Origin of the sequence: Mariniradius sediminis (assembly GCF_021491425.1) — a bacterium.
GTDB classification, from domain to species: Bacteria; Bacteroidota; Bacteroidia; order Cytophagales; family Cyclobacteriaceae; genus Mariniradius; species Mariniradius saccharolyticus.
Map to the genome: position 1 here is coordinate 230,687 of NZ_JAKEVZ010000001.1, position 230,686 is coordinate 461,372.

Consider the following 230,686-nt stretch of genomic DNA (forward strand, 5'->3'; position numbering starts at 1 on the left):
CCATGCCATCAGTTGACGCACGCTGTTTAGCCAATTTGACTACTTCCGTGGCAATTGTAACCCCAGCCGCGATATCACTTTGGACGTTGATGCCGGCGTGCATCAAACTGGCGATGTGTTCCTGGTATTTCCTTTCCAGGTAAATGGTCTCCAAGGGAAACATGGCAACCAAGATCTCTTTTGAAACCAAGGCGAGTGTTGCACCATCCGATGGATAGGAGGGAAGCTGACTTTTTGCATAAGCTGGTTCTATAGCCGTATCCACCTGGTAAGGTGTCGGCCGGTTGAACTCATATTTGTAATGCCAAGCAACCACCAATGCATCAAACTGCGCCACACTCAAGTAAGCGAGCACCCTGCTGGTATAAGGGGGGTGGGCAAACGGAAATGCAGGAGGTCCCTGGGGATTTGCTGGATTGGGGAGTGTGTAGGTGCCATCCGCATTTGGTCCAGGAATCAGGTTGTACTTTGCTGCCAGTTCCAGGGCGATTTCGTTCCACCTAAGGACCGGATTGTTGGTCCAATACTTCACCGCTGCCTGCTCATCGGGCGTTAGGCTAGACATTTTTTGCTTCATCTCCGATAGTTCGGCTTGGTATTGCGCCGAACTGGTCGCGTTTGGCGCTGGTACCGTTATTTGTGTCGGTGAAGTCACAAGGATTGTTTTCCAAGTTCCACCGTTTGGATCCAAATTGGAGAAATCATAACCCTCAAATTCATAGTAATTCGGGGTTTCTTCGATACAGGAGCTTGCGATCAAGACCAGTAAAAACAGCTTTATATAATTGTTGTAGATTTTTTTCATGGCAATGGGAATCAATAGACTTTGAATTGGTAAGTGAGGCCGAGACCGATCGTGGTGGCTTTGCCGACATTTCTTCCACTGACAGTTTGGTTGAAATAGGCCAATGCTCCAAGTCCCCGGTCCGCTTTGACAAAATATTGTACCCAAGCACCGACCTGACCGAAATCCATCTTGTTGGTCGGCTGCGGCCGATTGTAGGCACGGATGTCATCACCTGTCAGGCAGTTGAAATTCTGATAGGTTGCCTCGACCCTCAGTCTGTTGTCAAAGGCCCAGTAGCCGATCGCTCCGTGAAAATTGAGCACGTTGGGCACATTCATAAACGCGGAGTAGACGCTGCCATTTTCATAGTAATAATCCCGCTCGATTTCTGTCTGTCCCCGCCAGATGTAGGCGAGCGCCGCGCGGAATACCAAACCGTTGTCCATTTTGTATCCTCCGATTCCACGCAAACCAAGCTCGGGGGCACCGACACCGATGCTGAAAGGCATATAATCCGAGAGGTAATTACCTATTGGCGTGGAAAAATGGGCATTGGTGAGGAACAGCAACCTACCAGGACCAACTTGCTTTTGGAGCCAGTCAACCTTGGCCGAAATGCTCAAATCCTGTAGTCCGGACTGACCTGCCTGTGTGCCACCAGAGGCCTTTGTGTGGACGAAGGGTAGGCTTGCGATGATGTTTACCTTCTTTGATACGCCCATGGCGATCATGGGCATTCCCATCTGTCGGGTAAAAGTACCGATATTGGCGTTTTGGCGGAGATACGTCCCTTCCCAGTACTGGTCCCAAGAGGAATGTTCATATATCAAAGCCGCGCAAATTTCTCCTTTCCCCATCATGACCTCGTCCCATGGAGTTTGGGCAAAGGAATGCAGGGATAAACTTATCCATACTGCCAAGAGGGCAGCAAGGCGAAATATTTTTTCCATTGTAATTAAGTTGGGTTGAATGAGTAATACCTAAATCCCAAGGCCGAGGCGTGGGAAGGCTACATAACGTCTCGAGAATCCAAATCGCGAATGGAGATTGAATCCTTCGACAGCAAAGACTGTGTCCTGGTAGATCCAGCAAACACTGTTGATAACAGCCAACAGGAACCTAATCAGAATTGATTCGGAAATGAAATGAAGCCCCAAAAAAAGATCAACCCAACTCTGGGGGTGGTGTATGGATGTTGATGGTCAATTGATCAAAAGGTAAAAAAATAAACCCTATGTAATGCTTTTGGACCGGAATGAAAGACCTGAATTGAAAGTCATTGACCGGTTGGGTGTAGTCTTTCACAAAGATTTTGGAGAGCAGCGTGTTGTTAGCACCATCTGGCAAATCATCATGGACCAAGGATGTGACCCATAACTTGATAGTCTCGTTCATGGTCCGTTTTGCGGTATCAGGGACATAGACCACCTGAAGTGTATCATTGACGTAGCGTTGTTTGATGATACGGAAAAACTGCCCATCTTTTTCGAAACTCGTATTGGCTACCCGAAATTCCTCCTCTGAGACCATGTAAGGAATGGAAAGCGGTATCTCCATCATTTTCTCTTCCAAGGCGGCTGAGCTGTCACTGTAAATTTTGTCAACCCAGTGTTTTTCAACCTGAAGGCGAAAAGAAAAATACGCCACATAGTACCCAAAATGGTACAATGCAAAGCAGCAAAGCAGCAATATGGCGATTGGTTTCCTCAAAGTTCGGTTGACACTTTTTCGAAATGTAAAGAAAATCAACTGCTAAGTCAAAGTGTTAGAAAATTTCTTTCGAAACCGGATAGTTTTTGGAGGGATTAGAGCAGTAGGCTACAGGTTTTCCACAGGATAAAAAACGCCAAACCAATCCCGCCATAGATTCTAATCACGATCAAGCGGTTGCAGCGATCTAAAAACCACAGCACCCAAACCGGCCTAATTAGCCCGAGCAGCATTAAGGCACCGGAGAGTAAAAACATTCCCTGGAATAAGGCTACTAGCGCATGTAACATGCCGATGAAATTTTAAAAGAAAGGCTATCCAGCAAACTGCTGATGTATCGAAAGCTCATAGTTTGAGATAGATGTTGAAAAGATCCCTGAGAGAAGGTCAACAGGTTGGCCTTAACGAAACTCCTGGGGAATCTCGATTATTTTTGCGTCAATTGCCTGACTTGCTCGTGCCGGAAGCATCCGACCAAATGGTCATTGACCAAGCCGGTGGCCTGCATGTGGGCATACATCACTGTGCTACCGAGGAATTTGAATCCTTTTTGCTTGAGATCCTTTGCAAGGCGATCGGAAATTGGCGTAGTGGCAGGCACTTCTGATAATTCACTCCACGAGTTCTGAATCGGCTGTCCTCCCACAAAATCCCAAATGTAGTTGACAAAACTCCCATGTTTGGCCTGTACATCCATAAACAAGCGCGCATTGTGGATGGCAGAGCGGATCTTTGCGCCGTTTCTAATGATGGCTGGATTCTGTAGCAGTTCGAGTACGTAGCCTTCGGGAAAATCAGCTACAATCTTATAGTCAAAGTTGGCAAAGGCATCACGGTAACCCTCTCTTTTCTTCAATATCGTCGACCAACTCAGGCCCGCCTGCGCGCTTTCCAAAACCAAAAACTCAAACTGCTTTCCATCCTCCCATACGGGAACTCCCCACTCTTCGTCATGGTATTGGACATATGCTTCAAAACCTCGGCACCAAGGGCAGCGGAAAGCATCGTGTGTATGCATCATGATTTTTGGATTGTTTTTTGGGATTTGGAGAATTTAAGCGGCCAGATTATTCGAACGCCTGCAACAATGTCCTAAAGGAAACCACCCTGTCCTGAAACTTGATTTGGACATCCTGCTGTAGCTTTTTGGAGTGTACTTGCATGTATTCATTGAGCTTGTCCATGTTTTCAGCAAAATACTGCACCGAGTAGTTGATGCTACCGTCCTCAGAATCGTGGAGGATGCGATAGAGTTTGTTTTCCAAAAACATACCCGTCGCCAACACGTCGGGAATGTGTGTTTCCCGCATCCAATTCAGCCATTCTGTTTCGGCGTCCTTGTCGACATTGACCGTCACGTTGTATAAAATCATATTCTGTCTATTTATCTGTACTTTTGGACTTCGATTGCCAACAAATATACGACCGGCTTGTTTAACAACCTGAATTATTCCAATCCTTGTAAAGCGTAAATGAATACATCAATTGTAGAAAAGAAACAGCAGGAAAACCAAAAACCAGCCAAAAAAGGGCGAGGTATCAGTTCTACAACTTGGTTTAAGATACTCATCTCACTTTTTTATTTGGTTGGGATCGTTGGGATGGCTATTCCTGAAATTCGGCCTTTTTTCCAGCAGTTGACGCCCTTTCACCTGTTATTGAGTTTGGGCGTGTTGTTTTGGTTTCACAAGGAGTGGAATGTGCCTTTTGGTATTTTCTGCCTTTCGGCTGCTCTTATCGGTTATGGTTCGGAGGTTTCTGGCGTCCACACGGGATTTCCATTTGGCAACTATTGGTACGGGCCTGTTCTCGGTGTGCAGGTATTTGAAGTGCCACTGATGATCGGGGTGAACTGGCTGCTTTTGAGCTATATGGCAGGTCATTTTTTTCATACAAAAATTCAAAATGACATCCTCGCTGCTTTGGCGGCGGCGGCACTGATGGTTGGGATTGACTTCATCATCGAGCCCGTGGCAATTTCCTTGGACTTTTGGTCTTGGGAGGGGAACATCGTTCCGGTACAAAATTACCTGGGATGGCTTGGGGTTGCTTTTATCATCCAAATCATCTACCGGAAAACAAGCTTTTCAAAACCAAATGCGGTTTCGGACTTCCTCCTGTTGAATCTGATCCTGTTTTTTGCGATTTTAAATTTGGTTTTGTGATTGAAAATAAAATATTTCAAACAATCTTAATTTGAACGAGTTACGTCAATGAATATGATAACTGCTGTATTGTTCACCGCGCTTGGTTTTGTTGCAATGGAAATCTCCGGGTGGTTCATACACAAATACCTGATGCATGGCCCGCTTTGGAGTATCCATAAGACACATCATCAGCCTTCCAAGGGACCGTTCGAGCTCAATGACCTCTTTTCCCTATTGTTCGGGAGCGTGGCCATTGTGTTGATTGTCCTCGGCGTGGGAAGCTTGGATTACAGGTTTTGGATGGGGGTTGGCATAAGCTTGTACGGTCTCTTGTACTTTTTGATCCACGATGTCATGGTACATCGCCGGGCCAAATGGTTCTCCAGGCCACAAAACAACTTTCTATTGGGCATATTCAGGGCACACCAAGCCCACCATGCGACCAATCAAAAAGACGACGCAGTATCCTTTGGATTGTTCTTTGTTCCTAAAAAGTATTTTAAAAATACACCCAAATGAGTACCTATTCCATCAAAGACCTCGAACAATTGTCAGGTATCAAAGCCCATACGCTGCGTATTTGGGAGCAGCGGTATGATTTGCTACAGCCGAAAAGGACTGATACTAATATCCGTTACTACGATGACGACGATTTGAAGCTAATCCTGAATGTCGCCCTGCTGAACGACAACGGCTTCAAAATCAGTAAAATCAGCAAAATGTCCCCTAGCGAAATGCGCGATGAGGTCATTCGGCTGACCGACCGCAACCTCACCCATGATGACCAAATCCACGCGTTGACGATCTGTATGGTCGAAATGGACGAGGAAAGATTGGAAAAGGTACTTTCGACCAATATCCTCAAATTCGGATTCGAGCAGACCATGCTCAACATCATCTATCCATTTCTGTCCAAAATCGGTGTCCTTTGGCAAACAGGGGCTATCAATCCAGGACAGGAGCATTTTATCAGCAACCTCATCCGTCAGAAGCTGATCGTGGCGATAGATGGTCAGGTGACCAAGTACACCGGTAAGAAGTTTCTGTTGTACTTGCCGGAGGGCGAAATGCACGAGATTTCACTGCTGTTTGCAGCATACATCATCAAAGCCAAGGGACATCAAGTGCTATACCTTGGACAAAATACGCCAAGGGAAGACCTAAAGGCAGTTTACCGTTTGCATAAACCCCAATATTTAGTGACCGTCATTACCACTTCTCCTTCGCAGGACCATGTGCAGGATTACTTGAATGAGTTGGCACAAAACTTCCAGGATTCAGAGATCGTCGTATCGGGTTACCAGATTGTGGGCCAGGATTTGAAATTCCCGAAAAACGTGAAACCGCTCCATTACATCCGCCAACTCAGGGATTTTGTGGAAGAGATCAATGAAGTGATGGTTGAGAAATAATCAACGTTTTTAACAAAATCTTAAACAAGGTGAGGCATACCGCTCTCACCTTTTTTTGTGCAAAAATGTGGCCTATTTTGCCTTTTCTCACAGAATTGGTGATGTGGTCGCGTCAGTTTGAATCATTTTGTTTAATCTTTTTGAAAAATATTTCCACAAAGCGCTTGCATTTTGTTTAACGATTGCTACCTTTGATTAAACAAAAATGCTAAACGCCATGACGACTCTAGAATTCAGTTATTCCCTCAACAAGTTGTCCAGTTCCCTCAAGCCATTTGCGTTGAAGCTCACCCGGGACATGGACGATGCAAATGATCTATTGCAGGACACGATGGTAAAAGCCTTCACGAACAAGGATAAATTCACTGAAGGAACCAACCTGAAAGCATGGCTTTACACCATCATGAAAAATACCTTCATCACCAACTATCAAAGGATGGTACGTAGGGGTACTTTCGTGGATACCACAGATAATCTTCACTATATCAACTCTGGAGATATCCTTGTTGAGAATGGTGCGTTTGGCGATTTTGCTATTGACGATATCAACAACGCGATCGAGAAGCTCGAGGAAGTATACAAGGTGCCTTTTATGATGCATTTTAGAGGATTCAAATACCACGAGATCGCCGAAAAACTAAATATTCCGATTGGAACTGTGAAGAATCGTATCCATATTGCCAGAAAGCTCCTGAAGGGCGATTTGTATATGTATCAACATAGAAACTGATCAAAATGCCGAAAAAAAATGTAGTGGTGATAGGCGCTGGATTCGCTGGAATCTCCGCGGCGACTCATCTGGCGGCATCGGGATACGACGTAATATTATTGGAAAAAAACGCTGGACCCGGTGGCCGGGCTCGGCAATTCGAAGCTGAAGGGTTTGTATATGACATGGGTCCAAGTTGGTATTGGATGCCGGATGTTTTTGAAAACTATTTTGCTCATTTTGGCAAAAAGCCCTCGGACTACTATGAATTGATCAGGTTAGATCCGTCCTACACCGTCGTTTTTGGTAAGGACGAGTTTATGGAGATTCCAGCGGACTACGGTCGATTCAAAGCACTTTTGGAATCCCTGGAGCCTGGCGTAGGCCCGAAACTTGACGAATTTCTCAAACAAGCCGCCTATAAATATCAAGTCGGCATCAATGACTTGGTCCACAAGCCAAGCCGTTCCTTGATGGAGTTTGCCAGTCCTGGATTGTTGGCGGATGTCATTAGGATGGATGTATTCCAATCAATGTCCAAGCATATCAGGAAGTTTTTTAAACACGAGAAGATTATCCGTCTGATGGAATTCCCCGTGTTGTTTCTCGGGGAGACGGCGGAAAATATCCCTGCACTTTACAGCTTGATGAATTATGCAGATATTTCTCTTGGTACCTGGTACCCCATGGGAGGAATGTTCAAGATTGTAGAAGGCATGGTGCTGTTGGCTGAAGAAAAAGGAGTCAAATTCCAATACAACGCCGATGTTTCCCATATCAATGTAAAAAACGGCCGAGCAAGCAATGTCGTGTTGAAAGACGGCCGCAGCTTTGAGGCAGATGTCGTCGTGGCCGGTGCTGATTACCACCATGTCGATTCCGCTTTGCTTGCGCCCGAGTACCGCAACTACAGCGACAATTATTGGGACAAAAGGGTGATGGCTCCTTCGAGTCTGTTGTTTTACCTTGGGGTCGACAAAAAACTGGAAAATATAACCCATCATTGTCTGTTTTTTGACGAGCAAATGGGTCCCCACGCGGACGCGATCTACAAGAACCCTCGCTGGCCGGAGAGACCGTTATTTTACCTTTCCGCTGCATCCAAGACGGATCCAAGCGTGGCAAAGGAAGGAACCGAAAACCTCGTCATCCTGATCCCTCTTGCTCCCGATCTTGCCGATGGCGAAGAAGTGCGCGAGAAGTATTTCAACATCGTCATGGATCGCTTGGAAATGCTCACCGGACAGGAAATCCGAAGCCATATCGTCTACAAGAGGTCTTACGCCCACAGTGATTTCAAGGCTGACTACAATGCTTTCAAGGGAAACGCCTATGGTTTGGCCAATACGTTACTTCAGACGGCCATCTTGAAACCTTCTTTGAAAAACAAGAAAGTGGGCAACTTGTATTACACGGGTCAACTTACCGTGCCCGGACCAGGTGTGCCACCAAGCCTTATTTCAGGTCATGTGGTTGCAAAAGAGGTAATGAAAGAACATAGAATTTAAAATTTTGCTAAATTCATAGGCATGGATGCTAGGGCCCTATTTGACGAAACCACATTGGAATGTAGCAAGCTGATCACTCAGCGCTACAGTACCAGTTTTACATTGGGCATTAAAACCCTTGCCAAGAAATTCCATTTGCCGATTTACGCGATCTATGGTTTTGTGAGGTATGCGGACGAAATCGTGGATACCTTCCACGACCAAGACAAAAAGACGCTGTTAGCGCAATTCAAAGAAGACACCTATACCGCGATCGACAACAAGATCAGCCTAAATCCTGTCCTGCATGCCTTCCAATTGATCGTCAATGCTTATCAGATTGACAAGGATCTCATTGAAGCCTTCTTGAAAAGCATGGAAATGGACTTGGATTTCAAGACCTACAACGACTCGAGATACCATGAGTATATTTATGGCTCTGCCGAGGTGGTAGGACTGATGTGCTTGAAGGTATTTTGTGAAGGTGATCAAAAACTCTACGAAAGCCTCAAAAGCCCCGCTTGCAAACTCGGTTCGGCCTTCCAAAAAGTGAACTTCCTGCGGGATATCAAGAGCGATTACGAGGAAAGGGGGCGAGTCTATTTCCCAGGTGTGGATTTCAACAGTTTTGATAAATCTGTCAAGCAGCTCATCGAAGAAGATATCCAGAAGGATTTTGATGAAGCGTTGGATGGGATCAGAAGGCTTCCTAGCGGCGCGAAGATGGGCGTCAAGGTTGCATATTTGTACTACCAGAAGCTGTTTGACAAGATCAAGGGTCTAGACCCTAAGGTTATTACCAATCAAAGGATTCGCATCCCGAATGCGAAGAAATTATCCTTGCTGCTCGGCACCTATGTGGAAACCAAACTTGGGTTCAACTGATGGAAAAGTACCTGTACCTCGCACTGATGTTGTTTTCCATTTCTTATCCCTTGGCTCAGTCTTTTGAGCATCGGATTACCTATTACAGACAGTGGAGGTACCTTTTCCCCGCAATCGCCATCACGGCTTTTGTGTTCATCGTGTGGGACCATTGGTTCACAGTGATCGGCGTTTGGGAATTTAACCCGAGGTATGTGTTGGGCTATTTTTTCCTTGAGTTACCGCTCGAAGAATGGATGTTCTTCATCGCAGTACCATTCGCCAGCATATTCATCTATGAGGTATTGAATTACTTCGTGAAAAAGGATGTCTTGCAGCCTATCGCCAAGGCGACAACCTTGTTTCTTATCCCTTTCCTTTTTGTCGTTGGTATGCTCAACCTCGATAAATGGTATACCTCGGTCAATTTGCTGCTGGGTTCTGGAACTTTGGCACTGCATTATATTTTCTTTCAGACAAAGTACCTGGGTCGGTTTTACTTGGCCTATCTGGTCCACTTGATTCCTTTCCTGTTGGTCAATGGTGTACTCACGGGAGGATTTACGGAGGAGCCTGTGGTCATTTACAACAACGCGGAAAACCTCGGCATCAGAATATTTACCATTCCGATCGAGGATACGGTCTACTCGATGATCCTGCTGCTGATGAACATCAGTTTCTATGAAAAGTTTAGGCAACGCAAAACAATTCAAACCGTCAAAAGTTTATAGCATATGCTAAATCTGAAAGTACATATCGACCAACACTCAGGGTTTTGTTTCGGTGTAGTTTATGCCATAGAAATGGCTGAGGAAATCCTCGACGAGCAAGGCTATTTGTACTGTTTGGGTGATATCGTACACAATGACGAGGAGGTCAACCGACTGACGCAAAAGGGCCTGAAGATCATCGACCATGCCCAACTTCAGATGATTCACGACGAAAAGGTCCTGATCCGTGCGCATGGCGAGCCACCTTCTACCTATGAATTGGCGATCAAAAACAATCTGACGCTGATCGACGCGAGCTGTCCCGTCGTGCTAAAGCTGCAGAACCGCATCAAAAATTCCTTTGATAAAGACGAGCAGATCTACATCTACGGAAAGCATGGACATGCCGAGGTGGTTGGGCTTTTGGGACAAACCAACAACAAAGCGGTCGTATTCCAGGACATCAGTGAACTTGATATCCCCAGTTTGCCCAAAAATCTGACCCTGTACAGTCAGACTACGAAGAGTACCGACAAGTTTTACGAAATCAATAAAATCCTCCAAGAAAACGGCATATCCGTCAACACCAATGATACCATCTGCCGCCAAGTCTCCAACCGGGATAAGGAATTGCGGGAGTTTGCGGACAAATTTGACAAGATCGTGTTTGTCAGCGGTACCAAATCCTCCAACGGAAAGGTCCTCTACAACGTCTGCAAGGACAAAAACCCCAACACGTACTTTGTCTCCAACCCCGAGCAAGTGGATCCATCTTGGTTTTCCAATAACGACACGGTGGGAATCTGCGGCGCAACCTCCACACCTATGTGGCTGATGGAAGAAGTGAAAGCCAAAATCGAATCCTTCTGATTCCGGCATTCCCGTATCTTTACGAAGTGAAAGCGTTGAAAATACCCTACGAACCCATTGGCATCAAGGGAGTCTTGATCGGCATGACGATCATTATCCTTTGGTTTGTGGGTTTGTTTTTTTTGCTGACTTGGGAGTTTTCATGGACCCACCCCCTGACTTATGTGGCCATTTTGGTACAGATGCACCTCTACACGGGTTTGTTCATCACTGCCCACGACGCGATGCACGGGATTGTTTCCGAAAACAAGCGCCTCAACCACGCGATTGGCTGGTTTTCGGCGGTGCTATTCTCCTTTAATTTCTACTGGAAATTGTACCCAAAGCACCACGAGCACCACAGGTTTGTGGCGACGGACAAAGACCCCGACTACCACGCTTCCGGAAAATTCTTGGTCTGGTACCTGAGTTTTATCCGGCAGTATGTCAGTATTTGGCAGATTCTGCTGATGGCGGTGACCTTCAATATCCTGAAGCTTTTTATTCCGACCGAAAATCTGATCCTTTTTTGGATGCTGCCGGCAGTGCTCTCCACGCTGCAGTTGTTTTATTTCGGGACCTACCTGCCCCACATGGGTGAGTCGGACAACAAGCACCATTCACATTCTCAAGCAAAAAACCACCTTTGGGCGTTTATCTCCTGTTATTTCTTTGGCTATCACTACGAGCACCACGACTCCCCTGGTACACCTTGGTGGCGGCTGTGGAAGGTAAAAGAGGCTTACCAAAAATTCAAATTCTAAAAATTTCCCTGAATCACCCTTTCTCAGCCGATTTTTCCAATGACTGTTTCAGGGCCTGTACCGCGCCATGATAATCCGAAGGCCGGGTTTCCTTGTAGTTGTCCAAGTGGAACTTATCCAATTTTTGAAGAAGGAGCATCAGCAGCTGCTTTTCCGCCTCGGTCAATGGCCCAAAGGCCAGGGTAGCAATGTCCTTCATGTAATGCATCGTCTCGAACAGGACGCGCTGTCCTTTTTGTGTAATCTTGATGCGTTTGGACCGCCTATCCGTAGGGTCGTCAAATTCCTCTGCCAAGCCGCTATTGACCAGGCGCTTGATGACTTCAATGCCGCTGGGGAATTCGGAAAGGAGCTCAGCAATCAGCTCAGACTTTTTGGGACTGTCCATGAAGTTGAGCGAAATCAGGTAACCCCAATCCTCCAGGTTGTTGAGTTCGCTGTGCAGGAGCGCCTTTTTGGAATACATGCCCGCAAACCTGTTGAGACGATTGACGAGATTGATAAGCCGGCCATCTACGGTGAAGCCAGGCTGGACCTGCTGCGCTGCAGATTCGCCCATTTCCGATAGGTATTTCAAGCAAAAGCCCCTGATGTCCAATTCAGGGTCATTTTCCGAATACCTATCCCAAAGGTTTACCAACTTTACAAGTTCCTTGCTCATTTCGATACAAAAACATAACAAATTTAAATCAAATTTTTTATTTCACTATGTTTTTGAATAATAATTCTTCTACATTTGTCAAAGAAATTATGATTTCATAGTATTTGAAAGATATTGAAAATCGAAAAAGTATGGGATCATATGAAAAATGTCTGTCGATTTAGAAAGGTTTCAACGCTGTAAATGCCTGATGTTGCGCCACTTATTGGCAAAGAGTGGAAAATCATACAGCCAGAGGCATTTGACCTTTGAAAATAATTACGAAAATTCTAAAACATTTAACACCGCTTTAAGCTTAAAAATCAAATTCATAACCAACTATGAGACTTATATTACTGCTATCTCTCTTTTCATTTACAAGCTTCAGTTCCTTTGCCCAAGGGGGCGAGATCCGTGGCCGGGTCTTTAACCCGATCAACAACGAGGGTATTCCCTTCGCCAACGTGGTATTGGTGGGCACCGATTTGGGGACAGTCTCGGATGAAAACGGGAACTACGCCTTGACCAATATTCCTCCGGGACTGTACAACGTGCGTGCGAGTTTTGTGGGGTATCGCTCCAAGACCTTTTTCGAAATCCAAGTTTCGCTCGCCCGGCCTGTCAGGCTGGACATTGATCTGCTGGAAGAAGCTTCTGACCTCAGTGAGGTGACTGTCGACGCGGAGTTTAGCCGCTCGGACGAGACGCCTATCTCGGTGAGAAGACTCAATACCAACGAAATCGAGCGCTATCCTGGCGGGAACAGGGATATCTCAAGGGTTATCCAGTCGCTTCCTGGCGTGGCGAGTACCGCAAGCTTCCGAAACGACATCATTATCCGGGGTGGAGCGCCCAACGAAAACAAGTTTTTCATCGACGAGATCGAAGTCCCCGTCATCAACCACTTCGCCACACAGGGCTCATCCGGAGGACCTGTCGGTATTCTCAACGTGAACCTGATCAAAAACGTGGATGTCATCACGGGTGGATTCCCGGCTGACCGGATGAATTCATTGAGCTCCTTTTTCAACTTTCAGCTCAAAGAAGGTAGAAAGGACAAAATGTTCACCCAAATGACCTTGGGTGCCAGTGAATTGACGCTATCCAATGAAGGTCCCTTGGGTAAAAACACCACTTACCTGATCTCAGCCAGAAGGTCCTACCTGCAATTTCTCTTCAGGCAATTGGAACTTCCCTTCCTGCCTACCTTCAATGACTTTACCATCAAGACGACGACGAAGCTGAACGCCAAGACTGAGTTGACGTTTTTGGGTGTGGGTGCGATCGACCAGTTTGCACTGAACTTCAATGAACCGAGGGATGAGACCGAAGAGGAAAGGGAAAACAGGCTTTACCTGCTCGAGAGTCTACCCATCTCTTCCCAATGGAACTACATGACGGGTTTGAAATTGAAACGATTCAGGGAAAACGGCTTTTGGACATTTATCCTGAGCCGTAATATGCTCAACAACAGGCAGTACAAATACGCCCAAAACGATGAGAGCAGCCCGGCAAACCTGCTGTTTGACTACACTTCCCAGGAGAGCGAAAACAAGTTCCGTGCGGAAAACTCCGTATTTGCGAAAGGCTTCAATTTCAAGTATGGCGTCAATTATGAGTATTCCCGGTATTTCATCAAAAATCTGGACCGGTCTACAGGCGCAGCAGATGGAGAGGTAATCTTTGCGAACGCCACGGCGTTTTTCAATAGCTACGGAGGCTTCGTCTCTGCCAACAAGACATTTCTGAACGAAAGACTCTTGGTCACTGCAGGCCTGCGGATGGATGGAAGCGATTTTGGACAGACCGCCCGCAACCCGCTGAACCAAGTCAGTCCGCGGTTTTCGGTTTCCTATCAGATCAAGCCCAACCTGTTCTGGACCGCCAATTCGGGTATTTACTACCAAAAGCCTCCTTACACGGCTTTGGGCTACCGTGACAATGCCGGAAACCTGGTCAACCAGCAAAACGACATCCGCTTTATCCGCTCGACCCACTTTATCACAGGCTTCGAAAAGGTTATTCCTGAGAAAAGCCGCAGGTTCAGCGTCGAGGGCTTCTACAAGTTCTACGACAACTATCCTTCTTCCATCAGAAATGGGATATCCTTGGCCAACCTCGGTGCAGACTTCGGCGTTATCGGCAACGAACCCGTCAGTTCAGATTCGAAGGGTAGGGCCTATGGTTTGGAGTTTCTTGCACAGCAGCGTCTCTTCAAGTCCTTCTACGGTATCGGCGCGGTCACGCTCGTCAGGAGCGAATTTACCAACCCCAATACGGTAGGCTTTATCCCTTCAGCCTGGGACAGCAGGATCATCGTGAGCTTGACAGCAGGCAAGCGTTTCAAAAACAACTGGGAAGTCGGTGCACGTTGGAGGTACTTGGGTGGTTTGCCTTACACGCCAGTTGATATAGAGACCTCCTCCCTGATTGAAGTTTGGGACAAAAGAGGGCAGGCTGTGCTTGATTTCAACCAGATCAACGCCCTACGCCTGAAGGCATTCCACCAGTTGGACTTCCGCGTGGACAAGCGCTACTTCTTTAACCGCTGGAACCTCAACTGGTATTTTGATGTGCAAAATGCCTACAACTTCCAGGCCGAGCAGCCTCCGGTCCTTGTACCGGTCAGGGATACTGATGGCTCGATCAAGATCGATCCAAACGATCCGACAAGGTATCAGATGAGATTGATCGAAAATCCCGCGGGGACGATCCTTCCCACGATCGGCATCATCGTCGAGTTCTAAAAAAAAAAACCGCCTTGGATCACCAAGGCGGTTTTTTTGTATCCAAAAGGTTTGTAGGGTACTTTGTGTAGAAATACCAATATGACTTAAAGTTTACTTCTTTTGGCTAAAGTCAAAACTACTACAATGCTGAAGGAAATGGCGGAAAACTAACGTGTTCAAGTATTTAGGCTCAAGGAAACAAAGTTAACGCCATGCAAGTGCAATCACTTTTCGACTCGTTGTCTATCGGCGGAAGTATACTTTGTGCCATCGAAAAATAGTAGTCTGTCCCACATAACGTCAGTGTCAGGTTGAACATTCCTTGTCAAAATATAGGGAAATATGCCATTACCCAAAGGAATAATTTTAAGGTCTGTGTAGTTTTCGTATTCAACGCTCTTATACAAAACCTGGAATTCCTTGGGAGTTGTCAATACTATATAGGCATAGTTATCCGAATTAATTACTGAAAGGACAGTGTCGCCGCTATTGAAATGCAAGTGAGTCCCATTGTCTTTAAGTCCAAAGAAAGTCTGTTTATCACCAAGTTGAGCCAAAAGTTTCCCAGACAAAATGGTGTCGCTTGATACCGTGAATTTTATTGGACGAAATTGCCCACTGAAATTCCCTATTCCATAATAGCTGTCGCCAACAATCCTTTTGTCTGTCCTGTAGACTGCTATGAAGACAGGAGATATGTTTTGATCTAGGTACTCAACTCGAAGAAAATCGGCACCAGATACAAGGTTATGTTTGGTGTCGTAAATCTTGAGTTTTGAGAGTCCACGTAGGTCAAAATATTTGGAAGCTATATCTGCTGGGATTCTGTGCCTGCTGTTTTCATCGTCCTTGTATATCAATGAGTCAGAAAGGTCAACGATGTTTTCGTATTCGTCAGAGCTTATTTCATCCTGAATAAAATAAAGCTCAACATATGCTTCATTTTCATTTGAAAAATAAAAACTATCAATAAACCCAATGTATTTTATGCCCTCATGCAGGATATCAACCTTGGCGCTTAGGGAATCTACATTGGTTGAATGCCTTTTGTCGTCAATTGCAACTTTTGAATCGTGTGGATTTGAACAGCTAAAGGCCAATAAGACAACAGTCAAAATAATCAGGTCTTTCATGTGTATTCCGATTGTGTTTTTATTAATGCAGATCAATTTCTTGCGCCAACCAGTCTAATTGATTGTCTTCATATTTAAAGATATTCGAAATGACACTGCCCCGGATGAATCGTGTTATTATCAACTTTTTATTCTTGATTTCACCGCTTTGTGGTTAAGCCCCGATTTTAAGGTCAATACCAAAAAATCATTCAATCGAGAATCGAGCCATTTCATCTTTTTCTCATCCTCGATCCACACGTCTATCACTGAACCCGATCCACCCAATAACTCACTCGAGATTACTTTTTTCTTAAATATTTCTTGATCTCGATTTTCCACGGCAGCCAATATTTGTAATATCCAATTCGCCTGTGCGGTATATGCTGAATCGCGTAAGACTTCATAAATGTCTGTTAGGAGAATTTTAAATCTTTCTATATTCTCCTCCGAGAAATCAATCCCTTGAGGTTTTTCTCTGAAAAGTCCAAACATCTTTTCTTTCTTTAAAATGGATTGATACAGGTTATTATTCTATCAAAAAGCCTCGTCAAGTCAAAAGACTTTTTTTTCATCCTCATTGAAATATAGCATTAGTTTTTCTGACCTCCAATGGAAAAACTATCCTTTGGTGGGTTTTCAATGCTCTTGCGAAGTTGCTTCAAGCAGTAGCATTCGAATTGACCTATTCTTAGATGATAGTGCAGCCCCAGACTACGATTAAGGAGAGGTATTCCGTCTATGCGTTAGAGATATTCCGTGTATTCCTTCACCACACTCCGTGTATGGGCTGATTGAGGAATGACCATTTTTGACACAAAAATTGCTGGTCAGGGGAATAGCAAAAAAAAACGCCGAGGAAATCCAAGGCGGTTTTTCGGTCTTAAATATAGATTGGGTTTATTGTACGTTGATCAATGATTCGCGGCGGCGCATCTTGCCGGCGGGTAGTCCATACATCATCTTGAAGCGTCGGCAGAAATAGGCCGTATCCTTATAGCCCACTTCCTTGCCGATATCGCGGATGCTTTTCTTGGATGTCCTGAGCAACTCGACGGCAGCCTCCATCCTTTGGTATTCGATGTAATCCTGCGGGTTGATGCCCGTAAGCATCTTGAAATATTGCCCCACATAATCCTCGGAGACGTTGGCGACCTTGGCCAAAACCTTGTTGGAAAGGTCACCGCCGATGTTTTTCTTGATGTAGTTGAAAAGATCGATGAGGCGTGGGTCTTTGAAATAGGTGCTGTTGGTCGACAGTTCCTCGACAAAAAGCCTGTTCTTCAGGATATGTCGCACGATCTCGATCACCAGCAATTCAGTCATCAATTTGACTACGCGCTCTTTGCCGGGGGTGTTTTGCTCGGATTCCTTGATGATGTCCTCGACGACCGTGGCAATGCGGTCATTGAAACGAATCGCAAACGGCGGGATACCCAAAGAATGGAAGAAGTTCACCACGTCAAAGACCTTCGCCTCGAAGTTGATGATGGTGACACAGTCTTCCTCCACATTTTTTATTTCCTTGAAACTGATCGTTTGGAGGTATTTCCGCTTATTGTCGAGAAATGACTCGTTATTGATCTCGTTTCGCTTATTTTGGGTTCCGAATGCTACGTTGCTGAACCTACCTGCCGGGATAAAAAGAATCTCGCCCTCATTGACCAATTCCATTTCCTCCGAAAACTTGAGGCTTCCTTGGTGCAATAGGATCAGGGTATTCTCGGAATCGCTGTAATCGGATACTGTGACAGGTTTCTCGATTTTGAAGTTGTTTCCTTTCAAAAACCTGACTCCCACAGATTCAATTACTTTATTGTAATATTCCATGATGGCATGATTAGGGGTTGGGCCATAAAAGTATTATATTTTTCGAAAATCATAGACAAAAATTTTTTTATTTCATTGATTTACATAAAAAAAGGCATAAAAATTGGATTTTATGCCTTTAGATCGCTGATGGACAAATTTATCTTAAAATACTTCTGGATATCACTATTTTTTGAATCTCGCTGGTGCCCTCATAGATTTGTGTAATCTTCGCATCACGCATCAGGCGCTCTACATGGTATTCCTTTACATAACCGTAGCCGCCGTGGACCTGTACCGCCTCGACCGTTACCTGCATCGCCACCTCTGAGGCGTACAACTTGGCCATCGCACTGGCAAGGGAATAGTCTTGGCCCTGGTCTTTCAGCCAAGCCGCTTTCAGGACCAGCATCCTTGCGGCTTCGATTTGGGTGGCCATGTCTGCCAACTTGAATTGGATGGCTTGGTGCTGCGAAATCGGCTTTCCAAAAGCCTTTCGCTCCTTGCTGTACGCCAAAGCCAATTCATATGCACCGGAAGCAATTCCCAAAGCCTGGGCGGCAATGCCAATCCTTCCGCCATTGAGTGTCTCCATGGCAAAAGTAAATCCAAAACCTTCTTCTCCAATCCTTTTGGCAACGGGGACTTTGACATCCGAGAACATTAAGGAATGGGTGTCCGAACCACGTATACCCAGTTTGTCTTCTTTCTTGCCAATCACAAATCCCTCCCAGCCTTTTTCAATGATAAAGACGGAAATCCCTTTGTGCCCCTTGGTAGCATCCGTTTGGGCTATGACCAAATAGACGCTGGCGCTGGAGCCATTGGTAATCCAGTTTTTTGTACCATTGAGTACATAGTGGTCGCCCTTGAGTTCCGCGGACGTTTTTTGGGAAGTAGCATCTGAACCTGCCTCCGGTTCGGAGAGGCAGAATGCGCCCAGGATTTCCCCCGAGGCTAATCTGGTCAGGTATTTCTGCTTTTGCTCCTCGGTGCCATATTTCTCCAAGCCCCAGCAGACGAGGGAATTGTTGACCGACATGGAGACCGATGCGGAGGCGTCGATTTTGGAAATCTCTTCCATGGCCAAAACGTAGGAGATCGTGTCCATGCCGCCGCCGTTGTATTTGGGGTCGACCATCATGCCCATGAATCCAAGCTCGCCCATTTTCTTGATTTGTTCGTGGGGAAACTTGGCTTCGGTATCACGCTCGATCACGCCGGGAAGCAACTCGGTTTGGGTGAATTCTCTTGCGGCATCCCTGACCGCTATTTGTTCTTCAGTAAACTCAAAATGCATAGGAATATTTGGGTTGATATTTAGCGGGGAAGTTAGGGCAAAAAAAAATAAGGGACAATTTCTCGCCCCTTATTGTAAACTCATTTTATCAATTTCGGTTTCCTATTCTCTGTTTCCGAAGAAAACAAAGATGTAATAAGCCAATGTCGTCAAAGCTGCCAAAGCTGCTACTACATAGGTCATTGCTGCCCATTTCAAGGCATCCTTGGACATGGCGTGTTCCGCAGGGGTGACAATACCACGTCTATCGATCCAAGCCAAAGCACGGTTGCTGGCGTCAAATTCCACAGGAAGGGTCACCAGGGTAAACAAGGTCATTACGCTGTAAGAACCAACGACGATGTACCCAATAATTTCATAAGGCAACCCAATGAAAGCCCCTCCAAAAATAGAGGCGATCAGCACCACATTCAGGATCTTGCCACTTACGTTTTGGATTGGGACCATGGCGGAGCGCATATTCAACCAAGAGTAGGAAGTGGCATGCTGCACGGCGTGGCCACATTCGTGTGCGGCTACCGCAGCAGCGGCGGCGTTTCTACCATAATACACATCGGGGCTCAGGTTGACCGTCTTGTTCATCGGGTTGTAGTGGTCGGTCAGTTGGCCTTCTACGGATACCACCTTCACGTCATGCACATTATTGTCCGCAAGCATCAGCTCGGCGATTTCCTTTCCGGATAGATTGGCCCTCAAGGGCGTTTGGGAGTACTTCTGGAACTTGCTTTTCAGCCTACTGCTGACCACAAATCCCAAGATTGCGAATACGACAACAATCAGAATAATCATAGCTCTATTTTTGTTTTTGAGTTTGGATACGAATTTAAGATGATTTGGATTCTTTCTTCGAAGTTATTTTGAGGAAATATGCCAAAGATACCAATCCAAGCAAGACAATCACGATCAGCTGACTGCTGTGGATGATCACGGCGAATATTTTCCCCTCCTCTTCCTCCAATCCATACACCATCAAAATAAACGCCACCAATGCATGGAAGGTGCCAATTCCCCCCTGCACTGGTGCGATCATGCCAATACTTCCCATCACCATCACCATGAGGATCGAGCTATATGCCAAACTGGCAGTGGATGGTATCGCCCAAGCCACCAATACCATCATTAAATAGTAAAGCAGCCAAAGCCCGACCGAACTGCCCCAGAATCCCCATTGGTTGTCTACTTTTCGGACACTGAGGATACCGGTGATAAAATCCCGAAAGAAATGCCTGATCATCCGCACAGTACTGTTTTCTCTGTATTTGTAGAAAAGGAGATAAAAGAAAAGGATTGCGACCAAAACGCCCGCAATGCCGATCGGGAGTATCGTTCCGAGGTTTTTTGAAACCATATCCACATTTACTAAGTCCGCGACCAGGTCGAGGAAGGTATTCCTTTCCCAAAAAAAAGCAACCAATACGGTCATGATCATCAAAATCAGATCCACCGAGCGTTCTAGCACGACAGTCCCGAGGAGGCGACCCATGGGGATTTCCTCGGATTTTGACAATACGCCGCACCTGCTTACTTCGCCTGCCCGGGGTATCAGGAGATTGGTGAGATAGCCAATCATCAGCGCAACGAATGACCTTCCTGTCGAAACTTGCGCCGAACCATCAGCCTCTATCAGCAACTTCCACCGCCAAGCTCTTACCCAATATCCATAAACCCCCACCATCAACGACAGCAAAAGCCACGAATAGGAAGTCTCCTCCAACGCTTCGCCTAGCCTTTGGATGCTGACGTCTTTGTACAAAAACCAAAAAATCCAAGCGGCAAGTACCAAAGATACGCCCACTTGGATCCATTGTTTGGTATTGAATCTCACTGTATCAGATCAGTTTGTTATGGTCGTCCGGAAACACGATCACCGGCTTGTACTTTTTAGCTTCCTCAAAATCCATCGACGCATAGGAGATGATGATTACTACATCTCCTACCTGTGCTTTTCTGGCAGCGGGGCCGTTGAGGCAAATTTTTCCCGAGCCGCGCTCGCCTTTGATAAGATAGGTCTCGAGTCTTTCTCCGTTGTTGATATTTACGATTTGGACTTTCTCGTTTTCGATCATGTTGGCCGCATCCATAAGATCCTCGTCGACCGTGATACTACCGACGTAATGGAGCTCAGCTTGGGTGATCTTCACCCGGTGGATTTTGGACTTCAATACCTGAATGTGCATGGACTTAAATTTTGCGCGATATTAATCAATTATGGGCAGGTTGTCTATCAGCCGCACCTCACCAACGTAGGCTGCGGTGCAGATGGATGAAAGGTCGCGTGGGTCGAAGCTCTCTAGAATCTTGAAGGTGTTGGGATCTACCAATTCGAAATACTCCAAGCGACACAGCGGCTCTGATTCAAATAGCTGAACTGCTTGGTTTTTGACTGTCAACCAATCTACACCCCTTAAAAGTTCGGATTTGGCAAAAAATAGTGCTTTCGAAAGGACCAATGCAGCCATACGCTCATCGGGATTGAGACGCATGTTTCTCGACGAAAACGCTAACCCATTAGCCTCCCGCACTGTGCGTACTACATCAATTTTGACGTCAAAGGAAAGGTCACTTACAAGCCTTTTGATGATGGCCACTTGCTGCAAATCCTTCTGGCCGAAGAAGGCGACATCAGGTTTAACAATATTTAACAGCTTGGAAACGACGATTCCGACGCCATTGAAATGACCTGGGCGGAATGCTCCCTCCAGCACTTCTTCTAAAAGTCCAAAATTGAGTCTCAACTTTGGATTTGAAGGATATATTTCCTGATTTTCGGGGGTAAAAACGATATCCACACCGATTTTATCCAATATTTCCAAGTCTTTGTCCAAAGTTTTTGGATATTTTTCGAAGTCTGCCGGATTATTGAATTGGGTCGGATTCACATAAATTGAAACTACCACGACATCAGTAGATTCTTTTGCTTTTTTGACCAATTCCAAATGTCCTATGTGTAGCGCACCCATTGTAGGCACCAATCCAATTGTTTTTCTGTCATTTCTAAAAATCAGCAAGTCGGAATTGAGCGTTTTTTTGGTCAGATGGACTTTCACGGGATTGTACTTTGCGAATGTAAAATAGAGGCAAAACTATGTTATTCCCCAGAAATACAATGGTTTTACCGTATTTTTTTTGTATCTTTGTGCGTTTATTATCACTCAACAAAACAACAAGGTATGTCTAGACTCCGTATTCTCTACGTCGCCAGCGAAATCAATCCCTTCCTACAGACTTCAGAAGTGGCCAATTTCGTAAGGCAGCTGCCGCAGGCGATGCAAGAAAAAGGGATGGAAATCCGCATTCTTGTGCCCAGGTTTGGGCTCATCAATGAGAGGAAAAACAGGTTGCATGAGGTTGTGAGGCTTTCCGGGATCAACATTGCCGTAGGAGAGGAAGAGAAGCCGCTGATTATCAAGGTGGCGTCGATTCCGAATGCCAAGCTCCAGGTGTACTTCATTGACAATGAAGACTATTTCCAGAGGAAGAGCGTATTTCATGACAAGCATGAAAAGTTTTACGAAGACAATGACGAAAGAGCCATTTTCTTCTGCAAGGGAGTCATTGAGACGGTGAAAAAGTTGGGATGGGCACCGGACGTGGTGCACTGCAACGACTGGATGACCAGCCTCGTGCCCATGTACCTGAAGACGACCTACAAGAACGAGCCACTCTTCAAGGATACAAAAACGGTATTCGCTATTTACAATACCGGATTTAGCCATAAATTTGGCGACGATTTATTCGAGAAGGTCAAGATGGTCGACATTGACGACGCGATTTTGGCACCTCTCAATTCAAAGGACTACGAAGGATTCCTAAAGATTGGAATGGAGTATGCCGACGTGGTGATCAAAAGTGAAGAAATATCAGAGAACCTAAGCCAACTCGTAGAAGAGTGGTCTAAAAACAAGAAGTGTGAGATCCATAGCGAAGAAGAGCAGGAGATTTTTGAGAGTTATTACAACATCTACACTGAACTTGCGGGCTAAGCTCGTCGGTTTGTGTGTTCCAATTGCGGCCATCTTATCATCCTGTGAGGATCCATCCAACATTGGTTTGGAATTGGACCCAAACAACAACCAAATAGGGGTATCTTATATCGAGATACCCCTATCTGCTGATGTAGTGCAGCGGGACTCGATTTACACCACCAATGCCGGTGTGGTACAGTACGGGAGATCGGAAAATGATTTCTTTGGAATAACAGAAGCCATCGGGTATTCGAGGTTATTCTTTAACCGGGACGTAGCCCGCCCAAGAGAAGGAGCGAGGCTAGATTCGGTGAAGCTGAATATCAGTTTCAGGGAAGTGATAGCGGAGGAATTGCAGACTCCAAAAAAACTCAGCATCCATCTTTTGCAGGAACAGATTCAGGACAAGGACTATTATACGTTCGATGGTCTCGCCTACGACCCTGCGCCGACATTTGAAGCAACGATCGATTTTCGAGCAAAACAGGACACAATTGTAACACTTCCCGTGGACAACGCCTTTACCGATTTGGTTTTTGAGGAATTGGTCGATGGCAGATATTTTGGGGATATATTCTCATTCCGTGAGTTTTTGCCCGGCTTGGTATTCAAGGGAGAAGATGCGTCCTTTTCCACCCGTGTTGGAAATAACACAGGCTTGATTTTCTATTATACCAATGACGGCGATACCATTTCCAGGGCCTATCCGATAGCCACTGGCCTCAATTTTAACTTGGCAAGGCATTTTACCCAAACTGTAATTGACCGTACAGGGACACCAACGGAAGTGGTCCAAGAGAAAAACAAAGCCTATAATCTGGGCCAATATGCAGGAGGTAAGTCTACCTACGGTTTGGTCATGAAGTTGAATACAAGCCCCCTTGATCAATTTCTGGATACGCTCGAAAACGTCACCTTCAACCAAGTTATATTGGAATTCGGGCCGCTGGTGTCAGATACCTCCGCAAACTATCCGCCCCAGTTTCTAAAGATGTTTTTCACCAATGAGACCAGCCAGATTCTTGTCAGAAAGGATGGGCTTCCGATGATGGTTCAACAAGACGGTACACAGCAGGTTGATCTAGTCACAGGAGAGCCTGCTTATTCAGATCGTCCCGCCATACTGGCCCACCTCCGGGATGAAAATATCTACAGGCAGTTTTTGACTTCCCATATGAATGCGGTTTACCGTGGACAGATACCTAGGAGGGATTTTCTGCTGTTTCCCGGCACAGCACAGACAGATGATTTTGCAAATTCTTTGCGGGAGTACCAAGTGGATCAAAGCAAGATAAAACTCAGAATATTCTATTCGAAAGGCAGAACCCTGTAGAATACCAGTTTTTATGAAAGCTCCTAATTGGGAGCTTTTTTTTTCGATAAGTCAGAAAAATCAATGACTATTTGGAATTAAATTTTGAAAATGTATAAATTTCAGCTTTAGAATTTTTAAAAATGTGTGGAATTGTAGCTTATGTGGGAGAGCGGGAAGCTCTGCCCATCATCATCAAAGGCCTCAAAAGATTGGAATACAGAGGCTATGACAGTGCCGGTGTGGCACTACTGGACAAAGAAGGACTGAGCATCTACAAGAAGAAAGGCAAAGTATCCGAGCTGGAAAATCATCTCGCAAAATTCGGTGACCTTGGCTCCAAAATCGGTATAGGACATACGCGCTGGGCAACCCATGGCGAGCCCAACGACGTCAATGCCCACCCGCATTATTCCTCTAACGAGAAATTTGCCATGATCCACAACGGGATCATCGAAAACTACGATGTGCTGAAGACCGACTTGATCAAAAAAGGATATGAATTCAGAAGTGAAACTGATTCTGAGGTTTTCATCAAATTCATCGAAGATGTTTACGTCAACAACTATTGCAGCTTGGAAGAAGCCGTGAGGTTGGCATTGCACAAGGTCGTCGGTGCGTATGCCATCGTGATCATGAATTTGGAGGAACCTGACACTTTGATTGCAGCAAGAAAAGGTTCTCCATTGGTGATAGGTGTCGGGGAAGATGAATATTTTCTGGCGTCAGACGCTACGCCGATCATTGAATATACGAACCAGGTGGTGTATCTGGATGACTACGAAATCGCCGTCATCCGCAACAACAAGCTTCAGATCAAAACCATCGAAAATGTTGAAACCAACCCCTATATCAACCAATTGGAAATGGAATTGGAGGCGATCGAAAAGGGAGGGTATGAGCATTTCATGTTAAAGGAAATCAACGAGCAGCCAAGGTCCATCGCGGATTGTATGCGGGGAAGGTTGGATGCCAAAAACGGCCGGTTGGTTTTGGGAGGACTCAGGGACTATTTGAATAAGTTCCAAAACGCCGAGCGTATCATCATCACCGCTTGCGGTACTTCTTGGCATGCAGGATTGGTGGCAGAGTATCTTTTTGAGGAATTTGCCCGAATCCCTGTGGAAGTTGAATACGCTTCCGAATTCCGCTATAGAAACCCCGTTATTAGCGAGAAGGACTTTGTGATTGCGATTTCCCAATCCGGTGAAACGGCAGATACCTTGGCCGCAATCGAGTTGGCGAAATCCAAAGGAGCCACCATCTTTGGTGTCTGCAACGTGGTGGGATCTTCGATCGCAAGGGCGACACATGCCGGTTCCTATACCCACGCGGGGCCTGAAATTGGCGTGGCTTCCACAAAGGCATTCACGGCCCAAATCTCCGTTTTGGCCATGATGGCTTTGAAACTCGGCTATCAGAGGGGAACCATCTCCGAGGCAAGATACATGCATCTTTTGGCGGAATTGGAGACAATTCCATCCAAAGTGGAAAAAGCCCTTAAGCTCAACGACAAAATCAAGGATATCGCTTGGGAATACAAGGACTCCAGAAACTTCCTCTATCTCGGTCGCGGATACAACTTCCCGGTCGCTTTGGAAGGCGCGTTGAAGTTGAAGGAGATTTCCTACATCCATGCTGAAGGATATCCCGCCGCTGAAATGAAACATGGACCGATAGCCTTGATCGACCAAGAGATGCCCGTCGTGTTCATCGCGACCAAGGACAGCTCTTATGAAAAAGTCGTGAGCAATATCCAAGAAGTGAAGGCAAGAAAAGGCAGGATCATTGCGGTAGTTACCGAAGGTGATACCACTGTGAAACATATGGCAGATCACACGATAGAAATCCCTGAGACGGAAGAGGCATTTGTTCCACTGCTTTCCGTGATTCCATTGCAGCAGCTATCCTACCATATTGCAGTGATGCGTGGATGCAACGTCGATCAGCCACGCAATTTGGCGAAATCGGTAACGGTAGAATAAACATCAATACACCAACTATTCCAGCCCGGCCGTACAGGTTCGGGCTTTTTTTGTTTACAGGCGTTCGATTGTGCCATTGAAACAATTCATGGCGTGGTTTTCCTGTTCAAATTGATTTTTGAATAACTTGAAACCTGTACCATGATCACTTTGACAACATGAGAAAAATCCTGACCGCATGCCTATTGCTATTTGCGTTCGACACGCTACTCTTCGCCCAAGAGAGTCCACAGGGCACAGCCAACATTTCCCTCGACTACTACCTGCCTGAGGGCTACACGTACGATGAAAAAGTCACCAAACCGAAGGATTTCCTTGGATTTGAGGTGGGAGAATGGACTGTGGACTACGAGCAGCTTATCAGGTACTTCGAGAAATTGGCTGAGACTTCGCCCAGGGTTAAATTTGAAGTCTTTGGAAGAACCTATGAAAAACGCCCACAGGTTTTAATTACCATTTCCTCCCCTGAAAACCTTGGCAGATTGGAATCTATACAGGCCGAGCGGCAAAAGCTGCGGGATCCAAATGCAAATGTGGATTACGACAAACTCCCGATGGTGTTTGCGGCAGGCTACACGGTTCATGGTAACGAAGCCAGCGGGATCAACTCTTCACTTTTGGCAGCCTATCATTTTGCGGCTGCAAAGGAGTTGGAAGGAGATTTGAAAAATATCGTCATCCTAATCGACCCAGCGCTTAATCCGGATGGATATAGCCGATACTCCTCTTGGGTCAACTCACACCGATCTATGAACCTCAACGGCGATCCCAATACACGCGAACTTGGTGAGGCGTGGCCAGGTGGTAGGGGCAACCACTATTGGTTTGACCTCAATAGGGACTGGCTATTGGTACAGCATCCCGAATCCCAAAACCGCGTCGCCAAATTCCAACAATGGCTTCCCAACATCTACCTCGATTATCATGAGATGGGCAGTAACAACACTTTTTTCTTCCAACCTGCCATTCCAAGCCGGGACCATCCATTGATTCCTAAGAGTATCATTGAAATGACGGAAAAGATAGCCCAATTCCACGTGGCTGAATTCGACAAATTGGGTTCGCTTTACTATACACGGGAGAGTTTTGACGAGTACTACTTCGGCTACGGCTCCACATATCCCGATATCCAAGGTTCCGTAGGGATATTGTTTGAGCAGGCGTCCTCACGAGGGCACCTCCAGGAAACAAAATTCGGCCCGCTCACATTTGCCTTTACGATCCGCAACCAATTCCGTGCAAGTATCAGTTCCTTCGAAGCAGCAAGGAAAATGCGGCCTGAATTCAACAAACTAATGCATGACTTTTACAAAGAAGCAAAGACTCTGGCTGCGGCCGATACAGAAAAGGCATACATTTTTGGTGCGGCTGAGGACCCGGCTCGCAGCTTCCATCTCGCGGATATCATCCGACAGCACCAGATCAAAGTCTTCCAACTCAATGAAGACATCACCGTGAATGGTGTGGTTTTCAAAAAAGAAAGATCCTATATAGTACCGACCGAACAACCGCAATACCGTCTCATCAAAGCGATGTTTGAGGTAAGGAACACATTCAGAGACAGCCTCTTCTACGACGTCTCTGCTTGGACGCTCCCGATGTCTTTCAACCTAGACCACGCTGCACTTAGCAGCAAGGTGTACAACCTGGCCAATGTAAGTCCAATAGGAGCGGACTTCTCAATGAAAAGAGGTGCGGTAACCGCAACCGGGGAACACTATGCGTACGGATTTGGCTGGGAAAACTACTATGCGCCCAAAGCAGCCCACGACCTCATGTCCAGAGGATACTTGGTTCGGGTCAGCCATGAAGACATCACACTCCCTAACAACGTGACCTTGAAACGTGGGAGTATTTTGGTAGGATTGCGACATGATGCAAAAGCCGAAGATGCACAGCAGTTGCCAAAGGATTTGAAGGAAATCGCCGAAAGCACGGGCATCACTGTCCATGCCCTCAATTCAGGCTATACAGGCGGCTACAATATCGGTTCGCCAAGTATTTCCGTTTTGGAAACGCCATCAATAGCCGTCTTGGTTGGTACCGGAGTCAATTCCCTGGAAGCAGGAGAAATATGGCATTTGCTCGATACGCGTATGGGGATTCCGATTACCTTGCTACCCATCGAACGATTCGGATCCGCCGATCTTGATCGCTACAACGTACTCGTGATGCCCAATGGCGGCTATAATTCCCTCAGCAAATCAGACACTGAAAAAATCAAATCTTGGATCTCTTCAGGCAAGACTTTGATCGCTCGGGGCAATGCGCTTAGTTGGCTGAATTCCCAGGAAATCGCGAAGTTTGACTTCAAAGAGGAACCAAAAGAAGTTGCTAAAAATTTGCAGGCTCCTTACGCCGATTATTCCCAAAATGCGGGCGCAAGGCTGACTAGCGGGACGATTTTCAATGCCAAAATCGACACAAGCCATCCGATTGGGTATGGTTTCGGTTCGGATAAACTCTTTGTCTTTCGAAACAACAACCTTTTTCTCGAGCCAGCTAAAAACCCCTATGCCAATCCCGTCCTATATACCGCTCAGCCACTTGCTAGTGGATATGTCCATCCAGAAAACTTGGAAAAGGTTAAGAATACCGCCTCCGTCCAAATCAAAAGGGTAGGCAGCGGACGGATTGTCGCCTTTGTGGATAATCCAAACTTCCGCGCGATTTGGTTTGGCACCAACAAGCTGTTTTTGAATGCGTTGTTTTTTGGGCAGACCATTCAGTCAGGTACCGCGGATTGATCTTGTGCAGCAGGGAAAAAACATGTCCCCCGACAGATGGCAACTTTGCCTTTGTCGGGGGACTTTCTTTAGGGATGCATCAATACCACTGAAAAAATGGCAAAGATTCAGAATCAGATCAATCCTTCACTTCCTCGTAGTCGATGTAGTCGCCTCCCTTGATTTCCTTGGATCTTTTCTCCTGAAAATCTCTTGGGACGTGATTTACGTGGATATCGCCTTCGCGAGATTTTCGCCGCATATCCTCCTCTCGCTTGAGGGTCTGCGCATGTTCTGCAAACTGCCTTACCTTGGAGCGAATGAAGAATTGCAACAACTTGGAGAATATCCAGGATAGTGCAATCGCGATGAGGATAAATTTGAATATAAAGCCCATGATTAGATTTTTAAAAGGCGAGAGACAAGAAGCAAGAAATCCCTGAATAGACCTTCGGCGGAATTTTTTTGTCAACAAGTTTCCAAGCCTTGAGTTTGTTACCTGCTCAGGTACAGGTTTCTTTCAGAATAGATTTTCATGAAATAATCGTCCATCAGGTCTTCGATGAAGTAAATCGCCTCTCCAGTGGATTTCATTTCAGGCCCCAACTCCTTGTTGACGTTGGGGAATTTGTGGAAAGAGAAGACAGGTTCCTTGATTGCATAGCCGCTTTTGAATGGTTTGAAATCAAAATCCGTCACTTTTTTCTCTCCCAACATCACCTTAACGGCATAATTGACATAGGGTTCCTGATATGCTTTGCAAATGAATGGAACGGTACGGGAGGCCCTAGGATTGGCTTCAATCACGTACACGCGGTCGTTCTTGATCGCAAATTGGATATTGATGAGACCAACGGTGCGCAGGGCAAGGGCGATTTTCTTGGTATAAGTCTCAATCTGCCGCATCACATAATCCCCCAAGTTGTAGGGAGGAAGTACCGCATAGGAGTCACCCGAATGGATACCCGCAGGTTCGATATGCTGCATGATGCCAATGATATAGACATTTTCCCCATCACAGATTGCATCCGCTTCAGCTTCGATCGCACCTTCGAGGAAATGGTCTAGGAGAATTTCATTGTTTGGGATATCGCGGAGGACGTTGACGACATGTTCCTCAAGTTCCTGCTCATTGATGACAATCTTCATTCCCTGTCCGCCCAACACATAGCTCGGACGAACCAAGAGCGGGAAGCCGATTCTCTTACACAGCTCCAAGGCCTCGTCGGTATTGTGGATCGTCCCAAACTCAGGGTACGGCACATCGTTTTCTTTCAAGAGCGTTGAAAACCTGCCCCGGTCTTCCGCCAAATCCAAGGCGTCGAAGCTCGTACCGATGATCTTGATGCCGTATTTGTGGAGCTTTTCTGCCAATTTCAAAGCAGTCTGTCCACCAAGCTGCACGATCACGCCGATGGGGTTTTCCTGCAGGATGATTTCATAGATATGTTCCCAAAACACCGGCTCAAAGTATAGCTTATCGGAAATGTCAAAATCCGTGGAAACCGTCTCCGGGTTGCAATTGATCATGATGGTCTCATAGCCACATTCTTTGGCGGCCAAAACACCGTGCACGCAGGAATAGTCGAATTCGATTCCCTGACCGACCCTGTTTGGACCTGAACCCAATACGACGACTTTTTTGCGATCAGATGTTTTGGATTCGTTTTCTTCACCAAAAGTGGAATAATAATATGGGGTCTGAGCTTCAAACTCGGCTGCACAAGTGTCCACAAGCTTGTACACCCGCCTGATACCCATGTCATGATAGCGCTTGTTGAAAATTTCACTTTCCAGGCAGCCCAACATGTGGGCGAGCTGACGGTCTGCATAGCCTTTTTTCTTGGCACGATCCACCAATTCCTTCGGGATAGAATCGAGCGTATGCTTCTCGATTTCAGCTTCGATATGTACCAATTCCTCGATTTGGCGCAAAAACCACTTGTCGATTTTGGTCAGGTCATGGATGGTACGGAACGATATTCCCAACTTGAATGCATCGTAGACATGGAAAAGCCTATCCCAACTCGGATTGGCCAAGGAGTGCAGCAAGCGCGCTTGATCCTTTAGCTCCCTTCCGTCCGCACCGAGGCCATTCCTTTTGATTTCCAAAGATTGACAGGCTTTTTGGAGTGCTTCCTGGAAGTTTCTCCCAATACCCATGACCTCACCAACGGCTTTCATGGAAAGTCCCAATCTGCGATCCGAACCTTTGAACTTGTCAAAGTTCCAGCGCGGTATCTTCACAATCACATAGTCAATCGCGGGCTCAAAAAACGCCGAGGTATTTCCTGTGATCGAGTTTTTCAATTCATCCAAATTATAGCCGATGGCAAGTTTGGCGGCAACCTTTGCGATTGGGTAACCTGTTGCCTTCGAAGCCAAAGCTGAAGAGCGGGAAACCCTCGGGTTAATCTCTATTCCAATGATGGTTTGGTTATCGGGACTCACGGCAAACTGAACGTTGCAGCCACCCGCGAAATTTCCGATGCTGTTCATCATCGTGATGGCATGGTTTCGCATGCGTTGATAGACGGTATCAGGAAGCGTCATGGCCGGTGCAACCGTGATCGAGTCGCCCGTATGGATGCCCATCGGGTCGAAGTTTTCGATGGAACACACCACGATCATATTGCCGATGTTGTCGCGCATGACTTCGAGCTCGTATTCCTTCCATCCAAGGATACTTTGTTCGATCAATACCTCATGCACGGGAGATGCCTGCAGTCCTGCCATTAGCGCTTTTTCGAAGTCTTCAGCTTTTTCCACAAACGCGCCGCCAGCACCGCCCAAGGTGTAGGAAGCCCTGATGATTAGCGGGAACCCGATTTCCTGGGCGATTTCTTTTCCATGCAAAAAAGAAGTCGCTGTATCGCCCTTGCAGACATCGACACCGATTTTCTCCATCAGCGCCTTGAATTTCTCCCGGTTTTCAGCAGTGTCGATAGCGTCGATATCCACGCCGATCATCCTCACGCCGAATTTTTTCCAAATACCCGCTTTTTCACAGTCAATCGCAAGATTGAGCGCCGTCTGTCCGCCCATGGTTGGGAGCACGGCGTCGATATCGGGATGTTCGTTGAGGATTTTGACGATGGATTTTTTCTCTAAAGGCTGCAAATACACGTGGTCGGCGGTCACTGGGTCGGTCATGATGGTCGCCGGATTGGAGTTGATCAGGGTCACTTTAATACCTTCTTCCCGGAGTGATCGAGCGGCCTGTGAGCCAGAATAATCAAATTCGCAGGCTTGACCGATGACGATAGGACCTGAACCGATGATGAGGACGTGTTTGATGCTGCTGTCTTTAGGCATTCTTGGTAAGGTTTAAAGAGGTGGGATACTTATGGCTAAATTGGTGCAAAATTAGACAAATAATCGAAAGTAGCCCGACCCGTTCCAAAAAAAGGGGAAGCATCCGGAAAGAAACCTTACTCACCCTGCTCCGAAAAGTTGATTTGTTTGTGAAGACGAGAAGAATGAAATTGTTTGTAAATGTGGGTTTTACTTTCTTTGGGATAACCACAGTTGGAGTCATTGTGAAGCCCAAGGGAAAAATCCTAGACTGTCCGAAGTCACCTCCCAAATTGCGTTCGAATTTCGCATGAAAAAAACACTTATTTCTTTCTGTTTGATTTTGGTGACCCTCCTCGGTGCCTGTAACGGATCCGACAAGAGGGAAGAACATTCCCAAAATTCAATGGTCGAGAAAAATGAGACGCTGATTATTCCGGGCGAAGACGAAGTGATCGATGCCGAGATTGTACGAAAAGGTGAAGTGTTGATCGCGTATTCCAACTGCTATGAATGCCATAAAGAGGAAAACAAGGCGAAGGGACCGTCCTTTCAAGCCATCGCAAAAAGATATCCGATGCAGCAAGTGTATTTGGACCATTTGGCAAGAAAAATCATCTCGGGGGGTTCGGGCGCATGGGGCTACCCAGTGATGGAGGCACACCCCCATCTGAAGTTTGAAGAGGCAAAGATGATGGCAACGTATATCCTTTCCTTGGAAGAAAAATGAACAGCATCGACCCTGTAAACAGTAAAAAAATCCCGCGTCTACCAAATTAAAGCGGCATTGACTGTTGGTGTTGGCTGCAATGAAGACTACAATCCAGCGGGGTTGTGGCCAATGACAGAATCGCTCGAACACATTAAGCCTTTGAGCCTACATCAAGATTCCAGTGCCGTGCGCTTAGCCATTCGACGCTTGTCCCATAATGCCAAAAGCGGATAAATCAGCACGGAAACCAAGATGATCAGCGTGCCCAAATAGAACCCCGTTGTCATACGTTCTTTTTCCCCAAAAACAATCACTGCCAAAATGATACCGTAGACGGGTTCGAGGTTGTAGGTTAGATTGATTGCAAAAGCAGTCAGCCTGCGCATAAGTTCCACGGACACGGTAAATGCAAAAACAGTGCACACACCGCCCAGAATTAGAAGCCATAGCCAATCCATCGGCAGCGGGAATTGTACCGATTGTTCTGAAAAGAGGCCCGAATACACCAGCATAAACACCCCGGCGAATACACATGCTCCCATCATTTCATACAAGGTGATTGTATATGGGCTGTGGCGTTTCGTCAAGCGGCCGTTGATGACGGTGAATATCGCGCATAATAATGCTGAGGCAACCGCCATCGCCAATCCCTGCCAATAGTCGAATTCAAAGCTAAAAACCACGTAAAGTCCCGAGATCACGATCAGTCCCAACAGGATTTCATACGACTTGATCCGTTTCTTGTTGACAATCGGCTCGACAAATGCCGTCCATAGTGAAGTGGTGGCCATTCCTGCCAGACAAACTGAGGCATTGGAAACCCTCGCTGCCCAAAAAAACAATATCCAGTGCAGGGAAATGATGAATCCGGTACCGATGATCTTGGCAAGCTCCTTATTTTCCACACGAAAGGAATAACCTTTGAGCCCAAAAATAAACACTAGCAGTACCGTCGCGATGAGTGTCCGAAAGAATACGACCTCCAAGGAGGGTATACTGATCAATAAACCTAGGATGGCTGTAAATCCCCAAATCAAGACCAGGAAATGCAAGGTCAGGTAGTCTCTGACCGACGAAGGATGTTGACTCATCTGGGGACTGTTTTATAAAGTACCAATCCGGTAATCGCAAAGATGATATTGGGTAACCAAACCGCAAAGACCGGATATGCGGTCCCGGCTTCTGCAAATGTCCTTGACAACAGGAAAAGGATGATGTAAATGAAGGCCAACAGGAATCCCAATGCAATCTGGAATCCGGATCCGCCACGCGTTTTTCGGGATGAGACAATCACCCCGATAAATGTCAAAATCACTGCCGCAAATGGGGACATGTAGCGCACATAGCGCTCGATGCGGTAGTAGTTGACGTTGTCAGCCCCTCGTTCTTCAAGGACTTTGATCTGTCTGGACAAGGCGGGGAGCTTCAGCGTCTCGTGGTGGTTGAGCGGAAGGTCGAAGTCATTCGGGGTAATGGAAAGCACGGTGTCCATACTTTCGCCGACCGAATATTCTTCACGGTCTTCTTTCAATACCCGCATCCTCCAGTTTTTGGCTGACCAGGCATTTGTGGTGGTGTCCCATACGATCCTGTCCGCTGATAGTTTTGCCACCAGTACTCCATCTTTGATTTGCTCAAGGGTAAAGTTATAGCCGGTATTTCCTGTCGAATAATACCTCGAAAGGTAAGCGTAAACATCCGGTGCCACCTTGATATGGATGTCTTGTTGGGAATAAAACTTGTCCGAATCCATCCAGCGGGACTTGAATTCGGTAATCCCCGAGGTGGCTGTCGGCAGGACCCAACCATTGAGAAAAAAGCTCACTACACCAATCAAACTTGCCGCGATGAAATAGGGCACCAACATCCTCACGAAACTAGTCCCGCTGCTCAAGATCGCAACTATCTCCGTGCGCCCGGCCATTTTGGAGGTGATGAAAATGACCGAAATAAAGACCGTGATGGGCGTAAGCAGGTTGTTGAGGTAGAGCCCGTAGTTGAAAAGATAGACGATGATGTACTTGGCCGGGACGTTGTTGCGGATGAACGTATCGTTCTTTTCGGTAAAGTCCAGTACCAAAACGATCAAAATCAGCATCAAGACCACAAAGAGATAGGTCTTGAGGAAATCTTTGATGATGAGTTTGTCGAGAATTTTCATGTTAGAGACGTCTGCTGACTTTTTCCACCATTTGGTTTTTCCAAACGGAAAATTCCCTGGATTTGATTTTTTCCCTCGCCTGACCCACCAGCCAAAGGTAAAAGCTCAGGTTATGGATACTGGCAATTTGGGCCGCCAGGATTTCCTTGCTGATGGTCAGGTGCCGGAGATATGCTTTGGAATAAAAAGAACTGACGTAAGATTGGATATAAGGATCGATTGGACTGAAGTCGTCCTTCCACTTTTCGTTGCGAATATTGATGATGCCCTCTGAGGTGAACAACATCCCGTTTCGGGCATTTCGGGTAGGCATCACGCAATCAAACATGTCTACGCCCAAGGCAATTGACTCCAGGATATTGGCTGGAGTGCCGACGCCCATCAGGTAGCGCGGTTTGTCCTTGGGAAGAATGTCCGTCACCATCTCGGTCATGGCATACATCTCCTCTGCGGGTTCACCTACGGAAAGTCCGCCAATGGCATTTCCCTCGCGTTCACAGGAAGCGATAAATTCAGCCGACTGTTTTCTCAATTCCGGAAAAACCGAGCCTTGTACAATCGGAAAGAGCGTTTGGCTGTACCCGTATTTTCCTTCCGTTTCATCAAAACGCGTGATGCACCGCTTCAGCCAGCGGTGGGTGAGCTCCATCGATTTCCGGGCATAAGTGAAATCACAAGGGTAGGGTGGACATTCGTCAAAAGCCATAATGATATCCGCGCCGATGATACGCTGAATGTCCATGACCCTTTCGGGACTGAAGACATGTTTGGAACCGTCGATATGCGATTTGAAGATGGCGCCTTCCTCGGTGAGTTTCCTGTTTTCGGCAAGCGAAAATACCTGATAGCCTCCGGAATCGGTCAGAATCGGTTTGGACCAGCCGTTGAATTTGTGGAGTCCACCCGCTTTTTCGAGGATGTCGAGGCCGGGACGGAGGTAAAGGTGATAGGTATTGCCCAAGATGATTTGGGCTTTGATATCGTATTGGAGTTCCCGCTGGTGCACGGCCTTTACCGAACCTGCCGTGCCCACAGGCATAAAAATAGGGGTTTCGATATCCCCGTGGTCAGTTTTGATAAGGCCTGCGCGGGCCTTGCTTTTTGGATCTGTGGCCTCTAGTTTGAACTTCATCCGCTAGTTATTACTTCCAACTTGCCTGATTTCGGGCTATGCAGGAAGGCACAAAAATATAAGCTTCTTCTTAAATGAATGCGCATTTTGGGTTTATATTTGCCCTTCAATTGCTTGGGAATGTTTATAGAAATTTTGTGGATTCTGTTTTTTATCAGCCTTGCCGTCCAACTCTTCTACATTCTTTTCATTTTCGGCAGATTGGCTTTTTTTCATACGAATCGTACAAAGTCAACTACTTCTGAAAAAGAAGGCGTGACCGTCATCATTGCCGCACACAATGAGCGGACTAATCTCAAGAAACTGATCCCGATCCTTTTTGAGCAGGAATATCCCAACTTTGAGGTCATGGTTATCAACGACCGCTCCTACGATGGGACCAAAAGGGTATTGGAAAAATTGATGGAGATCTATCCGCGGCTCCGGACCGTCACGGTGAATTATACACCCACCCACGTCACTTCCAAAAAATACGCACTTACCCTCGGTATCAAAGTTGCCAAAAACGACGTCTTGCTGTTGACGGATGCTGACTGTTGGCCGAAATCCACCAAGTGGATCGACATCATGACCGCACCCGTGAGGACAGAAGGCAAGGATTTTGCCCTTGGGTTTTCCCAGTATGAAGAGGGCAAAACCCTCCTCAACAAGTGGATCCAATTCGAGACTTTGCTCAATGGTATCCAATACCTTTCCTTCGGTCTGTTGAAAGCGCCCTACATGGGCGTAGGGCGGAATCTGTGCTATCGTAGGAGCTATTTCATGGAGAACAAGGCATTCAAGGGAATTTGGGATATCTTTTGCGGAGACGACGACCTGTATGTCAACATCCACTCGAACGGCAGGAACACCGCAGTCGTTGTCGATCCGGAAAGCATCACCTACACCGTGCCCAAGGAGAATTGGACAGATTATGTGCAGCAGAAAAAAAGGCATTTTCATGCAGGGAAATATTACCGGACCGGGAGCAAACTCCAAATCGGATGGTATGCCTTTACCCACACCGTTTTTTGGATTTCTGCCTTAACGCTTGCTGTACTTACAGGAATCGGGCAACAATGGGAACAATTTTTGGTGATTATAGGTATAATACTCGTCAGGTCGGCCTTAATCACTTCCGTATTCAAGTCAGCACGCAAGAAGCTCGAGGGAATTTCAAAAGCAGGATGGTCCGCGGCGTTTGATTTTGTATATAGCGCGTACTTTTGGTTTTTGGGTTCGATGGGGTATTTGTCAAAAAGAGTCAGATGGAAATAAACGAACGAGAATTTTCGAGCAAAGCTTTGGAGGACTTTGACCTCATTGACAAAGCTGTCCAAGAAAAAGACCAACAGGCCTACGCCACTTTGATGAAAAGGTACAAGAAGGCGGTCTATTTCATGGTGCTCAAAATGATACGCGACGCTGACGATGCCGAAGATCTGACCATGGAGGCATTTGCCAAGGCTTTTCGTAACCTGCACAAGTTCAAAAAGGATTTCACTTTCAGTACCTGGCTGTTCAGGATCGCGACCAACAATACCATTGACTTCATCAGAAAGAAGAAGCTCAAAACCATGAGCCTCAATACGACGCTCAGCGATGACGGCGGCAATCCCGTCAATATCGATGTGGAGGATGACGACAAAAATCCGCAAGACGAATACATCAAGTCCCAGCGTATCGAAATGGTGCGGATTTTTGTGGATAAGCTTCCTGCCAAATACAGGAAACTGGTCCAGTTACGGTACTTCGATGAGCTCTCCTATGAGGAAATCGCCCAAGAGCTTGATAAGCCATTGGGGACGGTCAAGGCCCAACTCCACCGCTCTCGAGAGCTACTTTACGAAATAGCCCAAGGCAAGGATCGGCATATTTGATCAGCTATTTCACCTCCAACACCCAGCTCTCCAAAGGTCCCAAATCTACCCTGACGGTAGCCTTTCCGGAGCTCACTTTGAGCGTCGCACTGGCTTTTCCATAGAGCTTTTCGCTCATTTGGTAATCTCCCTCTTTTAGGCCCCATGTTTGGATCAAGTTGCCAGGCAGCTGCAATTCAAATCCATAGGTATCGCTAGGGGAAAAATTGCTCACAATGACGAGCTTCTGGTTTTCTGACCAGCGTGCAAGGGAGAATACCTTGTCATTGTACCATTCTGTAAACTGCCGGTTGTGGCTGTGTATTTCACGGTATTCGCCGGCCAGGGCGGGGCTTGTTTTGGTGAAATTCAGCAAGCGGACATAGAAATCGCGCAGGTTTTTTTCTTCTGGGGATAATTGGCCACCGTCAAATTTTCCTCCATTCATCCAGCGTTGATGATGTGGTACGCCCACGTAGTCAAAAATGGAAGTGCGCGTAGGCTTGCCAAAGCCTGCATTTTCGGCCCCCGGTTCTCCGACTTCCTGACCAAAATACAACATGATCGGACCGCGATCGATCGTGGCGGACAGCACCATGGCGGGTTTTCCCAACTCGGCTTTTCCTGCAAAATCAGGGCTTGCAATGCGCTGTTCGTCATGGTTTTCGAGGAAATGCAGCATTTGTCCACCGATGTCAGCGAGGCCTTGTTGGATGCCGACGATATGATCTGTGGAGCCTTTTCCCTGCATGATGTGCTTGAGGGTATCATAAAGTTCTACCTTGTCGTAGAGGTAATCCATCTTGCCCAGGCGGATATAATCGCGGTAAGCTTTGGGATTGTAGATCTCTGCCAAAAGAAAGGCATTGGGATTCTCTGCTTTTATAGCCGAGTTCATATAGGACCAAAACTCCACAGGGACCATTTCGGCCATGTCGTATCGAAAGCCATCCACACCTTTTTTGGTCCAGAAAATGGCGATGTCACGGAATTTTTTCCAAGAGTCGGGAACATCCTTGTCTTTCCAGAAATCCAGGTGGGCCTGATAGTCCTTTTGGGCATAATCGGCCGGCAAGATTGGAAAATCCTTGGTTCCATCCGGCTTCACACCATAGTTGATCTTCACCGTCTCGTACCAATCGTAAAAATGTGGCTGTGGCGCTCGGGAGCCGTTTCCAGTCCATTTGGCCGGATTTTCGGCAAACTTCCCGTCAGCCAAGGGATGGGCCTCACCACCCAAAGGACGGTAATCCTCCAAGGGCACAGGTACTTCAAAGGGTTTTCCCGGGATGTAATAAAAATTGTTGTTGCGGGCGTATTCCACCGAGGTATCGTCATCCACCCCAAAATCGCGTACCCCTTCTGGGTTATTGCGGCCCTCATACCTGCGCGCGACATGGTTGGGGACGATATCGATGATGACCTTCATCCCATGCTTGTGTGTACGTGCGATCAGAGCCTCAAATTCCTCCATTCTTTTTGCGGGGTCTTTGGCCAAGTCTGGATTCACTTGGTAGTAGTCTTTCACCGCGTAGGGCGATCCTGCCCGGCCTTTGACCACGTCTGGGTCGTCGTTTGAAATACCAAGGGCCGTGTAGTCGCCAATCACGGCATGGTGGGGTACGCCGGTGTACCATATATGTGTGACACCCATCGCCTTGATCTCGGAGAGTGCTTGGTCGTTGAAGTCATCAAACTTTCCGACACCATTTTCTGCCACCGTTCCCCAAGGCTTATTGGTGGTGTTGGTATTCCCAAAAAGCCGGGTAAACACCTGATAAAGGACGATTTTTGGGGGATCAGCCATAGTGGGCTCTTCTTTGGTTTGGGTTTGGGGAGAATTGCAGCCGACATTACTCAATACGGCAATAAGCAGAACAATCGCAGCATATTTTTTCATCGGGATAAAGATAAAAAGTTAAGGCCCATCAAATGAGATGGGCTTTAAAAATTGTTGACACTCCCGCGTTGGAAGAATTTTCCAGTTTATTGTTCTAGCAATCTGTACACAAACACCGCACTCCTTTTGAGCAGGTTGGGATATTGCTTCATGTTGATCGTCTCGGAAGGGGAATGGGCACCTGTACCAGAAGCTCCAAGTCCATCGATGCAGTCCAAATAATCCGCAACATAGGAGATATCCCCCGCCCCCCGTGAACCCGGATCTCCCGCCTTGACCTCACCAAAACCTATGTCCTTGCTGACTTGGCTCAGGACATCGACCAAGGCATAATTGCCAGGAGACGGCTTCATCGAAGGAATTCCGTCCTTGAACTCGATCGATGCCGTAGTGCCGTTCAGGTTTTGGGAAACGATCTGACGCATCCTTTCCCGGGCTTTTTCCTTTTGATCCTCACCGAGAAATCGCAGGTCTCCGGTGACGAAAACTTCCCGAGAAACAATATTCGTTTTTCCCAAGGAAGTCCCTTCTCCTGTGATTGGATCGTAGGTGATATCAGAACCACCGATGATTTGGCCCGGATTGAAAGTCAGGTATTGCTCGCCGGAAAGCTCCTCGCGAAACTCGTCCAAGATCCGCGCCGCTTCATAAATGGCGCCATAACCCACGGATTCGCGGAAAACTCCCGAGGAGTGAACTTGTCTTCCGGTGGTTTTCAGTGTCCATTCGCTCGCACCTCTTCGTGCCACTGTAGCGATGTTAAAGCCTTGGGCGGTTTCATAGCCCAAGGCATAGTCATGCTGCTTGGCCCGCTCGACAAAATCCAAACGGCTCACCCAACTCGGATTGCCTGCATTTTCCTCATCGCCGGGAAAATAAACGGTGATGGTCCTATCTTCCAAGAGGCCTAACTCATGAAGAGCCTTCAATGTCGCAAACACCATGACGTTGCCGCCTTTCATGTCGTTCACTCCCTGGCCTTTGGCCGTGGAATCATTGACATAAGTGAATGGGTAAAAAGGCATTTCCTTTTCGAAAACGGTGTCCAAATGGCCAATGAAAAACAGCTTCTTTCCTTTGGTTCCTTTTCTCGTGGCTACAAAATGCCCTGCCCTGCGCAACGAATCCGGCAAGGTGATCCACTCCGTTTGAAAGCCGATTCTGGCAAATTCCCGCTCAAATACCTTCCCGACTTCCCTGACGCCTTCCATGTTGAAGGTGCCGGAGTTGATGTTGACTGTCTCTTCCAAGAGCGAAAGCGTCTCCTGGTAGTTCTTTTCGATTTGGGAGATGATCTTCTGCTCGGTTTTGGAAAGTTTCTGGGCTTGGACTTGAAAAGCCAAAAGCAGCGGCAATAGCCAGACGAGTTTCTTCATGGAAATGGTGACTGTTTTTCGATTATTTTTCAACTGCTACATCCGAAAACCAAAGGAATGGAGTACCGGCGTCATTCTTGTGCATGAGGGTGATCTTGATGCCTTCAAATTCTTGGACATCTTCCCAAGTCATGGGACGGCCTTCACTGCCATTTCCCCTCCGGAATACCCATTCAAGGATCATGTGGTTTTCATCCAAATACAGGTCATAGGCGTCGCCGGGGGTATAGCCATCGACATTGTTGTAAAGGATGGTAAGTTTGGTGGCGGCAGCACCTGAAATCGGGGCGGTCACGTTTTCGGTAGCTTCAAAGGTGTAGCCCGTATCCCAAATCAGTTGGAAAGGAAAAAGCAGCCAATATTTATCGTTCACAAATCCCTTGTCCGCTGGCGGGAGTTGATCCTTGGGCAAGTCGAGGCTGTAGGAATAGCTCGTGTCAGCGTCCGAGAAATCCACGGTTCTGTCCTTGACATGCCATTTCCAGTTGCGGCTAAAGCGCGTGACTGAGTCGCGCTGTACGTTGAATGTGTAGGAGATGGTTTTTACCTTGTCAAAGTTTTCAAAGCCATAGGCTTCGGCGACCTTCTCGGGGAGTGTTTTTTCCTTGGCGGGCTGGCAGGAGAAGGCCAACACGGAGAGCGCGATAAGGGACAGATGTGTTAGGGTTTTCATGGTTTGGTGATCTTGATATGCAGTAAGCCTTGAATCTACTGATTTTTCAAGAATGATTTTTTCCAAAATCCATAAACCACCCCAGTCATTTGTTATTGGTCCAACGTTGCAGTTTGCGGTTTTCGGACCAGCAATAGATCTTTTTGATCAAGGGAAAAACCCGGTTCAACCCCAACATAAAGCGAAAGAGATCGGACGGGAAGATTTTCCTTTTTCCCGCTTCCGTGCCTTTCAAGATGCTCTTGGCAACTTCATTGACGGGTTGTACGGGATATGCTTTGGGGATTTGCTTGCCTGCTTTTTCAAAAAAATCCGTAGCGGTCGCAGCGGGATAAACCAAGGTCAGCCACTCGCAATCCCCTTCCGACCATATACCTTCAGCCCATTGGTGTATGGCCGCTTTGCTGGCGGCATAGGCTGCGTATCCGGGAACTGCCCAATAGGACATTGCGGAGGCTGTCACGACCATTCGGAAGTCACTTCCAAATCTTTCCTTTAGCTTGGCTGCCAATTCCATGTGAAAAAAAACATTGATGCGGAACATGGCTTCGGTCCTTTCGTTTGGGATTTCTTGCCAATTGCCGTACAAGGCAAATCCTGCATTGGAGAAAAAACCGTCGAGGCTATTCCAGTTTGATTTTACCCATTCCAGGATTTTGTCGGCGCTGTTTTCGACCGCCAGGTCAAGCATCAGCGTCTGGAGACCTGGATACTCATTTTTTAATCGGGAGAGGTTTTCCGCATGTATGTCCACCGCGAGCAGTTCATTCCCTTTTGCATGTAGTTGCGCCACGAGCGCCCGGCCAATTCCCGAAGCGGCTCCTGTGACGACGATTTTCTTACCTGAAAGGATCATTCTGCCTGAGGAAATTCCAAATGAAATGGCTTGACCTTGACACAAAAAAGTGGCTTGATGCCGCTTATATCTGGGAAAAGGTCCCCGTTGATTTTCATCTTTTTGATCTTTGCAAACCTACCCCAGCCTTTTCCGGTGGGATTTGTGAGGTAGGTTTTTCCTTCCAATTCTTGTTCGAGACTAATCGGCAACAGGGAAGTCGAGACGGGGAAAGGGATGTTCCCCACTTCCAACTCAGCAAAGAAAATTGGATTGTCCTCGGTGCCTACACCGATTGTTTCGAGTTTGCCGCTTTTTTGCCAAAGGAAGGGCACTGTTTGTTTGGGAATTCCCCAATTGTATCGGCCATTTTTGGTGCTTGACTCCAAATCCACAAAGATATGGCTGATGGTCTGCTTCCCATTGGGTTTGAATTTGCCTGGGATCAGCAGCAGTTCAAAATAGGGCCCGACAGGCGATTTTTGGTAGTTGACGAGCATGAGGTAACCGAGACCGCCGGAAAAGTTTTTCTTTTGCTCATCCGTAAACAATGGATTTTGTGAGACCCATTGCTTCTTGAAGCGAAAAGCAAGGATAAAACCTTCCCCTTGGAGTTTCCAAGGGGCTGGATAATACGGCTCAGGTTTTTGCATTTTTCCGCTTGTAGATGATATAGTCGGTATAGGGCACCTCGATATTGACCTCCCTCATTTTCAGCATGATCTGCCCGCGGTGGTAAGTGGAGTGGTTGATGATATGGAAAAGAATATCGGAAAGGCTGTTTTCAAATTGCTCCCCAGAGGTATTTTTATAGGTTATGATTCGGTCGAGTTCTATCGTCTCCAGTATTTTTTTTGATACCAGGTAGTTCTCGTCATTCATTTCTTCAAAAACCTCGGGGGAATGCTTTTGCCAAATACTGAAAAAATTCCTTTTGCCGTGAATCCGTGCGTTCCAGACGTGGTGTGCGTTGATAATGTGGCTGAAAAGCTCGTTGGCCTTTGGCGGAGAGATAAGCGCATTTTCTACCAATAGGTCAATCGTTAGTTGGTTGGCATGTTGGTTGTACTCCAATAAATCGAATAGTTTGATTTTCATAGTGTGGGCTTAGTTTCAAGGAGATTATTGTGGATAGATTTCTGAGATAGTGTGTGACGCCGTGCTCTGAAACTTGAGTCAAATGACTTTCCAATGGTGCGTAATATTAGTTATTTTTCATAAAAGACAAAATCAAGCCATCATTCGTAAGGGGAGGGGCTGATGCTTGTCCAGCCACCATCGATGACTAAATTTTGTCCTGTAATGTGCCTTGCTTCCTCAGATACCAAGAAAACAGCCGCATGGGCGACATCCGAAACAGAAGCTGGTCGGCCCATCGGCGTGATTTTAGACCAGGTTTTCTCGTAGTGTTTATCCAAAGCAGTGCGGTTGGTCAGCGTGGCGCCCGGTGCAATGGAGTTGACATTTATTCGGAATTCGGACAATTCGATGACCAAATTCCTTGCCAACATCTCCACTGCTGCCTTGCTCATGGCATAGGCGGCGAGGTTTTTGTGCGCCTGATGGGCTGTAACGGAAGATGTGAATAGCAAGGATCCGCCTTCCTCCTGCTGTTTCATGATATTGGCCGCCGCTTGGGCGAGAAAGAATGTCCCCCCCATATTCACCCGCATCACCTCAAAGAAATCCTTTGCGGGGTAATCCCAGAAATTCCCGTAGAGCGTAATGCCCGCATTGGCAATTGCGATGTCCAATCTTCCAAATTCACTCAAAGCGAGGCTCGCCATCTCCTCGATAAAAGCAATGTCGCCCGAATCCCCCGACATGCCGATCACCTTCCCCTTTGCCTCACGTAGCAATTGGGCAACGGCCTCGTCCGTGAGGCTTTTTTCGATGTCATTGAGGATGACATGGTGACCGGACAGGGATAAGAGTCTGGCGATTTCCAATCCGATACCCTGACCCGCGCCGGTGATCAGGGCGACTTTGCTATGGTTTTTCATGTTTTAGTGCGAATCTCTCTTCACGACTGACCCTGAACTTCCCTTTAGAAAATCAAAATCAACACCCTCGTGGGCTTGGTTGACCCGATCCAAGAACAGATTGACATACCCGCGCTCATAGGGGAGGCTCGTGGGCACAAAATTGGCCCTGCGTTTTTCCATTTCGGCATCCGAGATCAGCAAGGTCAACTTCCTATTTGGTACATCCAGTTCAATCATATCCCCGTTTTGGACAAATGCCAAGGGACCACCGATCGCCGACTCGGGTGATACGTGCAGCACGACGGTACCGTAACCTGTGCCACTCATCCTGCCATCCGAAATGCGGACCATATCCTTGATGCCTTTTGCGAGCAGTTTTGCAGGCAAGCCCATATTTCCGACTTCCGGCATGCCGGGATAACCTTTGGGACCGACGTTTTTCATCACCATCACGCAGGTTTCGTCAATGTCAAGGTTGGGATCATCGATCTTGGCTTTGTAATCATCGATGTTTTCAAAGACCACGGCCCTGCCGGTATGCTTCAGCAGCTGGGGGCTCGCGGCAGATGGCTTCAGTACCGCACCTTCGGGGCAGAGATTTCCTTTCAATACGGCGATGCCCGATTCCGGCTTGATCGGCTTTTCGAATGTCCCGATCAGGTTGCGGTCGTAGCATTCCGCCTTGGCGATATTCTCCGCGAGTGTTTTTCCGGTCACCGTGGGGGAATCGTGGTTAAGCTTGTGGATAATTTCCTTCATCACGGCGGGAAGTCCGCCTGCATAGAATAGGTCCTCAACCCAATGCTCCCCGGAAGGCTGCACGTTGGCGATAAGGGGTATTTTGGAGGAGAATGTGTCAAAATCCGTCAGATCCAAATCAACGCCGACACGCTTGGCAATTGCAGTTAGGTGCAGGATGAAATTGGTCGAACCGCCCAAGGCCGCATTGACCATGATGGCGTTTTCGAAGGCTGGGCGGGTGAGGATTTTGCTCATGCGCAGGTCTTCCTTCACCATTTCTACAATCCGGATTCCGGCCATGTGGGCGAGAACTTTCCTTCTGGAATCCGCCGCCGGAATGGTCGCGTTGTCGGGCAGTGCCAAGCCCAATGCCTCTACCATAGCAGCCATAGTCGATGCAGTGCCCATTGGTGCACAGTGTCCTACAGAGCGGGACATCGCCGCTTCCGCTTCGATAAACTCCTGTTGGGAAAGTTTGCCCATTTTAAATTCCTCGGCGAATCTCCACACATCTGAGGTGCCGATTTTTTTGCCTTTGAACCGACCCACGAGCATCGGGCCCCCGGAGAGCACCAAGGTCGGCAAATCCACGGACGCGGCACCCATCACCAGGGAAGGTGTCGTCTTGTCACAGCCGCACATCAATACCACGCCGTCCATCGGATTGGCGCGGATACTTTCTTCGACGTCCATGGACGCGAGGTTTCGGAAAAGCATGGCGGTGGGCTTGATCGAGCATTCGCCCAAGGACATTACGGGAAACTCCAAGGGAAATCCGCCCGCTTCCCAGATCCCTTTCTTCAGCGCTTCGGCCAAATCTCTGAAATGGGCATTGCAGGGGGTGAATTCCGACCAGGTGTTGCAGATGCCGATGACGGGCTTCTCGCCTTCGAACAAATGGTGGGGAAGGCCTTGGTTTTTCATCCAAGACCGGTAGATAAATCCGTCCTTACCGGTGCGTCCGTACCATTCTTGGCTACGGAGTTTTTTCTTTTCTTCCATGAAAACAGGTTAATGGGTTTGAACTGGAATTTAGAAAATCTTTTGGACGAAAGGCAATCAAGCGGGAAAAATTACGGGAAAGGCGGGGCTTAACCTGTAAACTCCTTTTTTTGGCCAACTTGGGACTTTCCTTTTTATCACCCTATTCAATCTGTCTATACGATCGCCAATATTTTTGACTTTAACTAATTTTTGCTGAAATATTTCCGGTATATTTTCCTTTCAAATCATATTATGATAGTCAACCAAAGAGTAAACTCCTTCGCTATGTTCCAAAGAAACATACTCCCCCTGCTTTTTTTAATTTGCACATTCTTCGTTGTTTCCTGTGAATTGAAAGAAGATTCTGATATCGAAGTGCCTGAGAAATGGGAAAAGGTGAGAGGATTTGAGGAAGGGCTTTTCGATGCACGGGAGATCGACGGGAAGCTCTACACAGCCTCTTGGACGCGGATATACCCCGATGCGAGTATTCAGGGACCAAATAACTTCGTCGATCTCAGTCCATTTTTGAGGGCAATGTTTCCATACAAGTTGCCCATTACTGATAAGTTGATAGCCGTCGTGAATCCAACACAACTTACGATTCTGCCTTCGGACGATCCTAAGCCGGAAAACGCTTTGGTGATGAACATGAAGGACATCGATCCCGATTTTCTTGAGTTTCACTTTAGTATTAATGCCGGAGATGATAAGATAGCGATCCTATCGGACGGTAGCATTATTGTCCCATACCGTTCAAGATTTGACGATAGAATAAATAACACACCCGATTTTCTGTTGGTGAAGACAGCAGTCGATGGGGGAAGAGTAGTCCTTTTGGAAACCAAGTTGATCAAAGACGAGTATTTCGATCGAAGTGTGACGATTTATAACATGAAGGCGTTTGGTAGTTTTACTCGGGTCGCGATTGGTGACAAGACCTTTGACATTGATCCGGCGGGGAATATGGAGCTGCGTTTCGAGGAGATTTCCAAATCAGTTGAGGTGGACGGCGAGATATTCGCGTTTGCGATGACGTCACCCTATGAAAACCCCCAGATTCATGTTTACAAATCGGATCTCACAGGTAAAAACAATCAGCTAATTGCTACCTACGATTCTTCCAATATTTCCCTGTCGGACAACTTGGTTCTTAGCCAAATCACTGGCAATCTCTACAGTGTGAATGGAGTAATCTTAGTACAAAGTGCTTGGTGGATTTATAAACTTTCAATGGATGGTCAGCAACTTGTGCTTACACGTTTGGAAAATAATGGTCTTGAAAACTCAGATATTACTTCGATTACTTTGCTCGGCGATTCAAAGGTGTTCGTCACGGCGGTCTGTCATAATAATGAGGTTTTTTATAACTGTGGAGGCTTCATCAAATCGCTTGATAATTTCTTCAATCCTTTGGAATCCAATCCTCGTTAATTGTTGCAACATCCGATCCGAAAAAAAGGCTTCCCAACGCAAACTTTTTTGCTCACTACAAAATTTCGAACGATTTTTTTGTCAAACTGGATATTACAGTCTGTGACCTTTATTTCGCTTACTGAAATTCATCAAAAAAATAATTCGATATTAGTTTTGATCAACTATAATATTTCGTGACCTTTACTTTATAACGATTCTTTTTGTTTTCACAGCCATCATCCTTTCCATGTACACAAAATCAAACCTTTTCGCACTGTATTTTCTTCTCACGCTGTGTTATTACTCCTGTGACCCGAAAGAGGAACCAGCAACCCCTGAAAAATGGGAAAAAGTGGAAGGATTTCAAGAGGGGCTTTCATTTGCTCGGGAAATAGATGGGAAGCTCTTCGCTGCGGCGAGATCGCGGGTTTTTGCCAATGCCAGCGCAGGAGGGCCGAATGATTTTAGCGAGCTCAGTCTCTTTATGCAGAGTATGCCACCTTATAGGCTACCCCTTTCTGACCGACTGATGGCAGCTATCAATCCGTCTCAACTTTTCATCCTGCCCGCGGGGAACTCCAATCAGGAGAATGCTTTGACCCTAAACATGAGGGACATCGATCCGGAATTTACTGAGTTTCATTTCCTGCATTATTATTTGTGTGAGCAAATCAGTATCAATCCCGACGGAACAGTGATGGTACCCTACCGCTCAGCGAAAGACGGGAAACAAAAAAATACGCCTGACTTCCTTTGGGTCAAGACCGCAGTCAATGCCGGGAAAGTTGAACTCTTGGAATATAAGCTGATCAAGGAAGAGTTTTTTGCAGGGATTTCTACGATTCGCATCTTGAAGGATTTTCCCAGTTTTACAAGGGTCACGCTTGATGGCAAGACCTTTGACATAGACAGAGCTGGAAATTTGGAGTTGCGTTTTGAGAGGTTTGCCAAATCCGTTCAGGTCGGAGACGAGATCATTACCTTTGCTCGGCCAATGCCATTCGACAATCTCCCATGGGAAGTATACAAATCAGATCTCTCCGGTAAAAACAATCAGCTGTTGGGTACCTACAGTTCAAGTCAGATTTCACCACTTGATAATTTTATCTTGAGTCAAATGGCAGATAATCTATTCAGCGTTGATGGGAAAATCATTCTCAACAATCTCGACGCGATTTATCGAATCGATATAAAAAGCGAGGGAATTAAATTAATTGAATTGGAGAACGAAGGTCTACAAAATGCTCAAATCACTTCTATCACGCAGTTAGACAATTCGAGTATATACGTCACTGCCGTGTGTGACTCCTTTACCTTCAATAATTGCGGTGGCTTTACGAAATCGCTTGAAAACTTCTTCAATCCGAAGAAAACCCAGCCCCAACGCTGAGGATCTTGGCAGCAGAGAGCGGAATTTGGAAGGTTCTTCTGCATGTATCGGAGAAAGGCATCCTGTAGTGGTTTTTAGGATATCATTTTATTACAAAAATTGATTCCAATGGAAGAAAGCCAATAGTGAAATACCTTAGAGAAAATAATTATACAAAAGAGTTCAAGCGGGGAGGCCATCAAGTTTATAAATTTTTCAAAATTTAGGATAACCGTGAAATATAGTTCTATCGATATTCAATCCAATGAAACCCAAAATTGGATCAATTTGCTGAACCGACAGATTGATATTTCGTTATCCTTATTTTAAGAAAGTTACTATTAGTTTATGAAGTGTACATTAAGCATCCAGCATCTGCTAACGGCTTTTCATCTATATGGTATTAGGATATTTTTCTTGAATGGTCTTATGATGCTAGGTACGGTTGCAGCAGGACAGGATATTTTTCATTTTTCTATGGAGCTATCTACCAACGACAACTATCATGGCAGGAAAATCAAGAAGAAGCCCAGGACTTTTTCCGAAATGAAACAGAAAGCGAGTATAAAGATTCTTTATAGCACTAATGACAGTGTAGAGGCTGAAGTGAATATAAGCAGCGCCGAATATCACGTCTTAGAAGATGAGGTACGTGGCAGCTTGCCTCTGACTGTCCGATTTGACAGCAACATGCCCGAGGAGGGTAGCCGATTGGTTGGAAAATATGTGTTGCCGATTGTGAATGAACCATTTAAGTTGTTCTACAACAAAAACGGCGACCTATTGAATGAAAAAGACGTGTATGGCTCGGATCCAGCGAAAGAGTTTGAGTTGGAAATTGAGACAGGAAGTTCTACCTCTAAATTGGGTTCCATGCTGCTCTACCCGAAGCAAAACATAGCGGAAGCCCTTGGCACGATGATAAAGATTCGCAGTATCGAAATGCTTCACATTCAGGACACCGTCTCTTTGTCAGGAGAGCTTCAACAGGCGCGGATCGATACCTCTTATGTGCAGTTTGTAAGAACGGGACTGCCTTTTCTACAAAAGGTTGATGCCGATACCCTAAACATGTCTTTAGATTTCAAATTAATCAAGGATGATGATAAGATAGTGGTCAAAAACCGATGGGGCCTGGATTTGGAATTGGAAAGAAAAACCGAAAATGTTACGGCATTTACGAGTTATGTGGAAGGGGGTATTTTTCAATTGCTTTGGGAAACCAACCAAGTTCAGCAGCTTACCCTTAATCCCCAACTTTGGCCAACCCAGTGGGATTTAGATCAAACCTTTACGGTGTCCGGGGAATTCAACTCAAAATCAATAAGGACACGTAAACAGTCTTTTTTGGTAATCGAATAAAAATCACCAAGGTCTACTTCGATTCCAACTGATCACTTTCGAGTCATTCGGATATTATTTGGGTGTCTTCCTCCAATTCATCCAAACCGACATCCCAAATGCCCAAAGCGTCAACACAAGCGTCCCGCCATCCACCCATTTTTCACCGGGTTGCCAACCGAGAACCCGGTCGAGGAGATAGCTGATGTAGGAATTTGGCAGGTTCGTCTTTCCAAGCTTTTCCAACACCTGCCAATGCCAATCCGTAAGTGGACAATAACCCCAACCATACCAGATGCCCAAAAATCCCCAAGACAGCAGCGTCAGGCTGATGGTGATGAGATGGGCTTTCCTCGTTTTTTTCCAGATCCAGCCAAACAGGTTGAAGAGGATAAGGCTGGAATGAAAAACCACAAAAAACCAGTCGGCAAGGACAAGTTGGGCGTTCACGAGCATCATGCAAATTGTCATTCGGCGGGTTTTTTCCCCCAAGATAAGGAGGAAAATCCCTTGCTGAACAATGAGTATATCGAGCCTATCGCACCCAAAATCCCACTGAGGTAGGCGTAGGCCTCGTTGAGGAAGTTTTTGTCAAAGTAGCCAATCATGGCAAGGGAAAGTAGTACAAAACTCACCCCCGCGATTTGGATCGTGTTGGCGTTGCCATTGGCCCGCTCGTGGGTTTTGAATTCCTGCAGTTCCTTTTCAGAGATATTGTTGAGAATGTAATGTCTGAAAGTCCTGTTGAACATGCCCATTTTATCCTTTTCCGGAATGATTCTCAGGATTCCCTTTTGCACCAGTTCGGTCATCGTGTCCCAGTTGGCGGGATTCATGAAACCTTCGCGGCTGAAATAATAGCAGACCTTGCGTTCCATAAAACTGAGTTCTGCCCAAATATTGGCATAGTAGGCTTTGTTGTAGCGCTGGATGAGCATCACCTGATTTTCGATATCCCCATCTTTGGCGCGGATGAGGGTCTGAACGATTTCAGGATTTTGCCCAAAAGCAAGCTCCCGTTCCAGGCCATTGGTGACTTCCCCGAGCGAGTAGTCGATTGGGACGATTTCAAAGAAAAAGTCGACGAAAATCTCGCTGAACCTCACTTTGTCCAAATCTGCGGCAAAGTTTTGGAGCAGTTGCTTCCATGATTTTCCAGAGCCCAGTACGAGCGGCACATGGTTGGATTTGGCTTCCTCAAGCCAAAGCGGGATTTTGTCACTTAGCCAACTCGGTTCAGTCACGCAGTGGATATTCTCTATGAGCCATACTTTTTTGCCTTTGGAATCTGGAAGAGAAAATGATGTGCTTCCCTGGTCATCGTCCAGTTTCGTTTCTGCCAAATCCAACACAAAAATTTCGCTCTCTTCCACTCCCAGATTACAGGCAATCCACTTTTTCTTTTGGAAGGTATCGAGGCTACACAGAAACACTTTTTTGAAGTCTTGGGCGTCACAGTCCGCTTTGCTGCCCACCAGGTGATTGTCAAAATCAAAGTCCAAGAGGTAGATTTTACTGATGTTGTTGCTGATCAAGAAGTAGATTGTGACCAGTATACCAAACAATGCCCCGAGCCATATCCACGGCCAGCGGAGACTTTTCCAAAGGCTCCAGTTTGCCGCATCTTGCTTTCCTTCGAAGGCCGCATAGATGGCGCTTTTTGGCGGAGAAATGAATTGCCCAGGCTCTTTGTCGGCATTGTCCCCGACGATCGAAAAGAGATTCCGCCTGAATTTCTCGTAGGTTTCGATCCATTCCTTGGATTCGGGTACTTCGCTAGCCGCCTGTCCGTTCCAAATGCTTTCCTCAAACCTGAATGTACTCCCGTGGATCATCATACCAGGCAGGAATCCCAACAACAGGGACCAAGAAATCATGTACACGACAAAAGCTGCCCGGGAACTGATAGCCCATTGGTTGAGAAAACCGTCAATCGTCCGGAGGCTTCCCGAGTATTTCAGCCATGCGACGATTCCAAACAAAACTGCGGTAACGAGTATGATCACCCATCCAAGACTGATTTGAATCAAAATGACGACACCGAAGGCCCAAAGCAACAGCATCAGCAAGATGTAAAGGAGATCCCGCCTAATGGTCCGTGAGCGCCAAGTCGGTCCAGCGAGCAGGTAAAGGCAAAGTGAAGCAATAGTGGATGAAAGCACCGCTACCAGCGTGACTGCGAGTAAATGGTATCGACTGGAGAAAAACACGAGGACAAGCGCCAGGAGGAGCATGGCATTGACACTGGTCAACAACAAATAGCGGCTTTGCTTCCTCTTGGTCGGGAATAGCCAAGCGTACGCAAAGGGCACGAAACTCTTGATTTGCGGTGGGATTTGGGCAAACTTGTTGATGAAAGTCATAACCACCAACATGAGTAGATAAAAGCTCAAGATCACGACGGCTTCCAAACTGACGAGGGATGACTTGACGTAAGCTAAGTTTTTGTTGATAAGGTAAAGTGACCAGACATTTTGGTCAAAGTTTTTCCCGTCCACCAGTTGCAGGATTCCGATATAAGGGTCACCATTCAGATACATGCTGATTTCCCAAAAGTCCTCGGCACCTGCTAAAGGATTCTGTTCCATCAGATTTTTGATTTCAGCCCATTTTTGACCCTCCAAAGCGTCCGGTATTTGGTCAAGTGGCGTAAGTATCCCATCACTTTTGTGGAGGACTTTCCCCCCTTCCTTGAAGAGCAGGTAGCGGTGGTTTTCGGTGATTGGGCTGACTTTTCGCAAAGCAAATGTTATGGCTTCGACAACTTGCTCTTGGTTTCCTTTTCGGCTGATCACAGCTTCCAACTCCCCTGAACCCCTGGAGTATTGGGCTCCGATGAAATACGGACGATCACGCTGTGCATCAAAATGCCTTACATAATCACGCCCCGAAATATCGATGAAGGATTCGTTGGGATTGGCAAAATCGAGTTTGATCATCGATTTCGCTCCAAAATCAGCAATGTTGAGCTTTGTGATCATGGAGTTTTGCACCTCGATGAGCTCAAGGACTTCCTTGTCGGGAAAATCCTCAAACCTGAACCCTTTCCCGTTTCGCTCATTCAGAACCTTCAGGTAGCTTTCAAGATGCCTTTGGGTAACCCGCCGCAAGGAATCAAAATTCTCTTTTTTGGCATCGACGTATTTTTCAAGGTGTCCCAGTTGGGATAAGCCAAAACCAAGCACCGTCATCAAAAACATCAAGGAGAATCCCGCGGCAAATACCTTGTTTTTGCTCAGTACGTCCCCTTTTTCGAGGTTGAGAATGGAAAGTATTGGGATCGAAAGCAGCAGGATGATCAATCCATAAATCAAGGTCGTCAATAGGTTGAAATTGATCCTCAAGCCTACTTTGTCAAAATGGTCCGCCTGCTTGGTACCTATCAGGTAAAATGTTTTGCCGTTGAGTTGAACGGGAATCCAGAACCCCATATGTGGGACTAGGGAAATGTCAAAATTTGTCAACCTCACCCCTGCTTGGTGCCGGGATAAGGTGTCGTTTTCAGAAATTTTCTTAAAATCCAGCAGCTGCAATTCCCTCAGATTATTTGGATAAAGCGCATTGCCGTTTTCGTCGGCCAAGATGATATGGTCAAAAAAGCGGTTGTTTTGGTCTTTCTTCAGTAATTTTTCGAGCGGAAGAATGCTGGAAACCTGCACCATGAGTGAGTCTTCAAAGTCGAAATCCTTGGGATAAACGAGGTCAAATCCCAACAATTCTTTGATCTGCCTGCGACTTGGAAGCTCCCTGAGGTCAAACTGCTTCCGGTCCCATGTCATCAAGTGGTGCCTGTCTGCCAGTCGGACGGGGTTTTCGTAAAGAATCTCCAAAGAAGGTTCGGCAAGTTGTTCCGAATTTGGGTTGATGATGACGGTTTCTGTAAAGACGGGACGGTTGGAACCAAAAAAGCCATTCATGGTCCGTGCGATGGCGCTTTGGCTTTGAGGTTGTCCATCTGGGTTTTCTGGCGCCTTTTTCCCAAATTTTTCGATCAGGATCCTATAAAAGTACCCCTCAATTTCTTGATGGTAAGAATCGTAGGCGCCGATGAGGTTTTGCCGGGTGATTTCCATTCCGCGGATCGCCTGCATTTTGAGTTCGTCGCGATTGTTGCGGGACTGCTGATAGAGAATGGCGCCTATCACCAAAATCAATAAGGCAAGAATTCCCCAAAGCTTTAAATTCTTCCATTTCATATAAAAAACATAAAAATACCGTGGAATTTATCAAAAAAATATTGATTTTCAAATACTTGTCTTCTTGGCCCAAAATGCAATCCCGGATTTGGGAATATTGTTCATGAAAAACCCAGAAATCACAATTTTATAAGACAAATCAGCCCTGAAACAAAGCTCCGGTTTTTTCAGGAAAATAACTGTGAGAAAAGTTGAATTCGCTCAATGGATATTCTTTGGAAAGGATTTTTGCCGATAAGTCCAATAAATTCAAACAATTAGAGTGATTTTGTCATATTTCGTTCCTAAATTATTGCAATTTTCAAATCATAGAGGCATATTTATTGCTGATGCAATGCCTACCCGGAAAAATCCAAATGCCGGAGCGGTTGCGCTTCAAACAACTTAATCCAATGAAAAAGCAAATACTACTTATCCTTCTCACGAGCGTACTTGCTGTGCCCATTTGGGCCCAGGATACCGTACAGCAAACCGGATCCCTCACCGGAGGGACGATTTCCAGCCAATTTGATCACCTCCTCAAGATTTCAAACAATTACCAGGATTACAAGGTGGTCAAGAAGACACATTTGGATCAGATCCGTGCCAACGTGACCGACTCCATAAATGTATTCAAAAAGGAATTGAGTACAATCCAAGCAGACTTGGTAGAAAAGGAAACCAAGATCAAGGCCTTGGAAGCAGGTGTCACCGAAACCCAAAATCGATTGGAGTCTGCGGAAGCCGCCGTGGATAGTTTCGAATTTTTGGGCCTACAGATCCACAAATCCACCTATGTCAACATGATGTGGGCTATCGTTGGGTTGCTGACGGCGGGATTGCTGTTTTTCTTGTTCAAATACAGCCAAAGCCACAAAGTAATCGCTAAAGCCCAAAATGATTTGGCAGAAACAATAGAGGAGTTTGAGCAACACCGCAAAAACACGCTTGAGCGTGAAAGGAAACTCAAAAGGGAATTGATCGATGCCATGAACGGTAAGGTGAGCTAACTGTCCCTGCGCTGATAGAGATTAAGGAAACCCGGCCTGTTGCCGGGTTTTTTCTTTTTCCCGTCTGGCTGCGATGTCTTGACTTAGTTTTTTGATTTAGGCTGAAGCCTATGCCGATAATTTGTAATTTAGCCACCCTGCTACTTTCGAACTGAATTTCTACTTCCCAAAAACCGAACCCCATGCCTTCAAAAGGAGATAAAAAACTTTTTCTACTCGACGCCATGGCTCTGATTTACAGGGCGCATTTTGCTTTCAGCAAGACCCCAAGGATCAATTCCAAAGGCCTCAACACTGGCATTATGCTGGGATTTACCAATACGCTGCTGGAAGTTTTGGAAAAGGAAAAGCCGACACATATCGCGGTAGCCTTTGATACCAAGGCTCCGACGTTTCGCCACAAGCAATTCGAAGCCTACAAGGCCAATCGACAGGAACAGCCCGAAGATATAGAGGTAGGTACGCCCTGGGTAAAGCGGATTGTGCAGGCATTCAATATTCCTGTGCTGGAAATGGACGGCTACGAAGCGGACGATATCATCGGTACCCTGGCTAAAAAAGCCGAACGCACCAGTTTTGAAGTCTACATGATGACGCCCGACAAGGACTATGGACAAATCGTAGAGGACCATATTTTCCTGTATAAGCCGGCATTTATGGGCAATGGCGTGGAGATATTGGGACCAAAAGAGGTGTGTGCAAAATGGGATATCGAGCATGTAGACCAAGTGCGGGACATTCTCGGCCTAATGGGCGATGCGGTAGATAATATCCCGGGAATTCCGGGAATTGGGGAAAAAACGGCAGTGAAGCTACTGAAAGAATATGGTTCAGTGGAGGGATTGATCCAGAATGTGGATCAGCTCAAAGGAAAGCAAAAGGAGAACGTAGAGAACTTTGCCCAGCAGGGAATCCTCTCCAAGGAATTGGCGACGATTGATATCAATGTTCCGATCGAATTTGATGAAGTCGCGCTCCGCTACGATGGACCCCACGAGGACCAATTGAAGGCAATTTTTGCTGAATTGGAGTTTAGGACACTGACGCAGCGTGTTTTTGGGGAAAAGATCAAAAAGCCCCAAGCCCGGCCAAGCGAGCAGTTGGGCTTGTTTACCACACCGGAGGTTGCTGTGGCGGAAGAAGAGTTGGTGCCGGAAGAACCCTTGGCTCCGGTGCTTCAGGAGTATGACAGCATCCTGACGACCGCGAATGATTACCATAAAGTAGAGGGCGAAGATGCGATCCTGGAATTGATCAGTTACCTCGAAATCCAAGACGAATTCTGCTTCGACAGTGAGACGACATCGATCAACCCCAATGAAGCGGAACTCGTTGGGCTTTCTTTTTCCTACGTGCCCGGCGAGGCGTTTTATGTACCATTCCCGGCCGACCAAAAACAGGCCACTCGTCAGTTGGAATTGTTCCGAAGTCTATTTGAAAATGAAAAAATCTCCAAGATTGGCCAGAACATCAAATACGACATGCTCGTGCTGATGAACTATGGCATCAAGGTTAAAGGACAATTGTACGACACCATGTTGGCCCATTATCTCATCGAGCCGGAGGGCAAGCATTCGATGGATTGGCTGGCGCAGCAATATCTCAATTACCGCCCTGTCTCGATCGAGTCATTGATTGGAAAAAAAGGGAAAGGACAAGGAAACATGCGGGACGTAGACGTGGACGATGTGGTCCAGTATGCCGCTGAGGACGCCGATGTGACCTTGAAACTCAAGCAGAAGTTTGACCCGATTATCAAGCAAAACGGCCTGGCCAAGTTGTTTTTTGAGGTCGAAAATCCCCTCATCGAAGTGCTTGCCGAAATGGAGTTTGAGGGAGTAAGGATCGATACGGGAAGTTTGGCTGAGTTGTCGGGAATACTTGAATCTGAAAGCAAGGAGATCGAAAAACGTGTCTATGAATTGGCGGGAGTTCGGTTTAACCTTTCCTCTCCAAAGCAGCTTGGTGATGTGCTTTTCGAAAAACTCAAACTCGATCCCAAGGCCAAGAAAACCAAGACTGGCCAATATGCAACCGGAGAAGAAGTCTTGAGCAAGTTGGCGGGCGAGCACGAAATCGCGGATGCCATTTTGGAGTACCGAGAAATGGTGAAGCTCAAGTCCACCTATGTAGATGCTTTACCTACCATGATCAATCCCAAAACGGGCCGTGTCCACACTACCTATAACCAATTCGTGGCAGCGACCGGCAGACTTTCGTCCATCAATCCCAATCTTCAGAATATTCCGATCCGGACGGCAAGGGGCCGGGAAATACGCAAGGCCTTTGTTCCAAGGGACGAAAACCACGTGATCCTTTCAGCCGATTATTCCCAAATAGAACTGCGGCTGATGGCGGCCTTTTCACAGGATGCATCCATGTTGGAAGCTTTTCAGGAAGGGAAAGATATCCATGCGGCGACTGCGGCGAAGATATTCAAAGTCTCTTTGGACGACGTGAATTCGGACATGCGCAGAAAGGCGAAGACCGCCAACTTTGGTATCATTTACGGGATTTCGGCCTTTGGATTGTCACAGCGTCTCAACATCTCCCGAACAGAAGCCAAGGAAATCATCGATGCTTATTTCACAGAGTTTCCTGCGGTCAAGACCTACATGGACAACAGCATTGAGAAGGCCCGAAAGGATGAGTATGTTGAGACGATCTTGGGAAGAAGGCGCTATCTGCGGGATATCAATAGCCGAAATATGACGATGAGGGGCTTTGCCGAGCGAAACGCCATCAATGCCCCGCTGCAGGGTTCCGCCGCTGACTTGATCAAAGTAGCGATGATTGATGTCCATCGTTGGTTGAAAAAGGAGAACCTCAAATCAAAAATGATCCTGCAGGTGCATGACGAATTGGTATTTGATGCCCACAGGGATGAAGTCGAAATCCTGAAAAGACAAATCCCGTATTTGATGACCCATGCGGTGAAGCTGCCTGTGCCTTTGGAAGTAGAAGTGGGGACCGGGAAGGATTGGCTGGAGGCGCATTGATAGATTCACAAACCTGCAATCCGCCAAGGAAAATGTTATGTTTAATTTATTAATTGACTTAAATAACATGAAAAGGCTGATATTCCTGGCATTACTGGTTTTGGGACCTAAATTTGGTTATTCTCAAAATGCGGAATTGATTGCGAATTGTGAAGCTCTGATAATCAAAACTTTTCAATATTCGGATCTAAATCCAGCTTATCAAGTAGAATCGGATTCAATAAATCAAAGATTTGTGAATGCTCTTATGGGTCGAAACCGGGTGAATCTAAATACGGATTACAATACTGAAATTGAGCCGATTCTAAAGGCGATTTATAAAAATTCTAGAAGTGAATACGACGATTCACCTGATATGCGTAGGTATAAATCGAGGCGTTCTATATGTTTCGCAACAGTCGCATTACTATCTGGTTTTGAAAGCGCTGATACATTTATAGAGTATTCAAAATCTTCGTTGCTAGGCTCAGTTGAAACCCCTGAAATTAAGTTGTTGGAGAATCAATACCTTGGGCTTTTGATACTTGAGTTGATGTTGAAAATTGAGGGGGAAAGATTGAGTGGTTCAGATATTGAAAAACTGAAACAGTACCTTACCACTAATCGGGATTTTATTTTGCCGGAAAACTTACTCGATGCTCAAAAAGTTGTAGAGTCTTGTAAAAGTATTTTTCGGAAATCCTAAGAATTCTCGATCATCCGCAGCCAGTACTGCTTTTTGGGCTCACGGTTTTTCTTTGCGAAATCGGTATGGAATTGATGGGCTTTGAGAAATCTAACCTGGATGTTTTTCCATTCTTCTTCTGTTCGAATGACGTTGGCTAGCTTCAGTTCCTCAAACAATTTAGAACTGATTTCCGGATAATCATCCCGTCCCAAATAGTCCAAATCAGCATCACAGATGATTTTTTGTAGCTCGTTGGTGGGAGATTGGGGGATTTTTGTGGCCAAAATCAGCCCTTGTACACTTTCAATGCAGGGCTGGCCGACGTTGTATTTTCGGAGGATTTCTTCGGCCATTTTTGCCCCCACTTCTTCGTGGTTGGAATTGCCTTGGGTAAAGCCGATGTCATGCATCAGGGCGCCGATTCTTAGTTCACAGGCCTCTTGCTCCGGGAGCTTCAATCTATCGATGTATTGGTTGCAAACATCATACACATCCATGATATGGGACATGTCGTGGTACTTGAGGCTACTCGGGAGATCAGATTCCAACATGGACAAAACCTCCTTTTTTATGTTTAAGAATTCCTTCATTCGGCTTGTTTAGGTCAAACCCAAAGCTGTGGTATGGGTAAGTTAATCAACACAAATTAAATCTTGATCCTTTTTAAACTACTTGTTCAATATGGTTGGAAATATGTTCATGAACATATATTTCAGCAGCTTCAATGTCTGGGCCAAAAACGGTCAACAACAAAAGCCGGGATTTGGGATTCTTAAACACATGCAGTCCACCTCCAAATTCCATAAAATATAAATTAAATTTTTTTATAAATCAGAATGAAGATAAGATTAATCAAATCACTCCGGAATTAACGCCAATAATTTCCTGCCCATATAATGGCACGAGAGCAATAATCGTCCCAAACATATCCATGGACCAAATCGGCGATTGTACTTTCCGTCTAAGCTGCGGGAATTAGTGCTGACCTAAATTTGATTTTACTTGCGAAATAGTATTGGAATCAACGTTTGAAATATAGGGAAATATTCCCAAACACACTAAATTGATATTAGTCAATTTTTGGGGGTGATTTTTTTGGAACCAATTCTATCCGCGGTTGTCGAATTTTCTGAAAATCAACTGGACAAATTCCTCTACGATTTCCGAGTTTTTATTCCAGCCGAGTTCACCGACATAGCGTTCATTCAGCAGTTCGATGGCTTCGACAAATGACTTGCATTCGTCAATGGATCGAAGCGCATGCTTTAGCAAATCGGGGTTGCCGTCAAAAAGCTCTTTGGTAAACATAAACCGTTGGTTCAATCCCACACTTTCTGCGAGGTCCTTGATGGTACCCTTCATCACGGAATATTGTTCGTTTTCGAGGCGGTTCCAGATTTCGATCGGATCGATCCGATTTTCCAGGTTGACGGTTTTGAACCTACGTTCGGACGGCAGGTCTTTCAGGTCCTCTTCTACCATCACCGTATCTTCCAATTCAGGTTCTTGTCCCGATACAGGCATCCGGATCGGAAGGGGTTTTGAGGGCTCTTCGATTTGGTCGAAGAAAGATTCCGTGGCCAGGGGTTCTTGGATTGGCTGAGGCGCAGGTTTTGGAGTTTCCTCGATTTGCTCGTCCTGGACTGGGATCAGAAGGTCAAAATCCAAAAACTTGATTTGACCCATGCTGTTGAGCAGGGATTTGTGGCTATCGAGACCTGCTTTTTGGCTGGCAAAGTTATTTTCCAAAGCCCTCGTGTAAGCTTCCCGCGTATGCTGCAATCCCGCCCGGTCGATCAGGCTCGAAATCAGGGCGGTGTGCCACTTGATGTATTTTTTGTTGTCTTTCAAAAACTGGTTCACATCTTGGTCTTTGACTTTTGCGATTTCGTTTTTGAAAAAATCCAAGGGGTTGACTGCCAGGGAAATGCTTTCCTTCACTGCCTGGATCAAAAGGGGCTCAAAGTGCTGCCTTTCGATCTTGATTGTGCGGGAGAGCAGGTTGGCAAATTCGCGCAAAGATTCGTGGACGGCTTTGTCACGGTAATCGAAATATGGGCTGCTCTTCAGTTTTTCGATTTCAAGTTGCCAAGTTTCAAACAAAATCTTGATGATGAAAAAGTTGACCTGAATGCTCGGGGTCAGGGTGATGATCTCCTGTCCCGTCATGTACTTCTTGGTTTTGAAATAGTCCGCACACACCAAACCACTAAATTCCTTCGCGTAGCTTTCTACATAATTGCTATTTATCTTCGCTGACATAATCCTACCGTTTTCTATTTTTTGCCGCCAATGCTATGCTGAAAATCGTCATCCAAAATCTACAACGACGCGAATTATCTTCCTCGCATGCCGGAGGCAAAGTTATTGATTTAATCCATCAAAACGGCATAGATTGGATGCATGCCTGCGGAAAAAAAGGGCGCTGTACCACCTGCAAAATCATCGTCCTTTCAGGGATGGAAAACCTCTCCCCGCTCACCGAACCGGAGGAAATTTACCGCGATTTGGGCAAGTTAAAACCAAACGAAAGGCTATCTTGGCAAGCCAAAATCATGGATGGGGAACTGACGGTTCGGGTTGCGGAGGAAAACAAATTGTCCCATATCCATTACAGCGAGTAGAAAGTATGTTTATAGAACCTTCCATCGGAAAATCCAGAAATCCTGATCGCCGAGGTCATATAGAGGTGATCTGCGGCTCCATGTTTTCTGGGAAAACGGAAGAACTCATCAGACGCCTCAACCGTGCCCTGATTGCACGCCAAAAGGTCGAGATTTTCAAACCCTCCATTGACAAGCGTTACCATGACTTCGATGTAGTCTCGCACAACGAGAATGCGATCCGGTCGACGCCCGTGAATTTCGCGGATGACATCATTTTGCTTGCAGGAGATTGCGACGTGGTCGGCATTGACGAGGTACAGTTTTTCGATCAGCGGATCGTGGAGGTTGCGGATATTTTGGCCAACGCCGGCAAAAGGGTCATTTTGGCCGGATTGGATATGGATTTTGCAGGGAAGCCATTTGAGCCTATGCCTCAGTTATTAGCCATTGCGGAATACGTGACCAAGGTCCATGCTATCTGCATGAAATGCGGCAATCTCGCATCCTATTCCTACAGGTTGACTGCCGCACAAGACAAGGTTCTCTTGGGTGAGAAGGACAGCTACGAAGCCCGCTGCAGAAAGTGTTTCCACGAGCCCAGGTAACAGTGACTTATGCTCCAAAAAACCCGCGGTATCGTCGTTTCTTTTATCAAATACGGTGATACCTCCGTCATCGTCAAGATTTTTACCCGGGAAATGGGGCTGCGTTCCTATATCGTGAATGGTGTCAGGTCAAGTTCCCGGTCAAACAAGATGGCATTTTACCAGCCTTTGACCTTGTTGGAGCTTGTTGTTTACGAAAAAGAGGGCAAAAATCTGCAGCGAATATCGGAGGTTAAGCTGCTGAGACCCCATCAGCGCATCCCTTTTGATTTTGTAAGGTCGGCTGTGGCGATGTTTATGGCGGAGGTGCTTGGCAAATCAGTCGTGGAGGGATATCACAACGAGTCTTATTATGATTTTTTGGAAGCGGCCGTGGATCAGCTCGATTCGGATCGGGCACATCTTTCCCATTTCCCGCTTGTTTTCCTGTTGGAGGGATCCAAGTTTCTCGGATTCCCGCCGGAGGATGCGGATTCGTTTTATGAGGAACTTGAGCCGATTTTGGGTGTTTCCAGTCAGCTACAGGCGGAAAAACAATACCTGAATTCGCTGATGGAGGCATCTTTTGGATTCAGTGAAAAGATTTCTCCGATTTATAAAAAAAGGCTGTTGGATCATTTCCTGACTTACTATGCCAAGCATCTGGAAATTTACCCGGAATGGAAATCAGTAGAAGTTCTTAGGCAGTTGATGCAGGGATAAATTTATCCTTGATTAAAAATTTGTTATTTCAGCGTTATACCTGTAATATTGTGCACTCACAGAGAAGAAAACCCTCTCCCCCTGGGTTTTATCGTAGCTGAATCCCTTTTTCATTCAGATCTGTCAGAATCATCACAGGAATTCATCACACATTCACACACACACTTCATTTATTCATTTCATAAGCTTTTTATGTATAACATAGAAGAACTAAGAATCAGGCTTCTTTCTGAGCTGAAAGAGATTGCCGAGGAATTGGGCGTCAAAAATCACAAATCACTCAAGAAAGACGAATTGGTTTACGCAATCCTTGAGCAGCAGGCCATCACCGACGAGTCATCGCTGCCCAAAAAAAGGCCGTCAGTAGTTGAGACAGCGCCAGCGCAAGCCGAAAGCAAACCCGCCCCCGAAAAAATCGCTCAAGAATCACCTGCCCCAGAATCCAAACCCAAATTCAGAAGAGAAAACGTAGCCGAAATCAAGAAGGAGGAAAACCCCGCTCCGGAAGCTGCGCCAAGTCCTGCGCCGAAACCTGAATTTGCCAAGCCTGAATTCAAACGCGAAGAGCGTCCAGCGCCACGGCGTGAGGCACCTGCACCGAGAGAGAATGGTGGCAGGCCGAATCTGCAACAGGAAGAACCCGCGAAGTTCATCCGGCCACGCAGACGTGTCGTGGATGAAATCGTACCATCGCCAGCCGCACAGTCCGCGCCGATAGAACCGGAAGTGGAATTGCCAAGAAGAAAGAACTTCAGGGATATCGAAGAGGCCCACATTCCAGCCGCTGAGATTATTCCGACAAAGAAAAAACCATACGTAAGCGTCAAGGAGTTTGAGGGAATCATCGAAAACGAGGGCGTACTTGAGATCACGCCCGAGAGCTTCGGATTCATGAGGTCTTTGGATTACAATTACCTCGCTTCCCCGGATGACATTTATGTGTCTCCCTCCCAAATCAAACTTTTTGGACTCAAGACAGGTGACCATATCAAAGGCACCATCCGCCCGCCTAAGGAAGGTGAAAAGTATTTCGCGCTTCTAAAAGTTATCACTGTCAACGGAAAGACTACCGAGGAAATCAGAGACAGGGTTCCTTTCGAATACCTGACACCGTTGTTTCCACAGGAGCGCCTAAAGTTGGCCACCAAGCACGATAATTATTCCACAAGGATTTTGGACCTGTTTGCTCCGATAGGAAAAGGACAGCGAGGCATGATCGTTGCGCAGCCCAAAACTGGTAAAACCGTCCTGCTTCAACAGATTGCCAACGCGATTTCGGAAAACCATCCGGAAGTGCATCTGATGATCCTTTTGATCGACGAGCGTCCTGAAGAGGTTACGGATATGGCGCGTTCGGTAAAGGCGGAAGTAATATCTTCTACCTTCGACGAACAAGCTGAAAGACATGTGAAAGTGGCTTCCATTGTCTTGGAAAAAGCCAAGAGAATGGTGGAATGCGGCCACGATGTCGTAATTCTATTGGATTCTATCACGAGATTGGCAAGGGCCTACAACACGGTCGTGCCAAGTTCCGGTAAAATTCTTTCGGGTGGTGTAGACGCCAATGCGCTCCACAAGCCAAAGCGCTTCTTCGGTGCTGCACGGAATGTGGAAAACGGTGGTTCTTTGACCATCATCGCCACGGCATTGGTGGAGACAGGTTCCAAGATGGACGAGGTGATCTTCGAAGAATTCAAAGGCACCGGCAACATGGAATTGGCATTGGATAGAAAACTTTCCAACAGGAGGATTTATCCATCCATCGACGTACCAAGTTCAGGTACCAGAAGGGAAGATCTCCTCATGGACAAGGAAGAAATGCAGCGTGTCTGGATTTTGAGGAAACTCATGTCGGACATGACATCGCAAGAGGCAATGGAATTCCTGCTCCAAAGAATGAAGGGAACCCGAGACAACGTCGAATTCCTCATCAGCATGAACGGCTAATGTGTATCAAACATTTCAAATTAAGTCCAGGTCTTGCGAGGCTTGGACTTTTTTATTTACCATTTTTTTGGTGTTCATTTTGGGAAAAATGCTTTGTAAATCAAGTCCTTGGCCTATAGATGCCCAGTCATTAACTTGTTGCTAAGAATGGGCAAGAAAATCACCCTTAAGCGTCCCATTCCTGCCCTAGAAAATGAAATTTTTTTCATCCTTTCCGCAGATTGGATACCGACTGATTCCATTGGTTTGGAAACTGTCGCTGGGCTTTTTGTTTTTTCTAATTCAAAATGAAGCAGTGGCTGAGGGCTCGGGAAATTGGGGCACAGCTACGGATCGTCAAAGCTGGCTTTGGTACCCGGGAAATGCCGGTTCAGGCGGATATACCAACCGCGGTTACATGTTGCTGCCTTCTTCGGTCACAGGTTACAATGGAGGACACAGGCTTTACGTATATGTCAAGGATGGTGAAACCGTTTTTTGGGGATTTCGTCGTCACGGTACGACGGGAAATATCCGAGTGGCTTGGTATTATGACGCAGGATCTTCTGATTTTTTCCCTGTGGGAACCTCAGGTGCAGCGAGGACACTTGCCGCCAGTCAGGATTACGATGCCAGCACCGCTGGGGCTGCGCAAGGCAGACCAGGTACCGGACTCGATGCGCTGAATGGACCATCCCAAATAACAGGAACTGGCTACCAAGGATATTCTTTCACAAACAGTACAGGCGCTGCAAGGGCCTTTTGGGTAGAAATATCCAACACTTCGGGAAACCACATCACAGCTGGATTCAACATCAATTTTTGGGACATCACCGTCGCTTCCGGAACGGCAGGTGGCTTTATTGAGCACCCGGGAAGAGTTTACAGCAGATTTTGGAGTATTGCCAACTCGAGGCCATCCGGTTCGAGTACCACGCTGTCACTCACAAAAGGCCTGGCTGACGACTACTCGTTCCATGACGATTTTGGATTTTATGTTCCGGTAGATAATACCTTCTCAGCAGCAGGGAATGATTTTTTTGTAAAGCGGGTCAACCTTTCAGGTTCCAGTGGTGGTTGGACAAACTTCTTTGCCAATAAAGACGGCCCCCGCAACACGCTCACATTCGAAGAAAACAGACAGTCCATTTCCGGTACTTCTTCCAACTTCGAATATCCCTTGTTTATCAGCGATCCTGATCCCAGTATCTGGGCGACAACAACTCCACCCTCCGCGAGTCTGCTGATCAACTACCAGGAAAAATCCCCCCCCGCGACAGGTGGAGAAGCCACTGTAGACCTGACCATCAGCTTACCTGCTGTAGTGGATGTGTTGATCGACCTGAATGAAAACGCGGTTTATGATGTAGGCACAGACGTGATCATCTCCGAGAAATTCGATGCGCCCGGTACTTACCAAATCTATTGGGATGGGGAGGATGCGGGCGGGACACCGGTTCCTAAGGGAACCAAGGTAGACGTGATCGCCTCCGTTGTTTTTTATCCGGTACATTTCCCGATTTATGATTTGGAGCAAAGCCTTGGAATCACTGTGACCAATGTGCGTCCCGGCGTGGTAGAAAACAACAAGATCTTTTGGGATGATACGCTTATTCCCCGTACCAGCTTGACTCCGAGCGACAGCCCCCAGTCTTTGGAAGCCAACTTCACGGGCGTACTTGGCCCGGACCACATCTGGTGGGCAACTGGAGACAACGGCTTCAGCAACAACATCACGATCAATACCTGGGCTGGTTCGTACTACACTGAGGTCTCGGAATCGTTTAGGATATTGCCGGTGCGGTGGCTCTATTTTTCGGGAAAGGCTTCTGAAAACGGTATTCGATTAGAGTGGGCTACCGCCCAAGAACGGGACAACGCCTATTTTATCCCGCAAAAGTCCAATGATGCAAGGACTTGGAGTGCGCTTCCAAGGGTGCAAGGAAAGGGAGACTCAGATTCCGTCTCCCTGTATGAATCATGGGATGCGAATCCATTTTTTGGAAGAAATTATTACCGCATACTGCAACAAGACGAAGACGGAAGATCCAATTATTCCGAAGTGATTCGTATCGAGTACACTGGTTCATTGGATCTCCTGGTCTATCCAAATCCATTTGGTACAGAAATCAAAATCGAGGGAAATGGTGTAGCAGATGTTGGTTTCGTCCTGTTTGATAGTCAGGGTGTCTCCCAACCATTTGTGCCGAAATCAATGGCGGATGATCGTGTGGTATTGGAAATTGGGGAAATACCCTCAGGAGTTTATTTTCTTCAAATCAGGACACGGTCCAGCGTCTTTCTTCAGAAACTAGTGAAGGCTAAGTGATTCAAAGAGTCTTTGCGGGTTTTTTCAGGAAAAAGATCAATTTGTCGCCTATACTTTTGAATTGTTGTGATTATTCAAGAATAAATAGAACATAATGAAAATGGATTTTGAACAAGAATTTTTGTTTTGTAAACTAAATAGTTGTTTAATCTAATTGTTTTTTCCTTAATTGAGGATATGTTTCAGGATTCACCTGCCTGAAACGGTAGCTTTTCACCTATATTTTGAATGTTCGATGTCTTTTTTCAAGCGAAGTTTTGGACTTAGATTAGTTTGTTTTTTTGGCCTCGCGATAGGATTTGGATTCCTTTCCAGTCGGGCTTATGCTGAAGGATCCGGTAATTGGGGAACAGCCAGCAACAGGCAGAGTATGCTTTGGTATCCCAGTAGTTCTGGGGCAGGTGGTTATAGCAATAGAGGCTATATGCTAGTACCATCAAATACTCCGGATTACGATGGAGGCCATCGTCTATATGTCTTTGTAAAGGCAGGAGAAACGGTTTTTTGGGGATTTAGAGTTGTGTCGAGTTCAGTTTCAACCATTCGAGTGCGTTGGTTTTACGATCCTACCACGAGTGGCTTTTTTCCAACGGGAACGAATTCGTCTACACGGGTCCAAAGAAGTTCAACCGACTACAACGCCTCAGCGAGTGGTGGCGCGACTGGGCGTCCTCAGAATGCAAGTGCAGCCCTTAATGGGCCGTCCCAGATCACCGGAACCGGATACACCGCCCAATCCTTCACCAATAACACGGGCGCAGATAGGGCTTTTTGGGTGGAAATATCAAATGCCAACACAAGCAGCTCGCATATTTCGGGTGGATTCAATATCAATTTTTGGGACATCACTGTAGCGGCCGGCACTGCTGGTGGATTTGTGGAAAAGCCGGGAAGAGTATATAGCCGTTTTTGGAGTGTTGCAAACTCCAGAAGTGATCCTACACAAGGTTCTTCCACCTCACTTACTGTACAAAAAGGTGTGGCGGATAGCTACTCCTTTCACAATGATTTTGGATTTTACGTACCCGTTGACAATACCTTCACAGGTGCAAGCGATGACTATTTTGTGAAAAGGGTGCGTTTTGAGGGTTCAGGCGGATGGACGAACTTCTTCGCCAACATGGATGGGCCACGCAATGACTTAAGTTTTGAAGAGAACCGGAAGTCCAGGTCCGGTACATCCTCCAACTATCAATATCCATTGTTTATCAGTGATCCTGACCCTGATATTTGGAAAACCACTGCTCCTCCCACGGCAAGCTTGAATATCGAGTATCTTGCCAAAACGCCCCCAGAAATCGGAGGTGAGGCCAAAGTCAATGTAACGGTCAGTCTTCCCGCGATTGTGGATGTTTTGATTGATTTGAATGGAAATCTGACCTATGATGCCGGTACGGATATTCTGATTTCCGAGAAATATGAGACCCCTGGCACTTATCAGATCAACTGGAATGGGGAAGATGCCTCCGGAAATCCTACTCCACCAGACACCGAAGTAGAAGTAGTGGCGACCGTGGTATTTTTTCCAGTCCATTTCCCTATCCATGACTTGGAGCAAAGTCTCGGAATTACCGTTACCAACATCCGGCCGGGTGCTGTGGAAAACAACAATATTTTTTGGGATAACAGCCTGATCCCAAGGACCGGGATCACTCCGGGAGATAGTCCACGTTCAATTGCGGTAAACACCACGGGAGTACCAGGGCCGGACCATGTTTGGTGGGCGACGGGGGATAATGGCTTCGGTAATAACGTCACCATCAACACCTGGGCAGGATCGTACTTTACCGAAGTACGTGAAAACTTCAGGATTCTGCCTGTGCAGTGGTTGTATTTCCGTGGCAAATCAATTGAAAACCGGGTGCGTATTGAATGGGCTACTGCAAAAGAAAAGGACAATGCGGGCTTTGATATTATGAGGTCTAGGGATGCCAAAAACTGGGAAAAAATAGGAGAGGAAAAGGGCAAAGGAGACAGCGATGTGCCCGTTGCATATCAGTTTTGGGATACCCAGCCCATGGTAGGTCCCAATTACTACCGGCTTCGCCAGTTTGATTTTGATGGCAAAGAGGAATTCACTGCCGTCATCCGGGTAGACTTTATCCCAGATTGGGATATTTACATCTATCCCAATCCAGTACAACGGGAGCTTTTTATCCAATCTAAAGATATCGACGAAATGGAGGTTTCCCTTTTTGATCCAAATGGAAAAGCCACCTCATTTTTTCCCAAAGTGATGGATTCCGATAAGATGTCATTGGATATTTCGGCCTTGGACGCCGGAGTTTACATTATTCAAGTGAAAAAAGGAGAAAAGGTTTACTCCAAAAAAGTGATCAAATCGAATTGATCAGGATAAGCATTTTTTGCAAATCCGACGGATGTTCTCTGCCGGATTCCTTCAACACTTCGACCCGGCATTAGTGTTTTAATGATCGTTTTCTTCGACCCAAGTCCATTCCCGAAAAGCATGTCCTGCCAAGTCTCAATTTGACGTTTCCCAAATTTAAATGCTGAAACGGGCATGTTAACGCTTGGTTTGATTACATGACTGATCTTCATTTCCTCAATGATTTTCATGCGTTGATTGGTACCCCCATTTATTATCGGATCAAGCAGGTGGATTTTGACGGCAGGTTTGCGCTAAGCAAGGTCGTGGCGCTTCGCGTACCCCAATTGATCGAGACCAAGGGTACTTGGATCATCTACCCAAATCCTGTCCGAAACCTGCCTGTCCGACTGGAGTTGGTGGATGCGCAGGGTTATCAGGGTCATGAGATTTCGATCAGAATCATCCACCCTATGGGTGAGGCTGTCAGCAAAAGTGGAACCGATTTGGAAGCGCTTCAGACATGGATGAGCGGGGTATTCTTACGCGGACAGCGCGGTGTGTATGTCGTCGAGATTTCTTGGGGCAAATACAGGGAGTACCACAAGGTAATCGCGCAGGATTAGCAAAGGGGTAAGCTGACTTTTTCAAGAATATCTTGATTCGGAAGACTTTTTGTACATGGGATATCTAAAAAACCATTCAAATCAGGAGATATTTTTTGCATTTTTACGGAATAATATTTTAATTTATGCTAAATATTTTATATTAAATTTTGTAATCTGAATTTTGTACTTGATCACCCAATAATTGTTATGCGTAAAATATTGCCATTGATGGGAGTTGCCTTGCTCCTTTTTGCCTGTAATCCCGATGGAAATGTGCCTGTCCAGGATCCCACAGTTTTGATCAATAAGGAAGCCGAAGTATTGAGCAAGCGGCTCAGTCTTGAGGGGACCGGGGTCGTTGGAATCATTCCCTCAGCATTTATCAACGGTCGCATTTCCGAAGATGAGCTGCCTGCCGGAAAGATACCCATGATGGTTGTTTCTCAGGTAAGTCCGCCAAGTTATGAGGGAATCGAGTTGATGGCGACCCATGTCGACATTTCCGATAATTACGCTTTTGTAAGCTATAACGTCGCAGGTCCAAGGTTCCTTGGAGCGATTGAAATTTTTGATATTTCCGATCCGCTGCAACCGAAAATAACCAGCCAAGCGGTATTCAAACATGCAGACATCAACGCACTGGTATATCGTGATGGTGTCTTGTATGCCGCAGGGGCCTTTGACATCGATCAGGAACCGGGTGTGAAGACCGCTGCCCAATTGGTAAGGGTAAACGTCAGCAATGGCAACTTTACCTCGGATTTTTTGAAGTATGACATCGAGGGTTTTGCAGCCGTGGATGTGGACGTCAAGGATGGAAAGGTGGCAGTTGCTTCTGGAAGCAACGGGCTTATCGGAATTTTTGACCAAAAGGGCCAAATGACGGATAAATTCCCGCTGGGCGACCTTCGGTCCCTGAAGTTTGGGGACAAGGTCATTGCGGCACTTAGCGGCACTGAGGGTATCAAAATCTTGGATGCGCAGAGTTTAAAGGAATTGAGTTCGATAAAAACAGGTGTAGACGCAGCCGAGTCAAAACGGACATTGGATATGGCAATGGGAATGATCTTCGCTTCTGAGGGTTCCAAGGGAGTAGGCGTTTACGGCGGTGAGACGGGAGAAATGTTGCAAAGGCTATCCATCCCACTTAATCCGAACGGAGTTCAGGATGAGGACATTGTGACCAATGCGGTTTCATTCGACAACGGTAGGATATTCATGGCCAACGGTGGTGCAGGAGTATCTGTATCGGAAGTATCAGGGTCTGACATCATTGAGGAACTTGGAATCCTTGGGATTTCGGGCTCTTCAAATTTCATCAAAGCCTATAAGGGTTTTATTTTTGTGGCCTCCGGACGCAAAGGACTTCAGATTCTTAGCCTAGCGGTAAAGGATGAACAAGTAATCGATCCGGGAATTGACTGTACGGGATTGTCGGCTTATACTGGAAACGCAAACCTGAACGTGAATTCAAATGAAGAGCTTGGCTATGCCGGGGCGGCCGCACTGAAGAACGTCAATGTGGGTGGAAAATTGACCTATTGTGGTTCCCTTACAATCGAAAATAGCCTCAACATTAATTCTGGTGGTCTGTTTCAAATTAACGGTGCATTCGTGTTTGGCCAATACAACCGCAACAATACCCTGAGTATCAATAGCAATGCAACGCTAAAGATCTCTGGAGAGGTTGTCATATACGGTGATCTCAATCTCAACTCCGGCGCCACGCTCGAATTTGTGGGTCAAAACGACAAGATCACGATTTTTGGACGGGTAAATAAGGGCTCAGGTGTGACAATCAAAGGAGATTTTGAAGATACAGAAGGGAAATTAAAGTAGAGAGATCTGCTAAACGAACACCCCTTTCCAAAAGGCTCTCATATTGAGGGCCTTTTTTTATTCATTTTATTGAAGTAAAATATCTCTGTATAGCATTTAAGAGCATTAAATAATATTTGAAATACATTTTAAATGATGTAAAAGTAAAATAATCCATGAAAAATTTTGAGATTTGAAAAACATAATTGTATATTTGAAATGCAATTAAATATCTATCTCGAAATGAAAGCTCTTTTTAACCTCCTACTCCTTATCTCTATTGTGTCTTTTTCCCAAAAGGCATGGTCGCAAGTGACGTACACAACTTCGTCTTCTTGTACAGCAACACCCTCAAATTTTCTCTCAACGGCATCATGTTGGGTTAGAACTGGTTCCTGTTCACCAATGCCTGGTACTACTCCACCAGCAAGTAGTTCGGGTTGTTCGATAACTGTTATTATCAACAGGTCAATCACCATCAATACGCTAACCGTTGGTAGAAACATCACTTACCGTGTTGTTTCAGGGGGAAGTTTAACAATTCTTGGGGATTTGACCCAAACTGCTGAGATCAATACAACTATTGTTGTCGATGGTGGCGAATTGAATGTGCAAGGAAATTTGCTTCTCCCTGCTGGAAGGTCAAGTGCCAAAACAACCATGAACGTTGACATCCGGAATGGGGGTAGCTTCGAGGTAACTGGCGTAACCGATGCTTTTGGCACAATCACGGGTGGAAAATTGGATGTGAGAAACGATGCGACACTTAACCTGACTGGAGACGCAGATTCGCAGAGTTCTCTGCTTGTAAAATCATTCGAGTTTGGCCAAAGATCAACCATCAATATTGCGGATGGCGGTGGGTTAATCGTAGAGGGCCTAACGGACTATACAGGAAACAATTCTTCAATCAACGTAAATGGATTTTTCAGGACCGGTGGGGTACTAATCAGGGGTGGTGCCGGAAATCAGCTGAATACTTTTGGGAATGCTGAGGTCGTAATCGACAACGATCTAGATGTACGTGGAAATTCAGAGATTACCTTCGGCGGTAACAGTTTGGTGGATATCGGCGGTGATGTCAGAGTTGAAGGGGGCTCTGTTGTAACCGCAACCAATACCGCTCAAATCTTTGTTTGCGGTAGCTATCCAGATCCGAGCGATTCAAAAAGTGGTGCCGTGGAATTGATCGATGGACAGTTTAATTCTAGCTGCCGCATCCTCCCTGTCGACTTCGCTGGATTTGACGCCAAGTTCGACGGCCAAACCAATACAGTCAATCTTACCTGGTCAACTGCCAAAGAATGGAACAACAGCCATTTTGAAATCGAAAGGTCTATCGGTGGCGTTGCGGATTTCAAAAAAATCGGAGAAGTAGCCGGCAAAGGCTGGTCCGATGACCTCTCCAACTATACCCATGTAGACAATACCCTGCCAAACGGCAAGGCGATCGCCTACTACAGAATCAGGCAGGTGGATTTTGATGGCAAGTCTTCCATCAGCAAAGTCATCTCTATACAGACACAGGTGGTCAACGAGGCAAAAAGCGCCTGGCAGGCCTGTCCAAACCCGGTCAGGGACAATCAAATCAACATCAAATTGCTCGATTACAGCGCTTTCTCCGGTGAAAAGATCCAAGCCAGAATCGTGCATGCCAATATGATGCTCGCATCACAGGAACTTGGTTCTGTCGAGGAACTCAATGCCTTCCTGCAACAGCAGATTTCAAGAGTCCCCAAAGGCGTATTCGTCATCGAAATCAAATGGGCTGACAAAATCGAGCACCTCAAAATGCTCAAAGCCCAATAAGACATTCTCTTCAATCACTTTTTTCATTCATGGTTTTTTGGCCCCCTATTGGGGGCTTTTTTCATAAAAACGTTTTGGTGTCTTCGGCGATATGCCTGTTGGTTTATTTCTAAGCTGGCCAAGTGGCAAAACATTGAACCTAACCCAACATCAATTAATCGATTTCATCTAAATCATCATTCATTTTAATACTATACAGGGCGGTCGGGTTATTGTGATAAAAAACAAATTTATATATTTGTACGCTGAAAAAATGACTATGAATAAAGTGAATATATTTTCGAGAGTAGTATTGTCAATGTTTTTGGGGTTTGCAATCACCGAACAAGTTCGATCTCAGTGTGTCCCTATCGAAACGATCAACACAACAGGACCTGGGACATATGTGGTTCCGGCGGGAGTAACTACCATAACCGTAGAAGTATGGGGTGCGGGAGGAAGGGGTGGAACGCGCACAAACAATGGTAGAGGCGGCGGCGGCGGTGGCGGGGCATATTCCCGAAGTACTTTTTTTGTCACGCCTGGGCAGTCTTTTTCATATAATGTTGGTGTCGGCAGCAGTAATCCTTCTCCAGGTGGGGATACTTGGTTTGTCAATAATGCCACCCTTATGGCAAAGGGTGGATCATCGGCTGGGAATAACAATAATAATGGCGCGGCAGGAGGGCTAGCATCAGAAGGGTTTGGCGATATTAGATTCAGCGGCGGAAATGGCGCAAACCAATCGGGATCTGGTTCAGGAGGTGGTGGATCCTCCGCAGGTAGCGAGGCAAACGGTACAAACGGAGCGGTAGTGACTGGGGGAGTTGCTCCTACAGGTGGTGGTAATGGAGGCGCCGGTACAAATACTGTAAACACGAATGGCTCCCCCGGGTTCTCTCCAGGCGGCGGTGGCGGAGGCGCTGTGCGTACAAGTGGCACAAGAACGGGCGGAACTGGCGGAAATGGCCAAATCATCATCTCAGCATGTCCCTGTTTTACAATTTTGGACGACGGTGCTGTTTCTGGTGTGAATATCATCCAGTTCAATGCAGATTGTGATTGGGAAGCACCTGAAGGCTTGCTGGAATTTGATGTTTTGGCTGTCGCGGGCGGCGGCGGCGGAGGTTTCGGAAATGGCGGCGGCGGCGGCGGTGGCGGCATCGTGCCCGCCAATGTAAATATTGAACTTAAAGATCCTCAGGGCCTTCCGGCGGGTACCACCTTTAGTATCAATGTCGGTCGGGGAGGAAATGGGTCCGACGATGAAGAAGACCAAGGAGAAGATGGGGAAGATTCGAGTTTTGATTTGGGAGGCTTTTATCAGGTTGTTGCCGGCGGCGGTGGCGGTGGTGGATCCCAAGATGAGGGTGAAGGCCGAGATGGAAGAAACTCCTCTGTCTTGAGTGGATCAAGTGGCCTTACCTCTGTATTCTTGAGAGGTGGAAGCGGTGGCGGAGGTGCGGATGATGAAGACGGCGGCAATGGCGTGAACGCTGGTGGCAATGGAGGGGATTCTGATGAAGATGAGTCCGGCGGTGGCGGCGGTGGAGCTGGCGGTAACGGACAGGATTCAGATGAAAGTGATGGAGGAAATGGAGGGATAGGCCTGCGGTTCTCTGATTTTGATATTGACCTCGATCGATTCTTTGGTGCTGGCGGTGGCGGCGGCGGAGAGGATAGCGGCGGCAATGGCGGTAGCAGCGGTAGCGGTGGTGCAGGAGGTGAAGATGATGAAGCCGGTCAAAACGGACTATCACCAGGAACTGGCGGAGGTGGTGGAGCCGACGATGCGAGGGGCGGGAATGGTGCCCGTGGCATCGTTTACGTAGTGTATCTAAATGCGCGGATACTTCCGGTGGAATATTTATTCTTTGATGTGAACTACGATACAAAATCCAATACTTCGAAACTCGCTTGGGCCACATCAAAAGAGTGGGAAAACCAAGGATTCGAAATCCAAAGGTCTGTAGCCAATGTCGAGAATTTTGAGACCATAGGGGAGGTGGCTGGAAAAGGCTGGTCAGACACGGAGTCTAGGTATGAGTTTGAGGATAAAACCCTTCCGCTCACTTCAGGAATGGTATACTACCGATTGAAGCAAGTGGACTTTGACGGAACATTCGCCTACAGCAAGGTTATCTCTGTAAAGACAGCAGGAATAAAATCAACCACTGGAGTTTGGAGAGCCTATCCAAATCCGACGACAGGCGAACGCCTCCGGGTTAGCCTGTTGGATGCATCCCAATATGACAATGAAGAGATCAGATTTAGATTGCTGCACCCAACTTCCCTTTCCAAGGCAGAAACGGTCAATTCCGAAGAGGAAATGAACCTTGCCTTACAAGACTTACTCGTCGCGATGCCCAAGGGCGTATTTGTAATCGAAATTCAATGGGGGCAAAAAGTGGAGCATATCAAAGTATTGAAAACGAATTAGCAGTGTAAAAGCTCGATATTTAGCAGTAAGTCTCTTTTACCAGCCCCCATTTTGGGGGCTTTTTATTTTGAAACAGTTTTTTTGTATTTCAATTACAATATTGTACTTTTGAAATACAGTATAGCCCTTGTAAGCACTTTTTCAAAATGAGAGAAGTTTTTAAGATATCGTGTTTTTTGCTACTGATTTTTGGAGTCGGGGTGGAGGGAAATGCCCAAACTTATACGTTTGATTTGGCGAGGCCGAATTGTAATGGTGCATGGTTGGACGGTGATTGTTGGAATAGGCAGAATAACATCGATGTCCCAGCAGGATGTTTTTCCAGTCCAGCTGATATTCCAACTCTTTCCGGCGGTACAGGAACATGTCAGAGGTTCGTGGTAGTCACGGGAAATGTGACTCTTCTGGGGAATGTAACTCTTGGAGGTCCATTAAATGAGATTGAAGTTCGAGATGGCGCCACTTTGACAATTACTGGAAACGTTGTGATTCAGGCAAACCAAAACATAACGTTGGAAACGATAAACGGTGGCAACATCAATATTCTGGGAACATCTGGAATAGCGCTAAGTGCAGGCGCTTCAACTGTCTTGAATATCAATGGCGACAACACTGGAGGTGTTACTACTCCAACAATGAATTTGGCAAATGATGCAACGATTCAAGTGAATGATGGAGGGCGATTGAATATTAGTGGAAATCTGGTTCAAACAAGTCAAACCACTGGAAATTTAAATATCTATGGAGGTGAGCTGAATGTGGGAGGAAATTATCTGGTGGACCAAGGAAGTAACTCGGGGACGAAAACTATTGCAAATATTGATATAAATGATGGTGGCACTTTCAATGTGACCGGCCTATTGGATATACGAAATGACACAAGAATCTTTGTTTCGGGAGACAATACAGGAACTCTTGAGGTTGGTTCAATCGAATTGGGTCAGAGAGCAATAATTGATGTGCTAGAGGGGGGGAGATTGGTTTCAAATGGTGAGACTGAATATGCTGGAAATAATTCAGAAATCAATGTTTGGGGCTATTTCAACACGCAATCATTGACGGTCAGTGGTGGATCTGGAAAACAGCTAAATGTCAACGGTAGCGGTAACGTGCTGGTAGAGGGTGACGTTTCCATCGCAGGTACAGCTCAAATCACTTTCGGAGGGAATAGTAATGTTTACATCGAAGGTGATGTAATTATTAGTGGAAGCGGTGATAGATTGATTATCGAAGAAAACGCTAAAGTCGCAGTCTGTGGAGCAAATACCCAAACAGATCCGCCACCTGGTACCGTGAATAAGAACAATCTAAACGAATGTCCCGATCCAAATGACTGTGCAACTGGAGGGTACTATGTCGATTGCCGCATCCTCCCCGTCGACTACACCCACTTCGAAGTAGTCCAATCTCCAAATAGGGCAAGCACTTTACTGAAGTGGACAACCGCCAAGGAGGAAAACAATGCATACTTTGAGGTTGAGCGCTCTTTGGCGGGTATTCAGCAGTTCAAAGTCATCGGGCAAGTACCGGGCATGGGTTGGACGGATGCACCAAGTGCGTATTCCTTTGAGGACAATTCGCTGCCGCTTGCAGGGGGGGACGTATATTACCGCTTGAGACAGGTGGATTTTGATGGCAAGTATTCCTTGTCAAAGGTGCTCAAGCTGCGCGTCCAAGGGGTGAATTCCACCCGGGGCATTTGGCGGGTACACCCCAACCCCGTCGCAGGAGAATCACCAAAGTTGAGCTTGGTGGAGGCCTCAGCCTATACCGATGGTCCCATCCAGATCAGATTGATACATGTGAGTTCGGTGATGCAAAAAGCGGAATTGCAGAGCATCGATCAACTCAATGAATCCTTTCCTCAATTGTTTTCGAAAATGCCAAATGGACTTATCCTTTTGGAAATCAGTTGGGGTAACCAAGTCGAGCAGATCAAAATCATGAAAAAATAGGCTCCCGCCAATCCGATAACACAAAGGCCCCGCGTGGGCCTTTATCTTTTCTCCTCATACCAGGTTTTGTGGACGATTTTCCACTGTCCCTCGATTTTCATCAAAGTCAGGTAATCAAAATAGTAGATGCCCGGCCACCAGAGTTCGGCTTTGACTAATGCTGTATATCCTTTGATTTCAATGGATTGGATTTGGTTTTTGAATTGGCTTCGGTCTCTTTTTTCTCCTTTGGCGGTATTGGCAGCCCAGTCCTTGAACGCAGTCACGGTCAAGGTCTCGCCCCGATAGCCGATAAGCCTTGCTTCGCTAAAGAACGCTTGTTGGAGTTTTTCCACATCACGATCCATCATCCCATTGAAATAAGCTTGGATGGTGGCGGTGATGGCTGTTTTCTCCTCCGCCTCGGTTTGCGCATAGGTGGGGACGAAAAATGCCCAAAAAGCGAGAATTGTCAGTAGTGTTTTCATTTTTCGGGAAAGAAAAAAGTCCCGAGGAAATTCCCCGGGACCCTTGTTTTTTAATTGTTGGGAAAACCAATTCCCATATTGTACCAGCCAAAGGAGAAAGTGTCGGCGATTTCCTCGATTTGTTTCGAGGTAGGTTTGCCCGCACCGTGCCCCGCATTGGTTTCGATTCGGATCAACACGGGATTTTCGCCTTGGTGCATTTCCTGCAGTGTTGCTGCAAACTTGAACGAATGCGCAGGCACCACCCTGTCGTCGTGGTCAGCAGTCGTGACCAACGTAGCGGGATAGGAAGTTCCTGCTTTCAGGCTGTGCAAAGGCGAATAAGCCTTGAGGTAGCGGTACATTTCTTCGCTTTCGTCGGCCGTACCGTAGTCATAAGCCCAACCTGCGCCTGCGGTGAATTGGTGGTAGCGCAACATGTCCAACACGCCGACAGCAGGGAAAGCGACTTTGGCCAAGTCAGGTCTTTGTGACATCACCGCACCTACCAAAAGACCGCCATTGCTACCCCCTCTGAGGGCCAAGAAATCGGATGAAGTATAGCCTTCTTTGATGAGGTATTCGCCCGCCGCGATAAAGTCGTCAAACACGTTTTGCTTGTTCATTTTTGTTCCGGCCAAATGCCAGTTTTCACCGTATTCACCACCTCCACGCAGGTTCGGAACGGCATACACGCCTCCATTTTCCAACCACACGGTATTGGCAATGCTGAAGGAAGGTGTCAAGCTGACGCTGAATCCCCCGTAACCATACAGGATCGTGGGGTTTTTGCCGTTGAGCTCCAAGCCTTTCTTGTGTGTGATGATCATTGGGATTTTGGTCCCGTCCTTCGACGTGTAAAACACCTGTTTGCTTTCGTATTGGCTTGGGTCAAATTGGACTTTGGGACTATTGTACAACTCACTCTTTCCTGTGGCAATATCATATTTGTAAATCGAGCCCGGTGTGATGTAGGAGGTGAAGGTGTAATAAAGCGCCGTTTCTTCTTTTTTTGCATTGAATCCGCCTGCGGTTCCTACGCCCGGAAGTTCGACAGTCCTTTCCAAAGTACCCGCATAGTCAAACTGCTTCACCTCGGTTATAGCGTCCTTCAGGTAGGAGGCGAAAATCTTACCACCGCCAGAGGAGATGCTCAAAACATTCTCCGTTTCCGGAATCAAGTCTACCCATTGGTCTTTGTTGGAAGAATCCAATGTCATCTTGACCAAGCGGTAGTTGGGGGATTTGTAATTGGTATGGATGAAAAACACACCGTCCTGATGGTCTTCGATGCTATGATTGTTGTCCATATCGGAGACGATTTGGACGATTGGAGCGTTGGGTTTCGTCAGGTCTTGCAGATACAATTCATTGCCGGTGGTGCTGTTGGCGGCACTGATGACGAGGAATTTCCCATCTTCGGTCACCCCAGCGCCCACATACCTGCGGGGATTCTTGTCGTCTCCAAAGATCAGCTTGTCCTCGCTTTGCGGTGTACCCAATTTGTGGTAGTACAATTTGTGGTTGTTGGTCAGGGCAGAAAGCTTCGAGCCGTCAGGCTTGTCGTAGGTGCTGTAGTAGAAACCATCTTTTCCATTCCATGCGATGCCGGTAAACTTGGCATCGACGATTTTGTCCGCGAGCAGTTCCTTTGTGCCCGTTTGCATGACATAGATATCCCTCCAGTCGGACCCAGCTACGGATACCGCGTAGGCAAACAACTCTCCGTCCTTGGTAAATGCAGTGCCTGCGAGCGATGTGGTGCCGTCCTCGGAAAGTTTGTTGGGATCGAGGAACAATTCCTCGGCTTGATCGCCGATTTTCTTCCGATACAGGATAGACTGGTTTTGCAGCCCGTCGTTTTTGTAGTAATACTGGTATTCCCCGTAGGTAGTCGGAGCGGAGATTTTTTCATAGTTCCAGACTTCCTCCAGCCGTTTGCGGACTGCTTCGCGGAACGGAATCTGTGCCAAATAGCCGAAGGTCACTTCGTTTTGGGCGGTAACCCAAGCTTTGGTTTCTTCGGAATAATCATCCTCCAGCCATCTGTACGGGTCGGGGACATTTTCGCCCCAATAGGTATCGATATGGTCGGATTTTTTGGTTTCGGGATAAGTCACTTTGATTTGTGGAAATTGGTTTTGTGGTTGGCAGCCTGCCAAAATACCGATGGCAAGGCCCATTGTTAAAATTCTCTTTGGGTTCATGAAGAGGTTGGGTTAGAAGGGATTTTTGAATAGGTAATGCTTTAACAAAAAAAGGATGCCGGCGTCGGCACCCTTTTGGATTTTCTTTTCTCAAATTTCATCAAATCCAAGATATGGGATCAAAACCTCAGGCATCTTGATACCACTTTCGGTTTGGTTGTTTTCCAAGATCGCGGCCACAATCCTTGGCAAGGCAAGTGCGGAACCGTTCAAAGTATGCGCCAATTGGGTCTTTTTGTCCGCATTTCTGTATCGCAGTTTCAGGCGGTTGGCTTGGTAGGATTCAAAATTGCTCACGGAACTCACTTCCAGCCATCTTTCTTGTGCAGCAGAAAACACTTCCATGTCATACGTCAATGCGGAAGTGAAGCCCATATCCCCGCCACAAAGCCTAAGTACCCTGTATGGAAGTTCGAGCTTTTGCAGAAGACCCTGTACGTAAAGACTCATCTCTTCGAGGGCTTGGTAAGACACCTCAGGATGGGAAATATGTACGATCTCCACTTTGTCAAATTGGTGGAGCCGATTGAGACCACGAACGTGTGCACCCCAACTTCCTGCCTCCCGTCTGAAACAAGGGGTATAACCCACGTTTTTGATCGGAAAATCGGATTCGTTCAATATGACGTCTCTGTAGATATTGGTGATGGGTACCTCTGCCGTTGGAATGAGGAACAATCTGTCCACCGTCGCCTCATACATTTGGCCTTCCTTATCGGGAAGTTGCCCTGTTCCGTAGCCGGAATCTTCATTGACCAAAATCGGCGGTTGGATTTCGGTGTATCCGGCCTTTAGGGCTTCGTCCAGAAAGAAATTGATCAAAGCCCGCTGCAAACGAGCGCCTTTGCCTTTATACACGGGGAAACCAGCTCCCGTTATCTTTACCCCAAGCTCAAAATCGATGATGTCAAGCTTTTTGATCAATTCCCAATGGGGAAGTTTCCCTTCCGGAAGGGTTGGTATCGTACCATTCTGCAAAACAATCTCATTGTCCTCGGCAGATTTCCCAAAAGGAACAGAAACGTGGGGGACATTGGGAACGGTGTACAGCAACTGCTTTAGGGATTCCTCGATTTGGGCAAAGGATTCCTCCAAGGTTTTGATTTGTTCCTTGATTTCCGTTGTTCTTGCCTTGATTTGCTCGACCTCTGCAGTCTTGCCTTCCTTCATCAGCATACCAATTTGCTTGGAAATGGCGTTGGACTCAGCCTGAAGGGTATCGCGTTGGTTTTGGGTGTCTTTGCGGCTTTGGTCCAGTTCAAGGACTTTTGCCAAAATCGACTCGGCGTTGGGAAGATTTCGCTTTTTCAGTCCAGTAAGGACAGTATCGTAATTCTCCCGAATGGTATTGACAAGTAACATGGTGTTTTTGACAGGAAATAATTGGCTGCAAAGATAAGGATGTTGGCAAAATCCCTTTGCCAGCGGAGCGATATTATCGGGGTTATTGGATGAGGATGCTCTTTTGGACGCTCGAGAAAGGCCCGTCAAATACTTTTCCGTCTTGCTTTCGGAGCTCGAGTTGGATAAGGTGTTCTCCTTTCGGCAAATTGGAAATGGATAGTGGCACCATGTCACTCATCTCAAATTCCTGCGAACCTAATTTCACCACCACTTTCAGTTGGTCCATCAGCATATCCCCACCAACTACCAAAAAATCGACAATTACATCTTCTCCTTCTGCATACGCTTGGTTGTTTCGGGGAAGATTCAACGCGATATAGGGTTCTGCGGAATAGGGAAAGGGTCTGGAATTTCCCACCATAAAGTCACGATCCACATAATTGCCAAACTCTTTCAGGCAAAGCCCCTGCGAATCTACCAAATAAGCAACGGTACGATAGGTTCCTTCTTTGAATTCCAGTTGGAAAATTGGGGAATGGTGCCCTACCGGGTCGGCACCGTTGGTAATAAGAAACAACTGTGGATGGCTTGGTTCCTCGCCAAAGGGATAATTCTTGATATTGAACTCAAATGGGATTCTACCCGGGCTGAAAGTTTGGTTGCTCAGCGGTGCGTACATTTCGATAATGGCGTCGGGGAATTCATTGGATTCTTCCATCATGGAAAAACCGATCGATGAATTGGCCACCGCCAGAGAATCCTCTGCCGTACCGGATACAACGATTTCATCTTTAGCCGTTTGCGTCCCACAACCTGCCATAAGGAGCAAACATCCGCAATAACACCAGAACAGGCTTTTTTTCATATCCATACCGCCAGACCACTAATTTTTTTAAATTTGGATAATTATATCCAGATACAAAAATCAAAAATCAGTTGATGAAAGAGATTTTATTCGATGAAATCCCCTCTTTGGACTTGGCGGACTTCACTTCCGGCAGTCCAGAAAAGAAGGCGGCCTTTGTAAGGAAATTGGGCGAAGCGTACAACAACATCGGTTTCGTGGCCATCAAGAATCATGGCCTCGGCCAAGAGCTTCAAGACAAGTTATACGCCAGCATCAAGAAGTTTTTTGCGCTTCCCGACGAAGTAAAGGCAAAATACGAGCGACCTACGATTGGTTTCCAAAGGGGTTATACCGGAAAAGGCAAAGAGCATGCAAAAGGTAGGAATACAGGCGACCTGAAGGAGTTTTACCACGTAGGACAGGAACTTTCCACAGTTCCCGATTCCGATCCAGTCAAGGAAGAATACCCCGCCAATGTGTGGCCTGAGGAAGTGCCGGAATTCAAAGATATCGCCAACGAGGCTTATAGAACCCTAGAAAATGCGGGGAGAAATATGCTGAAGGCCATTGCGCTGTATCTGGGGTTGGATGAAAACTATTTTGAAGACAAAGTAGCCTACGGCAATTCGATCCTGCGGGAGATCCATTATTTCCCTATCGAAAATCCGGATGCGGTTCCTGCGGATGCGGTCCGCGCTGCCGAACACGGCGACATCAACCTCATCACCCTACTGATGGGAGCGAGTGCGGATGGACTGCAGGTTTTGAGAAAAGACGGAAAATGGATCCCCATCACTGCACTTCCGGATCAACTCGTGGTCAATGTGGGCGATATGCTGGAGCGATTGACCAATAAGAAACTCAAGTCAACCATCCACCGCGTCGTAAACCCGCCGCGTGAATTGATGCACACGAGCAGGTATTCGATTCCTTTTTTCATGCATCCACGGTCTGAAATGGACCTTACCTGCCTCGATTCCTGTGTCGATGAGCAAAACCCCAAGCAGTTTGAAGACGCGACGGCGGGGGAATTTTTGGAAGAGCGTTTGAGGGAATTGGGTTTAAGGAAATAGCAGGTGTCGGTCCGGAAAGTCAGATATTACCTCTACCTCAAGGACGTACTCTTGCTTTCCCTGACGAGTTTTGGTGGCCCGCAAGCCTTTCTCGCCATGGTACTGGAAACCATGGTGAGAAAGCGGGGCTATATCCGCGAACAGGAGCTTTGGGAACTCAACGCCTTATGCCAAATCCTTCCAGGCCCGACTTCCACCCAAACGATTTCCGCAATTGGCTATCGGATTGGTGGGGCCAACTTGGCATATCTCTCCCTTTTTGTTTGGATTTTGCCCGCAACGCTCATCATGATCGGGGCGGCTTTTTTGATTGATTTCCTACAAATGAATACCCCAGGCGCGCTGACGTTTTCGAAGTTCATCCAGCCCATGGCAATAGGGTTTATCATCTTTGCTGCCCAAAAGACAATATTCAAGATGGTGAAGACAACCGAGGCATCTGTGCTGATGATGTTTTCGGTGTTCATTTCATTTTTTTACAATTCGCCTTTCATTTTCCCCTTGTTGCTGGTGGTAGGTGGAGTTACTACTTCATTGAAATATCGTAATCTTCCCAAGGAATCCGCAGACAAAAAGCTGGTGATCAAGTGGGCGAATTTTTACTTGTGGGCCGGAATATTGCTTGTCGCGGCGGTATTGGGTGCCGTTAGCCAATTCCGCGGGGTGATTTTGTTTGAGAACTTCTACCGCAACGGCAGCTTGATATTTGGGGGAGGTCAGGTCTTGATTCCCTATTTGTACACGGAATTTGTCGAGTTCAAAAAGTTTCTGAGTTCACAGGAATTTCTCACGGGCTATGCATTATCCCAAGGGATTCCGGGTCCGACATTCAGCATTGCTTCTTATATAGGCGCGCTTTCGATGCGGGAGGATGGGTTTGTGGGCATGTTGACGGGTGGGCTTGTAGCAGCTGCGGGTATATTTCTCCCGGGGACATTCCTGATATTTTTTGTGATTCGGTTTTGGGATCAGGTGAAAAAGCACCGACCCGTCAAGGCTGCCTTGGAGGGAATCAATGCGGTCAGCTGCGGGATGTTGGTAGCGGCGGCATTTTTGCTTTTTGAGCCATTGGATGCCAATCTTTTCAATATCGCGGCGATCCTGGGCACTTACGTTCTCCTGCGATACGGCAAACTCTCCTCTCCATTGATCATCGGGATAGGGATCTTCGCCGGGGTAATCTACCAATGGGTGGTAATGGGTGTTTTTCAGTAGGGGTCAGCTGTGGCATTTGCTTGGCCGCAGGACAAAAAAAAGCCCCTGCTTTTGACAAGGGCTTCTCCTAGAATTCATCCTTTCGGTTTATTGTCTTTCCAAGACCACTTTTTCTTTGAATTTCTTGATTTGTCTTCTCAGTGCTTCCACGGCTTCATCCGCTGCGGCTTCGAAAGAGTCGCTCTGCTGTTTTGCAAAAAGTGTTTTTCCAGGAACGTTCATTTTTATTTCTATAATCTTGTTTTCGTTCTTTTCATTTTTATCCAATCTCATAAAAACCTCACCGTCAATGATGCGATCATAAAACGTATCAAGTTTATCCGCCTTTTTTTGGATAAAGGAGATCAACTTCTGATCTGCATCGAAGTGGATGGAGTGCATTTGCAGTTTCATAACATTAATGGTTTTAAGTTGAACAATTATTAAGCTTTAGGATGTGCCTGTTCAAACACAGCCTTGAGTTTTTCCATGGAATTGTGTGTGTACACCTGGGTGGCGGCGAGATTGGCATGGCCCAAGAGGTCCTTTACAGCATTGAGGTCGGCCCCTTTGTTGAGTAGGTGAGTAGCAAATGTATGTCTCAACAGGTGGGGGCTTCTTTTGGTAGTCTGAGCAAAAAGATCCAAATACTGCCTCACGATTCGGTAAATCTTCATAGGATATGCCTGCTCTTTGTCTTTGGTAACGATAAAATAGTCATTTTCGTCGGTAATCGAAAACGTTTCATGGAATACTTTTCGATACGAAATAATATTCAGTTTTAGGCTCTTGGAAATGGGAATTACCCTTTCTTTTTTCCTTTTCCCAAAAACTTTTACTGCGTCTTGGTGCAGGTCAATATCCCTCCACTTGAGTTCGATCAGTTCCGATAGTCGGACACCGGTCAGGTACAGAAACTCCATCACCATGCGGTCCCGCTGCCCATCAAAATCTGCGGGGTAGTGCATCTCTTCGAGGATCTTGCCGATGGCATCTTCTTGGACAAATTCGGGAAGCCTTTTAGGCGTCTTCAGGGAGCGGATCTTGTAGGTCGGGTCTTGGGTGATTTCTCCCGAGCGCATCAGGAATTTGTAAAAGGAACGGAGCGTGGCGATCTTCCGGTTGACGGAACTGGGATTCAGACCCTGCTCGACCAAGTCGATCACCCAAGCCCGAATCGCAGCATGGTCGGCTTTTGTGATGTCTTCCTGCTCAAATGAAAGCTTGCTGAACTCCTCGAACTGCTCCAAATCCTTGCGGTAGGCAATGATGGTGTGCCGGCTTGTCCGCTTTTCAAACTCGAGGTGGTTGATAAATGATTCGACCATATGTGCATTTAGTCAGTATGAATTTATTCCAAAGTGTTTGAATTTCCGATTAATTCCAGCTGAAATCTGATTAGGCCGTTTGTCGACCATGTTCACAGCATACTTGTCCGATTTCAATTGGCGTAGAAAACGAGTCATTCCTTTTGGGCTAAGCAAAGAAAAGAGAGTTTGGAGTTTTCTTTGAAAAATCAAATGCCTGAATATCAATATTTTACGGAAATAAAAAGAAAAAAATAGTCTCGAAAGGTTTGTAGTTGTATAGAAAAGCAATTAGATTAGGTTTGAAATTAAAAATAACAGCGCAGCATTTTTGATTTTTATGGTGGCCTTTGGCCAACCTTTAAATTATTTCTAAAATAAAAAAAAGATGTAATTATGAAAAAGCTAATGTTTGTTTTCGTCATGTCTTTTTTAACTATTTCCTTTGGAGATTTGACTGCGTAAGATGCCTCATTACCTGGAGATGATCCTGGGCTAATGCAGGCGGCACTCCAGCAGGTGAAGAACAGTTCCGGAGAGGTTATTGGGACGCAATGTGTCCATTGTGATTCTACAGGAACGTGTTGGGTGCTGCGTTACAATTAGGAATAGTGTCAAAGAGGGTAGCTGTCAGCTGGGCCGTCTCAAATGACTAACCTACCCTTCTCATTAACAAAGTGCCAAGACAAGCCAATTTGAGAATCAAGTTATCTTTTTCCCTTCGACCGCTAAATAACCAAATGATAAAGCAATACATCAAAATGGGCAAATACCTCTGGTCCTACCTATTCCTTGTAATCTTAATACCTTGTTGTGTAGGCCCTGAGGATGGTTTCGAACGATTCAACTTTTCGGTAGAAAAAACGATGTCGTTCGAAACTGAGATTTATTCGATTGACGATGTGGAGTTTGGTGCTTTCCACGACTCTCTCGTTTATGGACTCGATATGGTGAGGTCGGTAGTGCACAAATTCGATACAAAGGGAAAGCTTTTGGCACACAACCGATTCCAAGATGGGATCAACGAAATTGATCTCCTTGTGCTTGGAGGAGTGTATCCAATCAACAAGGATTCTATTTTTGTCATAGAGTCTGGGTACGACAATCTCCTGCTATTGGGGGGAGATTTGAAGATTAAAGAGTCTTGGAATATCAGGAAGGTGACAGGGTCCAATATTGGAATAGGAGGATCTAACACCCAAATAGTGAATTTTGAATATATCCTAAACGAGCCACACATTACCTTGGTAGCATCCGACCGAAATTTCAGGACGAGTGAAAAGGCATTTTTTGAGAATTCATTTCTTGCCGTGAAAGTAAACCTGAATACCGGAGAGTTTAAACCCTTGTTTAGATATCCCATTGAAAGTCCTTATCGCGAGCATTTGTTTTGGGACTCCGAATCACCGTACATCCTTTATTTTGAAAGCCGATATTTTGTCACTTTCCCAATGGATCCCAATATCTACATATTCAGGGAAGGTACCGAGGATTACGAGGTGATCCGTTATTCCGGAAAATTGAACAAGTCTGGGGGAAGGGGCGTGGCATTTGGCATGCACCAGCGTGAATTTCTGGACAATCACTACCTCGAAGTATTTCACAATCAGAACGATTATTATTTGATATCAAATAGTCTGATGCAAAAGGCTGGTCACAAGTACTTTGTAAGGGTTGCCAGAAGGGCTATTAATGACAAAAACTTTGATTACAAAGACCTGAATACATTTATGATCAAGCACCCCGGACAGGAGTATATCATTCAGATTATAGATTTGGAAAAAGGAGAAAAGGGGAAAATCAGGGAATATAAACTGCCGAAAGCCTACAAAAATTTCCTTTTTATTGACAAGGATGGTAAAATTTATTTCTCAAGAAAAAATGATAAAAGCGAAGGATATTTTGTTGATGTTGTTAGCTGGAATGGCGATATTCTTGAATAGTGGGTGTAATTACTCCGATTTTCAGATGTTTTCAGATAGACTTGGTATAGCTGAATCAAGTTTTAATCTTGTGGCCACCACAAATCTTGACTGTGATAGCTGTATTGATAGGATAATTTTTAACCCAAGAAGTCCGGGTAAGTACTATGGTTTGATTTATTCACCCACCAAGCAAAAATCTTTATCAGATTTCTCCTACGCGAAAGAAACAAGGGAATGGATTACCTGGCAAATAATTGATGACGGAGAGTTGCTTGTTAGCCTCCTGGATTTCTCCCTCGACCGACAAACTCCATTATTATTTGAGATCGAAAACGGGAAATTGAAACAAGTCCAGTCTATTAAGTAGTATCATAATAAAAGCATGCTTTCCGAACATTCATTTGCCCGTAAGTCCAAGTAAATTTTGATCTGATTTGAATCAAACAAAAACGCATCTACCTCTCGATAGATGCGTCTCTAAAATTTATGCGAAGTAAGGGATTACTTCATTTCTGCCTCTTGCATTTTTTGTCTGTAGGCAGCCCTGATGACTTCTTCTCTTCTTCTGACAGAAGGCTTCACGAAATGTTGTCTCGCGCGAAGTTCTCTTACGGCACCAGTTTTATCAAATTTCTTTTTGAAACGCTTCAGCGCCTTCTCGATTGATTCGTTTTCTTTTACGTTGACAATGATCATGTATATACACCTCCTTTCAGGGCAGCAAAGGTAGAATTATTTTTTGACTACCCAAAAATCATTCAGAAAAACTTCAGACAGGTTCCGATAGAAAAAAGAAAGCCCAAACCGTTTGGCTTGGGCTTATATTTCCATCGTATGGAATTATTATTCAATCACGCGCTCAGCGAGCAAGACGATCTTGTTATCTTTTACTTCCACAACTCCTCCTTCTACCACGTGGCTTTTTTTCCCTTCTTTGGTCGTATAGGATACGTTCCCTTTGCCCAAAGCGGAGACCAAGGCTGCGTGGTTTTTCAGCACTTGGAAGGAACCGTTTGCTCCAGGAAATGTAGCCTCGGTTACTTCCCCTTCAAATACTTTCTGGTCGGGTGTGACGATAGTCAGATTTATCATTTCGTTTTAGGTTTGTAGGCCCGAGTGGGCCTTCGCACTGTTTATTTTACTTCGGCGAGCATTTTTTCACCTTTGGCAATCGCATCTTCGATGGTTCCCACCAAGTTGAAAGCAGCCTCAGGCAAGTGGTCCAACTCACCATCCATGATCATGTTGAAGCCGCGGATGGTGTCTTTGATATCGACCAACACACCTTTCAAGCCTGTAAAGGCCTCTGCCACGTGGAAAGGCTGGGAAAGGAATCTCTGTACCCTTCTTGCTCTTGAAACCACAAGCTTGTCATCTTCAGAGAGTTCTTCCATACCCAAGATGGCAATGATGTCCTGAAGCTCTTTGTAGCGCTGCAGGATTTCCTTTACGCGCTGTGCGCAGTTGTAGTGTTCGTCACCCAAGATAGCCGGGCTCAAAATCCTAGAAGTTGAGTCCAAAGGATCCACAGCAGGATAGATACCCAACTCGGCAATTTTACGGGACAATACGGTCGTCGCATCCAAGTGGGCGAAAGTCGTAGCTGGCGCAGGGTCAGTCAAGTCATCCGCAGGAACGTAAACCGCTTGTACGGAGGTAATGGAACCGTTTTTGGTAGAAGTGATACGTTCTTGCATGGAACCCATCTCGGTAGCCAAAGTTGGCTGGTAACCTACCGCAGAAGGCATCCTTCCCAAAAGCGCGGATACTTCGGAGCCAGCTTGGGTGAATCTGAAGATATTGTCAATGAAGAAAAGGATGTCTCGTCCAGCACCTTCACCATCACCATCCCTGTAATATTCTGCAAGTGTCAAACCTGTCAAAGCAACCCTGGCACGGGCACCAGGAGGCTCATTCATCTGTCCGAAAACAAATGTCGCCTTGGATTCTTCCAGGGATTTCAAGTCAACTTTTGAAAGATCCCAACCTCCCTCTGTTTCTAAAGAATGGAGGAATTCCTCACCGTAGGTAACGATCCCTGATTCGATCATTTCGCGAAGGAGGTCATTTCCCTCACGGGTTCTTTCCCCCACTCCCGCGAAAACGGATAGACCGGAATATGCTTTTGCAATATTGTTGATCAACTCTTGGATCAAAACGGTCTTGCCTACACCGGCACCACCGAAGAGACCGATTTTACCACCTTTTGCATAGGGTTCGATCAAGTCAATTACCTTGATCCCTGTAAACAATACCTCTGTGGCAGTGGAAAGATCCTCAAACTTTGGGGAGGAACGGTGGATCGGAAGCCTTTTGGCAGAAACTACCTCCGGAAGTCCGTCGATAGCCGAGCCAACGACGTTGAAAAGTCTTCCTTTGATCGCATCGCCAGTCGGAACTGAGATCGGTGCACCTAAGTCAGTCACGACCTGACCTCTCACCATACCTTCGGTTGCGTCCATCGCAATCGTCCTGACTCTGTCTTCACCAAGGTGCTGCTGTACCTCCAAAATCACCTCTAGACCATCTTCTTTGGTGATCTTAAGTGCATCAAGGATATTGGGCAATTTTCCACCTTCGAAGGAAACGTCCACAACGGGGCCGATTACCTGCGTGATCTTTCCAATGTTTGCCATTTTTGAATATTATATTGTAAAAAGGATTGTTGCTTTAAAATTTGTCGCAAAATTAATTATAAATGCCGAATACCAAAGGATGTTTGGATTTTTAATCTGGTCTTGAAGCGTTTTTTAACGATGCGATTTTCAGGTTTTTTTTGTTTTGACGCCAAAAGGATTTGAGTGATTTTGATTCCTTGTATGAAGCGTGTTTCGTTCCTCATAGCGGAAACGATAGTCCTTTTCTATGAGGTTCTTGATCAGATTTTAATAAAATCTCCTTCTGATTCCAATAGATTTTTTCAATTAAAATGAATTTGGATTAAATCTAAATAGACGCATATTTGCATCATTATTTTGAATCAGTCTAATTAAATGAAATACGCCATTATCGCATTTGTATTGCTACTTGTGTTCGGATGTCGAGAGAAGAGGACCAGCGAACAAGCACAGGAAACCCGAAAACTGATCACCGCTGGCGGTACAGTTACGGAGATCGTCCATGAATTGGGTTTCGGCGACCAGATCATCGCTACGGATATCACTTCCACCTATCCTGCATCAATGCAAGAGTTACCTTCGATCGGCTACAGAAATCAGATCAAGGCAGAAGGAATCTTGGCTTTGGGACCAAGCTTGATTATGGCGGAAGAAGGCTACATGACCCCTGACGTGGTATCACAATTGCAGGCTGCGGGAATCGAAATCCAGTTTTTTAAGAAACCCACCACAATTGAGGGAACAAGGGCAATTATCATGGAAATCGCTGATTACCTCGGTGTATCCGAAAATGGAGCAGAACTACTCAGTCAATTGGACAAAGACATGGCAGCGTTGTCAAATTACCTGAGCGACAAGTCTGAACAGCCTTCTATGGCTTTCGTGATGGCACGTGGCCAAGAAATGGTTTTCGTGGCGGGCGAGGATACCTTCTCGGCATCATTGATGCAAATGGCAGGCATCCGCTCCGCTGGTGTTGGGTTCAAGGATTTTGTACCCCTGACACCGGAGTCCTTGGCGACCATGAATCCCGACTATCTGCTGTTTTTTGAGTCTGGCCTGCAGTCAATCGGCGGAAAGGAAGGCGTAAAAAATATCCGCGGCATCGAAAGCACGACCGCATTTCAAAAGGATCAGATCTTGGCCTATGACGGCCTTTACCTATCTGGATTCGGTCCCAGGGTGGGAAAAGCAGCGTTGGAATTGGCAAAAGCAGTTAGAATCAAACCATGACAGTAAATACCATAAGCCAAACTAAAACCGAACTCCAGGCCAAGGTTCTCCTTGGCTTGGGTGTTGGTTTGTTGGTGCTTGCGTTTTTGTCTCTGTCAGTTGGTGCGTTTTCGATTCCACTTGGAAACGTATTATCAATCATGTCCAGTCAGCTTGGTGTGAATTTCGCCGACTTCACCGCCCAGCAATCCAATGTTTTACTCCAAATCCGCTTGCCGCGGCTTTTGTTGGCTATTCTTGTCGGCGGTGGATTGGGGATTACCGGAGCTTCATTGCAGGGATTGTTCAGGAATCCGCTTGTAGAACCCGGCTTGATTGGGGTCAGCACAGGAGGGGCGCTTTTTGCAGTGATTTTCATTGTTTTTGGGGCGTCCATACCAGCTTGGCATTATTTGGGTCCTTTTGCCTTGCCGCTTGCTGCGTTTATTGGTGGGCTACTCAATACCTATATCGTATATCGGATCGCCAGTCAATTTGGCAAGACTGACATATCGCTTTTGATTCTTTCGGGTGTCGCATTGAATGCACTTTCGGGTGCCTTGATTGGATTGGTACTGTTCTATGCCGATGATGCAGCCATCCGCAACTTCACCTTTTGGAGCTTGGGAGATCTGGGCGGTGCCAATTGGACCAAGGTTGGAATCGGATTCCTGCTGATCGTCGGTCCGGTTGTTTTTCTTCTTTCCCAATTCAGAAATCTCAATGCGCTAGCCATTGGTGAAAATGAGGCTTTCCACATGGGGGTCGATGTGCAGAAAACAAAAATCATTTTACTCGTCGCTTCGGCCGTCATCGTGGGAACAGCGGTATCTATGTCGGGGACTATCGGATTTGTGGGCTTGGTTGTTCCTCATTTGCTCAGATTGACCTTTGGCGCTGATCACCGCCTGATACTTCCTGGCTCTTTTCTTCTCGGTGCCATTTTGTTGACAGGTGCGGATATCTTGGCAAGGACCATTGTGATGCCTGCCGAAATGCCAATCGGAATCATCACCGCGATTATGGGTGCACCATTCTTTGTTTGGCTTATTCTTCGATTCAAAAAAATCCGCTATTGACCATGCTGCAGGCTCAGGACGTACATTTCTGTATCAAAAACCAGCCGATCATCGATCAAGCATCGGTGAATCTTCGCCCTGGAGAGCTTACTGTATTGGTAGGTCCAAATGGTGCCGGGAAATCGACCCTGTTCAAAATTTTATCAGGTGAAAATCCATGTAAGCATGGCACAGTGCGTTACAATGGTCGAAGCATCCACCAATACAAGACCAAGGAGCTCGCCCGCATTAGGGCCGTGATGCCGCAACATTCGGAATTGACCTTTCCTTTCCGGTCAATCGAAGTCGTGGAAATGGGACTTTTTGCATCCGGTAGCGATCGTGCCGCGGAAATCATTTCGGAAGTGATGCTTGCTACAGAAACCTGGTACCTACGGGACAAGCTCTACGGCAACCTTTCGGGTGGAGAAAAACAGCGGATCCAATTCGCGCGCGTCTTGGCGCAGGTTTGGGAACCCAAACCTTTTCCCAGGTACATCATGCTCGACGAGCCGGTATCCAGCATGGACATTGCTTTTCAGCACAAAGCCATGAATATCCTTCAATCCGTCAAGGAAAGGAATGTGGCTGTCCTGGTGATTTTGCACGACCTCAATATGACAGCCCACTACGCCGACCGCGTCGTCCTGCTGAAGAAAGGATTGATTTTCAAGCAGGGATCGGTTGAAGACACGATTACATCCGAAAACCTGGCTTGGGTATTTGATCATCCCATCCGCGTGATTCCAGGAGCTGATTCTGCTGCACCCTTTGTACAGACAAACCCCAATTTCATCGAAAAACTTTCCTTAACACTATCTTAATCAAATATGGAAACAGCACTCCACCATTCAACCCAAGAGCTCAGCATGGCTTGGGAAGAACTCAAGAAAACCCAACCTCAATTGAGAATCCGTGATGCTGCCAAGCATCTTGGTGTGTCTGAGGCGGAGCTTTTGTCAACCACCATCGGCGAACATACCATTCGACTCACCGGAAACTGGGCGGAGTTATTGGTGGCCTGCAAAGGCTTGGGTAAGGTAATGTCCCTCACGCGAAACGAAGGATGCGTACTGGAACACAAAGGTAACTTTCAGAAAATTGACCTGCAGGGAGAGGCTCCCCATCAAGTGGCAACGGTCATCGGACCGATCGAGCAAAGGGTATTTTTCAGCGCTTGGAAATATGGTTTTGCCGTAGTCAATGAAACGCCAAGGGGCACGATGAGGAGTTTCCAGTTTTTCGACAAATCAGGCGAGGCCATCATGAAGATTTACCTTCAGGAAAAGAGCAATGTAGAGGTATTTGAAAGCCTGGTAAGCCAATACCGTCATCCCGACCAAGCCGAGCCGCTTTCATTTGTTCCCTTTGAAAAGCCCGAATATGCCAAGGAAATCGACATGGATGCCTTTACCAAAGATTGGGAAAATATGAAAGACACCCATGAGTTCTTTGGAATGCTCCGCAAATACAAGGTGCATCGCCTTGATGCCGTGAAGTGGATCGATGACAAATGGGCGCGGCAGGTCGACAGGCTGTCTGCAAGGAAAATCGTGGAAACCGCATCAGCACAGCAGATGCCCATCATGATTTTTGCTGGCAACAAAGGAAACATCCAAATCCATCAAGGTAAGGTGCGCACCATCCGTCAAATGGGCAATTGGCTCAATGTGATGGATCCGGATTTTAACATGCACCTCAATGAAGATGTGATTGCTTCGGCATTTGTGGTACACAAGAACACCGAAGACGGCCTCGTTTCTTCTTTGGAGCTGTTTGACCAGGACGGGGAAATGATCGCCCAGTTTTTTGGGTTGAGAAAACCCGGCATTCCCCAATTGGCTGCCTGGAAAGAATTGATAGACACCCTATCCTAAGTTTTGGTGGGGACCTCCCCCACCAAAAAATTTTCAAATCATGAGTAGAATTAATCTAAATAAAATCAAGCTCCTCCTCTCTTTGCTTTTCTGTACGAGTGCATTTGCATCCGTTCGTGATACAGACAAGAGAATCGTTGATGTGTCCGGGAATCCCATTGCCCATGCCGTAGTCAAATTGGAGGGACAGAAAGCCATCTTTGTCGATGAACTAGGCAATGTGACCGTACAAAACCCATCGGAGAGGATATTCATTTTTGCTTTGGGTTTTGAAAGCCGAGAATTGACCTGGGATGAATGGCTGGCCGAAAAGGAGATCATTCTACAAGAAAAATCGGGAAAACTTCAGGAGGTAGTCATCTCAGCTACACGTACAGAGCGGAGCGTTGAGCAGCTACCGATGCCCGTGACCGTGCTGAATACTGAAAAGATTACTCAAACAGGCGGAATTCGCTTGTCTGAGGTCCTAAGGGAGCAGACTGGCATACAAATTACATCAGACCATGGGTCCGGAATTCAGATGCAGGGATTGGATTCTGATTACATCCTGATTCTGTTGGACGGAGAACCTATGATTGGTCGAACGGCGGGCACTTTTGACCTCGATAGGCTATCTGTTTCCAATATCGAGCGGATTGAAATCCTACGCGGACCATCCAGCGCCATTTATGGCAGCGAGGCAATGGGTGGAATTATCAATATCATCACTAAGTCCAGTAAGAATCGATCGAATTTGGATTTGGGGATGCGGCATCGTTCGTTCAATTCTTGGAATCCATTTCTGGAATTTGGCATCGGCAAAAAAAACTGGAGCAGCCAAGTTTTCCTCGACCATTTCAAAACAGACGGCTTTGACTTGACACCCGAAACGGTCGGGCAAACCCAAAACCCATACATGGCCTCAACCGGACAGCTAAAAGTGACGGGAACACTTTCAGATAAATTCAATGTCAGCATTTTTGGTAGGGGATACAAAGAAACTTCCCATGGGATTTTGGAAGCCAATGGAAATTCCGGCACCCAAATTCTCGATCTCGCAAACAGTAGGACGGATTTCAACCTCAACCCCACCCTTCGATTCAAGCCAAACACGGATTGGACTATTACGCTGCGGGGAATGACCTCCTGGTTTTCCACAAATGCAGAATCGAAGTTTAGAACTTCCAATGAAATCTTCGATTTGCAGGAATTCGACCAGTTTTTCCATCGCACCGAGCTCCAAACCGACTTCATGGCAAATCCAAGGAACCTTGTTTCCCTTGGATTGGGGCAGCAAATCGAAACCGTCGAAGCAACGAGGTACGACGGCTCAAATCGCTTTGATGCAGGGTATGTTTTTGTCCAGCATATTTGGGATCCTCGCGAAAGAATCAACATTGTTACGGGCTTGAGGGCGGATTTTCATAATCAGTTTGGAAGCAGGCTCAGCCCAAAAATCTCCGGACAATACCAAATTTGGGACAATTTCAGTTGGCAGGCATCGATAGGGGCTGGATTCAAGACACCGGATTTCAGACAGCTTTTGTTGAATTTCAACAATGCCGCAGCGGGATACTATGTGTTTGGGGCAAACCTGGCCGCAGAGGGCATTTCAAGACTTCAAGAACAGGGTCTGATTGCTCAAATACTCATCAATCCGGTAACGATTGGCGATCTGAATGCAGAAACCTCAAGAGCGATCAATACCGGATTTCGCTGGAAACCAACGCCGAAAAGCCAAGTACACCTAAATGCCTACCACAATGCAATAGACAACCTGATCGAAACGGCACCAATTGCGCGGCTGGTCACTGGACAAAACGCGTTCTCCTATTTCAATATCCGCAGCGTAGTTACCCAGGGTGTCGAAGTTGACGCCCAAATCGATCTTCTTGATAACCTTAGCCTAAGCGCCGGCTATGCTTTTTTGGACGCGAGAGACTTGGAAGTCATCGAACGGATCGATAATGGAGAGATTTTCAAACGAAACGTACAAAACCAGACGCGCAGGGTTACACGCGCGGACTATGGAGGGCTGTTCAATAGAAGCCGCCATAGCGGGAATCTCAAAATCAATTACCAAGAACGGACGTCCGGTGTGGACCTTGCGTTTCGTGCAATTTTCAGAGGCAAGTTTGGCTTTGCCGATCTCAATGGAAACCTGATTCTTGACGATGAGCGGGAATACGCCCCGGCATGGGTGAGCTTCAACCTTACAGCTTCAAGAACATTTGGCAACGGTGTGTTTCTAGAGGCAGGTGGAACGAATCTACTGGACACCGCGACACCCGCCCAGCCCAATAATCCCGGCCGCGTACTCTTCATAGGCATTAAAATTCCAATTCTAAATCTTATAAACTGATAACTAATTATGAAAACAATCCAAAAATTTGCATTTATCTTGGGAGCTGCCACAGTTCTATTTTCCTGTGATAACGCCGACAACAATACCCCCGATTTGCCACTCGAGGCGATCTTGGTAGAGGATTTGGCAGCGCCAAACGACCTGATTGACCGAAACACGAACCAAGTGTTGGAAGTGCGGCCTTTTCAATATTTCAGTTTGGAAAAAAACGAGCTTGTAGCCGAAAATGAAGATTGGGACTTGGCATTTAAAGGCACTACGATTCGAGTCAATAACACCAAAAATGTCAACGCTTCGATAGTGACTGGAATTTTTGAAGAGATCAAGGAAGTTCCTGCCTCAGCGACATTTGCGACGGATACTGAAACCAGCTTTGCCATTCCTACCGGCAGTGGAACAGGGTGGTACAATTACAACTCGGCCACATTTACTGTAACTCCAATTCCCGGACGGGTCATTTTGGTCAAGACCACCAAAGGAAATTATGTAAAGATGGAAATCCTGAGCTACTACAAAGGGAATCCTCCCGTTGAACAAATCGATCCAAGAACTACCCCGAGCGCGCATTATACATTCCGGTACATTTTGCAGCCGAATGGCAGTACGAAGTTTTGAGGGTATCTGAATGCAAAAGGGGGCAATAAAATGCTCCCTTTTGATTTTGCGCCTAAAAAAAAATCAATTCGGGATATGTCAGTCCAATACCCTTTTCCCAAAAAGGAAAGCCTTTTTCCAATAGGCTTGGGACAAGTTGTCCTCCGTCACGCCCAAGGAGGTGGACGCGTGGATGAAGATGATGTTTCCTTTAGAGGTGTCTGTCACGATGCCGGAGTGTGATACCTGATTTTTCTTTTTCCCGGTAGCAAAAAACAACAAATCTCCTGGCGCCAACTGCTGTTCACCCACTTTTTTACCAACCTTACTTTGGGCCTCGGAGCTTCTTGGCAGGTTGATATTTACGGATTGAAAGGACTGAAATACCAAGGCCGAGCAATCCATTCCCGCCCGTGTCGTACCTCCGTACCGGTAAGGCGTGCCACGGAAACTCCGCGCCGTTTCAATGACCTTGTTGACACGTTGTTGTTGGAGTTTTTTGCTCGAAGAGCAGGAACTGAATGAAATCAAAGAAACCGCGATGATGAAAAAAATTAAGGGGCGTATTTTGGTAAATTCCTGAAAGCTCAAATTCATTACTCGGAAATATTTTCTACTTTCAATTATACATTGTCAGGTCATGCATTCAAAACATATGAAAAAGAAATATTGGTCATTCAAGGCAGAAGCGGTTGCGTTAGGACTCGGTTTGGGCATTTTTGCTTTCGCTTGCCAGCAGGAAAAAATCGAGGAAGAAGTTCCGATTTCGACGGTATTGAAGGATAAAGAGCGCGTATTTCAGGGGATCGACATCAAGGGTGATTCGCTTTTTACCGTCTTGGATTCTGCCGCACTCAATGATCAAATCAAAAAACTCCGGGAGGCGGAATCGCTTTATGCCAAGGAACCGACGCTCGAAAACCTCATTTGGGTTGGGAGAAGGCAGGCATACCTCGGACGTCATGACTTGGCAATTCAGACTTTCGGATTGGCTGCGCAAAAATTCCCCGATGCACCCGAACCACTTCGACACCGTGGGCATCGCTTCATCACCACCCGGCAGTTTGACAAGGCCGTTTCAGACTTGGAAAAAGCAGCCCAACTGATGGAGGGGCGCCCCTTGGAAGTCGAACAGGACGGAATGCCCAATGCACAAAACATTCCGCTTTCCAATCTCCAATTCAATGTTTGGTACCATTTGGGATTGGCAGAATACATGCAAGGAAATTACGAAAAAGCCTTGGAGGCGTACAAAAAGTGTCTGGAGGTTTCAGACAACGACGATTCGATTGTCGCAACCTTGGATTGGTACTACATGACCTTGGTGAAGTTGGGGCGCTCCGAGGAAGCTTCCAGCCTGATTCGGGCGACGGACACGGAGAGTATGACTATCATTGAAAACGATGCCTATTTCAAGAGAATGCTGATGTACAAGGGCCTCATTCAGCCCGACTCTTTGCTGAATATTCAGGGAGACATGGCGGACAGCCGCCTACAATACGTGACGCAGGGGTATGGTGTCGGCAATTTTCTTTTGGCACAAGGAGATACGGTAAAGGCCAAATCTATCTTTGACAACGTGATACAAACTGGATATTGGTCGGCTTTTGGGTATATTGCTGCAGAGAAGGAACTGACGCTGTTGAGAGAATGAGTCGAGAGGAATTCACAAATCTTCCCCTGCATAAAAAAATCCAGCTCTTGTATATGGAGGGGACTTTCGTGGTGGCTATTCGGTACTATGGCCACAAGGTGAACCTGTACCTGCTACATGACGAGTACATTGAGGTTTTTTACAATCACAAGTTGGACAAGATTGATCGGATTGATTTTTTGAACACCGCCCATTCGAGGATGAAATTTTACCTCGATCAGATACAGATTTCCATTTAAGCGGAAGCGGCTGCCAGTAGCTTTCTGTGCAGTTCCAAAACCTGTGGAATCAGCAGCTTATTGTCAGCGTTCTTGATCACAAAATCAGACTTAGGGTTCTTTTCTTCGTCGCTCAGCTGTTTGTCGATGATCTCGTGGATTTGTTTTTCGGTCCGGTGCCGGTCCCGCATCATGACCCGGGTGATGCGTGTTTTGAGCGGGGCGGATACGTTGATGATTTTGTCCAAATCCTGATAGGAACCGCTTTCAAATAAAAGTGCAGCTTCTTTGAGAACATATGGGGCGGTTTGGCTGCCAACCCATTTTTCAAAGTCTTTCTTCACTGCCGGATGGACAAGACCGTTGATAATGGCAACTTTCTGCTCATCCGGGAACACGACCGAAGCCAGATACGCCCGATTCAGGCTGCCATCTGCAGTATAGCTTTCCTCCCCAAAGTTTGAAATGATGGCTTGCTTCAGGTCCGTATCGTGTGACATCAGCCATTTTGCCCGGTCATCGGCATAGTAAATGGGAACCCCCAAAATCGAAAAAATCCTACATGCGGTCGATTTTCCGGATCCAATTCCTCCCGTAATTCCCACCAAAAGCGGCTTACTTATTTTCATACCGCAGTTTTAGGATTTGTGGGTTAAATTGGATATTTTCCAAAAATCCCGGCTTCGGGTTGACATCGACCATCAGCGTGCTGTCTTCGCGATCCCGTCGGTTGTAATTTACCACAGCTTCGAATTCATAGTTTTTCAGCTCATCGGCCTTTCTTTCATCAATCAAATAGGTCATGATGATGGTCGATGGTTCATCCACAATCGAAGCATTTCGTGGGAAATTTTGTTTGGTGAGTTTTAGCCGCTTGTTGCCCTCCAGCATCTGGTACACGTCGAAGCGGATATGGACGCTTTCCTCTTCAATGCTCAAAAAATCCTCGAACTCCTTCGGCAATTCCAAGGGAAGGATCTTGTTGAATGATTTGTTGATCTTGTTTTCCCCCAAGTCGATTTTGTACACACCTTCGAGTTGCTCCAACTTGGATGTGGGCCCCTTGATTGTAATCGAGGCGGGTTCGACGGTAATATTCCCGGCCAGTCGATAGTTCTTGGCGAGCGTTTGTGCGTTGGTATCTATTTCTACTTTGATTTTTCTGGCCACGATCCGGTCAATGTCAAACTTCACGGTATCCGTGACGATCGAGACCAAGTTGCTGGGGGTAATGGACTCGGCCAAGGCCCGCCTGATTTCGGAGGTCAGCAAAAACTGTCTCGAAGACGGGTTTTCCATTTCGATTTGGAAGGGTGTTTCGTTGATTTTGAAATACTTCCGCAGCAAATCCCAGCCGTTGCCGTTGATTTCTACTTTGATGCGCTCCGGCAGGGTGGTCACAGGCATGAACTCTTCCTCGTTGTAGGAGAATTCAATGGGGAAGTCGACTACCGTAGTGTAATTATCTTTATTGAGGGCATTTAAAACCCAAAAAGTGGCGGCTGCGAGGAAACACAGCAACGCCACTTTAAGGTTTGCAATCTTTTGTGGATTGAGATTGCCAAAAATTTTAGGAAACTTGGCCAAATTCTGAGTTATTTAGTCCCAGTTGCTCTTTTGGTGAAGTCAGCGGAAATCGCCGATTTTTCGACCACTATTTTTAATCCTTTATCCAATTCCAAGGTGAGTGTTTCTCCCTCCACAGCATAGACTTTTCCGTGGATTCCGCCAATAGTGACTACAGAGTCACCTTTTTTGATGGCTTCCAAGAATAATTTGGTCTCTTTTTGCTTTTTCTGCTGCGGCCTGATCATGAAGAAGTACATGATCAAGATGATGGATCCAAAGAGAAACACCTGACCCATGATGCCGGACATTCCTCCGGCTTGTAGCAAAATCCAGTTATTCATAGATTATTTCTTTACTGGACCGAGTTGGTTTGGTGCCGCGCTGGCTGTTTTTGCGTTTACATTGCCTTTCATCCTCAATCTGGTGACGTTAGGGCTGGTGTTGGCTTGGATAGTAACCGTAGGTGCTTGAGCTCCAGCCTTAGCAGCGGAGTTGAAGACCACTTTTACAAAACCTTCTTCACCTGGCTTGACGGGAGTCTTGGTCCAGTCAGGGCTGGTACAGCCGCAAGAAGCCGTGATGTTGGAAATCACCAATGGAGCTTGGCCATCATTGGTGAATTTGAAGAGGTGCTCGACCACTTTTCCCTCTTCGATGGTACCGAAGTCGTATTCCATTTCGGAGAATTTGAAGGCGCCGAGGGTAGAAGGGTCAGCTTCTTCCACGGTTGCTACATTGGTAGGAACAGGATTGGCTGCTTCCAATCTGGCAAGTTTTTGTTCGAGTTCGGCAATTTTTGCTGCTTGGTCGTCTTTTTTCGTTTCGCAGCTTGCAGCCATCAGGACTAGGCCGAGGGCTACGGCGGATAGGTGAAGGTATTTCATTTTTCTTAAAGGGTTAATTTGCTTCTCTATTGATTTGTTCTATCAGTTTGTTGACATCACTCAGCAGGTTTTCTGCTTTGTTTTTGGCTTCGGAGATCACTTTGTTCCCCTCAGACTTTGCCTCATTGAAGGGCATGTTTTTGCCATCCATGAGATCATTGATCATTTTTTCCAGCTCTTCCTTGTATTTGGAGAGTTGGTAGGAAAGCTTGTCCCGGGTGTTTTTTCCTGTATCAGGCGCATAGAGGACGCCCAAGACGGCTCCCGCCGTGGCTCCTACCAAAAATGCGATCCATGCGTTTGAATTTTTGCTCATGACTAAGTTCGTTTTATTTGTTGTCCAATAAACCCCTACCGCTCTTACGGATTTCACCCGATTCGGTTAATTCTTTGGCCAAAACGTCCAACAGCCCGTTGACAAACTGCTTGCTTTTGGGTGTGCTGTAGGTTTTTGAGATGTCAATATACTCGTTGATGCTCACTTTGACTGGTATGCTCGGGAAATTTTTCATCTCCGTGATGGCCATCGAAATGATGATTTTGTCAGTTTGGGCGACCCGTTCAATGTCCCAATTTTGGGTTTTCTTGGCAATCAACGCTTTGTTTGCCTCATCGTTTTGGACCGACAAGTTAAAGATATTTCGGAAAAATTCCTTGTCTTCCTCCCAGTTGATGGCAATCTCTGGCAGTACTTCGCCCTCAGTATCATAATGTTCCAATACGTTTTTGAGCACTTTTGCCGCCAAACTCCGCACAATGGATTTGTTTTCTGTCCAGTTGAAATCCTTCTCCGAAAAGAAGTTCAAGATCGCATCCACTTTGAAAATCACCTTTTTTAGGATGGCATCGGCTATTTCAAAGTCTTCTTCCAAAGTCGGTGCGGACAACTTGATATAGTTTTGATATTCTTCCAATGGCTTCACATAACTGTGGTACCATTCCCCGATCTCCAGTTCCAGGTCATTGAGATTAACATGGTTTCTGGCTATTGCACTATTGTATTCGTGTGAATCGGAAATCTTTTGGAGGATTTTATTGGCGGAAAGATTCAGTTCCGGAGTGGTTGTGATTTGCCTTTCTGCGCTCAGTTTCCTTTTCCGCTCGTTTTCATCCCGGACGTATCTTCCAAATGCGATCAGCATTTCGATCGCACTCAGGTAAAGCTGGGGAATGCGCTCGGCAGAGGAAATCATGTTTTTTGCCAAAAACTCAAAATCCTTCTTGTTGGCCTGGTGGAAAAAGTCGATCGCCTTTTTGGTCTCCTCGACGATCTTCTTGGTGTGATGTTCCTGCGTGGCAAGCGTGTCGCTGTACAGGTTTTTCAGAAAAAGATCCATGGCCAAGCCTGACTGCCGCCTAAGTGCACGCTTGTCCTGCACCTCCATGCTGTTCAGGTCGGGTTGAAAAGCCTCCTGGATTTGATCCTTTGCCAGGTTTAGGTTGGAAGCTTTGCACTGTTCGTAGGCATAAAGGTTTTGAAAAGCTTTGACCCGGAGAATTCTTCTGTTTAGCATACTGATTTAAAAGAACGCAAATATAATTCAATTTGAACTAGGAATTCCAAAAGGATTTCCCTTCGACTCCTAGGATACAAAAAACCACCTGAAACAGTTCCAAGCGGGTGCCCAGGTGGTTTTTGATTTATTTTAAACGGTATGGAAAGAAAAATCACTCTCCCCTTTATTTCGAAAGCCCAAGTCCCAAATTTCAGCCTTCGTACTTCTAACTTCTACATTCCAGTTCTGTACCTCTAACTTCGTACTTCTTACTTCGTACTTAATAAGGCATTTTCACCTTGCCCATTGCCTCTATCCTGCTCCAAGCCATTTCGATGGCCGCTTGTTGGGCGGGGATTCGGTCTTTTTCGGATTTATCCAAGATCGCGGTGCAGATGTCGTAGATTTTTTCCGCATGACGATAAGTGAGCTCACGGTTGTACCCGCCGATGTATTCGTTGTACACGTTGATAAGTCCGCCTGCGTTGATTAGGAAATCCGGAGCATATGTGATTCCTTTTTGCATCAGGATTTTGCCGTGCTTTTGTTCGTCCTGCAACTGGTTGTTGGCGGCGCCCGCGATGATCTTGCACTTCAGCCTATCGATGGTTTGGTCATTGACGGTCGCACCCAAGGCACAGGGCGCATAGATGTCCATTTCCAAGTCGTACACGACATTGGCATCGACCACAGTGGCACCAGTCTCCTTGGCTACTTTCTGCAACTTGTCTTCGAAAATGTCGGTAATGTATACCGTCGCATTTTCTTTTACCAAATATTCCACGAGGTATTTACCCACTTGGCCAATGCCTTGAACAGCGATTTTTTTGCCTTCCAAGCTATCGGATCCATATACTTTTTTGGCTGCAGCCTTCATACCCAGGTAGGTTCCGTAGGCTGTCACGGGTGAAGGATCGCCTCCGCCACCTTTGACTTCGGGAAGTCCCGTCACATATTTGGTCTCCATCGCGATATACTCCATATCGCTGGTTTTCATGTTGACGTCTTCTGCGGTAATATAGCGTCCACCAAGGGAATTGATGAAGCGGCCAAACCTTCGGAGAAATGCCTCGTTTTTCAACTTTGGATCTCCGATGATCACGGCTTTTCCACCGCCGAGATTGAGGCCAGAAATGGCAGCTTTAAAAGTCATCCCCCGCGAAAGCCGGAGTACGTCCGTGATGGCTTCTGCTTCAGAAGCGTAGTTCCACATCCGGGTTCCGCCCAAGGCCGGTCCCAGCACCGTGTTATGAATACCAATAAGCGCCTTGAGACCGGTTGGTTCGTCGTAACAGATCACCAATTGCTCGTGGCCAAGGGAAGTTATCTGTCCATAGATGGAACCTTCCCTCACTTTTTCCTCGGTTTTAATCTCTACCATGTGAACTCAGATGGGTTTAATGTGTTATATTTGGGATTACGGTTTAGAATGTTTGTTTCGAAATTATCTTTCTTGAACAGCCATTTTCTATGCAATTAATGGAGTATTATAAAACTTATCAAGCATTTAAAAGTTTTTTATTTCGTGAAACCCCTCTGGCGCCTCAATAAATATCTCGTAAAATACAAGGGTTACCTGCTTTTGGGAATTTTATTTACCATCATTTCCAATGTTTTTGTAATTATCCCCGCCCAGTTGGTGCGAATTGCCATAGATTATGTGGTGGACAGTTTTTCGCTGTACCAGGGATTTGCTGAGGCGGATTTGGCCGGGATAGCACGTTCGGGCTTCCTGAGGATTGTGGTGATTTTCGGGGTGTTGATTCTTGGAATGGCCTTGTTGAGGGGCTTTTTTCTCTTCCTCATTCGACAAACCATCATCATCATGTCAAGGCTCATCGAGTATGACATGAAAAACGAGCTTTTTGAACATTACCAAAAACTTCCGCTCAGTTTCTATCGTCGCACCAGCACGGGAGATCTCATGGCGCGTATATCGGAGGATGTCGGACTTGTCAGGATGTACCTTGGCCCCGCTATCATGTACGGTATCAACCTCTTAGTCCTCTTTCCAATGGTGATTGGCTACATGCTTACGGTCAATGTGGAGCTCACCATCTATTCCCTGCTACCGCTGCCAATCCTTTCGGTCAGCATTTATTATGTCAACAACATGATCAATGAACGCTCGGAAAAGATACAAAAAAGCCTTTCCAGCCTTAGTACTTTCGTCCAAGAGGCCTTTTCCGGTATTCGGGTGCTGAAGGCATTTGTGCGGGAGGAGGATAGCGCCAAGGAGTTTGCAAAGTCAAGTGTCGACTACAAGGAAAAATCTATCCGCCTGACCAAAGTGGAGGCGCTGTTCTTTCCCTTGATTCTGGCATTGATCGGCTTGAGTACCATACTCACCGTCTACATCGGTGGAAGACAGGTGATTGCAGGCGAAATCGGATACGGCGTCATTGCCGAGTTTATCCTGTATGTCAACATCCTCACCTGGCCGGTTACTTCCCTCGGTTGGGTAACGAGCATTATCCAAAGGGCCGCGGCTTCACAAACACGGATCAATGAGTTCTTGGACGAGAAAAATCACATTGTAAGTACCGAAAATCTCCAAACCGAAATCCAAGGTGCTATCGAAATGCGGGAAGTAGATTTCGTCTACCCGGACTCTGGAATCAGGGCTTTGGACAAGGTGAGCTTCAAAATCAACGCCGGTCAATCCATGGCCATCATTGGTACGACAGGTTCGGGAAAATCCACCCTCGCCAACCTTCTCATGCGGATGTATGATACCACAGGAGGCGAAATCCTACTCGACGGCGTCGATATCAAAAAGTACGATTTGGCATTCCTGCGCAAGAATATCGGGTTTGTGCCCCAAGATGTTTTCCTCTTCTCGGATACGATCGCCAATAACATTGCATTTGGGATGGACGAGACCTCGATGGATATCGTCGAAAAGGCCGCCAAGGATGCCGACGTTTATGACAACATTGTAGAGTTTCCGCAGGGATTCCAAACGAGACTCGGCGAGCGTGGCATCACATTATCCGGTGGTCAAAAACAGCGGGTTTCCATCGCGAGGGCGATTGCCAAAGAGCCGAAAATCCTTCTCTTGGACGATTGTCTCTCCGCCGTCGATACCAAGACCGAAAACGCGATTCTCAATGCCCTAAAGGTAATCATGGAGAACAGGACTTCGATCATCATTTCACACCGGGTATCTTCCGCCAAGCTAGCTGACAAAATCATCGTGTTGGACGATGGTCGGATCGTGGAATACGGCACCCACGAGGAATTGCTTTCGAAGAAAGGCGTATACGCTGAGCTCTACGAAAAACAGACCCAATCTGCGGAAGCTATAGAGGAGTAGATTTATTCCCGGTTTTTGGAAAACAATTCAAAGCCAATTTTTTGGGGATTGCCCATGCTGGAAGTGTGTTCCAGCTTTTGGTGGTAGGTGATCAACATGATGTCCTGGAATGCGGGGGCCAGGAGGTCATTGTCCAAGGCCGCTACCGTGAGGAGTTCCACCAAGGTTCTGAGTTTTTCCTGAGTCATGGGATTCTCCTCCAAATCGGGAAAGCTGTAGACGATTTTCCGATCCCCTTCGATATAAAACTTGTTTTCCCGATTGAGCAGAATCCGACAAATCAAATACCCGGGGTCGTCCAACCTGCCATAGGTGATCGTATCTGCCAGAAAGTTGTAAATCAAAATCTGCCCAAAAAACCGCAGCGTGACGTCTTCTTTCAGGTATTTGGATTTGCTGATGTAGGTCTCGTCGGGAAGGCGCACAGTATTGCTTTGGAGGATAAAGATCAACACATCCGCACCAATCCGGAAGATAAACTCGTACTCGTTGATCCTTTCCACCTTGATCGGGATGTCCTTGGCATCAGCATTTTTCAGGTCGAGGCTTAGTTGTTGGCAAATCGCAAAGCAATCATCGAAAACCTTTTGGGTTTCCTCCAACAAATTCAACTTAAGTTTGGTGGTGGTTTGTAGCTTTTCTAGTATCTTGGAAATCATGAGAATACCTTGTTTAACATTAACTTTTCAGGAAAATGACAGAGAAAAAAACCGGATTTGAAGAAGTAGAATCCATACTCCAACAGATAGGAGCCAAGATAGAAGAATTAATCGAAAAAGGGACAGAAGCAGGCGGTGAAGCCAAGGAGGAAATCGAGAAAAAGATCTCCGAATTGAAGGAAAAGAAGACCACGCTAGAAGATGAATTCCAGAAGGGCAAGGAACGCTTGACGAAGTTTTACGAGGAAAAGAAAGAAGAAATGGAACCCAACCTGAGTGAATCCAAAGAACACTTCAAGGAAGGATTCCACCAAATCATGGAAGGCATCAAGACCTTACTCAATCGCAAGTAGGCTATTGAAGCTGTTGGGTAATCGCCCCAGTCAGCTTGTTCTTCAAAATCAGTTTGACGTCCCCATTAGGCAGGATTTCCTGTTTGATCAACCAATGATCCGCGTCATGTTCCCTGAAATGGGAACCCGCATTGCCCGGTGCTTCACCACGCCAATCCTCCAGCAATACGGGTTCCCATTGTTTGCTTTTGGCAGAGAGAAATGCGGCATCCAAAATCGCATTGACCACATAGCCATCGTAAAATGTCTCTCTCGGCTCCCTGCCCTTTTCGATGGCATCAAACATGTCCGTAAACATGTGCGGATAACCCAATTCATGTGCTTCGTCTCCCACAGGGAAAAGCCAACCCGAGTCGCTCTCGGATTTTTCGGCGACATAGCTCGCCCCCAGACCTGTGGTGAACATCTCAAAACCCGTCCGCAGGAAGCTGTTGAGCCAAATGGTGCCCTCTGTCCCCATCACTTCGTCCCGAAGGTCCATGCCGCCACGAAACGTCCAACTTACCTCAAACTGCCCAATGGCCCCATTGGCAAAGCGTACGAGTCCGATGGCATGGTCCTCGGCATCGATCGGATGGACTTGGGTATCGGCCCAGCACATGACTTCCATGGGCTTGTGTTGCTTGCCGATAAAGTTTCGGCTGATCTCCACACAGTGGCAACCCAGGTCGATGATTGCGCCACCGCCTGAGAATTCCTTGTTCCAAAACCAATCACTGTGCGGGCCAGGATGTGCTTCCCGCGATTTGGTCCAGAGGATGCGACCCAGATTTCCCTGTTCGACACTCTTAACGGCCTTCAGGAATTTGGGCGTATAGCAGAGATCTTCCAAATACCCGGCAAAAACGCCCGCCGATTCAACCGCATTCAACATGGCTTTTGCCTCTTTTGCATTTCTGCCAAGTGGCTTGGTACAAAGGACAGGCTTCCCCGCCTTGGCACTAGCCAAAACCGCCTCGAGGTGTTGGTGGTTGGGCAAAGCGATCAGGACCACATCGGTATCCGGATGGTTGATCGCCTCTTCCATATTGTCCGTGTACCCATCCAACTGATAATCTTCACAAAAACGCTTGGCATTGGCCAAGGTGCGGGAATAAACCCGCTGTATTCGGTCTACACGGCGCTGCGCATGGAGCGAATCGGCATAAAACCGGGCAATAAAGCCCGAACCTAGGATGGTTATTTTCATTGGGTTTGGTTAATGGTTATTGGTTAGTAGTCCATAGTTAATAGTCCATAGCGGGGGTTATTGGGTTATTGGTGATTGGTCAATAGTCCATAGTCTATAGATGGGTTATTGGTTATTGGTTATTAGTCCATAGTTAATAGTCCATGGTCCATGGCGGGGATTGTTGGTTATTGGTCAATAGTCCATAGTCCATAGCGGGTTTATTGGTTATTAGTTATTGGTCCGTAGCTGCGCATCTCGATTCTCGCTTCTCTTTTATCAGTTATTGGGTTATTGGTAATTAGTCCATGGTCCATCGCTGGTTTATTGGTTATTAGTTATTGGTTTATTGTTGATTGGTCAATAGTCGATGGTCCATAGTCCATAGCTGCGCTTCTCCCATCTCGCTTCTCGCCTCTCGCTTCTTGCTTCTTGCTTCTTGCTTCTGGCATCTCGATTCTCGTTTCTCGCTTCTCAATTCTCAAATCTCATTTCTCCCATCCCGTATCCTTGAGCGCCGGATCGTTTTCTTTTTTGAGAAAGTCTGATTTGGAAAATGCTTCAGATTTCCATTCGAGGATGGCTTCATTGGGAACGACATTGACCGGCACTTTCCAGGCGGTTGATGTCTCGTTGTAGGCAATATTGCTTTGGCTGTTGTAGCAGGCGATTAGCGACCAGCGTGGATAATCCGACAGGTTAGCGGCGGAGCGATGCAGTAGATTGCTATGGAAAAACAGTGCATCGCCAGGCTGCAATTCGCAATATACGAGTTCCATGGTTTTCAGCGCGTTTTCGACCATGACCATATCCGCACCGACCTGTTCCCCTGCAAAGCCATGGTTGACACGGCCAAGCTTGTGGGAACCCTTGATGACCTGAAGGCAGCCGTTTTGCTTGGTGGCTTCGGTCAACGCCACCATCACGCTCATCATTTGGTCGGGGAAGATGAACTGGTTTTTGTACCAGTACCCGTAATCCTGATGCCATTCCCAAGCTCCACCTACCTTGGGTTCCTTTTGCATCAGCTTGGAATGGAAATGGCAAACCGGCGATTCCACACCCAACAAGGTGTGTACCGAGTCCACCATCTTTTGGCAGCGCACGAGGTAGCCAAAGGTATCATTCCCCGGCGTAAACCATAGGGAGAGCCGCGTCTTCTTGCCTTCCCGGTCGTTGAGGTCCAGTGCGTTTTTTCGCATGGCATCATCGGCGAGGGCGATGCCGTAGAGCTTGTCGATTTCTTCTTTGGAGAAAAAGCCGGGAATCCGGAGATAGCCGTCCCGGTGGTAGGCTTCGATTTGGCTGGGCGAGAGTTGAAATGTGTTGGTTTTCATGGCTATTTTGGTTTGTTGTCGGGAAGTGCAAAGGCCACATAGGAATCACCCGATGGAGTCCCTTTTCCTCCACCACAGGCAATCACGACAAATTGTTTCCCGTCTTTTTCATAGACAGCCGGCGTGGCATGTCCCGCGGCAGGCAATTTGGCTTCCCAAAGGACTTTGCCGGTCTCCTTATCGAAGGCCCTGATTTTTTCATCCTTGGTGGCCGCGATAAACACCAAACCACCCGCGGTGCTGACTGGACCGCCATAATTTTCGGTTCCCGTTGGTGGTATTCCCTTTTGTGTCAACGCTTCAAATTCCCCCAACACGGACTGCCATTTGATTTTTCCGGTATTAATGTCGATTGCGGTCAGCGTGCCCCAAGGGGGTTGGATGCCGGGGTAGCCGTCCTCGGTCAAGAGACGGGAGTAGCCATTGAGGTAAAACTGCGGGTACAGGCGCTCCCGTCCTCCCGCCAGCTCGTTTTTATCTGCATTGTCCGTTTTTTCTATGCCCAACAGGAAATCCACCAACAGCGCCCTTTCTTTTTCAGGAATATGGGAAAAGGCAGGCATGGCGCCCTTTCCGTTGTTGATAAGGCCTGCGAGCTCGGGACGGCTAAGTTTTGAAGCAATGTTTTCGAGGGAAGGGAAAGCAGGGGGATTCCCCTTGCGGTTCATTCCATGACAGTTGGCACAGTAGTTCACGTAGATGTTTTGGCCCATATCCGCAAACTTTGGATTGGCCGTCACCCGCAGGATCCAAGGCATTTCGTTGGCGTTGACATAGAGGGTTTGGGTCAAAGGGTCAAAGGAAGATCCTCCCCATTCGGCACCGCCGTCCATGCCCGGAAACAGGACCACACCATGTGTATCTGAGGGCGGCAGCCACATATTGCCGTAGTGGACGTTTTCCAGTTTGGCCCGGATGTCTTTTTCCCACTCGGGTGTCAGTCGCAGGATTTCATTTTCGGTGTAAACCATCCGCATGTAAGGTTCCGGAAGGGTGGGATGGGGCTGTGTTGGCCAAGTTTGTTCCCCCGCCAAAGTCGATTGTGGAACCTCCCGTTCTTCGATTGGCCATATCGGCTGACCCGTTACCCGGTCAAAGGCATAGACATAGCCTTGCTTGGAAGTCTGGGCTACGGCATCGATCCACTTTCCGTCTTTTTTGATGCGAATCAGGTTGGGATTCGCGGGGAAATCCCGGTCCCAGACATCATGGTGAACCGCCTGAAAATGCCAAATGCGCTTGCCGGTATTGGCATCCAAGGCAATCAGGCTATTGGCAAACAGGTTGGCGCCGTGACGGTACCCACCCCAAAAATCATAGGTCGCCGAACCCGTTGGGACATAGACGATGCCACGGGCTTCGTCCAGACTCATGCCCGCCCAGTTGTTGGCGCCGCCGATATAGTCGCGGAATTCTTCTTGCCAAGTCTCGTTGCCAAACTCCCCGGGATGTGGGATGGTGTGAAAAATCCATTCCCGCTTGCCTGTGCGCACATTGTAGGCACGGATATGTCCGGGCGCCCCGTCAAGCCCCTCCGAGAGGCGCATACCGAGGATCAATTTGTCCTGATAGATGATGCCGGGCGTGTTGGATACGATCAGAAACTGCTCCATTTCAGTATCCAAATCCTTTTGTAAATCGACTTTGCCGCCATCGCCAAAGGCAGTATCCGGCTGTCCCGTTTTGGCATCCAGGGACATCAGCCAACTGCCCGCGCAGAAGAGGATACGCTCGGCCGTGCCATCCGTCCAGTAGGTGACGCCACGGTTGGTACCAGCCCAGGAGTTTTGGCCTCCGAGGAGTTGGAAGGGATTGAAGCGCCAGATTTCCGCACCCGTAGCTGCATCGAGGGCGAAGACATTGACTTGGGGTGACGTGGCGTAGAGCATGCCATTGACCACAATGGGCTGACATTGGATTTGGGAACGGTCTGTGGCATCCCCCGTGCGGTAAGTCCAAGCCAGCTCCAGTTGTTGGACGTTTTGGGTATTGATTTGGTCAAGGGACGAATAGCGGGCGGCGTCCTTGGTGCCGCCAAAGGTCTGCCATTGGCTGTAGTCGTGGTCAAGCTGCACTTCCGGCTCGCCGCAGGACGCCAACAAGCCCAGACCGAGCAGGAAACAAAGATTTTTATTCATTTGGGAATAAGGTAATTGACATTAAAAAGATAGGGAAAAATGGCTTTTCCTGCAAAGTGAAATGGTTGGGTGGTGGTTTGGGTGTTTTCCTTGGAATCTCGATATTGGAGATGAGCCAATTAATTTCCCTAATCGGCTCATAATTCCTGAATTTTTGAGCCGAATAAATCAGGTAATTGGCTCAGGGCAAAAACTTGGTTTCCAACTGCTGGGCGAAGGCCAGTCTATTGATTTCTAGATCGTAACGCCAAATAGGATGCAAAAAAATTATGACAGCAGCCGTCCCCAAAACCACAACCCTCTCAAAGATCTTCTTTTCTAAGCACCTAAGTCAAAAAACCCGCTTTCTATCCTCACTCCTTGAAAAAATACAGCGAGCCGAAAGTCACTTCTTTTCCTTCAAAAAGACTATACACCGTCAATTTGTGTTTTCCAGGCTCCAAATCACCGACATCCAAAAATGAAATCAGGCCTTTTCTGCCATCCTTTTGGTGGAAATAATACATCCAATCGGGATTTTCGATCACGCTCCCATCGATACTTACCTTGAAAACCCGATTGACACAATCCAATAGGTTCGCATCTTCCGCCACAGTCCGGTCCGCGATTGGGGTATCGACTTCAATCCCGCATGCTTGCAAAATCAATTTTTCCCATCCTAAATCGGATTTGGTTCGTACTTCCAAAAACCTACCCGTAACCGTTGGCTTTGGAATCTCCAGGCGGGCAGATTGCCAAGTCTCGTTTCGGTCGGCGTAGTACGGGCTAAAAAAGTTCTCCTCCATACCAAACGAGTACAATTGTAACAAACTCGCCAACTGGTCGTCCGGCCTTTTTTGTAGCCTTAGCTGGCCAAACAATACGGAAACCAAAAACAGCACGAAGAATGCGATGAGGTACCCTTTTTTGATGTTGCTTGCAAAGGTATAATAGATCCCACGGTAAAATTTGGACAAAGTGATCCAACCCACAAATCTGTGAATCGGGTAATAGACCTTTGCCAAGTACTTGTTTTTTCTGTACAGCCCCAGACTGATGAAATCCAAAAGAAAAACGAGGAAAACAATGGACAAAAACGTGTCAATGTAGGGGGTTATGAGGGAAAATACCTTGAACCCGAAAAGACCCAAAAAAGAATCCAGAATAAATAGAAAGATCACCAAAAATGACACCCCAACATTGGCCCCAAAAATCACCATCATCAGAAAGAAGCAGGTGGCGAAAATGGAGCTGCATACTTTCTCGAGCAGGATGATTTGTGACTCGGTGTCGGGAAGTTGCCGGACTTTGTCCTCAAATTTCTTGTGATAGCCAAGGCTTTCCGGCTTTATCCCTTTGGGAAAAGTATAGGTCAGTCCTATCAATCCAACCCATACGCTGCGCAAAAACAAATGAACGACCAGCCCAAATACCAACACATAGATAATCTGTTCCAATGCCGTGAATACTCCCAAGAGATTTCCCGATAGCGTTTCCGCCCTGTAAAACTCCGATGCACGCCGAATCATGGCAGGCAGCTGCAAAAGTCCGATCAAAACAAGCCCCGACAACAGAATCTCTGGTTCCCAGGAATTCTCTTGCACACGCTTTAGCCACTCAGGTGTGCTCCTCTGATCCGGTTTTTCCATCATTTTTGAAACATGATTGTAGGAAATTTAGAAATATGCACCTAAAAGTCAATCAATTGGATCGTATAAGTATGCTTTTTTGACCAAAAAACCGGACAAGGAGGGTACAGAATGAAGAGGGTCCTGCATGAAAGATTCGATTTCCTGCCCCGCGAATTTGCGTCCCTTACAGCTCCTACTTCAAAGAGCCAAAGCACTTTTTTCGCCCACGCATGTGAAATACGACTTCGGCACGGTCAATCAACGCGGACATCAACCGAAAAGGGGGGATCCCTTGGTTTGGAGGACCTTGAATAGGAATCCGAGGATCGCTTGGGCAAAAAAGAAAAGGAAGGATTGAAAAGTCCTCCCCCTTCCCGTTGTGCGCTTCAATTCCCGCCAACCTTCTTAAAACTGTAAAAGGCCGATTACCGGCAGGAAACTTATATCTTAAACAAAGCCTCAAAAAAGCCCATATTTTCCCCTTTCTTCTTTAGGATAAGCATAGGGATCTCATTGTTGGCCTGTACCAATTTCTCGGCCACGCTTCCCAATAGGATCGAGGCTGACGCCGTGCGGCCCTTGCTGCCCATGATAATCAGGTCGGCCCCATGTTCCTTGGCCGAATCGATGATCAACTCGCCCGCGTGCCGCTCATCGTCGAGGATAAAATGGCATTCAAAGTCCCCGTCTAGGTTTTTCTTCACAAATTTCTTGTAATCATTTTGCGCATGCCCTTTCATGATTTCGGCAAACTCCTCATAAGTCTTGCCGGTCTTGTAGTAGCCATGCGGCACCTCGTAGATGTGGAGCCCTACAATCGTCGAACCCAAATCCTTGCAGATCCTGTCGGCAAACTCAAAGATCAACTTGGAATACTCAGAAAAGTCCAAAGGCACCAAAACCTTCTCGATCCGGTCCAAGACATTGCGCTCCGTCAGGAAAAGAACCGAACAGGGGGCTTTTTGGGCCAGGCTCTTCGACAACGAACCGCTTCCTTTCAGCGAACTCTTCCGCCCCGCAATAATCAGGTCCACATCCTTGATTTTGGCCCAACGAAGGAAAGTAGGTAGGGGATTGCCCTCCTCCACGATCACCTCGTAGTCGAGCACATGCTTTGGATCCATTTCGCCCATAAGCAACTTGATTTCGGACTTGATCGTCTCGTCCACGGGCGCCACGAGGTCCGGGAAATGACTCCGCACCTCCTCAGGAAGTGACAAATCCTTGGAGACATGGATGATGTATAACTTCTGCAGTCCAATCAGGTCCTTGATCAATAGGAGTTTCTGGATCAGTATATTGTCCATTTGGCTCAAATCCAAGCCGATCATTACTTTTTCAAAACGCTTCATAGGGGCTTGCTAACAGTGTCTGTCTAAGTTACGCCTTTTAAAATATTGTTTGGAATCTAATTTAAGGGATTGTGGTCCAATTTCGGAAACCGTCCACCCCCAAATGATTTATATTTGTGTTAAATGGCAAAAACGATCAGCAAATATTTCCTCGCACTCGTCCCGGTAGGTCCCCTGCAGGAACAAGCCACCGCACTCAAACTGCAACTCAAGGAAAAATTCAACCTCAAATATGCGCTGAAATCCCCCGCCCACGTCACCATCAAGATGCCCTTTCACTGGAACGAAGCCAAGGAGGACGAGCTCGCCCAGCGCTTGGGAACATTTTTCGAAGCATTCGGCCCCATCGACTTGGAGTTCTCCGGTTTTGACAGGTTTGGCAAACGGGTACTATTCATTGCCCCCCAGCCCAATTCCGCACTTAGCGCGCTCCAATCCGCGCTTTCCGGCTTCTGCCGCAGCACCCTCAAACTCGAGGAGGAACTCAGCGACAAGGCTTTCCATCCCCACATGACCATCGCCTTCAAGGACACCAAGCCCCAGCGCTTCGACGACTATTGGTCCTACGTCAAGGCCCAGCCCTTCCAAGCACACTACCAGTTCACGGATGTGGCACTCCTCAAAAAAACCGAAAACCGTTGGGAGGTAGTCAGGAGAATAGGCTTGGGAGCGTGATTCCTTAAACTCCCGCTATCCTGCGTTTTCGAACGCAGGATTCAAGCATCATGATCAAACCTGGTTTCCGAACCTCTTCCCGACCTCATGGATTGCTCTTTTGCCAGCATCAGTCCAGTAGGAGAGCGGCATCTGCCTAGGTGCAAAGTAATACCAGTCTAGGTGCAAAGCAGTACCAAAGCAGTATCAAACTAGGGGATAGCTAGACCTTACTTGTGGCCTTAGCCCGATTTTCACATGCTCTTGCTCCACACAGACCATACTCTATCCTGAGTTTCAGAACGAAGCAACTCGCAACACTGCCAGCCTCCTAACCTCCCAACATCCGACCGTCAAATCCGAGTAAAATAAAAAAGCCCCCGATTGCTCAGGGGCTTTTTCGTGGCTTACAAGTGAATAATTAGAAGTTGAATCTCAGACCATACTGCAATCTCCATACGTCACCGGCATTGGCGGTAGGCGTAAAGGACTCAGTAATCAAGTTAGGTCCCAGGTTTCTCATTCTGAACTGTGGTCTGTTATTAGCATCCACGCCAGCAGGTACGAGCGGTTGGGTAGAGGTGAACATCTGACCTACACCCCAATTGTTGTTCAGCAAGTTGCCCACGTTGAGGATATCTATCCTGAATTCCAAGGTCTGCTTTTTGCTGGTAGTAAACAATTGCTGTGCGAAAGAGAAGTCGGCCCTGTACACCATTGGCATAAATACCGCACCACGCTCAGCGATGGAACCCCTGTTGGCGTTCAGGTATTTGTCCTGCTTGATGAATGCTTCCCAAGCAGCAGTTTGTTCAGCAGCAGTGAAAGTCCTTCCAGAAGAAGTAAACTCTTGGAAGTTCATCTCATTGGTATTGGCATGGATGTAGATCAAGTCGTTGGAGAATCCACCGTCACCGTTGAAATCACCGCCATACACGTAGCTACCGTTACCGATAGTCCTGCCTTCCCAGAACAAGGAGAAGGTAGTTGGACCGAAGTCAAAGATATCAGCTGTATAGTTCAAGGCAGCAGCGATCCTGTGTCCCATGGAGTTGGCAGAGAAGCCAAGTCCAGGATTGTTAGGATCACCTTGGTGTTGGTTGTTATTCCAAGATCCGAAGGCAATAGAACCGGCATCGATCGTATTTCTTGCTTCACCATAGCTGTAGAATACTTTACCGTAGAAACCATTCGCAAATGGTTTTTCCAAGGAAATGGAAGCTACCCAAGAGTTGCCAATAGCTTGGTTGGAGAGCGTCACCGCGTTGTCAATCTTACCGTTGATCCTTGTAGCTGCGTTGCCGCCTACCCATCTGTCTCTTGGATCGGGTCCTGTGAAGGCACCGTTTGCAGGAGCAAGGTTTGCGTTGTAGTACGCCACACCGTTCACATCTTTGTTGTAGATGAACTCAGCCGTGGCAATGATACCCAATGGCAATCTGTGGTCAATGGCGATGTTGGATCTCCAGATTTGTGGGAACTTGAAATCAGGTTCAGTCAAAGCCAACTCGTAGTTGGCAGCAGGTGCACCTGTAACTGAAGAAGGTTTGTAGAAGTCAGGGTTAGGATTGAAAGGGCGGGTAGTTGTATTATCCAACCTGTCGAAACCTGTTAAGATACCATTATTACCAATTTGGTTGGAAATCCATACGTAAGCAGGACGGCCGGTGAAGATACCGGTACCACCCCTGACTTGTGTAGTACGTGCACCCTTGCTGAGGTCATAGTTGAAACCAACTCTAGGTGACCACAAAATGTTTGGATCAGGCAATTTGTCGGTTCTGAACTTAACAGTTTCTCCGGCAGGATTCCTGAAGTTGAAGCCTTCTACCTCGGTGTTTCTGAAACCAGTCTCACCGAAGAATGGCACATCAATCCTCAAACCAACCGTGACGTTGAGGTCCTTGTTGACTTGGATCTCATCCTGTCCATAGAGACCAGCATACAATACCTTCAAGGGCTGGACTGGTTTTACTTGTCCAGGAATATTGGAATACCTTACTTGGAACCTTCTTTGTGTTGCCGTTGGAGTAGTATTGTTCAAGAAAGCATTGGCATCAGCATAAAAATCCTCCAACGAGTTGTATACATAAGCTGATTGGGAACCCGGGAAGAAGACGTTTTCAGACTCGTAGCGCTCCACGCTTAGACCACCGGTGATGGTATGGATGCCTTTGAAGATCTGTACGTTGTTCTGCAATTGGAAAGTCTTGTACCTCAATTCGTTGTTTGGCGTAAATGGCTCAAAACCGAATGTGGTATAAGTGGCACCGTCTTTCAGGATATCCACCATCGGGAAGAAGTCACCCCTTGAACCACGGCTTTCATCCTGATAGGTGTAACCTACGATCAGGTTGTTGGTCATGTTGGTGTTGATCCTGGTGTTCAATTCACCCACGATGGAGCGGATATTTTCGAAGATGATGTAGTTGGAGTTTTGGAAGTTCAAGGCATTCAGGTTGCCATTTCTACCACCAAAACCCAAAGAAGAAGAACCGGAAGCCAATACATCGGTAGAAGAATCAAGGTGGTTGTAACGTACGCTCAACTTGTTCTTGTCATTGATGTTGTAGTCAACCTTGGCAAGGATCTTGGTAGCCACGGTAGAGTGGTCGTAGTCCTGGTAAGGACCTGTCTCGTAGCCGAAGTTATTCCTCAAATAGTTTCTCAAGTTGTTGAGATCGGAAGCAAGCACCCGGGTCACGTTACCCGCAATGGCCTCAGAACCTGTGTTGGCCCTAAAGGTTGTTCCTGGCCTTGTTTCCTTGTCATCTTCAAATGAAGCGAAGAAGAACAATTTGTTTTTGATGATGGGACCACCTACACGGAAACCTACTTGTCTGTATTTGAAGTCGCCTGGGTTGAACGTGTTGTCACCTGCTTGGGTGCCTACGTTGTCAGAACCCCTCCAGAAATAGTAGGCAGAACCTGTGAAGGAGTTGGTACCGGAACGGGTTACGGTGTTTACACCAGCACCGGTAAAGTTACCTTGTCTCACGTCATAAGGAGCAATGTTCACGGAAATCTGGTCGATCGCATCCAAGGAGATTGGAGATACACCAGTCCTGTCGCCAGGCTGACCACCGAGACCGAAGGAGTTGTTGAAATAAGAACCATCCACGGTGATGTTGTTCAACCTGTTGTCCTGACCGGCAAAGGAAGAACCTGATGCCTGCGGAGTCAAACGGGTGAAGTCGCCAATCCTACGTGAAATGGTAGGAAGCTTGTTGATAGTTTGGTTGTCGATGGCGGTAGTGGCACCGGTACGGTCTGAAGAAAACACAGAGTTTTTCTCACCTGTGATGACGACTTCAGCCAGTTCCTCACCTGTGTCCCGCATGGTCACATTGACGTTGGCAGCGATACCCAAGCTCAAGAAGATGCCTTCGACGGTTTGTGATTCGTAGCCGATAAAAGATACAGTCACGTTGTAAGGACCACCTACCCTCATGCCGGGGATAGTGTATCGACCTTCAATGTTGGTCACCGCGCCATACCGTGTACCGGATGGCATGTGGGTAGCCACTACGTTTGCGCCGGGAAGTGTTTCCCCCTTGCTGTCTACCACCCTACCAGTCATACTGGAAGTGGAAACCCCCTGTGCAAATGCCAAACTGGTTGCGAAAACCAGCAAAGCCACTGCCAGAACACTCTTTAGTAATGATTGCCTCATAATTTTGATTTTTGTGGAAAATATTGATTAAAAGCTTAGGAATCGGTTAAGTTTTCCGGTACAAATGTAGAACTCAACCCTAAGTTTTTTTTGTAGGAATTGTTAAGTTTTAACATTTGTTCACAATATTACTTAACATTAATTTAACATTAGAATCCAAAGGAAATTTTTTCTAGGCTGCTTTTTTGTATTTTGAACACTTTCTTATGCTTTTTCTCAAATAAATTTAGAATTAAGTTTTCCTGAGTCAATCTGTGTTAAGAAATCTTTAATTCAATGTTAAGCGTTGCGTTTCCGTGGATTTTCGAAATAATTGACCGTATATTGTCCAAGCTTGATAATAAAATCTTACAGAACATGAAAAAAAAGAACATACTTTGGCTCTATTTGTTTATGGTTTTTGCCATTGTGGATGTGTTTTTGACAGCAAATGGTCAACAGGAATACCGGATTTTTACAAAACCTGGTATAATTCTTTTTTTATGGGTTTACTTTTTGGCACTCAGTAAAAATATAGAGGGTACACTGTTGCGGAAAAGTATATCAGCCGCTTTGGTCTTTTCTTGGTTGGGGGATGTACTGTTGATTTTCCCGGATCTGTTTCTGTATGGCTTGGGTGCATTCCTGATGGCCCATGTCTGCTACATCATCGGGTTCAAGCTTGCCCAGACCAATCCCTTTTCCATCGGTCAGGTCAACTTCATCAAGTTGTTTTTCCAGAACCTCCCAATCTACCTCTTGGCGGCCTTGTTCTATTTCTTCATCAATGCAGGTTTGGGAAACCTCAAGATTCCCGTTGTCATCTACCTCGTAGTCATTGTCCTGATGGCGACCACGGCACGGGAGCGGTACGGAAAGACCAATTCGGTCAGTTTTTGGCAGGTGATGGTGGGAGCCATATTCTTTATGCTATCGGACGGTTTCCTTGCGATCAACAAGTTTTACAAGCCTTTCCCTGAGTCGGGGGTCTTAGTAATGGGTACTTACATCCTCGCCCAATTCCTGATAATCAGGGGGATTTTGGCGCATATACCCGAAAACAATCCGAAGTAATCTCGCAGTGATTATACCAATCGCGACATGATGTCCTGGTAGCTGATGCCCATATGGCTGTTGTCGTAGACAGCCTTGCCGTCCTTGATCAGGATGATTTGGGGGGATTCGTGGTACACGTCGAATTGTGCGGCAATCTGATTGGAGATATCCCGGTAGCTGAGCAGGTCCAAAAAATAAGGCTGGATCTTCTCAAAATCCTCCTTTTTCCAATTCCTTTTGAGCCGGTCCCATGCCATACCGCTGATCGCACAGCGAGTGGAATGCTTGAAGATCAATACAGGGCGTGATTTGCTCATCGTTTTGATTTCTTCGATTTGGGAAGTGTCCTTTAATTGAATCCAGTCCATGTGGAAATTATTTGAATGGTTTGGATGAAAGAATCCGTCGGGAAATTAATTCATTTGGCATTAAAATGGTTCCCCTATTTTTGCGTTTCCCGGTTCAAACCAACAAGTCCCCGATTTGTCGCTCAGGACCTCAGGGAAAATCCGATCTACTGCCCCATGCCAAAGCATAACCTCCGAATAGCTCTTTTTGCAATAATCCTATTGGCTTCATGCAAAAGTATCAAGCCCGATAATCCTCCGACCCCGACGTTACCCGGACCTCCGTTAGCCACATCGAGCATCAATATCCCGATCGAAATCCCCCTAACCCAGATCGAGGGTCGACTCAATGCCGTCCCGGCCAGTAAACTGTTTCAGGATCAAGGCCTTTCCTTGGGCTCGGGATTGACGGCCGATGTCGATGTAGACCGCAATGGCCCCATCAAGCTCAAAGGTCTGGACAATAGCCATCTTCAGGTTAGGCTGCCCATGAAAGTAAGGGGGAGTTTGAAGTTTGAGAAAAAGGTATTTGGACAGGTACTCTCCACGAGTATTCCCTTTGATGAAAGTATCAGTCCGCAGTTTCGCTTCCAGCCCGCGATCGGTGAAAATTGGGATATCCAAATCAAGAACCTCCAGATCGACAATTGGGGACGGTCCTTGCGCTACAACCTGCTGGGTTTTGAAATCGACCTCGAGCCCTTGATCGAAAGGCAAGTCCAGCGTGTATTGGACAATCAAATGTTGGCCTCCAACCTAATCCAATTGGATTTCAGGCATACTGCCCAAGAAACTTGGGACATGTTTGCAGGGAGCCATAGCATGGAATTGGATGGATTTCACGCGTATCTCAGTACCCAACCCGAGTCCATTCATGTAAGCCAAGAAATCGGTGCCGACCAGGTGCTGAGGCTATATGTCGGTTTGCAGGGAGCGATAGACGCCGGCATTGGGAATGCTCCCAAGGTCGTAAAAAAGCCATTGCCTGCCATTTCTCCAAATGATCGGAAAGACAATGGACTGGACCTGAAGATACCTGTGGTAATTCCATTTCCTGAGTTGGACAGCTACTTGAACAGACAGTTTTCTGGTCAAACACTGCGTCTAGACAGCAAAACCACCTTGGTCCCAAGCAATCTCCACACTAGCCAATATGGAGACAAGACGCTGCTGTCCATGGATTTCAAAGCGGTAAGAAAGGATAAGAAGGCTATCAGTGGGAAAATGTACTTCGCAGGCATAGCGGACTATGACACCGAAGCAAAGACAATCCAACTGACGAAGCCGCAGTTCGACGTGAAGTCCGACGACTTTTTTTCCAACCTTGCGATGAGATTTAAAAGGGCCAAAATCCAGCGGCAAATCAGGAAAGTCGCCAGTATCCCGATTGGGGGGATTTTGGCTGATGCGCCCAATACCCTGCAGAAGATGCTCCGTTTGGACTTGGGATTTGGCACCATGAAGGTGGAGGAAAGTGCCTTGGACGTGATCGGAATTTTCCAGACTGAGAATGACATTAGGCTGTACCTTCAGGGAAGTGGCAAGGTCCAAGTCGATATCAACAAATAAGTTCGATCAAACACAATTTGGTACTACTATTCGTTTTCTTCCAAACAGGAAATTGATTATATTCAATCCTTGTCCGCCACATACATTTCATGAAAAAGACCCCATCGCCAGACACTCCTATGAAAAGAAACTTTGCCGCCGCCTTGTTTGCGCTTGCGATCATCATCGCCGCCGCCATTTTGGGAAATGCGGTCATCAACCGCAACAAGAAGTCCGGCGCGATTGAAGTGACGGGCTTGGGTCAAAAGAATTTCACTTCAGACCTTGTCGTTTGGGAGGGCAATTTCAGCCGGGAAAATATGGATATCAAAACTGCCTATTCCGAGTTGGACAAAGACCGGCAGGCGGTTACCGCCTACCTGATTGGCAAGGGCATCCCAAAAGAGAAGATCATCTTCCAAGCCATCAATACCAATCCCCAATACCGCCAAAACTACAGCGCCAATGGCAACTACATGGGGCAGACATTCCTTGGCTACCAACTCAACCAATCCCTGCAGATCGAATCCAATGAAGTCGACAAAGTGGAAAAGATTTCACGTGAGATTACCGAGCTGCTGCTCCAAGGAGTGAGGTTCTATTCGCAACCGCCACGGTACTACTATACCCAACTCGAAAGTCTCAAGATTGAAATGATCTCCAAAGCTACCGAAGACGCACGTATCCGTGCAGAGAAGATCGCGGAGAACTCCGGTTCGGATCTTGGCAGGTTGATTTCAGCGAATATGGGGATTTTCCAGATTACGGGACAAAATTCCACAGAGGACTATTCTTGGGGTGGCACCTTCAATACTTCTTCGAAGGAGAAAACCGCATCCATCACTATGCGCCTCAGCTACGGGGTGAAATAATCCCAAGTCTGACCCTAACTTTCATTCCTCCTGAAGCCACGCAGTATCAAAACGAACTCCCTACTGACGGAATTTATGTAAAATGCGTCACCTCACTGACGGAATTCACGTAAATTCCGTCGTTTCTCTGACGGAATTTTCATTTCTGGTGATTAATCTGTTGGTTTTCAAACACATATTTTCCAGTCTTCATGAACAACAACGATACCCTCCGCATCCTGCGCTATACCTTTGACTTCAATGATTTTGAGATGATCGACCTTTTTGCCAAAGGTGGGCGTCAAACCAATCGGGAGGAAGTCAGCAATTGGTTGAAAAAAGACGAGGACCCGGCTTTCAAGCCGATCTACGACAAGGATTTGGCGGCTTTTCTCAACGGATTCATCATCTTGAAGCGTGGGAAAAAAGAAGGCGAGCAGCCCCTGCCCGAGAAAAGCCTCAACAACAACCAAGTCTTCCGGAAGCTAAAGATTGCCCTTGAACTCAAGGATGAGGATATTTTGGAAATACTCGGGTTAATTGGGTTCCGATTTAGCAAACACGAACTCAGTGCAATCTTCCGCAATCCGAGCCAAAGCCAATACCGCCCCTGCAAGGACCAAGTCCTGCGTTATTTCCTCCGTGGTCTGCAGATGAAATTTAGGGGGGAATAAGCTTAACAATGCTCGAAGTCAGAGAATTGATTGGTTCTTTACGATTTACATTTCTAAAATTCAAGGGATTGGAGGGTCTTGGATCCTATTTTCAGTGCATTCCCTGTCGTGCTCATCTTCGACCGAGAGTACTATAAACTTTTTTCTTAGACCCTCATTGACCAGTATTCCGCAATAGTTTGTCCAGATCAATTTTCTGAACCCTATTGTCTTGAATTAGCAGAAGGCGATTTTCTGCGACCACCAATTCACCAAGGTTCTTGATTTTTGCAACCGGGTTGTGGAAAGAATCAATTACCCAAACATCACTTCCGTTTACAATGATTTTATGGTCGTTGTATGTGAATCTTTCCTTATAAAGTTCACTAAGATGAAATCTGCCGGTGAATTCAAGATTATCATTGACCACAATCAAATTCAAGTCGGAAGTTTGGATCAGAAAAGCACCTGGATAGAGCGCCTCCAGGCTTTGGAATTGATTTTCGGATTTCAGGAAGAAATTATTGTTAAAAAAGCTAATGGCCTTGTCTTTCCCATTTACGCCAATTTGGCCCGTTAATGAGATATCTTTTTTGTTGATACGGAGTATCCCGCGATTATGCAACAGATCCAGGTAATCATGATTGTTACGATAATCGATCACAAATTCGCCAATTGGTAATTCAATAAATTCAATTAGGTTTCCCGTCGTCAAATCGTAGGTTGCAATATAGGGTTGTCCCATTTTTGCGGCGCTACCTCCGACACCGACTTTACCAAGATTGATCTGATATAATTTACCATTTTCTATGAATATCCTTCCTGCGCTTACCTTAGACTTGTAGAGTGGGTTTTTCCAAATTACTTTTCCGGTAACAGCGTCTAAGCACGCAACTTCCTCAAATGAAGTCATATATAGTCTTCCATCCTGATGTAGTAAATTTGACACTACACCGGTAAAAATATTGCTTGAGACTCCCACAGTATAGAATCCAGTCAATAAACCGATTCCAATTCCAAGTGCATTTATTGCTGTAGTCGTTCCTCCGTCGAGTCTTGCAGTGCCCGTTGTCGCATAGTAAGCCCATCCACTACCGTCATGGATGTTTACAGTTTGAATTCCTTGGGCAGCAATTGCCAAGGTTGAATCGTTCAATTCCAATACTTCATTCCATCCATATTCCCGATGAATTACCCGCGTCCATTTTTCTTTGCCAGTTCGAAGGTCTATAGCTTGGAGTACGTTCGATGGTTTTTTGCCTGGCTTTATGAACGGATATCCAAAGCCTAGATTTGATGGTTTATGAATATGATAAATATCTGCAGTAGCCTCCCACCAACGCACACCGCAATCAAAATCCAAACTAAAGCTTTGAGCTTGATTTGTTTCTAGTAAATAATCCTCAAATTGAAGGATGTTTGTTGTCTTATAGTCAAGTTTCTTTGACCATTTCAGTTTTTCATTTGTTAGATCGAAAAAGAGAATTACGCCACTATCTAAGAAAATCCTGCCTGATTTATGGACATCTCTTAACTTCAGGGTGATGGTATTGCGTGCAGTGTCTAATTGATACTGGGTTATAGCTTTGTCAAACTTGAACTCGGTCGAGTATATTGAGTCATTGGCGACAAATGAAAACCCTACTGGCACCTCTCGTTTTTCAAGTCCCATGTCTTGAGACATACCATGGAACGCAAAAAACAGGACTAATACTATTATAGAAATTTTTCTTTTGGGGAGAATACTGCTCATTTGACGAATGAATAGGAACAAAGACCTAAAAAACCATTTTTTGAAGACTTAAAAAAATATTTAATCGAAAAATTAAAAAAAAAACGAAGCCTACTCGGCCTCGCTTTTTACTTGAAGTTCTATTTCTTCTCCTGCGTCATCCAGGAATTTGTATTCCGTCACCGGGAGGGAAGAGTCTTTGATCAGTCTTACCCACTTGAAGTATTTGAAAAACCAGTTCACCCGCTTGGAAATCAAGCCATGCGTGAAGTACGCATACAGATAGGGGTGCAGCCCAATGTGGATTTTGGAAACATTCTGTATCGTCACCATATGCTCGAGATCTTTTTCGAGCTGATCGGCGACGAGGATGGAAGCTTGTATCTTACCCGTGCCATTACATGCGGGACAGGTTTCTTTGGTGACAATGTTGACCTCCGGACGTACCCGCTGCCTCGTGATCTGCATGAGACCAAACTTGCTGAGCGGGAGTACGGTATGCTTGGAGCGGTCATCTTTCATAACGTCCCGCATCGCATCATAAATGGCCTTTTTGTTTTCGGCCTTTTTCATGTCGATGAAGTCGATGACGATGATACCGCCCATGTCGCGGAGTCGCAATTGTCGGGCAATTTCTTTGGCTGCTACCAGGTTGGTCTTCAATGCAGTCGTTTCCTGGTCGCTTTCTTGGTTGGACTTGTTCCCACTGTTGACGTCAATGACGTGAAGTGCTTCGGTATGCTCGATGATAAGGTATCCTCCCTGCGGGAGACTTATCGTCTGTCCAAACAAGCTTTTGATTTGCTTCTCAATTCCAAAACTTTCAAAGAGCTTGGCTTTACCGTTGTAAAGCTTTACGATTTTTTCTTTTTCAGGGGCAATAGACCTGATGTAAGACCTGATTTGATCATAGACCAATTCATCCTCTACGGTGATTGCGTCGAACGATTCGTTGAGTAGGTCCCTGATGATGGAGGATGCCATACTCATTTCTCCGATTACTTTGTCGCGCCCTTTGGCTTTGAGGAGTTTTTTCATCCCATCTTCCCAAGTGGTGAGAAGGTTGCGGAGGTCCTTGTCCAGTTCGGTGACGGACTGTCCCTCGGCCACGGTGCGGATGATCACGCCGAAATTGGCTGGCTTGATGGAGGTAATTAAGCGAACCAGCCTTTTTCTTTCTTCGGCACTTCGGATTTTTTTGGATACGTTGACCGTGTCGGAAAACGGCACCAAAACCAAATAGCGACCTGCAATGGAGAGCTCACAGGATAGTCGCGGGCCTTTGGTAGAGATGGGTTCTTTGACCACTTGTACCAATACCTGATTTCCTTTGGTCAAAACCGAGGAGATTTTCCCCAGCTTTTCGATATCAGGTTCCCTCTCAAACCCCTTCAGGTTGTGATTTGGATAGTTGTTGTTCCGGACAAGCTTGATAAACTTGTTTAGGCTGTTGATCTGTGGACCCAAATCCTGGTAATGCAGGAAGGCGTCTTTTTCATAGCCTACGTCGATGAATGCTGCATTGAGCCCATTGACGATTTTACGGACAGTACCCAAATAAATATCCCCAACCTTAAACTGGTTTTCCCCACCTTCTGAGTGGATTTCAACCAGGTTTTTGTCTTTGAGAAGGGCAATGCGACTACCGTTTTGAGACGAATCAATTACTAATTCTGTGCTCAATCGTGTCTGTTTTTAGGATTTAAATGAACGGGTAGTGTAAAAACTCAAAAAGAAGAAGTGTATTACTTCTTCTTATGTCTGTTTTTTCTCAGTCTTTTCTTACGCTTGTGCGTAGCGATTTTATGTCTCTTTCTTTTCTTACCGCAAGGCATAGTTTTTAAAGATTTAAGTGGAACAATTATTTTATAGCCTTCCCAAGTAGCTCTCCACACTCGATAGGATCATCGGATCCTGCGTCATGCCTTGGACTTCCTGAAATTGCTTTTTTGCTTTGTTGTTTTGCTTGGACTCAAAGTAGCTGACTCCCAAATAAAACTGCCCTTGGATATGTTCAGGGTGGTATTTGACAAGTTCTTCAAACCGTTCCGCGGCTTTTTTGTATTGGCCCGATTGCATGGACAGGACGCCCATGTTGTAAAGACCGTCGGCATTGGTCGGGTCTTCCTCCAGAACCTCACGAAGCATTGTGATACCTTGCATCGGATTCGCGGAAGATACATACGTCATGGCCACTTTTGTCTTGAGGTCCAAGCGTTTTGGATCTTTTTCCAAAACTTTGTTTAAGTAGTTTCTGGTCTTTTCGGCCAAAAAACTCATTTTTTGTTCATTGAGCGCAAAGGTAAATGCTTCATAATAAGCAGTACCTGCTTTCTCCCAACTCTCAGGGTTTGAAGTCCGATCCGCGGCCAAGTCCAAGAAGTATGCGGCAGAATCATATTTGCCTGCCTTGGAGTAAATCTCGCCTATTTTTTCGGCGATTCCCAGGGATTCTTCCGGACTGGCATCCTCAAAGGACTGCTGAAACTGATCCAAGCTTGCCCTGTCATCTGCGTCCATCGGCGCATCATGCATTTGGTTGAGCGCAGAGGACTGCTCCTCCGTGCCTGATTCCTGCAAGGCTGCCCCGCTTTCCTCGTTGTCCACCACCACCCTCGGCAAAGAGTATAATCCCCCTACAAAGATGACGGCAAAAACTACGGCGATGACTTGGGCTTTTTTCATAGGCAAAAGCTTCAGGAATTAATCCTCCTGAGGCTCAAGTTCTTTGATTTTTTTGCTTCCCTTGATTTTTTCGATGAAAACTTTGGAAGGCTTGAATGATGGCACAAAGTGCTCATCGATCACGATAGCTGTATTTTTAGAAATGTTTCTTGCGATTTTCTTCGCTCTCTTCTTGTTGATGAAGCTTCCAAAACCTCTCACATAGATATTTTCCCCTTCAGCCATGGAATCCTTTACCACTTTGAAGAAAGCCTCAACGGTTTGAGTCACATCGTCTTTTTGAATCCCGGTCTTTTCCGAAATCTTGGTGATTACTTCTGCCTTAGTCACTGTTGAATGAATTTAAATTATTTACGAACAAGCTTAACAAGCTATTAACCAACTATTTTTGGGACTGCAAATTTATGGGATGCGATTCAATTAAAAAACAAAATGTCCAAAATTAGATTGAATTGTTTGCGCTGGTCTTAACCTATTGATTATCATTGATTTTGAATAAAGAAGCATTTGTCGGAAGAATATTAAATTGGTATGGTCATTCCAAACGTGATTTGCCATGGCGCAACACGAAAGACCCATATATCATTTGGCTTTCCGAAATAATCCTGCAACAAACCCGGGTGGCTCAAGGGCTTCCCTATTTTGAGAAATTCCTTGAAAAGTACCCTGATGTCCAATCTTTTGCCACAGCCCCTTTGGACGAAATACTGCGTATGTGGCAGGGCTTGGGCTATTACAGCAGGGCGAGAAACATGCATATATGCGCCAATCAGATTGTCCACAATTACAATGGGGAATTTCCAGCCAATAGCGTGGAACTTGCCAAACTGAAGGGCATAGGAAGTTATACTGCCGCGGCGATTGCGTCTTTTGCCTTCGATGAGCCAGTCGCGGTCGTGGATGGTAATGTGTTCCGTGTGCTCTCGAGGCATTTCGGAATCTCTGAAGACATCAATAGCTCACTTGGAAAAAAACAATTTCAAGCACTCGCCAACACACTCATAGCCAAAGAAAATCCCGGTGAATACAACCAAGCGATCATGGAGTTTGGCGCCCTGCAATGTGTGCCTATTAACCCTGACTGTAACGCCTGTCCCCTGCGAGATGGATGCTTTGCATACGCAACAAATATGGTAGGCGAACTTCCTATCAAAGTAAACAAGACGAAAATAAAGGAGCGCTTTTTTATATACGGACATGTCACATGTGGTGATTATCTGGTAATGAAGCAGCGAGGCGAAGGAGACATATGGCAGGGATTGCATGATTTCCCCTTGGTGGAAACCGCCCTACTTCCACAAAGGGAGTGGATAGAGTCGCATGTATTCGGGGAACTTAGAGAATTTGGGACATTGGTTGTCGAAGATGAACGTCATTGGTTCAAACATATCCTTACCCATCAAAGGATTTTTGCCAGCTTTGTAAGGTTCGAAGTAAGCGATGTCGGATTCCCAGCTCTCAAAAACTGGACGGAGCAGAATGGATTCAAGCTTGTTCATGTAGATCAACTGGAAAGCTTGGGAAAACCAAGATTATTGCTCAAATATTTGAACGGAGAAAAATAAACTATTAACTTATCCGAGGTTTTTTAGTCAATCATTTAAACAATCAAACATTATGGCTGGAGTCAATAAAGTAATATTGGTCGGACACCTTGGTGCAGACCCAGAGGTGAAACATCTCGAAGGAGATAAGGTGGTTGCAAATCTTCGTTTGGCGACAACCGAGGCGTACAAAGACCGGAATGGCAACCGTATTGAAAGCACCGAGTGGCATGATTTGGAAGTGTGGGACGGTCAGGCGAGAATCGCCGAACAATACCTAAAAAAGGGTATGCAATTGTATGTGGAGGGAAAAATCAAATCCGACACATGGCAAGACGAACAGGGAAACAATCGGAAGAAAGTCAGGATTAGGGTTCAGAATTTCACCATGCTCGGGGGCAAGCCGGAGGGGACCGGCGGTACTGGCTCTTCGACAGGCGGCTATGCTCAAAAACCATCCGGAGGAGAGATGCCACAGGTGGCAGATGCATCCATGGACGATGATGATTTGCCCTTCTAAATCAATTTGTTGAAGAATTGAGTTTGATTTCGCTATTTTTGCGCATATCATCTTCACGCTTTAATGGACGATCCATACCCGAGTCTTATATTGCTGGCGGAAATGAACTCCATTTCTGCCAGTTATTTTGTTATCAACGCAATCATTTTCATATTGCTACTGATTGCTTCCGGTCTCATATCCGGCTCAGAAGTTGCCTTTTTTTCACTCAATTCCGATGATATTGCAGCAATGGATGAAGAGCGTAATCCACGCGCTCGAAAAGTGATTCAGCTCGTTGATCATCCGAAGTCGCTCCTCAGCACGGTCCTTATACTCAATAACCTCGTCAACATCGCGATTGTGACACTGACGACTTTCGTGACTTGGACGGTTTTTGGCTCGGGTGCTACGGGTATAGTCATCGTCCTCATCCAAACCATTGGAGTGACTTTTGCGATTGTTTTTTTCGGGGAAATCGTGCCCAAGGTGTATGCCACAAAGGCCAAGGTCCCGTTTTCTTTGATGATGGCGCCATTTATCTACTTCTTTTCCGTGCTTGTAAGGCCGCTTTCATTTTTCCTGATGGGTATCAGCAATGTAATAGAAAAAAGAATCCAAAAGAAAGGTTACTCACTTTCGGTTGATGAACTTAACCAAGCACTTGAAATAACCTCCGACGACACATCAGAGGAAGAAAAAGAAATCCTGAAAGGAATTGTGAATTTTGGCACCCTGGCCGTCAGGCAGGTAATGAAGTCAAGGCTGGAGATTACAGCCGTGGAATACGGGACCGATTTCCACGAGCTCATGGACAAGATCAACAAGAGCGGGTATTCCAGGATTCCGGTTTTCCGGGAAACGATCGATAATGTCGAAGGAATCCTTTATATCAAAGACCTTCTTCCACATGTCGATGAGGATGAGCACTTTGAATGGCAAAGCCTTATAAGGAAGACCTTGTTTGTGCCGGAAAACAAAAAGGTAGATACGCTTTTGAAGGATTTTCAGCGCAAGAGAATCCACATGGCCATCGTCGTGGATGAATATGGCGGTACCTCGGGTCTTGTGACATTGGAGGATCTCATTGAGGAAATCATCGGGGAGATCAATGATGAATTTGATGACGTGGATGACTTTTTCTTTAAGGAAATTGACCCGAACACATTCGTGTTTGAAGGCCGGATTTCTCTGAATGATTTTTGCAAAAAGCTGGAGATTGACCCGCAGATATTTGAAGAAGTAAAGGGAGAAAGCGAATCACTGGGCGGTCTGCTCCTGGAAATCAATTCTGCACTTCCGAAAAATGGCGCAAAGCTGGTTTTTGAAAACTTTGAATTCACCATATTGGCGGTGGATACCAAAAAGATCAAGAAGGTTAAAATTAGACTTTTAGATGGTGAAAAGGACCACGATTCCAATCACATGGATTAGGGTGTATAAGCGAAACGTGAAAAAGATTCTTGGGCTTGACTGGGTTTTTTCCAAATGTTTGGTGAATGGACTCAGTTAGCGGAATGATATCTAACTGCGGCGGCAAATTTCTGATTTTTCTATTTTTTTTATTCTGAGAATCGACATTATTCAGAATAATATTCCATATTTTTATCTAAATGACATTTAATATAAATGTAATGAACGAATCCGCCACATAAAATCACAGAAAAAAAATTCGAAAATTTTTTGCGAAACCCTCATTTTGGGAATTCTTCTCGGTTTAAGTAAAAAGAAGGAATTTTTGGACCGTTATTCGGCAACATTTTGTCTTTTTTTGAAAAAGAGGTATCAAAAAATGGCAAATGTTAATTTTTTGAAAATTCAAACAACAGTGATTTTATGTGCAAACTGTGCATTTTTATACCTATTACATTATTGCAATTTTAAAAAAAACAAAATTTTTTGTAATATTCGCAACTTATTCTCAAAAACCTATTAAATCTATTTGTAATGAATCAAGGACTATATCGGGAGGAATTTGAGCGTGATTCCTGCGGCATAGGTGCGGTAGTAAATGTCAAAGGCCAAAAAAGCCATGAGACGATTTCCGATGCATTATATATGCTAAGCAATATGGAGCACAGGGGAGGAAGAGGTAGTGATCCCAAAACCGGCGACGGTGCGGGGATACTGATTCAAATCCCACACACTTTTTTGAGGGACGTCACTTCAAGGGCTGGGTTTAATCTACCCGAAGAAGGACAATATGGTGTCGGAATGACATTTTTTCCAAAAAACAGGCAGTTGTTTAAACGCTCCAAAGAGCTGCTTAATAAGATTATAGAAGAACTGAATTTTGAGTTGATAGGCTACAGGAATGTACCCGTGGATGAGACTGTCCCGGGATCCGGGGCATTGGTAGTGATGCCGAATATCGAGATGGTGTTTGTCCGTCACAAGGCAGGCCTACGGGATATTGAACTTGAGCGCAAACTTTATGTGCTCAGAAACTACGCTTCCAAGTGTATCAATAATGCGGTACCTGGGGTTAACTCAGAATTTTATTTTGCAAGCTTTTCTGCTTTTACACTCATTTATAAGGGCCAACTGAGGACTGACCAGGTTTTACCTTTCTTCAAGGACCTGTCGAACAAAAATATAACCTCTGGTTTGGCGATCGTGCATTCGAGGTTCTCGACCAATACTTTCCCAAACTGGCGGCTTGCACAGCCATTCCGATACCTATCCCACAACGGGGAGATCAATACGATCCGCGGGAACCTCAACAAAATGAAATCCAAAGAGACGCTTATGCGCTCCGCGAATTTCTCGGATGATGAACTTGCTAAGCTAATGCCTATTACCAATAAGGCCAATTCGGATTCCGCCAATTTGGACGCAATGGTCGAATTGCTGACCTTGAGTGGTCGCTCTTTGCCACACGTGATGATGATGATGGTGCCCGAGGCTTGGCAGGACAATCAGATGATGGACAAGGACCGAAAGGCATTTTACAAATTCCACGCTTCGCTCATGGAGCCTTGGGATGGTCCAGCTGCTTTGCTTTTTACGGATGGGAAGTCCCTTGGAGCTACATTGGACCGAAATGGGCTAAGGCCGCTTCGGTATTTTATCACCAACGATGACAGGCTGATACTGTCCTCTGAGGCTGGTGCTTTGCCGATACGCGAGTCCACCATCAAAGAGAAAGGCCGCATCAGCCCAGGAAGGATGCTTTGGGCAGACCTTCAAAAAGGGAAGATTTCCTTCGATGAGGAAATCAAATCCTCTGTATGTGATAATAAACCCTATGAAGATTGGGTACGCGAAGAAAGGCTCAAGCTCAGGATGATGCCAGATCCTGAAAAATTGGAGCACCCATATTCCACGGAGGACATCAAAAGGAGACAGACGGTTTTTGGCTACACTTCCGAGGATCTAAAAGTGATTTTGACACCGATGGGGGAAACAGGTTATGAGGCCGTCGGGTCCATGGGTGCGGATACGCCGTTGGCAGTATTGTCGAAGCAAAGCCAACACATATCTAATTACTTCAAGCAGCTTTTTGCCCAAGTAAGCAACCCGCCGATCGACCCAATCCGGGAAAGATTGGTGATGTCGCTATTTACAAGAATTGGGGAAAGCCACAATATCCTCGCAGAAAGCCCACGCCATACGCGTCAAATCCATATTTCCCAGCCTGTGTTGCTCAACGAGGATTTGGAGAAAATCAAACATTTGGAAGACCAGGGCTACCGTACCGTGACGCTTTATGCACATTTCGATGCAGATCATCAGCCCGGAAGGCTTTTGGAGGCATTGAACCAACTGTGCCGGGAGGCGGAGGGAGCGATCTACGCTGGTAAAAACATCATTATCATCTCCGATCGCAACAGTACGGAATCCAAAGCTCCGATTCCAAGCCTCTTGGCTATAGGCGCTGTTCATCACCATTTGGTGAAAAAGAAACTTCGCACCAGGGCAGGGCTTGTTGTAGAGGCTGGCGACATCCGAGAGACACACCATTTTGCGACCGTCATCGGCTACGGTGCTTCGGCGATCAATCCTTACTTAGCGTTGGAATCCTTGCTTTATCTCAATGAAAAGGGAGCCTATGCAAAGGATTTGCCCCAAAGCCAGCTTTTCTACAATTACCAAAAAGCAATCGGGAACGGCCTTTTGAAAGTGCTGTCCAAAATGGGCATCAGTACGCTTCAGTCTTACCAAGGCGCCCAGATATTTGAAGCGCTTGGATTGGGCCCTGAGGTCATCGACAGGTGTTTCAAAGGCACGATCAGCAGGATTTCGGGAATTGGTTTTGATGAGCTCGCCGAGGAAGTCTTGGTGAGACACCACGCGGCCTACCAAACGGAGAGTCCGATCTTGGAATCGGGTGGTGTGTACCAATGGAAAAGACGGGGCGAAATGCACCTCTTCAATCCGGAGACTATCCACTTGCTGCAAAAATCCACCAAGCTCAATGATTACGGGCTTTACAAGAAGTTTGCCCAGAAAATCAACGAGCAAACCAAAGATGCTTTGACCCTCAGGGGACTTTTTGAATTCAAGAAAAGGATTTCGATTCCAATTGAGGAGGTCGAGCCGGTCGAATCCATCCTCAAGCGCTTCGCGACAGGCGCGATGTCCTTTGGCTCCATTTCACATGAGGCGCATTCTACATTGGCGATAGCCATGAACCGTATCGGCGCCAAAAGCAACAGTGGGGAGGGAGGTGAAGACGAAATCAGATTTGCGCGGAAAGAAAACGGAGACTGGGAAAGATCTGCTATCAAACAAGTAGCTTCCGGTAGATTTGGCGTCACGAGTAACTACCTGACACACGCAGAGGAGCTCCAAATCAAGATGGCACAGGGAGCGAAGCCTGGAGAGGGAGGTCAGCTTCCCGGACACAAAGTGGACGACTGGATCGGGCGTGTAAGGCATTCTACGCCCGGCGTCGGATTGATTTCCCCACCGCCGCACCATGATATTTACTCGATTGAGGACTTGGCCCAATTGATATTTGACCTTAAAAATGCCAACCGAAAAGCCCGCATCAATGTCAAATTGGTCGCGCAGGCGGGGGTTGGGACAGTCGCAGCCGGCGTGGCCAAAGCCATGGCCGATGTGATCTTGATCTCGGGTGCCGATGGAGGTACCGGGGCTTCACCGCTGAGCTCGATTCGGCACGCGGGTTTGCCTTGGGAGCTGGGCCTTTCGGAAGCCCATCAGACCTTGGTGAAAAATAATCTCAGAAGCCGGGTTACGCTACAAACCGACGGTCAGTTGAGAACCGGGAGAGATATCGCTATAGCCACACTTCTCGGAGCCGAGGAATGGGGCATTTCTACTGGAGCACTGGTGGTCGAGGGCTGCATCATGATGCGAAAATGCCATCTGAATACCTGCCCGGTTGGAATAGCGACACAGAATCCAGAGTTGAGGAAACTATTCACCGGAGACCCAGACCATGTCGTTAACTTCTTCCGATTCCTGGCGCAGGACCTCCGGGAAATTATGGCTTCACTTGGGTTTAGGACGATCAATGAAATGGTCGGTCAAAGCGATGTATTGAAATCCACTGGCCATCTGAACCATTGGAAATGGGACAAGCTGGATCTTAGCCCGATTTTCCATAAGGTCGAAGTTCCTGACCATGTGGGTATCCACAAGCAGATTGACCAAGAATTTGAGTTGAAAAACGTCCTTGACAGGCAGTTGATCCAGCAAGCGATACCCGCATTGGAGCAGGCAAATGAAGTGCGTGGCCATTTCAAAATCGCCAACACGGACCGAACAGTCGGGGCCATGCTTTCCAATGAAATCTCCAAAATCTACGGAAGCCCTGGATTGCCCGACGATACGATTCACTACACCTTTGTGGGTTCGGCGGGACAGACATTTGGTGGTTTCCTGACCAAAGGAGTGACTTTCGAACTGGAAGGCGAATCCAATGACTATTTTGGGAAAGGGCTTTCCGGCGGTAAATTGATTATTTACCCAAGCCGAAATGCAACTTTCAATGCCTCGGAAAACATCATCATCGGCAATGTGGCCTTTTACGGAGCTACTTCCGGCGAGGCTTATATCAACGGCAAAGGTGGGGAACGTTTCTGCGTCAGAAACTCCGGCGTACAGGCTGTCATCGAAGGTATTGGAGACCACGGCTGCGAATATATGACGGGTGGATTGGTGATCAACCTCGGTGAAATCGGCAGAAACTTCGGAGCCGGAATGAGTGGTGGAATCGCCTATATCTTGAAGGATTACATTCACTTGATCAATCAGGAAATGGTCGATTTGGATCCGCTCAATGAGGATGATTTTGTGACGATCAAAGAACAGCTCAACAAGCATGTTTCCCTGACAAGAAGCCAACTGGCCGATGAATTTCTTCAGAATTGGAATGAATACAGGGAGAAATTCATCAAGGTCATCCCGAGGGATTACAAGGAAGTATTGAGAAAAAGGGCATTGCAGAAATCTACAACATTGGTATAAGATGGGAGCGAAAGAGGGTTTTATCCAATTCAAAAGAGAACTACCGGAGTCTAGGACTCCGGAGGAACGTATCCACGATTACAAGGAAATCTACAAGCCATTTGATGCCGAAAAGCTCAACCATCAGGCGGCACGCTGTATGGACTGTGGGATCCCGTTTTGCCATCAGGGCTGCCCACTGGGCAATATCATTCCGGAGTTCAACGACGCCGTATACCGCAATGAATGGGAGGAAGCGTTCCACATCTTGCGCAGCACCAATAATTTCCCCGAATTTACCGGCAGAATATGTCCCGCTCCTTGCGAGGGGTCCTGCGTCCTCGGCATCAACAAAGATCCAGTCGCAATCGAGTTGATCGAGAAGAACATTGCAGAGAAAGCTTATGAACTCGGGTTCGTGAAGCCCAGGATTCCTGTAAAAAGGACCGGTTTCAAAGTGGCAGTCATCGGTTCGGGCCCGGCGGGCTTGGCCGCGGCGGATCAATTGAACCAGGCAGGGCACGAGGTGACCCTTTTCGAAAAGGATAAAAAAGTCGGCGGATTGCTCCGATATGGAATCCCTGATTTCAAATTGGAAAAATGGGTCATCGATCGCAGGATAGCCGTGATGGAACAAGAAGGTGTGATTTTCAGTACCGGAACTGAAGTTGGTTTCAATATCAAGGCTGATAACATCCTGAGGAACTTTGACGCAGTCGTACTTTCTACTGGCGCCCAACAGCCCCGAGAATTGAAAATCAAAGGTGCCAATTTGAAAGGAGTGCATTTTGCGATGGAGTTTTTGGGTAAACAAAACCAGGTCATCGGCGGTGAAATAGCCAAAAACCCAATCTCCGCAACCGGAAAACACGTCATCGTCATCGGTGGTGGTGACACGGGCAGCGACTGCATCGGAACCTCCAATAGGCACGGCGCGGCGAGCATTACCCAACTCGAACTTCTACCAAAACCTCCCAAGCAGCGCACAGAGCTGAATCCTTGGCCGGAGTGGCCAATGACCCTGAAAACCTCCAGTTCCCATGAAGAAGGTGCCGAGCGGTTTTTCTCCATTTTGACAAAGGAATTTGTTGGCAATGAAAAAGGGGAAGTGACCGGGCTCGTACTGGTGGATATCGTATGGAAAGAGAAAGGCGGCAGGATGCAATTTGAGGAAGTTCCGGGTACTACGAGGACATTGCCTTGCGATCTGGCATTCATTGCGATAGGTTACGCAGGGCCAGCGCAAAATGGATTGTTGGAAGCCTTTGGTGTCCAAACGATGGAAAACACGCTTCCAAAATCCAAAGAGTACCAAAGTACCAACAAGAAAGTATTCCTCGCCGGTGACATGCGGCGTGGCCAGTCATTGGTAGTATGGGCGATTTCGGAAGGTCGGGAAGCAGCTGTCAAGGTGGATGAATACCTCATGGGTTCCTCTGCACTTCCTCGAAAAGATGAAGGATACTATGAAGTGGAGGAGGAAATACTCAAAGATTGACGTTAACACAATAACCCAAAATAAAGAGTAAGCGTGATAATAAGTTTAGTTTGAGATGGCCCTTCTTGGGTCACCAAAAGCAAAAGAGCAGGTTCTTGGCCTGCTCTTTTTGATTGTATTAACTTATTGTGGTGTATCTGGGACAATACTGCTTTTTCCTTCGTCTTCAAAATATATTCAATCTGTTTGGCTATGAATACTATTCGGTTACTCGCTTTCTCAGTATTGATTTTCCTGTCCCTTTCCTGCATCAGTGACGATGATGATGTTGAACTTATTCACCTTTTGGGAACTTGGGAAAGAGGATCGCTACACGAAGAGACAGGTTTGGATTTTGTCATGGCCTACACCTTCCATGAGGATGGGACTTTCGAGCAAAAATCGATCGCCCGTCAACCGAATTCCGCGATCGAATCAGGCTTTAATTCGATTGTAAGTGGAACTTTTGAGCTCAGCGGAAACAAGCTAACGCTCAATGAGACGGATTGGCTCGGTCTCCCGGAAGGCACAGGGCGGTGGTATGTCTCAGGCGAGGAATTGGTGGCATTCGAGTGGAACAGGGAGAGAAATGTCACGGTGAAGCTTAGGGAAAGAAAATCCCAGTTGGAAATGGATTTTGGTCCATGCGGTCCAAATGTCCTTTGCGCCGGCCCGTTAACCTTCTACAAAGTGAAAAGGTAACCAAACCGTAGTTGGCGTAGCGGATTTCCCATGAAAGAATTTCAAGGTGGAGGATGTTTTATCTACATTCCTGCGATTCGCTGGCGTAATAGCGCTCATTGCCAACCATCAACTGTTCCTCTACAAAAATAAGGTTGACAGTCAATGGCTTCAGGTTTTTCTTCGAAAACTCGAGCGTCATTACCGCTTGGCTTCCTTCGCCTTCCACCCGCCATGTGCCTGACATGCGACCTTTGTATTCAGGATTTGTGTCTCGCAATAGGCCTTTTTTCCGAACCCGGGCACTGAAACTGCCATCTCCGCACAAGTTGACTTCAGATTGTTTTTGACCACCCAAAATTTGGTCGTAGGAGACCATCAGCTTGTTGGACAAAAACGCTTTCCAGTCAAAATCTTCAAATGGATCAATGATTCGAGGTGAATCAAAGGTGCCCGAATTCAAGAATTCGAAGGCAGCGCTTTTGACCAGACTGGTATTTTCCTCCAGCGAAACTGCCAAAACCGTAATACAATAGCCCTTGTCACCGCATCGGATAGCAGCAAAGCCGCGGTAGTTTTTGTTGACAAAATTGCCCGTAGCCTTCACGTCGCCGAAAAGAAGGCTTCCTTGAACATTGGGATTTTCTGCCACCAGCGTCAGTGTTTCCGTTACTTTTACACCATTTTTCCACTCCTCGGCCAGCCGATTGAGATCGGTTGTCTCCCTGCCAAACACATACATCTCGCCAAAGAAGCCGCTGTTTGCATTTAGGAGGAAAACCTCCGTTTCCCTTGGCAATGCCCCCACCCATCCATCAGGTACTTTGGAGGTAAAGCCAAAAGTCGGGGCATAAATCTCCTCTCCAGAAGCATACAGCCTTCCTGGCTGAAGGCGGGTTTTGGAGGTTTGGCAAAGGCCACTCACTGCTGGGAAAAAGCCCAGCAGTAGCAGCAAAAAGGGAATGGTCTTATTCATAAACTCAAATATAAGCGATATTTCTTGGCATCTCTCGCGGCAAAACTATCGCGCTAATGGTCTTCAGTTCGTTCGGGAGCAAGCTGGATTTTCTCGGGAGATCTCCACAGGGCGGACAACAGCAATTCTCGCATGAATAGGAATTCTTTTGGAATCTTGTCGTAGGCTTGTTCGAAAAGTTCACTATGGCCAAGAAGTTCTTTTTTCCAAGGCTCCCGTTCGATCAGCATGATTTCTTCGAAATCATCCTTTGTGAAACCGTCCAATCCATGCCAATCCATGTCTTTGTACCTTGGCCTCCAGCCGATAGGGCACTCCACAGCAGAAATTCTTCCCTTACATCTACCCAAAATCCACTTCAGGACACGCATGTTATCGCCAAATCCCGGCCATACGAAGTTTCCATCCTTGTCTTTTCTAAACCAGTTGACACCAAAAATCCTTGGAGCGTTTTTCAAATCCCTTCCAAATTGGAGCCAATGGTTGAAATAATCACCCAAGTGATAGCCCAGGAACGGTAGCATGGCGAAGGGATCCCGTCGCACTTTACCGATTTCGCCAAATGCCGCGGCCGTCATCTCAGAACCCATCGTGGCCGCCATGTATACGCCAAAGCTCCAATTGAACGCTTGATAGACAAGCGGAACAGTGTTGCTCCTTCTGCCTCCAAACACAAAAGCTGTGATCGGTACACCTTCTGGATTTTCCCATTCGGGATCGATAACCGGGTTTTGGTAGGCGGGTGCGGTAAACCGGGAATTCGGATGTGCCGCGGGTTTCCCGCTGTTTTTGTCATAAGGCTGTCCATGCCAATCCGTCAAGCCGTCCGGTACCTCCTTGGTCATACCTTCCCACCAAACATCTCCGTCGGCAGTAATCGCCACGTTGGTGAAGATGGTGTTGGACTTAATGCTTTCCATGGCGTTGGGATTGGTCTTATAATTGGTGCCGGGGGCGACACCAAAGTATCCCGCTTCGGGGTTGATGGCGTGAAGCCTACCGTCCCTGCCTTTGTGTATCCAAGCAATGTCATCACCCACAGTCGTGATTTTCCATCCGTCCAGTTCTTTTGGCGGGATCAGCATGGCAAAGTTGGTCTTGCCACATGCGCTCGGGAATGCCGCTGCAATGTAACTTTTCTCCTTCTCGGGGCTTTCTACGCCCATGATAAGCATGTGTTCGGCGAGCCAACCTTCTTCCCTGCCCAAGGAACTTGCGATACGAAGCGCAAAACACTTCTTGCCCAAGAGTGCGTTTCCACCATAGCCACTGCCGTAGGAAATGATCAATTTCTCTTCAGGGAAATGGGTGATATACTTGACGGTAGGGTTGCAAGGCCACTTCACGTCTTTTTGGCCGGGCATCAAAGGTGCGCCAAGCGTGTGGATACATTTCACGAAGTTTTCGTCGAGGTAAGGCATTACCTGCTTCCCGATTCGGGTCATGATCCTCATGTTGATCACCACATATTCGCTGTCAGTTATTTGGACACCGTAGCGGGCAAGTGGCGAACCAACAGGACCCATGCAAAACGGAATCACAAAAAGCGTCCTGCCCTGCATGCTTCCCTTGGTTAGGTCGTTGAGGATGTTCTTCATTTCGGAAGGATTCATCCAATTGTTGGTCGGGCCGGCGTCTTCCTTCCTTCGGCTGCAGATATAGGTTCTATCCTCCACCCTGGCGACGTCGCTTGGATCGGAAAAACAGGCGTAACTATTGGGCCTCTTTTCAGGATTCAGTTTGATAAATGTGCCTTTATCTACCAATTGTTGGCAAAGCGCGTCGTATTCTTCTTTGGAGCCATCGCACCAATGAACTTTCTCGGGTGTAAAATGGGCCTCCATTTGGGCCACCCAAGTTTTCAATTCTAATTTTGCCTCGGTAATCATGATTGAATGGGTTTAATTTTTAAAAATATGCCAAAATTTCTCGCTTTTCGGGATTCATCTCTATTTCCCGAGATCAAAGTTACCATTTTTGGGGAAAGGTCTCGTTCGTGGTATGATGATATAAATCCTTGAAAAGGCTGATAAATGTCAGAAAAGGGGAAGTTCAAAATAGGCCAAAAACAACTTGGCCAAGGTCAGTTAACTTTTTCCTCACCTTTCCATTTGAACGGGGTGAGGTCAATACTCGACTCTCCACGGGTCATTTGTTGTGCAATCGCTTCTCCTAATCCCGCAGAGTGCTTGAAACCATGCCCACTGCAGGGTGAGGCCACGATTACTTCGGGAAAATCCGGCAACGCATCTACCACAAAATAGGCATCCTCCGTCATGGTGTAAATGCAGACCTTTGACTCCTTGACTTCGGGAGTTACAAAATTTAGCCTTCCGGCAATCTTTTCCCGAATAAAATGCTGCTGTTCCTCGACAGATACGTCCCTTGACAAGGTATCCGGATGCTTGCTTTCCCTGAAAGACTCCGACGCCACCTTGACCGTCCTACCATCCAAAGAGGGAAATCCGTAGATAAAGTCCTCTGCCCCCTTGCCGAAGCCCCACATGAACACGGGCATCTTTCCGTTGGCGAACTTGCCATTTTCGATCGGAAGCCAATGGAGAATCTGTCTACATATCTTGAAATGCGTCTTATGGCTTGGGGGGAGAAAATCCTTTACCCAAGCACCAGTGCTTAAAACAACCCGCTCTGCCCAAAATTCCCCCTGATTGGTGTGGATGCTGACGCCGCCATTGGATGGAGCAATTCCGAGTACTTTGGTGTGTGTCTTCACGATGGCATTGTTTTTCTCTGCCAGCTGGATTTGGGTTTTAACGGCGAGTTCCGGGATCAAATAACCTGCACTTGGTTCGAAGTAAGCCATGCCACTAGGTTCTAGCTTAAACTCCGGGAAATGGCTGACCAGTTTATTTTGATCCCAAACTTCGTGGGCAATACCCATCTGTCCGGCAAACTTGACGGTGCGGTTGAAAAATCCCTCAGAACCGTGTTTTGACCAGGCACTTCCGCCCGAATCCATCAACAATCCCCCGACCTGATGCATGATTTGTATGCCGGTCATAGCTTTGATTTCCTGCCAGATTTCATGGGAGCGCATGACCAAGGGTACAAAATCAGCGCCTTCGCCGACTGCCAAACGCGTGATTCGTGTCTCTCCATGGGAAGAGCCCATGGTGTGTGGCGGTGAAAACTGGTCGATACCAAGTACTTTTTTCCCGGATTTACTGAGTTGCCAAAGGGCGGCGGAACCGAGGGCACCCAAGCCGATGACCGCGAAGTCGAATGAATGCTGGTTCATAGGATTAATTGCTAAACAAAGGAGGCCGCTTCCGCTGCCAATCGGTTTTTTCTTGATAGGCTCGACCGAGCATAATCAGCTTTTCCTCGTCAAACAGATTAGCCAGGAACGTAATCGAAGTAGGGCTTCCGTTATCGGCAAAACCATTGGGCATACACAGCGCGGGATGACCCGTCAAATTGGTGATCTGCAATTGGTTACCGCCATAGGTCGGCGTGACGATGACGTCGTATTGTTGGAAAAGGGCATGCATCTCTTCGATCAAGATACTGCGGAATCTATTGGCTTGGATGTACTCGACCGCGGGGATAAACCGGGATGAACGGAAAAGATTGGGCCAAGCGCCCCGGTGCTGTGCCACCAATTGGTCGTCCAAGTTTAAGCGAGTGAGATCATCGAAAGCTGCTGCGCCTTCGACATAAAGTGAGATCAACATGCTGCTTGGGTCGACGGAAGTCTTCAATTCAACGGGCTCAAGCTGAAGTCCCATTTCCCGCAGGTCATCCAATACCTTTTTGTCTTTGTCGATATTGGGGCGAATGCCTTCAAAAAAAGCGGCGAAATAGCCAATCTTGAGGCTCTTGAGGGATTTGTCCGCATCAAAATTGAAAGCGGCAGGAATCGTGCTTTTGTCTTTATTGTCAAAACCATTGATCACAGAAAGTACAATCCCGTTGTCCAAAGCAGAGCGGGACATGGGTCCGACCTTGTCCATCGACCAGCTGAGGGCCATCGCCCCATGCCGGCTTACCCTGCCAAATGTCGGCCTCAGACCGGTCACGCCGTTTCGGGTCGACGGCGATACGATGCTTCCGAGGGTCTCAGTACCTATGGCAAATGGCACCAAACCGGCACTCACGGCGGAACCGGAACCGGCAGATGAACCACTGGAACCTTGTGTCAGATTCCAAGGGTTTTTGGTCACACCGCCGTACCAGACATCGCCCATCGCCAAGGCGCCAAGTGTAAATTTACCGACCAACACTGCCCCGGCTGCATCCAGCTTTTCGACGACGGTGGCAGTCTCTTCGATCACTTGGTCTTTGAAGGGAGTCGCTCCCCAAGTGGTTTTTGTTCCCTTCACCGCCAAAAGATCCTTGATGCCATAGGGTATCCCATGCAAGGGTCCTCGGTATTTTCCTTGGGCGAGTTCGGCATCCATCGCCCTGGCTTTCGCAATGGCTTCGTCCTTCATGAGTGAAATAAGACACTGCAGCGTGTCCGAATACTTTTCGATCCTATCGATGTAAATCTTCGTCAATAGCTCCGAGCTAAGCTTTTTGTCTTTAATCAATACAGAAAGCTCCGCGACGGATAGAAAGGCAATATCGACATCCCTTTTGGGTAAATCCACCTGCTTTGGCAATCCCCAATTAAAGGATTTCTGAGTCTGATCGGGCACAAAGCCGTGGGGAAGAGGATTGAAATACAGTGCGGGGGCGATGGAATTTGCCAAGGGCTGCTTGCGCATCGTCTCGAAACTCGCCCGATGGTTGCGGAGGTTTTGCAACATGCTGTCCCGCTCCACGGGCGTGAATTCGAGACCGACCAATATCTCCGCCTGGGAAATCGCTTCGGGATTGATCTCAGCGAGCATTTTCCCGCCGACAAAACCCACGGTAGTGAAAACTGCAGCCAAAAGGAGCAAAAGGAAGTGGTTCTTTTTTATCATCTGCTTATTGAAGTTTACCTTTGGATAACCAAAGCACCCGAATTTTGATTGTGCTTTGGAAGATAAACAAATCCAATGAGTCAGGAAAATACTCCCACCTATCCCATGCCGATGCGGGGCATGTTGTTGTTGATCGGCATGTACACATTTGCGTGGGCGGCATTTTTCAGGTATTTCGGTCCGGACCTCTTGCGGTGGTTTTCCATGGAGAAAGGGTTTGTGGCCAGCGCCTCCCCAACTACAATGGGAAGCATAGGGATGTTGGTGGGGTTCTTGATTTTCCTGAGCGCGTTTTATCCGATCAGCTGGAGATACCTGACCTTGGCCGGGATTATTGGGAAAATGCTCCTCTTGGCGTGGTTTCTTGGACAGTTTTTGCCCGAACTTGGCTGGAACAAGAGAACGATCTTCCATGTGGCATTTTCCGAAATCTTCTGGATGATCCCTCTGATCATAGTGTATTTTCGGGCTTTGAAAGTGAAAAAATATTTGGAGAATCAAACTTGATCGACATTGATTTGGGTAAATTTGATGATTCACAATACCCCAAAATCCGACCATGAACAGAAGAAGATTCCTCCAAACCACTACTGCCCTCACTTTGGCCAGCCAACTTCCAAACTCTGAGATCTTTGCCGCCAATCCCGCCAAAGTAGGAAACTTGGGCGTGGCGCTTTTTACCCTGCCAAAATCCCTTTCACAGGATTTTGAAGGCACGCTGGAAATGATCAGCGATATGGGCTATAGTGAGCTTGAGTTTTTTGGTCCTTACGATTACAGTGGGGAAGCGGCCAAAAAGCAGTGGGAAATGGCCGCGAAGGCACTTGGTTTCTCTGGTTCTGGATATTTTGGCAAGAGCCCAAAAGAGTTGAAAGCCCTTTTGAAAAAATACAAGCTTTCCTCTCCCGCCATCCATGTCGACCTGCCAACACTGCGTGAAAATATGGCGGGTGTGGCGGAGGCTGCGGATGTCATTGGGCACAAATATGTCGGCATTGCCATGATACCGGATGATATGCGCAAGACCCTCGATGACTACAAGCGCACGGCAGATATCTTCAATGAAGTGGGCAAGTCGGCCAAGAAATATGGTTTGACTTTCTTTTACCACAACCATGGCTATGGGCACAAACCTGTCGATGGGACCATTCCGTTTCAATTGATCTTGGACAATACAGATCCGGATCTGGTCAAGATGGAAATGGACGTTTTTTGGTTCAGTGCGGCGGGCATCAACCCCGTGGATTATCTGAAAAACAATCCCGGAAGGTTTCCCCTGCTGCATGTGAAGGATATGTCGGAGAAGAAGACTTTTGCCAAAGATGGCAGCAACATGGGCGAATGGATGGGTATGTTCCCCTATTTGGCAGATGCGGGAGCGGGTGTTTTGGATCTTGAGACGATTCTCTGCGAAGCCAAAAAAGCCGGGGCCAAGCATTTCTTCCTCGAAAAAGACAACACACCCAATCCCCAGCAGGCACTACAAGCCAGCTATGATTTCCTGTCGAAGGTGAAGTGTTGATTTAGGGGAAGATCCAATTTCAAGCAAAAAACAAAGAAACCTTGCCGGAGGATTGTTCCGATTTGGAATTTTCCCCCAACAAGGTTTTAGGTTTCAATAGGCTGAAAGAAGATAAATTATATCCGACTTTGAGGAGGGAAATTATTGCCCCTGACCCAAGGAGTATGCGGCCTTCCCGTCAAAGGCGTAGAGATTTTCTGTTTTGATCGAATCGATATTCTGATCAATCGCGTTTTTGAGCAGTTCCACAATGCTTTGCTTGGTGATGCTGACGCCGTCTTTTGGCTTAAACCTGCATCTCCAATGGTCGGTGCAGAATGTCTCCTTGAACCCATCGGGCCATACTTTGATGCCGCGGTTGGTGATCATGGTCAATTCGATACCGCCGGTTCCAATACTTTTCACCTTTTCGGCCAGCTCGTTTGGATCTAGTCCTGCCCAGTGCACAAATACATCCACTCCCACGAGTTCTTTTTTGGCAGCAGCCTTACGCTTGTACTTAGGTAGGTTCAGGGCCGAATTGTTGGCGTAGGAGACAGACTTAAGGATGGATGGCTTGTTGCCCAAGTTGGCAATCACTGCCTGTGCAAATTCCTTGGTGCCGACTTTTTGCTTGCTGGTTCCTTCTTTGAAAATGTCATAAGTGTGGATACCATCTTCCAAAGTCTTCAACCAGGCGTTTTGGACTTTCTCGGCGACCTCAGTTTGCCCGATATGGTTGAGCATCATGATGGCACCTTGCAAAAGCCCTGATGGGTTGGCCACATTTTGACCTGCTCTTCTTGGTGCCGAGCCGTGGATGGCTTCGAACATCGAGCATTCTTCGCCGATATTGGCCGAACCAGCCAATCCTACCGAGCCAGTAATCTGCGCGGCCACGTCACTCAAAACATCCCCATACAGGTTGGGCATGACGATCACATCGAAGGCCTCCGGCGTATCAGCCATTTTGGCTGCCCCGATGTCGATGATCCAGTGTTCGTTTTCTATTTCGGGATATTCCTTGGCGATCTCGTCAAATACTTGGTGGAACAGACCATCTGTCTGCTTCATGATGTTGTCTTTGGTGAAGCAGGTTACTTTCTTGCGATTCTGCTGCTTTGCATATTCAAAGGCATAGCGCACGATTTTTTCGCAACCTGGACGGCTGATAAGCTTGAGGCATTGGACCACTTCGTCGGTTTGCTGATGCTCGATGCCGGCATACAGGTCCTCCTCATTTTCCCTGACAATGACGATGTCCATCACCGGGTGCTTGGTACTTACAAAGGGATGCAGACTCATGCAAGGGCGCACGTTGGCATAAAGTCCCAGAAACTTACGCGTAGTCACATTCAGACTCTTGTAGCCACCACCCTGAGGTGTCGTGATGGGTGCCTTGAGAAAAATCTTGTTGCGGCGAATCGTGTCCCAGGATTCTGCTGCGATGCCTGAGGTATTGCCGGCGAGGTACACTTTCTCTCCCACCTCGATCTCGTCGATTTCAAGTTTGGCACCTGCTGCCAAGATGATTTCCAACGTGGCATCCATGATTTCCGGGCCGATTCCGTCGCCCTTTGCTACTGTTATCCTTGTCATATCCTCGGTGTTTTTTTGGTTAACGGTGCAAATTTGGCGGATTCAAATGATTAGTTTTTATTTATATTTAAAATGAATATTATAAAAATTTATTTATATAAAAACATGCGATCGGAGGTTGAATTTCCAAAACTCTTTGTAGGCCCTTCAGAACTCTTTTGACGAGCCTGTGGGGAACAAAAAAAGCCCAGGAAATCCCAGGCTTTCTCTTTTTTCTCGTGCATTTGATCGATACTGTCCGTTAAGTACGGTCGAAGCACACATACTTCGTACTTCTAACTTCGCACCTACTTCAAGCTTCCGATCATATCCTCAGGCCTGACCCAAGCGTCAAACTGCTCATTGGTCAAAAGTCCCAAGGCCAAGGCTGCTTCGCGAAGGCTTGTGCCTTCCTTGTGGGCTTTCTTGGCGATGGCAGCCGCATTTTCGTAGCCGATATGGGGATTGAGTGCAGTCACCAGCATCAGGGAGTTTTCCAGATGTCTTTTGATCATCGCGTGATTGGGCTCGATACCGACGGCACAGTTGTCATTGAAGGAGACACAGGCATCCCCAATCAAGCGCGCCGACTGCAGGAAGTTGGCAATGATCATCGGCTTGAAGACATTGAGCTCAAAATGTCCATTGGATCCGCCGATGCCTATCGCTACATCGTTGCCCATCACCTGTGCCGCGACCATAGTCATGGCTTCGATTTGTGTGGGATTCACTTTGCCAGGCATGATCGATGATCCGGGTTCGTTTTCGGGGATCAATATTTCACCGATTCCGGACCTTGGACCAGAGGAAAGCATCCTGATATCGTTTGCGATTTTCATTAAGCTTACTGCCAATTGCTTGATGGCGCCATGGGCTTCCACGATGGCATCATGGGCAGCCAGGGCTTCAAACTTGTTTGGTGCCGTGATGAATGGATGGCCGGAAAGCTCGGCGATCTTTTTGGCTACCAACTCGGAATATCCTTTCGGAGTGTTCAACCCAGTACCTACCGCAGTGCCGCCTAGCGCCAACTCGGTCAGGTGTGGAAGTGCATTGCGCAGCGCCCTCAGGCCATGGTCCAATTGCGCGACATAGCCCGAAAACTCCTGCCCCAGGGTAAGGGGGGTCGCATCCATGAAGTGCGTACGGCCGATCTTGACCACGCCCATGAATTCTTCCGATTTGGCTTTTAGCGTGTTGCGCAGGAGTTCGACGCAGGGAATGGTCGTCTCCACCACCATCTTGTAGGCCGCAATGTGCATGGCCGTCGGGAAGGTATCGTTGGAGGATTGGGATTTGTTGACGTCGTCGTTGGGATGGATTTTCTTCTTTGCATCCTCCAGAGAACCCCCGAGAATCACATGTGCCCGATAGGCAATGACTTCATTGGCGTTCATGTTGGATTGGGTTCCAGAACCTGTTTGCCAGATGACCAATGGAAACTGGTCGTCATGCTTGCCTGCGAGGATTTCGTCGCAGACTTGGGAAATGATTTTGGCCTTATCCTGTTCCAAAACCCCCAATTCGGCATTTGCCAAGGCGGCGGATTTTTTCAGAATCGCAAAAGCCCTCACGATCTCGATCGGCATGCGGTTCTTTTCACCACCAATTTTGAAATTGTTGATCGAGCGCTGTGTCTGTGCGCCCCAATATTTGTCCGCGGGCACCTCAACAGGCCCCATGGTATCTTTTTCAATTCTGATGCTCATATTTTGGGATGGTTATTTTCGGCCGCTAAAATAGTGTTTCAGGGGCACAATGCATAGGGATTTCGGAGCAAAGCCGCTGTGGCAAATCTCCCAGTGAATGATGTCTTCATAGGTTGAAAACAACCTTTTTGAAAATGGTCGATGCACTAGGCCCCAGGCAGCGAAATCCCTTTCACCCGTCGATAAAGGGATAATGCATGCTTGTCCGTCATGCCGGATACAAAATCGATCAAGCTCCGCAAAAGTGGATAGGGGTTGATGTTTTCTCCCCAACCTTCCATCGGGAAAGTCTCGGGCAAAAGCCGCAAGATACTTTTGTCCTGACCTGAAAAATGTTCCTGTTTGTAAAAACGATGGTAAAGCGCCTTTGCGAAAACCTGCAACAAGCCTTCCAAAACTTGAAACCCAGCAGCTTCCTTTTCCAAAACAGGTTTGGAGCGGTAAATCTTTTTTACTGAAACTGCAGAAATGGTAGCCAATGCCGCCGCCGACGGGATGATATCTGTCAGCGATCGGTCAAAATTGCCTGCGAGGATTTCAGCTTCCTTTTCCTTGAAAACCTCCACGCATTCCAATACCAACTGGCGAATGGACATCGCCCGCAAAATGCCCAATTTCTGGCTTTGGCTGGGGTAGGTGTTCAACTTTTCGGGTTTGAACTGGTCTCCCAAGATCGGGGCCAAAAGCGAAACGGCCTCCTCCAGTTGCAAAAGCCCCAAGGTGCAGCCATCCTCCAAATCGATAATGCTGTAGCAGATATCATCCGCCGCCTCTACCAAAAATGCCAAAGGATGTCGGAGGTAACAGTCATCGGCGATCGATGGGATACCCAAGGTCGTGGCCAGCTCGGCATATTCTTCCTTTTGGTTGGCAAAGAAGCCGTATTTCTTTTGGCTGCGCCGGGACTTGTCCCGCTGATCCACCAGACTTGGGCGGGGATATTTGGTAAAGGCAGCCACGGTCGCAGGTGAAAGTTTCAGCCCCGCAGCTTTGGAAAGCAGCATGCGAAATCCCTGCGCATTTCCCTCAAACTGGCACAAATCCTGCCATTCGGCGTCACCAACCAAGTTTTTCCACACCTGCCCAAATGGATGGAATTTGAAGAAATCCGAAATCGCATCCTCGCCGGCATGGCCAAAAGGTGGATTACCGATATCGTGCGTCAAGGCCGCCGCCGATACGATTGCCCCGATGTCGGAAGCGGAGATCCCATGTTGGCTGAGGTTCGGATATTTATCGATTAGAAAGTCGCCCACTGCCTTGCCGAGGGACCTGCCCACACTCGAAACTTCCAAACTGTGGGTGAGACGCGTATGGACGAAGTCGTGCTCAGGAAGTGGGAAAACTTGCGTTTTGTCTTGGAGATTCCTAAAGGGAGCGGAAAAAATGATACGATCGTAGTCAATTTCGAACTCAGTACGTGAGGATTCCACCGAAAATGCCGTGGATTTTCCAGCCTTGAGCCGATCCACTGCCAATAACTTTTCCCATTGCATCATGGCCAAAAATAGTAATTTTACCCCGTCATGAAGTACTCTTATTTGTTAATTCCGGCCTTTTTGCTCTTGATATCCTGCACGGCAGATTCAGAGCGTACGACGGCGCTGGCCAATATTTTCTTGGTGGATGCACCTGCGGATTTTGACGAAGTATGGGTAGAAGTGCTCGGCGTAGAGGTAGAAGGACCCGGGACGCGGGGACAGGACAACTCAGATCCGGTTTTTTTCCCCAATATCCTTCCCAACAAGAAGGTCAATCTGATGGCGCTTTTGGCCGACAATACTTTTCTGGTCGGACGCGGAGAATTGCAGGCGGGAAACATTACAAAGCTGAGATTGCAATTGGGCGAAACAAATTATGTCATCATCAAGGGCAAACAGTATCCCTTAGTGTTTGCTACCGAAGCGGCCCAAAATCCGGAAATCGAAGTGCGGATTCCGCTGGAAGTGGCGGTATCGCACGACATTTTTATGGATCTGGAGGTTTTCAAATCCATTACCCTGCTGCAAAATCCGGATTCGGTCTTTGTTTTTGACCCGCAGTTACGCGCATTTGATTCTTCCACCACCGGCCAAATCACTGGCAGTATCCGCCCAAGTGGTGAAGGGGCTGTCATTTATGCCATAAAAGCCAACGATACCGTAGCGGTCAGTGGTGTGGAGAAATCCTCCGGGAAATTCACCGTCCGGGGCTTGTTGGGATTGCATACGCTTTCAATCGTTCCTTTCAACGCCAAGTATTTGCCAGAGATCCGGAATGGCGTGGAGGTGAAAGCCAGAACAAGCACCCGACTCGAACCCATCACTTTGCGAGCCCGGCCATGATCGGAATGTCCCATGACGAAATGTACATGTGCAGGGCCATGGAATTGGCCCAGAAAGGACTCGGCAGCGTCAGCCCCAATCCCATGGTCGGCTGTGTGATCGTACACGGTGACACCGTCATCGGGGAAGGTTATCACCAGCAATACGGTGGCCCGCATGCAGAGCCCAACGCAGTCGCGGCGGTCAAAAATCAGGATTTGCTTACGGAATCTACGGTCTATGTCACCTTGGAGCCCTGTGCCCATTGGGGGAAAACACCTCCCTGCGCCAATCTTTTGGTAGAGAAAAAGGTCAAAAAAGTCATAATCGGGGCTTTGGATACAAATCCACTCGTCGCCGGAAAAGGAATCGAGATTCTCCGGGCAGCAGGGGTAGAAGTCGTTTCAGGTATTTTGGAACAAGAGGTCCGTTTCCAAAACCGCAGGTTTTTCTGTTTCATGGAAAAGAAACGACCCTACATCATCCTCAAATGGGCCCAAACTGCAGACGGCTTTATCGCAAGGAAAAATTTTGATTCCGAATGGATCAGCAATTCGCTCAGCCGTCAGTTGGTGCACCGCTGGCGTGCGGAGGAGGACGGCATCATGGTTGCTACCAATACCGCCCGATACGACGATCCGCAGCTCAATGTCCGCGATTGGGCAGGCCGAAATCCGACTAGGATCGTATTGGATAAACACCGTGCCCTGGACGAAAAACTGAATCTGTTCGACCAAAGCCAAGCCACGATTTGCTACACCGGAGACTATTCCGAAAAACGGGAAAACTTGGAATTCGTGGCTTTGGGTGAAAAGTTTGACTTGGGAGCCATCTTGAAAGATCTCTACGGTAGAAGAATCCAGAGTCTCATTGTCGAGGGAGGGACCAAACTGCTTCAAAGTTTCATTGACCAGAACCTTTGGGACGAAGCAAGGGTTTTTAGATCGGATACGGTTTTTGGAGAAGGGATTGAGGCGCCACTCTTGATTGGAAAAATTGAACACGAAACATTAATCGGGAACGACAAGCTTGCAATATATTTCAGAAATCAATAGCCATGGCAGAATCACTTTACATCCCCGCCTCCGCGACCAAAGCAGAGAAATACCAAGCCATTCTTCCACAAGTGGAGGCCTTGATCCAGGGCGAATCCGATACTTATGCTAACCTGGCCAACGTGGCTGCCGTGCTCAAAGAGGCATTTGGCTTTTTTTGGGTGGGTTTTTACCTGGTCAAGGGCGAGCAACTCGTTTTGGGGCCTTTCCAGGGACCATTGGCGTGCACACGGATAGGATTTGGGAAAGGTGTCTGCGGTACGGCTTGGAAGGAAGCCAAAACACAATTGGTGCCCGACGTGGAGGCTTTTCCGGGGCACATCGCCTGTAGCTCGGCATCCAAGTCCGAAATCGTGGTGCCCGGATTCAGGGAGGGGAAAGTCTGGATTGTGCTTGACGTAGACAGTGACCGCTTGGATGATTTTGACCAGGACGATGTAGCTTACTTGGAACGATTGATGGGGATTGTGGACCTCCATTCTTAACAGGACAATATCCCCTCTCGCAAAGAAAAAGAAGATCCAAAGAACGCTGAAGTATTATTCACATCAAACACCAAATGCCACTAGGCGAAAACTGCATACTGCCACTGAAAACTGACTATTTGCGTTCTTTGCTGCTTCGCCTCTTTGCGAGAAGCGAATAAGCCAGAGTCCTTCTTATTTCACTTCCCACTTTTCGATATACTTTGGCTCAAAGGCCAGCATTTTGTCTAGTAGCGAGGCTGGATCTTCATCCACGATCAAAAGGTCCATCTGGGCTTGGTGCAAAAATCCCTCTTGGCAGGCATGGGACAGAAAATCAAGCAACTTGTCAAAGTACCCGTGGAGATTATACAGTGCCAGCGGCTTTTGGATGTAGGCGAGTTGGTTTAGCGTCATGATTTCAAAAAGCTCCTCAAAAGTGCCTATCCCGCCCGGCATCGCGATGAAGCCGTCACCTTTTTCGGCCATCAGCCATTTGCGGTCACGCATGGTTTCGACTACGGTAAGTTCAGTGAGTTCCCGATGGGCGACTTCGATATCCACGAGTTTCTGAGGGATGATGCCATACACTTCTTTTCCTGCAGCCAGCATCGCATCCGCGATGACGCCCATCAAGCCGACGTTACCAGCCCCATAGACCAAGGCAAGGTCCCTTTTGGCCATTTCATTGGCCAAAGCCAAGACACCTTCGGCATAGGCGGGATTTTTTCCTTTGTTGGAACCGCAGTAGACAGTGATTTTTTTCATGGGACGGGAGTTTTGATTTTCAAAAATACATCATTCCTTCGGACGGCCTCCCAATTGGAGGATTTCTGTCTAATTTTACCGCCATGAAAATCTGCTTCGCCACCAACAACACTAAGAAAATTGCCGAGGTCAAAGCCGCCTTGGGCCCTGACTTCGACATCGTCTCCCTCGAAGCCATTGGCTGTCGGGAAGAGCTTCCCGAGACGGGGAATACCCTCGAAGCCAATGCTTTTCAGAAAGCCCGCTATGTCAAGGACCACTATGGCGTGGATTGCTTTGCCGATGATACGGGCTTGGAAGTGGATGCACTGCAGGGGGCGCCGGGAGTGTATTCTGGTAGATTTGCAGGTGAACCACGCAGCGACGAACGGAATATTTCCCTTTTGCTGGAAAAAATGAAAGGACAAACGAAACGGGCGGCCCGTTTCAAAACGGTGATTGCCTTGATATTGGATGGGAAGGAATATGCATTTGTCGGTGAAGCACAAGGGGAAATCCTGGAGGAAAGGGTCGGCACTGGAGGCTTTGGTTATGATCCCGTTTTTCGCCCTGCTGGATTTGACAAAACCTTTGCGGAGCTAAGCATGGAAGAAAAAAACGCCATCAGTCACCGAGGCAAGGCCGTCAAGGCCTTGGCTGACTTTCTGAAATAATTCCGTATTTTTGACCCCCATGAAAAAACCGTTTATTGTCGGTATCACGGGTGGTAGTGCTTCGGGCAAGACCTTATTTTTGGATAAATTGCTGCATGCCTTTGGCCCTGGCGAGGTATGTCTTATTTCCCAGGACAACTACTACAAGCCCCGCCACCTGCAGCCGGTCGACGACATGGGTATCCACAATTTTGATACGCCGGGCTCCATTGATTTCGCCCAATACGCCGAGGATATCCGCAAAATCCAAAACGGAGAGACAGTTTATAGGCAAGAATACACCTTCAACAATCCCAACAAAAAACCAAAAATCCTTGAATTCGCACCTGCGCCGGTCGTCGTGGTGGAAGGGATTTTTGTGCTCTACTATCCCGAATTGGCTGATTTGTTGGATTTGAAAATCTTTATCGATGCCAAGGAATACATCAAGCTAAAGCGGAGGATCGTGCGGGACAAGGTCGAGCGCGGTTACGACCTTGACGATGTGCTCTATCGCTATGAGATGCACGTGATGCCAACCTATGAGAAATACATCGAGCCATTCAAAAGCGATGCAGACCTCATCGTCACCAACAATCGGAACTTCGACAAGGCATTGGATGTAATCAGGACCTACTTACGGGCAAAGACTAAGATCGCGCTTTGATTTTCACTCCCTTTGCATAATTCCTACTTTTCCCTTTGGAAATCGCATTTCTTTCTATATTTGCGTCCCATGACCAAAACGAGGAACCATACCGCATTGTGGAAACAAAGATTGAGCCTGATGCTCGTGTTTGTTTTTTGCCTTCTGGTATCGGCGTCTGAGTATTTTCCCCACGAAACCAAGCAATCCAACGGTACTGAGCAACAGGACGGTGATGCCCAAGACGCACCTTCGGACCACGACACGTATCTCAACGTTGCGGTGGACGCCGTGGTGCCTTTTGCCGTGGGGGTCGCTTCTCAGGTGTTTCACCTGATCTATGAGCATATCACTTTTGAGCCACCCATCCTTTCTGGTCATTCGGTTTCGGTCCCATTGAATTTTCCTTTTTGGGAGATATTACTCGAGCGCATCATCTCTCCCAATGCGCCCTGATTCGTTTTTTTAACTCATCCATTTTGATCCCTTTGGGATTACAATCCAATTCGTCACCAAAACAAATCAACAATCAATATGCGTAACCAAGGTGTTATCGTGTTTTTGACGGTAGTCATTACAGCATTGTGTCTGTATTACCTGTCATTCACATTTGTATCCAACAATATCCAGCAAAAAGCCGAGGCTTTCGCCACGGATGCCGGAGGCAATATCGACTTCGGTAAAAAACAAGCGTATCTCGACTCCATCTACCGAGAGCCGGTGTACAACTTCCTCGGCGCCAAATTCACGTTTAAGGAAATCAAGGAAACCGAACTCGGTCTAGGCCTTGACCTTCAGGGTGGTATGCACGTCACTTTGGAAGTTTCCCCGGTGGAAATTCTGAAGGGACTCTCCGGTAATAGCAAAGACCCGGCTTTCAATGCAGCATTGGAAGACGCTACCCAGCAGGCTAAAACCTCCAACCAGAAATTCGTCAACCTATTTTACAGTGCTTGGCAAGAAAAAGCAGCCGGTAAAAACCTGAGCTCAGTATTCGCTACTGCCGCAAACCGTGGCAGGATTTCTTTGGAATCCTCTGATAGCGACATCCTTCAGATCATCGACACGGAGGTTGAAAATGCTATCGACCGTTCTTTCAATATCTTGAGGACCAGGGTGGACCGTTTTGGTACTTCCCAGCCCAATATCCAGCGAATCCAAGGTTCGGGTAGAATCCAAATCGAACTTCCTGGCGTGTCCAATCCTGAAAGGGTTAGAAACCTGCTCCAAGGTGTGGCTAAGCTCCAGTTTTGGGAAGTTGCCGAGCCAAATGAGTACTTCATGGAGTTGCAGGCGGTCAATGACTTCCTCGTATCCGAAGCAGTGGCAAAAAAGGCCGCAGATACCGGAGCGACCACTCCTGCGCAGCAAGACAGCTTGGCGGCTAGTGAGTTGGAACAGCAATTGTCAAAAGGAACTGATTCTCTTGACCTTTCCTCTTCAGTTTCCCCCATTTTCGCCCTTTCCAAAGGTGGGGGTGCTCTCGTATATGAGGTTCGCGACACGGTGACGATCAACAGGATTTTCGCACGCGAGGACGTGAAATCCCTTTTGCCAAGAAACACCAAGTTCCTTTGGTCTGTAAAGCCTGACAATACGACTGGCGTGGAGCTTTTGGAATTGTTCGGTATCAAAACTGATAGGACGGGAGACCAAGCGCCATTGGAAGGGGATGTCATCACGGACGCACGTCAGACTTTGGACCAGACTTCCCGCCCTGCAGTCAGCATGCAAATGAATGCTGATGGCGCAAGGAAATGGAGAAAATTGACAGGGGACAATATCGGCAGAAGAATCGCGGTTGTGCTTGACGATTTCGTCTACACAGCTCCGATGGTACAAGGTGAAATCCCTTCTGGACAGTCTGAAATCACTGGTAACTTCACGATCGATGAAGCCAAGGACTTGGCAAACATCCTGAAATCAGGCTCCCTTCCTGCCCCAACCAAAATCGTGGAAGAAGCCATCATCGGCCCAACTTTGGGTAAAGAAGCACAAAGCCAGGGTATCATTTCGATGGTCGCAGGCTTGGTATTGGTCGTATTGTTCATGATCGCCTACTACTCCAAGGGAGGCTTGGTAGCCATCGCCGCGCTGGTATTCAACATTTTCTTTATCCTCGGTATCCTTGCCCAATTGGGTGCTGCATTGACTTTGCCAGGTATCGCGGGTATTGTGTTGACCATCGGTATGTCGATTGACGCCAACGTCTTGATCTTTGAGCGGATCAAGGAAGAATTGGCAAATGGGTCAAATCTGCTTGCCGCCATCAACCAGGGTTACAGCAAGGCGTTTTCATCCATCTTTGACTCCAACCTGACCACCTTCTTGGTCGGTGCGATTTTGTATGCTTTGGGCCAAGGTCCGGTAAAGGGCTTCGCGATTGTCTTGATGATCGGTATTGCGTCTTCATTCTTCTCAGCTGTGTTTATCACGAGGCTGATCGTGCATTGGATGTCCAAAAAAGGCGACAAGAGCAATATCTCCTTCTCTACCCCATTTGCAAAAGGCTTGCTCAACAACCTCAATATTGACTTCATGGGCAAGCGTAAGGTTGCCTATCTCATTTCGTCAAGCATAATCGTGTTGGGCTTGGCGATCGGTATGATCAATGGTTTGAAGTTTGGTGTGGACTTTACGGGAGGTAGATCTTATATCGTAGCTTTCTCCCAGGCCTTGCCTGCATCCGACCTCAAGGTGGGTTTGGACAATGAATTCGAAGGATCCGTGGAAGTCAAAACCTACGGTGCCGACAACATCATGAAAGTGACCACTTCCTACATGATCAATGAGGACGATGACAACTCCAATGCAGAAGTCGAGAGAAAAGTTCGTGACGGAATCGCTGCAGTAACTGGACTGACCTATGCCACTGACGCAAGCAATTTGGGATCCGGCCAGTTTGCAATCACAGGATCTTCCAAAGTAGGTGCAACCGTTGCAGACGATATCAAGAAATCTTCTGCTGAGGCGATGTTCTTCGCTTTGGCTGCAATTTTCCTCTATATCTTGTTGAGATTCCGCAAGTGGCAGTTCTCTTTGGGATCAATTGTAGCTTTGGTTCATGACGTGTTGTTTGTGGTAGCAGCCTTTGCGATTGCCAATGCCTTGGGTGCAAATTTTGAAATTGACCAAGTCTTTATCGCTGCGATATTGACCGTGGTGGGTTATTCTATCAACGACACGGTGATTGTATTTGATCGTATCCGCGAAAATCTCGAGGTAAGGGGTACTACGAAGCTTACCCAAATGTTCAATGACGCTTTGAACCAGACTCTTTCAAGAACGCTTATCACTTCCTTTACGACATTGATTGTGGTGATCGTCCTCTTGCTATTTGGCGGACAGGTATTGGGAGGATTCTCCTTTGCATTGTTTGTCGGTATCGTCGTGGGTACTTATTCGTCTATCTACATTGCTTCCCCAATCGTGGTGGATTTGATGAAGAAAGAGCTTGAAGCGGAAAAAGCAGAAGTTGTCCCTGCCAAGAAAAAGGCTTAAACGAAACAATTTTGGCTAAAAAAGGGCGGTGATTCTGGGAATTGCCGCCCTTTTTTTCTGCTTTTTCGAAAAAATACCCCAAACAGGGGATTTTTTAGTTTTTGTGTATCGCTTACCTTTCTGACAAATTGAAACCTATGTTTGGAAGTATTTATTTGACAGTCATCGCCTTTGGCCTCGTTGCATCGGCTTTGTATTTGGTCTTCGATAAAAAAACCGATCATCCTTCACAACGGATTTTTTTAGGCATCCTCGCCATGGTGTTGGTATTGGAAACAATCGGCCTGCTTACAGCAAGACAGCACATCAACAACTCCCTCGGATACAATATTGGTTTTGTATACCTGGAATCCCTGCTGCTGATAGGCTACTTCTATTTTATGGAAAAAACCCTGTTTTTCAGAAAGATCATCCTTCTTGTCACGCTTTTTCTGTCGGTCTGGGGCATGATTGTCTCGGTTCAGCTTCAGGATATCCGAACCGTCTTTCAATATTTCGCTTTTTTGCCCTTTGGTATTTTTATCCTTTTCCTATCAGGAAGGCTCCTCAGCCAAATCCTCAACCTTAGGATGTTCGAAGACTGGAATCTTTTGTTGTTGCCACATTTCTGGATTTCGACCGCGATTGTGTTTTTTTATATTGAAGCGATTTTGATTTTTGGAGCCTATCAGTTTGAGCCCGAGTTTGTCATCGCGAATGTAAAAGTGCTTTTTGGATTCAACAGGTTTATTGCCGGTTCGATGTATTTTGTGTTTGGTTTTGCATTTTTTATTCCGTTGATTTATGAGAGAATCCTACAGAAAAGGCACTTGAGCTGAGGGATTGGGTTTCTTTTTTCACCAATAAATCAATCAACCATGACTCGGGAACAACTGGAGCTATTCCGACGGGCTTATGATAAGTCCGTGAAAAAATGCATTAAAGGCAAAAACAAAAACGGTAAGGATATCGCCGAGCAATCGGATTGGGTATTCTTCGACCGGGACCTGATACAGTCCCTACTCGATATGACTGATCCGAAGACCGGCGGGCTTAAGATGTATTTTGGACAATACGATAAGGAAAACCTGGATATCATTCCCCTAGACCGCAAGGATCGGGAAGATTATATCGGCAGAATGTCCATTGCCATCGCAGCGGCAAACAGGACTGAAGGGGGGATTATTGATGTAATGGATGAAAGCAGCGATCCTGCACTTAGGTCACAATCCTCTGGGGATTCCGTTAGAAACCTTGGACAACTATGTCCGCCTAATTGTAATCCGTAAAGCAAGTGGGATTATCGAACTGGTACAACCTTATGATTTGGGCAGGGATGCTATTCAGCATTCCCTGTTTTTTTTTGGATTTGAAAGAGTTTAGAAGTAGCCACAGACTGGTATTCATAATCTTGACACTGGTGTCTGCCGTCGAGTTTTATGGGAAGTATCTGGGCCTACGCGGGATTAACAACGGTTGGATATACAATATTGGCGCCGTATATGGAGAAACGATCTTGATATTGTTCTTCCTCGCAGTTGCTGTAAATAATCAAAAAAGCAAGTTTTTGCTTCGGTCAACTGCAGGAGCGTTTTTCTTATATTCGATGGTGTACACGATCTTCTTTCGTCCAATTGATCAATTCCACAATTTCAGCGTGACTGTAGCAAGCCTATTAATTATCTTTGGCTGTTTTTATTACTTTTTTGAAATCATGTTTTATGATTATTATCTCGAAAAGCAACTGTGGAAAATCCCTGATTTTTGGGTGGCAACGCTATTGCTACTTTTCTTCAGTTCCTCTTTTCTTTTTTTCGCGTTTTTCCCAAAGGTAATCGCGATGGATGCCAAACTTTGGGGCACGCTGAATTTCATGTTGAAGTTGATCGGAGGCACAATGTATCTATCTTTTGGTTTGGTGTATTATCTCCCCTTGCTGAGGGAAGGAAATCAGGATGATTTCCCAAATGATTTGGCAACAAGTAAATCTTGATGCCTAAATATCTGGAGTAAGAAAAAAATGCAAAAAACGGCTATCCATGCAAGATGAAGGATCAGACTTATTTCTAATCATCCTCCTGGGCTTCTTCCTGATGCTCTTGATGGTTTCGTTTATCGTGCTTATGCTACTGTACCACCGTCAGAAGCAGATTAAAAACAGGGAACGGCTCAAAGCCATCCAAACCGAATACGAAAAGACCATCCTCAACGTGGAAAAGGAGATTAGGGAGGACGTACTTGCCTTTGTCGGCAGGGAGCTTCATGACAATGTCGGTCAGCTACTTTCCCTCGCCAAACTCAATCTGTCCAGCACCAAGCCCGAGAAAATATCCGATGGCAAAAACATGCTCAATGACATCATCAGAGAGGTACGTTCACTCAGCAAGGCGCTGAACCTAGATTGGGTGGAAACGATAAGCTTGGAAGATTTTATAAAAAGGGAACTGGAAAAAATCGGCAACCTTGAGTTTTGTACCGTGGATTTTGCATCCGATGGGCCATCCCTCACGTTGAGCAAGGACCAAAAGTTGGTGCTGTTTCGAATCATCCAAGAATGCCTCAACAACGCCATCAAACATGCGCAGCCTAGTATGATTGCGATCGAAATCAATGCAGGGAAATCACCAACAGAGATTTTGATCAAGGATGATGGAAAAGGATTTGATCTCAGGCAACAATCCAACGGACAGGGGCTCCGCAACCTCCAATACAGGATGGAAACCATCGGCGGTAAACTCGAGCTCATTGCCGCCCCGGGAAAAGGTACGCAGGTCAAACTCCTTTTGCCGAATTGACTTTCTTCCCCTATATTTTCGATTCATTGAATCACCATGATCCGTATAGCGCTTGCCGATGACCATAAAATGTTTGCAAAAGGCATAGCGGGCCTTTTGGAGGAAGAGGACGATCTGCGCGTGGACGGGATTTTTTCCAATGGAAAGGATTTACTTGACTTTTTGAAAACTCATCAAGTCGATGTCATCCTGACCGACATGAATATGCCTGTGCTCGACGGGGCGGGGGTATTGGAAGCCATCAAAGAAACCAGTCCAAAGACCAAAGCCATCGTATTGTCCATGTACCACGACGAGGCGATCTACAACCGATGCATGAAACTCGGGGCCGATGCCTACGTGCTCAAAAACTCCGATCCAGATGAATTGATCTATACGGTCCGGGAGGTTTTCGAAGGGAACTATCTTCCCAGCTACTCCAAGCTTCAGCAGCAAACCGAGTCTGACGAATACACGGACTACTACAAGCTCAAATTCCAGCTTTCCAAGCGAGAGACACAGATTCTCCGCATGATCAAAAATGGCATGACCAACAAAGAAATTGCGGCAAGCCTTAACCTGAGTTTGTTCACCGTAGAGGCGCATCGAAAAAAGATCCACTCCAAGTTGAAAGTAAGCTCAGTCAGCGAACTTATCAGAAAAGCCATCGACATCGGAATATGAAAAAGATCAAGGTCGCACTCGTTGGGTATGGTTCCGTGGGAGAAAAAATCCACGCCCCGCTGATCCACGAGAATCCCGAAATGGAGCTGACTGCTGTCGTAGAACGGCACGCTTCCAAATCGCAGGAAAAATATCCGCAGGTAAAGGTTTTTAGAAGCCTTGAAGCGCTTTTGGAAGCCGATGTAGTGGACTTGGTCGTGATCGTCACGCCCAATGAGCTGCATTTTCCCCAAGCCAAACTCGCCTTGGAATCAGGTATTCATGTTGTCGTGGACAAGCCGGTAACGGTATTTTCTGGGCAAGCCAAGCAATTGGATGCGCTCGCAAAGGAAAAAGGAAGGCTGTTGTCGGTATTCCAAAACCGGCGCTGGGACGGGGATTTTTTAACTGTTAAAGAGATTCTCCAACAGGGCATATTGGGAAGGATTGTGCATTTCGAGTCGCACTTTGACCGGTTTAGGCCACATTTGGTCAACAACTGGCGGGAAAAGGACTTACCGGGAAGCGGGATTACCTATGATCTCGGTACGCATTTGATCGACCAAGCAGTCGTGCTTTTTGGAAAGCCGGATTGGGTGTATGCAGACATCCTGAAACAGCGAACCGAAGCCGCGGCGGATGATTTTTTTGATATGACGCTGATGTATGGGGATTTGAAAGTCAGGCTGACAGCCTCAGTCATGGTGAATGCACCACTGCCAAGGTTTTTGGTTTTGGGAGAAAAGGGCAGCTATTCCAAATACGGCCTCGACGTGCAGGAAAAAGCCATGAAGGCTGGCCTTCCGCCAAGGGGAGATGATTGGGGTGTGGAACCCGAGGAATCCTGGGGTAAACTTTACCTGGAAAACGAAACCAAACCTTACCCGACATTGGGGGGAGACTATCGCCTTTTCTACCAAAATATCGCGGATGCTATTTTGGGCAGGACCGCGCTTCAGGTGAAAATGGAGGAAGCTATGATGGTTTTGGAGATTATTGAGGCCGCTTTCAAAAGCCATCAAGAAGGTAGGAGGGTTGTCTTGGGGTGATTTTCGCTATCCAGCTTCCCCTGAAGCAGGATTTTGTGTGTATCAGCTCTTGCCAAGAAAGTGCTGTTTTCGGAAAAGCAGCACAACCCAGCTTTTTGATAGGTCCCTCTCCACGATAGCAATCAAAGGTTTTCGGAAGGTTTTTAGGGAGGGTGGATGGCCCAGTAGGTTGGGGATTATTAACATACGATGTAGGAATGACGTTTTATAACACACATAAAATTTATAATCAGGAAATTGGTAGTGGAAGATAAAGAACTAGAACTTGTTGTTTCTTTCTTGAAAGAGGAGTTAAACTTGAAAAATAAAATCATTAAGAAAACTACCTCTCTTTCTGATCTTGGATTAGATGGAGATGATTCGCTGGAATTAATGGTCAAATTTTTCAAAAGATTTAATATTGAGTATGAGGGGACCAACTTTTTAGAATTTATACCTAAGGAGTCAGGATTCCTGTACGCTACGTTAAATAGTCTATTGGGAATACCTAGTAAAGGAAGTGACGTTGAAATTTATGTTCAGGATCTACTTTATTCTTTGTTAAAGAAAAGATGGAGTAAATAGATAGGAGCAGCAATGTATCGCAGGAAAGATTGGCAAAAGAAGTAGTAGCCGAAGAGGCGGTGATTTTCGCTTATCCTGCTTCTCCTGAAGCCGGATTTTGTGTGTGTCAGTTCTTGTCAAGAAAGAGCTGCTTTCGGAAAAGCTGCACAACCCATCTATTCTTTTTTCCTCCTTGCTATTCGACCAATTTCTTTAATTTTGCGGCCTATGGCAAAAACCGAACAAACTGCGGAAAATACGCAACTGAAAGATATTATCGCCCATGCCAAAGAGTATGGGTTTGTGTACCCATCTTCCGAAATCTATGATGGCCTTCAGGCTGTGTACGATTATGGAGCGTATGGGGTAGAGTTGAAAAACAACCTCAAGCGCTTGTGGTGGGAAACGATGACCCGCCTCAACGAGAACATCGTGGGCATCGATGCGGCGATCTTTATGCATCCGACGACTTGGAAAGCATCCGGACACGTCGATAGCTTCAACGATCCCATGATCGACAACAAGGACAGCAAAAAACGCTACCGCGCGGATGTCCTTGTCGAAGAACACGCCGCCAAGCTGGAAAAAGAAGGCCAAGTGGAAAAAGCGAAATCGCTTACAGCCGCGCTGGCAAGACTTTTGGAAGCGGAGGATTTTGCTGCCGTGCGCGAACTGATCGTCAACGAAGGCATCAAATGCCCGATTTCAGGTACGTCCAATTGGACAGAAGTGCGTCAGTTCAACCTGATGTTCAGCACCCAAGTTGGGTCGGTAGCGGAAGATGCTTCCACCATTTACCTCAGACCTGAGACCGCACAGGGTATATTTGTCAATTTCCTCAATGTCCAAAAGACGGCAAGGATGAAGGTTCCCTTTGGTATCGCCCAAATAGGCAAGGCATTTAGGAATGAGATCGTAGCAAGGCAATTCATCTTCAGGATGCGCGAGTTTGAGCAAATGGAGATGCAGTTTTTCGTTCGCCCAGGCTCGGAGTTGGATTGGTACAAGGAATGGGCCGCCACGCGTATGCAATGGCACAAGGCTCTGGGTATTCCTGAGGAAAAACTACGCAGGCACGACCACGAGAAGCTCGCGCACTATGCCAATGCGGCGATGGACATCGAGTATGAGTTCCCCTTTGGCTTCAAGGAAGTGGAAGGTATCCACTCCCGCACGGATTTTGACTTGAAAAGCCATCAGGAATACTCCAAAAAGAAACAGCAATATTTCGATCCCGAGATCAACCAAAATTACATCCCTTACGTGATCGAAACTTCCATCGGTGCCGACAGGCTCTTTTTGATGACGCTCTGCAATGCCTATGTAGACGAGCAATCCGAGGAAAAACAAAGGACTTACTTGCGCTTGCACCCGGCTATCGCGCCTGTGAAAGCCGCTATTCTTCCTTTGGTGAAAAAAGATGGATTGCCCGAAAAAGCACGCGAAATCGTGGATTTGTTGAAATATGACTTCAACATTATCTATGAAGAAGCGGCTTCGATCGGCAAGCGGTATACGCGTCAGGATTTGATCGGGACGCCGTTTTGCATTGCTGTCGATCATCAGACATTGGAAGACAATATGGTGACGATTCGTCATAGGGACACGACCGAACAGGAGCGCGTTCCGATTGCCGAGCTCCACAGCCGCTTGACGGAAGCTTGCAGCTTCAGGCGCATTTTCGAAAAACTCTAATCAAAAAGCCCCTTGAAGACCAGCAAGGGGCTTTTTCTTTTCGTAAATCCGCGGCATTTTTCCCTTTTCAAAACAAATCCCCATATTTCAAAAGTTAAGCTCAATATCAAAAAAACAGCATGGGAAACAACGCCATCATCATCGGTTCGGGGATTGCGGGGATCGCGGCATCGATTCGCTTGGCCAACAAGGGCTACCAGGTGGAGGTCTTCGAAGCGAACGCGTATCCAGGTGGGAAACTTTCGGAAATTGAGATCCAAGGCTATCGGTTTGATGCGGGGCCATCGCTCTTTACACTTCCCGAACAGGTAGAGGAGCTGTTTCGGATTTCGGGGAAAAACCCGGACGACCATTTCCAATACATCAAGCTTCCCGTTGTTTGCCATTACTTTTGGGAGGATGGTACGCGGCTCAATGCATTTGCCGATTTGGATCAATTTGCGCAGGAAGTCGAACAGCAACTCGGCGAGCCGGCAGTGCACGTACATGCGGCTTTGGAACGATCCTCGTACATCTATCAGCATTTGGCACCGCTGTTCATGCACCGCTCACTGCACCGATTCGGCACCTGGGTCAATAAGGATGCGCTCAAGTCTTACTTTAGGATGGGCAAGTTGGGGGTTTTTAGTACGATGAACCGAGCGAATGAAAAGCATTTTCAAAACCCCAAAGTCGTGCAGCTGTTCAATCGCTACGCCACCTACAACGGCTCCAATCCTTACGAGACCCCGGCGACCTTGAACATCATTCCGCATTTGGAATTCAATATCGGAGCATTCTTTCCCAACAAAGGCATGCACGATATCACGCTGAGTCTTTACCGATTGGCTTTGGACTTGGGCGTGAAATTCCATTTTGGTCAAAAAGTCGAGGAAATCCTCGTCGAAAATGGACAGGCAGCTGGTGTCAGCATCAAAGGGACCCGGCATACCGCCGAACTTGTGGTGACCAATATGGACATGGTCAATGCCTACAAGACCATCCTGCGGAAGCAAAAGCAGCCAAAACTACTGTTGAACCAACCCAAATCGAGCTCGGCCCTGATTTTCTATTGGGGGATCAAAAAGGACTTCGCCGAATTGGATTTGCACAACATTTTTTTCTCGGAAAACTACCGGGAGGAATTCAGCCATATTTTCCAAAAAGGAACGATTTACCACGATCCGACGGTCTACATCAATATCACATCGGTTTACAAAAAAGACGACGCTCCCGAGGGCTGTATGAATTGGTTTACCATGATCAATGTACCCAACAACCAGGGTCAGGATTGGGATAGGTTGATCAAAGAGGCTCGAAAAAACATCCTTAAAAAACTGAATCGAATCCTGCAAACGGAGGTCGAGTCCCTGATTGAAGTAGAGGATATCCTCGACCCAAGAACGATCGAATCGCGCACCTCAAGTGCCAATGGTGCGCTCTACGGCAACAGCTCGAACAACAAGTATGCGGCATTCCTGCGCCACGCCAATTTTTCCTCCGAGATCAAAAACCTCTACTTCTGCGGCGGCAGCGTCCATCCCGGGGGAGGCATTCCGCTCTGCCTGCTTTCCGCCAAAATCATGGCAGAAATGATACCCGAAGGGAAATAAAAAAGCCTTCAGGATTGCGGTCCTGAAGGCTCATTCAACTTTGGTGAAACTATCTCGCAGTTCCTGGAATGATGGTTTGCCCAAAAAAGACCGCGTTAAGAAACAGCTTGTTGGTGCCAAACCAGAATGCGCGGAAGTTGGCGTTGTCTGCCATGCCAATCACACGACCTTGCCCTTGTCCAGAGACTTTGATGGCAGCGGTATTTTTGATCTGATCGCGGTTGGAAGGGTGCAGGTAACCCGAAGCCAAAGGCGATTCCGGATAGACCATCACATTGGCGTATGGATTTTCGGAGATTTGGAGAAAGAGGTTATTGTCCCGGAATGAGAAAAGCTCGGCTTTGGTATAGCCATACCCCAAAGGATGGGTAATGTCCAGCTTCACGTTCATGATGGCACCTCCTGTGACCCTGGCGCCCATGGCATTTTCAAAATCGGCATAGCGTCTTTGGACTTGTTTATCCTCGTACGGAACAGTTTTGAATTTGAAGGCAGCGACTTCCTGCTGGTCAAGCCAGGACATCGCATTGCCCTGGGCTATCAGTGTACCGCCGCTTCTGACCCAGTCCTTGAGCTTTTCTGCACCGGATTTTCCGAGTTGTCCATAGCTGCCTTCCGGCATCACGATGACATTGTACCTTCCCAATTCTGCCGCGCCCACCCTGGACAGAGGCAGCAAGGTCGTAGGCATCTGCATGCGCTGGTCCAACAAATGCCAAATTTCGCCTGCCTCATTGCTGCTGACACCCCCGTCTACCAGGATGGCGATGGAAGGCTTGCTGAGGACGTCGATTTTTGGTGAACCTATATTTGCGCCTTGGGTATAGCCGGTTTGGATGCCGTGGATATCAATTCCCGTCTCTGCGGCGATTTTCGCCAAATCATTGTGCAAATCCTGCTCGCTGCGGTTGGATTGACCTCGGCTGACGAGGATGCTGCCCCGTGCCATGGGCTTTCCATCAGGGAGAACCAATGGTTCATGGCTCACTCGGACGAGGTATCCTTTTTCCATCAAGGCATACGCCGCTTTGGGTGCATAGTATTCATTCCATTCAAATAGGTAGCTGTAGCTGCCCACTTCTCCCAAGACCTCGCCTTTTTTCAACATCAGAGCGCTTTGGTTCACCTGTTCGACATTGGCAAGGTTGAGGATCTTGCTGTTGAGTGCCATGAAATCCAGATTGAAAGCCATCGGCATGGTCCAAGCCGAAACATCGTAGAACAAGCTATCTTGGAAAGTTGTGCGGGTTTCGAAGAGGGATTTGATCAGTCGGTATTGGGGCTGGTTCAGCGGCACAATGAAGGCCTTGTCTTTTTCGAACTGGACGCCATTGACGGTAATATCCTCGTTGAGTTTGAACAGGTCGATCTTGTGTTGGAGGATCATTTCTGCCAAGTGGTAAGTACGGCCGCCGTCTTCTTTTGCGCCAAAAATGTAGGCCTTGTTGGGATCCACATCGGATTCGGCTTTGGCTTCTTTGTAGAAATCCCTCAAGTATGTGTTCATTTCCACCCGCATATCCTTTGCTGCCTCGAAGGAAGAAAGTGTGCAGACAAATTGGTTACGGATCGTAAAGGCGAATGTCACCGGGCCATAGATACTCTCCTGCAAATGTCCCCGAGAAGAGGCCTGCTCAAAGAGAATCCCGACCGATCCTTGCACATCCGGATAGGTAGAGCCTTTTCCATAGTAGAAATCATCGAAATTCTCCTGCGTGTAGTACAGCGATCCGATCCTGTCCAGATACTTGGCATGGTAAAGGCCAATCTTTTCGGTGAGTTCAAAGTTCTTTTTGGGAGTCAGGGGATGGTTTCTGGCTGGCACGCCAGGCTGAAAGAAGAAGGTCGAATTGGTGCCCATTTCGTGAAAATCCAAATGGATATTGGGAAGCCACTGCTGGAACTTCGCAACGCGGTTGCGGGACTCGGGATGCTGCACGGGTAGCCAATCGCGGTTGAGGTCAAACCAATAGTGGTTGGTCCTACCCCTCGGCCAGGCCTCGTTGAGTTCGCGGTTGTTGGCATCTCCGTTCATCACGTAGCTCTTGTGGGAGTTGACCCAAGAGGCGAATCGGTTGACGCCATCGGGATTGAGCGCTGGGTCGAGGAGAATGATGATGTTGTCTAGATCAGCTGCGATCTCATTGGCTGCGGCAAAATGGTAGGCTGCAAGCAAGGATGCATTCACGGCGCTCGCTTCATTGCCGTGTACCGAATAGCCTGCCCACATCACCAAAGGCATGTTTTGAAGGTTGGGATTGGCTGCCGGGTCACGGAGTTTTTGACGCTCAGCCAGGATTTGGGGAAGTTTCCCATGGTTTGCTGGGGAAGTGATTGTCAACACGATTTGTGGACGCATCTCGTAGCTTCTGCCGATGACTTCCAATTTGACCCGATTGGAAGATGCCGCCAAAGCTTGCATGTACATCACCACTTGGTCATGCGAGGCATGCCAGTCGCCGACTTCGAAGCCGAGGATATCTTTTGGCTTGGGCACTTTGGGGTCGTAGGTATATCCTTTTGGCAAATAATAGCCCAGATCCGTTTGCGAAATACCGATGGTCTGGAGGGCAAAAAGGAGAAAGAGAGCAAGTTTCAGGCGTAAATGCATAGGATTGAAGAAATGAACCGGGGTCGATTTTAGTCCTTTTTGAGAACAAAATTCTGTACTTTCGTTTGAGAGGTAAAATTTGGATACTCTATGGTGTCCGCAGCCTCATGGATTTTCCAGTGAAAAAGTGTTTTTAAGTTTTATCAAAAAAACAAAATATGTTCGGTATCGGAATATTGGGCGTCTTGATTTATGCCTACACGATCTATGATGTGGTCAGCAGCAAGTTTGCGGGGAACAACGACAAACTCATCTGGGTGCTGATTGTCTTGTTCCTGCCCCTCTTGGGCACGGTACTGTGGTTTGTGATTGGGAGGAAGTCTGTGGTTCGGTAATGAACTATGATTGATTAAAGATTTAGTATTTCCGGTTGTCCATGGTTAAACGTGAGATGGTCTTTTGATCTGTATCCTTATGTTGTTAGATTTGGAAATATTGGCCCTGAATTGATGAAGAGTGTGAAAAATGTTTTTAATAAATATTTGGTTCTTGCAAGCAAAAAGGACCAGGAAAAGTTTTTTAGTACTGTGTTTCGGAATCCGAAGCCAAATCAGAAGTTGATTGATGCCGCCAAAAGATTTAAACTTCGAGAAATGATTCGCGAAAAAGGAGAGCTTGGTGAATAGGTTTGCAAAACCATCCAGTTTCTTTCGATTTCACTTTCCATACACCTCCCGCAGCGCAGCCTCCAACTCCGGGTTTTTGAAGTTAATCAACCGGAACTTGTTCGTTGAAAAAAAGCGACAATGTGTTATGAATCTTTAGAGCTTTTTATTCTCCAAGGCTTGTCATAATTCTCCAAAACGCTTTTTTGTTAGGCAGTCTAAATTCCACGTATCTGGTTCCAAATAACCCTTTTACACGCTTGATTTTCATTTTGCTTTTGACAATCTTTTTTTCTTTGCTATCAATGATCATCACTTTGCCACCCAGAATCAAATCTCCTCCGACGAAGAATAATTGTTCCAATATGGCTTTATCAGGATTAGAGTAATTTGAATGACCAAACATTTCCTTTCGCTCGGAATCTGAGTAGTCAAACCAATAGTCAGTCAAAGAAATTTTTTGATGATTTTCATTGAGAAGGCTCATTAAGTGATCGTGTCGTTCAAAGGACCTAAAGGACTCTAATTTCGCAGAATTGCGTGTTGCTTGAACCATTGAATCCATTTCACTTTGCTTAAAGATCACAATTGCAAATCTCTTGTGTATAATTAGGATACTTTCGTTTATCGTGTCAAAATCGGCGGAATAGAATACCTTACTTCTTATTTCCTCGTAGTTCACTTGCGCAAAAATTCGGAAAGGAATAAAGAGAAATGTCAAGAAAATCAATTTATTCATATTGCATTTGGTGAATCATCACGATTTCTTGATCAGCAAAATAGCGACTTTCATTTGTAAACCTCCCGCAGCGCAGCCTCCAACTCCGGGTATTTGAATTTAAACCCTGCTTCCTGGATTTTTTTGGAGGAAACTTTATTACCGCCAAGCACCATTTGCGCCATTTCACCCAAGGCCAGCTTCAATCCAAAAGCAGGCACACCTATACCGACATAGGATTTCCCGGCAAACTTAGCCGCGACTTTTGTCAATGAAGCATTTGTAGCGGGGTTTGGACCGACGGCATTGTAGATGCCTGAGGCTTTTTCATTTTCCAATGCCCACAAAAACATCCCCGCCAAATCCTCAATATGGATCCAACTCATCCACTGTCTGCCCGTGCCCAAAGGCGCGGTGACCGGTGGTTTCATCATTTCCTTCAGTGCACCGCCGTCCTTGTCCAGCACGATTCCTATCCGAAGCAAAACCGTCCTCAGGCCTCGGCTTGCGATCTGCTGCACGCTGTTTTCCCAGGCTTGTACAACGCTTGCCAAGAAATCGCCACCTGACTTTGAATTTTCATCCACCCATGCGTCATGGGTATCAAATCCATAGTACCCCACCGCAGATGCCGAAACGAATGCCTTTGGGACCTTGGGAGATATCCTGATTGCTTCAAGAAGGAGCGCGGTCGAGGCTGTCCTGCTGGTCAGAATCGCTGATTTGCGTTCGGCTGTCCATCTTTTCTCGGCCACACCTTCTCCGGCAAGGTGGACGATGGCGTCGGCCCAAGCAATCGCCTTTGGGTCGATGAACTGCTTTTCTACATCCCAGGCAAAGGAAAGTTGCTTGTTGCGCTTTGGGTCGCGACTAAGCCAGGCTACAGTATGTCCTTTGGATTCGAGCAGCGCGGTGATTTTTCTGCCGACCAGGCCCGACCCTCCGGTGATCAAGATTTGCTTCATGGGATTATTTATTTTCTATAAAAGCCTGCAAACCTGAAAATTGTTTTTCGAGCAATCATCTCGCCAGGTAAAAACCCAGCAGGACGGCCAATAGGCCCAATACCACGCTAACTCCGATGTAGGTGAGGGAAAGCGAAATATTTCCCTGTTGCAGCATTTGAAGGTTTTCGGAAGAGAAAGTGGAAAAGGTCGTAAACCCGCCGCAAAAGCCCGTGACCCCGAGGAGGTACCATTCTTTTGGGATCTCCGCCTGTTTGTAAATTAGCCCAAGAAATACCCCAATCAGCACACAGCCTAAGATATTGGCCATGAAAGTCCCAAGGGGAAATGTGCTCGGGATGAATTTTTGACACAACAGACTCAGCCCGTACCGGCAAATGCTTCCGATTCCTCCGCCTACACCTACGATCAGTATTTCCTTCATCCAGCTTGTGTTCAAGAAGGGCAAGTTAATCAAAATCACCTCGTGCAGACCTGTGATTTTGGACAAATGGAGCGATTGTAATGGGTGCTTGAAAACCAAACAGCGAGCGGTACGGCTAATCAAGTGCCTTCCTCATGCGGTAGTTGACCAACTCGAGGAAGTGGGATTTTTTTACTTGCTCCTCTTCTACTACAAATCCGAGGTTTTCGAAAAAATTCCTGGCCGTGATGCTCACATCGGCATAGATTGACTTGTGACCTTTTGTGCGCGCCTGATTTTCGAGTTTCCGGTAAAGGCCACGACCCACTCCTTGATGTTGGTGGTCTTTGTGTGTGAAAAGGTAATCCAAATAGCCATCCTCCCGCAGTGAACCAAACCCGATGATTTTGGTCCCGTCCACGGCCTTCACAAAGAAGTCATGCCAAATCCCATGCTGCCATTTGTCCATGGCCGAGTGCCAATATGACCAATCGTCGACTTGTTCCTTCGTATAATCCTTGATATTGACAAATTGGATCGTGTTGTAAAAAAGATCGGTGATCTCCGGGATATCCGTTTCCTTGGCGAGGTAATAGGTCCAAGGCGAATCGGTTAGCGTTTTGATATACAATCCGCTTGGATGGGCGCTGAAGCCTGCTTTCTCAAGCAGCCTTATTGAAGCATTGTTTTCTGGGGTTGGGTCGGCGACCACATGCTCGAAGCCTCCGGTGGCACGGATATCCCGTACGAGGAACTCAACCAATTTTGACCCGTACCCTTTTCCCAAAAAACTCAATTCCCCGATCAAGAAATCAATCCCCGCTGATCCCAAAGGTGCCTCAGACCAAATGCCCAAGGGTGCCAAATGGGCATCGTAATGCTGGACAAAGGCAAAAGGCTTGCCGTCCTCGACAATGAAATGATGTATCCAATCGGCATCCAAGTTGGCCTCGATCTCATGCAGCCAATCCTCGGGCACGCCAAAATACTTCCTTGCGGGCTCGGTCTGCAGCCATGTTTCGAGAAGCGGCAGATCATTCAACGTGAATTTTCGCGCAATCATGATGAAAAAAGAATCGTGTTTGCCTGATTAAATACTCGGTTTCCTTGTTCCCTTGCCCCGTCAAAAAGCGTGACGGACGATCGACTGTACCTTTCCAGTTGGCTCAAAAAGTCCCTAGTCACCTAAATCTAATTATATCTTTGGGGAAAGAAAAATTTTGGACCGAAATCCAATTTCCTTTTTCAGCCGCTTTTACAATAATTTTTCAATCACTGAATTTCTCGCTTTATTCGCCCTATGGATTTTCAATGGTTTTGGGAGGGAATCAGGCAAGGCATTGCTCAGATCACATGGCTTGAGGGGATTGCGGTATTTTTTGGAATTGCCAGCGTGATTTATTCTATCAAAAAGCATATTTGGGTATTTCCCACAGGCATGATCAGCACCCTGATCTACGTCTATATATGCCTAAAATTCAAGCTTTATGCAGATATGGGGATCAACGCTTACTATTTTTCGATGTCCATCTATGGTTGGTACTGGTGGACTCGTCCACAAAAAGAGGAGGCAGACCTTTCGGTCACCTGGCTTGACCGCATGGGTATCATTTATTCTTTGGCCCTGTTTTTTGGGTCATACGCTGTTCTCTCATTTGTGCTGAGCAACTTCACCGATTCGGATGTGCCCTATTGGGATTCCTTTACGACTGCCTCGGCCTTCGTGGGCATGTGGCTAATGGCAAAAAAGAAAGTGGAGAATTGGATTGCATGGATCGTGACCGATATCGCGTCGGTACCCCTTTATTTCTACAAAGAGCTTCTTTTGACCTCGTTCCAATATTTGTTTTTTACCGTACTCGCTGTGATCGGACTTTTTGCCTGGATCAAAGCCGCCAAAACCAACGTCAAGCAATATGCCTAAGAAGGTGGTCGTCATCGGACCTGAATCAACGGGGAAAAGCACGCTTTCCGAATCATTGGCGATGCACTTTGGATGCGATTGGGTTCCAGAATATGCGAGGGAGTATTTGGAGAATCTCGGCAGACAGTATCGATACGAGGACCTGCTCACAATCGCAAAAGGCCAAACAAATCTTGAGGATCAAATGGCTTCAAATAATGAAGGCCTACTCATATGTGATACTGACCTGCAGGTGATCAAGATTTGGAGCCAACATCGATTTGGAAAAGTTGATCCTTGGATAGAAAATCAAATCAAAGCTCGGAAATATGATCTTTACCTATTGACCAATATCGATATCCCTTGGCAAGACGATCCATTGCGTGAGCACCCCGCTCCGGAGATGCGGCAATATTTTTTTAGGAAATACCATGAGACGCTTGAAGCCTCCCGAGTTCCCTTTAATGTGGTTTCGGGTGATAAATCAGCAAGACTTCAAACGGCTATCGCTCAGGTGAAAGCCTTATTGGGGATTGAATAATCACTTGCTTTTTTTTAAATATCACCAGAAAACGACCCCACATGTTGTGTAGAAATGTGGTTTATTTTTAAGACCTTAGAAATCATTTTTGATCATTTCAGTAAACCCAAAAGACATTGACAAAATGAAAAAACTCCTATTTATCACGGCGTTTCTTTTTGCGGCGGCTGTTCATGAAAGTGCTGCACAGGACAAACCTAATCCGACCGAAGTGGCGCGGGTCACAGGCTACTTTAGCTACCTGATGCCATTGGTGAAATTCCAAGATGGCGAGAGTACCTCCAATTTCAGCGATGGATTTGCCATGGGTTTCCCGGCGGGTTTTATCTTGGCCACAAAAAGTGGACGCTACGGCTATATATTCGAGTTGGTGCCAATTATCGCCTTTGCGAATGGAACGAGCAGAATGGACAACCTGGTCTTCAATCCCGGCATCCAATTCCACATACCTGGTGGCTGGAACTTCAACGCCCTCGCTTCTTTCGAAACATCAGGTCGGTATGGAGTGACACCGGTGATATCCAAAACCCTCCGGGTGGGGGAATATACGAGCTGGTTCATGACCGTTCCGGTACCGGTCCGCTTCGGTGCCAATCGTCCGACATCATTGGAATTTGCGCTTCAGCTGGGCTTTGCGTTTTGATTATTCAATAAAACCGCCTGATTGCTAGTGCTTTCTCCAAGTATTTGACGTATCTTGTGCAAAATTTCACTTTTTACACTAAAATTAGAATACCCTCGAATAATTGAATTACCCAATGCAAATTCCAAAATTCAGTAAAGCAACGCCCTTCCAGTCAGAGCTCAGAGGGCGGATCAGATCGTATTTCAACGAACAAAAACTCAAACCAACCGGTAATCTATCCCTTTATTGGAAAGCCATTTTGTTGGTGACCTTGTTCGTTGCTACCTACGTCCATTTGGTGTTTTTTACACCGTTTTGGGCAGTAGCCTTGTTGGAGTGTATACTCCTGGGAGGTTTAGCCTCTGCAATAGGTTTCAACGTGATGCACGATGGCGCACATGGTAGCTTTAGCAGCAAAAAATGGGTCAATGAACTCGCGGGCGTGACCATCAATTTCCTAGGAGCCAATGTGTTTATGTGGAAAACCAAGCACAATGTGGCCCACCACACTTTCACCAATATTCCGGAAATGGATGATGACATGAATGCTCGGCCCTTGTTGAGGCTTTGTCCAGCACAAAAACATTACAAAATCCACCGTTACCAGCACCATTATTTTCTGTTTGTATATGCGATCCTGTACCTGTATTGGGTATTCGTGACGGACTATAAGAAATACGTGCTTCGCCGCGTGGGAGGAACTCCTATCCAACCTATGAAACTCATGGATCACGTTTCCTTTTGGGGTTTTAAGTTGCTACACCTGATTTTGTTTGTGGCCATTCCTGTTTACATGCTTGGATGGACCCCTTGGGTCATTGGATTCTTGACCTTCGGAATTTCTACCGGAATATTCCTGAGCGTGGTGTTCCAATTGGCGCATTCACTCGAGGAGACAAATTTCCCAATTCCAGATGCCGAATCCCAGCAATTGGAGGACGATTGGGCGATACATCAGTTGAAGACGACATCCAACTTTGCCACGGACAACAAGGTTTTGTCTTGGCTGGTCGGTGGGCTCAATTATCAAGTCGAGCACCATCTTTTCCCGAATGTTTCCCACGTCCATTATCCGGCGATTAGCAAGATCATCAAACAAACCTGCCAAGAATACAACATACCCTACTTGGAGCATTCCAAAATGCGCCACGCCTTTGTCTCACACGTGAACCACCTGCGGGAATTGGGTAGAGTTTAAAAGAACCCTAACCGAAAAATGTCAAAGCCAAGGCCTTAAGCTTTGGTTTTTTTTATCCCCTTTTAATCCCACGATAGTTTTTGCAACCACACAAGTAAATTCATATTACTCCTTGATGTTGCCAATTCATCATCTTTTTTCGGTTCGGAGTACTCAAGGCCTAACCAACTTGGGAATTTTTTATTGACCGATGGGTTTGAAATCTGAAACATTCCAACATAACTTTGTCACAGATCATGAGGGGTGCCTTAATACAACGGGCTGAGATCATACCCACAAGACCTGATCCGGGTAGTGCCGGCGAAGGGAAATGAGTAACCAATTGCAGTAATACTATCCAGAGTTTCTTTTCGGAGAAATGACTTAAAGTCCGCTGGCGTATGTCAGCGTTTTGCGCGCATAGGATAGGATTTCAGAATTGGATGGGTCAAACAAAAAACGAAAACCGCCCCTAGGTTTTCCGATGTTTCACCAAATCGCCGCGAGTAGCGGGACAAGTTAAAACCATGAAAAATTTATTTTTCCTTTGGGCATTATTGCTCTTGGGATCGGCTGCGATCGCGCAGTCTGCAATCACCGGCACCATCAAGAACCGAGGTGGAGAGGCTTTGGTCGGTGCTAATGTTGTCCTTTTGGGGACAGGTAGGGGTTCGACATCGGACCTAAACGGAAATTTTGAGATAAAAAACGTCCCAGCTGGCAAATACAACCTCCGTGCAAGCTTCATGGGATATGAAAGCTTCGTGCAGGAAGTTGAACTTCCGCTAGCAGAGTCCTTAGAAATTAGCCTGAATCCAAGCAGTATCCTTTCGGAGGAATTTATCGTCTACGCCACCCGCGCCTCGGAGCGTACGCCGACTACCTTCAAAACTGTCAGCAGGGAGGAAATTGCCAAACTGAACCTCGGCCAGGATATCCCTGTCCTGCTCAATTTTACGCCTTCTGTGGTGACACACTCCGATGCGGGTGCCGGAGTCGGCTACACAGGGCTAAGGATTCGTGGTTCCGACCAAACCCGGATCAATGTCACCATCAACGGTATCCCCCTTAATGATGCCGAATCCCACGGTGTATTTTGGGTCAATAAGCCGGATTTTGCGACTTCGGTCGAAAACATCCAAATCCAACGGGGCGTCGGAACATCCACCAACGGTGCAGCTACGTTCGGTGCGAGCATGAACATCCAAACGGACAAACACCAGGAAGAGGCATTTGGCGAAGTGGACAACTCTTTCGGCTCGTTCAATACTTGGCGGCATATGGTCAAAGTCGGAACAGGCCTACTCAATAATCGCTGGGCCTTTGATGCCAGGCTGTCCCAAATTACGTCTGACGGCTATATCGATCGGGCATTCTCGGATCTGCGCTCCTATTTTCTTTCGGGAGGATATTATGGAGAAAAGCACGTCGTCAAAGTCAACATGTTTTCGGGCAAAGAGCAAACCTACCAAGCCTGGGAAGGCGTACCGGAAGCCTTGTTGAAAACCAACCGGACCTTCAATGCCTATACTTACGACAATCAAACCGACAATTACCAGCAGGACCATTATCAATTGCTCTACACGGGAAATTGGAACGCGAACTGGAAGGCCAATGCCGGACTACATTACACTTACGGACGCGGTTTTTTCGAACAGTTCAGGGAAGATGACCGCTTGTCGCGGTACGGTCTGGATCCGATCGTGATAGGCAATTCGGTGATAACCCGTACCGATATCATCCGCAGAAGGTGGCTGGACAATGATTTCTACGGTGCTGTGTTCTCTTTGAACTATATCTCCGACGATTCCCGATGGAATGTCATCATGGGTGGCGGCGCCAATCGGTACGATGGGGATCATTTTGGGGAAATCATTTGGATGGGAACGGCCGGTCCAACCCAAATCCGTGATCGCTACTATGACAACAATGCGGTAAAAGACGACCTGAACCTTTATACCAAAGCGACCTATGAAGTTTCCAAGGGCTTGTTCCTGTTTGGTGACCTACAATTCCGCGGAATCAACTATCGCTTCAATGGCATCAACGACGACCGGCGGGATATCGAAGGATTCTATACGTTCCGGTTTTTCAACCCCAAATTGGGTATTTCTTACGAAAATGAATCCGGTCAAACCTGGTACGCGTCCTATGCCGTTGCCAACCGGGAACCTGTCAGAAACGACTTTACGGACAGCCAACGCGGTCAAGCACCAAAACCCGAAAACCTCCAAAACATCGAGGCGGGTATCCGTACCCAAGAGGGAAATTGGAATTACAACTTCAACTTCTTCTACATGCGGTACAGGGATCAGCTCGTCCTCACGGGCCAACTGAATGACGTGGGTGCCTATATTCGCGAAAACGTACCGAATTCATTCCGAGCCGGTATCGAGATGGACGCATCGTACCGTTTGTCGCCGAAGTGGACTTTGGCCGGTAACCTGACACTCAGCAGAAACAAAATCGACGAGTTCACGGAATATTTGGACGACTATTCCACAGACGACTTTAGACAGGAGACAATTGTCCACACCAATACGGACATTGCATTTTCCCCCAATGTTGTCGCCGCTGCGGTGATTGATTTCAGACCGTTTCCTGGATTTGAGGTCAACTTGCTCTCCAAATATGTCGGCAGGCAGTTTCTCGACAATACCCAAAACGAAGCGAGAAGCCTCAATCCTTTCATGACCCAAGACTTGAGGTTCAATTATGCGCTGCGACCAAGGTTCGTCAAAAATCTAGAATTCACCCTTTTGGTCAACAATATCTTCAACCAGCTTTACGAGCCCAACGGCTATACTTTCAGCTATTTTGTCGCAAATGAAGCAAATACCGGGCGGGAACTGGTGACGGAGAATTTCTTCTATCCCCAAGCGGGGACGAATTTCTTGGCTGGAGTAAAGTTGAAGTTTTAGGATTTTTTTAGCTGGAAGACCGATTGATACTTTTCGGCTTTCCAGCTAAATTCCTTTTAGTCCATTGTATTCATGTAATCCCTCAACAGTCCGGCACATGAAATTGCAACTATAAACTCTGTCTGAGAATCCAAGTCATTAGCAAACCAAACTGTAAATTGCTTTTTCTGGGGACCCAATTGGACCGCTCCAATAGCCCGTGCATTTTCGAAAAATTCAAATCCCTTAAGCGCCACTTCCTCGATGGTCATCAATTCGATAATTCCCTTTTTTTTACCTTCCTGATAGTTGAAGACAGGCCTTATATCGATTCGTTGGTCCCCGTTTGTCAACCATCCGGAAAAACTGGCCCCAAATTGTGCATCTAACTGTTGTGTTACAATCAACCGCCAAGCACTGTCCGTCGAAGTCGTTTCAATCAAAGCGACATAATTGTCTATCGAATGAATGATCTCAGCAGGCACCCCGATAGACCAACTTGAGTTTTCTCCGCCAAAAACAATACCTGCGCTTTCAAGCCCCTTGAAATCCATATTTCTACTGAAATTCACAACTGCTGAGTCCCCGGCTTGGGAGGCCATGAGGTAGGACCCCTTGTGATTTGAACTTGCTGTTTCTAATCTGCTAAATAGCCTCGAGTTGTACTTGGATTTTGTCCAGCCCGTTTTTCCTTCAACTACTTGATAGCTATGAAATTGGAACTTGGGAAAACTAGATAAACCCTTCCAAGTTACTGGGTAGGCCGAGCCGTTACTAAGTAGGTTTTCAGAAACAGCCATAGGGCGCTGTGCATAACAATACGTCGACAGGAAAACAAAAATGATTGCCGTAAGCGTTTTCATGGAAATTTGATGGTTCACTTTCATAATGATAAAGAATTTCTCTCGGTTGGCTAATCTTCTCAAGTTAGAGAATGATCAACCATATCACAGGAACTTGACCAATTAATTTTTGGTGAAAAACAATAATTCAATGAATTACTTTGGCAAAAAATCAGAAAACGTGTTATTGGTTTTCGGCGTGCGTAGTAAACGGTCTATTCGCCGGTATTGTTGATCAGTTTGAAATAATCCTTGAGACTCGTCAAGACCGGCATCCGAGCGTCTTCGGTTTCCAGGATCTTTAGCTTTTTACCCGAAAAATTGATCCCAAATTTCACCTCTTCATTGGATAGCAGGGGAAAAATGTTCTTCCCGAAAGCGAGATGGGCAAATTTGTCTCCACCTTCAAAACGAATCTCGCCTGAGTCTCCGTTGCCGGGATTTTCCCAGTTCACTACAATCGGAAGACTGTCATTGGGAAATTCCCAGTAGAGATAAGCTTCGTCCTTGGTTCGATTGAGAAGGATGGCTACAGGAAGGCTGGTAACTTGGCTGTTTTCGGATCGCTTGGAATGCCTATAGGCCACCATCTTCGCCTCTTTGAGGTTTTCGATATCATAGGCAATCGATCTGACATTTTTGAAAAATATCCGTTCCGCATGCGTTACCCGCATGGGTGAAGGTTCGGTTCCAGAGTTGTTGGCCCTTTTTTCATTGAAAAACGACAGACCCAGCACGAGCAATATCGAAACCAACCCGAAGATTTTCAATATTCGGACAATCTCCGGGGTCAATACTTTATCGGTATTAGAGGCTGGCATCTCGCAAGTTTGGAAAATAACTCATTTCGAATGAGGAAATGTTTCGACTCATGGCTGAATATTTTGAAAGCCACCCATCTATCCAAACTATTTCAGCTTTGGTCATAGGGATATTGGGTTTTTACGCTCATTATGCTGAATTTGGAATACCGTTATGATGAAAATCAAAGAACTCCCCAAAGCCGTCATTTTATGAAAAAAGCGATCTTTTTATTTCTCTTCCTTCTGAGCTTCCAAGTCTCGGCAACCGAAATGTACCACGCCGTGATGAGCTTTCAGGCAGATCTCGGCGCTTTGAATCGAAAATACAACAACCGGCTTTCGGAGGAGTATTTTGTCCGCATGGATCGGCTTTACAAGGATTGGCTGCAGGCCTTGGAAAAAATGCCATACGATTCCTATTCCATGGATGGCAAACTGGATTATCAACTGATGAAAAACCACCTGGAAAAGGAGCTGTTCTTCCACCAAGCCGCTTACGAGGATTTCAAACTGGTCAAAAATGTCACTGATGTGGCGGCGCCATTGGAGCAGTTTTACCAAACACGCCGGATGGCCGTGAAGCCCAAGGCACAGGATTTGGCTGCCGAGTTTGCAAAAGTGGAGAAGGCTGTGAAGACCAAGTGGGAGCAAACCAAGAAAACCACTCCTTATGACAGTTGGCAAAAAGCCGACCTCGCGTCCCAAGTGGTGGAATCCCTGCGGAAAAGCACCGAGGAGGCTTACAATTTCTACTACGACTATGACCCGGATTTCACCTGGTGGATGAAAGAGCCTTGGAAAAGCCTGGACAAAACCCTGAAGGATTACGCAGCATTCCTGAAAACCCACTTTGTCAACACTGTGGTGAAAGACGACGGTTCGGGTATCATCGGCAAGCCGGTCGGCAAACTGGCCATCGAAAAGGAATTGGCGTACAATATGATCCCTTACACCGCCGAGGAACTCCTCAAGGAAGGGGAAAAGCAATATGCCTGGTGCGAGCGCGAAATGCTCAAAGCCTCGCAGGAATTGGGCTTTGGAAATGACTGGAAAGCCGCATTGGAATCCGTCAAAAACACCTATGTCCCTGCAGGCGAATGGCCCGAGATGGTTGGGGAAATGGCAGAAGAAGCGATTCAGTTCTTGGAAACGAGGGATTTGATCACCATTCCGGAAATGGCCAAGGAGACTTGGCGGACCACGATGATGTCAGCCGAGCGGCAAAAGGTGAGTCCATTTTTCCTCGGAGGAGAAACGATCATCATTTCCTATCCAACCTCCACGATGACCCACGAAGAGAAGATGATGAGCATGCGCGGCAACAATCCGCATTTTTCCCGCGCGACCGTCCAACACGAATTGATCCCCGGACACCACTTGCAGCAGTTTATGAACCAGCGGTATTTCCCCCACAGGAGGTTGTTCTACACGCCTTTTTGGATCGAGGGATGGACACTGTATTGGGAGTTTAACCTGTGGGACAAGCAGTTTCCGCGTGATGCCAAAGACCGGGTCGGTATGCTTTTCTGGAGGATGCACAGGGCGGCGAGGATTGTCTTTTCACTCAATTACCACCTTGGCAAGTGGACACCGCAGCAATGCATCGACTTCCTGGTGGACAAAGTGGGCCACGAGCGCGCCAATGCAGAAGCCGAAGTCAGGCGTTCATTTGAGGGCAACTATGGACCGCTGTACCAATTGGCCTATATGATCGGGGGATTGCAGGTCTATTCGCTGAAAAATGAAATGGTCCAGTCCGGAAAAATGACCGAGAAGCAGTTCCACGATTTCTTTATTACCCAAAACTACATGCCGATCGAACTGCTCCGCGCGCGGATGAAGGAGGAAAAAATCCCGAGAAACTTCAAAAGCAGCTGGAGGTTTTTGGATTGATGAAAAAAACTAATCCCCCAAGTGCTCAAACCCTTGGGGGATTTTTCATTTTATTTCTTTTTGAGCTTTATTATAATCACCCCGTTTTTACCTTCGTTTCCGAATCTAGCTACTGCGGTTTGGTCTTTAATTACTGTTATGCTTTCTATGTCATCGGGATTGTAACTCTCCAAGTTTGAAATTTTTTTCATTTTACCATTTTCCTCCAAAAAAAATAATGGCTGTTCGGCGTTTTCACTGGCAATAGTAACACGACCTTTATCTCCTGCTATAGCAATCGGTGCAACTGAGCCAAACACCGAATTCTGTGAATTCTTGACACTTTTAAGCTGATTCAATTCTTTTTGTTGGGTTAGGGTAAGCTCGTTTTTGATTGCGACCAGCGTGGTGAGTTGCTTTTTCTTTAGTTGGTTTTCCAGTTGCAATACCAAGTCCATCTGCTTTTGGACAGCTTCTTGATTTACCTTTGGTTCGTCAAGCAAAGTTTTCAGTTTGGCAGTAGCGGCATCCAAATCCCACTTGATGGTGGAGAACTCTCCAGCGTTTTGGCTGTGGATTTTTTTGATTTTTTCAGCTTGTTGATCCGTCAGGGCAATCTTGTCACGGTTTTTCATGACTGTCTCAGCAGAGTAGAGGGATTCCTGAAAGACATCTTGAGCCTGGGAAACGCCAAAGGAAAAAATCATGCAAATTGTGAGAATTGTTTTCATATACATTGGTTTAGGTTAGTAATCTGTAAGTAGGGAGGATGTAGGTGATTCCCACACATCGATGGAGGATGCGGTTTCGATAATGAATTTCTGTTCTTTGTTTTCATCTTCCACCAAGCGGATAATCACCAAATTATTTTCAAGATTTGTTTCCTCTGGTCTATTATTGGCAAACCAAAATCCTATAGCCAAAGAAGCCGCGATCCCCAACGGAATCCACCAATTGACACTTCTTTGTCTCTTCGCTTTCGGGAAATCAGGGATTTGAATCTCGTTATCCTTTTCCTTCAATTGGGCGAAGAAGCTTTCGATTTCTTTATCGTGTTCGGTTTTCATCACTGTTCGATTCTGGATTTTTCGATCAATTTTTTCAGGTTTTTCTTTCCCCGGTCATAGTGTGTTCGCACTGTGCCAAGTCCTATTTCCATCACTTCTGCGGCCTTTTCCAGGGTCAATCCATGGTAAAATACCAGCAAAAGGACGTCTCGCTGCTTGGCGGGCAATAGCTGAATCAGCTCTTCGGGAGACCGGTCCGCGTCACTGGACACCACTTCATCAGGCACATCGTAATCCTCCAAAAGCGGCAGGATCGCATTCGCCTGTGCCAAAGAACCAATGGCCGTAAATCGGATGACAGAAAACAGCCAAGTCTTGACTGAGGACTTCCCGCGGTAGACGGCCTTGCTTTCCAATATCTTTAAATACACCTGCTGCAGCACATCCTTGGCCATCTCATCGTCGAATCGACAACACTGCCGTGCCCAAATGTAGGCGTCACGGTGAAGCGCTTTGACGGTTTGTTCCAGTTGCTCGTGCTGCATGTCTGATACTTGGTGCCGAAAAGTCGGAATTATATGACAGGAGAAATCTAATTTTTTCCAAATATTCCTAACAGAAAAAAAGAAACGCTCTCCGAATGAAACGGAAGAAGGTTTGGACTTGGCCAATTTCCAAATGGTTTTTCGCATATCTCTCTAATTCGACTGATTGGAAGAATATTATTCCGAGCCGATTTGATTGGCTGGGGAAAATGTTAGTATCTTTGGCGGGCAAATAGGGTTACCTAACCAATTTGCCATGAATCGAAGCTCCGATAAATTCCTTTTTGAAGCGCTCACCTACGACGACGTGCTTCTAGTACCGGGTTACTCCGAAGTCCTCCCCCGCGACACCAATACCTCCTCGCAACTCACCAAGAACATTAGAATGAACATTCCCCTTGTCTCTGCCGCTATGGACACAGTGACAGAGGCGGAGCTTGCTATTGCGATTGCATTGGAAGGTGGAATCGGATTTATCCACAAAAACATGTCCATCGAAAAGCAGGCAGCCCAAGTCCGCAAGGTGAAAAGATCGCAGGCTGGGATGATATTGGATCCGATTACGCTGGATATCGAAGCCAAGGTAAGGGATGCAGAGGCCATCATGAGGGAGTTCCACATTGGAGGTATTCCTGTGGTCGACAGTGACCGGGTTCTCAAAGGGATCATTACCAACCGCGACCTGCGCTTCATCAAAGATCAAAACGTCAAGATCAAAACGATCATGACTTCAGAGAATCTGATTACGGCCAAGTTTGGGATTTCGCTCGAGCAGGCGGAGGAGATTCTGCAGGAGTTTAAGATTGAGAAGTTGCCTATTGTAGATGAGGATTACAAGCTGACTGGCCTGATCACGTACAAGGATATTTTGAAAAGAAGGGACAAGCCACATGCTTGTAAGGACGAATACGGAAGACTACGCGTAGGCGCAGCTGTCGGTGTGACTGCGGATATTGTCGAAAGGGTCGAAGCCCTCAAAAACGCCGGCGTCGACGTGGTTTCCATCGATACCGCTCACGGGCATTCCAAGGGTGTGATTGATACTTGCAAAAAAATCAAGTCTGTTTTCCCTGATTTGGAGGTCATTGTCGGAAACATCGCCACGCCGGAAGCAGCGATTGCTTTGGCGGAAGCGGGGGCGGACGCAGTGAAAGTCGGTGTCGGTCCGGGCAGTATCTGTACGACGCGCGTAATCGCCGGTGTTGGCGTGCCACAGCTTTCAGCGGTGTTTGAATGTGCTGAAGCACTTAAAGGAAAGAATGTACCCGTCATTGCGGACGGTGGTATTCGCTATTCCGGCGACCTTGTCAAGGCGATCGCGGCTGGAGCGAGTTCCATCATGATTGGCTCACTCTTGGCCGGAACTGAAGAAGCACCGGGCGAAATGATCATTTACGAAGGAAGAAAATTCAAGACATACCGCGGCATGGGATCCTTGGAAGCGATGGAATCAGGTTCCAAAGACCGCTATTTCCAGGACGCCGAAGATAACATCAAGAAACTCGTTCCGGAAGGAATCGTCGGCCGGGTTGCCTACAAAGGTCTTGTTTCGGAAGTCTTGTACCAATTGGTTGGAGGACTTCAGGCTGGGATGGGCTACTGCGGCACCAAGACTGTAGAGGACCTACAGAAAAACGGCAAGTTTGTCAAAATTACAACAGCCGGCGTAAAGGAATCCCATCCACACGATGTCAGCATTACGCGGGAAGCGCCAAATTATTCCGCAAAGATGTAAGACAATAAATCGCTTTTAAAGGGCCGGTATTTTGGATAACTCTTTTTCCAAATCCGGCCTTTTTTTTTGTTGGCCGCATAGGTTTTGTAGGAATGCGCAATTTGTTGGATATTAGGTTGACCAGCCATCAATTTTGCCATGAGAAACCGGTTTTTGAGCTCGATATTCCTGCTGTTTTTCTCTTTGATTTATGGTTGTAATGTCTATGCCCAGGGCATGCAGGGGCGAGTGGTGCAATCTGTATTTTTTGGAGACAGGGATGAAGAGGGGAAGCAAATAATCACAAGCCTGGGATTGGATGAGACTGCGGTCTACGATTTGATTGCAAACAGGCTGAGCTTGCTTCTCAATATAGACTCAATCGCCAACTTGCAGTATCGACCATTTGTGTACAGTCGGGGTGAGTACAGGGAGTTTGAGATCATGTCCCTTTCCGATAGAAGCCGGGCGAAAACTGACCCCGCCGACATTTATTTCAAGATACTCGTTGACGTAGATATGGCGAGCCCTACGGTGCTTTCCGCAAATCTCATCAAGTCAAAAGTTATCGTCGAGATTTTTGTTTTTGATAAGAATTTCCAACCCATGAAAACGCTCCGGGGCAAGAAGTCGAGCACAGGCTTTACTTCCTCCTCAGAGGATCAGGACCTTTCTTTTTTTGAATTGGATAGTGATGGGTTCTGGGATTTACTCAATGGGGCGCTTGATGATATCTATAAATACCACAAATGAAATTTTCCGAGACGCTCTTGGAGCAGTTTGAATCTGCAACACTTCCGAAGTCGCAATGGACCCACGACGCACATGTAAGGGTTGGTTTGGCGATGTTGAGTCACTATCCATTCGATGAAGCCGTTTGCCGCCTCAGGGCGGGAATCATTTTCCTGAACAAGGCCCACCAAACCGCCAACACGGCAAGTTCTGGCTATCATGAAACGCTTACACATTTTTGGGCGACAGCTATCCATCTATTTTTGACTAGAAGCAAAGACATATCTACTGATTCGCAGGAATCCACATTCTTGAAAAGCGGCTTGGCTGCCAATACCCTTCCCTTCCAGTTTTACGAAAAAGAAGCTTTACTCAATTCAGACCATCGGTCAAGATTCATTCCTCCGACAAAACTATCCCTCGACTGGGAAAACCTGTCCAAATTCATGAACCCTTAAAAAATCCCACCGCCATGACCACTGAAATCATTCTTCGCTACCTCCATTTCATCAGCATTTTTGCCATTGTGGGCTCGCTTGTCTCCGAGCATTTGCTGTTGAAAAATTCTCTCTCCAGGAGGGAACTGGATAGACTGTCCAAAATCGATGCGGTATATGGGCTTGCGGCCTTGGTTTTGCTTGGCGTTGGGATGACGCTTTGGTTGGGTGGTATCGGAAAGCCTACGGATTTCTACAGTGAAAACCCGATTTTCCATGTCAAACTCACGCTCTTCGTATTGGTAGGGATTTTGTCGATTTATCCGACGGTGTTCTTTCTAAAAAACAGAAAGGGCGATCCTGAGGAAGAAATCGCAGTGCCGAAGGGGATTTTTTGGTCTCTGAGGCTTGAGCTTTTGTTGCTTTTTGTGATACCCATTTTGGCTGGACTGATGGCCAAGGGAATCGGCTTTACCGGATAACAAAAAACCCCATGCTTTGACAACATGGGGCCTAGGGCTTCTAGTATAGTTTAATTAGAGTACGCGTTCCAATTGGCTGAAATAGAAGTCGCCTTCGATCTTGGCGTTTTCGTCTGAGTCGGAGCCATGCACAGCGTTGGCTTCGATGGATTTTGCGAAGATTTTGCGAATGGTGCCCTCGGCTGCATTGGCGGGGTTGGTGGCACCGATCAAGGTCCTGAAATCCTCCACTGCATTGTCTTTTTCCAAAATGGCCGCGATAATCGGACCGGATGACATATAGTTGCAAAGGTCGGCGTAGAAAGGCCTCGCTTTGTGTACTTCGTAGAATTTGCCTGCCAACTCAGGAGTCAATCGGGTGGCTTTCATCGCGACGATTTTGAAGCCTGCCTCCTCGATCATTTTCAATATCGCTCCCGAATTGCCTGCTTCAAAAGCATCAGGCTTAATCATGGTAAATGTTCTGTTCCCTGCCATTATAATGATATTTGTAGGTTTAAATGTGGGTGCAAAATTAAGCGAAATCAATGAAATTCCATATTGGGACTGTGAATTCTCTGTTATCTGTTTCAACGTTAACAAGTTAGGCCAATTGGGATTTTTCAAAAATAATCCTGACATTTGCGGACTGTGTGCTTTGCTAAGGACACTGCAATTGCTATCCAATGAGCGAATTAGAGTTATTCAAACACCATATTTCCTCTCCCCAAAAAGTAGTCATCACCACCCACCACAAGCCCGACGCCGACGCTCTTGGTTCATGCTTGGGGATGGCTAATTTCCTTCTCAAATTGGGACACGAGGTCACAGTTGTCACTCCCTCTGACTATCCGTCGTTTTTGCATTGGATGAAAGGCAACGAGGAGGTCCTTAATTTTGAAGACCCAAAAGAGCAGCCACTTGCGATTGAAAAGGTGAAGGAAGCCGGGATAATCTTTTGTTTGGATTTTTCCTGCCCCAAGCGAATGCATGGACTGCTTCCCTACGTAGATAAATCAAAAGCCTATAAAGTCAACGTCGACCATCACCAGGATCCAAAGGATTTTGCTGACTTCAGATACTGGAGCACGGCTGCGGCTGCGACCTGCGAGTTGGTATACGAGCTGATCGTAAATATTGGCTGCAAGCATATGATTGACAAGGATATTGCCGATTGTCTCTATGCAGGAATCATGACCGATACAGGTGGATTTAGGCATCCCAATACGACCAAGAATGTGCATTTGATCACCGCCGAACTTATCGATATCGGTGCTGACAATACCAAAATTTCAAGGCTGATCTACGATACCAATAGTATCAATCGCTTGAAATTTATCGGTTTTGCAATCACGCGAAGGCTAGTGATCCTTCAAGATTTGAAGACTGCCTATTTCAAAATCAGCAAAAAAGATCTCAAGAAATTCGATTCCCAAACCGGGGATACAGAAGGTCTCGTAAACTATGCCTTATCTTTGGACGGGATCCATGTCGCCGCGCTTTTTACCGAGCGTGAAGATGGCATCAAGATTTCTTTTCGATCCACCGATGATGTAGCGGTCAATAAGTTCGCCGCGGAATATTTTGACGGCGGAGGCCATAAAAATGCCTCAGGAGGAAAGTCCCAACTCAGTTTGGACGAAACCACTGAAAAATTTGAAATATTAATCAAACAAAATTATACCTCTCTATTTACTCAACCTGAACTCGTTCATGAAAAAAATTAATGCATTTGTATTTTCGGTCATGTTGCTTGCAACGGCTGTTGGATTGATGTCCTGCAAGAAGAAAATGACCACTTCCGATGGTATCGAATACACCTTTGTCAAGGAAGGAGACACCAAGCCTAACAACGGTGACTACATATTGTACCACTTGATCGTTAAAAACGACAAGGATTCCACCTTCATTTCCACTTACGACTCCAATATGCCGGGCTATATCCTGTACAACGACTCTCTTCCAAAAGAGAGCGGAATGGACGAGATTTTCCTTGGCTTGAAAAAAGGCGACAGTATCACCTTGGTAGCCAAGGCTGAAAAGATTTTCGGCGAAAACAACATCCCGATGTTCCTGAAGAAAGATCAGGACGTGAAGGTCCAGATCGGCGTCATCGACGTGACTGACCAAGCCGGCGTGGAGACTTACTTCAATGCGCTCCAGGAAGCCCAAATCAAAAAGATGGAAGAAAATGCGGTCAAACAATTGGCAACTGACAAGCAATTGATCGAGGATTATCTCAAGGAAAAAAATATCCAAGCTTCCAAGACGGAATCAGGGCTTTACTACGTCATAGAAAAGCAGGGGGAAGGTCCGGAGATTGAAACCGGCAACTTGGCCTTTGTTCACTATGCCGGATTCCTATTGGACGGAACCCTTTTCGATACTTCTATGAAGGAACTGGCGCAGTCAAACGGTGTATACAATGAGCAGAGAGACAGCATGGGCGGTTACGCACCATTGGAAGTAGCGGTTGGCGAAGGCAGGGTAATCCCAGGATGGGACGAAGGTCTTGGATTGTTGAAAAAAGGAGACAAAGCCAAATTCTTCATTCCTTCCACATTGGCCTATGGAGAAAGAGGTGCAGGCGGTATGATCAAGCCTAACTCTATCCTCATCTTTGACGTAGAGATCACAGATGTTCAAAAATAATAAAATGAAAAAGTTAAGCTTGCTGTTGTTTGCTGCCGTTGGATTGCTGGCAGGGTGTGTATCCGATGATGAAAATGTTCAGATCATACTCGAGCGCGATTTGGCACAGATTGAAAAATACGTAAATGAAAACCCGATCCCTTCCGTGAAGGAATTGGTGGACAATGGAACCGGTATCAGGATCTATTGGACAGCGGTGTCAAACAGCGGCAAAAAGCCCGTAAAGGCTGATACAGTTAGTGTAAACTACACTGGAAAGCTCCTGAATAACTTCGTGTTTGATACCTCGATCGAATCCGTAGCCCGGGCAAACAATGTATTTTCCCCAAACCGAAAGTATGAACCCCTCCGATATCCAATTGGATTAGGGTTCACGATCCCGGGATTTGAATTTGGAATTCTCCAAATGGAGCAAGGTGATAAAGCTACCATCATCATGCCCTCATTGTATGGTTACGGTTCGCAGGTAACCGGCGCTATTCCAGCTAATTCGCCCTTGATTTTCGAGTTGGATTTGCTGGAAGTGAAGAAGATCAAAGTAGAAGACCCCCTTCCATGAAAAAAAGAAACATTCTCATCCTTTTGCTTCTTGGCTTGGTCAGCATTTGGTCATGTACGCCTACGAATCCATTTGGAGGACCCGTATATGATTTCTCTGGGAATCTGAAAAGAGACAGTGTCATTATCGCTGATTTCTTGAAGACGGCTCCTATTGATTCCCTGTACCGGATACACGACCCCAGTGGCGTGGTGATCATCGTCCAAGAAGAAGGGGCCGGAATCAAACCATCAGTCGGCAACCTTATTTATTGCAACTATACCGGCAAACTTCTTGACGGTGTAGTATTCGATACCAACAGCGAATCAGTAGCAAGGGAAAATAATATTTTCGACCAAACCCGTCTGTACAGGATTTTCCAATTCTCACTCGGTGGCTCGGAAGCAATCCGGGGATTTGACGTGGGATTCAGGAACTTGAAAAGCGGGTCTAAAGGAGTTCTAATCATTCCTTCGCCTTGGGCCTACCAAGACCGGACCACGGTCGAAAGGGTCCCGGCAAACTCAGTCCTCGTGTTTGATGTTGAATTCCTCGGATTGGATTGAAATAAAATAAGGATCGGCAAAGGCCGGTCCTTATTTTTTTCTTGGGATCAAGGCAGGAATTTTTTTCTTATAGTCTATATAGGCCTGTCCAAATTTTTCGATCAGTTTTTTCTCTTCCAGATAAATCCCAATCGGCAGGTAGATAATGAGCATTCCCAAGTGAACCAGTGAAGACGGCATAGGCTGCACCAATGAGTACCCCACAAAAATCAAGATGAGCGCTGAGTAAATCGGATGGCGTACATAGGCGTGCAGTCCGGAAACAACCAATCGGTCGGCTTTGGTGAATTCGTCCGAAGGTGAAAATCCGATAAATTCAAACGGGCTGAGTTTTTGGAATGATTTGACCAATATGATCGTGCCGAAGGTGGCTAACATGTATCCAAAGTAGCTGGCTAGCGGGAAAGCGGCAAAGATGGGGATTTCCTGAAGCGTACCTGTAAACACGAAAATCCCAAGGAAATGGATCGTGGCGAATAGGCTATAAAGCAAGCGGTACCAGATAAATTTTGGCCCCAACCAACCTTTGAATTTTCTTTTTATCTTCATGTCTGCAAATACAGAATGCAGAAAATAGAATGAAGCCCAAAAAATAACCAAAACCCAATAGCCCATGGAAATCACTTTTTTTGCCAATATCCTAAATGATCAATCAAATAAAAAATACCAAGAACCGATGTTGGCCGATGAATGTATGCGTATACTTTTTGAATTTTCCGATCAGTTCGTCCATTTAATTTCCCACAAATGAAAATCGGAATCATCAGGGAAGGGAAAACCCAGCCTGACAAACGGACCCCGTTCACACCTAGCCAAATGAGGTCGCTTTCTGACCAATATCCTGACCAATTGTCATTTTACGTCCAATCCAGTCCCCATAGATGCTATTCAGATGAGGAATTTGAACTTGCGGGAATTCCAGTTGTCGAGGATATTTCTTTTTGCGAATTGTTGATGGGCATCAAGGAAGTGCCTGTACATTTGCTTATTCCCGAGAAAAAGTACATTTTCTTTTCTCATACTATCAAGAAGCAAAAACACAACCGAGCGCTGTTGCAGTCTGTGTTGGAAAAAAACATCACTTTACTGGACTACGAAGTCTTGAAGGATGAGGCAGGGAATAGAACTGTGGCCTTTGGAAGGTGGGCGGGAATTGTAGGTGCTTACAATGGTCTTTGGACCTATGGTAAAAAAAGCGGACTCTATGATATCAAGCGTGCTTACGAGTGTTTTGATCGGACCGAACTAGACACCGAACTCAAAAAGGTTCAACTTCCCCCAATCAAAATCATCGTAACAGGTTCGGGCCGAGTCGGAAAAGGTATTTTGGAAGTACTCAATACCGTAGGCATCGCACAAGTATCACCCAAGGAAATCCTATTCCAATACTTTGAGGAACCGGTCTTCACGGCGCTCTCCTGTGCAGACTATAACCGCAGAAGAACAGATGGAGGCTTCGAGAAGGAGCAGTTCTATCAAACCCCGGAAATATACGAGAGCCACTTTCTGAAATATGCTGAGGTTGCCGACATACTTATGGCAGGGGCATATTGGGATAGACGGGCGCCACGGCTGTTTGAGTGGGAGCATATCCAATCTGAGGATTTCAATCTCTCAGTTATCGCCGATATCACCTGTGACATCGACGGATCGATTCCAACGACTATCAGACCATCTTCTGTCCATCATCCGGTTTACGACATCGACCGAGACACCTTCGAGGAATTGGAGGCTTTTGGTAAGCAAAACAGCATCTCTGTGATGGCTATCGACAACCTGCCAACAGAGCTTCCTAGGGATGCCTCCGAGGAATTTGGAGATCAACTGACGCGGAATTTTATTCCCGAACTTTTGAAGGAATCATCCGGAATTCTTGAAAAGGCAACGATTGCCAAAGACGGAGATCTGACTTTGGAGTTCTTTTTCCTAAAGGATTTTGTGGAAGGCAATGAGGAAGAAATATGAAAAACATTGAGCGCTACATCGAACAAACTGTCCTGAAGGCCCAAACCATCGATGCTGACATCGAGAATCTTGTCAAAGACGCAAAGCAATATGGCTTTGTGGGAATTTGTGTGCCTCCATTTTGGGTCAAAAAAGCGAAACGTGAGATAGGTGACGCCAACATCCAGTTGGTGACCGTCGTGGGTTTCCCCTTGGGGTATAACCTCACGGAAGCCAAGATTTTTGAAACCGAGCAGCTCATCAAATTGGGTGCAGATGAAATTGATGTCGTGTGGTCGTTGACCGCATTCAAGGCTGGAATGAATTGGCCAAAAATCGAGCTTTCCCGCATCGCTGAAGTTTGCCACCAGCAAGAGCGAATCCTTAAAGTCATCATCGAAACAGCCTATCTCAGCGACAATGAAATCGTTGAAGCCTGTGGTATTTGTGCGGATGCCGGGGCGGATTTTGTGAAGACTTCCACGGGTTTTGCCCCGGAAGGAGCCAAGGAAAAACATATCCGCCTTATGCGTGCCAACCTTCCCAGCAGCGTGGGAATCAAAGCAAGCGGTGGCATCAAAACCTACGAACAAGCCGTCGGGCTTATTCAAGCAGGTGCAGATAGGATTGGGACAAGTTCAGGCGTTCAAATAGTTGCTGGAATCCAATAAAGTCAAAAGTAGCTTAGGCCCAATGGGTGTCTTTCCCGCTGGTTTTTTGAAATAATGCTCCAAACCTTCGTTACTTTTTCAACTTGTGAATTTGCAGCCCGAGAAATACCTCGGGAGATTTTTCTATTGTTTGTTGAAATAAATGAGCAAGAAGGGAATAATGAAAAACGTCAACAGGATATAAGCCAAGGCTATGATCTTAGAATCCGCGGATTTACTGCCCAAAAAAATTGCGAGTCTCACAGGGATGTTTCTCAGGGATTTTGAGGGAAGAAATATCAAGGCTCCCATAAGGTTGAATAGAAAATGGACAATCGCCAAACTAATTGCAGCTTCTGTTTTATAAATCGCGGCTATCGCAGCCGTGATTGTGGTGCCGATATTTGCGCCGATGATAAACGGAAAAACCTTCATCAGGGAGACTTTCCTATTGGCAACTGCGGGTACCACCAGCGAAGTGGTAACCGTGCTGGACTGAATTGCCGCCGTCGCGATCATTCCGTACAAGAAGGCAATAAACGGATCTTTGAATATGTGCTTGTTTAAGTTTTTCACATCTTGGGTGATAAAGGTGTCCAAAACGGCCGAAGACAGAAACTTAATCGAAAGCAGTAACAACACCACCGCAAGGATCAAAGTGAGAATTGGCATATTCAGCAATTCGTAAAGCCAATTGGTCACTGGTCTGGTAAACAATACATTGTAGGTGTAGGAAGTGTCCAAGACATTGTTTGCATCGAAAAAGTAGATGGTTAGCCTAGTCGCAAGCTTACTCAAAAAATCAAAATAGAATTCTAGTGGAAATAGGATCAACACCGTGAGAATATTGAAGATATCATGGATTACGCCCGCAGACATCGCTCGCTTGAACTCGCCTTTTTTGAGGAAAAATGAAAACGCTACAAGGGTACTTGTGATGGTGGTGCCAATATTCGCACCCATGACCACGGGTACTGCCTGGGACAAGGTTAGACTGCCGGAAGCAACTACCGCCACGACCATCGCGGTCACGGTCGAGCTGCTTTGAACCAAAGCGGTCATCAACAAACCAACAAACAACCCGATAAAGGGATTGTCTGTAGCATTGAGCAGCTCTTCCACCAAGTCATTGTTGAGCCGGATCATTGACAGCGTCAACAAGTCGATCGAAAACAGGAAAAGCAAAAGTCCTAATAGCAGGATGATCGCTTTCCGCAACTTGCCGAGTTTTGGTTTGGCTTGGGTGGTTTCCGTCATATATAGAAAAACCCCTCAGGGAAGGGGTTCAAATTCAGTTCTAATTTATCGCAAAATAAACTCAAAGGAATCAAAAACGCGGATAATTGACATGAACCTTATGTTAACAAACTTATCCATTCCAGCTGTTATTTCCGTTACAAGTTTGCTAAAATTAAGGATTCAGACATATTTGAACAATCAATTTATTGTTTATCCAATAATAAATTACCCTAGAAATAAGAAACTATCTTTGTGATGCTAAAAGCCTTAACAATTTGTTAATATACGTCCCGGATTTTCTTCCATAAATTTGCACCGGAAAATTATTTTCCACTAAAAAAATCTTGCATGGCCAAGCTTAAAGACCAAAACATCAACCAGGATGCATTATCGAAAGCCTCCTATGCACTTTTTGATTTCACGAAGAAAGAAAGATCATTTTTGATAATTATCTGTATCCTTATTTCGATTGCCGGCATCATCACACCTTACACCTATTTGGCCATGTGGTTTGGATTTGGCTTGGCAGCTTACTCAGCGATTGCCAACGATAGTATCCAGACGATCGGTACCTTCATCGCTTCTAACCAAAACAGGAAGTGGTATTGGCTTTGGTTGTTTATGGGATTGGTTTTTGTCGGAACCGTCACCTTCAGTTGGATTACATATGACGGAGACGTGAGTTACCAAAGACTTATGGTTCCAGGTTTGGAAAAAGCGCCTGAGAGCTTTGTTTTTCTTCAGCTGGCAGCCCCTATCGTACTTTTGGTCTTGACCAGGCTTCGTATGCCTGTTTCGACGACATTCTTGCTACTCAACGTTTTCACCTACAAAGCGGGCACCATCGTCGACGTGATGATGAAGTCCTTCGTCGGATATGCGTTGGCATTTGTATTGGCCATTGCAGTCTGGTTTATTTTGGAAAAATTTGTGGAGAATTATCTTAAGGGCAAAGCAAGTCCAATATGGGATGTTTTCCAATGGATCACTTCGGCGGTGCTTTGGTCGGTGTGGATTATGCAGGATGCGGCCAATATCGCCGTGTTTTTGCCGAGACAGCTGGGTCTTTGGGAATTTGTTGGGTTTACCAGCTTTATTTTCCTTGGATTGGGATTCCTATTTTACATGAAGGGAGATCGTATACAGTCCGTCGTTAACGAAAAGACAAGGGTCACTGACGTTAGGGCGGCCACACTTGTGGACTTGGTCTATGCGGTCATCCTCTTTTACTTCAAAATGGCCAACAACATCCCCATGAGTACAACCTGGGTTTTCATCGGTTTGCTTGCAGGTAGGGAACTTGCCATCGCTATTGCCAAATCAAAGAATGTTGAGAAAAGAAGGGTGAATATCTTTAGGGCACTTTATCTCACGCGAAAAGACATATTTAAGGCAAGCATCGGTCTCGTCGTATCCTTGGTATTGGCGCTTATCATCAATGAGGGGGTCAGGAAAGAATTTCTTGCATTGTTTGGCTTGATTTAGTCCAGCCATAAAAGTGTAATTGGCGCGGGTTTCCTGGAAATCAGCGCCATTTTTGTTTTTCCCCCGGTTAACTTTGAATATGGAATTATTCTCGGATGTCTATTTTATGAATGAGGCCCTCAAGCAGGCCCAGATTGCCTTTGAGGAGGGAGAAATTCCCGTGGGTGCAGTAATTGTCTGCCGAAACCGCATCATCGCCAAAGCCTACAACCAAACCGAAAAGCTCACCGATGTCACGGCGCATGCCGAGATACTGGCAATTACCGCCGCCTCAAATGCCCTAGGGTCCAAATACCTCCCCGAATGCAAGTTGTACGTGACATTGGAACCATGTACAATGTGCGCAGGGGCATGCTTTTGGGCACAGTTGGGCGAAATCCACTATGCAGCCAATGATCCAAAAAGAGGATATACCCGTCATCAAGAAAACCTACTGCATCCTAAAACAAAGGTAGTCTCAGGACTCTTGGCTGATGAATCCAAAAAGCTGTTGGATAGTTTTTTTAGAAAACTGAGAAACTGAGCTGAATCAAAAGTTTTTCGAACCATTTCGATTTTGAAATGGTTGAAAAACCAGAAGCTTAACTTCTGACAATAAATTTTCATGTTTAACCAAAACCTACAAGCAAATATGGCTTTTGAACTTCCAAAACTACCCTACGACTTCAATGCGCTAGAACCGCATATCGACGCCAGAACCATGGAAATCCACCATGGAAAGCACCACAACGCCTACGTGACCAACCTCAACAATGCCATCGCCGGCACATCCCTTGAAGGCAAATCCCTTGAGGAGTTGATGAAAGTGGCGGGCAGCAATACTCCCGTAAGAAACAATGGAGGTGGTCACTATAACCACAGCTTGTTTTGGAACCTACTATCTCCAAATGGAGGCGGCAAACCTTCAGGTGAATTAGCGGCCGCTATCGATGCGAAATTCGGTTCATTTGATGCATTCAAGGAGGAGTTCAACAAAGCTGCTGCCACGAGATTTGGTTCTGGATGGGCTTGGCTGAGCGTTGCAAACGGACAGCTGGTTGTGAGTTCAACACCCAACCAAGACAACCCCCTGATGGACGTTGCTGAGGTAAAAGGGTTTCCAATACTTGGCTTGGATGTATGGGAGCATGCCTACTACTTGCACTACCAGAACAGGAGACCTGACTACATCGCCGCATTTTGGAATGTGATCAACTGGGATGAGGTCGCAAAAAGATACGCTGCGGCGAAATAAGCATTCGCTTTTATGAACTACCACCCCGGGACCAGCCTCGGGGTGTTTTTTTATGCCCAAATCGTGCCAGAGGAACTATTGGATATTGGAATTTTCAGCATGAATTGTACCGATCCGAACGTCCAGAGTGTACGGTTATGATACATGGGTTTATTCTCATCAAATTTGTAAATAACTGAAAAACAGTATTTTAAAGTTATTTTTTTTCCTTGGCACCGAATTTTCATAATGGATGGCACAGACAATTGATTGCTAAACCAACTATTATGAAAATCTCCACTCAAATTTTTCTGATGCTGTTTTCTTTCTTTCTCGGCCTGAGCAATCTGGCGGCAAAGGAATTCAGTCAAATCTCCGGACAACTGCAGGACAAAAAGGGCCAGTTTGTCCCATTTGCAAACGTCGCCTTGCTCGAAGCAGAAAGCGGTGCCATGATTACGGGCGCTGTTACCGATGAATCGGGCAAATTCCTCATCGAATCCGCTCGGGTTGGAAATGTCCAGTTATCGATTTCTTCCATAGGCTACCAATCCTTGAAGACGGAAGTCTTTGAAATCAAACCCGGAGGTGTGAAGGAATTTGGTTTGATTGCCATTGAAGAGGAATTGGGAAATCTGGACGAGGTAACGGTAAGATCGACTCGGCCGGATATCATCGTGGAAGCGGATAAGACCATCGTCAATGTAGAAGGAACTGTCATGGCTGAGGGCAACTCGGCCCTTGATGTCATTGGAAGGTCTCCGGGAGTGTACGTGGACGAAAACAATAACATCAACCTCAATGGCCGATCAGGGGTTACTGTGATGATCAATGACCGGCAGACCTACATGAGCGCCAACGACTTGGCCAATTTCCTCCGCTCTATGCCTGCCGACAACATCAAGAGCATCGAGATCATCAATAATCCCACCTCAAGATTTGACGCTGAGGGAACGGCAGGCGTGATCAACATTCGATTGAAGAAAAACAACATCAACGGCATGTTTGGAAACATACAGGCAGGAGGGATGTACAATGGACTTTTTGGTCCCAATACCGGCATGAGCCTCAATGTGAAAAAAGGCAAATGGACCAACCAAGCCAGCCTGAATTACAACGAATTCAATTTCGTGAACGACATCAGCATCAATCGGAATTTCCAGTTAGAGGAGGGTGTCTCCAATTTTGACCAGCACAGCTCGATCACGATGAAGAATAGAAGCCTATTCTTCAACGGAGGATCCGATTATGAAATCAACGACAAACACAGCGTGGGCGTCAATCTGCAGGCTTCCCAATACAATGGGGACAACATCGGTAAGTCACTGACCGAAATCACCAACCCCGGAACCGTCGACCTGTTTTTTCTACGTTCATTCAATGATACCGAAGCGGCCAATAAAAGGATCTTTGGAAATTTCCACTACGTAGGTCAGTTGGATACGCTTGGGACCAAGCTAAGCGCGGACATGGACTTCACCAGAATGAAAAGCAATTCAAATTCCCTCCTGACCAACAACAGGTGGATAAATGACAACGAGCTCAACGCGAGCCAAGACTACATCCTAACTTTGAACGAGATGGATTATTCGATTTTTACCTCCAAAGTAGATTTCCTCAAGCCTCTTGGAAAAGGCCGGGTGCTCGAGACTGGTCTGAAAGGAAGTTGGGTAACTTCAGACAATGACCTTGATTTGAGCAAAGCTGTGGAGGAAGAGCCCTTTGAGCCAGATCCAAATAGCAATAGATTCATTTATGAGGAAAACGTTTTGGCCGCCTATGCGCTGTACAAAAGCAAATTCTCGGAAAAAGTCAGCTTCCAGGCAGGCTTGAGGACAGAATACTCTGACATCAAGGGCAACTCAGTCACATTAGGACGTGTCGACAAACAGGAATACATCGATCTGTTCCCGAGCCTTTACATACAACAGCAGGTCAGCAAAGACTACCAAATCGTCTACAATGCCAATCGGAGAATCAACCGACCTAATTATCGCCTCTTGAATCCTTTCGTCTACTACATCGATCCGTTGACCACGGAAACGGGAAATCCGTACCTGAGACCACAATATTCCAATAATCTGGAAATGAACCATGTGTACAAAGGCGCTTACCAGTTGACGCTTGGATATTCACTGACGACGGATGCGTTTCAGCAGATATTCACACAAGACGAGGAATCCAGGACTACCACGACTTTCACTGCCAACCTTGACAAGGCCCAAAACTGGAACGTCAGGGCGATGATTCCTTTCGAGATCAAAAAATGGTGGAATACCAGCAACATGCTCCAAGTGACCAACTCCAGATGGAAATCAATGATTGGCGATGCACTTCTCGATGTGTCACAGACGTCATTGACCGTCCGATCTCAGCACACAATCAACTTGCCAAAGGGCTTCCGCGCCGAGCTTATGGCTATGTACGTCGGTCCTTCCCAATATGGCCAAGCAAGCATCAAAGGTTTCGGATGGGTGGATGCAGGGATTTCAAAAGATATCCTCAAGGATAAATTGAGCCTGACAGTTAATGGAACCGACCTGTTCCGTACACAGATTATCCGTGCCAACGTGCAGTTTGACAACATAGACACTAAATTTGAACAGTACAGAAGCAACCAAGGCGTGCGATTCACGCTACGGTATAAGTTTGCCAAGGGCGAGAACTTCCGTGTGTCCAATAGAAGCGGCAGCACCGAAGAGCGCAACAGACTGGATTAATCTGGAACATTTCCTGCCTGAGGGTGAATCCATTGACATTCACCTGCGCTATTCTCGAGAACGAAGAAAAAAATGTTTCAATCTGATATTACAGATTTTACCTTGCCAAAAAACGCCACAGGGTTCATGTGGCGTTTTTTCTATTTGAGGATATAGGTCAATCCAATATTGGCCACAAAGTTATTTTTATCCAAGCCTGGCACAAAGTAGATATCGGGGACATTCTCGAGATACCATTTGTAATTGAGCGTCTTTACCAATTGGAAATTGCCATGGACCAGTAGGTTTCCAAACCTCCATTCCCCAATCAAAGAGGGAACCAAATCCACATACTTGTTTCGCCAATCTTTGGAAGCTTCGTAGCGGAAATTGTAAAAATCATTGTTGTACACGATACGCTCAAACTGGAAAGCGATCCTGCTGAAATCCCTCACCCAGCCGATCTCTACCCAGTTAACATTGGCGGCGGGCCCATAGCCCACACCCATGACTTGGCCGCGATGCGTATACCCATGACGGACGTGGTTGTGGATGTACCAGGTATCCAGATTGCGGATGCTTTGCCGGATGGTCTGTCCCGTTTGGGTCATTTCGGCACTGATCTGGATAAACTGCCGCTCTTTTTTCAAAGGGAAAAGGTTGGAAAACCCAAGAGTAAATCCACGGTTCCTCTCAGGGGTGATCAAGAAATCAGCAGCTCTGATAGAGTTTCCTCTTGTCCCATATTCTCCATAAAACTCAAAATGCCCCTCGGGGCTTACCCAACGGAAAAACCCAGAGCTGAATTGTTGCCGTCGGTCCCGCTCTGGATTGAATACGTTGTAAAGGCCCTTTTCTCCATTGAAAATCGGCAAGTAATCCTCAAACTTGACCATGTCGGCCTTGTACATGTGGTTGACCGAGCCATAACCGATAGAAAACCCCGGGACCCACTTGGGCTGATAGCTGATAATCAGCCCTGACATATACCTGTCTTCACCTTCGCGCTTCGGGAAAAAGACCGGGTTTTGTTGGAAAATGTAATCGGAATGCGGAGGCAAATAACCCGAATTTTTCAAAGTCCCAGCGACCAGTTGCCATTCGAAACCCCCAATTTTCGTCTGTATTGGTTTTTGGGTGTTTAGGGTATAATGAAGAAATCCCGGCGCATTGTTGCTCAGCAGCAGCGAACTCCGTTTACCTGGGCCCCACCATAGGTTTTCCGTGGATACACCAAGCGACAAGCCTTTGTGGTTGATTCTGAAGCTCGACTGCCCAGGCAAGAACCGGTTGTAGGAACCCTCCCCAAATCGCTCAGGCATGTCGATGCGGTTTAGGTATTCATAGTAATATAGGATGGTGGATTGATGCTCGATTGGGAACCCTTGGTAGTCCTTGTTTTGCGCAGTCAGGATTTCAGGTTGAAACTGAAAACTAAATTTCCAGAAGCTTGTGTAGATTCCCAAACTGAAAATGTTCTGAAAACCCCGGTTCGGAATCATCGGACCGTCATTGGCTCCAAATGCATAATTGGAAGTGAACTGCATGCGGTTTGTGATCGGAAGCACCAAAAATGTCAGCGGGTATTTATCTCCCCATCGCTGGTGGAATTCCGAGCTATCAATCTGGGTGAAACTACTGTCTAAATCAAACCCTACCACCCTTTGAAAGGCTTCCACCGGATACAGTGGGCGGATGTTGAAAGAAACGTTTTCATCCAACTTACCCAACAGCTGCATGCGACGCATATATTCCTCCATTACCGGCGTACCCACAGGAACAGTTTGGGCACTTGCAGACGGAAGAAGAAATCCCAAAATGCTGGAGATTGTAGCCAGAACCGATATGAGGATATGTGGGCGCATGCTCATAGGACTGTCAACGTATGTACCGTAATTTTCCCAACCGACCAGCTTTCGTCACATTTCGGATTTGGGCTATTCGTTTGACGCAACTCATCGCCCAATGTGATCTTGATCGAGTCTGTATCGTGCTCGATCAGCTTGGAAAAGCTATATACCGTGGTGTAGTTTGGCGTTGCAGAAAAGAGGCAAAGTCCTGGAAGGTTAGTCCGAATCGCCCCTGTTTTTGGATCATTTTGTCGAAAGAAAATATCGGGGTATGACTGCCGCAAGCAAAAAGTGGAGACGCAGGGACTATTGGAAAAAGTTGTCCTAAAGACCTCCTGACCGTCCAAGACCATGTACCAAAAGTCGGGACCCGAAATACCTTCATCGGGATTCCCGTCCCAGCTGTCATGCGTCCAAAGTTCGACGGTAACCTTGACAATGTTATGACTGGGCAAATTGGGAACCGTCACCGATACTTCTTCATTGTGGTAATTTCCCAACAGGGTATCCCGCTGAAAGACGAATAAGCGCCCATTCTCAAAATTTTCAAGATTAAGCTTCGAAAAATCATTTGAATAGACCAAGGTTTCCGGATCGCAGCCACAGGCTGTATCCTGGCAACTGCTGAGACTTGCCACTGTGGCAAGAAATAGCGAGAGGCTAAAAATTACGCGGGAAGGTTTAAACGGCATGTCCAAATTCCATGTTAGTAGGGTAATCTTCGCTAGTGTTGGGGGACTTGCAAAGAAAGAAAAAAAATCTGGTACCGAGATATTTTGTCTGTACAAAGGGCCCTTCGGCAATTGCTGCACGGAAATAATTGTATTTTTGAAAGCATCAAGATGTCCGCTTTTATGGATTCCATTTACAACTTAGGCTCAAAAATCGGGACAAAAATTCGCTACCAGAATAAGGACTTTTCCTTCTTCAGCGGTACTTCCTACTTGGGTATGGGCGAAGTGAAGGCATTTGAAGAAAAAATCACCGAGGGACTCCGCCGCTACGGTATCAGCCATGGCTTGAGTCGCATCAACAATGTCCGGCTGGATATCTATGAAAAATTTGAAAGTCATTTTGCATTGGATGCTGGGGCACCAGATGCTATCGTTTGGAGCTCAGGATTTTTGGCAGGAAATACAGCTGTTGATTTTTTAAGAACGCGACACCAACACATTTGGATAGCACCGGGAACCCATCCTGCTGTGCTTCCTTCCGAAGTTTCAATCCAATCCCATTCGTCTCAGGAAGCTTGGAAAACTTGGTGCCGGATCGAAGCTGCAAAGTTGCCCGCTTCGAATATCCTGATCCTTTCCAATTCGGTAGATGTATTGCATCCAACTGTCTATCATTTTGATTGGATTAGGGAGCTTCCGTCCAAACATGAATATACTTTGCTGATTGACGACAGTCACGGCTTCGGCGTATTGGGCGAGGGTATTTATGGATGTTATCACCTATGGAAGCATTTGCCAGTCAATTTTCTCGTTTCAGGATCATTGGGAAAGGGCCTTTCAATGCCAGCCGGGATTATTCTTGGACCAAAAGAAATACTGGGAAAGATTCGGATGACAGCCACTTATCGGGGTGCTTCCCCACCGCCTCCTGCCTATCTTTTTGCCTTTCTGGAGGGCTTGGATCTTTTCGAAAATCAGCGAAAAAAGCTGCATGCAAATATGTCCCTTGTTAATTCCCTCGATACCTTTGGGAAATTGGAACATGATCCGAACTTCCCTGTGTACGGATTAAAAGATGTCGCTTGGGTGGATCATTTGGAAAAATTCGGTTTCATCGTTTCCTCTTTCCCTTATCCTACTTCTCATGATCCATGTATCAATCGGATCGTTGTCTCTGCGGCCCACGAAGCAACCGATTTGGAGCGTTTGGATCAGGTATTGACAGAATTGTTCATGATGAACCAAGTATAAATACAGATCGATATGGGGTTAAAGTCTATTCTCTTTTTCCTTTTTGTTTTGGCAGGGTTTACTGCATCTGCCCAAAAAAAGGATCCACTCTCCAAAATACCCGACACCTATCCAGTTTTGCAAAAAGTCCTTGCAAATCCGGACGTTTACAAGGCACAAATTCTTTATTCCCAAATCGACCGGGACAAGAACAACAACCCCTCCTGGCGGAATTTTGACTATCGCCTAGATGATGAAGTCTATTTCTACCCAGCGTCCACGGTGAAATTGCCAGTTGCTATCCTGGCTTTGGAATGGCTAGGCGAGCAGCAGGTTCCGGGACTCACAGCCGACACCCCGATGTTGACTGATTCGGTCCGCGCCTCACAAATACCCGCATGGACAGATAGCACTTCTGCAAACGGTCTTCCCAGCATCGCCCACTACATCAAGAAAATCCTTCTCGTCAGCGACAATGATGCCTATAATAGACTTTATGAATTGCTGGGACAGGATTATATCAACCGGAAGATGCAGGAAAAGGGCCTCATCCACACCGTTATCAACCATCGCCTGAGCATGCCTATGTCAGAGGCCGAAAACAGGCATTTTAATCCGATCCGCTTCCTTGATGCGAGCGGCGAGACAATCTTGGTAATCCCTGCCCGGGAAACGACATCCGTCTTCGCCAATCGTGGAAACCCAACGATCGGAAAGGCTTACTACATCGGCGGCCAATTGGTAGAAAAGCCCATGGATTTCACCTATAAAAACAAACTGGCGCTAACAGATCTCCACGGAGTGGTACAGCGGATCGTTTTTCCCGAGAAATTCAAACAAGAAGAGCGATTTAGAATATCTGAGACGGACCGTCAATTCGTTCTCAAGTACATGTCCATGTTGCCCGGTGAATCAGATTATCCGCGATATCCACTGCCGGATTATTATGACAGCTACTCCAAGTTTTTCAAGTTTGGAACGGACAAAAGCCCTATTCCAGCCCAATTCCGCATTTTCAACAAAACAGGGAATGCGTACGGTCATCTTTTGGATGGAAGCTATTTTGTGGATTTCGAAAATGGCATAGAATTTTTTGTGTCGGCGATCATTTATGCCAATTCCGACGAGACGCTCAATGACGACAAGTATGAGTATGAAGACATCGCATTCCCCTTTTTTGCGGAGTTGGGGGAGTACCTCTACCAAATTGAACTTTCCCGAAAAAAGAAAAGACAGGCTGACCTGTCTTCTTTTAAATTCTCTTATTGAATTGTGGGGATAACCTATGTCAATAGACCTTTTCAGACATTCTCGGCGATAAACCTGTCCAAGTCTTTGAGTGAAATCAGTCCTTCATAATATGCCCTGCCAAAAACCACGGCAGTCACGCCAATATCTTTGAGGCGTTTGAAATCATCGATATTGCGTACGCCTCCACTCGCTGCCAAGTGGATTTTTGGGAATTTTTCGACGATCTTTTTATAAAGATCAAAATTTGGTCCTTCCATCACCCCATCACGCGTCACATCGGAGACTTTGAGGTATTTCAGTCCACGTTCGTAGAAATATTCGATATGATCCATCACATCGATCTCGGTCTTTTTCAGCCATCCGCGGGTTTTGATTTTCATGTCCTGTGGATTGGTATCTGCTGCAAGAATGATTTTTTCGCGGCCATGGGATACAAGCCATTGCGAAAAGCGCTCGGGGTAAGTGGCTGCTACAGAAGCAGCGGTGATTGTTTTGGCTCCAAATTCAAAACATTTGATGACATCCCCGTCCGTCGAAATCCCCCCAGTAAAATCCACGATCAAATCGGTGTAGCCTGCAATCGCTTCGAGGACATGATAATTCTTGGGCTCGCCGCGGCGTGCACCATCCAAATCAACCAGGTGGAGCCATTTGATCCCATGATCCTCAAAAGCCTGGGCGATACCGAGTGGATTGGTGGAGATCACTTCTTCTGTCGAGAAATCCCCTCTTTTGAGGCGGACACATTTCCCGTTGATCAGCCAAATAGACGGAATGATATCGAATTCTGACATAGCTTTGAATAGGTTGAGGTGGAAACTGGAACGCCGAACGGTATTGGAAATACAACTTTCGGGAGTTTTAAAGATAGCATAACTTAGAGCTATTTGGCAAACCCCGCCCAAAAGTTTATGCGATTTCTGGCAAATTTGCAGCAGATTTTGGAAAAACCGGATGTTAATTCAACCGGGCGATCCTCCCATTGGCGCCTGAAGCCCAAACAGAGGTTTTTGTATGGTCCAACTTCACCGCATGAAACCCCTCATCGGAGAATCGCTCCCAATTTTCGCCCACATTTTTGGAAAAATCGCTTCCATTTGGGCCCACGGCAATGAGCCAGTTGTATCTCGGGAAGTATGCTACACCTGACCTATAGCCTGTTGGGAAATTCCCTTTCGATAAATTCCATGTTTTGCCACTGTCCAAGGAAATCATCGCATTGTTTTCGGAGAGGTCAGGTTTCGCAAAATCGCCTCCCACGGCCACCAAGGTACTTTGGTCGATCCTTTCCAAAGAAAAAATACCCTGACTGTCTTCCGCTTGCAGCATCGGGACTTCAAATTTTTCCCAATGAAAACCTTTGTTATTGGACCAATAAATCTTGCTGTTGGTGCCTGCTGCCGCAAACCAGATATAGTCTCCATCCGCCAGGATCGTCGATCCGGAAGCAGCAAAGGAACCACCTCCATCCGGGCCATCGGGCGATAGTTCCAGCCAAGTCCACGTCTCTCCTTGGTCTCTTGATTCCAAAACCATCCATCTGCCGTCAACAACGTCGCCGATCGCATAGATATGGGATTGGTTGACGGAAATGCCATCCAAAAATGCATTTGCCGGTCCTTCGTATTTCCTTTCCCAAGTCTGTCCACCGTCATTCGTTTTGTAGATGACTGCCGGCTGTCCTGCCGCTACCACGATGGCGGTTTTGGCATCCAAGCCCTCGATATCCCTGAAATCGACGGAGTCAAGCCCGTCGATGATACCGGATTCCCAGGTATTTCCTCCGTCCAACGTTCTCAGCCAAGTACCTTTTGAGCCGCTCGCCCATACGATTTGCTCGGTAATTGGGGAAAGCCCGCGGATTGAGATATCGGTTCCCGTTTCGAAGATTTCCCAAGTGGTTGGAGATTCGGGGAAGTCTTTATTGGCTTTTGAAAAACAAGCGCCGAGCAAAAAAATCGAAAGAATGTAAAAAGGAGTGTACGGTTTCATGAAATGTTGTTTAACTGAAATTTCCGATCAGGTATCTGCAAACTGCAACCTGACCAAATTGGCATAAAAGCCCTCGGATTTTTTTGCCAATGTATCGTGTGAACCCTGTTCCACGATTTCGCCTTCTTTGAGGACATAAATTCGGTCGACTTTGCGGATGGTGGCGAGCCTGTGCGCAATAATGATCGTCGTCCGATCTTTCATTAGCTTGTCAAGTGCCTCCTGAACCAAAGCCTCTGATTCGGCGTCAAGCGAAGAAGTAGCTTCATCCAAAACCAAAATCGCCGGATCTTTTAAAATCGCCCGTGCAATGGCTACGCGCTGCCGCTGTCCACCCGACAGCTTGACGCCTCGCTCGCCTACTTTGGTATCCAAGCCCTCGGGGAACTTGCTGATAAACTGCCAGGCGTTTGCTTTTTTGGCGGCTGCGATAATTTCGTCATCGCTCGCACCGGGCTTGGCATAGGCGATATTTTCCCGAATGCTACCTCCGAACAACAACACTTCCTGTGGAACAATTCCAATATTTCTTCTCAATTGCTTCAAGTTCCATTTTTCCAAAGGTTTCCCATCTACAAGAATGCTGCCGTGGTTTAGCTCATATAGCCTCAGGAGCAACTGGATAATGGTGGATTTGCCGGCCCCGCTGTGTCCGGCCAAGGCCACTTTGTCGCCGGCGCCTATGTGGAACGTGACATTCTTGAGCACGTCGACCTCGGGCCTTGTGGGGTACTGGAATTTGACGTTTTGGAAAGAAATTTCGCCTGAAATCGGAGTTGCCTGATAATCTGCCGTCGAAGCTTCCGGAGCTTCGTCGAGAATTTCCAAGACACGCTCGGAGGAACCAATGGCCTTTTGGATTTGTCCGTAGATATCACCCAAGCCAGCAATCGAACCGCCGATAAACGTGGTGTACAATACAAATGACACCAAATCGCCCACACTCATCTCTCCTGAAGCAACCAAGGAAGCACCATACCACATCACAGCTACAATCCCGCCAAACAAAGCGAAAATGATAAAGGAGATAAACGCACCACGGTAGCCCGCTGCTTTCATCGCGATTTGGACGACCCGGTCAAGACCGCGTTTGTAGCGGTTGGATTCATAATCTTCTCCTGTAAAGGACTTTACGGTCATAATCGAGTGCAGCGTCTCCTCTACGATCACATTTGCGGCCGCGAGTTCGTCCTGGGTCTGCTTGGAGAGCTTTCTGATAAATCTCCCAAAGACCATGGCCAGAATGATCAAAACTGGGAAAGTCGCCAGCATGAACAGGGTCAACTTTGGTGTGGTGACAATCAAGAACCCAACACCGGCCAAAAGCGTGATGATCTGCCTGAACAATTCGGCCAAAGTCACAGAAAACGTATCCTGCAGCAGGCTGACGTCGGAAGTGATCCTGCTGATCAATTCCCCGGTTCGCCTTTTGTCAAAAAAGGTCATCGGCAACTGTACCAATTTTGCATAAAGAGCAGTCCGGATATCCCGCATGCTGCTCTCCGAAACCTTGGCAAACAGCCATACCCGAAAGAATGAAAAGACGCTTTGCACCAGCAAAATTCCCAAAAGAACAAGTGCAATGCTGTTGATGTCATTCAAAAGCCATTCTTTTCCGGAAGCTGTATCTATCAGTTTTCCTGCTACAAAAGGAAATGTCAGCAGCGTAAGGCTCGACATAAGCAGAAAAAGCATTCCCCAGAAAAAATTTGCCCGGTAGGGCCAAACAAATCGAAAAATCCCTTTGAGCTTGCCTAGGTTTTGCTTGTTCAGCTTACGCTTCTCATGTTCTTCAAGGGCATTGCCTCTTTTTTTGGCCATGATAATAATGAATTGAAAATCAAATCGGGCTCAAATTTAAGGATTCAATCCAGCGTGGAAGCCCATTGTTTGATTTTTTTATATGTGGAAAAAAGCGACAGAATGAAAAACCCGTTCTTTATTTCACAGGCTTTCTACACAAAGAACTTTGGGAAAATCACTTCCTTCCGATAATCCTCCTGAATAATGCCTTTTCCTTTTCCCAAAAAAACGCGAATTGCCCGAACACAAATCCCCAAGCCAGGAGGAAAATCTGGTACAGCGGCAACACTAGCAGGAGGTAAACCACCGTCTTCCAAAACCCACCCCGCTCCATGCTGATGCCGAGAAAATCGAAAATGGGCTTTTTGATAAACAGGATCGTGAATCCCGTCAAGGCAAAAACGAGCAACACCAATAGGACCTGCCGAAGGCTTTGCAGGTTCCATTTTGATTGGAGTCTTTGGAGGAAATTAGGTTGTGGATTATTCATAAGTAAAAACAAGCGGCGGTTTTCAAGCCCCAAAGAAACAACAAAACACCCAAACTTTATTTTCAAACTCAATTTTCCAACCTGAAAACAGGATACAGGTTGTGTTCCTTTTCCTTCCACGGCGAGCGCTCGTAGACCCAGCGGAGTTGCGCGGAGGCGTTCTTGGCAAATTCAGGATTGTTGGCCCTTTCAGCCTCCAATTCCTTTTGAAGGCTCGGATTTTCACGCAGGTACGATGCAGCAAGGTCCTCAAAGACATAAGCAGAATAGCCTTCCTTTTGCTGCAGAATGGTATCAAAGAAGTTCCAAGCAAAGAAACTATCCTCACCTTCGGGTTCCAGCACCTCGATGATATAGCGGTTTGCCTCCTGATTCATCGGAATCAGGTAATCGCCCTTGCGGAAGGTAATCGCCCTTGTGGACTTGGTCACTTTGATTTGTGAATGCAGGTAATGCCCTTCAAATGGCCTTTGGGCAGTCTGAAAATCGCCGATATGGTAGGCGGCCACGGTGAGGAGGGTGTCCTTTTCCAATCTTTCCATCCTGACACCATTCCGTTTCAGGTTTTCAATGACGGTAAACCAACCTTGGGGAATGAGATAGGCCCTCGGCCTTTGGATCGTCAGTGTTTCTTGGTAGCCGTCATAAAACTTGATTGTCGCCGTGAAAGCTTGCTCGCGGTCGTAATAGAGCCTCGGCAGTCCGGAGACTTCGGATGTTTTTTGTCCGGAACGGTAGCCCAAAAACTCAAACTCGCGGTATTGGCTTCTGTCGACAGTGTGGTTTAGCCCGAAGTTCATCTGGTTGATTTTCGCCTTTCGGTCTGCGTTGACCATATCGGCAATGCGCTGACCATCACGGGCCAACACATCCAAAAAAACCTCCAAGAGTGCGTAGGTGGAATTCACCCTTTGATCATAGGGTTTGAGCATGTGTGTCTCAGGCATAAAGCTCAAGGTCCCAAATAGCGCAGCAAACCCACTGCTGTACCGTCCCGAATCCTTGAATTGGTTCCAGCCATCCTCCGGCTTCGAGCCGTAGGCATTGACATAGGGGATCATGGGGAATCCTTTCGCCTTCATTTTTTCATACAACATCGGATCCAATTCCTCCCGAAGGTATTTTCCCGGCATTCCGCCTAGTCGATTATGTTGGGTAGAAATCAGGGTCATCACATGCTGGTAATCGGCGCCGTTGGACACATGCGTATCGACAAATATGTGTGGACTCAGCCAAGCGAAGATCTCCTGAAAACTTTGCGCATTGCGTGTATCAGCCTTGATAAAATCCCTGTTGAGATCGTAGTTTCTGGCATTTGCGCGGAATCCGTAGGCCTCTGGGCCATTTTGGTTGACACGGCTGAAGGAACCCCGATTGAGATGCCCGCCGATGTTGTAGACTGGGATGATGGCTATTGCGAGGTCGGTGGGAACTTTGATTTTTCCCAAGAGAATATCCCTCAGCCACATCATGGTGGCATCTATCCCATCTGGCTCACCGGGATGGATACCATTGTTGACAAACAGGACGGGTCGCTTGTCCTTGTGCCACTTGGCCGGATCAAAGTCGCCCTGCTGATCAAAAAGGACGACATGAAGAGGATATCCAGCATCCGTCATGCCTTTCTCAACGATTTTCACAGCCTTGAAATCCCGTGCCAGGAGCTGGAAATAATCGATCACTGCCTGGTATTCAGGAGTTTCTTTTCCGCCGGATTTTTCGAATAACGTTATGTACTTACCCTGTGAAAACGCGGGAAAACAAGCTGAAATGGAGAGAAGGATACAGAGGATTTTTTTCATGTTCAAAAATGAAAAAAAAGCCTTATAAAAACCATAAGGCAATTTTCGGTGCAAAATTTATCACGGCAATTTATTTTTACAGCCGGAATGCCGTTTGTACCCTTGTAATGGGTGCATACCCCTCTATTTTGTCTGTGCCAGAAAGATGTCCCAAATCATGAACGAAAAGAGACCCTTTCCCAAAAGAATAAAGTATTGGTTATTGCTGGTTTTCGTGCGTGCCTTGCTTTTTCTTGCCAGCATTTGCCCCCGAAGGCCCTTGCTTATTTTTTGTGGTGGATTAGGGGCCCTTGCCTTTAGACTTCTCAAGGATCCCCGACAAAAGACGATCAACAACTTGACGCTCGTTTATGGGAAGGAAAAAACTGAAGCCGAGATTGAAGCGATAGGTCTGCGGGTTTTCAAGATGATTGGCAAGAATGCCGCAGATGTGTTCAGGTCAGTCAACATGAAGGAGCTCGGGGATTTTAAGAAAGTGGTGGAAGTCGTCGCCGAAGAAAATCTCAAAGAAGCTTTGGCATCTAAAAAGGGCGTAATTGTGCTCAGTGCCCATGTTGGGGCTTTTGAAATGATCGGAACATACCTCGCCCTGATGGATCTCCGGCCCCAGATCATCGGAAAGCAACTCAAGGATCCCAAACTGAACGCCCTGTTGATGGAAAATCGCAGACGAAGGGGCGCAGAGGCGATCGAACGCGGAAAAGACAACCTAAAGGTGGTCCGCAACCTGAAATCAGGGGGCGTGGTGGGCATGTTGATCGATCAGGATACCACGGTGAAGAGTGTCTTTGTGGACTTTATGGGTATTCCGGCAGCTACGCCTGTAGGCGCGGCACTGTTCGCGTTGCGCACAGGCGCCAAAGTCGTACCGATGGGCATGTGCTTGGGTGAGGATTTGCAGCAACATTTGACGATTTACCCCGCTTTGGAAATGGTGTCAACAGGAAACGAGGAACTTGATTTGATTACCAATACCCAAATGCTTTCAAAAGCCTCCGAACGACTCATCCAAAAAGACCCACTTCAATGGGTTTGGATGCATGAACGTTGGAAAACCCGGCCCGAATAAGGAAAAAGTTTTCTAAATCATTGCCGAAAAACACTTTTAGTGATGATGCCCTCCCGGACCATGCACATGTCCATGGGCAATTTCCTCAGGGTCCGCATCACGGACAGAAACAATCTGTCCCGTAAAATACAAATCAAAACCTGCCAAAGGCGGATTGAAGTCCATGTGCACGCCACGATAATCGATTTTGGTGATTTCTCCGCGCAGGTGGTTTCCCTTATCATCCTGCATGGGAATGACCTTGCCGACTCTGAGAAGGTCTTTGTTTTTCTTCCCGTCTTCTTTGAAGTTGGCTTTGGGAAGGATGACCTTTTTGCTGTCGTCGTAGTCCCCGTATCCATGCTCGAAGTCTATAAACACCTCAAATCTATCCCCGGCTGATTTTCCCTCAATAGCTGCCTCCAAAGCCGGCAATACATGCCCGGTTCCGAATAGGAAATGAAAAGGCGCGCTGGGGCTTACTTTCTCGCGGAAGGTTTTGCCGGATTCCCCGTCATCCACGTGCAGTTCATAGCTGATAGCGACGACTTTGTTTGGTGCAATTTTCTCCATGTTATTTTTTGGTAGGCTGGCGCAAAAATAAGACAAAAATACCATTGACCGACAGAAGGAGAATCTCTACGGGATTCAATATATTGAGGGAAATAAATCAAAAATGAAATCACCTCGGTCCCTTTACGACAGGCACAGGTTTTTGATCAGTAACATCCTCAAGGGTTTTTTGGGCTTTGGGATATTAATCCTGGCACTTCACCTGATTCGTTTCAACTTTACCGAATCCGAGCGGTTTGCTTGGATGCAGCCATTGTATGAAAGACCAAATTTGGTCATGGTGCTGTTTTTCGCTTCCGAGTTGTTATTTGGAATCATACCGCCCGAGTTGTTTATGCTTTGGGCCATGCAGACCCAATACCTCGGCACCTATGCTTGGGGCGTCGTATTGATGTCAGTATGTTCATATTGTATCGGAGCCTTCAATTATTTTCTGGGCCGATTCCTCAGGGATAGGACAGACTGGCTTCACGGAAAAAGCAAGTTGGTCAGAAAATATAGGCTTATGTTCGAAAAATACGGGAGCGAATTGGTGATCGTGGCCGCCACCAGCCCGATCCCTTTCAGCTTGGTCTCCCTTTTGGGAGGTGCCGGCGGATTGGGAAGAAGAGAATACCTCCTCAACAGCCTGTACCGATTTCCACGTTACTTTTTGTATGCCTACGCGCTCTGGCGGATCGAGGGCTAATCTTTCCAACAAATTACCATTTCCGAGGTTGATTGGGTATCTTCGCGGTTTATGAATAATCCAACTTCCTTACCTACCGTTTCCGTAGATCACCTTGACCCCAAGGAGTTTATCATCATCAAAAATGCCAAGGTCAACAATCTCAAAAACCTCAGCGTTGCCATTCCCCGCAACAAGCTGGTGGTGGTGACCGGTCTCTCGGGTTCGGGCAAATCGTCTCTGGCCTTTGACACACTTTTTGCGGAAGGGCAGCGCATGTACGTGGAGAGTCTCAGTTCCTATGCACGGCAGTTTTTGGGAAGGATGGAAAAACCCGACGTCGAATACATCAAGGGTGTCTCTCCAGCCATTGCGATCCAACAAAAAGTCACAACAAAAAACCCTAGATCCACTGTCGGAACGACCACAGAGATCTACGATTACCTCAAACTGCTTTTCAGCCGGATCGGTCGGACAATATCGCCAGTAAGTGGGGAAGAGGTCAGGCACCATACCGTTACGGATGTGGTGGATTTCATTCAGGGATTTGAAGAAGGGGAAAAAGTGATGATCTCCTGCCCCCTGCATATTGCATCTGGGCGGAACGTGAAGCAGGAGCTCGAACTGCTGCTCCAAAAGGGATTTACCCGTATCCTGATTGATGGCGATGCCTACTTCGTCGAGGATATGGTACATGCGCCGAGCTTGCCCAAAGGAAACCTGGAAATATTAATCGATAGGATATCCATTGTGCCAGGGGATGAAGACAATCAATTCCGAACAGCCGATTCTGTGCAAACGGCATTTTTTGAGGGCCATGGGGAATGTACCGTGACAGTGCCCGATAAGGTCAGGAAAACCTTCTCGGACCGCTTTGAACTCGACGGCATGAGCTTCGAAATCCCCTCGGTCAATTTCTTCAGTTTCAACAATCCCTACGGTGCCTGCAAGCGCTGCGAGGGTTTTGGAAATGTACTGGGCATCGATCCTGATTTGGTTTTCCCGGACAAAAGCCTCAGCATCTACGAAGGTGCGATCGCTCCGTGGCGGGGAGAAAGCAGCAGCAAATGGCTCGAACCCTTGGTCAAAAAGGGGATCTATTTCGATTTCCCCATCCACCGGGCCTATGAGGAATTGGAAGATTGGCACCGAGATCTGTTGTGGACGGGCAACCAGTATTTCCAAGGCCTCAACGACTTCTTTGCCGACCTCGAAACGAAGACCCACAAAATCCAATACAGGGTGATGCTTTCCCGATTCCGGGGAAGGACCACCTGCCCCGATTGTCGGGGCACAAGGCTCAGAAAGGATGCCTCCTATGTCAAGATCAGCGGCAAATCCATCACCGACCTGGTGCTCCTGCCGATCGAAAAATGCCTCAATTTCTTCAGGCAGTTGGAGCTTTCAGAAACTGATCAAAAGGTCGCCAACCGTCTGCTTAAAGAAATCCTGAATAGGTTGGAATACATTGAAAAAGTTGGCTTGGGGTACCTGACACTCAATAGGTTGACCTCCACGCTTTCGGGTGGTGAATATCAGCGGATCAAACTGGCCACCTCGCTTGGGTCTGCTTTGGTAGGTTCGATGTACATTTTGGATGAGCCGAGCATCGGACTCCATCCGAGGGACACAGACCGATTGATTGAGGTTTTGAAATCCCTGCGGGACCTGGGCAATACCGTCATCGTGGTCGAGCATGAGGAAAAAATCATGAAAGCTGCGGACCAAATCATTGATATCGGTCCTGAGGCAGGCGTGAAGGGAGGGAACTTGATATTCCAAGGCGACCTGAAGGACATGCTCGTGGAGGCCAATACCTTCACAGCCAAATACCTTCGGGGTGAAGAGAAAATCCAAGACAAGCGCTCCAACCGCAAATGGAGGCAATACATCGAAGTCAAAGGCGCTCGGGAAAACAACCTGAAGAACCTGACTGTCCGCTTTCCCTTGCAGGCGCTGACCGTAGTGACAGGTGTCAGTGGGTCCGGCAAGTCCACGCTGATCAAGAAAGTCCTCTATCCTGCCTTGGGAAAAACCCTGGGAACGGTCATCGATGAGACGGGCCGTTTTGACAAATTGGAGGGTGATTATAAAAAGATTACCCAAGTGGAGTTTGTGGACCAAAACCCCATCGGCAAGTCCTCCCGCTCGAATCCCGTCACCTATGTCAAGGCCTATGATGCCATCCGCACGCTCTACTCCGAGCAAACTTTGGCCAAACAGCGTGGCTATAAGCCTGCATTCTTTTCCTTCAATGTGGACGGTGGCCGCTGTGAAGCCTGCCAAGGCGAAGGAACGGTCACGGTAGAGATGCAGTTTATGGCAGACATTCACCTTACCTGCGAATCCTGCAAAGGCAAACGCTTCAAGAACGAAATCCTAGACATCAAATACCACGACAAAGACATATCCGAAGTATTGGACATGACCATCGACGAGGCCTTGGAGTTTTTCAATGGCAAGACCCAAATCACGGGCCGCTTGCAGGCGCTTCAGGAAGTTGGCTTGGGATATATCGGCATGGGACAATCCTCCAACACACTCTCAGGTGGCGAAGCGCAGCGGGTCAAGTTGGCGTCTTTCTTGGGAAAAGGCGGCACCAAGCCGGGCGACCATATCCTTTTTATTTTTGATGAACCCACGACTGGCTTGCACTTCCACGATATTCGGAAGTTGTTGTACTCCATCAATGCACTGGTAGACCAAGGCCACTCTGTGATCGTGATCGAGCACAATACTGAGGTCATCAAGGCGGCAGATTGGGTAATTGATTTGGGACCTGAGGGTGGGGAAAAGGGCGGACATATCACCTTTGAAGGCACCCCAGAAGAGCTGATGCAGCAAGAGGGTATTTACACAGCGAAGTATTTACGGGAGTCGTTTGTGGGGTAAGCGCCCTTAGGCGCTAATACTTCAGTCTTAGCCCGTTCGATATTCGGGGTTGGGCATTCGAAACTCGAAATTCAAAAAACAATTGAATCAAGAGAAATGAACGCCGAATGATGGATCATGAGGTGGGGCATAGTTTGATATTTGGTGTTCGCTATGCTTCATTCGATATCTTTATAGACATCAACAAGCCCCAACCAGCCGAGTCGGAAGCTAATTTTTTTCATTAAAGGTCTGTAGCCGATGAACGATCATTGTTTACTTTCCCGCTTTTTTGTTTAAATTGTACGGAAACGTTTAGAGTCATGCCATTTAATTTTTCAGCTTAGACAACATAAACAGCCAAAAAAATGCGAAAACCAATATGTAGTCTTCTCACGCTCTTGAGCGTAGCAAGTCTATGGTCCTGTGCGCCCCAAAACAAAGATGTTTCAACCCCTGCATCTGCTTCGTCCGAGGGGATAGACCGGACCGTACTTCCGATCGTAGAACCCCCACGAACCCGGTACGAGGAACTGGATGTGCGGGACGCTACGCTGCCGGCCCGTTTTACGGTGGAAGCCCCCGAAGGCGCACCAAACGTTCTGGTAATCCTGATTGACGATATGGGCTTCGGGGCATCTGAGGCTTTTGGTGGACCAATCGCCATGCCCAATATGGACAAGCTTGCAAAAAATGGGTTGAGATACAATCGCTTCCATACGACAGCACTCTGCGCACCTACGCGTGCGGCGCTGCTTACGGGATACAACCACCACTCCAACAACATGGGGGTAATCACGGAATTGGCGAGCACATTTCCTGGTTACACCTCGGTAAGGCCCCAAAGCATCACTCCGGTAGCGGAAGTGCTGCGGCAAAATGGCTTCAATACAGCCCAATTTGGAAAATGCCACGAGGTACCGCCTTGGGAGCTTTCGATCAGTGGTCCACAGGACAGGTGGCCGACCCGATCCGGATTTGAGAAATTCTACGGCTTCCTAGGCGGTGAAACCAATCAGTGGCAGCCGCTAATTTATGATGGTGTCACCTTGGTGGAGACACCCCAGGATCCTGATTATCATTTCACAACGGATATGACAGATCAGGCCATTTCTTGGATGAACTTCACCAATACCTTGAATCCGGATAAGCCATTCTTCATGTACTATGCCCCCGGTGCTACCCACGCTCCGCACCATGCCCCAAAGGAATTCATCGCCAAATACAAAGGGAAGTTTGATCAGGGTTGGGACAAGCTAAGGGAGGAGACCCTCGCACGGCAAAAGCAAATGGGAATCGTACCCGCCAACACCCAACTGGCGCCTAAGCCAAAGGAAATCAAGGATTGGGATGCACTCTCGGCAGAGGAGAAAAAGCTTTTTGCTAGGCAAATGGAAGTTTATGCGGGCTTTGCTGAGCACACCGACTATGAGATAGGACGCTTGATTAGTTCTCTGGAAGAAATGGGAGAATTGGATAACACGATGATCGTATTCATCGCCGGGGACAACGGCGCCAGTGCAGAAGGACAAATGAACGGCATGTTCAGCGAAATGACCTATTTCAACCAAGTTCCCGAGACAGTGGAGGACATGTTGAAACACTATGATGAATGGGGTTCTAAGGAAACGTATCCCCATATGGCGGCGGGCTGGGCTGTGGCTACAGATGTGCCCTTTACCTGGACCAAGCAAGTTGCCTCTGATTTTGGAGGTACCCGAAACGGCATGGTGATCCATTGGCCAAATGGTATCAAAGGCAAAGGCGAAATCAGGTCCCAGTTTGGACACGTGATCGATATCGCGCCGACGATCTACGAAGTGACCAAGGTGCCGTCTCCCAAGATGGTAAACGGAATTGCACAGGATCCCATAGAGGGTACCAGCCTTGCCTACACATTCAACGACCAGAGTTCTCAGGAGCGCCATACAGTCCAATATTTCGAAATGTTTGGCAACAGGGCCATTTACCAAGATGGTTGGTATGCGAGAACAATTCACAAAGCCCCATACCTGCCTCAACCTTACAACACGCTTCGGGAGGACAAATGGGAGCTTTACAACACCCTTGAAGATTTCAGCCTGACCAATAACTTGGCTGAAAAGGAGACCGACAAACTCAAAGCGATGCAGGATCTATTCATGGCAGAAGCTAAGAAATACCACGCACTTCCTTTGGATGACAGGACTTTCGAACGGATGAGTGCATCTGCAGTGGGAAGGCCGTCCATCATGGAAGGAAGAACCTCGGTGACTTATGGCGAAGGAATGAGAGGGATGGGTGTCGACATTTTCATTGATTTGCGGAACACTTCGTATATAATGACCGCAGAGGTGGATGTCCAGGAAAACGCCAACGGAGTCATCGTATGTCAAGGTGGAAAATTTGGTGGATTGAGTCTTTATGTAAAAAATGGTAAACCCACGTTCAGCTACAACTATCTCGGATTGGGGACCACTACCATCACTGCCAATAAGGCCCTGAAGCCTGGAAAAAATACGGTGGTGTTTGATTTTGCCTATGATGGCGGCGGACAGGGAAAAGGCGGCCTTGGTACCATATCCATCAATGGCGAAAAGGCCGGAGAAGGCAGGTTGGAGAAAACCCAACCGGGCGTATTCTCCGTGGATGACCTTGCAGACATTGGTGTGGATGAGGGACCTTGGGTTGCTGACTATGGCAAATCCTCAAAGTTTACCGGAAGGATCAAGAAAGTCACCATCGAGACCAGAAAATAACAAAACACAAAGACCAGCCACTTTCGGCTGGTCTTTGCTTTTGTATCATTCGTTCTTCTGACGGCCATTATCTTTTCAATACCGCCTTTGTTTCCACTTACTTCGCAAAAATCTGGCTTTCGTCCTGAAAAGACTTGAACTCGAGCGCATTGCCGCAGGGATCGAGGAAAAACATGGTTGCCTGTTCGCCTACTTCCCCTTTGAAGCGGATATAAGGTTCGATGACAAAATCGATGCCGTGTGCCTTCAGTTTGTCGGCAAGCGCATGCCATTCATCCCAAGGCAGTATCGCACCGAAATGACGAACGGGTACGTTTTTCCCATCTACCTCGTTGGCCTTGACCAAATGTAGCTCTTCTGGCTTGATATGGGCCGAAAGTTGGTGCCCAAAGAAGTTGAAATCGATCCACTTATCCGTGCTTCTGCCTATCTCACAGCCCAGCAAGTCGCCGTAGAACTGTCTGGTTTCTTCGATGTCCCGAATCGGAAATGCCAAATGGAATGGCTTGAATTGGCTCATATTGTCGTATTTTAGTCGGGACAATTTTCTGAAGATTTCCCTTTTTTCAAAATCAAATTAAACCATGAGCAAAAAAACCGTTTCACTGGTTTTATCAAGCGGGGGTGCCAGGGGCATGGCACATATTGGTGTGATTGAAGCTTTGGAAGAAAGCGGCTACCAAATTGTTTCCATAGCAGGGAGTTCGGTCGGAGCCTTGGTTGGTGGAATCTACGCGGCTGGCCATCTGCCAAAATACAAGGATTGGATTTGCAACCTTGACAGGATCGATGTGTTCGGTTTGATGGATTTTACGCTATCGACCAAGGGGTTTATCAAGGGCAATAAGGTGTTTGCAGCCTTGGAAAAGATCATTCCAGATTGCGATATCGAGGATTTGGACATTCCGTTTCAATGTACGGCTGTGGAACTCCCCTCCGGTAAGGAGCATGTTTTCAAAAAAGGATCGATGTTTTCTGCGATCAGGGCCTCTGTTTCTATTCCTACCGTCATGCAGCCCGCCAGAATTCACGGCAAGGAATACCTGGACGGTGGCATCCTCAACCCGATTCCTTTGAATCTTTTACCCAAAAAGGAAGTCGGAGACCTTACTGTCGCCGTGGACCTCAATGGCCCAAAGGAAGCCTTTGTCTCTCTGGAAAAGGTGAAAAAGGACACAGAGGCTGCTTTTATCAAACTTCCCAAATGGTTGGAAGACTATAAGGAAAAATTTGCCAAATATGTCAGCGGTCCCGAAAAGGAAGAAAAAATCAAGGGAATGAGTTCCCTTGATATTTTGAACTATTCCTTTGACCTGCTGACCGACAAGCTGTCGGAATTGGTCATCCGGCAACATGAAATTGATATATTGGTCGAAATCTCAAGGACACAGGCGGGGACCTTGGAATTTCATCGTGCCTCCGAGCTCATAGAAATCGGGAGAAATAAAACCTTCGAAGCCATCGCCCAGTACGAAAATGGAAGTAAGTAGACTCAATGAACTCCTCGGCAATATCGACATCTACCTCTTGGACCAAATCCTGAAAGGACGATTTACCAAAGACATGAAAATCCTCGACGCCGGCTGTGGGGAGGGCCGCAATTGCATCTACTTTTTGCACGAGGGTTTCCAGATATTCGGCGTCGATGCCAATCCCATCGCCATCCAAATGGCCCGCATTTATGCCAACACGATCAATCCAAATTACGACGCACTTAGGTTCCAAGTGGCTACAGTGCAGGATATGCCATTCCACAACGGAGCATTTGATGTGGTAATTTCCTCAGCGGTCCTGCATTTTGCCAAGAGCGAAGCCGAATGGAATGCCATGATGCGGGAAATGATGCATGTGCTGAAGCCAGGCGGGACCTTCTTTCTTCGGATGACTACCGACCAAGGCGGTATGATCGAAAAATCCCCCCATCTCGGCGATGGAGTTTACCTGCTACCCGATGGAAGCGAGCGCTTTTTGCTTACCGAGAGACTAATAAGGCAAGTGATGGCAGAATTTGGCCTAAGCTATCTTGAACCTCCAAAAAGTGTCCTTGTGCACGGACAGCGGTCGATGGGGGTTTTTGTGTGGGAGAAAGGCACCTGAACTTGCTTTTACCGATATATAACCCTTCTCATCACCCGCCTTCCTTCGTTTTCCAAAAGGAAAATATAAACGCCGGATTGGGGAAGTCGAAAAAGGGGAAGTGTATCGGCGCTTCCGGACCATATTGAAACACCAGTCGACGTGAAAACACGCAGTGTAGCCGAAGAAAGAGCGGAAATGTAAACCACTCCGTCAGTCGATGGATTGGGATAGACTACAAAAGGAATTGGCTCGTCCTCTATTCCAGTGATGATTGAGGCTGTAAAATCCTGACCGGGCAAGTCCCCAGATAGATTGTTTATCGAAATCGACTTGGGGCTGAATACGTATTTTTCAGAAATTGGCGTCAGGGTGCCCGACCATCCCGAGGGCAATTCAGCAAGGTAAGTGCCATCTGCATTGGTTTTTATTTCAACCGGCAAGCCCGTGAAGGAAATATTTTCAATAGGTATACCGCCCTGGTCGGTAATTTTTCCTGACACTGCAAAATTGATGACTGCCGGAATTTTGGAGGCCACGAATTTCTGGCCAAGCAGGTCGGTTTGGAGGTTGTTGATCTGGATTTTCTCAGGTGCAAACTGATGCTCCGGCGCTTTAGGAGTAATGGTACCTGTCCATCCCAAAGGGACTTCGCCATAGAAATTCCCTGTTGCACCTACGCGGGTCGTTTGGGGAAATCCATCCAGCGTCACATCCAAAAATGGCTGGCCATTTTCATCCTTTACTTCACCTACCACATACACAACACCCGCTTTTCTTATTGTAAAATTCTGTTCAATTTGATTTGAATTCACCTCAGGAACTGCAATTGAACTGGGGCTGAATTCATATCCGGCAAGCGCAGGAGTAATCGTGCCCGTCCACCGAGCGGGTACTTCCGCCAAAAAGAATCCAAATTCGTTGGTGTAAACAGCTTGAGGAAAACCATCCATCAGGACTTCGGCAACGGGTTGACCACTGATGTCTTTTACATATCCAGAAATAAAATACGTGCCGGTATAAGTTGCGACGAAATCCATATTGGGAGTCGCGCTTTGTACACCTTTCAGCGAGATCGATTCTGGACTAAACCGATAATTGCCCAAGGTCGGTGTGATGGTGCCAGACCAGCCAGACGGCACGGTCAAAGAATAGCCCCCTTCAGGGTCAGTCCCAATTCCCATGTTACCTGCGGTGATTGGAACGCCTGCCATGGGTTTTCCCTGATCGTCGCTGATGCTTCCCGAAATCACCACAGGATCCAACAGGGACAGATTGTTGTAATACACCCTTTCGTCCAGGAGCTGAACCATGAAGATTTTCCCTTGGGATGACTCAAAGTGAAAATTCTGCTCAAACCTGTCTGTAAGGCTCAATCCAAGTCCCTGTGTCCGTTTTTCCCAAGAAAAACCTTTGTCCTTGGAGACATAGGACCCGCCGGCGCTCATGGAGCTGCTGACGGAGCTATACCAATCCCCATTTTGGGCAAAATGGATGGTGTTCAAATTCAGATCTTCCCACCAATTGATGAATCCGGCAACATTCATTGCCTGCCATGGGGTGTCCTTTGGGATCTCATCGATTTGCTTGATCAGGTTCAATCGCGCAGAAAAATTGGTTACGGTCCCGTTCACACTTACAATCACCGAATCCTCTGGCGTGATGCTGATCGAAAAAGAATTCAGGGCCTTTAGGGTACCAAGATCTTTCACCAAGAAATGCGATTGTTGCCAATTTAATCCCTCGTCATCCGAGAAATACAAGCCACCTTGTCCGGAGGTATTCTCGTCTGCAAGCGTCACGTAAATCCTGCCATTTTTATCGACGGCAAGGTGTTCTCCAGACCTTAAATGCGCAGGCAGTCCGTTGTTTCGCTGTATCCAGGTTTTCAAATCACCATTACTGTAAAAAACCCCATCGCCCACAAAGCCTGCTTCGTTGGTAAAACCGCTTGAGATAAAAAACAATGCGCGGTTTTTGCCTTCGACAATCTTCGTGACCGGGAGATCGCTCGCTACCTTGACCGAATCCCATGTAGTACCTTTGTCCGAGGAGAAAAAGATTTTTCCAAAACCGCCGGCGATCAGCTTTTCTTCCGAAGTGGCATACATACTGTAGATGTAGGAAGATGTGAGCGCCTTTTCCCAAGTATTGCCTTCATTCGTGGATTTCCAAATACCCTCAGCTGTGCCCACAAACAAAACGGAATCCTCCATTCCCACAAATGCCGTCTTTGGTCCTGCGGGAAAGTTTGGCGTGGTCAGCCAAAAACCCTGTGCATACGCTGCAAAGGAACCCAGGGAAATGAAAAGGACTAGTAAAAGAGTTTTCATAGTCTGAATTAGATATCATCTGGTGCGCGCAAAGTGAAGCTGGCTCAACCCAGTTTCAAAAGTCTTCACATGGATCAATTTGAGAGTCTGCTCCGGCCTCCCGTCTTTGAAGAGTTTGGTGCCATTGCCAACCAACACAGGAATTACCGAAATCATGAATTCGTCAATCAAGTCATCCTTCAAAAGTTCATTCACGATTTCCGCTCCGCCGTCACAAAAAATGTTTCTTCCCTCTTTTGCCTTCAATTGTTTAACCAACTCCTTCAGATCTCCATTGTAGAAAACAGTCTTTCCAATAGCCGGTCGGGACGTCTTGGTAACAATGTAGGCATCCTTGTCAGCATGGGGAAAATCAACCTGTTGGGTAACCCAATCATAAGTCTTTCGGCCCATAATGACGGTATCTACGGAGGAAATGAATTCCGCGTAGCCGTAATCTTCGCCTTCTTTTTCTACCAATGACAAAAAACTCAGATCATCATTGGGTTTGGCTATATATCCGTCCAGACTCATGGCGATGTAGAGGATTAGTTTTCTGTTTGTTTCCATCATTCCCAAACGGGTTAAAATATTTAGTTGCGGGTTTAAAATGCAGGATAATCCATTGATACTAAAAACCAGATTCCCCACTTAAGGTCAATCTCCAAGTGATTGCTATTGCCGATTCTTCAACTTTGATAAACCCGTTTTTTTGCAGGACTTTGTGGGAGGCTAGATTGGGTTTGTCGGTGGAAGCCACAATGGATTTTACCATTGGTTGTGTTTTGGCCCAGTTGACGATTCCTCCTACCATTTCGGTCATGTAGCCCATTCCCTGGAACTCATCGTAGGTTCCATATCCAATCTCAATTTCGCCTGCTTCGTTTGGTTCGCCGACGATGCAGAGGTCACCGATCATCTTGTTCTCTTCCTTTGAAATGGCCGTCCAAAGCGTGGAATACAGGTAGTTTTTCGACTGATCTGCCGCATTCAATAGTATCGTTTCCTCCAAGGCTTCTTTTAGCTCGGCAGAAATTGTCCTGGATGAAGGATTCAAGTTCAATTCTTCCTCCAAAGAATTATCACAGGCGGTGTATTTTACCAACTGATCATACGTCAGTGGTTTTATGATCAACCTTGCTGTCTCTATCATCGGGCGTTTGCGGTGTTGTAAATCCGAATAATTTCCTCGTTAAACCGCTCCGGTTCTTCGAAAACAGGGCTGTGACCTGAGTATTCAAACTTGATGAATTCCTTGTAGGGAGCCCTCAGCACACCGAAATATTCCTCGACAAGTGGCCAAGGAGTATTGTAGTCATGTGCGCCTGAAATAAAAAACACCGGAATTTGAACCTCAGGGATTTGCTCGAAGAAATTGAAGTTGTTGAAATCGGGGTCATAGATCGCGTTTCCGGCGGAAAAGCCCGATCCTTTGCCATACTTGACCAGGTCAAAGAAACCATATTCCCGCGAAAACCAGATTGAAAATATCCAGTCGGTGTAGTTGGTTTTACCATAGCGCTCTCCTCCCAACTTCAATAACCAGTCCTTTTGCTTTACGAGTCCCCAAAAACCATTGGAATACATCTGCGTAAAGTCCCCGGATTGGGGCGCTCCGATTTCTTCCAATTCACGGATCGCCTTCTGGTTGTTGGTCTCTTTGGCCCTTTGCAGGGTAAATTGGTAAGATTGAAGTTCGCCTTCGAATGCAGCCAATTCCTGTCCCACGCCCACGTACGCCAAGAAATCTTCCGGATGCTTTTGCACCAGGTACATCCCCAGCCTTGAGCCCCAAGAATGCCCAACAAGAAAAATCTTTTCTGTGGAAAAGCGGCTTTTGAGGTAGTTTACAAGGAATTCAGCATCTGCGATGTACTGTTTGACCTTGATTTCATCCTTGGAAATGTGCTTGTTGTAGGATTTGCCGGCACCTCTTTGATCCCAATACACGACAGTAAAGTGGTCCTCCAATGCCCCGTTGAACTTGCTCAATAAGGCTGTTGCGGAAGCGCCAGGACCTCCATGCAGAAAAAGAAGCACGGGATTTTCCCGATTGGTTCCGCGGATAAGTACATACTGCTTGGCCCCGTTGATATCCATGTATTGGATTTCAGAAATACCGTTGGGCGTTTTCACTTTCTTTGTAGAAGTACAGGAAGCAAAAACAAAAACCATCAAGAGGATCAGGGGAAGTCTCAGCAGATTTGACGCTTTGGAATTATACATAAATGAAGATTTAAATGGCTAGTAGTCTGATTTTTTTTTGCCTTCGGCTTCGAGGGCGGTTTATGGAAAGAATGTAAATACTGTTTGCTCGGACGTACCGTCAGGATAGATTGCAGTCCGATCGAGCAGTATTCCATCGGGCATCCATCTGTAGTCGAATTTAACTTCCATTTGAGTGGAAGGTGTCATTAACACATACTTAGTGGGAAGGTTCTTTTGTAACCGTACCTTGGGTATGGTGGGATAGGCATCCAACACGGCTTCCCGATTCAGCAGGTACTCCGGGAAGGTTCGCGTAGTGTGAAGCTTCATTCGTGACTCCTGAAGATCAAAGACAAACTCCTGAATTTCCTGAACGTTCCCATGCTGGTGATAGGAAAAACGCGTCTCCCCATCAGCAAGCATTTCATTGGTGCTTGGATTCCTTTTGAAAAACTGAGTCTTTACCAATTGCCCTGTCGGGTTGTAGGAATAGAGGGTGTAGGATTCCTTTACTCCATTGGAATAAGAGCTCGCTTCAACAATTTGTGAACCGGAATAACGATAGCGAATTTCTTCAGTCACAAGCCCGGTCATTTCCTTCACCATGCCGGAGAGCTGAAGATTATTGTCGTATTGGTAGGTTTCGACACCTTGGGTCGTAAAGGGCGTATTCCGCTCCCAACGGATTTCCTCCACACGTCCGTCGGAATGGTATCGGTACTCCTCTTGGTAGGTCCATCCTTGGCCTATTGTTTGCAATGCCCTAAGCTGGCTTTTTTGAGGTGGATTCGTGGTCGGTTCTTGCTCGATGCATCCACAAAAAGCCACTGCGAAAAGAAATATTGGATATAGACTTTTCATAACATCCGAATTATATCTTGGTCCACTGTTTCTTTGGCCCGAATTCCGGGCAGAATAACCGTGGAGATTTCCATCTTTATTATTTGAGTCCTGCGGCGATTTTTGAGTCCACAGTAGTCCTGTAGGCAAAGTCATGGATCACCATTCTTTCCGCTTCCTTGTCAAAGGAAACCCGAATCCAACCATAATGATATCCCTGATCATTTAGCTTGAATCGAATTCCCACAAACCTGTTGCCCGCATCTTTCCAGTCCCCGCTCCAGCTTGTTGCAGTGTTGGAAATTCTTTTTACTACCATGGGCTGCACGTTTTTATCAAACGGATTTCCGGGGGCAATTTCCTGCCCGGCTTCCAATACACCGACCCTTCCGGCAATCTCAAATACCTGGTTTTCCCTGGCCGGGGAAATGACAAACTGACGCAAATCGCCGGTGGCATCAGCTGCCAAAACCGTGGTAAACAAAAACTCCGTGTCCCCATCCTGATCAATATCAATGCTAAATGACTTAGCCTGACTTGCCGTTGCGTCATTTAGGTTTACATAGTTGATCGCCGCTGGCAATTGTTCAACTTCTTGACAGGAGACAAATGAAAAATACACGAAGTAAAAAAGCGCTAACTTTCTCATAATCATCTTTTTTTGTGTGTTAAATTGGTATGTAGTTGGTTTTTGATTCAATCACTCGAGATCGATTTTTCGGGTTTGGTAGGGTTGCTATCGTCTTCGCTTCAATAGATTCGACCACCTGAAATATCGGTACAAAGTAGGCGGGTAATTTTGCCCGATTCAATAGAACAAAAGGACTATTTGCCGATCTTTATTCCTTGTTATAAGAGATGAAGCCAGACGAAAAAATACCCTCGGACCTTTTCCAGTTCAGCAAGCAGCTGCTTGGCAATCCTCCAGAGTATTATGAAGAATTGCTCAACAACCTACTGGAAACCCACCCGGTCGTGAAGTCTTTTCACAGCCTGGGCCCGATGGCCTACTATATATTCAGCTATGTGGATTTGGGCATTAAGTTTTTGAGTCCAAACATATTTGGCAAACTTTTTCGCCTGTCTGAGCAGGAAGCGCAAAAAAAACTCGGAGAGCTTGGCATGAATTACACTTTTAGCATCATGCATCCGGCTGACAAAAAAATCCTTACCGAAGACTGTTTTCGCTTGGCTGAGGAAATAGCCAAAGAAATTCCCATCGGCTCAAGGGACAAAGTCAGGTACACCAACAACTATCGGGCGCTACGCGGGGATGGGACTTATGGAAAGTACCTGAGCCAGTTTTGCGTCGTTCCTGATAGAGAGACAGGTTATCCACTGATTGGGCTTGGCACCATCACAGACATCAGCGACCAAAAAACCGATAATAAGATCATCTTCAAGGCTGAGTTTTATGACGAACTGAGCGGTCACAAAGAGTTCACCAAAGTTTTTATCCCTGCCGACAATCCAATTTCCACACTCAGTGAGCGGGAGCTCGAAATCGCCCATTTGATTGCCCAAGGTGACTCCAGCGAGGAGATCGCGGAAAAGTTGTTCATTTCTCCTTTTACTGTGAAGGCCCATAAAAGGAACATATTCGAAAAGATGCAAGTCCGCAAGGCTACTGAGTTGGCCAGCAAACTTTGATATTCCGCTACATCCATGCCATGCTAGGCCAAGCATTTACCCTTCCAGGCGGCATTTTTTTTAGCGGCTGAATACCAC

The 230,686-nt window shown here is 46.7% G+C and carries 204 protein-coding genes and 1 riboswitch (1 of these 205 only partly in view); of the genes, 106 read left to right on the top strand and 98 right to left on the bottom strand.

What is annotated here, in order from left to right; genetic code table 11:
- The 6 genes from L0U89_RS01045 to L0U89_RS01070 form a co-directional block, all read right to left on the bottom strand.
- A protein-coding gene (locus tag L0U89_RS01045) for a vanadium-dependent haloperoxidase (protein WP_234859820.1) crosses the window boundary here: on the bottom strand, positions 1-805 show its 5' portion. 737 nt of this gene lie to the left of the window's left edge; the window shows 805 of its 1,542 coding nt (coding positions 1-805); the start codon lies at positions 803-805; the stop codon falls past the left edge of the window.
- An 11-nt stretch (positions 806-816) separates the two neighbouring features.
- Positions 817-1,737 carry a transporter family protein gene (locus L0U89_RS01050; RefSeq protein WP_234859821.1) on the bottom strand — a complete coding sequence of 307 codons (921 nt, stop codon included), beginning with the start codon at positions 1,735-1,737 and terminating at the stop codon, positions 817-819.
- Between the two features lie 214 nt (positions 1,738-1,951).
- Entirely contained in the window at positions 1,952-2,497 is a 546-nt protein-coding gene (locus L0U89_RS01055; RefSeq protein ID WP_234859822.1) for a hypothetical protein, read from the bottom strand.
- A gap of 95 nt (positions 2,498-2,592) precedes the next feature.
- Positions 2,593-2,787, bottom strand: coding sequence for a hypothetical protein (locus L0U89_RS01060; RefSeq protein WP_234859823.1), 195 nt, complete (start codon positions 2,785-2,787; stop codon positions 2,593-2,595).
- A gap of 137 nt (positions 2,788-2,924) precedes the next feature.
- Complete coding sequence (locus tag L0U89_RS01065) at positions 2,925-3,515, bottom strand: DNA-3-methyladenine glycosylase I (RefSeq protein ID WP_234860112.1); 591 nt, start codon at positions 3,513-3,515, stop codon at positions 2,925-2,927.
- Between the two features lie 49 nt (positions 3,516-3,564).
- Complete coding sequence (locus L0U89_RS01070) at positions 3,565-3,870, bottom strand: DUF4286 family protein (RefSeq protein WP_234859824.1); 306 nt, start codon at positions 3,868-3,870, stop codon at positions 3,565-3,567.
- Between the two features lie 99 nt (positions 3,871-3,969).
- Between L0U89_RS01070 and L0U89_RS01075 the strand changes: the two genes are divergently transcribed.
- From L0U89_RS01075 to L0U89_RS01115, 9 genes are all read left to right on the top strand, one after another.
- Positions 3,970-4,662 (top strand): carotenoid biosynthesis protein, encoded by a 693-nt coding sequence (locus tag L0U89_RS01075; RefSeq protein WP_234859825.1) that lies wholly within the window; start codon positions 3,970-3,972, stop codon positions 4,660-4,662.
- Positions 4,663-4,716: 54 nt separating this feature from the next.
- Entirely contained in the window at positions 4,717-5,163 is a 447-nt protein-coding gene (locus L0U89_RS01080; RefSeq protein ID WP_234860113.1) for a sterol desaturase family protein, read from the top strand.
- Positions 5,160-6,056, top strand: a complete 897-nt coding sequence (locus L0U89_RS01085) for a MerR family transcriptional regulator (RefSeq protein ID WP_234859826.1) — start codon at positions 5,160-5,162, stop codon at positions 6,054-6,056. The genes L0U89_RS01080 and L0U89_RS01085 overlap by 4 nt, the downstream gene beginning before the upstream one ends.
- Before the next feature lie 217 nt (positions 6,057-6,273).
- A complete protein-coding gene (locus tag L0U89_RS01090) occupies positions 6,274-6,786 on the top strand; it encodes an RNA polymerase sigma factor (RefSeq protein ID WP_008624543.1) in 513 nt (170 codons plus the stop codon).
- Positions 6,787-6,791: 5 nt separating this feature from the next.
- A complete protein-coding gene (crtID, locus tag L0U89_RS01095; protein ID WP_234859827.1) occupies positions 6,792-8,273 on the top strand; it encodes a bifunctional phytoene desaturase/3,4-desaturase in 1,482 nt (493 codons plus the stop codon).
- Positions 8,274-8,294: 21 nt separating this feature from the next.
- On the top strand, positions 8,295-9,137 hold the full coding sequence (locus L0U89_RS01100; RefSeq protein ID WP_008624541.1) for a phytoene/squalene synthase family protein: 843 nt from the start codon (positions 8,295-8,297) through the stop codon (positions 9,135-9,137).
- Positions 9,137-9,847 (top strand): lycopene cyclase domain-containing protein, encoded by a 711-nt coding sequence (locus L0U89_RS01105; protein ID WP_234859828.1) that lies wholly within the window; start codon positions 9,137-9,139, stop codon positions 9,845-9,847. Before L0U89_RS01100 ends, L0U89_RS01105 begins: the two co-directional genes overlap by 1 nt.
- A gap of 3 nt (positions 9,848-9,850) precedes the next feature.
- Positions 9,851-10,696: a 4-hydroxy-3-methylbut-2-enyl diphosphate reductase gene (locus L0U89_RS01110; protein ID WP_234859829.1), complete on the top strand. Its 846-nt coding sequence runs from the start codon at positions 9,851-9,853 to the stop codon at positions 10,694-10,696.
- An 83-nt stretch (positions 10,697-10,779) separates the two neighbouring features.
- Positions 10,780-11,439 carry a fatty acid desaturase gene (locus L0U89_RS01115; RefSeq protein WP_234860114.1) on the top strand — a complete coding sequence of 220 codons (660 nt, stop codon included), beginning with the start codon at positions 10,780-10,782 and terminating at the stop codon, positions 11,437-11,439.
- Positions 11,440-11,452: 13 nt separating this feature from the next.
- On the opposite strand, the gene L0U89_RS01120 is transcribed toward L0U89_RS01115, so the two are convergent.
- The gene (locus tag L0U89_RS01120) at positions 11,453-12,100 is read right to left on the bottom strand and encodes a MarR family winged helix-turn-helix transcriptional regulator (RefSeq protein ID WP_234859830.1); all 648 of its coding nucleotides are present in this window, start codon (positions 12,098-12,100) and stop codon (positions 11,453-11,455) included.
- A gap of 320 nt (positions 12,101-12,420) precedes the next feature.
- Between L0U89_RS01120 and L0U89_RS01125 the strand changes: the two genes are divergently transcribed.
- Positions 12,421-14,826 (top strand): TonB-dependent receptor, encoded by a 2,406-nt coding sequence (locus tag L0U89_RS01125; RefSeq protein ID WP_008629697.1) that lies wholly within the window; start codon positions 12,421-12,423, stop codon positions 14,824-14,826.
- Between the two features lie 206 nt (positions 14,827-15,032).
- Here the strand turns inward: L0U89_RS01125 and L0U89_RS01130 are convergent, their stop codons facing one another.
- From L0U89_RS01130 to panC, 8 genes are all read right to left on the bottom strand, one after another.
- A complete protein-coding gene (locus tag L0U89_RS01130; RefSeq protein ID WP_234859831.1) occupies positions 15,033-15,941 on the bottom strand; it encodes a hypothetical protein in 909 nt (302 codons plus the stop codon).
- Positions 15,942-16,061: 120 nt separating this feature from the next.
- Positions 16,062-16,415: a hypothetical protein gene (locus L0U89_RS01135; RefSeq protein ID WP_234859832.1), complete on the bottom strand. Its 354-nt coding sequence runs from the start codon at positions 16,413-16,415 to the stop codon at positions 16,062-16,064.
- A gap of 405 nt (positions 16,416-16,820) precedes the next feature.
- A complete protein-coding gene (locus tag L0U89_RS01140; RefSeq protein ID WP_008629695.1) occupies positions 16,821-17,750 on the bottom strand; it encodes a helix-turn-helix domain-containing protein in 930 nt (309 codons plus the stop codon).
- A gap of 139 nt (positions 17,751-17,889) precedes the next feature.
- Entirely contained in the window at positions 17,890-19,029 is a 1,140-nt protein-coding gene (locus L0U89_RS01145; protein ID WP_234859833.1) for an acyl-CoA dehydrogenase, read from the bottom strand.
- Between the two features lie 102 nt (positions 19,030-19,131).
- Complete coding sequence (locus tag L0U89_RS01150; RefSeq protein WP_234859834.1) at positions 19,132-19,818, bottom strand: zinc metallopeptidase; 687 nt, start codon at positions 19,816-19,818, stop codon at positions 19,132-19,134.
- A 34-nt stretch (positions 19,819-19,852) separates the two neighbouring features.
- A complete protein-coding gene (locus tag L0U89_RS01155) occupies positions 19,853-20,854 on the bottom strand; it encodes a lysylphosphatidylglycerol synthase transmembrane domain-containing protein (RefSeq protein WP_234859835.1) in 1,002 nt (333 codons plus the stop codon).
- A 4-nt stretch (positions 20,855-20,858) separates the two neighbouring features.
- Positions 20,859-21,206, bottom strand: coding sequence for an aspartate 1-decarboxylase (panD, locus tag L0U89_RS01160; RefSeq protein ID WP_234859836.1), 348 nt, complete (start codon positions 21,204-21,206; stop codon positions 20,859-20,861).
- Positions 21,207-21,227: 21 nt separating this feature from the next.
- Entirely contained in the window at positions 21,228-22,076 is an 849-nt protein-coding gene (gene panC, locus L0U89_RS01165; protein ID WP_234859837.1) for a pantoate--beta-alanine ligase, read from the bottom strand.
- Positions 22,077-22,199: 123 nt separating this feature from the next.
- On the opposite strand from panC, the gene L0U89_RS01170 reads away from it, so the two are divergent.
- From L0U89_RS01170 to L0U89_RS01185, 4 genes are all read left to right on the top strand, one after another.
- On the top strand, positions 22,200-23,012 hold the full coding sequence (locus tag L0U89_RS01170; RefSeq protein WP_008629679.1) for a glycogen/starch synthase: 813 nt from the start codon (positions 22,200-22,202) through the stop codon (positions 23,010-23,012).
- 67 nt (positions 23,013-23,079) lie between these two features.
- The gene (locus L0U89_RS01175) at positions 23,080-24,327 is read left to right on the top strand and encodes a DUF4270 family protein (protein WP_234859838.1); all 1,248 of its coding nucleotides are present in this window, start codon (positions 23,080-23,082) and stop codon (positions 24,325-24,327) included.
- A 122-nt stretch (positions 24,328-24,449) separates the two neighbouring features.
- Positions 24,450-26,291: a glutamine--fructose-6-phosphate transaminase (isomerizing) gene (gene glmS / locus L0U89_RS01180; protein WP_234859839.1), complete on the top strand. Its 1,842-nt coding sequence runs from the start codon at positions 24,450-24,452 to the stop codon at positions 26,289-26,291.
- A 158-nt stretch (positions 26,292-26,449) separates the two neighbouring features.
- Entirely contained in the window at positions 26,450-29,038 is a 2,589-nt protein-coding gene (locus tag L0U89_RS01185; RefSeq protein WP_234859840.1) for a M14 family metallopeptidase, read from the top strand.
- Between the two features lie 118 nt (positions 29,039-29,156).
- Here the strand turns inward: L0U89_RS01185 and L0U89_RS01190 are convergent, their stop codons facing one another.
- On the bottom strand, positions 29,157-29,414 hold the full coding sequence (locus L0U89_RS01190) for a DUF4834 family protein (protein ID WP_234859841.1): 258 nt from the start codon (positions 29,412-29,414) through the stop codon (positions 29,157-29,159).
- A 98-nt stretch (positions 29,415-29,512) separates the two neighbouring features.
- On the bottom strand, positions 29,513-32,332 hold the full coding sequence (carB, locus tag L0U89_RS01195; protein WP_234859842.1) for a carbamoyl-phosphate synthase large subunit: 2,820 nt from the start codon (positions 32,330-32,332) through the stop codon (positions 29,513-29,515).
- 289 nt (positions 32,333-32,621) lie between these two features.
- On the opposite strand from carB, the gene L0U89_RS01200 reads away from it, so the two are divergent.
- Positions 32,622-33,041, top strand: coding sequence for a c-type cytochrome (locus L0U89_RS01200; protein WP_040480963.1), 420 nt, complete (start codon positions 32,622-32,624; stop codon positions 33,039-33,041).
- 152 nt (positions 33,042-33,193) lie between these two features.
- On the opposite strand, the gene L0U89_RS01205 is transcribed toward L0U89_RS01200, so the two are convergent.
- From L0U89_RS01205 to tgt, 3 genes are read right to left on the bottom strand one after another with little or no spacing between them, the layout of a single operon-like run.
- On the bottom strand, positions 33,194-34,114 hold the full coding sequence (locus L0U89_RS01205; RefSeq protein ID WP_234859843.1) for a DMT family transporter: 921 nt from the start codon (positions 34,112-34,114) through the stop codon (positions 33,194-33,196).
- Positions 34,111-35,184: an LptF/LptG family permease gene (locus tag L0U89_RS01210; protein WP_234859844.1), complete on the bottom strand. Its 1,074-nt coding sequence runs from the start codon at positions 35,182-35,184 to the stop codon at positions 34,111-34,113. The genes L0U89_RS01205 and L0U89_RS01210 overlap by 4 nt, the downstream gene beginning before the upstream one ends.
- Before the next feature lies 1 nt (position 35,185).
- Positions 35,186-36,316: a tRNA guanosine(34) transglycosylase Tgt gene (tgt, locus tag L0U89_RS01215; RefSeq protein WP_234859845.1), complete on the bottom strand. Its 1,131-nt coding sequence runs from the start codon at positions 36,314-36,316 to the stop codon at positions 35,186-35,188.
- Positions 36,317-36,436: 120 nt separating this feature from the next.
- Here tgt and L0U89_RS01220 point away from each other — a divergent pair, with 120 nt between their 5' ends.
- Together L0U89_RS01220 and L0U89_RS01225 are read left to right on the top strand one after the other, a co-directional pair.
- Complete coding sequence (locus L0U89_RS01220; protein ID WP_234859846.1) at positions 36,437-37,573, top strand: glycosyltransferase; 1,137 nt, start codon at positions 36,437-36,439, stop codon at positions 37,571-37,573.
- Positions 37,564-38,175 carry an RNA polymerase sigma factor gene (locus L0U89_RS01225; RefSeq protein WP_008629649.1) on the top strand — a complete coding sequence of 204 codons (612 nt, stop codon included), beginning with the start codon at positions 37,564-37,566 and terminating at the stop codon, positions 38,173-38,175. Before L0U89_RS01220 ends, L0U89_RS01225 begins: the two co-directional genes overlap by 10 nt.
- Before the next feature lie 4 nt (positions 38,176-38,179).
- Here L0U89_RS01225 and L0U89_RS01230 read toward each other — a convergent pair whose 3' ends face one another.
- The 8 genes from L0U89_RS01230 to L0U89_RS01265 all read right to left on the bottom strand — a co-directional run bounded on the left by L0U89_RS01230 (position 38,180) and on the right by L0U89_RS01265 (position 46,666).
- On the bottom strand, positions 38,180-40,054 hold the full coding sequence (locus tag L0U89_RS01230; protein ID WP_234859847.1) for an alpha-amylase family protein: 1,875 nt from the start codon (positions 40,052-40,054) through the stop codon (positions 38,180-38,182).
- An 86-nt stretch (positions 40,055-40,140) separates the two neighbouring features.
- Complete coding sequence (locus L0U89_RS01235; RefSeq protein ID WP_234859848.1) at positions 40,141-41,430, bottom strand: M20/M25/M40 family metallo-hydrolase; 1,290 nt, start codon at positions 41,428-41,430, stop codon at positions 40,141-40,143.
- Between the two features lie 22 nt (positions 41,431-41,452).
- Positions 41,453-42,103 carry a hypothetical protein gene (locus tag L0U89_RS01240; RefSeq protein WP_234859849.1) on the bottom strand — a complete coding sequence of 217 codons (651 nt, stop codon included), beginning with the start codon at positions 42,101-42,103 and terminating at the stop codon, positions 41,453-41,455.
- Between the two features lie 85 nt (positions 42,104-42,188).
- A complete protein-coding gene (locus L0U89_RS01245) occupies positions 42,189-42,959 on the bottom strand; it encodes an SDR family NAD(P)-dependent oxidoreductase (protein ID WP_234859850.1) in 771 nt (256 codons plus the stop codon).
- Entirely contained in the window at positions 42,956-43,591 is a 636-nt protein-coding gene (locus tag L0U89_RS01250) for an acetoacetate decarboxylase family protein (RefSeq protein ID WP_234859851.1), read from the bottom strand. The genes L0U89_RS01245 and L0U89_RS01250 overlap by 4 nt, the downstream gene beginning before the upstream one ends.
- A complete protein-coding gene (locus L0U89_RS01255) occupies positions 43,578-44,036 on the bottom strand; it encodes a DinB family protein (RefSeq protein WP_008629634.1) in 459 nt (152 codons plus the stop codon). Before L0U89_RS01255 ends, L0U89_RS01250 begins: the two co-directional genes overlap by 14 nt.
- Before the next feature lie 140 nt (positions 44,037-44,176).
- Positions 44,177-44,941, bottom strand: coding sequence for an SDR family NAD(P)-dependent oxidoreductase (locus L0U89_RS01260; RefSeq protein ID WP_234859852.1), 765 nt, complete (start codon positions 44,939-44,941; stop codon positions 44,177-44,179).
- Between the two features lie 3 nt (positions 44,942-44,944).
- Positions 44,945-46,666: an IlvD/Edd family dehydratase gene (locus L0U89_RS01265; protein ID WP_234859853.1), complete on the bottom strand. Its 1,722-nt coding sequence runs from the start codon at positions 46,664-46,666 to the stop codon at positions 44,945-44,947.
- A 267-nt stretch (positions 46,667-46,933) separates the two neighbouring features.
- On the opposite strand from L0U89_RS01265, the gene L0U89_RS01270 reads away from it, so the two are divergent.
- From L0U89_RS01270 to L0U89_RS01280, 3 genes are all read left to right on the top strand, one after another.
- Positions 46,934-48,082: a hypothetical protein gene (locus tag L0U89_RS01270; RefSeq protein WP_234859854.1), complete on the top strand. Its 1,149-nt coding sequence runs from the start codon at positions 46,934-46,936 to the stop codon at positions 48,080-48,082.
- Between the two features lie 229 nt (positions 48,083-48,311).
- A complete protein-coding gene (locus L0U89_RS01275) occupies positions 48,312-49,454 on the top strand; it encodes a hypothetical protein (protein ID WP_234859855.1) in 1,143 nt (380 codons plus the stop codon).
- A gap of 327 nt (positions 49,455-49,781) precedes the next feature.
- Complete coding sequence (locus L0U89_RS01280) at positions 49,782-50,795, top strand: hypothetical protein (protein WP_234859856.1); 1,014 nt, start codon at positions 49,782-49,784, stop codon at positions 50,793-50,795.
- 54 nt (positions 50,796-50,849) lie between these two features.
- Here the strand turns inward: L0U89_RS01280 and L0U89_RS01285 are convergent, their stop codons facing one another.
- Both L0U89_RS01285 and L0U89_RS01290 read right to left on the bottom strand, forming a co-directional pair.
- Positions 50,850-51,245 carry a DUF2784 domain-containing protein gene (locus L0U89_RS01285; RefSeq protein ID WP_234859857.1) on the bottom strand — a complete coding sequence of 132 codons (396 nt, stop codon included), beginning with the start codon at positions 51,243-51,245 and terminating at the stop codon, positions 50,850-50,852.
- A complete protein-coding gene (locus L0U89_RS01290) occupies positions 51,242-54,970 on the bottom strand; it encodes a hypothetical protein (RefSeq protein WP_234859858.1) in 3,729 nt (1,242 codons plus the stop codon). Before L0U89_RS01290 ends, L0U89_RS01285 begins: the two co-directional genes overlap by 4 nt.
- A gap of 392 nt (positions 54,971-55,362) precedes the next feature.
- Here L0U89_RS01290 and L0U89_RS01295 point away from each other — a divergent pair, with 392 nt between their 5' ends.
- From L0U89_RS01295 to L0U89_RS01305, 3 genes are all read left to right on the top strand, one after another.
- Positions 55,363-55,959 carry a hypothetical protein gene (locus tag L0U89_RS01295; RefSeq protein ID WP_234859859.1) on the top strand — a complete coding sequence of 199 codons (597 nt, stop codon included), beginning with the start codon at positions 55,363-55,365 and terminating at the stop codon, positions 55,957-55,959.
- Positions 55,960-56,141: 182 nt separating this feature from the next.
- The gene (gene polA / locus L0U89_RS01300; RefSeq protein ID WP_234859860.1) at positions 56,142-58,958 is read left to right on the top strand and encodes a DNA polymerase I; all 2,817 of its coding nucleotides are present in this window, start codon (positions 56,142-56,144) and stop codon (positions 58,956-58,958) included.
- Positions 58,959-59,025: 67 nt separating this feature from the next.
- A complete protein-coding gene (locus tag L0U89_RS01305; RefSeq protein WP_234859861.1) occupies positions 59,026-59,643 on the top strand; it encodes a hypothetical protein in 618 nt (205 codons plus the stop codon).
- Here L0U89_RS01305 and L0U89_RS01310 read toward each other — a convergent pair.
- Complete coding sequence (locus tag L0U89_RS01310; protein ID WP_234859862.1) at positions 59,640-60,215, bottom strand: HD domain-containing protein; 576 nt, start codon at positions 60,213-60,215, stop codon at positions 59,640-59,642. The two genes, L0U89_RS01305 and L0U89_RS01310, sit on opposite strands and share 4 nt — an antisense overlap.
- Positions 60,216-60,732: 517 nt before the next feature.
- Positions 60,733-61,887, bottom strand: a complete 1,155-nt coding sequence (locus L0U89_RS01315) for a DUF8457 domain-containing protein (RefSeq protein WP_234859863.1) — start codon at positions 61,885-61,887, stop codon at positions 60,733-60,735.
- A 35-nt stretch (positions 61,888-61,922) separates the two neighbouring features.
- Here L0U89_RS01315 and L0U89_RS01320 point away from each other — a divergent pair, with 35 nt between their 5' ends.
- The 8 genes from L0U89_RS01320 (at position 61,923) to L0U89_RS01355 (ending at position 72,569) form a co-directional block, all read left to right on the top strand.
- On the top strand, positions 61,923-62,249 hold the full coding sequence (locus L0U89_RS01320; RefSeq protein ID WP_234859864.1) for a 2Fe-2S iron-sulfur cluster-binding protein: 327 nt from the start codon (positions 61,923-61,925) through the stop codon (positions 62,247-62,249).
- Between the two features lie 5 nt (positions 62,250-62,254).
- Entirely contained in the window at positions 62,255-62,836 is a 582-nt protein-coding gene (locus L0U89_RS01325; RefSeq protein WP_040480953.1) for a thymidine kinase, read from the top strand.
- A gap of 9 nt (positions 62,837-62,845) precedes the next feature.
- On the top strand, positions 62,846-63,538 hold the full coding sequence (gene recO / locus L0U89_RS01330) for a DNA repair protein RecO (protein WP_234859865.1): 693 nt from the start codon (positions 62,846-62,848) through the stop codon (positions 63,536-63,538).
- A 192-nt stretch (positions 63,539-63,730) separates the two neighbouring features.
- Complete coding sequence (gene rho, locus L0U89_RS01335) at positions 63,731-65,485, top strand: transcription termination factor Rho (RefSeq protein ID WP_234859866.1); 1,755 nt, start codon at positions 63,731-63,733, stop codon at positions 65,483-65,485.
- A gap of 193 nt (positions 65,486-65,678) precedes the next feature.
- Positions 65,679-67,793 carry a T9SS type A sorting domain-containing protein gene (locus L0U89_RS01340; protein WP_234859867.1) on the top strand — a complete coding sequence of 705 codons (2,115 nt, stop codon included), beginning with the start codon at positions 65,679-65,681 and terminating at the stop codon, positions 67,791-67,793.
- 424 nt (positions 67,794-68,217) lie between these two features.
- Positions 68,218-70,143, top strand: a complete 1,926-nt coding sequence (locus L0U89_RS01345; RefSeq protein WP_234859868.1) for a T9SS type A sorting domain-containing protein — start codon at positions 68,218-68,220, stop codon at positions 70,141-70,143.
- Positions 70,144-70,340: 197 nt separating this feature from the next.
- A complete protein-coding gene (locus L0U89_RS01350; protein ID WP_234859869.1) occupies positions 70,341-70,748 on the top strand; it encodes a hypothetical protein in 408 nt (135 codons plus the stop codon).
- Positions 70,749-70,937: 189 nt separating this feature from the next.
- Positions 70,938-72,569 carry a hypothetical protein gene (locus tag L0U89_RS01355; RefSeq protein WP_234859870.1) on the top strand — a complete coding sequence of 544 codons (1,632 nt, stop codon included), beginning with the start codon at positions 70,938-70,940 and terminating at the stop codon, positions 72,567-72,569.
- A 212-nt stretch (positions 72,570-72,781) separates the two neighbouring features.
- On the opposite strand, the gene L0U89_RS01360 is transcribed toward L0U89_RS01355, so the two are convergent.
- Entirely contained in the window at positions 72,782-73,054 is a 273-nt protein-coding gene (locus L0U89_RS01360) for a hypothetical protein (RefSeq protein ID WP_234859871.1), read from the bottom strand.
- A 46-nt stretch (positions 73,055-73,100) separates the two neighbouring features.
- Between L0U89_RS01360 and L0U89_RS01365 the strand changes: the two genes are divergently transcribed.
- From L0U89_RS01365 to L0U89_RS01375, 3 genes are all read left to right on the top strand, one after another.
- On the top strand, positions 73,101-74,357 hold the full coding sequence (locus L0U89_RS01365) for a fibronectin type III domain-containing protein (protein ID WP_234859872.1): 1,257 nt from the start codon (positions 73,101-73,103) through the stop codon (positions 74,355-74,357).
- A gap of 259 nt (positions 74,358-74,616) precedes the next feature.
- Entirely contained in the window at positions 74,617-76,776 is a 2,160-nt protein-coding gene (locus L0U89_RS01370) for a glycine-rich domain-containing protein (protein ID WP_234860128.1), read from the top strand.
- A 512-nt stretch (positions 76,777-77,288) separates the two neighbouring features.
- On the top strand, positions 77,289-78,731 hold the full coding sequence (locus L0U89_RS01375) for a hypothetical protein (RefSeq protein ID WP_234859873.1): 1,443 nt from the start codon (positions 77,289-77,291) through the stop codon (positions 78,729-78,731).
- Positions 78,732-78,772: 41 nt separating this feature from the next.
- Here the strand turns inward: L0U89_RS01375 and L0U89_RS01380 are convergent, their stop codons facing one another.
- The 4 genes from L0U89_RS01380 to L0U89_RS01395 form a co-directional block, all read right to left on the bottom strand.
- Complete coding sequence (locus tag L0U89_RS01380; protein ID WP_234859874.1) at positions 78,773-79,198, bottom strand: nuclear transport factor 2 family protein; 426 nt, start codon at positions 79,196-79,198, stop codon at positions 78,773-78,775.
- A gap of 50 nt (positions 79,199-79,248) precedes the next feature.
- Entirely contained in the window at positions 79,249-81,384 is a 2,136-nt protein-coding gene (locus L0U89_RS01385) for a prolyl oligopeptidase family serine peptidase (RefSeq protein ID WP_234859875.1), read from the bottom strand.
- A 90-nt stretch (positions 81,385-81,474) separates the two neighbouring features.
- Entirely contained in the window at positions 81,475-82,746 is a 1,272-nt protein-coding gene (gene serS / locus L0U89_RS01390) for a serine--tRNA ligase (RefSeq protein ID WP_234859876.1), read from the bottom strand.
- A gap of 82 nt (positions 82,747-82,828) precedes the next feature.
- A complete protein-coding gene (locus L0U89_RS01395) occupies positions 82,829-83,599 on the bottom strand; it encodes a DUF3244 domain-containing protein (protein ID WP_234859877.1) in 771 nt (256 codons plus the stop codon).
- 68 nt (positions 83,600-83,667) lie between these two features.
- Between L0U89_RS01395 and L0U89_RS01400 the strand changes: the two genes are divergently transcribed.
- Together L0U89_RS01400 and chrA are read left to right on the top strand one after the other, a co-directional pair.
- Complete coding sequence (locus L0U89_RS01400; RefSeq protein WP_234859878.1) at positions 83,668-84,648, top strand: isopenicillin N synthase family dioxygenase; 981 nt, start codon at positions 83,668-83,670, stop codon at positions 84,646-84,648.
- Positions 84,649-84,651: 3 nt separating this feature from the next.
- A complete protein-coding gene (gene chrA / locus L0U89_RS01405; RefSeq protein WP_234859879.1) occupies positions 84,652-85,863 on the top strand; it encodes a chromate efflux transporter in 1,212 nt (403 codons plus the stop codon).
- 87 nt (positions 85,864-85,950) lie between these two features.
- Here the strand turns inward: chrA and hpf are convergent, their stop codons facing one another.
- Positions 85,951-86,256, bottom strand: coding sequence for a ribosome hibernation-promoting factor, HPF/YfiA family (gene hpf / locus L0U89_RS01410; protein ID WP_234859880.1), 306 nt, complete (start codon positions 86,254-86,256; stop codon positions 85,951-85,953).
- Positions 86,257-86,285: 29 nt separating this feature from the next.
- Complete coding sequence (locus tag L0U89_RS01415) at positions 86,286-87,170, bottom strand: tyrosine-type recombinase/integrase (protein ID WP_234859881.1); 885 nt, start codon at positions 87,168-87,170, stop codon at positions 86,286-86,288.
- 845 nt (positions 87,171-88,015) lie between these two features.
- Between L0U89_RS01415 and L0U89_RS01420 the strand changes: the two genes are divergently transcribed.
- Positions 88,016-89,092, top strand: a complete 1,077-nt coding sequence (locus tag L0U89_RS01420) for a hypothetical protein (RefSeq protein ID WP_234859882.1) — start codon at positions 88,016-88,018, stop codon at positions 89,090-89,092.
- Positions 89,093-89,575: 483 nt separating this feature from the next.
- Here L0U89_RS01420 and rpsU read toward each other — a convergent pair whose 3' ends face one another.
- The 3 genes from rpsU to atpD all read right to left on the bottom strand — a co-directional run bounded on the left by rpsU (position 89,576) and on the right by atpD (position 91,710).
- A complete protein-coding gene (gene rpsU, locus L0U89_RS01425) occupies positions 89,576-89,770 on the bottom strand; it encodes a 30S ribosomal protein S21 (protein ID WP_234859883.1) in 195 nt (64 codons plus the stop codon).
- 147 nt (positions 89,771-89,917) lie between these two features.
- Entirely contained in the window at positions 89,918-90,166 is a 249-nt protein-coding gene (atpC, locus tag L0U89_RS01430) for an ATP synthase F1 subunit epsilon (RefSeq protein ID WP_008632125.1), read from the bottom strand.
- A 41-nt stretch (positions 90,167-90,207) separates the two neighbouring features.
- On the bottom strand, positions 90,208-91,710 hold the full coding sequence (gene atpD / locus L0U89_RS01435; RefSeq protein ID WP_040481773.1) for a F0F1 ATP synthase subunit beta: 1,503 nt from the start codon (positions 91,708-91,710) through the stop codon (positions 90,208-90,210).
- A 357-nt stretch (positions 91,711-92,067) separates the two neighbouring features.
- Here atpD and L0U89_RS01440 point away from each other — a divergent pair, with 357 nt between their 5' ends.
- From L0U89_RS01440 to L0U89_RS01465, 6 genes are read left to right on the top strand one after another with little or no spacing between them, the layout of a single operon-like run.
- On the top strand, positions 92,068-92,925 hold the full coding sequence (locus L0U89_RS01440; RefSeq protein WP_234859884.1) for a heme/hemin ABC transporter substrate-binding protein: 858 nt from the start codon (positions 92,068-92,070) through the stop codon (positions 92,923-92,925).
- Positions 92,922-93,983 carry a FecCD family ABC transporter permease gene (locus tag L0U89_RS01445; RefSeq protein ID WP_234859885.1) on the top strand — a complete coding sequence of 354 codons (1,062 nt, stop codon included), beginning with the start codon at positions 92,922-92,924 and terminating at the stop codon, positions 93,981-93,983. Before L0U89_RS01440 ends, L0U89_RS01445 begins: the two co-directional genes overlap by 4 nt.
- Before the next feature lie 2 nt (positions 93,984-93,985).
- Positions 93,986-94,786, top strand: coding sequence for a heme ABC transporter ATP-binding protein (locus L0U89_RS01450; protein WP_234859886.1), 801 nt, complete (start codon positions 93,986-93,988; stop codon positions 94,784-94,786).
- A gap of 6 nt (positions 94,787-94,792) precedes the next feature.
- On the top strand, positions 94,793-95,839 hold the full coding sequence (locus L0U89_RS01455; RefSeq protein WP_234859887.1) for a hemin-degrading factor: 1,047 nt from the start codon (positions 94,793-94,795) through the stop codon (positions 95,837-95,839).
- 40 nt (positions 95,840-95,879) lie between these two features.
- Positions 95,880-98,180 carry a TonB-dependent receptor plug domain-containing protein gene (locus tag L0U89_RS01460; protein WP_234859888.1) on the top strand — a complete coding sequence of 767 codons (2,301 nt, stop codon included), beginning with the start codon at positions 95,880-95,882 and terminating at the stop codon, positions 98,178-98,180.
- A gap of 9 nt (positions 98,181-98,189) precedes the next feature.
- The gene (locus tag L0U89_RS01465) at positions 98,190-98,798 is read left to right on the top strand and encodes an HmuY family protein (RefSeq protein WP_234859889.1); all 609 of its coding nucleotides are present in this window, start codon (positions 98,190-98,192) and stop codon (positions 98,796-98,798) included.
- Positions 98,799-98,876: 78 nt separating this feature from the next.
- On the opposite strand, the gene L0U89_RS01470 is transcribed toward L0U89_RS01465, so the two are convergent.
- Positions 98,877-99,374, bottom strand: coding sequence for a C40 family peptidase (locus L0U89_RS01470; RefSeq protein WP_008632097.1), 498 nt, complete (start codon positions 99,372-99,374; stop codon positions 98,877-98,879).
- 58 nt (positions 99,375-99,432) lie between these two features.
- On the opposite strand from L0U89_RS01470, the gene L0U89_RS01475 reads away from it, so the two are divergent.
- Both L0U89_RS01475 and L0U89_RS01480 read left to right on the top strand, forming a co-directional pair.
- Positions 99,433-100,431 carry a tetratricopeptide repeat protein gene (locus L0U89_RS01475; RefSeq protein ID WP_234859890.1) on the top strand — a complete coding sequence of 333 codons (999 nt, stop codon included), beginning with the start codon at positions 99,433-99,435 and terminating at the stop codon, positions 100,429-100,431.
- Positions 100,428-100,670, top strand: a complete 243-nt coding sequence (locus tag L0U89_RS01480) for a hypothetical protein (protein ID WP_040481755.1) — start codon at positions 100,428-100,430, stop codon at positions 100,668-100,670. The genes L0U89_RS01475 and L0U89_RS01480 overlap by 4 nt, the downstream gene beginning before the upstream one ends.
- Here the strand turns inward: L0U89_RS01480 and coaE are convergent.
- The 7 genes from coaE to L0U89_RS01515 form a co-directional block, all read right to left on the bottom strand.
- The gene (gene coaE, locus L0U89_RS01485) at positions 100,667-101,278 is read right to left on the bottom strand and encodes a dephospho-CoA kinase (protein WP_234859891.1); all 612 of its coding nucleotides are present in this window, start codon (positions 101,276-101,278) and stop codon (positions 100,667-100,669) included. The two genes, L0U89_RS01480 and coaE, sit on opposite strands and share 4 nt — an antisense overlap.
- Positions 101,265-102,176 carry a YbbR-like domain-containing protein gene (locus L0U89_RS01490; protein WP_234860115.1) on the bottom strand — a complete coding sequence of 304 codons (912 nt, stop codon included), beginning with the start codon at positions 102,174-102,176 and terminating at the stop codon, positions 101,265-101,267. Before L0U89_RS01490 ends, coaE begins: the two co-directional genes overlap by 14 nt.
- Before the next feature lie 68 nt (positions 102,177-102,244).
- Positions 102,245-102,559, bottom strand: a complete 315-nt coding sequence (gene yajC / locus L0U89_RS01495; RefSeq protein ID WP_008632086.1) for a preprotein translocase subunit YajC — start codon at positions 102,557-102,559, stop codon at positions 102,245-102,247.
- Between the two features lie 3 nt (positions 102,560-102,562).
- Complete coding sequence (locus L0U89_RS01500) at positions 102,563-103,102, bottom strand: DUF1573 domain-containing protein (protein ID WP_234859892.1); 540 nt, start codon at positions 103,100-103,102, stop codon at positions 102,563-102,565.
- Positions 103,103-103,115: 13 nt separating this feature from the next.
- Positions 103,116-103,418 (bottom strand): YtxH domain-containing protein, encoded by a 303-nt coding sequence (locus tag L0U89_RS01505; RefSeq protein WP_008632064.1) that lies wholly within the window; start codon positions 103,416-103,418, stop codon positions 103,116-103,118.
- A gap of 13 nt (positions 103,419-103,431) precedes the next feature.
- Complete coding sequence (gene nusB, locus L0U89_RS01510; protein ID WP_008632062.1) at positions 103,432-104,616, bottom strand: transcription antitermination factor NusB; 1,185 nt, start codon at positions 104,614-104,616, stop codon at positions 103,432-103,434.
- Between the two features lie 262 nt (positions 104,617-104,878).
- On the bottom strand, positions 104,879-105,979 hold the full coding sequence (locus L0U89_RS01515; RefSeq protein WP_234859893.1) for a Glu/Leu/Phe/Val family dehydrogenase: 1,101 nt from the start codon (positions 105,977-105,979) through the stop codon (positions 104,879-104,881).
- A 144-nt stretch (positions 105,980-106,123) separates the two neighbouring features.
- Between L0U89_RS01515 and L0U89_RS01520 the strand changes: the two genes are divergently transcribed.
- Complete coding sequence (locus L0U89_RS01520) at positions 106,124-107,914, top strand: ABC transporter ATP-binding protein (RefSeq protein ID WP_234859894.1); 1,791 nt, start codon at positions 106,124-106,126, stop codon at positions 107,912-107,914.
- A 2-nt stretch (positions 107,915-107,916) separates the two neighbouring features.
- On the opposite strand, the gene L0U89_RS01525 is transcribed toward L0U89_RS01520, so the two are convergent.
- Positions 107,917-108,573 (bottom strand): hypothetical protein, encoded by a 657-nt coding sequence (locus L0U89_RS01525; RefSeq protein ID WP_008632056.1) that lies wholly within the window; start codon positions 108,571-108,573, stop codon positions 107,917-107,919.
- A gap of 35 nt (positions 108,574-108,608) precedes the next feature.
- Between L0U89_RS01525 and L0U89_RS01530 the strand changes: the two genes are divergently transcribed.
- Positions 108,609-108,926 carry a hypothetical protein gene (locus L0U89_RS01530; protein WP_008632054.1) on the top strand — a complete coding sequence of 106 codons (318 nt, stop codon included), beginning with the start codon at positions 108,609-108,611 and terminating at the stop codon, positions 108,924-108,926.
- Between the two features lies 1 nt (position 108,927).
- Here L0U89_RS01530 and L0U89_RS01535 read toward each other — a convergent pair whose 3' ends face one another.
- From L0U89_RS01535 to L0U89_RS01555, 5 genes are all read right to left on the bottom strand, one after another.
- Positions 108,928-110,115 (bottom strand): Gfo/Idh/MocA family protein, encoded by a 1,188-nt coding sequence (locus L0U89_RS01535; RefSeq protein WP_234859895.1) that lies wholly within the window; start codon positions 110,113-110,115, stop codon positions 108,928-108,930.
- Between the two features lie 467 nt (positions 110,116-110,582).
- A complete protein-coding gene (locus L0U89_RS01540) occupies positions 110,583-111,431 on the bottom strand; it encodes a phytanoyl-CoA dioxygenase family protein (RefSeq protein ID WP_234859896.1) in 849 nt (282 codons plus the stop codon).
- Positions 111,432-111,433: 2 nt separating this feature from the next.
- Positions 111,434-113,569: an outer membrane protein assembly factor BamB family protein gene (locus L0U89_RS01545; protein ID WP_234859897.1), complete on the bottom strand. Its 2,136-nt coding sequence runs from the start codon at positions 113,567-113,569 to the stop codon at positions 111,434-111,436.
- Between the two features lie 353 nt (positions 113,570-113,922).
- Positions 113,923-115,197 (bottom strand): hypothetical protein, encoded by a 1,275-nt coding sequence (locus tag L0U89_RS01550; RefSeq protein WP_234859898.1) that lies wholly within the window; start codon positions 115,195-115,197, stop codon positions 113,923-113,925.
- 422 nt (positions 115,198-115,619) lie between these two features.
- Entirely contained in the window at positions 115,620-116,531 is a 912-nt protein-coding gene (locus L0U89_RS01555; RefSeq protein ID WP_234859899.1) for a universal stress protein, read from the bottom strand.
- 123 nt (positions 116,532-116,654) lie between these two features.
- Between L0U89_RS01555 and L0U89_RS01560 the strand changes: the two genes are divergently transcribed.
- Positions 116,655-117,206 carry a 2'-5' RNA ligase family protein gene (locus L0U89_RS01560; protein ID WP_234859900.1) on the top strand — a complete coding sequence of 184 codons (552 nt, stop codon included), beginning with the start codon at positions 116,655-116,657 and terminating at the stop codon, positions 117,204-117,206.
- A gap of 400 nt (positions 117,207-117,606) precedes the next feature.
- Here L0U89_RS01560 and L0U89_RS01565 read toward each other — a convergent pair whose 3' ends face one another.
- The gene (locus L0U89_RS01565) at positions 117,607-120,858 is read right to left on the bottom strand and encodes a TonB-dependent receptor (protein ID WP_234859901.1); all 3,252 of its coding nucleotides are present in this window, start codon (positions 120,856-120,858) and stop codon (positions 117,607-117,609) included.
- A 357-nt stretch (positions 120,859-121,215) separates the two neighbouring features.
- On the opposite strand from L0U89_RS01565, the gene L0U89_RS01570 reads away from it, so the two are divergent.
- Positions 121,216-121,911 carry a lysoplasmalogenase gene (locus L0U89_RS01570; protein ID WP_234859902.1) on the top strand — a complete coding sequence of 232 codons (696 nt, stop codon included), beginning with the start codon at positions 121,216-121,218 and terminating at the stop codon, positions 121,909-121,911.
- Positions 121,912-121,922: 11 nt separating this feature from the next.
- On the opposite strand, the gene ytxJ is transcribed toward L0U89_RS01570, so the two are convergent.
- Complete coding sequence (gene ytxJ / locus L0U89_RS01575; RefSeq protein ID WP_234859903.1) at positions 121,923-122,261, bottom strand: bacillithiol system redox-active protein YtxJ; 339 nt, start codon at positions 122,259-122,261, stop codon at positions 121,923-121,925.
- Positions 122,262-122,417: 156 nt separating this feature from the next.
- On the opposite strand from ytxJ, the gene L0U89_RS01580 reads away from it, so the two are divergent.
- From L0U89_RS01580 to L0U89_RS01590, 3 genes are all read left to right on the top strand, one after another.
- Positions 122,418-123,809 carry a DUF4403 family protein gene (locus tag L0U89_RS01580; protein ID WP_234859904.1) on the top strand — a complete coding sequence of 464 codons (1,392 nt, stop codon included), beginning with the start codon at positions 122,418-122,420 and terminating at the stop codon, positions 123,807-123,809.
- A 119-nt stretch (positions 123,810-123,928) separates the two neighbouring features.
- The gene (locus L0U89_RS01585) at positions 123,929-124,660 is read left to right on the top strand and encodes an SIMPL domain-containing protein (protein ID WP_234859905.1); all 732 of its coding nucleotides are present in this window, start codon (positions 123,929-123,931) and stop codon (positions 124,658-124,660) included.
- Positions 124,661-124,851: 191 nt separating this feature from the next.
- The gene (locus tag L0U89_RS01590; protein ID WP_234859906.1) at positions 124,852-125,313 is read left to right on the top strand and encodes a YehS family protein; all 462 of its coding nucleotides are present in this window, start codon (positions 124,852-124,854) and stop codon (positions 125,311-125,313) included.
- Between the two features lie 154 nt (positions 125,314-125,467).
- Here the strand turns inward: L0U89_RS01590 and L0U89_RS01595 are convergent, their stop codons facing one another.
- From L0U89_RS01595 to L0U89_RS01610, 4 genes are all read right to left on the bottom strand, one after another.
- Positions 125,468-127,045 carry a PQQ-binding-like beta-propeller repeat protein gene (locus L0U89_RS01595; RefSeq protein WP_234859907.1) on the bottom strand — a complete coding sequence of 526 codons (1,578 nt, stop codon included), beginning with the start codon at positions 127,043-127,045 and terminating at the stop codon, positions 125,468-125,470.
- Between the two features lie 90 nt (positions 127,046-127,135).
- Entirely contained in the window at positions 127,136-128,707 is a 1,572-nt protein-coding gene (locus tag L0U89_RS01600; protein WP_234859908.1) for an Rne/Rng family ribonuclease, read from the bottom strand.
- A gap of 183 nt (positions 128,708-128,890) precedes the next feature.
- On the bottom strand, positions 128,891-129,709 hold the full coding sequence (locus tag L0U89_RS01605; protein ID WP_234859909.1) for a tetratricopeptide repeat protein: 819 nt from the start codon (positions 129,707-129,709) through the stop codon (positions 128,891-128,893).
- A gap of 18 nt (positions 129,710-129,727) precedes the next feature.
- The gene (locus L0U89_RS01610; RefSeq protein WP_008630965.1) at positions 129,728-130,039 is read right to left on the bottom strand and encodes an HU family DNA-binding protein; all 312 of its coding nucleotides are present in this window, start codon (positions 130,037-130,039) and stop codon (positions 129,728-129,730) included.
- Positions 130,040-130,194: 155 nt separating this feature from the next.
- Between L0U89_RS01610 and mutY the strand changes: the two genes are divergently transcribed.
- The 6 genes from mutY (at position 130,195) to L0U89_RS01640 (ending at position 140,348) form a co-directional block, all read left to right on the top strand.
- On the top strand, positions 130,195-131,274 hold the full coding sequence (gene mutY / locus L0U89_RS01615) for an A/G-specific adenine glycosylase (RefSeq protein WP_234859910.1): 1,080 nt from the start codon (positions 130,195-130,197) through the stop codon (positions 131,272-131,274).
- A 52-nt stretch (positions 131,275-131,326) separates the two neighbouring features.
- Positions 131,327-131,773: a single-stranded DNA-binding protein gene (locus tag L0U89_RS01620; RefSeq protein ID WP_234859911.1), complete on the top strand. Its 447-nt coding sequence runs from the start codon at positions 131,327-131,329 to the stop codon at positions 131,771-131,773.
- A 63-nt stretch (positions 131,774-131,836) separates the two neighbouring features.
- A complete protein-coding gene (gene gldE, locus L0U89_RS01625; RefSeq protein ID WP_234859912.1) occupies positions 131,837-133,186 on the top strand; it encodes a gliding motility-associated protein GldE in 1,350 nt (449 codons plus the stop codon).
- Between the two features lie 513 nt (positions 133,187-133,699).
- A complete protein-coding gene (gene gltB / locus L0U89_RS01630) occupies positions 133,700-138,190 on the top strand; it encodes a glutamate synthase large subunit (RefSeq protein WP_234859913.1) in 4,491 nt (1,496 codons plus the stop codon).
- A 1-nt stretch (position 138,191) separates the two neighbouring features.
- A complete protein-coding gene (locus L0U89_RS01635) occupies positions 138,192-139,667 on the top strand; it encodes a glutamate synthase subunit beta (RefSeq protein WP_234859914.1) in 1,476 nt (491 codons plus the stop codon).
- A gap of 192 nt (positions 139,668-139,859) precedes the next feature.
- The gene (locus L0U89_RS01640) at positions 139,860-140,348 is read left to right on the top strand and encodes a hypothetical protein (RefSeq protein WP_234859915.1); all 489 of its coding nucleotides are present in this window, start codon (positions 139,860-139,862) and stop codon (positions 140,346-140,348) included.
- A gap of 58 nt (positions 140,349-140,406) precedes the next feature.
- On the opposite strand, the gene L0U89_RS01645 is transcribed toward L0U89_RS01640, so the two are convergent.
- From L0U89_RS01645 to L0U89_RS01660, 4 genes are all read right to left on the bottom strand, one after another.
- Positions 140,407-141,303, bottom strand: coding sequence for a hypothetical protein (locus L0U89_RS01645; protein ID WP_234859916.1), 897 nt, complete (start codon positions 141,301-141,303; stop codon positions 140,407-140,409).
- A 53-nt stretch (positions 141,304-141,356) separates the two neighbouring features.
- Positions 141,357-143,192: a phosphoenolpyruvate carboxykinase (GTP) gene (locus tag L0U89_RS01650; protein ID WP_234859917.1), complete on the bottom strand. Its 1,836-nt coding sequence runs from the start codon at positions 143,190-143,192 to the stop codon at positions 141,357-141,359.
- A 194-nt stretch (positions 143,193-143,386) separates the two neighbouring features.
- The gene (solA, locus tag L0U89_RS01655; RefSeq protein WP_234859918.1) at positions 143,387-144,562 is read right to left on the bottom strand and encodes an N-methyl-L-tryptophan oxidase; all 1,176 of its coding nucleotides are present in this window, start codon (positions 144,560-144,562) and stop codon (positions 143,387-143,389) included.
- A 4-nt stretch (positions 144,563-144,566) separates the two neighbouring features.
- Positions 144,567-146,234, bottom strand: coding sequence for an amidase (locus L0U89_RS01660; protein WP_234859919.1), 1,668 nt, complete (start codon positions 146,232-146,234; stop codon positions 144,567-144,569).
- A 75-nt stretch (positions 146,235-146,309) separates the two neighbouring features.
- Between L0U89_RS01660 and L0U89_RS01665 the strand changes: the two genes are divergently transcribed.
- Both L0U89_RS01665 and L0U89_RS01670 read left to right on the top strand, forming a co-directional pair.
- Entirely contained in the window at positions 146,310-146,741 is a 432-nt protein-coding gene (locus L0U89_RS01665) for a hypothetical protein (RefSeq protein WP_234859920.1), read from the top strand.
- A gap of 52 nt (positions 146,742-146,793) precedes the next feature.
- Positions 146,794-147,756 (top strand): sugar phosphate isomerase/epimerase family protein, encoded by a 963-nt coding sequence (locus L0U89_RS01670; RefSeq protein ID WP_234859921.1) that lies wholly within the window; start codon positions 146,794-146,796, stop codon positions 147,754-147,756.
- A gap of 141 nt (positions 147,757-147,897) precedes the next feature.
- Here L0U89_RS01670 and L0U89_RS01675 read toward each other — a convergent pair whose 3' ends face one another.
- The 3 genes from L0U89_RS01675 to dgt form a co-directional block, all read right to left on the bottom strand.
- The gene (locus tag L0U89_RS01675; protein WP_234859922.1) at positions 147,898-149,334 is read right to left on the bottom strand and encodes an NADP-dependent isocitrate dehydrogenase; all 1,437 of its coding nucleotides are present in this window, start codon (positions 149,332-149,334) and stop codon (positions 147,898-147,900) included.
- A gap of 287 nt (positions 149,335-149,621) precedes the next feature.
- Positions 149,622-151,022 carry a class II fumarate hydratase gene (fumC, locus tag L0U89_RS01680; protein ID WP_234859923.1) on the bottom strand — a complete coding sequence of 467 codons (1,401 nt, stop codon included), beginning with the start codon at positions 151,020-151,022 and terminating at the stop codon, positions 149,622-149,624.
- 146 nt (positions 151,023-151,168) lie between these two features.
- Positions 151,169-152,521 (bottom strand): dGTP triphosphohydrolase, encoded by a 1,353-nt coding sequence (gene dgt, locus L0U89_RS01685; protein ID WP_439651531.1) that lies wholly within the window; start codon positions 152,519-152,521, stop codon positions 151,169-151,171.
- A gap of 27 nt (positions 152,522-152,548) precedes the next feature.
- Here dgt and L0U89_RS01690 point away from each other — a divergent pair, with 27 nt between their 5' ends.
- From L0U89_RS01690 to L0U89_RS01700, 3 genes are read left to right on the top strand one after another with little or no spacing between them, the layout of a single operon-like run.
- A complete protein-coding gene (locus tag L0U89_RS01690) occupies positions 152,549-153,346 on the top strand; it encodes a DUF4382 domain-containing protein (protein ID WP_234859924.1) in 798 nt (265 codons plus the stop codon).
- 5 nt (positions 153,347-153,351) lie between these two features.
- Complete coding sequence (gene ribD, locus L0U89_RS01695; RefSeq protein WP_234859925.1) at positions 153,352-154,380, top strand: bifunctional diaminohydroxyphosphoribosylaminopyrimidine deaminase/5-amino-6-(5-phosphoribosylamino)uracil reductase RibD; 1,029 nt, start codon at positions 153,352-153,354, stop codon at positions 154,378-154,380.
- Positions 154,381-154,382: 2 nt separating this feature from the next.
- Positions 154,383-154,865, top strand: a complete 483-nt coding sequence (locus tag L0U89_RS01700; RefSeq protein WP_234859926.1) for a free L-methionine (R)-S-oxide reductase MsrC — start codon at positions 154,383-154,385, stop codon at positions 154,863-154,865.
- A gap of 174 nt (positions 154,866-155,039) precedes the next feature.
- On the opposite strand, the gene L0U89_RS01705 is transcribed toward L0U89_RS01700, so the two are convergent.
- Complete coding sequence (locus L0U89_RS01705) at positions 155,040-155,612, bottom strand: LOG family protein (protein ID WP_234859927.1); 573 nt, start codon at positions 155,610-155,612, stop codon at positions 155,040-155,042.
- 83 nt (positions 155,613-155,695) lie between these two features.
- On the opposite strand from L0U89_RS01705, the gene L0U89_RS01710 reads away from it, so the two are divergent.
- From L0U89_RS01710 to crtD, 13 genes are all read left to right on the top strand, one after another.
- Positions 155,696-156,265 carry a non-canonical purine NTP diphosphatase gene (locus tag L0U89_RS01710; protein ID WP_234859928.1) on the top strand — a complete coding sequence of 190 codons (570 nt, stop codon included), beginning with the start codon at positions 155,696-155,698 and terminating at the stop codon, positions 156,263-156,265.
- 19 nt (positions 156,266-156,284) lie between these two features.
- Positions 156,285-156,911, top strand: coding sequence for a uridine kinase family protein (locus tag L0U89_RS01715; protein ID WP_234859929.1), 627 nt, complete (start codon positions 156,285-156,287; stop codon positions 156,909-156,911).
- Positions 156,912-156,980: 69 nt separating this feature from the next.
- A complete protein-coding gene (locus L0U89_RS01720; protein WP_234859930.1) occupies positions 156,981-157,346 on the top strand; it encodes a hypothetical protein in 366 nt (121 codons plus the stop codon).
- 78 nt (positions 157,347-157,424) lie between these two features.
- Positions 157,425-160,391, top strand: coding sequence for a protein translocase subunit SecDF (secDF, locus tag L0U89_RS01725; RefSeq protein WP_234859931.1), 2,967 nt, complete (start codon positions 157,425-157,427; stop codon positions 160,389-160,391).
- Positions 160,392-160,528: 137 nt separating this feature from the next.
- The gene (locus L0U89_RS01730; RefSeq protein ID WP_234859932.1) at positions 160,529-161,209 is read left to right on the top strand and encodes a hypothetical protein; all 681 of its coding nucleotides are present in this window, start codon (positions 160,529-160,531) and stop codon (positions 161,207-161,209) included.
- Positions 161,210-161,248: 39 nt separating this feature from the next.
- Positions 161,249-161,659 (top strand): hypothetical protein, encoded by a 411-nt coding sequence (locus tag L0U89_RS01735; protein WP_234859933.1) that lies wholly within the window; start codon positions 161,249-161,251, stop codon positions 161,657-161,659.
- A gap of 122 nt (positions 161,660-161,781) precedes the next feature.
- Positions 161,782-162,363, top strand: a complete 582-nt coding sequence (locus L0U89_RS01740; protein WP_234859934.1) for a hypothetical protein — start codon at positions 161,782-161,784, stop codon at positions 162,361-162,363.
- Positions 162,364-162,409: 46 nt separating this feature from the next.
- Positions 162,410-163,165, top strand: a complete 756-nt coding sequence (locus tag L0U89_RS01745) for a sensor histidine kinase (RefSeq protein ID WP_234859935.1) — start codon at positions 162,410-162,412, stop codon at positions 163,163-163,165.
- A gap of 36 nt (positions 163,166-163,201) precedes the next feature.
- The gene (locus L0U89_RS01750) at positions 163,202-163,828 is read left to right on the top strand and encodes a response regulator (RefSeq protein WP_234859936.1); all 627 of its coding nucleotides are present in this window, start codon (positions 163,202-163,204) and stop codon (positions 163,826-163,828) included.
- The gene (locus tag L0U89_RS01755) at positions 163,825-164,856 is read left to right on the top strand and encodes an oxidoreductase (protein WP_234859937.1); all 1,032 of its coding nucleotides are present in this window, start codon (positions 163,825-163,827) and stop codon (positions 164,854-164,856) included. The genes L0U89_RS01750 and L0U89_RS01755 overlap by 4 nt, the downstream gene beginning before the upstream one ends.
- Positions 164,857-165,099: 243 nt before the next feature.
- Entirely contained in the window at positions 165,100-165,420 is a 321-nt protein-coding gene (locus L0U89_RS01760; protein ID WP_234859938.1) for a DUF1493 family protein, read from the top strand.
- A gap of 207 nt (positions 165,421-165,627) precedes the next feature.
- The gene (locus L0U89_RS01765; protein ID WP_008631055.1) at positions 165,628-167,094 is read left to right on the top strand and encodes a glycine--tRNA ligase; all 1,467 of its coding nucleotides are present in this window, start codon (positions 165,628-165,630) and stop codon (positions 167,092-167,094) included.
- A gap of 119 nt (positions 167,095-167,213) precedes the next feature.
- A complete protein-coding gene (gene crtD, locus L0U89_RS01770) occupies positions 167,214-168,686 on the top strand; it encodes a 1-hydroxycarotenoid 3,4-desaturase CrtD (RefSeq protein ID WP_234859939.1) in 1,473 nt (490 codons plus the stop codon).
- 49 nt (positions 168,687-168,735) lie between these two features.
- Here crtD and L0U89_RS01775 read toward each other — a convergent pair whose 3' ends face one another.
- Positions 168,736-171,297 carry a M14 family metallopeptidase gene (locus L0U89_RS01775; protein WP_234859940.1) on the bottom strand — a complete coding sequence of 854 codons (2,562 nt, stop codon included), beginning with the start codon at positions 171,295-171,297 and terminating at the stop codon, positions 168,736-168,738.
- 158 nt (positions 171,298-171,455) lie between these two features.
- Between L0U89_RS01775 and L0U89_RS01780 the strand changes: the two genes are divergently transcribed.
- On the top strand, positions 171,456-171,632 hold the full coding sequence (locus L0U89_RS01780) for a PLDc N-terminal domain-containing protein (protein ID WP_234859941.1): 177 nt from the start codon (positions 171,456-171,458) through the stop codon (positions 171,630-171,632).
- Positions 171,633-172,068: 436 nt separating this feature from the next.
- On the opposite strand, the gene L0U89_RS01785 is transcribed toward L0U89_RS01780, so the two are convergent.
- Genes L0U89_RS01785 through L0U89_RS01800 form a run of 4 tightly spaced genes read right to left on the bottom strand, consistent with a single transcriptional unit; the run spans position 172,069 to position 175,051 of the window.
- Complete coding sequence (locus L0U89_RS01785; protein ID WP_234859942.1) at positions 172,069-172,641, bottom strand: hypothetical protein; 573 nt, start codon at positions 172,639-172,641, stop codon at positions 172,069-172,071.
- 50 nt (positions 172,642-172,691) lie between these two features.
- Positions 172,692-173,585: a TIGR01777 family oxidoreductase gene (locus L0U89_RS01790; RefSeq protein WP_234859943.1), complete on the bottom strand. Its 894-nt coding sequence runs from the start codon at positions 173,583-173,585 to the stop codon at positions 172,692-172,694.
- 55 nt (positions 173,586-173,640) lie between these two features.
- Positions 173,641-174,075 carry a fluoride efflux transporter CrcB gene (gene crcB / locus L0U89_RS01795; protein WP_234859944.1) on the bottom strand — a complete coding sequence of 145 codons (435 nt, stop codon included), beginning with the start codon at positions 174,073-174,075 and terminating at the stop codon, positions 173,641-173,643.
- Between the two features lie 49 nt (positions 174,076-174,124).
- Positions 174,125-175,051 (bottom strand): GNAT family N-acetyltransferase, encoded by a 927-nt coding sequence (locus tag L0U89_RS01800; RefSeq protein WP_234859945.1) that lies wholly within the window; start codon positions 175,049-175,051, stop codon positions 174,125-174,127.
- A 237-nt stretch (positions 175,052-175,288) separates the two neighbouring features.
- Here L0U89_RS01800 and pnuC point away from each other — a divergent pair, with 237 nt between their 5' ends.
- The 5 genes from pnuC (at position 175,289) to L0U89_RS01825 (ending at position 181,155) form a co-directional block, all read left to right on the top strand.
- Positions 175,289-175,912, top strand: a complete 624-nt coding sequence (pnuC, locus tag L0U89_RS01805; RefSeq protein WP_234859946.1) for a nicotinamide riboside transporter PnuC — start codon at positions 175,289-175,291, stop codon at positions 175,910-175,912.
- Positions 175,905-176,432, top strand: coding sequence for an AAA family ATPase (locus L0U89_RS01810; protein ID WP_234859947.1), 528 nt, complete (start codon positions 175,905-175,907; stop codon positions 176,430-176,432). The genes pnuC and L0U89_RS01810 overlap by 8 nt, the downstream gene beginning before the upstream one ends.
- A gap of 124 nt (positions 176,433-176,556) precedes the next feature.
- Positions 176,557-177,075 (top strand): hypothetical protein, encoded by a 519-nt coding sequence (locus L0U89_RS01815; protein WP_234859948.1) that lies wholly within the window; start codon positions 176,557-176,559, stop codon positions 177,073-177,075.
- 115 nt (positions 177,076-177,190) lie between these two features.
- A complete protein-coding gene (locus L0U89_RS01820; RefSeq protein WP_234859949.1) occupies positions 177,191-178,255 on the top strand; it encodes a fatty acid desaturase family protein in 1,065 nt (354 codons plus the stop codon).
- A 229-nt stretch (positions 178,256-178,484) separates the two neighbouring features.
- Positions 178,485-178,581, top strand: a riboswitch (TPP riboswitch).
- Positions 178,582-178,761: 180 nt separating this feature from the next.
- Positions 178,762-181,155: a TonB-dependent receptor gene (locus tag L0U89_RS01825; RefSeq protein ID WP_234859950.1), complete on the top strand. Its 2,394-nt coding sequence runs from the start codon at positions 178,762-178,764 to the stop codon at positions 181,153-181,155.
- A 56-nt stretch (positions 181,156-181,211) separates the two neighbouring features.
- Here the strand turns inward: L0U89_RS01825 and L0U89_RS01830 are convergent, their stop codons facing one another.
- Together L0U89_RS01830 and L0U89_RS01835 are read right to left on the bottom strand one after the other, a co-directional pair.
- A complete protein-coding gene (locus L0U89_RS01830; protein WP_234859951.1) occupies positions 181,212-181,997 on the bottom strand; it encodes a hypothetical protein in 786 nt (261 codons plus the stop codon).
- 194 nt (positions 181,998-182,191) lie between these two features.
- Positions 182,192-182,797, bottom strand: coding sequence for a hypothetical protein (locus L0U89_RS01835; RefSeq protein ID WP_234859952.1), 606 nt, complete (start codon positions 182,795-182,797; stop codon positions 182,192-182,194).
- 192 nt (positions 182,798-182,989) lie between these two features.
- Here L0U89_RS01835 and L0U89_RS01840 point away from each other — a divergent pair, with 192 nt between their 5' ends.
- Positions 182,990-184,672 (top strand): DUF885 family protein, encoded by a 1,683-nt coding sequence (locus tag L0U89_RS01840; protein ID WP_234859953.1) that lies wholly within the window; start codon positions 182,990-182,992, stop codon positions 184,670-184,672.
- Between the two features lie 50 nt (positions 184,673-184,722).
- On the opposite strand, the gene L0U89_RS01845 is transcribed toward L0U89_RS01840, so the two are convergent.
- The 3 genes from L0U89_RS01845 to L0U89_RS01855 are packed head-to-tail and all read right to left on the bottom strand — an operon-like array spanning position 184,723 to position 186,350.
- Entirely contained in the window at positions 184,723-185,382 is a 660-nt protein-coding gene (locus L0U89_RS01845) for a hypothetical protein (RefSeq protein WP_234859954.1), read from the bottom strand.
- Positions 185,383-185,397: 15 nt separating this feature from the next.
- Entirely contained in the window at positions 185,398-185,718 is a 321-nt protein-coding gene (locus L0U89_RS01850) for a hypothetical protein (protein ID WP_234859955.1), read from the bottom strand.
- Positions 185,718-186,350, bottom strand: coding sequence for an RNA polymerase sigma factor (locus L0U89_RS01855; RefSeq protein WP_234859956.1), 633 nt, complete (start codon positions 186,348-186,350; stop codon positions 185,718-185,720). Before L0U89_RS01855 ends, L0U89_RS01850 begins: the two co-directional genes overlap by 1 nt.
- A 109-nt stretch (positions 186,351-186,459) precedes the next feature.
- On the opposite strand from L0U89_RS01855, the gene guaB reads away from it, so the two are divergent.
- The 4 genes from guaB (at position 186,460) to L0U89_RS01875 (ending at position 189,568) form a co-directional block, all read left to right on the top strand.
- Positions 186,460-187,938 (top strand): IMP dehydrogenase, encoded by a 1,479-nt coding sequence (gene guaB / locus L0U89_RS01860; RefSeq protein ID WP_008631107.1) that lies wholly within the window; start codon positions 186,460-186,462, stop codon positions 187,936-187,938.
- Between the two features lie 138 nt (positions 187,939-188,076).
- Positions 188,077-188,670: a hypothetical protein gene (locus L0U89_RS01865; RefSeq protein ID WP_234859957.1), complete on the top strand. Its 594-nt coding sequence runs from the start codon at positions 188,077-188,079 to the stop codon at positions 188,668-188,670.
- Positions 188,667-189,107 carry a hypothetical protein gene (locus L0U89_RS01870; RefSeq protein WP_234859958.1) on the top strand — a complete coding sequence of 147 codons (441 nt, stop codon included), beginning with the start codon at positions 188,667-188,669 and terminating at the stop codon, positions 189,105-189,107. Before L0U89_RS01865 ends, L0U89_RS01870 begins: the two co-directional genes overlap by 4 nt.
- A 14-nt stretch (positions 189,108-189,121) precedes the next feature.
- Positions 189,122-189,568 carry a DUF2214 family protein gene (locus tag L0U89_RS01875; protein WP_234859959.1) on the top strand — a complete coding sequence of 149 codons (447 nt, stop codon included), beginning with the start codon at positions 189,122-189,124 and terminating at the stop codon, positions 189,566-189,568.
- A gap of 54 nt (positions 189,569-189,622) precedes the next feature.
- On the opposite strand, the gene L0U89_RS01880 is transcribed toward L0U89_RS01875, so the two are convergent.
- Positions 189,623-190,045 (bottom strand): nucleoside-diphosphate kinase, encoded by a 423-nt coding sequence (locus L0U89_RS01880; protein WP_008631110.1) that lies wholly within the window; start codon positions 190,043-190,045, stop codon positions 189,623-189,625.
- Positions 190,046-190,233: 188 nt separating this feature from the next.
- Here L0U89_RS01880 and L0U89_RS01885 point away from each other — a divergent pair, with 188 nt between their 5' ends.
- From L0U89_RS01885 to L0U89_RS01900, 4 genes are read left to right on the top strand one after another with little or no spacing between them, the layout of a single operon-like run.
- Entirely contained in the window at positions 190,234-191,274 is a 1,041-nt protein-coding gene (locus tag L0U89_RS01885; RefSeq protein WP_008631118.1) for a DHH family phosphoesterase, read from the top strand.
- The gene (locus tag L0U89_RS01890) at positions 191,261-192,199 is read left to right on the top strand and encodes an FKBP-type peptidyl-prolyl cis-trans isomerase (RefSeq protein ID WP_234859960.1); all 939 of its coding nucleotides are present in this window, start codon (positions 191,261-191,263) and stop codon (positions 192,197-192,199) included. Before L0U89_RS01885 ends, L0U89_RS01890 begins: the two co-directional genes overlap by 14 nt.
- A 4-nt stretch (positions 192,200-192,203) precedes the next feature.
- Entirely contained in the window at positions 192,204-192,758 is a 555-nt protein-coding gene (locus tag L0U89_RS01895) for an FKBP-type peptidyl-prolyl cis-trans isomerase (protein WP_234859961.1), read from the top strand.
- Entirely contained in the window at positions 192,755-193,303 is a 549-nt protein-coding gene (locus L0U89_RS01900) for an FKBP-type peptidyl-prolyl cis-trans isomerase (protein WP_234859962.1), read from the top strand. Before L0U89_RS01895 ends, L0U89_RS01900 begins: the two co-directional genes overlap by 4 nt.
- Positions 193,304-193,333: 30 nt before the next feature.
- On the opposite strand, the gene L0U89_RS01905 is transcribed toward L0U89_RS01900, so the two are convergent.
- A complete protein-coding gene (locus L0U89_RS01905) occupies positions 193,334-193,852 on the bottom strand; it encodes a methyltransferase family protein (RefSeq protein WP_234859963.1) in 519 nt (172 codons plus the stop codon).
- Between the two features lie 198 nt (positions 193,853-194,050).
- Here L0U89_RS01905 and L0U89_RS01910 point away from each other — a divergent pair, with 198 nt between their 5' ends.
- Complete coding sequence (locus L0U89_RS01910) at positions 194,051-195,268, top strand: NAD(P)-dependent oxidoreductase (RefSeq protein ID WP_234859964.1); 1,218 nt, start codon at positions 194,051-194,053, stop codon at positions 195,266-195,268.
- On the top strand, positions 195,265-195,918 hold the full coding sequence (deoC, locus tag L0U89_RS01915) for a deoxyribose-phosphate aldolase (RefSeq protein WP_234859965.1): 654 nt from the start codon (positions 195,265-195,267) through the stop codon (positions 195,916-195,918). Before L0U89_RS01910 ends, deoC begins: the two co-directional genes overlap by 4 nt.
- A 123-nt stretch (positions 195,919-196,041) precedes the next feature.
- On the opposite strand, the gene L0U89_RS01920 is transcribed toward deoC, so the two are convergent.
- Positions 196,042-197,154, bottom strand: a complete 1,113-nt coding sequence (locus L0U89_RS01920) for a Na/Pi symporter (protein WP_234859966.1) — start codon at positions 197,152-197,154, stop codon at positions 196,042-196,044.
- Between the two features lie 330 nt (positions 197,155-197,484).
- Between L0U89_RS01920 and L0U89_RS01925 the strand changes: the two genes are divergently transcribed.
- The 4 genes from L0U89_RS01925 to L0U89_RS01940 all read left to right on the top strand — a co-directional run bounded on the left by L0U89_RS01925 (position 197,485) and on the right by L0U89_RS01940 (position 202,554).
- A complete protein-coding gene (locus L0U89_RS01925) occupies positions 197,485-198,621 on the top strand; it encodes a hypothetical protein (protein WP_234859967.1) in 1,137 nt (378 codons plus the stop codon).
- 79 nt (positions 198,622-198,700) lie between these two features.
- Positions 198,701-199,144 (top strand): nucleoside deaminase, encoded by a 444-nt coding sequence (locus L0U89_RS01930; protein ID WP_234859968.1) that lies wholly within the window; start codon positions 198,701-198,703, stop codon positions 199,142-199,144.
- A gap of 108 nt (positions 199,145-199,252) precedes the next feature.
- The gene (locus L0U89_RS01935; protein ID WP_234859969.1) at positions 199,253-199,855 is read left to right on the top strand and encodes a superoxide dismutase; all 603 of its coding nucleotides are present in this window, start codon (positions 199,253-199,255) and stop codon (positions 199,853-199,855) included.
- Positions 199,856-200,121: 266 nt separating this feature from the next.
- Entirely contained in the window at positions 200,122-202,554 is a 2,433-nt protein-coding gene (locus tag L0U89_RS01940; RefSeq protein WP_234859970.1) for a TonB-dependent receptor, read from the top strand.
- Positions 202,555-202,694: 140 nt separating this feature from the next.
- Here L0U89_RS01940 and L0U89_RS01945 read toward each other — a convergent pair whose 3' ends face one another.
- Positions 202,695-204,404 carry a capsule assembly Wzi family protein gene (locus L0U89_RS01945; protein ID WP_234859971.1) on the bottom strand — a complete coding sequence of 570 codons (1,710 nt, stop codon included), beginning with the start codon at positions 204,402-204,404 and terminating at the stop codon, positions 202,695-202,697.
- Positions 204,401-205,075 carry a hypothetical protein gene (locus L0U89_RS01950; RefSeq protein ID WP_234859972.1) on the bottom strand — a complete coding sequence of 225 codons (675 nt, stop codon included), beginning with the start codon at positions 205,073-205,075 and terminating at the stop codon, positions 204,401-204,403. Before L0U89_RS01950 ends, L0U89_RS01945 begins: the two co-directional genes overlap by 4 nt.
- A gap of 162 nt (positions 205,076-205,237) precedes the next feature.
- Here L0U89_RS01950 and L0U89_RS01955 point away from each other — a divergent pair, with 162 nt between their 5' ends.
- On the top strand, positions 205,238-206,308 hold the full coding sequence (locus L0U89_RS01955) for an aminotransferase class I/II-fold pyridoxal phosphate-dependent enzyme (protein ID WP_234859973.1): 1,071 nt from the start codon (positions 205,238-205,240) through the stop codon (positions 206,306-206,308).
- Positions 206,309-206,320: 12 nt separating this feature from the next.
- Positions 206,321-207,556 carry a serine hydrolase gene (locus tag L0U89_RS01960; RefSeq protein WP_234859974.1) on the top strand — a complete coding sequence of 412 codons (1,236 nt, stop codon included), beginning with the start codon at positions 206,321-206,323 and terminating at the stop codon, positions 207,554-207,556.
- Between the two features lie 32 nt (positions 207,557-207,588).
- Here L0U89_RS01960 and L0U89_RS01965 read toward each other — a convergent pair whose 3' ends face one another.
- The 5 genes from L0U89_RS01965 to L0U89_RS01985 all read right to left on the bottom strand — a co-directional run bounded on the left by L0U89_RS01965 (position 207,589) and on the right by L0U89_RS01985 (position 213,625).
- Positions 207,589-208,332 carry a 1-(5-phosphoribosyl)-5-[(5-phosphoribosylamino)methylideneamino]imidazole-4-carboxamide isomerase gene (locus L0U89_RS01965; protein WP_234859975.1) on the bottom strand — a complete coding sequence of 248 codons (744 nt, stop codon included), beginning with the start codon at positions 208,330-208,332 and terminating at the stop codon, positions 207,589-207,591.
- Positions 208,333-208,495: 163 nt separating this feature from the next.
- The gene (locus L0U89_RS01970; RefSeq protein WP_234859976.1) at positions 208,496-209,530 is read right to left on the bottom strand and encodes a WD40/YVTN/BNR-like repeat-containing protein; all 1,035 of its coding nucleotides are present in this window, start codon (positions 209,528-209,530) and stop codon (positions 208,496-208,498) included.
- 27 nt (positions 209,531-209,557) lie between these two features.
- The gene (locus L0U89_RS01975) at positions 209,558-211,351 is read right to left on the bottom strand and encodes an ABC transporter ATP-binding protein (protein WP_234859977.1); all 1,794 of its coding nucleotides are present in this window, start codon (positions 211,349-211,351) and stop codon (positions 209,558-209,560) included.
- Positions 211,352-211,508: 157 nt separating this feature from the next.
- Entirely contained in the window at positions 211,509-211,823 is a 315-nt protein-coding gene (locus L0U89_RS01980; RefSeq protein ID WP_234859978.1) for a DUF6787 family protein, read from the bottom strand.
- Positions 211,824-211,891: 68 nt separating this feature from the next.
- On the bottom strand, positions 211,892-213,625 hold the full coding sequence (locus L0U89_RS01985; protein ID WP_234859979.1) for a M14 family zinc carboxypeptidase: 1,734 nt from the start codon (positions 213,623-213,625) through the stop codon (positions 211,892-211,894).
- 157 nt (positions 213,626-213,782) lie between these two features.
- Between L0U89_RS01985 and L0U89_RS01990 the strand changes: the two genes are divergently transcribed.
- Positions 213,783-214,694: a lysophospholipid acyltransferase family protein gene (locus L0U89_RS01990; protein WP_234859980.1), complete on the top strand. Its 912-nt coding sequence runs from the start codon at positions 213,783-213,785 to the stop codon at positions 214,692-214,694.
- A gap of 36 nt (positions 214,695-214,730) precedes the next feature.
- Here L0U89_RS01990 and L0U89_RS01995 read toward each other — a convergent pair whose 3' ends face one another.
- Entirely contained in the window at positions 214,731-215,246 is a 516-nt protein-coding gene (locus tag L0U89_RS01995; protein WP_008631168.1) for an FKBP-type peptidyl-prolyl cis-trans isomerase, read from the bottom strand.
- Positions 215,247-215,349: 103 nt separating this feature from the next.
- On the opposite strand from L0U89_RS01995, the gene L0U89_RS02000 reads away from it, so the two are divergent.
- The 3 genes from L0U89_RS02000 to L0U89_RS02010 all read left to right on the top strand — a co-directional run bounded on the left by L0U89_RS02000 (position 215,350) and on the right by L0U89_RS02010 (position 221,522).
- Positions 215,350-215,934 (top strand): VTT domain-containing protein, encoded by a 585-nt coding sequence (locus tag L0U89_RS02000; protein WP_234859981.1) that lies wholly within the window; start codon positions 215,350-215,352, stop codon positions 215,932-215,934.
- Between the two features lie 51 nt (positions 215,935-215,985).
- Positions 215,986-218,805 carry an excinuclease ABC subunit UvrA gene (gene uvrA / locus L0U89_RS02005; protein WP_234859982.1) on the top strand — a complete coding sequence of 940 codons (2,820 nt, stop codon included), beginning with the start codon at positions 215,986-215,988 and terminating at the stop codon, positions 218,803-218,805.
- 347 nt (positions 218,806-219,152) lie between these two features.
- Positions 219,153-221,522 (top strand): arylsulfatase, encoded by a 2,370-nt coding sequence (locus tag L0U89_RS02010; RefSeq protein WP_234859983.1) that lies wholly within the window; start codon positions 219,153-219,155, stop codon positions 221,520-221,522.
- A 97-nt stretch (positions 221,523-221,619) separates the two neighbouring features.
- Here L0U89_RS02010 and L0U89_RS02015 read toward each other — a convergent pair whose 3' ends face one another.
- Positions 221,620-222,042 carry a VOC family protein gene (locus L0U89_RS02015; RefSeq protein ID WP_234860117.1) on the bottom strand — a complete coding sequence of 141 codons (423 nt, stop codon included), beginning with the start codon at positions 222,040-222,042 and terminating at the stop codon, positions 221,620-221,622.
- A gap of 64 nt (positions 222,043-222,106) precedes the next feature.
- On the opposite strand from L0U89_RS02015, the gene L0U89_RS02020 reads away from it, so the two are divergent.
- Together L0U89_RS02020 and L0U89_RS02025 are read left to right on the top strand one after the other, a co-directional pair.
- Positions 222,107-223,012, top strand: a complete 906-nt coding sequence (locus L0U89_RS02020) for a patatin-like phospholipase family protein (RefSeq protein ID WP_234859984.1) — start codon at positions 222,107-222,109, stop codon at positions 223,010-223,012.
- Entirely contained in the window at positions 222,999-223,619 is a 621-nt protein-coding gene (locus tag L0U89_RS02025) for a class I SAM-dependent methyltransferase (protein WP_234859985.1), read from the top strand. Before L0U89_RS02020 ends, L0U89_RS02025 begins: the two co-directional genes overlap by 14 nt.
- A gap of 8 nt (positions 223,620-223,627) precedes the next feature.
- On the opposite strand, the gene L0U89_RS02030 is transcribed toward L0U89_RS02025, so the two are convergent.
- The 6 genes from L0U89_RS02030 to L0U89_RS02055 form a co-directional block, all read right to left on the bottom strand.
- The gene (locus L0U89_RS02030) at positions 223,628-225,931 is read right to left on the bottom strand and encodes a DUF6242 domain-containing protein (protein ID WP_234859986.1); all 2,304 of its coding nucleotides are present in this window, start codon (positions 225,929-225,931) and stop codon (positions 223,628-223,630) included.
- A gap of 15 nt (positions 225,932-225,946) precedes the next feature.
- Complete coding sequence (locus L0U89_RS02035) at positions 225,947-226,480, bottom strand: dihydrofolate reductase family protein (protein ID WP_234860118.1); 534 nt, start codon at positions 226,478-226,480, stop codon at positions 225,947-225,949.
- A 61-nt stretch (positions 226,481-226,541) separates the two neighbouring features.
- A complete protein-coding gene (locus L0U89_RS02040; protein ID WP_234859987.1) occupies positions 226,542-227,063 on the bottom strand; it encodes a GNAT family N-acetyltransferase in 522 nt (173 codons plus the stop codon).
- Complete coding sequence (locus tag L0U89_RS02045) at positions 227,060-228,136, bottom strand: alpha/beta fold hydrolase (RefSeq protein ID WP_234859988.1); 1,077 nt, start codon at positions 228,134-228,136, stop codon at positions 227,060-227,062. Before L0U89_RS02045 ends, L0U89_RS02040 begins: the two co-directional genes overlap by 4 nt.
- Before the next feature lie 60 nt (positions 228,137-228,196).
- On the bottom strand, positions 228,197-228,979 hold the full coding sequence (locus L0U89_RS02050) for a hypothetical protein (protein WP_234859989.1): 783 nt from the start codon (positions 228,977-228,979) through the stop codon (positions 228,197-228,199).
- A gap of 79 nt (positions 228,980-229,058) precedes the next feature.
- Entirely contained in the window at positions 229,059-229,607 is a 549-nt protein-coding gene (locus tag L0U89_RS02055) for a hypothetical protein (RefSeq protein WP_234859990.1), read from the bottom strand.
- Positions 229,608-229,816: 209 nt separating this feature from the next.
- On the opposite strand from L0U89_RS02055, the gene L0U89_RS02060 reads away from it, so the two are divergent.
- Complete coding sequence (locus L0U89_RS02060) at positions 229,817-230,608, top strand: response regulator transcription factor (RefSeq protein WP_234859991.1); 792 nt, start codon at positions 229,817-229,819, stop codon at positions 230,606-230,608.
- Positions 230,609-230,686: the final 78 nt, after the last annotated feature.

Bases quoted from the DNA above. Each gene is read 5' to 3' on its own strand.
- L0U89_RS01050 (WP_234859821.1), bottom strand. From the start codon at position 1,737: ATGGAAAAAATATTTCGCCTTGCTGCCCTCTTGGCAGTATGGATAAGT.
- L0U89_RS01060 (WP_234859823.1), bottom strand. From the start codon at position 2,787: ATGTTACATGCGCTAGTAGCCTTATTCCAGGGAATGTTTTTACTCTCC.
- L0U89_RS01065 (WP_234860112.1), bottom strand. From the start codon at position 3,515: ATGCATACACACGATGCTTTCCGCTGCCCTTGGTGCCGAGGTTTTGAA.
- L0U89_RS01070 (WP_234859824.1), bottom strand. From the start codon at position 3,870: ATGATTTTATACAACGTGACGGTCAATGTCGACAAGGACGCCGAAACA.
- L0U89_RS01075 (WP_234859825.1), top strand. From the start codon at position 3,970: ATGAATACATCAATTGTAGAAAAGAAACAGCAGGAAAACCAAAAACCA.
- L0U89_RS01080 (WP_234860113.1), top strand. From the start codon at position 4,717: ATGATAACTGCTGTATTGTTCACCGCGCTTGGTTTTGTTGCAATGGAA.
- L0U89_RS01085 (WP_234859826.1), top strand. From the start codon at position 5,160: ATGAGTACCTATTCCATCAAAGACCTCGAACAATTGTCAGGTATCAAA.
- L0U89_RS01090 (WP_008624543.1), top strand. From the start codon at position 6,274: ATGACGACTCTAGAATTCAGTTATTCCCTCAACAAGTTGTCCAGTTCC.
- crtID (WP_234859827.1), top strand. From the start codon at position 6,792: ATGCCGAAAAAAAATGTAGTGGTGATAGGCGCTGGATTCGCTGGAATC.
- L0U89_RS01100 (WP_008624541.1), top strand. From the start codon at position 8,295: ATGGATGCTAGGGCCCTATTTGACGAAACCACATTGGAATGTAGCAAG.
- L0U89_RS01105 (WP_234859828.1), top strand. From the start codon at position 9,137: ATGGAAAAGTACCTGTACCTCGCACTGATGTTGTTTTCCATTTCTTAT.
- L0U89_RS01110 (WP_234859829.1), top strand. From the start codon at position 9,851: ATGCTAAATCTGAAAGTACATATCGACCAACACTCAGGGTTTTGTTTC.
- L0U89_RS01115 (WP_234860114.1), top strand. From the start codon at position 10,780: ATGACGATCATTATCCTTTGGTTTGTGGGTTTGTTTTTTTTGCTGACT.
- L0U89_RS01120 (WP_234859830.1), bottom strand. From the start codon at position 12,100: ATGAGCAAGGAACTTGTAAAGTTGGTAAACCTTTGGGATAGGTATTCG.
- L0U89_RS01125 (WP_008629697.1), top strand. From the start codon at position 12,421: ATGAGACTTATATTACTGCTATCTCTCTTTTCATTTACAAGCTTCAGT.
- L0U89_RS01130 (WP_234859831.1), bottom strand. From the start codon at position 15,941: ATGAAAGACCTGATTATTTTGACTGTTGTCTTATTGGCCTTTAGCTGT.
- L0U89_RS01135 (WP_234859832.1), bottom strand. From the start codon at position 16,415: ATGTTTGGACTTTTCAGAGAAAAACCTCAAGGGATTGATTTCTCGGAG.
- L0U89_RS01140 (WP_008629695.1), bottom strand. From the start codon at position 17,750: ATGGAATATTACAATAAAGTAATTGAATCTGTGGGAGTCAGGTTTTTG.
- L0U89_RS01145 (WP_234859833.1), bottom strand. From the start codon at position 19,029: ATGCATTTTGAGTTTACTGAAGAACAAATAGCGGTCAGGGATGCCGCA.
- L0U89_RS01150 (WP_234859834.1), bottom strand. From the start codon at position 19,818: ATGATTATTCTGATTGTTGTCGTATTCGCAATCTTGGGATTTGTGGTC.
- panD (WP_234859836.1), bottom strand. From the start codon at position 21,206: ATGCACATTCAGGTATTGAAGTCCAAAATCCACCGGGTGAAGATCACC.
- L0U89_RS01170 (WP_008629679.1), top strand. From the start codon at position 22,200: ATGTCTAGACTCCGTATTCTCTACGTCGCCAGCGAAATCAATCCCTTC.
- glmS (WP_234859839.1), top strand. From the start codon at position 24,450: ATGTGTGGAATTGTAGCTTATGTGGGAGAGCGGGAAGCTCTGCCCATC.
- L0U89_RS01185 (WP_234859840.1), top strand. From the start codon at position 26,450: ATGAGAAAAATCCTGACCGCATGCCTATTGCTATTTGCGTTCGACACG.
- L0U89_RS01190 (WP_234859841.1), bottom strand. From the start codon at position 29,414: ATGGGCTTTATATTCAAATTTATCCTCATCGCGATTGCACTATCCTGG.
- carB (WP_234859842.1), bottom strand. From the start codon at position 32,332: ATGCCTAAAGACAGCAGCATCAAACACGTCCTCATCATCGGTTCAGGT.
- L0U89_RS01200 (WP_040480963.1), top strand. From the start codon at position 32,622: ATGAAAAAAACACTTATTTCTTTCTGTTTGATTTTGGTGACCCTCCTC.
- L0U89_RS01205 (WP_234859843.1), bottom strand. From the start codon at position 34,114: ATGAGTCAACATCCTTCGTCGGTCAGAGACTACCTGACCTTGCATTTC.
- L0U89_RS01210 (WP_234859844.1), bottom strand. From the start codon at position 35,184: ATGAAAATTCTCGACAAACTCATCATCAAAGATTTCCTCAAGACCTAT.
- tgt (WP_234859845.1), bottom strand. From the start codon at position 36,316: ATGAAGTTCAAACTAGAGGCCACAGATCCAAAAAGCAAGGCCCGCGCA.
- L0U89_RS01220 (WP_234859846.1), top strand. From the start codon at position 36,437: ATGTTTATAGAAATTTTGTGGATTCTGTTTTTTATCAGCCTTGCCGTC.
- L0U89_RS01225 (WP_008629649.1), top strand. From the start codon at position 37,564: ATGGAAATAAACGAACGAGAATTTTCGAGCAAAGCTTTGGAGGACTTT.
- L0U89_RS01230 (WP_234859847.1), bottom strand. From the start codon at position 40,054: ATGAAAAAATATGCTGCGATTGTTCTGCTTATTGCCGTATTGAGTAAT.
- L0U89_RS01235 (WP_234859848.1), bottom strand. From the start codon at position 41,430: ATGAAGAAACTCGTCTGGCTATTGCCGCTGCTTTTGGCTTTTCAAGTC.
- L0U89_RS01240 (WP_234859849.1), bottom strand. From the start codon at position 42,103: ATGAAAACCCTAACACATCTGTCCCTTATCGCGCTCTCCGTGTTGGCC.
- L0U89_RS01245 (WP_234859850.1), bottom strand. From the start codon at position 42,959: ATGATCCTTTCAGGTAAGAAAATCGTCGTCACAGGAGCCGCTTCGGGA.
- L0U89_RS01250 (WP_234859851.1), bottom strand. From the start codon at position 43,591: ATGCAAAAACCTGAGCCGTATTATCCAGCCCCTTGGAAACTCCAAGGG.
- L0U89_RS01255 (WP_008629634.1), bottom strand. From the start codon at position 44,036: ATGAAAATCAAACTATTCGATTTATTGGAGTACAACCAACATGCCAAC.
- L0U89_RS01260 (WP_234859852.1), bottom strand. From the start codon at position 44,941: ATGAAAAACCATAGCAAAGTCGCCCTGATCACCGGCGCGGGTCAGGGT.
- L0U89_RS01265 (WP_234859853.1), bottom strand. From the start codon at position 46,666: ATGGAAGAAAAGAAAAAACTCCGTAGCCAAGAATGGTACGGACGCACC.
- L0U89_RS01270 (WP_234859854.1), top strand. From the start codon at position 46,934: ATGTTCCAAAGAAACATACTCCCCCTGCTTTTTTTAATTTGCACATTC.
- L0U89_RS01275 (WP_234859855.1), top strand. From the start codon at position 48,312: ATGTACACAAAATCAAACCTTTTCGCACTGTATTTTCTTCTCACGCTG.
- L0U89_RS01280 (WP_234859856.1), top strand. From the start codon at position 49,782: ATGAAGTGTACATTAAGCATCCAGCATCTGCTAACGGCTTTTCATCTA.
- L0U89_RS01285 (WP_234859857.1), bottom strand. From the start codon at position 51,245: ATGACAATTTGCATGATGCTCGTGAACGCCCAACTTGTCCTTGCCGAC.
- L0U89_RS01290 (WP_234859858.1), bottom strand. From the start codon at position 54,970: ATGAAATGGAAGAATTTAAAGCTTTGGGGAATTCTTGCCTTATTGATT.
- L0U89_RS01295 (WP_234859859.1), top strand. From the start codon at position 55,363: ATGAAAAAGCAAATACTACTTATCCTTCTCACGAGCGTACTTGCTGTG.
- polA (WP_234859860.1), top strand. From the start codon at position 56,142: ATGCCTTCAAAAGGAGATAAAAAACTTTTTCTACTCGACGCCATGGCT.
- L0U89_RS01305 (WP_234859861.1), top strand. From the start codon at position 59,026: ATGAAAAGGCTGATATTCCTGGCATTACTGGTTTTGGGACCTAAATTT.
- L0U89_RS01310 (WP_234859862.1), bottom strand. From the start codon at position 60,215: ATGAAGGAATTCTTAAACATAAAAAAGGAGGTTTTGTCCATGTTGGAA.
- L0U89_RS01315 (WP_234859863.1), bottom strand. From the start codon at position 61,887: ATGTCAGCGAAGATAAATAGCAATTATGTAGAAAGCTACGCGAAGGAA.
- L0U89_RS01320 (WP_234859864.1), top strand. From the start codon at position 61,923: ATGCTGAAAATCGTCATCCAAAATCTACAACGACGCGAATTATCTTCC.
- L0U89_RS01325 (WP_040480953.1), top strand. From the start codon at position 62,255: ATGTTTATAGAACCTTCCATCGGAAAATCCAGAAATCCTGATCGCCGA.
- recO (WP_234859865.1), top strand. From the start codon at position 62,846: ATGCTCCAAAAAACCCGCGGTATCGTCGTTTCTTTTATCAAATACGGT.
- rho (WP_234859866.1), top strand. From the start codon at position 63,731: ATGTATAACATAGAAGAACTAAGAATCAGGCTTCTTTCTGAGCTGAAA.
- L0U89_RS01340 (WP_234859867.1), top strand. From the start codon at position 65,679: ATGAAATTTTTTTCATCCTTTCCGCAGATTGGATACCGACTGATTCCA.
- L0U89_RS01345 (WP_234859868.1), top strand. From the start codon at position 68,218: ATGCTAGTACCATCAAATACTCCGGATTACGATGGAGGCCATCGTCTA.
- L0U89_RS01350 (WP_234859869.1), top strand. From the start codon at position 70,341: ATGACTGATCTTCATTTCCTCAATGATTTTCATGCGTTGATTGGTACC.
- L0U89_RS01355 (WP_234859870.1), top strand. From the start codon at position 70,938: ATGCGTAAAATATTGCCATTGATGGGAGTTGCCTTGCTCCTTTTTGCC.
- L0U89_RS01360 (WP_234859871.1), bottom strand. From the start codon at position 73,054: ATGTTTCTACCAACGGTTAGCGTATTGATGGTGATTGACCTGTTGATA.
- L0U89_RS01370 (WP_234860128.1), top strand. From the start codon at position 74,617: ATGAATAAAGTGAATATATTTTCGAGAGTAGTATTGTCAATGTTTTTG.
- L0U89_RS01380 (WP_234859874.1), bottom strand. From the start codon at position 79,198: ATGAAAACACTACTGACAATTCTCGCTTTTTGGGCATTTTTCGTCCCC.
- L0U89_RS01385 (WP_234859875.1), bottom strand. From the start codon at position 81,384: ATGAACCCAAAGAGAATTTTAACAATGGGCCTTGCCATCGGTATTTTG.
- serS (WP_234859876.1), bottom strand. From the start codon at position 82,746: ATGTTACTTGTCAATACCATTCGGGAGAATTACGATACTGTCCTTACT.
- L0U89_RS01395 (WP_234859877.1), bottom strand. From the start codon at position 83,599: ATGGATATGAAAAAAAGCCTGTTCTGGTGTTATTGCGGATGTTTGCTC.
- L0U89_RS01400 (WP_234859878.1), top strand. From the start codon at position 83,668: ATGAAAGAGATTTTATTCGATGAAATCCCCTCTTTGGACTTGGCGGAC.
- hpf (WP_234859880.1), bottom strand. From the start codon at position 86,256: ATGAAACTGCAAATGCACTCCATCCACTTCGATGCAGATCAGAAGTTG.
- L0U89_RS01415 (WP_234859881.1), bottom strand. From the start codon at position 87,170: ATGGTCGAATCATTTATCAACCACCTCGAGTTTGAAAAGCGGACAAGC.
- L0U89_RS01420 (WP_234859882.1), top strand. From the start codon at position 88,016: ATGTCGTTCGAAACTGAGATTTATTCGATTGACGATGTGGAGTTTGGT.
- rpsU (WP_234859883.1), bottom strand. From the start codon at position 89,770: ATGATCATTGTCAACGTAAAAGAAAACGAATCAATCGAGAAGGCGCTG.
- atpC (WP_008632125.1), bottom strand. From the start codon at position 90,166: ATGATAAATCTGACTATCGTCACACCCGACCAGAAAGTATTTGAAGGG.
- atpD (WP_040481773.1), bottom strand. From the start codon at position 91,710: ATGGCAAACATTGGAAAGATCACGCAGGTAATCGGCCCCGTTGTGGAC.
- L0U89_RS01440 (WP_234859884.1), top strand. From the start codon at position 92,068: ATGAAATACGCCATTATCGCATTTGTATTGCTACTTGTGTTCGGATGT.
- L0U89_RS01445 (WP_234859885.1), top strand. From the start codon at position 92,922: ATGACAGTAAATACCATAAGCCAAACTAAAACCGAACTCCAGGCCAAG.
- L0U89_RS01450 (WP_234859886.1), top strand. From the start codon at position 93,986: ATGCTGCAGGCTCAGGACGTACATTTCTGTATCAAAAACCAGCCGATC.
- L0U89_RS01455 (WP_234859887.1), top strand. From the start codon at position 94,793: ATGGAAACAGCACTCCACCATTCAACCCAAGAGCTCAGCATGGCTTGG.
- L0U89_RS01460 (WP_234859888.1), top strand. From the start codon at position 95,880: ATGAGTAGAATTAATCTAAATAAAATCAAGCTCCTCCTCTCTTTGCTT.
- L0U89_RS01465 (WP_234859889.1), top strand. From the start codon at position 98,190: ATGAAAACAATCCAAAAATTTGCATTTATCTTGGGAGCTGCCACAGTT.
- L0U89_RS01470 (WP_008632097.1), bottom strand. From the start codon at position 99,374: ATGAATTTGAGCTTTCAGGAATTTACCAAAATACGCCCCTTAATTTTT.
- L0U89_RS01475 (WP_234859890.1), top strand. From the start codon at position 99,433: ATGAAAAAGAAATATTGGTCATTCAAGGCAGAAGCGGTTGCGTTAGGA.
- L0U89_RS01480 (WP_040481755.1), top strand. From the start codon at position 100,428: ATGAGTCGAGAGGAATTCACAAATCTTCCCCTGCATAAAAAAATCCAG.
- coaE (WP_234859891.1), bottom strand. From the start codon at position 101,278: ATGAAAATAAGTAAGCCGCTTTTGGTGGGAATTACGGGAGGAATTGGA.
- yajC (WP_008632086.1), bottom strand. From the start codon at position 102,559: ATGAATAACTGGATTTTGCTACAAGCCGGAGGAATGTCCGGCATCATG.
- L0U89_RS01500 (WP_234859892.1), bottom strand. From the start codon at position 103,102: ATGAAATACCTTCACCTATCCGCCGTAGCCCTCGGCCTAGTCCTGATG.
- L0U89_RS01505 (WP_008632064.1), bottom strand. From the start codon at position 103,418: ATGAGCAAAAATTCAAACGCATGGATCGCATTTTTGGTAGGAGCCACG.
- nusB (WP_008632062.1), bottom strand. From the start codon at position 104,616: ATGCTAAACAGAAGAATTCTCCGGGTCAAAGCTTTTCAAAACCTTTAT.
- L0U89_RS01515 (WP_234859893.1), bottom strand. From the start codon at position 105,979: ATGGTAGAGATTAAAACCGAGGAAAAAGTGAGGGAAGGTTCCATCTAT.
- L0U89_RS01525 (WP_008632056.1), bottom strand. From the start codon at position 108,573: ATGATTTCCAAGATACTAGAAAAGCTACAAACCACCACCAAACTTAAG.
- L0U89_RS01530 (WP_008632054.1), top strand. From the start codon at position 108,609: ATGACAGAGAAAAAAACCGGATTTGAAGAAGTAGAATCCATACTCCAA.
- L0U89_RS01535 (WP_234859895.1), bottom strand. From the start codon at position 110,115: ATGAAAATAACCATCCTAGGTTCGGGCTTTATTGCCCGGTTTTATGCC.
- L0U89_RS01540 (WP_234859896.1), bottom strand. From the start codon at position 111,431: ATGAAAACCAACACATTTCAACTCTCGCCCAGCCAAATCGAAGCCTAC.
- L0U89_RS01545 (WP_234859897.1), bottom strand. From the start codon at position 113,569: ATGAATAAAAATCTTTGTTTCCTGCTCGGTCTGGGCTTGTTGGCGTCC.
- L0U89_RS01550 (WP_234859898.1), bottom strand. From the start codon at position 115,197: ATGGAAAAACCGGATCAGAGGAGCACACCTGAGTGGCTAAAGCGTGTG.
- L0U89_RS01555 (WP_234859899.1), bottom strand. From the start codon at position 116,531: ATGAAGCGTTTTGAAAAAGTAATGATCGGCTTGGATTTGAGCCAAATG.
- L0U89_RS01560 (WP_234859900.1), top strand. From the start codon at position 116,655: ATGGCAAAAACGATCAGCAAATATTTCCTCGCACTCGTCCCGGTAGGT.
- L0U89_RS01565 (WP_234859901.1), bottom strand. From the start codon at position 120,858: ATGAGGCAATCATTACTAAAGAGTGTTCTGGCAGTGGCTTTGCTGGTT.
- L0U89_RS01570 (WP_234859902.1), top strand. From the start codon at position 121,216: ATGAAAAAAAAGAACATACTTTGGCTCTATTTGTTTATGGTTTTTGCC.
- ytxJ (WP_234859903.1), bottom strand. From the start codon at position 122,261: ATGGACTGGATTCAATTAAAGGACACTTCCCAAATCGAAGAAATCAAA.
- L0U89_RS01580 (WP_234859904.1), top strand. From the start codon at position 122,418: ATGCCAAAGCATAACCTCCGAATAGCTCTTTTTGCAATAATCCTATTG.
- L0U89_RS01585 (WP_234859905.1), top strand. From the start codon at position 123,929: ATGAAAAGAAACTTTGCCGCCGCCTTGTTTGCGCTTGCGATCATCATC.
- L0U89_RS01590 (WP_234859906.1), top strand. From the start codon at position 124,852: ATGAACAACAACGATACCCTCCGCATCCTGCGCTATACCTTTGACTTC.
- L0U89_RS01595 (WP_234859907.1), bottom strand. From the start codon at position 127,045: ATGAGCAGTATTCTCCCCAAAAGAAAAATTTCTATAATAGTATTAGTC.
- L0U89_RS01605 (WP_234859909.1), bottom strand. From the start codon at position 129,709: ATGAAAAAAGCCCAAGTCATCGCCGTAGTTTTTGCCGTCATCTTTGTA.
- L0U89_RS01620 (WP_234859911.1), top strand. From the start codon at position 131,327: ATGGCTGGAGTCAATAAAGTAATATTGGTCGGACACCTTGGTGCAGAC.
- gldE (WP_234859912.1), top strand. From the start codon at position 131,837: ATGGACGATCCATACCCGAGTCTTATATTGCTGGCGGAAATGAACTCC.
- gltB (WP_234859913.1), top strand. From the start codon at position 133,700: ATGAATCAAGGACTATATCGGGAGGAATTTGAGCGTGATTCCTGCGGC.
- L0U89_RS01635 (WP_234859914.1), top strand. From the start codon at position 138,192: ATGGGAGCGAAAGAGGGTTTTATCCAATTCAAAAGAGAACTACCGGAG.
- L0U89_RS01640 (WP_234859915.1), top strand. From the start codon at position 139,860: ATGAATACTATTCGGTTACTCGCTTTCTCAGTATTGATTTTCCTGTCC.
- L0U89_RS01645 (WP_234859916.1), bottom strand. From the start codon at position 141,303: ATGAATAAGACCATTCCCTTTTTGCTGCTACTGCTGGGCTTTTTCCCA.
- L0U89_RS01650 (WP_234859917.1), bottom strand. From the start codon at position 143,192: ATGATTACCGAGGCAAAATTAGAATTGAAAACTTGGGTGGCCCAAATG.
- solA (WP_234859918.1), bottom strand. From the start codon at position 144,562: ATGAACCAGCATTCATTCGACTTCGCGGTCATCGGCTTGGGTGCCCTC.
- L0U89_RS01660 (WP_234859919.1), bottom strand. From the start codon at position 146,234: ATGATAAAAAAGAACCACTTCCTTTTGCTCCTTTTGGCTGCAGTTTTC.
- L0U89_RS01665 (WP_234859920.1), top strand. From the start codon at position 146,310: ATGAGTCAGGAAAATACTCCCACCTATCCCATGCCGATGCGGGGCATG.
- L0U89_RS01670 (WP_234859921.1), top strand. From the start codon at position 146,794: ATGAACAGAAGAAGATTCCTCCAAACCACTACTGCCCTCACTTTGGCC.
- L0U89_RS01675 (WP_234859922.1), bottom strand. From the start codon at position 149,334: ATGACAAGGATAACAGTAGCAAAGGGCGACGGAATCGGCCCGGAAATC.
- fumC (WP_234859923.1), bottom strand. From the start codon at position 151,022: ATGAGCATCAGAATTGAAAAAGATACCATGGGGCCTGTTGAGGTGCCC.
- dgt (WP_439651531.1), bottom strand. From the start codon at position 152,521: ATGATGCAATGGGAAAAGTTATTGGCAGTGGATCGGCTCAAGGCTGGA.
- L0U89_RS01690 (WP_234859924.1), top strand. From the start codon at position 152,549: ATGAAGTACTCTTATTTGTTAATTCCGGCCTTTTTGCTCTTGATATCC.
- ribD (WP_234859925.1), top strand. From the start codon at position 153,352: ATGTCCCATGACGAAATGTACATGTGCAGGGCCATGGAATTGGCCCAG.
- L0U89_RS01700 (WP_234859926.1), top strand. From the start codon at position 154,383: ATGGCAGAATCACTTTACATCCCCGCCTCCGCGACCAAAGCAGAGAAA.
- L0U89_RS01705 (WP_234859927.1), bottom strand. From the start codon at position 155,612: ATGAAAAAAATCACTGTCTACTGCGGTTCCAACAAAGGAAAAAATCCC.
- L0U89_RS01710 (WP_234859928.1), top strand. From the start codon at position 155,696: ATGAAAATCTGCTTCGCCACCAACAACACTAAGAAAATTGCCGAGGTC.
- L0U89_RS01715 (WP_234859929.1), top strand. From the start codon at position 156,285: ATGAAAAAACCGTTTATTGTCGGTATCACGGGTGGTAGTGCTTCGGGC.
- L0U89_RS01720 (WP_234859930.1), top strand. From the start codon at position 156,981: ATGACCAAAACGAGGAACCATACCGCATTGTGGAAACAAAGATTGAGC.
- secDF (WP_234859931.1), top strand. From the start codon at position 157,425: ATGCGTAACCAAGGTGTTATCGTGTTTTTGACGGTAGTCATTACAGCA.
- L0U89_RS01730 (WP_234859932.1), top strand. From the start codon at position 160,529: ATGTTTGGAAGTATTTATTTGACAGTCATCGCCTTTGGCCTCGTTGCA.
- L0U89_RS01735 (WP_234859933.1), top strand. From the start codon at position 161,249: ATGACTCGGGAACAACTGGAGCTATTCCGACGGGCTTATGATAAGTCC.
- L0U89_RS01745 (WP_234859935.1), top strand. From the start codon at position 162,410: ATGCAAGATGAAGGATCAGACTTATTTCTAATCATCCTCCTGGGCTTC.
- L0U89_RS01750 (WP_234859936.1), top strand. From the start codon at position 163,202: ATGATCCGTATAGCGCTTGCCGATGACCATAAAATGTTTGCAAAAGGC.
- L0U89_RS01755 (WP_234859937.1), top strand. From the start codon at position 163,825: ATGAAAAAGATCAAGGTCGCACTCGTTGGGTATGGTTCCGTGGGAGAA.
- L0U89_RS01765 (WP_008631055.1), top strand. From the start codon at position 165,628: ATGGCAAAAACCGAACAAACTGCGGAAAATACGCAACTGAAAGATATT.
- crtD (WP_234859939.1), top strand. From the start codon at position 167,214: ATGGGAAACAACGCCATCATCATCGGTTCGGGGATTGCGGGGATCGCG.
- L0U89_RS01775 (WP_234859940.1), bottom strand. From the start codon at position 171,297: ATGCATTTACGCCTGAAACTTGCTCTCTTTCTCCTTTTTGCCCTCCAG.
- L0U89_RS01780 (WP_234859941.1), top strand. From the start codon at position 171,456: ATGTTCGGTATCGGAATATTGGGCGTCTTGATTTATGCCTACACGATC.
- L0U89_RS01785 (WP_234859942.1), bottom strand. From the start codon at position 172,641: ATGAATAAATTGATTTTCTTGACATTTCTCTTTATTCCTTTCCGAATT.
- L0U89_RS01790 (WP_234859943.1), bottom strand. From the start codon at position 173,585: ATGAAGCAAATCTTGATCACCGGAGGGTCGGGCCTGGTCGGCAGAAAA.
- L0U89_RS01800 (WP_234859945.1), bottom strand. From the start codon at position 175,051: ATGATTGCGCGAAAATTCACGTTGAATGATCTGCCGCTTCTCGAAACA.
- pnuC (WP_234859946.1), top strand. From the start codon at position 175,289: ATGGATTTTCAATGGTTTTGGGAGGGAATCAGGCAAGGCATTGCTCAG.
- L0U89_RS01810 (WP_234859947.1), top strand. From the start codon at position 175,905: ATGCCTAAGAAGGTGGTCGTCATCGGACCTGAATCAACGGGGAAAAGC.
- L0U89_RS01815 (WP_234859948.1), top strand. From the start codon at position 176,557: ATGAAAAAACTCCTATTTATCACGGCGTTTCTTTTTGCGGCGGCTGTT.
- L0U89_RS01820 (WP_234859949.1), top strand. From the start codon at position 177,191: ATGCAAATTCCAAAATTCAGTAAAGCAACGCCCTTCCAGTCAGAGCTC.
- L0U89_RS01825 (WP_234859950.1), top strand. From the start codon at position 178,762: ATGAAAAATTTATTTTTCCTTTGGGCATTATTGCTCTTGGGATCGGCT.
- L0U89_RS01830 (WP_234859951.1), bottom strand. From the start codon at position 181,997: ATGAAAACGCTTACGGCAATCATTTTTGTTTTCCTGTCGACGTATTGT.
- L0U89_RS01835 (WP_234859952.1), bottom strand. From the start codon at position 182,797: ATGCCAGCCTCTAATACCGATAAAGTATTGACCCCGGAGATTGTCCGA.
- L0U89_RS01840 (WP_234859953.1), top strand. From the start codon at position 182,990: ATGAAAAAAGCGATCTTTTTATTTCTCTTCCTTCTGAGCTTCCAAGTC.
- L0U89_RS01845 (WP_234859954.1), bottom strand. From the start codon at position 185,382: ATGAAAACAATTCTCACAATTTGCATGATTTTTTCCTTTGGCGTTTCC.
- L0U89_RS01850 (WP_234859955.1), bottom strand. From the start codon at position 185,718: ATGAAAACCGAACACGATAAAGAAATCGAAAGCTTCTTCGCCCAATTG.
- L0U89_RS01855 (WP_234859956.1), bottom strand. From the start codon at position 186,350: ATGCGAAAAACCATTTGGAAATTGGCCAAGTCCAAACCTTCTTCCGTT.
- guaB (WP_008631107.1), top strand. From the start codon at position 186,460: ATGAATCGAAGCTCCGATAAATTCCTTTTTGAAGCGCTCACCTACGAC.
- L0U89_RS01865 (WP_234859957.1), top strand. From the start codon at position 188,077: ATGAGAAACCGGTTTTTGAGCTCGATATTCCTGCTGTTTTTCTCTTTG.
- L0U89_RS01870 (WP_234859958.1), top strand. From the start codon at position 188,667: ATGAAATTTTCCGAGACGCTCTTGGAGCAGTTTGAATCTGCAACACTT.
- L0U89_RS01875 (WP_234859959.1), top strand. From the start codon at position 189,122: ATGACCACTGAAATCATTCTTCGCTACCTCCATTTCATCAGCATTTTT.
- L0U89_RS01880 (WP_008631110.1), bottom strand. From the start codon at position 190,045: ATGGCAGGGAACAGAACATTTACCATGATTAAGCCTGATGCTTTTGAA.
- L0U89_RS01885 (WP_008631118.1), top strand. From the start codon at position 190,234: ATGAGCGAATTAGAGTTATTCAAACACCATATTTCCTCTCCCCAAAAA.
- L0U89_RS01890 (WP_234859960.1), top strand. From the start codon at position 191,261: ATGAAAAAAATTAATGCATTTGTATTTTCGGTCATGTTGCTTGCAACG.
- L0U89_RS01895 (WP_234859961.1), top strand. From the start codon at position 192,204: ATGAAAAAGTTAAGCTTGCTGTTGTTTGCTGCCGTTGGATTGCTGGCA.
- L0U89_RS01900 (WP_234859962.1), top strand. From the start codon at position 192,755: ATGAAAAAAAGAAACATTCTCATCCTTTTGCTTCTTGGCTTGGTCAGC.
- L0U89_RS01905 (WP_234859963.1), bottom strand. From the start codon at position 193,852: ATGAAGATAAAAAGAAAATTCAAAGGTTGGTTGGGGCCAAAATTTATC.
- L0U89_RS01910 (WP_234859964.1), top strand. From the start codon at position 194,051: ATGAAAATCGGAATCATCAGGGAAGGGAAAACCCAGCCTGACAAACGG.
- deoC (WP_234859965.1), top strand. From the start codon at position 195,265: ATGAAAAACATTGAGCGCTACATCGAACAAACTGTCCTGAAGGCCCAA.
- L0U89_RS01920 (WP_234859966.1), bottom strand. From the start codon at position 197,154: ATGACGGAAACCACCCAAGCCAAACCAAAACTCGGCAAGTTGCGGAAA.
- L0U89_RS01925 (WP_234859967.1), top strand. From the start codon at position 197,485: ATGGCCAAGCTTAAAGACCAAAACATCAACCAGGATGCATTATCGAAA.
- L0U89_RS01930 (WP_234859968.1), top strand. From the start codon at position 198,701: ATGGAATTATTCTCGGATGTCTATTTTATGAATGAGGCCCTCAAGCAG.
- L0U89_RS01935 (WP_234859969.1), top strand. From the start codon at position 199,253: ATGGCTTTTGAACTTCCAAAACTACCCTACGACTTCAATGCGCTAGAA.
- L0U89_RS01940 (WP_234859970.1), top strand. From the start codon at position 200,122: ATGAAAATCTCCACTCAAATTTTTCTGATGCTGTTTTCTTTCTTTCTC.
- L0U89_RS01945 (WP_234859971.1), bottom strand. From the start codon at position 204,404: ATGAGCATGCGCCCACATATCCTCATATCGGTTCTGGCTACAATCTCC.
- L0U89_RS01950 (WP_234859972.1), bottom strand. From the start codon at position 205,075: ATGCCGTTTAAACCTTCCCGCGTAATTTTTAGCCTCTCGCTATTTCTT.
- L0U89_RS01955 (WP_234859973.1), top strand. From the start codon at position 205,238: ATGGATTCCATTTACAACTTAGGCTCAAAAATCGGGACAAAAATTCGC.
- L0U89_RS01960 (WP_234859974.1), top strand. From the start codon at position 206,321: ATGGGGTTAAAGTCTATTCTCTTTTTCCTTTTTGTTTTGGCAGGGTTT.
- L0U89_RS01965 (WP_234859975.1), bottom strand. From the start codon at position 208,332: ATGTCAGAATTCGATATCATTCCGTCTATTTGGCTGATCAACGGGAAA.
- L0U89_RS01970 (WP_234859976.1), bottom strand. From the start codon at position 209,530: ATGAAACCGTACACTCCTTTTTACATTCTTTCGATTTTTTTGCTCGGC.
- L0U89_RS01975 (WP_234859977.1), bottom strand. From the start codon at position 211,351: ATGGCCAAAAAAAGAGGCAATGCCCTTGAAGAACATGAGAAGCGTAAG.
- L0U89_RS01980 (WP_234859978.1), bottom strand. From the start codon at position 211,823: ATGAATAATCCACAACCTAATTTCCTCCAAAGACTCCAATCAAAATGG.
- L0U89_RS01985 (WP_234859979.1), bottom strand. From the start codon at position 213,625: ATGAAAAAAATCCTCTGTATCCTTCTCTCCATTTCAGCTTGTTTTCCC.
- L0U89_RS01990 (WP_234859980.1), top strand. From the start codon at position 213,783: ATGAACGAAAAGAGACCCTTTCCCAAAAGAATAAAGTATTGGTTATTG.
- L0U89_RS01995 (WP_008631168.1), bottom strand. From the start codon at position 215,246: ATGGAGAAAATTGCACCAAACAAAGTCGTCGCTATCAGCTATGAACTG.
- L0U89_RS02000 (WP_234859981.1), top strand. From the start codon at position 215,350: ATGAAATCACCTCGGTCCCTTTACGACAGGCACAGGTTTTTGATCAGT.
- uvrA (WP_234859982.1), top strand. From the start codon at position 215,986: ATGAATAATCCAACTTCCTTACCTACCGTTTCCGTAGATCACCTTGAC.
- L0U89_RS02010 (WP_234859983.1), top strand. From the start codon at position 219,153: ATGCGAAAACCAATATGTAGTCTTCTCACGCTCTTGAGCGTAGCAAGT.
- L0U89_RS02015 (WP_234860117.1), bottom strand. From the start codon at position 222,042: ATGAGCCAATTCAAGCCATTCCATTTGGCATTTCCGATTCGGGACATC.
- L0U89_RS02020 (WP_234859984.1), top strand. From the start codon at position 222,107: ATGAGCAAAAAAACCGTTTCACTGGTTTTATCAAGCGGGGGTGCCAGG.
- L0U89_RS02025 (WP_234859985.1), top strand. From the start codon at position 222,999: ATGGAAGTAAGTAGACTCAATGAACTCCTCGGCAATATCGACATCTAC.
- L0U89_RS02030 (WP_234859986.1), bottom strand. From the start codon at position 225,931: ATGAAAACTCTTTTACTAGTCCTTTTCATTTCCCTGGGTTCCTTTGCA.
- L0U89_RS02035 (WP_234860118.1), bottom strand. From the start codon at position 226,480: ATGGAAACAAACAGAAAACTAATCCTCTACATCGCCATGAGTCTGGAC.
- L0U89_RS02040 (WP_234859987.1), bottom strand. From the start codon at position 227,063: ATGATAGAGACAGCAAGGTTGATCATAAAACCACTGACGTATGATCAG.
- L0U89_RS02045 (WP_234859988.1), bottom strand. From the start codon at position 228,136: ATGTATAATTCCAAAGCGTCAAATCTGCTGAGACTTCCCCTGATCCTC.
- L0U89_RS02050 (WP_234859989.1), bottom strand. From the start codon at position 228,979: ATGAAAAGTCTATATCCAATATTTCTTTTCGCAGTGGCTTTTTGTGGA.
- L0U89_RS02055 (WP_234859990.1), bottom strand. From the start codon at position 229,607: ATGAGAAAGTTAGCGCTTTTTTACTTCGTGTATTTTTCATTTGTCTCC.
- L0U89_RS02060 (WP_234859991.1), top strand. From the start codon at position 229,817: ATGAAGCCAGACGAAAAAATACCCTCGGACCTTTTCCAGTTCAGCAAG.